The organism is Piscinibacter sp. PDB5-1, assembly GCF_056676035.1.
The window spans coordinates 281,350-509,165 of sequence record NZ_JBWVZL010000001.1 but is presented as its reverse complement, the minus strand read 5'-3'; the positions used below and the strand labels follow the sequence as shown (position 1 = coordinate 509,165).

Below are 227,816 nucleotides of genomic sequence, written 5' to 3'. Positions count from 1 at the left end.
CGCTGCGCCGCCTGGCGACGCCGGAAGACACGGCCGGCACCATCGCCTTCTTGCTGTCGGACGCGGCGGCCTACATCACCGGCCAGACGCTGCGCGTCAACGGCGGGGGGGCGATGTCGTGAGCGATCCCCGCGCCGATGCACTCGACGTGCTGCGCCGCCCCGACGCGGCGATGACCGAGGTGCTCAAGGCCTTGTCCGCGCTCGACAAGGCCGAGCACACCGGCCGCACGCTGAAGCTCGGCATCGCGGCCAACATCTCGGTGGACCTGCTGGGCACTTATTTGCGCCGGCATGCCTACCTCGCGGGCGTGAAGCTGCAGGTCATCCAGGGCTCGTACGACGACCTGCTGAACGACGTGCAGCAGTTCGCGGGGCAGGGCGTCGATCACCTGCTGGTCGTGCCTTTCTTCGACAACCTGCACGCCTCGTGGGAATCGCAACTCGACGCGCTGAGCGGCGAGGCGCAGCACGCGCCCCTGCTTGGCTGGCTGTCGAAGCTCAAGCTCGCCTTGGGCCAGGCCGCGTCCATCGGCCAGGTGACCCTCACCGGCGCGCACCTGTGGAACGCCTCTGCGTACGGCGCGGCCGCCGACCTGCTCGCCGAGTTCAACGGCGCGCTGAAGGCCATCGCTGCCGAACACGCCAACGCACACGTGCTCGACACCGCCGCCATCGTCGCCCAGGTGGGCGAGAAGGCGGCCTTCGATGCGCGCTTCTATTACAAGGGCAAGGCGCCGTACACGGCGGCCTTCCACGACGAGCTGGCACGCCGCTTCGCGCTCGCCACGCGGGGCTTCGGCTCGTACTTCTACAAGGTGGTCGCGCTCGACTGCGACAACACGCTGTGGGGCGGCATCATCGGTGAAGACGGCCTCGGCGGCATCGCCCTCGACCCGTACAACTACCCCGGCAACGTCTACTGGACGGTGCAGCAGCAGCTCAGGCAGCTCGAAGCGCAGGGCATCTTGCTGTGCCTGTGCAGCAAGAACAACCCGGCCGATGCCGACGAGGTGTTTGCCTCGCACCCGAACACGGTGCTGAAAGACGCGCACATCACCGCCAAGAAGGTGAACTGGGAGCCCAAGGCCGCCAACCTGCAGGCCTTGGCGAACGAGCTGAACCTGGGGTTGGAGAGCTTCATCTTCATCGACGACTCCGACTTCGAGCTCGAGGCCGTGCGCACGCAGTTGCCGCAGGTCAAGGTCTTCCAGGTGCCCAAGAAGCTGACCGACTACCCCGCCATGCTGCGCGAGGTGGCCGCGCTGTGCGTGGCCGGCGGCGTGAGCGCCGAGAGCAAGTCGAAGACGCAGCAGTACAAGCAGCTCGCGCTGGCTGCCGCGGCGCAAGAAGGCTTCGCCTCGCAAGAAGACTACTTGCGCTCGCTGGGCCTGAAGGTGCGCGTGTACCGCGACGCGCGCGAGCAGGTCGCCCGCATCGCCGAGCTGACGCAGAAGTCGAACCAGTTCAACGTGACCACGCGGCGCTACACGCCGGGCGAGATCACCGCGCTGATGGAGCGCGACGACGCCACCGTGTACTCGTTCGACGTCAGCGACCGTTTCGGCGAGTGCGGCATCACCGGCGTCATCGTCGTGGACTTCGCCAAGCCCGAAGCCACGGTCGATGCCTTCCTGATGAGCTGCCGCGTGATCGGCCGGGGCGTCGAGTTCGCCGTGTGGCGCGCCGTGCTCGAAGACGCCCGAAAGCGCGGAAAGCGCGGTTTGGCCGCCGGTTATCTGCCCTCTGCCAAGAACGCGCAGGTCTCAGACTTCTTCGACCGGCTCGGCCTGTCGAAGGTCGAAGAAACAAACGACGGCAGCCGCCGTTACCAGGCCCAGGTGAACGACGTTCGCCTGGCAGACAGTGAATGGGTGGAGTTGATTCATGGTTGATGCAGCAAAGATCAAGGACGTGATGGCCGCGGTGCTCGAAGTGGACGCGGCCACGATTGGCGAGGACGCCAGCATGGACAACATCCCCAACTGGGACTCGCTGCGCCAGATGAACCTGGTGCTGGCGCTCGAAGAGGCCTTCGGCGTGTCTTTCCCCGACGAAGACGCGGCCAACGCGACCTCGTACAAGCTTTTGTCGCTGGTGCTGCAAGAGCAGCTCGCCTGAGATGAACGCCGTGCTGGAAAGGCCCGTCGTCGAAGCCGGCATGGACTGGCTGCTCGACCGTTTCGCCACGGCGCGTGAACGCACGGCCTTCGTGCACCACGGTCAGCCGTTCAGCTATGGGCAACTGGTCGATGGCATCGCGGCGCTCGAAGCCCAGCTCACGGCGGCGGGCGTCGGCCCCGACGACACGGTCGTCGTGCTCGCCGACTACGCGCCCGACGTGGTGTGCATGCTGCTGGCGCTGGCCAAGCTGCGCGCCACCGTGGTGCCCATGACCCGCGGCTCGGTGATCGAAGAGAGCGAGGTGCTGACGATTTCGGGCTGCACGCGCCGCATTGCGTTTTCGCCCGACGGCCTGCACTGGGACATCGAATCGCGCAGCGAGCGGGTGTCGAACCCCTTGCTCGATGACTTCCGCCAGACCGGCCGGCCCGGCCTGGTGCTGTTCTCGTCGGGATCGACCGGCAAGCCGAAGGGCATGCTGCACGACTTCTGGCGCGTGATGGACAAGTTCAAGGTGCAGCGCGCGCCGGTGGTGGCGATTCCGTTTCTGATGCTCGACCACTTCGGCGGCATCAACACCATTCTTGCGATCACGTCGAGCCTGGGCACGGTGGTGACCACCGAAAACCGCCTGCTGCCGACGATCTGCGAAGCCATCCAGACCTACAAGGTCGATCTGCTGCCGACCACGCCCTCGTTTCTGACGATGCTGGCGGCAACCGACCTGCCGCAGCGCTACGACCTCAGCTCGCTCAAGCGCATCACCTACGGCACCGAGACGATGCCGCAGGCCACGCTCGACCGCATCCGCGAACGCTTTCCCAAGGCCGAGCTGCAGCAGACCTACGGCCTGAGCGAAGTGGGCGTGCTGCGCTCGCAGTCGCGGCCCGATGGCTCGCTGTGGGTGCGCATCGGCGGGCAGGGCTTCGAGACGCAGGTGCGCGACGGCATCCTGTGGATTCGCTCGGAGTTCCGCATGCTGGGCTACCTGAACGCGCCCTCGGCCTTCGATGCCGACGGCTGGTTCAACACGCAAGACCGCGTCGAGGTCGATGGCGAGTACTTCAAGATCCTCGGCCGCGTGACCGACCTCATCAACGTGGCGGGCCAGAAGGTCTACCCGGCCGAGGTCGAAGATGTCATCTTGCAACTGCCGAACGTGGCCGACGTGGTGGTCAAGGGCGAGAAGCACGCGCTGCTCGGGCACATCGTCGTCGCGCACGTGGCGCTGACCGTGCCCGAACCGGTGGCCGAGCTGCGCGCCCGGGTGCGTGCGGCGTGCCTGGCCAAGCTCACCAACTACAAGGTGCCGGCCAAGGTGCTGCTGATGGAAGCCGAGATGTACTCGGCGCGGTTCAAGAAGATTCGGAAGTAGGGCCGGGCATCGTTGATGCTCTCTTGCGAACCGCTCCCATCGAGCCAAACATGCGCATCGCCACCCTCATCCCCGCCTACAAGCCCGCCTACCTCGCCGAGCTGTTCGTCAGCCTGCGGCACCAGACGGTCAAGCCTTCGTTGATCGTCATCAGCGACGACAGCCCCGACCAAGCCTTCGTGCGGCAGCTCACCAGCGAGCCGCTGAAGTCGGTGCTGGCCGACCTGCCGCTGGAGGTGATCCCCGGCCCGCGCAGCGGCGCGTACAACAACTTCCGCCACCTGATGCAGGTGTGGGCCGGGCGCACCGAGCTGGTCCATCTGCTGCTCGACGACGACGTGATCTACCCCGAGTTCTATGCGCGCCACCGCATCGCCCATGCGATGGGGCGCTTCAACGTCTCGGTGAGCCGCCGCTGGACGGCGATGGAAAACGGCCAGCCCACCGGCAAGCTGAACCCGCCCGCCATCGTCGAAGACAGCCCGCAGCGCATGCTCGCCATGGAAGCGCGCTCGCTCTTCGCCTCGACCGTGGCCAACAGCGCCAACTGGCTGGGCGAGTTCTCGAACGCGGTGTTCCGTGCCGAGTTCGTGCCGCAGCTCGACAGCCCCACGCTCGACGGCATCAACTTCACCGGCCTCGAAGACCTGGGCGCCTTTCTCAAGGCCAGCCTCGACGCCCCGCTCGCGTACATCAACGAGTACCTGGGCTACTTTCGCACCAGCCCCCACCAGCATTCGGCCAACCCCATGGGCCGGCCGATGAAGCTCGCGCACACCGCCTACATCGGCCTGGCGATCGCCGCGCGGCGCATCGGCAAGATCAGCCCCGACGCGGCCGCCACCGTGCTGGCCGGGCTGTGCCCGACGGTGGTGATGCGCTACGGCCGCGAGGCCGACATGGCCGAGCTGTGCACGGTGATGCCCCGTCTGGCCCAGGGCGAAGCCGGTGCCGAAGAGGCCTTTCTGGCCGCGCTGACCCGCTACCTGGGCTGAGCGTCTTTCGTTCAGGCCCGCTCGGCACGCCCAAAACGCCGCGTCTCTGAGCGCAGCGCCTCGCGGTGCAGGGTGGTGCGAAGCCACCCCTGAAGCCCGGGTATTCGTCTTGCATGCCACGAGGGTTCGCCCTCCCGGCTCGGGCGGCAGCCATCCACGAAAATCGGCCACCCCGTGCACTTGACCCCGTTGATGCTGAGAAAGCTGTTGTCCGGCTACGCCGCCCTCGAAGACCGCTACGACGAGTTGCTGGCGCAGCCGGGTGAACCCCGCCCGCACTGGGACGCCTTCCTGCGCGCGCTCGCGCAGCGCGAGGGGCCGGTGGTGAGCGACAGCCTCTCGCTGATCGAACGCCAGGTGCGCGAAAACGGCGTCACCTACAACGTCTACGCCGACCCGCAGGGCGCCGACCGCCCCTGGCTGGTGGACCCACTGCCGCTCTTGCTGCCCGCCAGCGAGTGGGACGCCATCGAGGCCGGCATCGCGCAGCGCGCCGAGCTGCTCAACCGCGTGCTGGCCGACATCTACGGCGAACAACGCCTGCTGCGCAGCGGGGCCATTCCGCCCTCGGTCGTCTTCGGCCACACCGGTTTCCTGCACCAGTTGCAAGGCGTACGACCGCCCGGCGGCGTGCACCTCTTCAACTACGCGGCCGACCTGGCACGCTCACCCGATGGCCGCTGGTGGGTCGTCAACGACCGCACCCAGGCCCCGTCGGGCGCCGGCTACGCGCTCGAAAACCGGCTCGTCGTGTCGCGCGTCTTTCCGCAGCTGTTCAAAGACCTGCACGTGCAGCACCTGGCCTCGTTCTTTGCGAGCCTGCGCGAATCGCTGCTGCGCTGGGCCCCCAAGGGCGACGGGCCGCCGCTGGTCGCGCTGCTGACGCCAGGGCCGTACAACGAGACCTACTTCGAGCACGCCTTGCTGGCGCGCTACCTCGGCTTCGCGCTGGTCGAAGGCAGCGACCTCACCGTGCGCGACGGCCGGGTGTGGATGAAGACCGTCGAAGGCCTCAAGCGCGTGCACGCCATCCTGCGCCGGCAAGACGACGCGTACTGCGACCCGCTCGAATTGCGCTCCGATTCGGCCCTGGGCATTGCCGGCCTCACCGACTGCGCCCGCCGGGGCACGGTGTTCGTGGCCAACGCGCTCGGCTCGGGCGTGCTCGAGTCGGGTGCCTTGCTCGGCTACCTGCCCGACCTGAGCGAACTGCTGCTGGGCGAGCCGCTGAAGCTGCCTTCGGTGGCCACCTGGTGGCTGGGCGAGCCGGCCGCCTTTCACAACGCGTGGCAGCGGCTCGACCACCTCATCATCAAACCACTCGACCGCGCCGCGCGCGAGCCGGCGGTGTTCGGTGCCGACCTGTCCGAGGGCGAGCGTGCCGCCCTGCACGCGCGCGTGGCGGCGCGGCCGCAGCGCTTCGTGGCGCAAGAGTGGGTGCACGTGTCGCAGGCCCCGGTGCTCGAACGCGGCCCGGGCACGCACAGCGACGACCACATCCACGCCCGCACGGTGGGCCTGCGCGTGTTTGCCGTGGCCACGCCGCAGGGCTACCGCGTGATGCCGGGCGGGCTGACCCGCGTGGCGGGCGACGGCGACTCGCGCGTCATCGCCATGCAGCGCGGCGGGCGCTCGAAAGACACCTGGGTGCTGAGCGACGGGCCCGACACCGCGCCCATCTCGCTGCTGTCGAGCACCGTCACGGCCGACGACCTCGTCACCTCGCGCGGCAACGTGCCTTCGCGTGCGGCCGAGAACCTGTTCTGGTTCGGCCGCTACGGCGAGCGATGCGACGCGGCGGCGCGCTTGCTGCGCGTGGCCATCGCGGCCGTGCTCGGCAACACCGACGCAAGGGCGGTCGATTATTCAGACGGCCTCGTGCCCACGCTCGCACTCGCCAAGCGCATGGGGCTCATCGCCTCGACCGACGACGCCGGCCCTGAGCTGCTGCGCGCCGCGACGCACCCCGACGAAGCCTTGAGCGAGCGCCTGCGCCAGCTCTCGCGCGTGGCCTTCAACCTGCGCGACCGCATGTCGCTCGACAACTGGCGCACCATCAACCGGCTCATCGGCGACCCGGTGTTCCAGCGCGGTGGTTCGTTGCCGCTGGCGCTGGCCTGGCTCGACCGCGCGGTCACGTCGATGATGACCCTGTCGGGTTTCGTGCTCGACGGCATGACGCGCGGCACCGGCTGGCGCTTTCTGTCGCTGGGCCGGCGCGTCGAACGGCTCTCGACCCTGTGCACGGCCTTGCAGGTGGCCGTGAAAGAAGGGCGCTCGGGCGGGCTCGACTGGCTGCTCGAACTGGCCGACTCGACCGTCACCTACCGCTCGCGCTACCTCGTCGCCCCCGAATGGCTGCCGGTGCTCGACCTGCTGGTGCGCGACGACACCAACCCGCGCTCGGTGGCCTTCCAGTCGAAAGGCCTGGTCGAATACATCGGCAAGCTCGAACGCGCGCACGGCCGCTTCGCCGGCGACGTGATCGAGCCTGCGCACCTGGCCCTGCAGGCGCTGCAGGCCGCCGACCTCGACCCCGAGAGCGAGACGCTCGCCCGCGTGCTGCAGCAGCTCGAACTCGCGGCACGCAATGCGTCCGACGAGCTGACGCTGAAGTTCTTCTCGCACGCGCATTCGCGCAGTGTGTTGTCGTTGGTGGCCTGACATGAGACCCCCTGCGTCCACACCAGCGCGGGCCGAGCGCCGGGCCGCTCCCAAGCCGGCCCGCATCCCCCCGGGGGATCGACCGATGTGCGCATCGGGCGAGGGGCTGTCATCACAACGGGCCGAGCGCCGGGCCGCTCCCAAGCCGGCCCGCATCCCCCCGGGGGATCGACCGATGTACGCATCGGGCGAGGGGCTCACATGATGGAGCGATACCGCATCGAACACGAAACGCGCTACGTGTACGCCGCGCCGGTGTCGCAGTCGTGGCAACTGGCCCGGCTCACGCCGCGCAAGCTGCCGTGGCAGAAGCTGCTGGCGTGCGCGATCCAGATCGACCCGCCGCCCGACGAGCGCCATGACGCGCCCGACTGCTTCGGCAACACCATCACCCACTTCGGCCTGCACGGGGCGCACCGCATGCTGCGTGTGCGCATGACCTGTGACGTCGAGGTCGGCCCTCGGCCCGCACCTGCCGACGCCGATGAACCGTGGGAAGGCGTGCGCGATGTGTTGCACGAACCCGTGCCCGAAGCCGCGACCGAAGAAGCCGACCTCGATGCCGCCTTCATGTGCGAACCCTCGGCACTGGTGCCCCTGTCGGCCGCCGCGCAGGCGTATGCGGCCGCGTCGTTCACGCCGGGGCGCGATTGGCTCGAAGCCGTCACCGACTTGATGCAGCGCATCCACGCCGACTTCGAATTCGAGCCCGGCGTCACCACCGTCAGCACCTCGGTGGACGACGTGCTCGCGCACCGCCGCGGCGTCTGCCAGGACTTCGCCCACCTCATGCTCGCCTGCCTGCGCAGCCACGGGCTGCCCGCGCGCTACGTGTCGGGCTACCTGCTCACCGACCCGCCGCCGGGCCAGGCACGCCTGATGGGTGCCGACGCCTCGCACGCCTGGGTGGCCGCGTACTCGCCCGCGCGGGGCTGGGTCGAGTTCGACCCGACCAACGACCAGTTGGCCGACACGCGCCACATCACGCTCGCTTGGGGTGCCGACTTCGCCGACGTGGCCCCGCTGCGTGGCGTGATCCTCGGCGGCGCCGAGCAGCAGCTCGACGTGTGGGTCAGTGTGGTGCCGGTGGGGTGAGGCCCCGAGGCGCGGGCGCTTCGACGCGCTCGGCGTGACCGGCGGTGGGCCTCAGCCCGCCACGCGCGTGAACACCAGGTCCCACACGCCGTGCCCGAGCTTCAGGCCGCGGTGCTCGAACTTCGTCAGCGGCCGGTAGTCGGGCTTGGGCGCGTAGCCCTCGGCGGTGTTGCGCAGTGCCGGCTCGGCCGACAGCACCTCCAGCATCTGCTCGGCGTAGGGCTGCCAGTCGGTGGCGCAGTGCAGGTAGCCGCCCGGCGCGAGCCGCGTCACGAGCTTGGCCACGAACTCGGGCTGGATGAGCCGGCGCTTGTTGTGCTTCTTCTTGTGCCACGGGTCGGGAAAGAACACGTGCACCCCCGCCAGCGAGCCGGGCGCGATCATGTGTTCGAGCACCTCGACGGCGTCGTGCTGCACGATGCGCAGGTTGCCCAGCTGCTTTTCGCCGATCAGCTTGAGCAGCGCGCCCACACCGGGCGTGTGCACTTCGAGGCCGAGAAAGTCGGTGTCGGGGCGACCTTCGGCGATGGCGGCGGTGGCGCCACCCATGCCGAAGCCGATCTCGACCACCAGCGGTGCCTCCCGCCCGAAGGCGGCGACGGGGTCGAAGCGCTCGGGCGCATAGGGCAGCACGAAGCGTGGCCCCAACTCTTCGATCGCGCGGACCTGGCCCGTGCCCATGCGCCCCGCGCGCACGACGAAGCTTCGGATGCTGCGCCGCACAGGCGCGGCCGGGGACTCGACGGGATCGGACATGAAACACCCGGGGCCTGGCGCCGCCGGCAGAGCACAAAGAAGGGGCTGGATTGTGCCGCGCCCATGCGGGCCGCCTCCCCGCGTCGCGTCACCCAACCGGCGTCCCGCGGTGTGGCGTCTGTTTCGTTTAGAAACAAATAGAACAGTTTGCTCACATCTCAGGGGCTTTTGTTCAAGGCATTTCAGAGGCGCCTCGGCAGCATCGCCCACGGTGTGACTGGTTGCCGCAAGGCATTGGTCACGCAAACAAAAGAGCCCGACCACGGGCTTGATACCTCAACTGGAGACAGCCAATGACCACCCGTTCCCGCGCCTTCACCGGGCGCTCGCTCCGCCGTGCCACCGTGGCACTGGCCGCCAGCGCCGCCTGCATGGCGGCCCAGGCCGACACGCTTTTCCAAGAATCCTTCGCCAGCGGCCTGGGCGGCTTCACCTCGGCGGGCAGCGTCAGCACCGGCACCTATGGCGCCCGCATGACGGCCAGCGCGCTGGGCACCGATGGCTCGATCCGCTCGTCGGCCATCAGCACCGTCGGCTTCACCAACATCACCCTGAGCTTCAGCCGCAGCTCGTCGGGGCTGGACACCGGCGAAGCCGGCATCGTCGAGTTCTCGACCAACGGCAGCACCTACACCACGCTCGAATCGAGCCGCACCGCGTCGGGCGCGACGACCTTCGCGCTGCCCAGCACGGCCGCCGGCCAGGCCACGCTGTACGTGCGCTTCCGCGTCAGCGCCAACTCGTCGCTCGAGAACTACACCGTCGCCAATGTGCGCGTCGACGGCACCGGCAGCGGTGGCCCGACCGACCCGCCGCCGGTCGGCCTGCGTGACCCGGGCACCGGCCCGTGGACGCTGGTGTCGGCCGCCAACGTGGGCACCGAGTGCAAGCTCGATGCCGCCGCGCTGCAGCAGGCCAACCGCACGCTGAACCTGTCGTACGCCATCGTGCGCTACGGCAAGCTATGCCACGAGTACTACCCGAGCGGCCGCGACTCGGCCAGCCAGGTCTATTCGACCACCAAGACCATGGGCGCGCTGACCGTCGGCGCACTGATCCACCAGACCAAGAACCTGCCCGTCACCAGCACGCGCAAGCGCGGCCCTCTGGGTGAGTTCCAGCGCATCGACCACTGGCTTGACAGCTTCACCTTCCAGTCGGCCTCGACCACCGCCCACGTGCTGGGCATGGTCAGCGATGCGTCGCCCAACCTGAACTACCCGAACCGCGAGTTCCAGTACGACACGGTCGGCAGCGACGCCATCAACCGCCTGAGCGATGTGGTCAACACCGTCGTGGCGCAAGACAGCGCACGGCTGGGCAGCAACATCGGCACCTTCTGGCGCCGCTTCCTGGCCACGCCGCTGGGCTTCGAGAACTCCACCTGGGGCACGTCCGACAGCAGCAAGAACTTCGCGACCAGCTGGCAGACCACCATCCGCGACATGGCCCGCCTGGGCCTGCTGATGAACAACGGCGGCGTGTGGAACGGCCAGCGCATCGTGGACGTCAACTACCTCTACAACCTGGGTCACACCTCGTTCGAGGACGCCAACACGCGCTACGGCTACCTGACCTGGCTGCAAGAAGAAGACGCCTGCACGCCCAAGCCCCAGTACCGCAGCTACCCGCACGGCCCGGTCTCGAACGCACCGAACTGCGGTCGCTCGAGCTGCGCACCGCAGCAGTACGACGTCGGCGTGTTCTTCGCGGCCGGCCTGGGTGGCCAGTACATCATCGTCCACCGCGGTCTCGACATGGTCATCGTCGTCAAGGACTCGGGCGGCCAGTCGGGCGCCGAGCCCGCGCGCTTCTGGCAGGCCATCCGCCCGGCCGTGATCGCCCTCGACCCGGTGTACCGCGGCAACCCCACCGGCTTCTGCAACGCCTACGGCGCGGGCAACTACGCCCCCGACCTGAAGCTCTGGGAAGGCGGCCGCTGATCGCGGCTTGACCTCAGCGGGTGCGCCGCGTCGCACCCGCCGCGTGGCACGGCAGTCCACGGCTCGCAAGGGCCGTGGACTTTTTCTTTGGCGTCTTCACCCCGTTTGTCGCGCAGCGCCGTTCAACCCCGTGTCATCACTCACGAGGGCTTGAACATGAATGCCAGAACCCTGCTCGCCGCCTGGGCCGTCGCCCTGGTCGGCACGGCCACCTTCGCCGCCCCCACGCCACCGCCCGCGAAAACCGCGCTGCCGGCCTACGCCAGCGAGGCCGAGCTGAACCAGGCCCTCGCCCGCTGGAGCGAACGCGCCGAGCGCCTGGAGAGCGAGCGCCGCCGCGCGATGCCGTCCAAGCCCTTCGCGATGTCGGCCGCCCCCGCGCCGGCGGCCGAGGCCACGGCCGGTGCCATCGCCGAAAAGTCTGCCACCGCCGACGAATCCATCACCAACGTGCAGACTGCCGGGGTGGACGAAGGCGGCATCGTCAAACGCGCCGGCGACCACCTCGTGGTGCTGCGCCGTGGGCGGCTCTTCACCGTGCGTGTCGCGGGCGACGCCCTGCAGCCCGTGGCCGCCATCGACGCCTTCGCGCCCGGCAGCGACCCCGGCGGCGCCTGGTACGACGAACTGCTCGTGTCGGGCTCGACCGTCGTCGTCGTGGGCTACAGCTACGCACGCGGCGGCACCGAGGTTGGCCTGTTCGAGCTGGCACGCGACGGCACCCTGCGCTACCGCGAGACCTACCACCTGCGCAGCTTCGACTACTACTCGGCGCGCAACTACGCCAGCCGCCTGATCGGCACGAAACTCGTCTTCTACACACCGAGCTTCCTGCGCGCGGGCGGCCTCGCCCCGCAGCACTGGATGCCCGGCCTGCGCCGCTGGCAGGGCGACACCGCCCACGGCTTCGAACGCATCCTGCCGGCCACGCGCATTCACCGCACCGACGACGAGTTCGACGCCACCCAGCCGCTCGCGCTGCACACCGTCACCGCCTGCGAGCTGGCTGCGCGCCCCCTGCGCTGCGAATCGACCGCCGTGCTCGGCCCGGCGGGCCGCGTGTTCTACGTGTCGGCCGGCTCCGTCTACGTGTGGACGGCCGGCGCGCCCCGCACACGGGGCCGTGCACCGCGCGCCAGCTCGGCCGTGTTTCGCCTGCCGCTCGACGGCAGCGCGCCCACCGCCTTGAAGACCAGCGGCGTGCCCATCGACCAGATGTCCTTCCTAGAAGACGCGAGCGGCCACCTCAACGTGCTGCTGCGCGAGTGGGGCGCCGGCGAAGGCATGTGGGGCAGCGAACGCACCCACGGCGACATGGCCCTGCTGCGCGTGCCTCTCGCCGACTTCGGCGACGGCCGCAGCGCCGCCGGCCCCCGCCACTACCGCGAGCTGCCCACCGTGCCCGGCTGGTCGGTGCAGAACCGTTTCGTCGGCGACTGGCTGCTGTGGGGCGGCACCGGCGGCGACCGCGGCCGCACGGGCACGCCGCCCGCACACGCGGTGCGCTACGCGGCCGACGACGCCACGGCCACGCCGCTGCACGTGCCCCATGGCGTCGAACGCATCGAAGCCCTGGGCGAACACGCGCTGCTCGTCGGCGCCGGCAGCGGCGGGCTGCACTTCAGCAGCATCCGCCTCGGGGCCGACGAAGCCCAGCCCGCCGGCCGCCACGTGCAGGCCGGCGCCACACAAGGCGAGAGCCGCACGCACGGCTTCTTCTACCGACCCACGGCCCACGGCGAAGGCTTGCTCGGCCTGCCCGTGCTCGGCGCCAGCAACGGCTCACCGCACGGCACCGCTGCCGTGCTGTACCTGCGCCAGCGCGACCTCGCCTTTCGCACGATGGGCCGCCTGAGCGCCGGGCGCATCGCAGCCCGAGACGATGGCTGCAAGGCCTCGTGCGTGGACTGGTACGGCAACGCGCGGCCCATCTTCCTCGGCGACCGCGTGCTCGCGCTGATGGGCTACGAGCTCGTCGAAGGCCGCATCGCCCGCGGCTTCAGCGGCGAACGCATCGAAGAGCGGCGGCGGGTGGACTTCACCCCCAAGGCCCGCGCGCGCGGTGCATGGGGCGAGGGCGACTGAGCGGGCCCGGTGCGCCGGCGGCAGGTGACGCGGCGCGACCGAGGGCCATGCGGGCCTTCAGTCGCCGCCGCCGCAACCCCCGCTGCACCCATCGCCGCCCCCGCCGCAGCCTGAGCCGCCACCCGCGTCGTCGCGCGAGTCTCTGTCATGGCTGCCCGAGCCACTGGTCGACGACGCGGCGGCCAGGTCGCCTGCGCAATAGATGGCCGGGCCGCCGTCGCCGTGCAGCGAGTTCGCGCGTGCTGCCACGCAATCGAGCGCGTAGTGAAAGCCGCCCACGATGCGCAGCTTCGCGTCCAGCGCAAACAGCAGCGGCAAGCGCGTCGGCCGTTGCGGGTTGATGTGCTCTTCGCGGCACACGGCCTGCCAGCAACGGCGCAGCCCCTCATGGCCCGCCGATGCGCCGCCGCTCATCACCGCTGCTGGCGTGTGATGAAAGAAGCGCCCGAAGCCCTGGCGGCAAAACTGTTGGTAGTTGCGCGTGTAGAGGATGAACTCGTGCCACAGGTCATCGACCACCTGCGATGGCATCGAGATTTGCCGTCCCCGGCTCTTCAAGTGAGCCAGGAAGAACTGCCGCAGCCCATGCGCGACGAGTTGGCAGTCTTTCAGCGACAGGTGCGGGTGCTGCTTGCGCAGCTTGTCGAACAAGCCCGGCGGCAGCGTGAATGTGCGGATGTGTGCCTCACGACGCAGCCCCATTTGCCGCCGCCACAGGTGCGCCGTGAGGATCGCGAATGCGGCCGTGATGAACAACAGCGCGAAGGTCATCGGCGGCGCCGCTCACTGCCCGCCGAGCTGCTGGATGCGCAGGAGTGCGTGCGATCGCATGCAGCCGATGCGTTCCAGCGAGCGGATCGTGCCGCTGATGTTTTGCAGGAAGACGTAGTGGCACTCGTTCTCGCGAAACGTCACCCAGGCGCGTTGCGCGTTCAAGAGCGCCTTCTTCATCTCGACCTGGATGTGCGGCTCGTGGTCGGGCGAGTTGATGCGGGCCATTGCTGCGCGGTAGACCTTGTTCAACCGGGCCTCGACGACCTTCAGCTCACGCGCAGCACATTCGTTCAGGTCGGGCGTCGACTCGGCCTTGTTGCAGTCGAGTGCCCAGGCGCACGAAGCGCAGAGCCACAGCAGCAGGGGAAGAAGTGTTCTCTGCATCGATGGTGATTGACTTTGTTGAACGGTTCGGTGGATCTTAGGCTGGCCATGCGCTCATGGCCGACGCTGTCAGGTGTCGAGGTGATTGCGCCCCCAGGTCCGTGTCAACCGTCGATCCCGCGTCGGCGAATGCCACCCTCACCGCGCTAGAATCCGCCCCCATCGCGGGTGTAGTTCAATGGTAGAACGGCAGCTTCCCAAGCTTCATACGAGGGTTCGATTCCCTTCACCCGCTCCAAAATCCCTTCGGGCCGCATCGTGCGGCCCGCGTTGTTTTTGTCTTCGACGGGGCAGGTGGGTGTGATGGACGAGGCCGTGTTGCGCGTGTTGTGGTTGGCCGAAGGCGCGTCGGCCGCGATGTCTGCGCCGGGCCTCGATGGCGTGCCGGGCTGGGTGGTGGACCGCGCCGAAGGCCTCGATGCGTTTGCCGGCTCCAGCCCCGCGCAAGCGACCGTCGTTTCTCTGGCCGGTGGCGAAGCGCTCGACGCGCTGCTGCACTGGCCTTCGCTCACCACGGCCTGCGCTGAAAGCGCGGTGCTGGTGTTCTGCCCGGTGGTCGATGCGAGCGTGGCCTTGCGCCTCGTGCAAGGTGGCGTGCAAGACGTGGTGGCGCATGACGAAGCGGCGACGCTGGTGTCGCGTCTGCGCTGGGCCATCGAGCGCAAGCGCCTCGAACTCGAAGCGCGCAAGGCCTACGCGACCGACCTGATGACGGGCCTGCCCAATCGGCACCAGTTCGTCGAGCACATGAGCCAGTTCATCGCGCTGCGCGAGCGCGAAAACGCCACGGTGAACCTGCTGGTGCTGCGCATCGACGGGTTGGCGGGTATCGAGGCCGGCCACGGGCCCGAGTCGGCCAACGTCGTGCGTCGCAAGGTGGCGGTGCGCTTGCGTGCCAACCTGCGCGCGAGCGACGTGGTGGCCTCGCTCGGGGCCGATGCGTTTGCGGTGTTGCTGCCTTCGACTGAAACGCTGCCCGATGTGCAGCGTGTGGTGATGAAGCTCATGCGCGCCTTGCGCGAGCCATTCAACGTGGCGGGCAGCGCGGTGGGGGTGTCGGCGCACGCGGGGGTGGCCCAGTTTCCGCAAGACGGCCGCCAGCCCGAAGAGCTGCTGCGCCACGCGTCGGCGGCCTCGCTGTCGCGCGCCTACGGCGGCGGTGCCGCCAACGAATAGCGCCTGACATGGGCACGCACCCGCCGGGAGGGCGGGCGCGCTGCTCACATCAAATCAACACACGCTCAGACCACGCTCAGCGTGACTTCGACGTTGCCGCGCGTGGCGTTCGAGTACGGGCACACCTGGTGGGCGGCGTGCACGATCTGCTCGACGGTGGCCTTCTCAAGACCCGGCACGTTGACCTTCAACGCGACCTCGATGCCAAAGCCGGCCGGGATGGCGCCGATGCCCACGTCGGCCGTCACGTTGGTCTCGGCGGGCAGGGCGATCTTCATCTTGCCGGCCACGACCTTCATCGCGCCGATGAAACACGCCGAGTAGCCGGCGGCGAACAGTTGTTCGGGGTTGGTGCCGATGGCGCCGTTGCCGCCCAGTTCTTTCGGCGTGGTCAGGCGCAGGTCGAGCACGCCGTCAGACGACTTGGACGTGCCTTCGCGGCCACCGGTCGAGGTGGCGGTGGCGGTGTAGAGGGCTTTTTCGAGCTTCATGGTCAGACCTTTCAGTGGGTGGGATGGGGTGAGAAAACCGCTGGCACTGCAGCGGCGGGTGAAACGTGGCCGGTGTGCATCGGCGCTCAGGCGCTGGCAGCCTCGCCCGATGCGTCCATGCGCGACAGCAACTCGGCGCGCAGTTGCTGCAGGCGCTGGGTGAGGGCGGTGATGTCGTCGAGCGGTGTGGTGGCGCCCTGGTTCAGCTGCGTGGGCACGCAGCGTGCCTTCTTCTTGAGCGCTTGGCCGGCGGGAGTGAGGTGCACGTGCACGCGGCGCTCGTCGTCGGGGGCGCGGCGGCGTTGCACGAGGCCGGCGGCCTCGACGCGCTTGAGCAGCGGGGTCAACGTGCCCGAGTCGAGAAACAGCCGCGCGCCCAGTTTACCGACCGAGGCGCCGTCGGCTTCCCACAGCGCGAGCAGCACGAGGTACTGCGGGTAGGTCAGGCCCAGCGGCGCCAGCAGCGGCTTGTAGAGCTTGGTCATCGCCAGCGAGGTCGAGTACAGCGCGAAGCACAGCTGGCGGTCGAGTTGCAGCCACGCGTCGGCGTTGCGATCGTCGTTGGCGGCGGGGCGGCGGGTGTTCGGCATGGCTCGCACTGTATTCAATTGGCGAAAATTAAATTGTGTGCAATCTAATTGCCCGTGCTCGCCCAGGGGTTTTGCCTCAGGCGCTGCGACCCATGGGCCGATGTGGCAGGCACGAACCGCTCAAGCCCACTGCGCTGGTGCCGAAATCAGGGCGCTTGTGTCGTCGCTTTTGCGCTGTCGCGACGCGTTTCCCTGATCGACCCTCCCTTTCGATTTCCATGACCCACCTCATCGGCTCCTTGAAGATCTGGCAGAAGTTCGCGTTGCTCGGCGCCCTGGCGCTGGCGTTGGTGTTGCCGCCCACGGCCATGGTTGTGAAGCAGGGCTTGCAGCAGGTTTCGCAGCTGGGCGCTCGGGCCGCGGGCATGCAACCGGCGGCCGACCTGCTGGCGCTCATCAAGCTGACCCAGCAGCACCGGGGGCTGACCTCGGCGGTGCTGGGCGGTGACGCGACCCGCGCGCAGGCACGCCAGGCGCTGCGAGGCGAGGTGGACCAGGCCCTCGAACGCGCGCTGGCTTCGACAGGCCGTTACGACAACGAAGCCATGGCGCAGCGGCGCGACAAGCTGAAGGCGGACTGGACCCGCCTCGCCGCCGAGGTGGACGCCGGCTCGCTGCCCGCCGGCACGAGCTTCTTGCGCCACACGATGCTGATCCGCGAGCAGCTCGACGCCCTGACCGCCGTGGCCGATGCCTCGGGCCTGTCGCTCGAAGAAGACGCGGCAGGGCACTTTCTCGCCCGTGCGGTGCTCGACGAGCTGCCCGCGCTCACCGAGTTGCTGGCGCAGGCGCGCGGTCGTGGCGCCGGCCTGCTGGCCAAGCGCGAGATCAGCGACGACGAGCGCCTGCGCATGGCCACCCTGCTCGACGCGGCGCGTCACCGCCAAAAAGAGTCGGCCTCGTCGTTCGAACGCATGCGCGACGTGGGCGCGACGTTGAACGCCCGGCTCACCGAGCAGGCGCAGTCGGCCAGCGACGCCGCCACGCAGGCCGTGAACATGGTGGACTACCAGATCGTCAAACCCGAGGTGCTGAGCCAGCCCTCGGCTGACTACTTCGCCGCGATGACCCAGCACATCGACGCGCAATTCGCGCTCGGCACGACGGCCTTCGAGGTGTTGCGCGAGCGGATCGACGCCGGCGTGGCGCAGGCCCGTCGCACCCTGATGCTGCTGCTCGGCGGTGCCGCGCTCGGCCTGGGCTTCGGGCTGTGGCTGATGGTCGCCATCACGCGCCAGACCTCACGCTCGGTGGCGGCGGCGCTGGCCGCGGCACAAGCGCTGGCGCGCGGCGAGTTGACGCACCGCGTGCAGCGGCAGTCGAGAGACGAACTCGGCCAGATGGTCGAGGCCCTGGGCCATTCGATGAACACGCTGGCCGGTGTGGTGGCCGACATCAAGAATTCAAGCGAAGCCATTGCGACGGGCTCTGATCAGATCGCCGTCGGCAACACCGACCTCAGCCAGCGCACCGAAGAGCAGGCCGCGAGCCTGCAGCGCACGGCCTCGTCGATGGAGCAGTTGTCGCAGACCGTGCGGCACAACGCCGACACCGCGCGCACCGCCTCGAGCCTGGCCGGGCAGGCCAGCCACGTGGCGACGCGCGGCGGCGAAGTGATGGGCCAGGTGGTGGCGACCATGGGCGACATCGCCGCCAGCTCGCACAAGATCAGCGACATCATCGGCGTGATCGACGGCATCGCGTTTCAGACCAACATCCTCGCGCTGAACGCCGCCGTCGAAGCCGCACGCGCGGGCGAGCAGGGCCGGGGCTTCGCGGTGGTGGCGTCTGAAGTGCGTTCGCTGGCCCAGCGCAGCGCCGAAGCCGCCAAAGAGATCAAGAGCCTGATCGGCGCCAGCGTGACGCGCGTCGAAGCCGGCTCGCAACTGGTCAACGATGCCGGCGCGACCATGCAAGACATCGTCACGCAGGTCAAACGCGTGAGCGAGCTGATCGGTGAGATCGGCCACGCCACGCAAGAGCAGACCTCGGGCATCCAGGACGTGACCACAGCCGTCGGCCAGCTCGACCAGGTGACGCAGCAGAACGCCGCGCTGGTCGAAGAGTCGGCCGCCGCCGCCGACAGCCTCAAGCAGCAAGCCGTGCGCCTGGTGCAGGTGGTGGGCGCGTTTCGTACCGCCTGAGCCAGCGCCGGCGCCCGGCGAAGCTGCCTGCCGGGTGCGCCGGGTGCTCCGGGCCTAGCCCTTGCCCGACAAGCTTTCGACCTGCTCGGTCAGCTCCAGCCAGCGCAGCTCGGCGGCCTCGTTGTCGTCGCCGATCTGCTTCAAGCGCTTGCCCAGTTCGGCCAGGCGGGCCGGCGCCACGCCGGGTGAGGCCAGTTCGGCTTCGATCGACTCTTTCTCACGCGTCAGCCCGGCCATGCGTTGTTCGAGCTTGGCCATTTCGTTGCGCAAGGGCTTGGTCTGCTCGGCGACCTTCTGGCGGGCCTGCGCGTTGCTCTTGCGGTCGTCGCGGCTGGCCGGGGCCGGGGCGGGTGCCACCGGGGCGGCCACCACCACCGGGGCCGCGGCTTTGGCGGCCGGGGCGCCCCGCTGGGCCTTGGCCATCTCGCGCGATTGTTCGAGCAGCCACTTCTGGTAGTCGTCGAGGTCGCCGTCGAAGGGCTTGACCGCGCCATCGGTGACCAGCCAGAACTCGTCGCACACCTCGCGCAGCAGGGCGCGGTCGTGGCTCACCAACATCACGGTGCCTTCGAACTCGTTCAGCGCCATCGACAGCGCCTCGCGCGTGGTCAGGTCGAGGTGGTTGGTCGGCTCGTCGAGCAGCAAGAGGTTGGGGCGCTGCCACACCAGCATCGCCAGCACGAGGCGCGCCTTCTCGCCGCCGCTGAGCGTGCCCACGGCCTGCGTGACCATGTCGCCGACGAAGCGGAACGAGCCCAGAAAGTCGCGCAGCTCTTGTTCACGCGCCTGCGGGCCCACGTCGCGCGCGAGCCGCACCATGTGCATCAGCGGGCCGTCGTCGAGCGAGAGCACATCCAGCTCTTGCTGCGCGAAGTAGCCGATCGACAAGCCCTTGCCCTCGGTGACTTCGCCCGACACCAGGGGGATCTCTTTGGCGATGGTCTTCACCAGCGTCGATTTGCCCTGGCCGTTGGCCCCGAGGATGCCGATGCGCTGGCCGGCCAGCACCGAGCGGTTGATGTCTTTGACGATGGCGCGGCCGTCGTAGCCGCAATTCATCATCGAAAACGCCAGCATCGGGTTGGGCAGGCTGACGGGCTCGCGGAACTCGAACTGGAAGTCGCTGCTCGTGAGCACCGGGCCCAGCTTTTCCATGCGCGCGAGGGCCTTCACGCGGCTCTGCGCCTGCTTGGCCTTGCTGGCCTTGGCCTTGAAGCGGTCGATGAACTTCTGCAGGTGCGCCATGCGCTCTTGCTGCTTGGCGAAGTTGGCCTGGGCCTGCAGCAGGCGTTCGGCACGCATCTCTTCGAAGGCGGTGTAGTTGCCGGTGTAGCGCGTGAGGCGCGTCTCATCGAGGTGCAGCGTGACCTGCGTGATCGCGTCGAGAAATTCGCGGTCGTGGCTGATGACGATCATCGTGCCTTCGTAGCGCTTCAACCAGGCTTCGAGCCAGACGAGGGCGTCCAGGTCCAAGTGGTTGGTCGGCTCGTCGAGCAGCATCAGGTCGGCCGGGCACATCAGCGCGCGGGCGAGCTGCAGGCGCATGCGCCAACCGCCCGAGAAGCTGTTGACCGGGGCGTCGAGCTGGTCGCCGCGAAAGCCCAGGCCCATCAGCAGGGCCTGCGCGCGGGGGCGGGCCTCGAAGCCGCCGGCTTCCATGATTTCCTGGTGCGCGTCGCCCATGGCGTGGCCGTCGTCGGCGGCCTCTGCGGCGGCCAACGCGGCGTTGGCTTCCATCAGCCGCGTGTCGCCTTCGAGCACGAAATCGGTGGCGCCCTGTTCGGTCTCGGGCATGTTCTGGGCGACTTCGCCCACGCGCCAGCGCGGCGGGATGCTCACGTCGCCCGCGTCGCTTTGCAGCCGCTTGGTCAGCAGCGAGAACAGCGACGACTTGCCGGCGCCGTTGCGGCCCACGAGGCCGATCTTCTCGCCGGGTTGCAGCGTGACGCTGGCCTCTTGCAGCACGATCTTCGTGCCGCGCCGAAGCGTCACGTCTTTCAGGTTGATCATTGTTTTTTCTCCGCGCGGGCCGTCCACTTGGCCAGCGCATCACGGGTCACGAGCAGCACCTGGTCGTCGCCGGCGCTGGTGTCGAGCCACGCCACTTCGAGCTTGCGAAAGGCGTGTTCGAAGTGCGCGCGCTCATTGCCGATCTCGAGCACCAGCACGCCGTGTGCACTGAGCTTGGCCGGCGCGTCGCGCACGATGCGGCGCACCAGGTCCATGCCGTCGTCGCCACCGGCCAGCGCGAGTTGCGGCTCGTGCTGGTACTCGGGCGGCAGCGCGGCCAAACTCTGTGCGTTGACGTAGGGCGGGTTGCAGACGATCAGGTCGTAGGGGCCGGCCACGCCGTCGAGCAGGTCCGACTGGATCAGCGTGATGCGCTTGGCGAGCTTGTGCTTGTCCACGTTGATGCGGGCGATGGCCAGCGCGTCCTCGCTGATGTCTGCGGCATCGACCGTGACCTCGGGGTAGGCCATCGCGGCGATGACCGCGAGGCTGCCGTTACCGGTGCACAGGTCGAGCACGGTGCGGGTCTGGTCCGACAGCCACGCGTCGAGCGTGCCGTCGCCTTCGCCGTCGGCCAGCAGCTCGGCGATGAACGAGCGCGGCACGATGCTGCGTTCGTCGATGTAGAAGGGCACGTTCTGCAGCCAGGCTTCTTGGGTGAGGTAGGCGGCCGGCTTGCGCGACTCGATGCGCTCGGTGACCACGGCCTCGGCCTTGGCGGCCTGCTCGGGCGTCACCTCGCGCTTGGCCTTCGTTTCCAGCTCGTCGAGTGGCATGCCCAGGGCCCACAGCACCAGCCAGGCGGCCTCGTCGAACGCGTTGGTCGTGCCATGCCCAAACGAAACGCCCGCCTGTTTGAGGCGGGCGCTTTGCGCGGTGATGAATTCAACAAGGGTCATAGCAGCAGGCCTTCCAGTGTCTTGCGGTAGATGTTTTTCAAGGGTTCGAGCGACGCCACTTCGACGTGCTCGTTGATCTTGTGGATGCTCTCGTTGAGCGGCCCGAATTCAACGACCTGCGGGCAGATCTTGAAGATGAAGCGCCCGTCGGACGTGCCGCCGGTGGTGGACAACTCGGTCTCGACGCCGGTCTCGCTGCGAATGGCGTTGCCCAGCGCCGTGCACAGCGTGCCGGCCGGCGTGAGGAAGGGTTCGCCGCCGAGCGTCCACGCTGTGTGGTGGTCGAGGCCGTGGCGGTCGAGCACCGCGTTCACGCGTGCCTTCAGCGACTCGGGTGTCGATTCGGTCGAGAAGCGGAAGTTGAAGTCGATCACCACCTCGCCGGGGATGACGTTCGTCGCACCGGTGCCGCCGTGGATGTTCGACACCTGGAAGCTCGTCGGCGGGAAGTACGTGTTGCCACGGTCCCACTCGACGCCGGCCAGTTCGGCCAGCGCGGGCGCGGCGAGGTGGATCGGGTTCTTGGCGAGCTGCGGGTAGGCGATGTGACCCTGCACGCCCTTGACCGTGAGCTTGCCCGAGAGCGAGCCGCGGCGGCCGTTCTTGATCATGTCGCCCAGCGTGTGCACCGAGGTTGGCTCGCCGACGATGCAGAAGTCGATCTGTTCGTTGCGCTCTTTGAGCACCTGAACAACCTTCACCGTGCCATCGACCGAGGGGCCTTCTTCGTCGCTGGTGATGAGCAGGGCGATGCCGCCGCAGCGATCACCGTGCTGGGCGACGAACTCTTCGATGGCGACGACCATCGCGGCGATCGAGGTCTTCATGTCGGCTGCGCCCCGGCCATAGAGCTTGCCGTCGCGGTGCGTGGGCACGAAGGGGTCGCTGAGCCACTGGTGGAGCGGCCCGGTGGGCACCACGTCGGTGTGGCCGGCGAACATCAGCAGCTTGCCGCCCGGCAACGTGGGGCGGCGCACGGCCCACAGGTTGGTCACCGAGAAGTTGTCGGGCCCGAAGGTGAGCGTTTCGCAGGTGAAGCCCAGCGGTGCCAAGCGCTCAGTCAGCAAGGCCTGGCAACCGCCGTCGTCGGGGGTGACGGAACGGCGGGCGATCAGGTCTTCGGTGAGGTTCAGAACGGCAGACATGGGTCAGAACAATGGCAGGGCGGGAGCGGGACGTCGACAAGCTCAGTCCGAACGGGTTTGGTGGTTGGCGACCAGGATCTTCGATACCTCAGCCCGAACGGGAAGCGCACGTGACCTGCGGCCTCTGCCCGCAACGCGCGCACCACGCTTCGACGCCCCGGCCCAGGGGCGGCCAAGTGCAACGCGCTGGGACGGGCTGCATTGCGCACTTCGCGCAGGCCGGGATTTTCACCTCAAGCGGCCACATGCCAAGAATCGGCCCTGCCGCCACCCACCCCACCGCCTGCCCGGCGCGCGTTCTCGCTCAGAACCGCGTGGCCCGGAACCCGCTGTTGCGGCCTTCGTCAGCGGGCACGTCGAGCGTGATTTCGGTGAAGCTCGCGTGGTCGTCCTGCTCTTCTTTCTTGGGCACAACGCGTGAGACCGGGTCCATGTCGTTTTGCAGGCGCCACATCAGGTTGGTGGGCGAATCGGCATAGGCCAAGCCTTCGTCGCGCGTGATCACGCCCTCGGTGATCAGGCGGGCGATGTCGGCCTCGAAGCTCTGCGAGCCTTCGGCCATCGACTTTTCCATCGCCTCTTTCACGCCGCTGATGTCGCCCTTTTCGATCAGCTCGGACACCAGCTTGGTGTTCAGCAGCACCTCGACCGCCGGGCGGCGCCCGCCGGCCGTGGCACGCAACAGCCGCTGCGACACGATGGCCTTCAGGCCCGAGGCCAGGTCAGACAGCAGGGCCGGGCGCGACTCGGGCGTGTAGAACGACAAGATGCGCCCCAGCGCGTGGTAGCTGTTGTTCGCGTGCAGCGTCGAGAGCACCAGGTGGCCCGACAGCGCGTACGAGATCGCCGCGGTCATGGTTTCGCGGTCGCGGATTTCACCGATGTAGATGCAGTCGGGCGCCTGCCGCAGCGCGTTCTTCAGCGCCACCTGCAGCGATTGCGTGTCGCGGCCGACCTCGCGCTGGTTCACCACCGAGCGCTTGTTGGTGAAGATGAACTCCATCGGATCTTCGATCGTCAGGATGTGGCCGGTCATCTGCTGGTTGCGCTGCTCGATCATCGACGCGAGCGTGGTGCTCTTGCCGGTGCCCGTGGCGCCCACCATCAGGATCAGCCCACGCTTCTCCAAGATCAGCGTGTTCAGCACCTGTGGCAGGTTCAGCGTTTCGAGCGCCGGAATGTCGTGCGGGATGTGGCGGAACACCGCCGCGATCGAACCCCGCTGGCGAAACGCGCTGAGCCGGAAGCTGCCGACCCCGCTCAAGCCCACGGCGACGTTGAGTTCGCCCGTGTCCTCGAGGTCTTCCATCTGTGTGGGCGTCAGCAGCTCGGCGATCAGTTGCCGCGGCTGCATCGGGCTCAGCGGCTGGTCGCTGAGCTGCAGGATTTGCCCGTTGATCTTGATGAGGATCGGCGTGTTCGCCGACAGGTACACGTCGGAGGCATTCTTGTCGGCCATCAGCCGGAGCACGCGCTCCATGTTGCCGCCCTGGTTCACCGTCATGCTGTGGCCCCTTCGTGTGTGACTGACGCGGTCGATCCCCGGATGGTGCGAGCTTAAGCGCGCAGCAGGTCGTTGATGCTGGTCTTGGAACGCGTTTGTGCATCCACGCGTTTCACGATCACGGCGCAGTACAGGCTGTACTTGCCGTCGGCGCTGGGCAGGTTGCCGCTCACGACCACCGAGCCGGCCGGGATGCGGCCGTAGGTGACCTCGCCGGTGGCGCGGTCGTAGATCTTGGTGCTCTGGCCGATGTACACGCCCATCGAGATCACCGAGTTCTCTTCGACGATCACGCCTTCGACGACCTCGGAGCGCGCGCCGATGAAGCAGTTGTCTTCGATGATGGTCGGGTTGGCCTGCAGCGGCTCGAGCACGCCGCCGATGCCCACGCCGCCGGACAGGTGAACGCCCTTGCCGATCTGCGCACACGATCCGACGGTGGCCCAGGTGTCGACCATGGTGCCTTCATCGACGTAGGCGCCGATGTTCACGTAGCTGGGCATCAGGATCACGTTCTTGGCGAGGTACGACCCGCGCCGCGCCACGGCCGGCGGCACCACGCGCACGCCGGTGGCGCGGATCGCGGCCTCGTCGGCGCCCGAGAACTTGGTCGGTACCTTGTCGAAGAAGCTCAGGTCGCCCGACTGCATCAACTGGTTGTCGTTGAGGCGGAAGGACAGCAGCACCGCCTTCTTGACCCACTGGTTCACCGTCCACTGGCCCACGCCCTGGCGCTCGGCCACGCGGATGCGGCCGGCGTCGAGTTCGCCGATCACGTGCTCGACGGCGTCACGCACTTCCTTGTTGGCGGCGGTCAGGTTGGCGCGGTCTTCCCACGCGGCTTCGATGAGGGTTTGCAGTTGCTGGGTCATGACTTCAGAGGGGTAGGAGGGGCAGGGCGCTCAAGCGGCGTGGCTGCGGGTGAATGCCACGAGGCGTTGCGCCGCTTCGAGGCATTCGTCAACGCCGGCCACCAGGGCCAGCCGGATGCGGCCTGCGCCGGGGTTGATGCCGTGCGCCTCGCGCGCCAGCAGGCTGCCCGGCAGAACCGCGACATTGTATTGAGCGAGCAGTTCGCGGGCGAAACGGACGTCGTCGCCGCCGCAGACCTGAGAAGGAATGCCCACCCAGAGGTAAAAGCTGGCGTCGGGTAGCTTCACGTCCAGCACCTCGGCCAGCATGGGCGTGACCTGCGCGAACTTCTGGCGGTACAGGTTGCGGTTGTCGATGACGTGCTGCTCGTCGTTCCATGCGGCCACGCTCGCAGCCTGGATGGTGGGGCTCATCGCGCTGCCGTGGTAGGTGCGGTACAGCAAGAACTGCTTCAGCACGGCCGCGTCGCCCGCCACGAAGCCTGAGCGCATGCCGGGCACGTTCGAGCGCTTCGACAGGCTGGTGAAGGCGATCAGGTTCTTGAAGTCGGCGCGGCCGAGCTTCACGGCGGCTTCGAGCGCGCCCAGCGGCGGCTCGTCGCGGAAGAAGATTTCCGAGTAGCACTCGTCGGACGCGATCACGAAGCCGTGCCGGTCGCTCAGGGCGAAGAGCTTCTGCCATTCGTCGAGCGGCATCACCGCGCCGGTCGGGTTGCCGGGCGAGCAGACGAAGAGCAGCTGCGTCTTCGCCCACACCGCGTCGGGCACCTGCGACCAGTCGACGGCGAAATTGCGCGCCGGGTCGCTGTTGGCATAGAAGGGCTGCGCGCCCGCCAGGAGGGCCGCGCCTTCGTAGATTTGATAGAACGGGTTCGGACAGACGACGGTGGCGCCAGGTTGCGTCGGGTCGATCACCGTTTGCGCCAGCGCGAACAGCGCCTCGCGCGAGCCGTTGACCGGCAACACCTGGGTCGCGGCATTGAGCTTCACCCCGTAGCGGCGTTCGACCCAGCCGGCGCAGGCCTCGCGCAAGGCGGGCTCGCCGGCCGTGGCGGGGTAGGCGGCCAGGCCTTTGAGGTTGTTCGTGAGCGCTTCGGTGATGAGCGCCGGCGTCGCGTGCTTCGGCTCGCCGATGCCCAGGCTGATGGGCTTGTGCGCGGGGCTGGGGGTGACGTCCTGGGTGAGGGCGCGCAGCCGTTCAAAGGGGTAGGGGTGGAGCTTGGCCAGCAGCGGATTCATCCGCCGGATTATCGGGGAGGCCGTTTGCCGAAGGCCTCGCCGCCGGTCCGCAGTGCCGGCGCTTGCCAGCCCGGCGGCCACACCGGCTGGCCCTGCTCACCCAGCGGGCTCGCGAGGCCCAGCTTGCGCGCCAGCGTGGCTGCGTCGTAGGGCGCGTGCACTTTCACGTCGTTGTCGAAGTAAGCATAGATGTCGCGCTTGGCACGCCGAGGCGCTGGCTGGGTGGCGGCGAGCCGGGCGTCGTCCACCTGGCCGCCCGCGCTCCAGGTGCGGATGCGCGCCGCCCAGCGGTCGAGTGCGGCGTCGCTGTAGCCGCTGGCGTACAGCTCCTTGTCACCGTGCAGGCGCAGGTAGACGAAATCGGCAGTCAGGTCTTCGAGCAAGGGCCATTTGCCGGCCGTGTCGGCCACGACCAGCGCGATGCGGTACTTGCGCAGCAGCGCGATGAAGGCCGGGTCGTCGAAGCTCGGGTGGCGAGTTTCCACCGCGTGGCGCAGCGCCCGCTTGCCGTGCGGGTCGAGGCTGCAGCGGTCTTGCACACGGTCATCGTGTCGCGCGGCGATCTGGGCGGCGGCCTCGGTGTCGTGGGGCAGTTGCGCGAAGAAGGCTTCGAAGCGGTCCGCCTTGAAAGGCAGCATCGGCGGAAACTGCCACAGGATGGGGCCCAGCTTGCGCTTCAGTTCGAACAGGCCGTTGGCGAAGAAGTTGGCCAACGGGGTCTCGACCTCCTTGAGTCGCCGCATGTGGGTGATGTACTTCGGCCCCTTCACCGAGAAGACGAAGTCATCGGGCGTGGCGTCATGCCACTCCGCGTAAGAGGTTGGACTTTGCAGGGAGTAGAACGAACCGTTGATCTCGATCGTCCGCAGCATGCGCGAGGCGTATTCGAGCTCGCGGCGCTGGGGCAGCTTGTCGGGGTAGAACACGCCGCGCCACGGGGCGTAGCGCCATCCGGAGATGCCGATGCGGAGGTCGGGGCGGGCCATGCCCGCCTCCGGCAATCCAGATGCCCGACGCTGCGATCAGTCGCAGCGGCGGCGGGCCTCGGCGGTCAGGCAATCCGCGTAATCCGGCTCCGTCTTGAGCTTGTGCAGCACGCGGGCGGCGATGGCGGTGTCGGGAAAGTCGGCGAACACCCCGTCGATGCCCAGGCCGTAGAAATGAACGTACTCGTTCACCGGGTTGCCGGCGTAGTTCGACGGCAGGCGCTTCTGCTCGTTGCGGAAGGTGTACGCATGCACCACGAGCCCGGCGCGGTGCGCGCGCTGGATCAGATCCGTCGGCGGGGCGAGCTTGAGCTTCGCTTCACCCGGGCCGGTGCCGGCCGGGTCGGCGACGGTGCTGACGATGTAGCGCTTCCAGGGGCCGATGCCGTCGGCGTACGAAGCCACTTCCTTCAGGCCGGCGTCGGTCGTCAGGTAGGCGAAGGTGCGGGCCAGCAGTTCGGGCTTGCCCGAGACCGTCCAGTCGTAGGGGCGGTCATAGGGCGCGGTGAAGTCGAGTGAGCCGTCGGGGTTCACGTCGTTGGCGTCGATCAGTTGCACGAGCTTCACGCGCGTCATCTGGCGCAGCGCCTTCAGGTTGGCTTGCTCGAACGACTGGATGTAGACCGGTGCCTCGCGGTAGTTCCAGCCGTAGCGGGTCAGCAGGTGGAGCAGGCGTTGCTCGAGCGCGAGGCCGAGCTTCTGGTGGTAGGTCGGGTGCTTGGTCTCGGGGTACACGCCCACGGTGCGGCCCACTTCGCGGCCCTTGCGCTGCGCGAGTTCGATCACCTCGGCGAAGGTCGGGATCTCGAACTGCCCGTTGAACTGCTGCGGGCGGTCGGCCATGGGCTGCACGGCGCGCAGCGTCTTGATTTCGGCGAGCGTGAAGTCGCTGGCGAAGAAGCCTTCTTCCGTGGCGCCATCGACCACCATCGTGCGGCGGCGCGAGGCGAACTCGCCGCGGCTGGCCACGTCGGTGGTGTTCGTGATGTTGGGCTCGTGGCGTGCGATCAGGTGCCCGTCTTTCGTGGCGACGAGGTCGGGCTCGATGAAGTCGGCGCCGAGTTCGATGGCCAGCGCATAGCTCTCCAGCGTGTGCTCGGGCAGGTGGCCGCTGGCCCCGCGGTGGCCGATGACGAGCGGCCGGTCGAAGCGATCGCCATGGCCGTGGTGGCGGCCGGGCTCGGCCTGGGCGGGCCCGGCGATGAAGCTGAAGGCGCAGGCCACGGCGGCCAGGCGGGTGATGAGTCGTTTCATGGGGTCTCCTCGTTCGAGACCCGTGACGCTAGAAAGCCCGCGTGACGCGGTCGTGACCCCTCGCTGGCATTCAGATGAACCCGCGGCAGCCCGGCGCCCCGCAGGTGCAAGGGCGCGCGCCTTCGTGATGCGTCGAGCGGTAGTCCACCGTGATCTCTTCGCCGGGCGCGATGTCGCGCAGCGCGTAGAACTCGACCCGCCCCTGGCGGATCTGGAAGCGCGCGTTCGGCGTGCAGCGGTGGTTGGCGAAGCGCAGCGCGTCAACGCCCTTGCGCAGGTCGATGGCCTCGGTGGGCGACACCTCGACCAGCATCACCCGCTCGTGCCGCGTCGCGCGGATGCGGGCGTCTTCGACGCTGATCGCCTCGCCACGCGCTTCGCCGATCTTGCGGCGGGCCGCGATGGCCTCGCCCGCGAAGGCGCCCATGCCGTCGATGGCACTGGGCGCGGCCGTCACCGCGTACTTCTGGTACGCCGGGCGGCTTTGCGGGCCCTCAGCCAAGCAGGCCGCCCTCGGCGTTGTGCTTCGGCAGATCGACCACCGGCTGCGGCTTCCAGCCCTTCTTGCGGTGTTCGGCGACCACGTTGGTGTAGATGCCGCCGCGCACGTACCACTTGGCGGTGATGCGGGCGAAGCGCGGGTTCGTGGCCTTCACGATGTCGTCGAGGATGGTGTTGGTCACCTTCTCGTGGAAGGCGCCCTCGTTGCGGTAGCTCCACATGTACATCTTCAGGCTCTTGAGCTCGATGCACAGCTCGTCGCAAATCATGTCGATGGTGAAGTGCGCGAAGTCGGGCTGGCCGGTCAGCGGGCAGTGGCAGGTGAACTCAGGGATCTGGAACTGGATGACGTAGTCGCGCTTCGGCGTGGGGTTGTCGAAGACGTGCAGCTCTTTGCTCGGCGCCGTGGGCGGGTTGACGGGCATCGGGCGTTCCTTGCGCGCGGCGGGCGAGGCGGGCGCTGCGGCGCGTTTCGGTGCGGTCTTGGGGGCGGACTTGGCCATGGCGAGGGGGCGTCGGAGCGGGGTTTTGCGAAGGGGCGCGATGCTATCATCCCGCCTCGCCGAAGCTGGCTGCAAGTGCTGGTTTCGTCAATCGAATCAAGCACTTAGGTGCGCCCGAACCTGGCTTCGGGTGGTGCCTTGAAGGTCGCTCCCCCATGCGTCTGAACTCCATCAAGCTCTCGGGCTTCAAGTCCTTTGCCGAGCCCACGCATTTCCAGTTGCCGGGCCAGTTGGTCGGCGTGGTGGGGCCCAATGGCTGCGGCAAGTCGAACATCATGGACGCCGTGCGCTGGGTGCTCGGCGAGTCGAAGGCCAGCGAACTGCGCGGCGAGTCGATGCAAGACGTGATCTTCGCGGGCTCGGGCAACCGCAAGGGCGCCAGCCGCGCCAGCGTCGAGCTGGTGTTCAGCAACGAAGACGCGCGCGCCGGCGGCCAGTGGAACCAGTTCACCGAGATCGCCGTGAAGCGCGTGCTGACGCGCGACGGCACCAGCAGCTACTTCATCAACAACCAGCCGGTGCGCCGCCGCGACGTGCAAGACGTCTTCCTCGGCACCGGCCTCGGCCCGCGCGCCTACGCGATCATCGGCCAGGGCACCATCAGCCGGATCATCGAGAGCAAGCCCGAAGAGCTGCGCCTCTTTCTCGAAGAAGCGGCCGGCGTGTCCAAGTACAAAGAGCGCCGCCGCGAAACCGAAAACCGGCTGAAAGACACGCGCGAGAACCTGACCCGCGTCGAAGACATCCTGCGTGAGCTGAACAACAACCTCGAAAAGCTCGAAAAGCAGGCCGAGGTCGCCACGCAGTACCGGGGCTTGCAAGAGTCGGGCACGCTGAAGCTGCACCAGCTGTGGTTCTTGAAGCACCGCGACGCGGCCAGCGAACAAGAGCGCGTGAAGAAAGAAGTGCTCGAAGCCGTGAACGCGCTCGAAGCGCGCACCGCCGAGCTGCGCCACGGCGAAGCCGAGTTGGAGACGATTCGCCAGGCGCACTACGCCGCAAGCGACGAGCTGCACACCGCGCAGGGCTCGCTGGCCGAAGCGGCGCTCGAAGTCAGCCGCCTCGAAGAACGCATCCGCTACGTGGTCGAAGGCCGCCAGCGCGCCGAGCAGCGGCTGATCGAGCTGCGCGCGCAGAGCGAGCAGTGGGCCGAGCGCCAGGCCTCGGCGCAAGACGAGCTGGAGCAGATCGCCGAACAGATCGCCGCGGCCGAAGAGCAGAGCGAGATCCTCGCCGCGCAGGCCGAAGAGCAGGCCGCGAACCTGCCGACCGCCGAAGACGCCGTGCGTGCCGCGCAGAACCGCGCCAACGAGCAGCGCACCTCGGTCAACGCGGTGCAGCAGCAAATCCAAGTGCTGGCCGCCGAAAGCCGCAGCATCGACGAGCAGCGCAAGCAGTTCAACGGCCGCCGCGAGCGGCTCGATGCCGAGCGCCGCCAACTGGCGGCCCCCGACATGGCCCGGCTCGACGAGCTGAAAGCGCAATACGCCGTGGCCGAAGAGGCCCAGGCCGTGGCCGACGAGCGCCTGCACGAGCTGAACGAGCACGTGCCCGCGCTCGACGAAGACCGCCGCACCAAGCAAGAGCAGGTCAATGCCGAAAACGGCAAGCAGGCCGACCTGAGCGCTCGCCTCGACGCGCTGCGCGCCCTGCAAGAAAAGGTGCAGACCGAAGGCAAGCTCAAGCCCTGGCTCGCCAAGCACGGGCTCGACGGCCTGCAAGGCCTGTGGACCAAGATCCACATCGAATCGGGTTGGGAAACAGCGCTCGAATCGGCGCTGCGCGAGCGCATCAACGCGCTCGAAGTGGGCCGCATCGAGACCGTGCGTGCCTTCGCCACCGACGCGCCGCCCGCGAAGCTGGCCTTCTACACACCGCCGCACGCGGCCATCGCCAACACGCACCAGACGCTGCCGCGCTTGAGCGACTTGCTCAGGCTCGGCGATGCGGGCCTGAAGGCGCTGCTGAACGACTGGCTCGAAGGCGTCTACACCGCCGCCAACATCGACGAAGCCCTGGCCGCGCGCGACAAGCTCACGCACGGTGAAGTCATCATGACCCGCGAGGGGCACGCGATCAGCCAGTTCGCGGTGACGTTCTATGCGCCAGATTCGGAGCAGGCCGGCATGCTGGCCCGCGCGCAAGAGATCGAGAACCTCGAACGCCAGTTGAAGGCGCAGGCGCTGATCGCCGAAGAGGCGCGCAGCAGCCTCGTGCGCGCCGAAGCGGCCTACACCGACGCCTCGCAGCGCCTCGTGACCGCCCGCCGCGAAGCCGGCGAGACCCAGACGCGTGCGCACCAGCTGCAGGTCGAACTGCTGCGCCTGTCGCAACAGGCCCAAGCGTCCAGCGCCCGGCGCGAACAGCTTGACAGCGAGCTGGGTGAGATCGACGCGCAGCTCGAAGAACTGAACGAGCGCCGCGCCACCGGCGAAGCGCGCTTCGAAGAGCTGGACATGCAGCTCGCCACCACGCAAGAGCGCCACGCCGAACTCGAGGAAGGCGTGATCGCCGCCGAGCGCAAGCTGGCCGATGCGCGCGAGCAGCTGCGCTCGCTCGAACGCCAGGCCCAAGAGGCGCAGTTCTCGTCGCGCGCCCTGGCCGCACGGCGCGGTGAACTGCAACGCAGCATCGAGACCTCGGTGCAGCAGGTGGCGACCAACGAGCAGGCGATGGAAGCGCTGCAACGCGAGTTGGCCCAGTTCAACGACGCGTCGGCGCAAGCCGGGCTCGAAGAGGCGCTGGCGCTCAAGCTCGACCGCGAAGCGGCGCTGGGCGCCAAGCGCAGCGAGTACGACGACCTGACGCTGCGCCTGCGCCGCGCCGACGAGCAGCGCATCGCCCACGAACAAAGCCTGCAACCGCTGCGCGACCGCATCACCAAGCTGCAGCTCGAAGAGCAGGCCGCGCAACTGGGCGGCGCGCAGTTCATGGAGCAACTGACCGCCGCCGAGGTCGACCTCGTAGCGCTGGCGCAAAACATTGCCGACAACAACGTCAAGCTCTACGGCCTGCAGGGCGAGATCGACCGCATCAACCGCGACATCAACGCGCTCGGTGCGGTCAACCTCGCGGCGCTCGACGAGCTGACCGCCTCGCGCGAACGCAAGACCTTCCTCGACGCGCAGAACGCCGACCTGAACGAAGCCATCCAGACGCTCGAGGGCGCGATCCACAAGATCGACCTCGAGACACGCGACCTGCTGGGCAACACCTTCCGCCAGGTCAACGAGCATTTCGGCCGCATGTTCCCGAGCCTCTTCGGCGGCGGGCAGGCCAAGCTCGTGATGACCGGCGACGAAATCCTTGACGCGGGCGTGCAGGTGATGGCGCAACCGCCGGGCAAGAAGAACAGCACCATCCACCTGCTGTCGGGCGGCGAAAAAGCGCTGACCGCCATCGCGCTGGTGTTCGCGATCTTCCAGCTGAACCCGGCGCCGTTCTGCTTGCTCGACGAAGTGGACGCGCCGCTCGACGACGCCAACACCGAGCGCTACGCCAAGCTCGTGAAGACGATGTCGGCGGGCACGCAGTTCCTCTTCATCAGCCACAACAAGATCGCGATGGAAATGGCCGAGCAACTGATCGGCGTGACCATGCAAGAGCAGGGCGTCTCGCGCATCGTGGCGGTGGACATGGAAGCGGCGGTCGGCCTGGCCGAAGCGGCGTAAAGGCTTTTGATGAACGACCTCACCATTGCCCTGGCCGCGCTCGGCGGCCTCGTGCTCGCGGGCGTTGTCGCCCATGGCGCCTGGCAGGCCCGCAAGGCCGGGCCGCGCCGTCCGGCCATCATGCAGCCGCCTCCGGCGCCGCCCGCCGAGGCGCGCGAACCGGTGTTCGAAGACACCCCGCTGCAGGCCGCCGATGGCGACGACGGCGAGCCGAGGCTCGTGGTGCCGCCGGTGGTGATGCGCCGCCCCACGGTGCAGCAGCTCGATGCGCTGATCGACGCGATCGCCCCGCTGACCGTCGATGCGCCCGTGTCGGGCGAGATGGCGCTCGGCCACCTGCCGCATTCGCGCCGCGCGGGCAGCAAGCCCTTTTTGATCGAGGGCTTGAACGCCGAGACCGGCGAGTGGGAAGCGCCGCAGCCCGGCCAGCGCTACGGCGAGTTCCAGGCCGGGGTGCAACTGGCCAACCGCAACGGCGCGATCAACGAGATCGAGTACAGCGAGTTCGTTCAGAAGGTGCAGGCCTTCGCCGAGGCCATCGGCGCCATGGCGGACTTTCCCGACATGCTCGACGTTGTGTCGCGCGCCCGCGAACTCGACGGCTTCGCCAGCCAGTACGACGCGCAACTCGCCGTGCACCTGCACGCGCGCAGCGCCGCTTGGAGCGTCGGCTACATCCACCAGCACGCGCTGCGCCACGGCTTCGTGCCCGGTGCCCTGCCGGGCCGCCTGGTGCTGCCCTCTCAAGACGAGGGTGCGCCGCCGGTGTTGACGCTCGGCTTCGATTCGCAGGCGGCGCTCGCCGACGACCCGAACCAGGCCGCGCTGCGCGACGTGACGCTGAGCTTCGACGTGCCGCAGACCGACCCGGGCGCCGAGCCCTTCGTGGCCTGGCAGGCCAGCGCCCAGGCGCTGTCGCTGGGCATGGACGCGGCCATCGTCGACGACAACGGCCAGCCGCTCAGCCCCGAAGGCTTCGCGGCCATTGGCAATGCGCTGGGGCAGCTCTACGAAGCGCTGGCGGCGCGCGACCTCGCGGCCGGGTCGATGGCCGCGCGGCGGCTGTTCAGCTGAGCGGTGCGCGCCTGCACGTCGGAGCCTTCCGACGTGCCCGTGCGGCGTTGACGGCCGACGCGAACGGCACGCCGTCCGGTACGCGCGCATGGCCCGCAAAACTACGCTGAAGGCTCCTCACCAACAACAGGAGTCCGGCATGAAATCCATCCTTCTGTGGGCCATCGGCGTCCCCATCCCCGTCATCCTGCTGCTGTGGTTGATCTTCTGACGGCGGGTGCGCACCGGGCGGGTTGATCGGGCCGGCGCCGCGCCTACACTGCGGCGCCATGCCGCCGACCACCGACCTTCCCGAAGCCATCGCCCAGCGTGCCGCCGCGTTGCGCACGCAGTTGCTGCACCACGCCCACCGCTACTACGTGCTCGACGCGCCGGAGATCCCCGACGCCGAGTACGACAAGCTCTTTCAAGAGCTGCAAGCACTCGAAGCCGCGCACCCCGCGCTGCTGACCGCCGACTCGCCCACGCAACGGGTGATCGGCCAGGTGCTCGATGGCTTCGTGCCGGTGCGGCACGCGGTGCCGATGCTGAGCATCCGCACCGAGACCGACACCGAGGCTTCGGGCGCGGTGCACTTCGATGCGCGCGTGCGCCGCGAACTGGCGCTGGCCGAGACCGACCCGCCGGTCGAATACGCCGCCGAGCTGAAGTTCGACGGCCTGGCGATCAACCTGCGCTACGAGCACGGCGTGCTGGTGCAGGCCGCCACACGCGGCGATGGCGAGAAGGGCGAAGACGTCACGCAGAACATCCGCACCATCGGGCAGATTCCGCTGCGGCTGATGGGGGCCGAGCCGCCGGTGCTCGAAGTGCGCGGCGAGGTCTACATGCGCCGCGACGACTTCGACGCGCTCAACGAACGCCAGCGTGAGCTGATCGCGCAGGGCGCCAAGAACGAGAAGACCTTCGTCAACCCGCGCAACGCGGCGGCGGGTGCGGTGCGCCAGCTCGACCCGGCCATCGCGCGCAAGCGGCCGCTGAGCTTCTTCGCCTATGGCCTCGGCGACGTGCAGGGCTGGGACGTGCCCGCTACGCACAGTGGCCTGCTCGACGCGCTGGCGGCGCTGGGCCTGCCGGTGTCGGACGAGCGCGCGGTGCTGCTCGGTGCCGAGGGCCTGGTCGGCTTTCACCGGCTGGTCGGCGAGAAGCGCGATGCGCTGCCCTTCGACATCGACGGCGTGGTCTACAAGGTCAACGACCGCGCCTTGCAACAGAAGCTCGGTTTCGTCTCGCGCGAACCGCGCTGGGCGGTGGCGCACAAGTACCCGGCGCAAGAGCAGATGACGGTGCTGCGCGACATCGACATCCAGGTCGGCCGCACCGGCAAGCTCACGCCGGTGGCCAAGCTGGAGCCGGTGTTCGTCGGCGGCACGACGGTCAGCAACGCCACGCTGCACAACGAAGACGAAGCCCGCCGCAAAGACGTGCGCATCGGCGACACGGTGATCGTGCGCCGCGCGGGCGATGTGATCCCCGAGGTGGTGGGCGTGGTGCTCGACAAGCGCCCGGCCGATGCGGGCGAGCCCTTCGACCTGTACAAGCGCCTGGGCGGCAAGTGCCCGGTGTGCGGCAGCGACATCTTGCGCGAAGAGGGCGAGGCCGACTGGCGCTGCACCGGCGGGCTGTACTGCGCGGCGCAGCGCAAGCACGCCATCCTGCATTTCGCCAACCGCCGCGCGATGGATGTCGAGGGCCTGGGCGACAAGCTGGTCGAGCAACTGGTCGATGCGGGCCTTGTGCCCACGCTGCCCGCGCTGTACCAGCTCGGCGTGCCGCAATTGATGGCGCTCGAGCGCATGGGCGAGAAGAGCGCGCAGAACCTCGTCGAAGGCCTTCAGAAAAGCAAGCAGACGACGCTTGCGCGTTTTCTCTTTTCGCTCGGCATTCGCCACGTGGGCGAGACGACGGCCAAAGACTTGGCCAAGCACTTCGGCCAGCTCGACCGCCTGATGGACGCGAGCGTCGAACAACTGCTCGAAGTGAACGACGTCGGCCCCATCGTCGCGCAGAGCGTGCGCACCTTCTTCGACCAGCCGCACAACCGCGAAGTGGTGAACGGCCTTCGCCAAGAAGGCGTGACCTGGGCTGAGCACGACGGCAGCGCCGACACCTCGCCGCGCCCGCTGCTGGGCAAGACCTTCGTGCTGACCGGCACGCTGCCCACGCTGAGCCGCGACGAGGCCAAGGACCTGATCGAAGCCGCCGGCGGCAAGGTCTCGGGCTCGGTGTCGAAGAAGACGAGCTACGTGGTCGCCGGTGAAGAAGCCGGCAGCAAACTCGACAAGGCCCGCGAGCTGAACCTGGCGATCCTCGACGAAGCGCAGTTGCGCGCGATGCTGCCGTAGGTTGTTGGGATCGCCGCGTGGCCGGTCAGCCGCGCCCCGTCACGCGCCGCAAGAGGGCCATCGCCGCACGGCGCCCGGTCTGCGCGGCGCCGTTCATGTAGCCCTGCGAACCGGTCGCACCGTGTTCGCCGGCGAAGTACAGCCCATCTGGGTGCGACAGGGTTTCGGCGCCGGCGAAGGCACTCCATTGCCCCGGCGCGTAGCAGGTGTACGAGCCCCGGGCGAAGGGCTCGTCGCCCCACACGGTGCGCGAGGCTTCGCCTGTCCAGCCTGCGGCGAGGCCCGGGAAGATCGTGTCGGCGCCGTCCAGGTGGCGGCGGGCCTGTGCCTCCACGGTGTCGTGCGCGAGCGCCTGTCCCGCCTGCCCGCCGAAGTAGCAAGTGAAGACGCTGCCGTGCGCGTCGCGGCCCCGGCTGCCGTCCCAGCTGCTTTGCAGCGGCAGGTCGGTGTAGCTGCCGCCGTCGAGCCCTTGCGCGCGCCAGACCGGCGTGTCGATGCCGAGTTGCAGCTTGCTGTTGGTGCCGTAGCCCAGTTGCTGCACCGCCTGGGCCTGCGCCGGGGGCAGCAGCTCGCCCAGGTCCACCCGGCGCAGCAGCGAAAGAGGCAGGGCGATCACCACGGCGTCGGCCGGCACGTCCACCGTGGGCCCGTCGCCGGCCAGTGACAGCACCCAGTCTTGCGCGTTGCGGCGCAGGCGCACCAGCTCGCGGCGCAGGTGGATGTGCCCGTGCAAGCCCGCGGCCAGGCCGTCGGTGAGGCCAGCGCTGCCGGTCCTGATCTTGTAGCGCTCGTCGCTGTCGCCAAACACCTCGAAGCCCTGCTTCGCGTCGGTGCCGATCAACGTGAGCAGGTTGAGGGCCGATTGCGCGTGGGCCTCGCCGCCATACACGGTGACGTAGGCCACCTCGATGAGTCGGTGCAGCCAGGCGTCGAGCCGCAGCCCGGCCAGGTAGTCGGCGAGCGACTGGTGGTCGAGCCGCCGGGTGGCGGCATTCGGGCGGTCCCAGCGCGGGCGCCCGCCGAGTGAGGCCACGTCGCGCGCGATGCGGCCGGCGGCCTCGCCGAAGGCCGCGTCGACCTGCGCTTCGCTGTAGCGCTGGCCACCGAAGTGGTAGGCCACGGCCAGGCGCCGTTCGTCGCGTGTCTGCGTGTCCAGCAGTTCGAGCCCCAGGTGCGCGGCCAGGGCGTGCATGTCGTCGTGCTGGCTGTCGATGAACTCGCCGCCGAGCTCCCACACCTGCCCGGGTGCGCGGGTGCCGGCCGCGGTGCGGATGCGTCCGCCCACGCGGGCCGAGGCCTCGAACAGGGCCGTTTGGCAACCGGCGCTGTGCAGCAGGTGCGCAGCTGTCAGGCCCGCGAGGCCGGCCCCCACCACCGCCACGCGCGGCGCGCGGCCCGAAACGCGGGGCAGCCCGTCGCCGGCGTACAGCCCGGCGAGCTGGCGCTGCCGGGCGTTGAGGCGTGCGGGCGGCGAGGCAGGGGCAGGGCGCAAGGGGGTGACCAGTTCAACCGTTCATCAGTTTCGTTATAGGTCGAGCGCGTGGGTCAGGCCTGAATGCCCGAGTAGCGCAAACAGGGGATTCACTTGTCGCGCCGTGCTCGAACAGTATGGTCGAGCAGAGTTTTGCCTCAGGGCTTGGATCGGTGCTCGGCGAATGCCGACCCAGAGGCCCGGGCTCGAACCAGGGGAGTCGTCATGAACAAGAAGCAAGTCGGCCTGCTGCTCACGGGGGCAGGAACTCTTCTCTCGGGACTTTTCAAGGGGTGGGCGTCAACGTCCGGGTCGGGCGCCGTCATGGCCTGGGCGACCGCAGTGGTGGCCGAGCCGATCCAGGCGATTCTGACCGGGGTCCTGGCTGGGCGCCTGGAGGAGGTGTTGGACGGGCAGGTCGACAGCGACCTGCGACGGGCGATGGCAAAGGCGCTGACCCGGTTGTTTCGCAGTTCCGCCGCGGGGGACGCAAGCCCGGTGTGGGTGCAGATGCGATCGGTGAAGGAACTCGAGCGCGAAGGTCTGCGCGGCCCCTTCGATCGCTGGGCGGCGCGGTGCGACCCGGTCGGACGCGATGCGACCTCGCTCGAGGCGATGTTTCCGCCGGACTGGGACATCCGGGTGTTGCGCGACCTGTGCGCCGGTGCGGGCCCATCCGAAGAGCGGGCGCAGAGGTGGCTCGCGTTCTACGACCTCGCGTTGGCCCCGGGGGAGCAGAAACATCCCTCGGACAGGGCTGCGCTCATCCGCACCGAATTGGCCAAGGCGCTCGCGTCGAATTTCTCCGCAGCGCTTGGCCGCGTGCTGTCAGATGACCCGCAGGAGCACGGCAGCCTGATCACCTACTGGAACACCATGCTGGCTTTCGTGGCCAACGAGACGAATGCGCAGTCGAGCCAGCTCAAGAGGCTGCTGGACGAGTTGGGCGACGTGCGCAAGCAGTTGGAGTCGATGGGCGAGAAGGCCAGCGGGTCCGACGACATCCAGCAATTGCTTGAGCAGATCCGGGCGGCGCTCGACGGCGCCGCGAAGAGCCGTGCCTTCCAATGGCCCACGCCCTTGCCCTCGGACAAGTACCGCGAGTGGAAGCACGCCGGCTTCGTCGGGCGCATCGCACTGCTGTCGCAGGTCTCGCAGTGGATGCGCGACGACGCGCAGAGGGTGCTGCTCATCGAGGCCGAACCGGGGGTCGGAAAAACCGCCTTCATGGCACACCTGTGCGAGCAACTCTCACGTCAGGTGCTTGCGAGCCATTTTTGCCAGTTCGATGAACCGTACACGCTGGCTCCTGCGGACATTGTTCGCAACATTGCGGGCCAGTGCGCCAAGGCGCTGCCGGCCTACCGCGCTGCCGTGGAGCGCGACCCGGTGGCGCGCCTCGCCCTGGAGCGGGCCGACGTCGATCCGGTCGGCGCCTGGGACCGGGGTGTGGTCGGTCCGCTGCGCAGCCTCCCGCGCGCGGACCTGCTCGAACCGACCCCCTTGCTGGTGCTGATCGACGGGATGGACGAATCCGAGGAACTCGCCAGCTTCAGCGGCGACTCAAGCGACCAGCCCTCGGACGGCATCGAGCGCAAGCGGCGGGCGGGCAGCGAACGGGTTCACTCGCTGCTGGACTTGCTCAACGAGGTGCGCATCAGCCAACTGCCGGCTTGGCTGCGCCTGGTCATCAGCACGCGGCCGCTCTCGCGGCCGCGACCGGCGTTCTCGGTCGTTTCGCTCGGCGGCGCGGGGCCGGGTGGGGCAGAGAACGAAGCCGACCTGCGCCAGTTCATCCGAGCGCATGCGCAGACGCCGCGGCTGCAGGCTTTGGTGCGCGAGGCCGGTCTCGGCCCCGACGAGTTCGTCGAAGACATGGCGCAGCAATGCGGCGGCAAGTTTCTCGTCGCCGCATCGTTCATGAACGAGGTGACAGGCGGCGGCTTGGGTGCCCAGGCGCTGAAGGAGTTCTTGCGCGGGAAGAGCGCACTGACCGGCATGGACCGCTTCTACGACCTGGTGTTCACCAAGCGGGTCGAGCGCGCCCACCTCGACCGGGGGCTCGTGCGGGATGTGCTGGGTCTGATCATGGTGGCGGGCGAAGCCTTGTGCGCGAAGTGTGTGGCAGACACGCTGAGCGAGTCCCGGCCCGAGAGCGATGGGGAGCTGCGGCGCGAGATCGACCGGGTGACCCACGCGCTCGGCGGGTTGCTGCACGTCGATCCCGAGTCGCACCGGCTGCGGCTCTTCCATGCCACGCTGGGGAAGTGGCTCGACCCCTCGACGCCAGCGGGCGTGGCCGGCAACGGCGCGGCCAAAGCGGGCGACTACCGCGTGGACCGCGAGAGGTGCCGTCAGTTCCTGGCCTATCGTTGCCGGCGACTGGCGCTTGCCGATCGGCCCTTCGAGCAGGCCGGGCCGGAATTCGCGCCCTACCTGCTTCAGCACGGTGTCGACCACCTGCTGCACATCGGTGAGCTCGCGGGTGCCTTGTCGCTGCTCACGCACGCGCTCAGTGCACAGCGCCGCGGGGCACTGCCGGCCCCGGCGCTGACCGAGCTCAGCGACCAGCGGCTGCGCCTGGATGAAGCGCGCATCCTGAACCGCATTGACCGGGAATTTCGGAGGCTCGACGACGAGGCTCCGGGCCACCCCGCCCCGGCCATCGAAGCTCGGCTGGGCGCGCTGCGGCCCGAGTACCTGGTTGACCTGGTGCTGATGAAGACCTACGAGACGGGCCGCTTCGTGCCAGCGATCCGCGTGCTGATCCAGTTTCACCACGAGCTGTGGCTGCAACGCTGGCCCTTGCCTGAGAACGCCAACAACATCGTGTTTCGCAGCGACGTGGGTGTGGCCCACGCGCAGGCCTGGCACGGTGCGCGCGAGTCAGAGAAGGGCATGCTGCTGGCGCACCTGACGCGCTTGACCCGTGGCCGACCCGGCAGCGACGAGCGCGAGATCGCGGGTTATGCCATCAAGCACATCTGCCAGCGGCGCAAACCCGCGGTGTGGTGGGCGCCGATCAGGGAAGAGCTGGGCTCCTGGCTGAACGACTTTGCGCGGAGCCCCTCGGCCACCGACCGCATGGTGGCGGGTGAAATTCTGCTGTCACTGGCCATTCAGTCCGAGTCGGTGTACGACTGGGTGTCCAGGACCCATCCGTTCTGGTCACCGCATTGGCCCAACCTCGCCGCCGACGTGGGCGCGATCCAAGTGCTGGAGGCTGCGCGCAGCGGGGAGGCGCTGCGCGTGGAGCCCGGTGACGAACTGCTGCAATCGTGTGTCGAGCAGCATGCGCTGACGATCCAGCTGCGCGAGAAGGTCCTGCGCAGCGCGCTCTTGAAACGGTCCAGCTCCGACGTGGGCGTGGGGCACTTGAAAGATTCGGTGAGAGACGCCGCCAAGCAGCAGGACGACCAGTCCGCGTTGCCCCGCGCCCTGCAAGCCTTGGCCGAAGCGGTCGATGCCCCGGCCACTGCCGACGAGGCCTTCGACCTCATCCGCCTGTTGATGCTGCACCCGAGCTGGAGCGAGACCGAGCGCGTCGCCAACCTCGTGTCACAGCTCGTGAAGACGCAGCACTGCGACCACCCGCGCTGGCACCTGATCGATCGGCTGTTGAAGTCGGACCCCATGCACTGGCGCCTGGTCTACGGTGGCATTGATGCGGCCTACACAGCGGGCTGTGTCGACGACCATGAGCACTTCAAGGATGCGCTCGGTCATTGGGGCATCCACGGCAACTGCCGCGTGCAGGGCATCTGCATCGACGACCTCACCGCGCTCGTCAAGGACGCCACCCAGGCTGAGCAGGAGGCACTTCTCACCGACCCGCGCATCGCGGGCGCCCTGCAGCACTGGCTGGCTGATGCCAAGGACGTGTGGCTGCTCGAGTACCTGCATACCCTCTTCAGAGAGCTTCGGGTCAGTGGGTGGGGCACCGAACAGCTCGACGCCTGGATGCCCCAGCGGCCCACGCCCTACCTGCTGCCGCATAAGGGCCGGCGCTTCTACGACATGGAGGAAGACGCGTTTCTTGAGCTGATCGAGCAACGCGCACGCGATGGCGTCTCGGTCTAGGCGCCCGTTGGCAGGCGGGGCGCCGCCGGTGCGCACCCGCCCTGGTTAGACTGGCCGCCCATCCAACCCGGCGGGCACGGCAGCCATGGCGATTCGAGACATCCTGAAGATGGGCGACCCGCGCCTCTTGCGCATCGCCCAGCCGGTGACCGCGTTCGACACGCCCGAGTTGCAGGCGCTGATCGGCGACCTGTTCGACACCATGCGGGCGGCCAACGGGGCCGGGATCGCCGCGCCGCAGATTGGCGTCGATCTGGCCTTGGTGATCTTCGGCTTCAAGAAGAACGAGCGTTACCCCGACGCACCGCCCGTGCCCGAGACGGTGCTGATCAACCCGCAGATCACGCCGCTGGGCGACACCGAAGAAGACGGCTGGGAAGGCTGCCTGTCGGTGCCCGGCTTGCGCGGCGTGGTCCCCCGCTTCGCGCGCATCCGCTACACGGGCTTCGACCCGCGCGGCGAGCGCATCGAGCGCGAGGCCGAGGGCTTTCACGCCCGCGTCGTGCAGCACGAGTGCGACCACCTGATCGGCAAGCTCTACCCGATGCGGGTGCGCGACTTTTCGCGTTTCGGGTTCACGAGCGTGCTCTTTCCCGAACTGGACGCGGGCGACGGGGACGATTGACGGCTCGCACGCCCCGCCCGGGCACGGCGAAGTGCGAAGAAACGTTTCCGCCGTCAGCGGTCCGGGCGTGTCTCTCGTTGTGCGGGGGGGAACCGCCGGCGAGCGGCCCATTCCAAACCGCGAGGGTTGTCGCATGACACACGCCACTTCTGTTCATCTCACCCCGGCCGGCCGACCCGGTGGGCACTGGGCCCGCATGGGCGTGCTGTTGTTCGTGTTGTGGGGCCTGGCCCTGGCTTCGTGGGCGCAAGACCCTCCCGGCCGTGTGGGTCGCCTGGCCGAGGTGTCGGGCGAAGTCTGGCTGTACACGCCCGAGGGCGGCGACTGGGTGAAGGCAGAACGCAACCGTCCCGTGACCACCGGCGACCGCCTCAGCACCGACGACGGCGCCCGCACCGAAGTGCGCATCGGCTCGACCACGTTGCGACTGGGCTCGAACACCGAACTGGCCGTGCTTGTGCTCGACGACGACCGCATCCGCCTGCAACTGCAACGCGGCAGCGTCGGGGTGCGGCTGCGCAGCGGCGAGGCGGCCCGCGAGTTCTCGCTCTCCACCGACGAGGGCGAGGCGCAGACGCAACTGGCCGGCAACTACCGGTTCGACCGCGACGACGACACCACGCAAGCCACGGCCTACAGCGGCCAGGTGCATGTGCAGGGCGAGGGCGCCGCGCTCACCGTGATGGCCAACCAGCGCGGCGAGTATTGGCGCGAAGGGCAGATGCAGTACACCGTCGGCTCGCCCGAGCGCGACACCTTCTCGGCCTGGGCCGATGGCGCCGAAGCCGGCATGAGCAACGGCCAGGCGCACCGCTACGTTTCGCCCGAGATGACCGGCGCCGAAGACCTCGACCGCCACGGCCGCTGGGAGCAAAGCGCCGAGTACGGCACGCTGTGGATCCCGCACGTCGTGGCCGCCGGCTGGGCGCCGTACCGCATGGGCCACTGGGCCTGGGTGCGCCCCTGGGGCTGGACCTGGGTGGACGACGCGCCCTGGGGCTTCGCGCCGTTCCACTATGGCCGCTGGGTCTACCACCGCAGCGTGTGGAGCTGGGCACCCGGGCGGTACGTCGCGCGACCGGTTTACGCCCCCGCGCTGGTCGCGTGGGTTGGTGGACCGAACCTGAGCGTGTCGGTCACGGTCGGCGGACCCACGGTGGGCTGGTTTCCACTCGGCCCGCGCGAGGTGTACGTGCCGTACTACCGCTACAGCGAGCGCTACATCCGCAGCGTCAACTACACGCACGTCCGCAACCACACCCACATCACCACGGTCATCAACAACCCGGGCCTGCCGGGCAACCACTGGCGCTATGCGCGGCCGCAGCGCGGCGTGCAGGCCGTGACCTTCGTGCCGTCGAGCGTGATCGAGCGCCGCGAGCCGGTCGCGCCGTCGTGGGCGCGCGTGTCCGGCCGTGTCACCGAACGCGACCTGCGCGACCTGGGGCGCGTGCGCTTCGAGTCACCGGTGCAGCCGCCGCCCGCCGTGCGTCCAGCCCCAGGTGGTCGACCCGGGAACGACACCCCGCGTGGAGGGACGGTTTTCGTGCCGTCGCCCCGCCTCGGGGGCAACGTCGAGGCCTCGCGCCCGCCGCCGTCGCCGGTGTGGCGTGACGACGGCCGTGACCGGCGCGGGGACCGCCGGGACGATCGACGAGATGACCGGCGGGACGACCGACGCGATGACCGACGCGATGACCGACGCGAGATGGACGTACCGCCGCCCCGCGTCTATGCCCCGCCAATGCGAGAAACGCCGCGTGCGCCGGACCGGGGGCCGCGTGGTGATGGTTTCGACCACGACCGGGGCGAGCGCGACCGCCCGGTGCCGGGCTGGCAGGGGCGTCCCGCGGTGGGGCATGCCGAGCCGCGGCCGGCACCGCCGCCGGTCCAGGTGATGCCGCCTCCCCAGAAGGGCCTGCCCTCGCAGCCGGGCTTTGCCCCGCCGGTGTGGCGACCCGCGCCCGAACTGCCGCCGCACCCGGCACAACCCCGGCCAATGCGGGTGCCCGGCGACGAGGCTGGCGGCCAACGTCCGCGCATCGAACACCGCGCGCCGCCCGAGCTGCGCCACGCCCCGCGCTTCGAGCCCGCGCCGGGCTTGGGTGGCGGCTTCAGGCGCGACGAACGCTCGCGCTGAACACCCGCCCGCCGGCGAGAGCGGGCGGCCGATGCTCAGCGCATGCGCAGCATCGGCTTGAGCGTCGGCCACACGTTGTCGAGCATCGTGGCCTGCGCCTGCTCACGCGGGTGGATGCGGTCCGCCTGAAACAAGGCGGCGGCGTTCGGCGCATCGGCCACGCCTTTCAGCAAGAAGGGCACGAGCGCCGCCTGCTCCTTCTGGGCCACCGTGGCGAAGAGTGCCGCGAAGTCGTCGCTGTACTTGTGGCCGTAGTTGGGTGGCACCTGCATGCCCAGCACCAGCACGCGGGCGCCGGCTTCGCGCGCGGCCCGAGCCATCGCGGCCAGGTTGTCGCGCGTCATGTCGAGCGGCAGGCCGCGCAAGGCGTCGTTGCCGCCCAGTTCGATGAGCACGTGCGTCGGCTGGTGCTGCTTCAGCAGCGCGGGCAGACGCGAGCGCCCGCCTGAGGTCGTGTCGCCGCTGATGCTGGCGTTGACCACCTTGGCGGCGATGCGCTCTTTCTGCAGGCGCTGCTCCAGCAGGGCCACCCAGCCCGAGCCGCGTGCGAGCCCGTATTCGGCCGACAGGCTGTCACCCACGACGAGCACCACCGGGGTCGAGGCCGCGTGCGCCGGCACGCTGACCAGCCCCGCGCCAGCGAGCCCCAGGGCAAGCAAGGTACATTGCTTCAGCAGCGTTCTGCGCGTCATGTGGTCGTTGTTCATCCGAGCGTCCTTCGCACCGTTCCAGGCATCCATGTCCGAATCCATCATCGAGGTCGACCGCGTCAGCAAGCAGGTCGGTGACTCCACCGGGGTACTGACCATTCTTCACGAGATCAGTTTCACGCTGGCCGCGCGGCAATCGGCCGCCATCGTCGGCGCCTCGGGCTCGGGCAAGAGCACGTTGCTGTCGATCATCGCCGGGCTCGACACGCCCACCACCGGCACGGTGCGCCTGGCCGGTACCGACCTCTTCGCGCTCGACGAAGACGCCCGTGCGGCGGTGCGCGCTGCGAAGCTGGGGTTCGTCTTCCAGAGCTTTCAACTGCTGGGCAACCTCACGGCGCTCGAGAACGTCATGCTGCCGCTCGAACTGCAGGGCCGAAGCGACGCCCGCGAGCGCGCCACCGAGATGCTGCGCCACGTGGGCCTGGGCGAGCGCCTGTCGCACTACCCCAAGGTGCTGTCGGGCGGCGAGCAGCAGCGCGTGGCGCTGGCCCGCGCCTTCGTGGTGAAGCCGGCCGTGCTGCTGGCCGACGAGCCCACCGGCAGCCTCGACTTCGCCACCGGCGAGACGGTGATGTCGCTGATGTTCGACCTGAACCGCGAAGCCGGCACGACGCTGGTGCTCGTGACGCACGACCGCGGCATCGCCGGCCGGTGCGACCGGCAGTTGCGCATCGAGGCCGGCAAGGTCGCGGTCGATTGATCGCTGCACGGCGTGGGGGCTGCGGTCCCACAAGGACAAAGGCGCCCCGGAGGGCGCCTTTGTCTTGGTTTGCTTGATCTGAACCTTGCGGTGCTCGATCAGTTCGCGTTGGCGAAGCGGTAGTCGGTCTTCGCCTTCGCCTTCAGGTCGTCGCGGAACTTCGCCAGGCGGCGCTGGGTGAGTTCCTGGCGCAGCTGGTCGCGCACTTCTTCGAGCGGGGGAATGTCGACGGCCTTCTGGTCGTCCAGGCGGATGATGTGGTAGCCGAACTGCGACTTGACCGGCGTCTCGGTCATCTCGCCCTTCTTCAGCTTGGTCATGGCTTGCGAGAACTCAGGCACGTAGTCGGCCGGGCGCGCCCAGTCGAGGTCGCCACCCTTGGCCGCCGAGCCGGTGTCCTTCGAGCTCTTCTTGGCCAGTTCTTCGAACTTGGCACCGCCCTTGATCTGGGCGATCAGCGCCTTGGCGTCTTCTTCCTTGTCGACCAGGATGTGGCTGGCCTTGTACTGGTTGCCCATCGACTCGTTCTTGGCCTTCTCGTATTCGGCCTTGATCTCGGCGTCGGTGACCGGGCTCTTTTCTTCCTGGTCCTTGAACAGCGCGCGGATCAGGATGCTCTGGCGGGCCAGTTCCATCTGGTCCTTGTAATCTTGCGACGAACCCAGGCGACGCTTCTCGGCCTCTTGCAGGAAGATCTCGCGCAGCACGACTTCGTCGCGCACTTGCGATTCGAGTTCAGGGCTGCGTTGTTGCTGGCCGCCACGCGTGGCTTGCTTCAGCAGGGCTTCGGCGCGCGCCTTCGGCACGGGCTTGCCGTTCACCGTGGTGATGTTCTGTGCATGTGCGCCCAGGGGCAGCAGCAGGGACGTAGCGGCCGCGATGAAAGCGGTGCGCGCGACGAAAGAAAGCTTCTTCATGACCGGGGGGCCTTTCAAACTCAACAGCAAGGGGTGGGGATGTAAACGTTGCCTGGGCGCGAAGCCGCATCGTGTGTGGCGACTTCGTTGTCTCGCTCTGTTCTTCTAGGTCTCGCCGGGCGCGCGGGCCTCGATGGCAAGCGCGTGGATGCCACGCGGGATCAAAAAGTGGAGGGCATCATATACGAGGCGATGTCGCTTCAAACGTGACAGATCGTTGAACGCCGGGCTCACGATTCGCACGCTGAAATGCCGTCCTTCGCGAGCGCCGGCGTGGCCGGCATGCAAGTGACTGTCGTCTTGCACTGCGAGTTCCGCAGGCGTCAACGCGGCCTGCAACGCGGCTTCGATTTCTTGTGCGCTGACTGCCATGGCACAGGCCCTCAGGGGAGCTTGGCCGCGTCGCTGGCGGCGGGCGCTTCGTCTTTCAGGTGCCGGCTCAGGTAGACGCCTTGCGCGACCATGAACGCGAGCATCAGGCCGATACCCCCGAAAAGCTTGAAGTTCACCCAGGTGGCGGTCGAAAAGTTGTAGGCGATGTAGATGTTGAGCACGCCCATCACCAGGAAGAACACCACCCACGCGTGCCCGAGCCGCTGCCACACCGGCTCGGGCAGCGAGATCTCTTTGCCCATCAACACGCGCGGCACGTTCTTGCCGAAGAACAACTGGCTCACGAAGAAGCCGCCGCCCATCACCCAGTACAGCACGCTGGGCTTCCACTTGATGAAGGCCTCGCTGTGAAAGTAGATCGTGGCGCCGCCGAGCACGGTGACGAGCGCGAGGCTCACCCAGAGCATGGTGTCGATCTTCTTGCCGCGGGCCAGCAGAAAGGCGATCTGCGCCAGCGTGGCGAGGATGACCACCACGGTGGCCAGCAGCACCGGTGCCTCTTCGGTGCCGACCACGCCGCCCGACACCATGAAACCCAGGTGCTCGCTGGCGAAGCCGGCGGCCCAGTCTTTCTGGTTCTCGGCATATTTGAAGGTGCCGAAGAACAGCAGGATGGGCAGAAAGTCGAACAGCAGCTTCATCTGGAAATCGGGGTCACTTGCGGGGCTCGAAGTCTATCGCCGCCGAATTGATGCAATAGCGCTCGCCGGTCGGGTCGGGTCCGTCTTCGAACACGTGGCCCAGGTGCGAGCCGCAGCGGTTGCAGCGCACCTCAACGCGCACCATGCCGTGGCTGTGGTCCACGACGCGTTCGATGACTTCGCTGTTGACCGGCGCCCAGTAGCTGGGCCAGCCGCAGCCGGCGTCGAACTTGGTGGTCGATTCGAACAGCGGCGTGCCGCAGCCGATGCAGTTGTAGCGGCCGGCGTCGAAGTGGTCCCAGTACTTGCCGGTGAAGGCGCGCTCGGTCGCCGCGTGGCGGGTCACTTCGTACTGGATGGGGTCGAGCAGTTGGCGCCATTCGGCGTCGCTGCGCTGAACCTTGCGGTTCGGGTCGTGGTCGTGGCTCATGATGAACAGGACACCTCGATGGATTGCGCCCAGGCGGGCGGAAATTCGGCATCTGCCTCGTGCGTGGGTTGTTCGTCGAACGGGCGCTGAAGCACTTTCAAAAGTCGTTCCACTTCGCTGAAGTCGCCCTGCTGTGCCCGCCGGATGGCAACCTCGGCCAGGTGATTGCGCAGCACGAACTTCGGGTTGACTCGGTTCATGCGCGCGGCGCGTTCGGCGTCGATGCTGGCTTCGGACTGCAGGCGCTGCGTGTAGGTTCCGGCCCAGGCGTCGAAGGCTTCGCGGTCGATGAACAAATCGCGCAGCGCATCGTTGCGTGCACCATCTTGGGTGCTGAATTGCGCGAGCCGGCGGAAGGTGATCGTGAAGTCGGAGCGATCGGCGGCCATGCGTTGCAGCAGGCCGTCGATCAACGCGCGGTCGTCGTCGCGCGCCTCGCGCAGGCCGAGCTTGGCGCGCAGGTGGGCGTCGAGCGACTGGGCGAAGCGCTCGCGGTAGGGTTCGAGCGCTTCGAGGGCCTCGTCGTCGTCGCCGATCAAGGGCGCAAGCGCCTGGGCCAGCGCGTGCAGGTTCCAGAAGCCCACGTTCGGCTGCCGGCCATAGGCGTAGCGGCCCTGGTGGTCGGAATGGTTGCAGATGAAACCCGGGTCGAATGCATCGAGAAAGCCAAAGGGGCCGTAATCGATGGTCAGGCCGAGGATCGACATGTTGTCGGTGTTCATCACGCCGTGGCTGAAACCGATGGCCTGCCAGTGCGCCATCAAGTCGGCGGTGCGCAGGGCCACGGCTTCGAGCAGCGCCGCGTAAGGCTGCGCCGCCTCGCGGCAGGCCGGGTAATAGGCGTCGATGACGAAGTCGGCCAGTTGCTTGAGCGCCGCGAGGTCGCTCGCCGTGTGCGCGAAGTGCTCGAAGTGCCCGAAGCGGATGAAGCTCTGCGCCACGCGCGTGACGATGGCGCCGCTCTCCATCGACTCGCGCCGCACCGGCAGCGACGAGCCGACGATGCACAGCGCCCGTGTGGTCGGCACGCCCAGCGCGGCCATGGCCTCGGAGCACAAGAATTCGCGGATCGACGAGCGCAGCACCGCGCGGCCATCGCCCATGCGCGAGTAGGGCGTGAGGCCCGAGCCCTTGAGCTGGATCTCCATCGGCCCATTGGGCGAGTCAAGTTCACCCAGCCACAGCGCGCGGCCATCGCCCAGCTGCCCGGCCCACACGCCGAACTGGTGGCCGCTGTACACGCTGGCCAGCGGCGACATGCCGGCACCGGTGGCGTTGCCCGACAGCACGGCGAGCGTCGCCGCATCGTCGGGTGGGCCGGCGGTGTCGAGTCCGAGCTCGTGGGCGCAGGCGTCGCTCCACGCGACCCAGTGTGGGTCGGGAACGGTTTGGGCGGGAAGGGCGGTGAAGAAGCGGGGGCCGAGCGCCGCGAAGCGGTTCGGCCAGCGTTCGCCCAGCACATGAACCGGCCGTGCGGGCACAGGAGAAGAAGGCATTCCGAAAGTGTAGCCAGCGGATCGTGTCACGCCCGCGACCGGGTCTTGGGCAGTTTGTTCGCACGTTCACGCAAACGAGACCCGGTCATCAGGGTAAGCCCGTAGAGCGCGCACAAGGTCTGTGCAAGTTCCGATTCCTATCATCGTTGCGTCGCAACAATTCTTGGAGATGCCATGTCGCGCGTGATGGGCCAGATGATGCAAATGCCGCTGATGATCTCGTCGCTGATCACGCATGCGGCCCGACATTCGAGCGACACCGAGATCGTGTCGAAGCGCGTCGAAGGCGACATCCACCGCTACACCTACAAGGACGCCGAGCTGCGCTCGCGCAAGGCGGCCCAGGCTTTCGCCCGGCTCGGGTGCATCGACGGCGACCGCATCGCCACGCTGGCCTGGAACGGCTACCGCCACCTCGAGATCTATTACGGCACCTCGGGCTCGGGGCTCGTGTGCCATACCGTCAATCCACGGCTCTTTCCAGAGCAGATCGCCTGGATCATCAACGACGCGAAAGACGCGGTGCTGTGCTTCGACATGACCTTCTTGCCGCTGGTCGAGAAGCTCGCGGCCCAGCTGCCGTCGGTGCGTCATTTCGTGGCCATGACCGACCGCGCCCACATGCCCGCGACCACCGGCATCCCGAACCTGCGCTGTTATGAAGAGCTGATCGAGGCCGAAGACGGCAGCTACGCTTGGCCGCAGTTCGACGAGAACGCGGCATCGAGCATCTGCTACACCTCAGGCACGACCGGCCACCCCAAGGGCGCCGTCTACAGCCACCGCTCGACCGTGCTGCACGCGTATGCCGCGGCACTGCCCGATGCGATGAACTGCTCCTCGCGCGACACGGTGCTGCCGGTGGTGCCGATGTTCCACGTCAACGCGTGGGGGCTGCCGTACACCGCCCCGCTGGTGGGCGCGAAGCTGGTGTTTCCGGGGCCGCACCTCGACGGCAAGTCGCTCTACGAGTTGTTCGAGAGCGAGAAGGTCACCTTCAGCGCCGGCGTGCCCACCGTGTGGCTGGGGTTGATCAACCACGTGGTCTCGAACGATCTGAAGTTCAGCACCTTCAAGCGCACCGTGATCGGCGGCTCGGCCTGTCCGCCGTCGATGATGCACACGCTCGAAGACCGATTCGGCATCGAAGTGATCCACGCCTGGGGCATGACGGAGATGTCGCCGTTGGGCACGCTGTCCAAACTCAAGGTCAAGCACGCCGGGCTGCCCCGCGAGGCGCAGCAGCGTCTGCTCGAAAAGCAGGGCCGCGTGATCTGTGGCGTCGACATGCTGATTGCCGATGACGACCTCAAGCCGCTGCCTTGGGACGGCCAGGCCTCGGGCAACCTGCTCGTGCGCGGACCGTGGGTGATCGGCAGCTACTTCCAGCACGGCGACTCGCCGCTGGTCGAGGTGGAGGGGCAGCGGTGGTTTCCGACCGGTGACGTCGCGACCATCGACGCCGATGGCTTCATGCAGATCACCGACCGCAGCAAGGACGTCATCAAGTCAGGCGGCGAATGGATCAGCTCGATCGACCTCGAAAACATCGCCATGGCCCACCCCGCGGTGCACGAGGCCGCAGCCATCGCCTGCACCCACCCCAAGTGGGACGAGCGGCCGCTGCTCGTGGTGGTCAAGAAACCCGACGCCGCGCTCACGCGCGAAGAGATGCTGGCGTTCTTCGACGGGCGCATCGCCAAGTGGCAAATCCCCGACGACGTGGTGTTCGTGAGTGAAATCCCTCATACGGCGACCGGCAAGATTCAGAAACTTCGGCTGCGAGAACAGTTCAAAACGCATCGTTTGCCGACCCTTTGAAATTTGAACGGCACCCCCCGCAAATGTGGGCAGTGGCGCTCGGGTGTTCCCTGAATCGGACGGCAAATTTTCTCGGTTATCGTTGTGCGTTGACTTTTTTCCTCTCCAAGGAGTGATACATGAGATTTGCCAAGAAGGTTCTGGGGGCCTCCGTCGTTGCCGCTCTGTCGCTGAGCGCCAGCCTGTCGTTTGCGCAAGCCGGCGAGACGGTCAAGATTGCCGTGATCGATCCCTTCTCGGGTCCTTCGGCTAACCTCGGTCTCAACATCCTTCACACGCTGCAACTGCTGGCTGAGCGTGAAAACGGCAAGGGCAATCCTGCCGGCGTCAAGTTCGAGATCGTTCCTCTGGACAACAAGGGCTCGGGCCCTGAAACGCTGAACGTCCTGAAGTCGGCCATCGACCAAGGCATCCGTTACGTGTCGCAAGGCAGCTCGGGTTCGGGTGTCGCCGGTGCCCTGATCGACGCGATCAACAAGCACAACGAGCGCAACCCCGGCAAGGAAATCGTCTACCTGAACCACTCGGCGATGGACCCGGCGCTGACCAACGAGCGCTGCAGCTTCTGGCACTTCCGCTTCGACGCCGACACGTCGATGAAGATGGAAGCCATCGGCCAGTCGATCAAGGACGACAAGGCCATCGACAGCGTCTACCTGATGAACCAGAACTTCGTGCACGGTCACCAAGTGACCAAGTACGCCAAGGAAGTTCTGGCCCGCAAGGCTCCGAACGTGAAGATCGTCGGTGAAGACCTGACGCCGATCTTCCAGGTCAAGGACTTCGCGCCTTACGTGGCCAAGATCAAGGCATCGGGTGCCAAGGCCGTCATCACCGGCAACTTCGGTCCCGACCTGAACCTGCTGTTCAAGGCTGCCAAGGACGCTGGCCTCGACGTCAAGTTCTACACCTACTACGCCGGTCAAGCGGGTGGCCCCGCCACGCTGGGTGACTACGGTCTGGGCAAGGTCAAGTCGGCTTACCCGTCGTACGCCAACCTGGGTGGCGAGTACGCCGCGTTCCGCAAGGCCTTCGGCGAGAAGTTCCCGAACGAAACCTTCGCGAACACGCCCTCGGTGCAGTCGATTCGCATGCTGAGCGCCGCCATGGCCAAGGCCAAGTCGACCGACCCGGTGAAGGTTGCCAAGGCGATGGAAGGCCTGACGATCAAGAGCATGGAAAACGAAATCACCATGCGCGCTGCCGACCACCAGCTGCAAATGCCGCTGTACGTCTTCAACTGGGCCAAGAAAGACGCGAAGAACACCATCGACGTCGAGAAGACGGGCAACACCTTCGTGCTCGACAAGAAGATCGAGTCGTACGTGTCCAGCACGCCCACGACCTGCCAGATGAAGCGCCCGAGCTGATCGGTTGCTGAATCACAGGCTTGGCAGTTTTCACTGCCAAGCCTGTTTTCTTTGGATGCTCGCGAATCGGGCGCAGCGAAGCTGTATCGGCTTGGCTGGAAGACCTGATCATCCAGAAGATCGTGATGGAGGGCCTGCGCTCTGAAGACCCACCCGGAAATCGTTTGAAGTCTCCCCGCCTGCGCTGTTGCGTCGGTGGGGCGCGCGTGTTTCTGGGTGTGTCGTTTCGTGAGCGTTTGGCAAAAATTTGATCGGTCGCCAAAGGTCGGGCGTAGACAATACGCCCGGCCGTTTCTGGCCTGGCGCGTCAGTGCATACGCGCTGACCCCGGGCTGGCGCACTGCGCCGCCATCGGGCGGATGTGCGCCGGCGAGCCGAGCGGCATTTCTCGTATCAACTTGGGGACGCGATGGAGTTCTTCACCATATCGCTGCTGAACGGCATCAGCTACGGGCTGCTGCTGTTTCTGATGAGTTCAGGGCTGACCCTGATCATGAGCATGATGGGCGTGCTCAATTTCGCCCACGCGGGCTTCTACATGCTGGGGGCGTACTTCGCGTACACATCCGCCCAGTTCCTTGGCTTCTGGCCGGGTCTCATTCTTGCGCCGCTGGCCGTGGGCGTTCTGGGTGCGCTGTTCGAGCGCTACAGCCTACGCCGCACCCACAAGTTCGGTCACGTGTCCGAACTGCTGGTGACGCTGGGCATCTTCACGGTGCTGGGCGAATTGGTGCTGCTGATCTGGGGCACCGAACTGGTGGACTACAAGATGCCCCCGTCGCTTGAGGGCTCGCTCTTCAGCATCTTTGGCACGCAGTTCCCGACCTACCGCGCCTTCATGATGGGTGTGGCCATCGTCGCTCTGGTCGGCCTGTGGCTGCTGCTGTCTCGCACCCGCATCGGCCTGGTGATTCAGGCGGCGCTCACGCATCCTGAAATGACCGAAGCGTTGGGTCACAACGTGCCGCGCGTCTTCATGATGGTGTTCGGTGGCGGCGTGGCCCTGGCAGCTCTGGCTGGCGTCATCAACGGCCCCTTCACGGTGACCGACCCAAGCATGGCCAACGCCGTGGGGCCGATCATCTTCGTGGTCGTCGTCGTCGGTGGCCTCGGGTCGCTGGCGGGCGCGTTCTGGGCGTCGATGCTCATCGCTGTGCTGCAGACCTTTGCAGTGGGTTTCGACTACTCCGTCGTGACCTTGCTCGAAGGCATGAACACGCAGATCGCTCCCACCACCTTCGGTTACAGCCTGCTGAGCCTGAAGATCTCGCAGGTGGCTCCCATCTTGCCGTTCGTTCTGATGGTGCTGATCCTGATCTTCCGACCCAAGGGTCTGATGGGCACTCGGGAGGGTTGAACTCATGACGCAGAAAACCTATCAATTCAAGCCGCTCAACATCGGCCGGTTGATCGTCTGGGGCGTTTTCGCCCTGGTGCTGATCTTCGCGCCGCTGATCTTCTCGGGGGGCCTGGCCCTCACGATGCTGTCGCTGATGGGCGCCAGCATCATCATCTGCCTCGCCTACAACATGCTCATGGGGCAGGGCGGCATGCTGAGCTTCGGCTATGCCGTCTATTCGGGGCTGGGCGCGTTCTGTGCCATCCATGCGCTCAACAAGGTGGGCGAGGGCTTCCCGCTGCCGGTGACCCTGGTGCCGATCGTGGGCGGCCTGGGCGGCATGGCCATCTCGGCCGTGTTCGGCTGGGTGTCCACCAAGAAGGCGGGCAGCACTTTCGCCATGATCACGCTGGGTGTGGGTGAACTCGTCTACGCCGCGTCGTTGATGTTTCCCGATTTCTTCGGCGGCGAGAGCGGTGTCAGCTCGAACCGGATGGTCGGTCAGCCCTTCCTCGGCCTGAAAGACGCCGAGGGCAAGCCGCTGCTGAACGTGACGTTCGGCCCGCAGATCCAGATGTACTACCTGATCGCGGCCTACTGCTTCATCTGCACGGGCTTGATGTTCGCCATCACCCGCACGCCGTTCGGCCGCATCTTGAATGCCGTGCGCGATAACCCCGAGCGGGTCGAGTTCATTGGCTACAACACGCAGCTGGTCCGCTACATCGCGTTCATCCTGTCGGGCTTCTTTGCCGGCATTGGCGGCGGTCTGTTGGCACTGAACTCTGAGCTGGTGCAGGCTGGGCAGCTGGGGGCGCACGCCTCGGGCTACATCATGATGTTCACGTACTTGGGTGGCGGCCTGTTCTTCTTCGGCCCCGTCATCGGCGGCATCCTGCTGGTGATCGGCACCACGGTGCTGTCGAAGCTGACCAAGGCTTGGCTGCTGTACTTCGGCATGCTGTTCGTGCTGGTGGTGATGTACGCCCCGGGTGGCATCTCGAGCATCATCTTGATGAACCTGCGCGTGGCGGCCTTCAAGAAGTTCAGCCGTCTGCTGCTGCCCTACGTGGCCATGATCGGGGCTGGTGTGGTGCTGTTCCTCGGCCTCACGACCACGATCGAGATGATCTACCACAAGCAGTTCAACGCGGCGATGTCGCCTGAAATGACGATGTTCGGCCAGACCTTCAATGTGCTCGAGCCTTCCGCCTGGTACGGCCCGCTCGCGGTGCTGGTGGTCGGTGTGGTGCTGATGGAAATCGCCCGCCGCTACTTCAAGCGCCACTGGGACAAGATCCAGGAAGAAATCCAAGCCATCATCCGTATGAAGGAGGCCGCATGAGCCAAGGGACAACCTCCAAGCAAGGCGGCTGGGCGCTCGAACTCGACAACGTCTGCAAGAGCTTCGGCAAGACCGAGATCATCCGCAGCGCGAACCTCCAGGTGAAGCCGGGTGAACGCGTCGCGGTGATCGGCCCCAACGGCGCCGGCAAGTCCACGCTGTTCAACCTGATCAGCGGGCGCTTCGGTCCCACCAGCGGGGCGATCCGTCTGCATGGCGAACGCATCGACGGCCTGAAGCCTTACCAGATCAACCGCAAGGGCCTGGCGCGCAGCTTCCAGGTGTCGAACCTGTTCACGCGCCTGTCGGTGTTCGAGAACCTGCGCTGCGCCGTGCTGTACTCGCTCGGCCACAAGTACGCGTTCTGGAAGCGCCTGTCGAACCTGCGCGACGCGAACGAACGCGCCGAGCAGGTGATGCACATGGTCAAGCTCGACCGCAAGCGCGACGTCGAGGCGATGAACCTCACCTACGCCGAGCAACGTGCGCTCGAAGTCGGCCTGACCATCGCCGGCGGCTCCAGCGTCATTCTGCTCGACGAGCCCACCGCGGGCATGAGCAACGAAGAGACCCACCGCTTCATTCAACTGATCCGCGAAGTCACCGAAGGCAAGACCCTGCTCACCGTCGAACACGACATGGGCGTGGTGTTCGGCCTGGCCGACAAGATTGCCGTGCTCGTGTACGGCGAGGTGATCGCCTTCGACACGCCGGAGAAAGTGCGCGCCAACGTGGGCGTGCAAGAGGCCTACCTCGGCTCCGTACTGGCCGACAAGCAAGCCGCGGGAGCCCACTGACCATGCTGCAACTGACTGACCTGCACGCCTACTACGGCAAGAGCCACATCCTCCACGGCGTCACGATGAACGTGAAGCCGGGCGAAATCGTCAGCCTGCTGGGCCGCAACGGCTCGGGCCGTTCGACCACCGCCAAGGCGATCATGGGCCTGGTCGATGCCAAGGGCTCGGTGAAGTGGAACAACAAGGAACTGCTGGGCCTGAAGGCTTTCCAGATCGCGCACCAGGGCCTCGGCTACGTGCCCGAGAACCGCGACATCTTTCCGCGCATGACGGTGCACAACAACCTCGTGCTGGGCGAGAAGGGCAACAAGAAGAAGGCGCGCTGGACGTTCGACGACATGTACAAGCTGTTCCCTCGCCTGAAGGAACGGCAGGACGTCGAGGCCGGCGTGTTGTCGGGCGGCGAGCAGCAGATGCTCACGCTGTGCCGCACGCTGATGGGTGACCCCGACCTGATCCTGATCGACGAGCCGACCGAAGGCCTGGCGCCGAAGATCGTCGAACTGGTGGGCGAGTACCTGCGCGAGTTGAAGCGCCGCGGCATCTCGGTGCTGCTGATCGAGCAGAAGCTGACCATCGCCCTCGAAGTGGCCGACCGCTGCTACGTGATGGGCCACGGCGAGATCAAGTTCGAAGGCACCCCCGACCAGTTGCGCGCCGACGCGGCGGTGCGAAAGGAGTGGCTGGAGGTTTGACCGCAGCGGGCGGTGCGCGAAGGCGCGCTGCCTGAAAAAGCAAATCCCCGCAGACGCCGGCTGCGGTCTCCAGGCGCATCATTCGTGATGTCGCTGACGAGACTGAAGCCGGCGTTTTTGTTTTCTAGTATCGAACGATCGTTCGTTTCTTGAGCGATGGTCTGAAGAACATCTCGAAGGCAATGACGGCGGCGCTGCCTGCGTGCAGCCGCCGCACGCCACACCTTCCCGGACGGAGATTGCGATGAGCGTCAACTACGAAGTTCGCGGCCCCGTGGCCGTGGTCACCCTCAACAGCCCACCGGTCAATGGCCTGGGGCACGAGGTGCGAAAAGGCATCGTCGATGCGATGGAGCGCGCGGGCGACGATGCCGCGGTCAAGGCCATCGTGCTGACCGGCGCCGGCAAGGCCTTCTCGGGCGGCGCCGACATCCGCGAGTTCGGCTCGCCAAAAGCCAGCGCCGAGCCCAACCTGCTCGACGCCATCGCGGCCGTTGAAGGCAGCGCCAAGCCGGTGGTCGCGGCCATCCACAGCGTGGTGATGGGCGGCGGCCTCGAACTGGCCCTCGGCTGCCATTACCGCGTGGTCGCCAAGGGCACGCAGGTGGCCCTGCCCGAGGTGAAGCTGGGCCTGATTCCGGGGGCCGGTGGCACGCAACGCCTGCCGCGCGCGCTCGACGTCGAAACCGCGCTCAACATGATCGTGACCGGCGAGACCGCCAAGAGCGAGCAGCTCGCGGCCTTGCCGGGCCAGAAGCTGTTCGACCAGTTGGTGGATGGCGACGTGCTCGACGCGGCGATCCAGTTCGCCACGAAGGTGGCCGATGCGCGGCCCTTGCCGCGCGTGCGCGACCTGAAGGCCCGGCACCCGAACCCCGACGCGTACTTCCAGTTCGCGCGCAACACGGTTGGCGGCCTGTACCGCAACTTCCCGGCGCCGCTGAAGTGCATCGAGGCCGTGGCGGCGGCCGTCACGATGAAGTTCGACGCCGGCCTGCAGTACGAGCAAGACCTCTTCCAGGCGCTGATGCTCACGCCCGAGAGCCGTGCGCAGCGCCATGTGTTCTTCGCCGAACGTGCGGCCAGTAAGATCCCCGATGTGCCGGCCGACACGCCGGCGCGCGCCATCCACAAGGTGGCCGTCATCGGCGCCGGCACCATGGGGGGCGGCATCGCGATGAACTTCCTGAACGCCGGCATCCCGGTCGTCATGCTCGAGATGAAGCAAGACGCGCTCGACCGGGGCATCGGCGTCATGCGCAAGAACTACGAAGCCCAGGTCAAGAAGGGCAAGCTCAAGCAAGAAAAGCTCGACGAGCGCATGGCGCTGCTCAGCAGCACGCTCAGCTACGACGACCTGCGCGAAGCCGACCTCGTGATCGAGGCCGTGTTCGAGGACCTCAACGTCAAAGAGACCGTATTCAAGGCGCTCGACGCGGTGATGAAGCCCGGCGCCATTCTGGCGAGCAACACGTCCACGCTCGACCTGAACAAGATCGCCGCATTCACGCAGCGTCCGCAAGACGTGATCGGCATGCACTTCTTCAGCCCGGCCAACGTGATGAAGCTGCTGGAGGTGGTGCGCGGCGAGCAGACGGCGAAAGACGTGCTCGCCACCGTCATGCAACTGGGCAAGAAGATCATCAAGAAGACCTGTGTGGTCTCGGGTGTGTGCGACGGCTTCATCGGCAACCGCATGGTCGAGCAGTACACGCGGCAGGCGAGCTTCATGCTCGACGAAGGCGCCACGCCGCAGCAGGTGGACAAGGCCATCGAGAAGTTCGGCTTTGCCATGGGCCCCTTCCGCATGGGCGACCTCGCTGGCAACGACATCGGCTGGGCCATCCGCAAGCGCCGCTATGTCGAGCAGCCCGAGATGCGCTACAGCAAGAACGCCGACCTGCTGTGCGAACTGGGCCGCTACGGCCAGAAAACCGGTGCCGGCTGGTACGACTATGTGCCGGGCAAGCGCGACGCCATCCCGTCACCGGTGGTCGAAGACATGCTCAAGAAGCACCGTGAGTCGCTCGGCATCACGCCGCGCAAGATCAGCGACGAAGAGATCGTGCAACGCCTCGTGTACGCGCTGGTGAACGAGGGCGCGCACATCCTCGAAGAGGGCATCGCGTCGAAGGCGTCGGACATCGACATGGTCTACCTCAGCGGCTACGGCTTCCCGCTGTACCGCGGCGGCCCCATGTGCTACGCCGACACGCAAGGGCTCTTCAGCGTGGTGCAGGCCATGAAGCGCTTTGCCAAGAACCCGCTCGACGACGCAAGCTTCTGGAAGCCCGCGCCGCTGCTGGCCCGGCTGGCCGCCGAAGGCAAGACCTTCAACTGAGCGCGAGGGGCCACGCCATGAATGCACGCGCCAGTTTCACGCGCATGGAGTCGAGCACTGCCGACGACTGGGCGCTGATCGGTGCCGAGTCGCGCACCTTTCAACGCGGCCTGCCCGACCGCCTGCTTGCGCACCTCAAGGTGCTCGAAGGCGACTACGGCGGCTTTCCGGTCGATCGCTACACCCACTCGCTGCAGACCGCGACACGCGCGCTGCGCGATGGCCGAGACGAAGAGTACGTGGTGTGCGCGCTCTTCCACGACATCGGCGACACGCTGGGCTCGTACAACCACTTCGACATCGCCGCCGCAATCCTGAAGCCCTTCGTCAGTGAAGCCAACCTCTGGATGGTGCAGCACCACGGCATCTTCCAGGGCTACTACTTCTTTCATCACCTGGGCCTCGACCGCGACATGCGCGAGCAGTTTCGCGGCCATGCGCACTTCGCCCGCACCGAAGAGTTCTGCGCGCTCTACGACAACCCGGCCTTCGATGCGAAGGCCGAGACGTTGCCGATGAGCGAGTTCGAGCCGATGGTGCGGCGCGTGTTCGCGAAACCGCGCCAGAGCATCTACAAGAAGGCGGTCGAGGCGTCGTCCTGACCCGCTGCTGATTCGTCCCCCGCTTCAAGACCCACTCCCATCCGTTCGGGCCGAGCCCGTCGAAGCCATTCGACAGGCCCAGGGCGAACGGCGTTGATTGACCCACCGAATCCTTCCGAGGAGCCCGCCATGACCCAAGCCGTGATCGTCTCGACTGCCCGCACCCCGCTCGCCAAGAGCTGGAAGGGCGCTTTCAACATGACCCATGGCGCCACGCTGGGCGGGCACGTGGTCAAGGCCGCCGTTGAGCGCGCCGGCATCGACGCCGCCGAGGTCGAAGACGTCATCATCGGCAACGCCTACCCCGAAGGCGCGACCGGCAGCAACATCGCGCGCCAGATCGTGCTGCGTGCGGGCCTGCCGATCACGGTGAGCGGCCTGACCGTCAACCGCTTCTGCTCGAGCGGCCTGCAGACCATCGCGCTGGCCGCGCAGCGCGTGATCGCCGGCGAGGGCGACGTGTACGTGGCCGGTGGCGTCGAAAGCATCTCGTGCGTGCAGAACGAGATGAACCGCCACATGATCGCCGACCCATGGCTCGTTGAGCACAAGCCCGAGATCTACTGGAACATGCTGCAGACCGCCGAGCAGGTCGCCAAGCGCTACAAGATCGGCCGCGAGCGCATGGACGAATACGGCGCCGCCAGCCAGCAAAAGGCCTGCGCCGCGCAAGAGGCGGGCAAGTTCAAGGACGAGATCGTGCCCATCACCGTGATGGCCGGTGTGGCCGACCCGGCCCTTGGCCTGCGCACGAAACAGGTCACGGTGAGCGTGGACGAAGGCCTGCGCGCCGGCACCACGGCCCAGGCGCTCGCGGGCATCAAGCCGGCGATTCAAGGCGGCGTGATCGCCGCCGGCAACGCCAGCCAGTTCAGCGACGGCGCGGGCGCGGTCGTCGTGATGAACGAGAAGCTCGCCGAGCAACGCGGCCTCAAGCCGCTGGGCCGCTTTCTCGGCTTCGCGGTCGCGGGCTGCGAGCCCGACGAGATGGGCATCGGCCCGGTGTTCGCCATTCCGAAGGTACTGAAGAAACTGGGCCTGAAGGTCAGCGACATCGACCTGTGGGAGCTGAACGAAGCCTTCGCCGTGCAGGTGCTGTATTGCGCCGACACCCTGGGCATCCCGATGGACAAGCTCAACGTCAACGGTGGCGCCATCGCCGTGGGCCACCCCTACGGCGTGAGCGGCCAGCGCCTCACCGGCCATGCGCTGATCGAAGGCAAGCGCCGCGGCGCCAAGCGCGTGGTGGTCACCATGTGCATCGGCGGCGGCATGGGCGCGGCGGGTGTGTTCGAGGTGCTTTGACGCTTCGCTCACCGCCTGCTGACTCGCACGCTCTTTTTCACCGCAAAGACGCAAAGAACGCCAAGAACGCAAAGAAGACAGCTTCCTTGGCGTCCCTTGCGATCTTGGCGTCTTGGCGGTTGATCCTCTGGCCGCATCACCCCAGGTGCCCAAGCACGCATGACCTACCGCCGCACCCTCGACTTTCTGCTCGACCACTGGCTGCACGTCGATCAGCTCACGCAACGCGAGCGCTTCGCCGACCACTCGCGCGAGACCTTCGCGTCGGTGCTCGACACCTGCGAGCGCATCGCGCGCGACAAGTTCGCGCCTTTCAACCGGCTGGGTGACACCGAAGAGCCGCACTTCGATGGCGAGAAGGTGATCCTGCCGCAGGCTTCGCACGACGCGGCCCGGGCCTACGTCGAGTCGGGCATGCTGGCCGCCGCGCAAGACTACGAGATGGGAGGCATGCAGCTGCCCTGCGTGGTCGAGATGGCGGCCAACACCTTCTTCTCGAAGGCGAGCATCGGCCTCGGTGGCGGCGGCATGCTGACCTCGGGCAACGCCAACCTGTTGATGGCGCACGGCACGCCGCGGCAGAAAGACGTCTTCGCCAAGAACGAGTTCGCCGGGCGCTTCTTCGGCACCATGTGCCTCAGCGAACCGCAGGCCGGGTCGAGCCTGTCCGACATCGCCACCCGTGCCGTGCCCGACGGTGCAGGCAGTGAAGCCGACCCGCTCGGCCCGCGCTTTCGACTGCGCGGCAACAAGATGTGGATCAGCAACGGCGAGCACGAGCTGACCGAGAACATCGTGCACCTTGTGCTGGCGAAGATCCCAGGGCCCGATGGCCAGTTGACGCCGGGCACCAAGGGCATTTCGCTCTTCATCGTGCCGAAGAAGCTCGTCAACGAAAGCGGCGAGCTGACCGGCGAGCGCAACGACGTGGCGCTCGCGGGCCTGAACCACAAGCTCGGCTACCGCGGCATCCCGAACACGCTGCTGAACTTCGGCGAGGGTAAGTACCCGATGCGCGGCAGCTCGGGAGCCATTGGCTACCTCGTCGGCCAGCCCGGCGATGGTCTCAAGTGCATGTTCCACATGATGAACGAGGCCCGCATCGGTGTCGGCCTGGGCGCGACCATGCTCGGCTATGCCGGCTACGAAGCCAGCCTGGACTACGCCCGTAACCGCCCGCAGGGCCGACCGATGACCGCCAGCGGCAAAGACGCCGCCAAGCCGCAGGTGCCCATCCTCCAGCACGCCGACGTGAAGCGCATGCTGCTCGCGCAGAAGTCGTACTGCGAAGGCGCGTTGGCACTGGAGCTGTACTGCGCCCGGCTCGTCGATGAACTGCACACGGGCGAGGCCGCCCCAGCCGCCGAAGCCGGCTTGCTGCTGGAGATGCTGACCCCTATCGCCAAGAGCTGGCCCAGCGAGTGGTGCCTGGAAGCGAACTCGCTCGCGATTCAGATCCACGGCGGCTACGGCTACACGCGCGATTACCCGGTCGAGCAGTACTGGCGCGACAACCGCCTGAACATGATCCACGAGGGCACGCACGGCATCCAAGGCCTCGACCTGCTGGGCCGCAAGGTCACCATGCAAGGCGGCAAAGGCTTCGCACTGCTGGCCGGCAAGGTCAACGCGACGATCGAACGTGCGCTGCAGCAACCCGCCTTCGCCGACGAGGCCCGCCAACTCGCGGCCATGCTCGCCACGCTGGGCCAGGCGACCCAATCGGCGTGGGCCACCGGCCAGCCCGAAGACGCACTCGCCAACGCCACGCCTTACCTGCAGGGCTTCGGCCACACCGTGTTGGCCTGGGTGTGGCTCGACGTCGCCCTGTGCGCGCAGGCCGCCGCCATCGACGAGGCGCAACGGCAGGGCACACTCGCGGCGGCGCGGTATTTCTTCCGCTACGAGCTGCCGCGCGTGCCGGCCTGGCTTGCGGTGGTGGCCTCGCGCGACGACACCTGCCGCAGCATGCAAGACGATTGGTTCTGACGCGCCACTCGCACCCTGAAGAGAGACAACAACATGAAGACAAGCACGCTCGACACCCTGATCTGGGTGCTGATCTACGGCGGCCTGCTGGCCGTGGGCCTTGGCCTGGCGGTGATGAGCGGCAGCACGGCGATCGGCGGCGGCATCTGTGCGGTGGGCGGGGTGGTCGCGGCGGTGGGCTTCGCGCTCATCTACGTGCGCTCGCGCATCAAGGAGGCCTGAGATCGCGCCTCGCAAGCTGCCCGCGATGAAGCCGCCAGCGATCAATCTGTTCAGGCCACTGGCGCTCGCGCTCGCGTTCGCCTGCGCGCTGGTGAGTCCGGTTGCTGCCACCGAGCCTGCCAAGCCCGCGGCGCAGACCGCGTCGGCGCCTGCTGAACCCGCCCAGCCCCGCGAGCCCGCGTGGCGCTTTCCGCGCTACACCGAGCCCGCCCAGGTGCGTGCTGCGTGCGAGCGCATGCTGGCCGACACGCGCGCCAGCCAGCCGCGCATCGAACGTGCGCCGCGCGCCGCGCTGTTGCAAGAGCTGGATGGCCTGTCACAGCGCCAACAGGCCGTGCAAGGCCCGCTGTCTCTGCTGGCTGCGGTGCACCCCGACAAGCGCATCCGCGACGCGGCCGAGGCTTGCGACCTGCGCCTGCAAGCCCTGAAGAACGCGTGGCTGCAAAGCCGCACGCTCTACGCGGCGCTGCACGACCTGGCGCCCGCCGAGGCGATCGAAGCCCGGCTGCGCCAGGACCGTCTCGACGAAATGCACGACGCTGGCGTCACCCTGCGCCCCATTCAGCGCGAACGCCTGCTGGCCTTGCGCGAACGCATCGCCCGCCTGACGCAAGACTTCGAGCGACGCGTGCGCGACGACTCGACGCAGGCGCTTTTCACCGAAGACGAGCTGAAAGGCGTGCCGCCCGAGATGTGGCAAGACGCCAAGCGCGATGCGCGAGGCCGCTTGAAGCTGCGGCCCGACATGGCCCTGTACGCCGCCATCACCGAACAGGCGCACGACGCCCGCGCCCGCGAGCGCATGTGGCGCATCGGGCAGAACCTCGGTGGCGGCGCGAACCTGCACACGCTCGACCAACTGGCCCGAGCGCGCCGCGAGCTGGCCCAGCTGCTCGGCCACGCCTCGTATGCCGACTTGCTGCTGCGCCGGCGCATGGCCGGCAGCGAGGCGGCGGCCAGCGCTTTTCTCGACACCGTGCACCAGGCCATCGAAGCGCGCGAGCGCGACGACCTGTTCACGCTGCGCCAGGCCAAGGCCCAGCACCTGGGGGCGTCACTCGACCGCACTGTGCTGCACCGCTGGGACGTCGCCTACTACGTCGAACGCGTGCGCCGCGAGCGGCACGGCTTCGACGCCGAGCGCTTTCGCGCCAGCATGCCGCCGCGCGCCGCGCTGGCGTTGATGTTCGGTGTCGCCGAGCGCCTGTTCGGCGTCAGCGTTCAGCCGCTCGACAAGGCCGCCACCGGCGCGCTGTGGCACGACGACGCGCAGGCCTACGCGGTAAGCGACACGGCCAGCGGTGAGCCCATCGGGCAGCTCTTCATCGACCTGTACCCGCGCGAGGGCAAGTACATCAACGCGGCGGTTTGGCCGGTGCGAAATGGGTCCGCGCAGACGCGCGTGCAACCGGTGGCAGCGCTGGTGTCGAACATCGACCGCGCCGGCGTCAGCCTCGCCGACCTGCAGATCCTGATGCACGAGTTCGGCCACGCGATGCATCACCTGCTCTCGACCACGCGCTATGCCTCGCACAGCGGGCTCGACACCTTGCTCGACTTCGTCGAAGCCCCGTCGCAGATGCTCGAAGACTGGGTCTACGCGCCCGAGGTGCACGAACTCGCGCGCCAGGCCTGCAGCGACTGCCCGCCCGTGCCGGCCGAATGGTTGCGGCAGGCCGAGGCGGCGCGCCATTTCGCCAAGGGCCTGTCCACCGGCCGGCAGCACCTGTACGCGAGCTTCGACCTCGCGCTGCACGGCCGCGAGCCCGCCGAGCCCATGGCGCTGTGGCGGCAGATGGAAGGCGCCACACCGCTCGGGCATGCGGCCGGCACGCACTTTCCGTCGAGCTTCGAGCACGTCGCGGGCTTCTACGCGGCCGGCTACTACAGCTACCTGTGGAGCCAGGTCGCCGCCGACGACCTGCGCACTGCCTTCACGGCGCAACCGCTCGATGCCGACACCGGCCGGCGCTACCGCCGCGACGTGCTCGCGCCCGGCGCCCAGGAGCACCCCACCGTCTTGATGCGCCGCTTTCTCGGGCGCGAGCCCAACAGCGACGCGTTCTTTCGGGCGCTGCGGCGCCAGTGAGCGGCCCCGAACGACGCGCCGACGCCTTCATTCAACCGACGAACCGACACCTCACGTGGGCACACCTCTTCACAACTTGTTCGACTTGCGCGGCCAGCGCGCCCTGGTGACCGGCGGCTCGGTCGGCCTGGGCTTCCAGATCGCCGAGGCGCTGGGCGAGGCGGGCGCGGCCGTGCTGCTGGTCTCGCGCAAGGCGGCCGATCTGGCGCAGGCCAGCGAAGCGCTGCGCGCACGCGGCATCGACGCCACCTGGCACGCCGCCGACGTGACCGAGCCCGAGGCCATCGCGGGCCTGATGGAGGCTTCGGCCCGCGACTTCGGGCCCATCGACATCCTCGTCAACAACGCCGGCACGGGCGGGCAATGCCCGGCCGAGCAGCAATCGCTCGAAGACTGGGACCGCGTCATGCAACTCAACATGCGCAGCGTGTTCATGCTGTCGCAGGCGGTGGGCAAGCAATGGATGATTCCGCGCCAGCGCGGTCGCATCATCAACATCGCGTCGATCGCCGGGCTGGCCGGCGGCTCGCCCAGCACGCAGTACATCGCCTACGCCAGCAGCAAGGGCGCGGTGATCAACTTCACCCGCACGCTCGCCGGCGAGTGGGGCCCGCACGGCATCAACGTGAACGCCATCGCGCCGGGGCTCTTTCCGAGCCGCCTCACCAAGAACATCATCGCCCGGCACGGCCTGCCCGCGCTGGGCCGCGTGGCGCCGCTGGGCCGCATCGGCGACGACAACGACCTCAAGGGCGCGGCCGTGCTGTTCGCCTCGGCCGCTGGCAAGCACATCACCGGCCAGATCCTCGCCATCGACGGCGGCCGCACGGCCATCCATCGCTACTGATCGCCACCGACTTTCACCCCTTACCCACGACACGACAGAGATCGCCATGAGCACACCCATCCAGAACCTGTTCGACCTGCGCGGCAAGACCGCGCTCATCACCGGCGGCTCGCGCGGCCTGGGCCTGCAGATCGCCGAAGCGCTGGGCGAAGCCGGTGCCAAGCTGGTGCTGACCTCGCGCAAGGCGGCCGACCTCGAAGAGGCCGCCGCGCACCTGAAGGCACGCGGCATCGAGGCCACGTGGATCGCCGCCGACGCGAGCCAGCCCGAAGAGATCACGCGCGTCGCCAACGAAGCGATGGCGCGGCTGGGGCAGATCGATGTCCTCGTCAACAACGCGGGCGCGACCTGGGGCGCACCGGCCGAGGACTATCCTCTGGAAGCCTGGGACAAGGTCATGGACCTCAACATCCGCAGCATCTTCCTGATGAGCCAGGCCGTGGGCAAGCTCAGCATGATTCCGCGCCGGCAGGGCCGCATCATCAACGTCGCCTCGATCGCCGGGCTGTCGGGCGCGTCGTCGCACATCCAGTTCATTGCCTACGGCACGAGCAAGGGCGCGGTCGTGAACTTCACGCGCACGCTGGCCGGTGAATGGGGCAAGTACAACATCAACGTGAACGCGCTGGCGCCGGGCATGTTCCCGAGCAAGATGACCAAGGGCACGCTCGAGAAAGCCGGCGAGCGCATCGCCAGCAACGCACCGCTGGGCCGCATCGGCGACGACGACGACTTGAAGGGCGCAGCCGTGCTGTTCGCCTCGGCGGCGGGCAAGCACATCACCGGGCAGATCCTCGCCATCGACGGCGGCGTGTCGGCCATTCACGGCGCGTGAGCGCACAGCGGGGGCGGCCATGAAGTTCCAGCGACACATCCCCTTCGTCGAGATGCTCGGCTTCGAGCTGCTCAAGTTCGAAGGTGGCGAAGCCCACATCGGCGTGGACCTGCGCGAGGAGTTGACCAACTCCTGGGGCATGGCCCACGGCGGCGTGACGATGACGCTGCTCGACGTGGCCATGGCCCACGCCGCCCGCTCGCCCAAGGTGGCTGGCGGCGAGCCTACCGGGCAGGGCGTCGTCACCATCGAGATGAAGACCAGCTTCATGCGACCCGGCCTCGGCCGCCTCGTGGCCCAGGGCCGCGTGCTGCATGCGAGTTCGTCGATGGCCTTCTGCGAAGCCAGCGTTCTCGACGAACAGGGCGTGGTCGCCGCCCATGCGACGGGCACCTTCAAGTACCTGAGCGGCATCAACGTCGGCGACAAGCGCGTCGAGCGCAAGGCGGCGTCCGACTGAAACGGTTTGGCTGAACGACGGCAGCGGCCCACCGAAGCTTTTTCCTCTGCAACAAGACCTCAACAAGGAAGCACCATGAGCACGATCAACAAGCAAATCCACCTCGTCTCGCGCCCCAAGGGCGCGGTCACCGCCGACAACTTCAAGCTCGTCGAGGCGGCCGTTCCGGCGCTGCAAGAAGGCCAGGTGCTGGTGCGCAACCACTACCTCTCGCTCGACCCCTACATGCGCGGCCGCATGAACGACGGCAAGAGCTACGCCAACCCGCAACCGCTGAACGAAGTGATGATCGGCGGCACGGTCGGTGAGGTGGTCGAGTCGCGCCATGCCAACTACAAGGTCGGCGACAAGGTCGTGGGCATGGGCGGGTGGCAGCAGTACCAGGTGGCCGACGCCAACCAGCCCGGCGTGCTGCGCAAGGTCGATACCTCGCAGATTCCGCTGTCGGCCTACCTCGGCGCTGTGGGCATGCCCGGCGTCACGGCCTGGTACGGCCTGATGAAGATCTGCCAACCGAAAGAAGGCGAGACCGTCGTCGTCAGCGCGGCCAGCGGTGCGGTCGGTGCGACGGTGGGCCAACTGGCCAAGGCGCGCGGCTGCCGCGCGGTCGGCTTTGCCGGCGGCCCCGACAAGTGCCAGTACGTTGTTGAAGAACTGGGCTTCGACGCCTGCATCGACTACAAGGCCTACCCCGAGCCCAAGGACCTGACCGCTGCGCTGAAGGCCGCCACGCCGAATGGCATCGACGGCTACTTCGAGAACGTCGGCGGCGCCATCCTCGACGCGGTGATGCTCAACATGAACGCCTTCGGCCGCATGGCCTTCTGCGGAATGATCGCCGGCTACAACGGCGAGCCGATCCCGATGAAGTACCCGCAGCTCATCCTGCAATCGCGCCTCAAGGTCGAAGGCTTCATCGTCGGCGAGCACATGGGCGTGTGGCCCGAAGCGATGAAAGAACTCGGCGGCATGATCGCCAGCGGCAAGATGAAGTTCCGCGAGTCGATCGCGCCGAACATCGAAGCCGCCCCCGAGGCTTTCATGGGCCTGCTGAAGGGCGCGAACTTCGGCAAGCAGCTGGTCAAGCTGATCTGAGGGGTTGATTGACGAGCTCAGCCCGTTCGGGCTGAGCCCACCCGGAAGGAGCCCATCGCATGGACACCACCCACGAGGTCTTCAACCAACCCGAACCGCTCGTCGGCCACAACGCCTTCGACGGCCACCGGGCGCTGCGTGACGCGCTCGCCTTCCACGCGCCCGCGCTCGACACCCACGAACTGTCGGCGCTGGGCGCCTTGCTCGGCAGCGAGGCCCTGCACACCCACGCGCGGCTCGCCAATGTGCACCTGCCGCGCCTCGTCACGCATGACCGCTTCGGCCGGCGTGTCGATCAGGTCGAGTTTCACCCCAGTTACCACGCGCTCATGAGCGCCGCCGCCGATGCCGGCCTGCACGGCGCGCCTTGGGCCGGCGGGGCTGACGCGCACCTGCAGCGCGCCGCCGGCTTCATGCTCTTCAACGGGCTGGAGCCCGGCACCATGTGCCCCATCTCGATGAGCTATGCCGCGACACCCGGCCTGCGCGGCAACGCCGCGCTCGCGGCCGAGTGGGTGCCGCGCCTCACGCAGCGGCGCTACGACGCGCGCTTCGCGCCGGCCGCGCAGAAGGCCGGCGTGACCATGGGCATGGGCATGACCGAAAAGCAGGGCGGCTCGGACGTGCGCGCCAACACCACCCGCGCCCGTTTCGATGGCGACGACGCCTGGGGCCGCCGCTACACGCTGGTCGGCCACAAGTGGTTTTTCTCGGCGCCCATGTGCGACGCCTTTCTCGTGCTGGCGCAGGCCGACGAGGGCCTGAGCTGCTTCTTCCTGCCGCGCTTCAGGCCCGATGGCGAGGTCAACGCCATCCACATCCAGCGCCTCAAAGACAAGCTCGGCAACAAGGCCAACGCCAGCAGCGAGGTCGAGTTTCACCACGCGCACGCCTGGCTGGTCGGCGAGCCCGGCCGGGGCGTGCCGCAGATTCTCGAGATGGGCGCGCTGACCCGGCTCGACTGCGCGCTCGGCAGCGCCGGCCTGATGCGCCAGACGCTGGCCCTCGCGCTCGACCACACGCGCCAGCGCCACGCCTTCGGCAAGCCGCTGATCGCGCAGCCCTTGATGCGCAACGTGCTGGCCGACCTGGCGCTCGAAAGCGAAGCCGCCACCGCGCTCGCGCTGCGCCTGGCGCACGCCTTCGACCACGACACCCCGCACGAGCGCCTGATGCGCCGCCTGCTCACGCCGGTCGCCAAGTACTGGGTCTGCAAGCGCGGCGCGGCCTTCGCGCAAGAGGCGATGGAATGCCTCGGCGGCAACGGCTACGTCGAAGAGCACGGCGAAGGCGTCATGGCCCGCCTGTACCGCGAGATGCCCGTCAACAGCATCTGGGAAGGCGCCGGCAACATCATGGCGCTCGACCTCTTGCGCGCGCTGCGCAAGGGCAGCGGTGATGCCGATGGCGCCGGCGCGCTGCTGGCCGAGCTGGCCCCCGCACGCGGCAGCAACGACCACTTCGACCGCTTCGCCGATGCCTTGCCCGCGCGCATCGACGCCACCCCCGAGGCCGACGCGCGCCGCCTCGCGCAAGACGTGGCGCTCGCGCTGCAAGCCGCCTTGCTGCGCCAACAAGCCCCGGCCTTCGTGGCCGATGCCTTCTGCCGCGCGCGGCTGGGCGGCGAGGGCGGGCTGGCCTTCGGCACGCTGCCGGCCGACGCCACCGATTTCGAATCCCTCATCGAGCGCGCCCTGCCGCGCTGAACCTGTCTCAACCCTCACGGCCCTTCATGACCCAGCCTGAACTCATCCTCCACCACTACGAAACCTCGCCCTTCTCGCAGAAGGTGCGCTGGGTGCTCGGCATGAAGTCGCTCGACTGGCGCTCGGTCGATGTGCCGTCGATCATGCCCAAGCCCGATGTGGTGGCGCTCACCGGTGGCTACCGCCGCACGCCCTTCATGCAGATCGGCGCCGACATCTACTGCGACACCGCGTTGATGTGCCGCGTGATCGACCGCCTGTGGCCCGAGCCTTCGCTGTACCCCGCCTCGGCCGGCGGCTCGCAGCACATGCTGGCGCAGTGGGCCGACACGGCCTTGTTCTGGGCGGCCGTGCCGGTGGCGCTGCAACCGGCCGGCGTGCCGCACGTGCTGAAGCACCTGACGCCCGAGCAGATCAAGGCCTTCGGCCCCGACCGCGCCGCGATGATGGCCAACCGGCCGCGCGTCGGCCGCACCGACAACGCGGCGGCATTGGCCAGCTACCTCGATTGGCTTGAATCGGCGCTCGCGGTCGGCGGGCCCTTCTTGCTGGGCGAGCAACCCTGCATCGCCGACGTGGCCGCGGCGCAGTCGATCTGGTTCTTGCACCGCGCCGGGCCCGTGGCCGAGCTGTTGTCGCCCTACGCGCAGATTGCGGCCTGGTACGCCCGCGTGGCCGCCCTGGGCGAGGGCCGCCCGCAGCCGCTCGACAGCGGCGATGCCCTGGCCATCGCAAGGGCGGCGTCGGGCCATGCGCCGTGCAGCGTCGCGCCCGGGCTGGGTTTCGCAGCCGGTGACGCGGTGACAATCGCGGCCACCGACTACGCCACCGATGCGGTCGAAGGCACCCTCGTGGGCCTGAGCACCGACGAGGCGGTGATCGAGCGGCGCGACGCGCGCGCCGGCACCGTGCACGTGCATTTCCCGCGAATCGGCTACCTGCTGCGCAAGCGCGACGCCTGAGAATCAAAAAGCTCCACAAGGAAGACAAGCCATGAAGAATTTCAAGGGCGGCACCGCCGTCATCACCGGCGCGGCCTCGGGCTTTGGCCTCGAAGCCTCGCGCATCGCCGCGCAGCGCGGCATGAACATCGTGATGGCCGACGTGCAGCAAGAAGCCCTCGACAAGGCCGTGGCCGAGGTCCGGGCCATGGGCGCGCAGGTGCTGCCGTTCACCTGCGACGTGTCGAAGGCCGAGCAGGTCGAGGCCATGGGCCAGGCCACGTTCGCCCAGTTCGGCGCACCGAACTTCGTGTTCAACAACGCCGGTGTCGGCGGCGGCGGCCTGATGTGGGAGCTGTCGCTCAAGGACTGGAACTGGGTGCTCGGCGTCAACCTGATGGGCGTCGTGCACGGCGTGCGCACCTTCACGCCGATGATGCTGGCCGCCGAAAAGAGCGACCCCGACTACGAAGGCTGCATCGTCAACACCGCCTCGATGGCCGGCCTGGTGTGCGCACCCAACATGGCCGTCTACAACGTCAGCAAGCACGCCGTCGTGGCGCTGAGCGAAACGCTGTACCAAGACCTCGCGCTCGTGAGCGACCGCGTGACCGCCTCGGTGCTGTGCCCGTACTTCGTGCCCACCGGCATCCACGAGAGCGAACGCAACCGCCCGAAAGACGCAGAGCCCGAGGCGCTGACCAAGAGCCAGATCATCGGCCGCGCCACCAGCGCCAAGGCCGTGACCAGCGGCAAGGTCACCGCCGAAGCCGTCGCGAAGATGGTCTTCGAGGCGCTGGAGGCCAAGCAGTTCTACATCTACAGCCACCCGCAGGCCCTGTCGGGCGTGCAAGTGCGCATGGAAGACCTGCTCAACACGCGCAACCCGTCGAACCCCTTCTTCGCCCGCCCCGAGATGTGGGACAAGCTGCGCACCGCGCTGCGCGAAGCCGACTGAGCCCCGCCGGAGCCCCGCGCGTGAGCGGGGCCCGCTGCACCCGCGCAGCGAAGGGCCGCTGAGGCGGGGCGTGCTGGCGGACAATCCGCGCCTTCGCGCTTTCGCCTCTGACCATGTCACCCAGCCCCAACGCCCCCCGCATTGCCGTCATCGGCGCAGGCCCCGCCGGCCTGATGGCCGCCGAGACGCTGGCGCGGGGTGGGGCGCAGGTCGATGTCTACGACGCCATGCCGTCCGTCGGCCGCAAGTTCTTGCTGGCCGGCAAGGGCGGCCTGAACCTCACCCACAGCGAAGCCATCGAGCCCTTCGCGGGCCGCTACGGCAGCCGCCGTGCGCAGGTCGAGCCCTGGCTCGCCGAACTCGGACCGCAGCAGTTGCGCGACTGGGCGCAGGGCCTGGGCATCGACACCTTCGTGGGCAGCTCGGGGCGCGTCTTTCCGACCGACATGAAGGCCGCGCCGCTGCTGCGCGCCTGGCTCGCGCGCCTGCGCGGGCAGGGCGTGCGCTTTCACATGCGCCACCGCTGGCTGGGCTGGGCGGGCGAGGCGCTGCGCTTCGCGTCACCGGCCGGCGACATCACCTGCGAAGCCGATGCCACCGTGCTCGCATTGGGCGGCGCGAGCTGGCCGCAGCTGGGCTCCACCGGCGCCTGGGTGCCCCTGCTGCGCGAGCGCGGCGTGCCGGTCGCCGAATTGCAGCCCTCGAACTGCGGCTTCGAGGTGGCGGGCTGGAGCGAGCACCTGCGCAGCCGCTTCGCCGGCGAGCCGCTGAAGGCCGTGGCGATCACCGTGCGCGCCGCGGGGGACGACACCGCTGACGACACCGCCGCGCCGCGCTTTTCACAACGCGGCGAATGCGTGCTCACCGACACCGGCCTCGAAGGCAGCCTCGTCTACGCCGCCTCGCCCTGGCTGCGTGACGACATCGCGGCGAACGGCCACGCCACGCTGTGGCTCGACCTGCTGCCCACGCGCGACTTCGCCTCGGTGCTGGCCGAGCTGAAGCACCCGCGCGGCCCGCGTTCGCTGTCCACCCACCTGAAGAGCCGCCTCGGCCTGCACGGCGCCAAGACCGCGCTGCTGCACGAGCTGGTGGGCAAAGACGACTTCCACGACCCCGAGCGCCTGGCCGGGTTCATCAAGGCCTTGCCGATTCGCGTGCTGCGCGCCCGCCCCGTGGCCGAAGCCATCAGCACCGCCGGCGGCGTGGCTTTCGACGGGCTCGACGATGGCCTGATGCTGCGCGCCGCACCAGGCGTGTTCTGCGCCGGTGAGATGCTCGACTGGGAAGCCCCGACCGGCGGCTACCTGCTCACCGCGTGTTTTGCGAGCGGGCTGCGGGCCGCCCAGGGCGCGCTGCGCTTCGTGGCGGCCACGGCTTGAGCGCGGCTTGCCGCGCAGGGGCCTTCAGCGCGCCGGCTCGACCCGCTCCAGCCGCCTGAAGGCGCTGAAGTGGCGCAGCGCGCCCTGCGCGTCGCCGAGCCGGTCGCACAGGCGCGCGGCGTTCACGTGTGCGTCGATGAACCCCGGGTCGGCCTGAAGGCAGCGGGCATAGCTCTCAAGCGCTTCGCGTTCGCGGCCGATGTCTTCGAGCGCGATCGCGCGGTTGAAGTGCACCAGCGCATCGTCGGGCGCCAGGCGCACGGCTTCTTCGTAGAGCGCCACGGCCTCGGCGCAACGGCCGGCTTCGCACAGCATCGCGCCGAGGTTCACGTAGGCGTAGGCGTGGTCGGGCGCCAGGCGCAAGGCCTCGCGGTAGGCCGCCTCGGCTGCACGCGGGTCTTGCGCTTCGGCCGCCTCACCCTGCGCGAACCAGTCGGCGGCTGTCTTGCTGGCTGATGTTGCCGGGCGGGCCAAGAAGGCGACCGAGCCGCTGCCATCGCCCGTCACTTCGAGGTCGAGCAACAGCTGGCCCGAGCTTGCCTCCCAACGCGCGCCGCCGTCGTGCACGGCCACTTCGTCGCCGACCGCCGTGATACGCAGGCGGTTCATCGGCAGGTGCTCGGGCAACTTGGCGCGCAAGCGGCGCAACGAACTCAGCAGCTTGCGTTGCGGCACGTTGGCCGCCTGCAAGCCGACGGCGGTGCGCAGCAGCACCACGTCCTGGAAGCTGAAGCGGTATTCGTTGCGCGCGCCGCGCTGCGGCGTGACGTAACCCGCCTGAACAAGCCCCGTCACGACGTTTCGGCTCACCCCCAGCATGCGTTCGAGGCTGCGCAGGGTGTAGGGCGTTTCCGCCGCCACGGCCTACTTCCGGGCCCGCGTGCGGGGCGTGGCCGACGCGGCCGCGCGTTCCTCGGCCTTCGGTGCGCGCTTGACGGGGCGGCGTTCCTTCAGCGCTTCGGCCGGCACCACCTCGGCCGGCTTGGCCTTAACGGCCTTCTTGCCCGGGCGTTGCAGGCTGGCCTTGAGCGCTTCGACCAGGTCGATGACCTGGCCACCACCGGTCGATACCTCTTCGGCGCGCGGCGACTCGACGAACTTCTTGCCCGCGATCTTGCGGTCGATGGCTTCGAGGATGCGGTTCTTCTCTTCGTCTTGAAACTTCGTCGGGTCGTAGTGGTCTTCGGCGATCTGGTCGATGAGTTGCAGCGCCAGCTTCAACTCGCTGGCCGACACATCGACCTCGGGGATGTTCAGGTCTTTGAGCGAGCGCACCTCGTCGGCGTAGAGCAGGTGTTGCAGCACCAGCCCGTCGTCGGCCACCCGCACCTGCGCCACGTACTGCTTGCCCCGCAGCGCATAACGAGCCAGCGCGCAGCGCCCGCTTTGCCGCATGGCTTCGGCCAGCAGCGCGTAGGGCTTGCCACCGCGCTTGTCGGGCGCAAGAAAGTAGGCCTTGTCGTAGTAGATCGGGTCGACCGACTTCTCGGGCACGAAAGCCACGATCTCGATCACGTGGCTCGCGGCTTCGTCGAGGGCCTTGAGTTCTTCCTTGGTGAAGGTGACGAAGGTGTCGTCCTGGAACTCATAGCCCTTGATCATCTCGGCACGCTCGACCACCTTGCCGGTCTTTTCTGACACGTACTGCTGCTTCACCCGCGAGCCGTCGGGCGCCAGCATCTTGAAGCCGATGCCACTCGAACTGTCGGTGGCGCCGAACAGGTTGACCGGCACATTGACCAGCCCAAAACTCAGCGTCATCGACGCCAACGAGCGACCGGTTGCCATGGTGTTCGCTTCAGCGCTCAGCGGCGTTCGCTGCTGCGCAAGTGGGTCTCGACGTCCTTGGCCTGCGGCCCCACGGCCTTCACGGCTTCTTTCAGGCGCTCGGGCGTGACGCCGAAGCGCTTCGACCAGTCGCGCAATTCGTAGTCTTCGTTGACGTCGATCTTGGTGCGGTCTTGACCGCCGGCCTTGGTTTTGTCGTCTGCCATGGCAATGCTCCGTGCGGGGGGTGCGAATGGGTTGGCGCGTTGGTTGTCGCGTTGTCGCACGGTCGAATGGGCCTGAAAGCCAGATGGCACCGCACGTGCGTGCCGGTGTTTGCCTACACGGGGCGGTGCCGCAAGTGCATGGCCCTGCAGCGCGATGGCCTGCCCGCACCGCCGCCAGCGCCGCCGCCCGGCCGTGCCTATAGTCGCCACGCCCAGGCGCCGTGCATGCGGCGCCCAGCCCAACCTCTTGCCCCCAAGGTGTTTCACGCATGGCAGAACCGTTGCTCGTCGGGCTTGGCTTGTTGATGGTGATGGCCACCTTGCTGCCGCTTTGGCGCAACGACTCCTGGTGGATTCGCGTCTTTGACTTCCCGCGATTGCAGATCACTCTGCTGACCGGCGCCGTGCTGGTGGCTTACCTCACGCTGCGCGACGACATCACGGCGCTCGACCACCTGTTCGCCGCACTGCTCGTGGCCACGCTCGTGTACCAGTGCGTGCGCATGTTTCCATACACGCCCTTTGCCCGCCAGCAGGTGCTCAAGAGCACCCGCGACGGCCCCGATGCCCGGCTCAGCCTCATGTTCGCCAACGTGCTGATGACCAACCGAGAAGCCGGCCGCTTGAAGCAACTGGTGCGCGAGGCCGACGCCGACATCGTGCTGGCGGTCGAGACCGACGCGTGGTGGCAAGACGCGTTGCGCGAACTCGAACAGACCCACCCGCACACCGTGCAACACCCGCTGCCCAACACCTACGGCATGTTGTTGTACTCACGCCTGCCGCTGCGCGACGCCGAGGTGAAATTTCTGGTCGAAGACGACATTCCCTCGGTCCACGCCCGTGTGCAGTTGCGCAGCGGCGACGAGGTCGAGCTGCGCTGCGTGCACCCGCGCCCGCCCGCACCGGCCGAGAACGACCGCTCGACCGAGCGCGACGCCGAACTGCTGATCGTCGGCAAAGACATTCGCGCGAAGAACGCGCCCGCGGTCGTGCTCGGCGACCTGAACGACGTGGCGTGGTCGCACACCACGCGGCTGTTCAGAGACATCAGCGGCTTGCTCGACCCGCGTGTGGGCCGCGGCTTCTATGCCACCTTCAATGCCAAATGGCCGGGCATTCGCTTTCCGCTCGACCATTGCTTTCATTCGCGGCACTTCCGCTTGGTCGACTTTCGCCGGTTGCCCGCCTGGGGCTCAGACCACTTTCCGGTCTACATCTGCCTGAGCTTCGAGCCCGAAGTGCGCGCCGAGCAGCCCAAGCCCGAAGCCGACAGCGCCGATCGCCAAGAGGCCAACGAGAAGATCACCGAAGCCAAGACTTCGTGAGACGAGGCTCAGCCCGGCACCGGGTGCCCGAAGAAATAGCGCTGGCCCGGCACGTAGGGCGTCGCACCGCCCCGGTCTTCGAACTCTTCGATGACGGCCAGCACCTGCATCGGCTGAAGCACCTCGTCTGCATAGAAGGCCGAGCAATCGACGCCCGTCGTGGCCTCGAATTTGTGGCGCAGGTACGGGTCGAACAGGCTGCCCGCCGACAGCCGGCGGCGCATCTCGGCCACCAGCCGCTGCACCGAGAACAGCTCGCCAAACATCACCACGGCGTCGGCCGTGCCCACGCGCGCGGTGACGGCCGCGAGCTGTGCGTTCACCTTTGCCGCATAGGCGTCGATGTCGTCGAGGCCGGCGATGTCGGCCAGCGCGCCGGGCTCGGGCTCGAGCAAGATCGACAGCATCTGCACCAGCGCGGGCGCGTCTTCGAAGTCGGTGATCTTCACCAGCGTGTCCAGCAGCGTCGGCACCGCCGACAGGTGCCCCCAGATGGCCAGCGTGCGGCCCAGATCGACCGAATAGGTCGGTTCGACCACGCCCGCCACCACCGGCCGCAGCCCGTCGAAGAAGGCCCGGTGGCCGATGTCGCCCATCAGCTCGGCACAGGCCGCGCCCAGCAGCCAGTCGGCCTCGTCGTAAGCCGTCAACAGGCGCGCGACGCCCGAGAAGTCGCCTTGCTTGGCTCCGCCGAGGACCTGCTCGAACGGCGCCCACGCGGTGGCTTCTTCGGTCGAGGCATAGCCCCCCGCACCCCGCGTGGCCGGAAAGCCGTGGTAGCCCGCGCCTTCCCAGTTCAGTTCCATGTGCTGTCGTTGCATTGCCGATGTCCTTGGGTCTAGATCACGCCGAGGGCCGCGCGCCGGGCCTCCAGCTCTTGGCCGTTCCACGTGTCGAGCAGGCCGTCCACCTCTTTGCAGTTCGCGCACTTCTTGAAGTGGGGCTGCGTATTGTTCTCGCTCGTCGGGCAGCCACCGGCGGCCCGGGGTGTGGTGTGGTCGAGTTGCAGCACCTTGTTTTGCTGGCGCACCTTTTCGTTGGCGTCGGCGCCGCCCAGCGCGTCGAACTGGGCCTTGGTCAAGCCGGTCAGCGGCTCGACCGAGCCCGGTCCCGCCAGCGCCTTGAACGCCCCCTTGGCCTTCGGAATGCCGTGGTGCGTGCGCAGGCGTTGCTGCGCCTTGCTCGAATACGCGGTGTCGATGGCCTTGGACTCGGCCGTGCTCGTCACGCGGTACACGTCGCAGGGCGCGTCGGACTTGCGCTCGGGCTTGGTGGCATTCGGGCAGGTGCCCCCGGCGCAGGGCTTCGCGGCCATCTGCGCGCGCCGCGTCGGGCCGCCGCCGGGCAGCGGGTCGTCGAGCCGGTAGAACTCGTGAAACGCCAGCGGCTCGCGCGGGTGCGTGCCCCCGCTGGCGTCGGTGATGGTCGTGGGCAGCGCGGCGGGGCATTGCGTGCCGGGCTTGCCGCAGCAGGGGCATTCTTCGACGGCGGCGTCCATGCGGTCGAGCGCGGTCTGCTCTTCGGCCGTGGGCATGGGCGGCGTGCCGCCGGGGTAGCTGGCGTGGTTGCTGGTCGTGATGTCGATGTGCCGGCAAACGTTTTTGCCTTCGAACTTCACGTCCATCGACCACGCCTGGAAGTACGTCTTGCCGGTGATCTGATGCGTGATCACGCTCGCGCCGAAGCTGCGCGTGGCCGCCTCGTTGCCCAGCGCCGACGGCTTGTAGTACGACTGCTGGGCCAGTGCCGCCGGCTTGCCGTTGATCTTGACGGTCGTCGAGCCTTCTTTGAGGTCGGTCGAAAACGAGGTGTCGGGGTAGGGGATCGGGATCGGCCCCGCCGGAGGCCCCGGCGGCGACAGGCACACGTCGGGAAAGCGCGCGATCGACTTGTTGTTGCCCGCCTTGCCGGCCACCTGCCAGGTGTTGGCGTAGACCTTGTGCGTCATGCCGGCCTCCTCCACGCCGGCGCTGACACCACCGCTGCGGCGCGCGCCCCGAAGGCCGACGTGGCATGCAGCATCGCCACCGGCCCTGGCGCATAGCCGCGATGAAACGCCTGCCCGGCCCACGCGAACTGCACCAGCCCCGCCGCCGCGCCGCAGTCGCCCATGCAATCGGCCGGGTGCCACAGCGGCTGGCTCGCACGCACCTGCCGCATCACACGCGCCTGCGCCAGCACCAGCTCTTCGAACGCATACGACTCGCCGGCCACGTCGCTCAGCCGAAAGTCCACCTCGTGCATGGCGATGCCTGTCTCCGTCAGCGCTTCATGCAATGCCGCCCGCATGCCCTCGGCCCGGAACGGCGCTTCGTTCAGCACGGTGGCCGGCTCGATGGCCGCGCCCAGGCCGTGCACGCACAGCGCGTCGTCGGTCAGCGGCTCATGGCTGACCACCGCGAGGCAGGCCGCCTCGCCGGGCATGACGCCATCGGTGCGCAGGCTGGTCTTCAGGCGCTGGGTGTGGTCGAGCCAATGCAGCACGCGTGCGTCGATCAGGCTGTCGGCTGCGACGATCAGGCACGCCGACACCCCGGGTTGTGCGAGGTGGCTGCGTGCGATGCGCACCGCCTCGATGGCCGAGGCCGCGCCGTGGGCCACGTGCGCCACGCGCTGGCCGGCGAAGCTGGCGCCCGCCGGCAGGCGCAGCGCGGTCACGAGGCCGGCCAGCCGGGCGCCGGGGCGCTCGGCCTCGCGTGTGCACAAGATCAAGGGCATGCGGCCCCAGGGCAGGCGGGCGATGAGGTCTGGGTCCATCACATCGAGGGCCAGTTGAATCAGCGCGATCAGACGCTCGCGCCCCCGCAGCTCGGGCGGCAGCGCTTCGACCGTGGCGCCGACGATGGGCGCGCGCTGGGCATCGTGGTAGCCCGTTTCACCGAAGGCCGCCACGCCCGCGCGCAAGGCCGCCGACGCACTGGCCGCCGAGTAGCCCACCGGGCACACGAGGCTCGCGCACGACATGTAGACCATCACGCCCCCACCGTTGAGCGCGTGTGCGCCACACCCACCACCACCTCGCGCAAGCGGGTGAACTTGCGCGGCAGCGGCGCGCGGGCCCGGCCCAGCAGCACCACCTGGCCCTCGTGCGGCTTGAGGATCAGCGTGTCGGCCGTCACCGTGGGCACCCGCGTGCGGTCGTCGAACATGAACGACACCGGCACCGACAGCCGCGGCACCCGCACACGAAACACACCGCTCGCGTTCATGTTCAGGCACGCGAAGGCCGCGCCTTCGGCCAGCGCGTCGAACTGCTGGTCGGGCGGCGCCGCGAGGTAGTAGTGCTCGCTGAAATCGGCCGGCAGAAATGGCAGCTCGTGCGCGAACCAATGCTCGCCATAGGTGCCCGCGTGGCGGGCCCGCACGGCGGCAAAGCGGGGCAGGGGGCCGAAGCCGATGGGCTCGGGCTGGTCGTCCCAGCTGGTCATGCGTGACTTGGGGTGTTCGATGCACGGCAGCGGCCGGCCCTCGATGGCCTCGGCGCTTGCGTTGACCTGAAACCCGCGCCCGACCGGGTTGCGCAAATCGGCGCGGTGGCGCGTGGCATCGGCAAAACTGCGGTCGGTGCCACCGAAGGCCAGGTGCCAGGCCAGCGGCATCGTGCTGAAGGGCACCGGCTGCGAGGCGCGCATGCCAAACGGGCCGCGCTGCCAATGCCGCTCGCCGGTGACGAGCGCGCGCTTGTTCAGGCCGGCCCCGAGCAAGGCCACCTCGACGCGCTCGGTCGCGTCACCGCCCGGGCCCATCGCCACCGCATCGAGCAGCAGCTCGGCCCGCGGCTTGATCGGCACGAAGTCGCTCTCGACACGAATGGCCGTCGTCTCGGGGTCGCCATACGGCGTGTCGGCATAGACGAAGGGGCTTTGCCGTGCGCTCACCGTGCAGTGGCCGTCGGCATCGACATCGAAGGTCGCCCGCACCACCACCACGAAAGCCTTCGCGCAGGCCTTGTCGATGGCGGTGAAGCCCTCGGCGAGGTAGGGCGTGTGGTTGGCGCTGATGAACATGGCGATGCATCCGGGCCGCAGGGCAGGCCGAGCGGCGTGTTCTCAACTTCGGTGTGGGCCGACGCCTCCCTGCGGGCGCATGGCCCGCACCAGCATCGGGGTGTGGATCGAACGCGCAAGCGTCCGTCTCTCGTTGTGTTGCGAAGCATGCTACGGCGCGGGGCACTGCCGCGATTCAGACTTTGGTCATGCAGTTTGTGGACGTGCGAGGTGTGCACGCGTGAGCCACGTGGGTGAGCGAGGCCAGCGACCCGATCTCACACCCGCACAGGGGCCTTTGCTCGCTGCGGCCACGCAGGCGCATCGCGCTCGGGCAGACTGCCGGCGGCGGCCCGCGCCCGTTCGACCCACACGCCTCAACCGTCACCGCCGACGGTGAGCGTCAACAGATTGGAGAGCCCCGATGATCCCCAAGAACACGATCTGTCTCTGGTACGACGGCGGCGCGCTCGACGCGGCACGCTTCTATGCCCAGACCTTTCCCGACAGCGCCGTGGGCGCCGTGCACCGCGCGCCGAGCGACTTTCCCTCAGGCAGCGAGGGCGACGTGCTCACGGTCGAGTTCACGGTGCTGGGCATTCCCTGCATCGGCCTCAATGGCGGCCCGACGTTCAAGCACAGCGAGGCCTTCTCGTTTCAGGTGGCCACCGACGACCAGGCCGAGACCGACCGCTACTGGAACGCCATCGTCAACAACGGCGGCGAAGAAAGCCAGTGCGGCTGGTGCAAAGACAAGTGGGGGCTGTCGTGGCAGATCACCCCTCGCGTGCTGACCGAGGCCTTCACGAACCCCGACCGCGCCGTGGCCAAGCGTGCCTTCGAGGCCATGATGGAAATGCGCAAGATCGACGTCGCGGCCATCGAGGCGGCGGTCAAGGGCTGAAGGGGCGGGGCCACTGCGTAACGGTGCGGTGCGCGGCCGCAGCGCTGCGCTCGCTCAGGCCTGCCACACGCCGTAGCCCTCTTCGCGCAAGCCGATGGCGAGCTCTACTTCCATCTCGCGCGCGGCCTCGTAGGGCATCGGGTTGTAGACCTCGTACAAGCGCGGAAGCAGGCGCAGGCCGTAGTCACGGACGAAACGGTTGGCCTGAATGTCGGCCTTGTGCCGGTCGAAGCGCAGATCGGGGTCGAGGCCGGTCATGCCCACGTAGACGAGGGGCTTGCCCAACTGCCAATCGGGGTTGGCCTTGCGGAAGCTGGCCTCGTTCCACACCCGGTCAGACAGCTCGACGACGTACACGTGGTGGTGGTGGCGGGCAATGCGGCGCGGCATCGCACGAGTCTAGCGACCGGCCGCGGTGCAACTGCGGTGCGCCACGCCCAGGCGGGGCACCGTCATTCCACGGCCGCAGGCTCGTTCTCGGTGTGCCGGTCAGGCTCTGTGGTGCGCAGGATTTCGTTCAGAACCGACGTGGCGTAATTCCCGGCGGGCAAAGAGAACGTGAGCACCAGTTGATCGGCTTGCGGCCATTCCCATGACATGTCCTGCGGGCTCGCCACCAGGGCGCGGCGCTCTTGATCAAGCCCCGCGTGCTCCATGCCGTCGCACAAGCTGGCGTGACGTGCAGCCACGCCGTTCTCGAGCGCCTGCGCTTGATCGGTGGCGACCACGCGGCCCCGCCCCCACAGCGGCCCGGTGGGCCGGCCTGCCTCGTCCATCACGTCACCGGGAAGCGTCTGGCCCCAGAGCCCCTGCTGAATGCGCAGCGCCAGCACTTCATTGAAGACGAAAGAGCGCACCGCCGACAGGTAGATGCCCTTCTTCTTCGGGTTGCGCACGCGAATTTCGCGCGCCAGCATGGCCCGCCCCTGCTCGACGTTGCCCCCGTCGAAGCCGAAACGCTGGGCACCGAAGTAGTTGGGCACGCCCTGTGACGCCACGGCCTGAAGGTTGGCCTCGATCGCGTCGCTGTCGCCCGTCACGTCACGCAGCACGATGCGGAAGCGGTTGGCCTGCAAATCACCGGGGCGCAGCTTCTTCACGTGGCGGCTCTGACTCAGCACCTTGAACTCAGGGTGTTGAATCGGGGTCAGGTCGGGCGTCTCGCCTTTCCCTTTTCCATTCGGCAGGTAGATGCTGAACCACTGGCGGGTGATGGCGTAGCGGTCTTTGAGGCCGGCATAGCCCACGTCCCTTTCCTGCACGCCGGCAGCCTCGGCCAACTGCTGGGCAACGAAGGCGGTGTTGGCACCGTTCTTTTCAATGTCCAGCCAGATGTGTTCGCCCTCGCCCGTGGGCAGCTGCAGCGGCAGTTCGGTCACGATGAAATCCTCGTTGAGGCGTTTCAGCGTGGCGCTGGCGCCGCTGGCCGGATAAGCGTTGGGCCATTGCGGCAAGGTCGTGTATGGAGCGTCGGTCATGAGCGGTCTGAAGGCACCAGCCGTAGAGGGGGGCAGGCCGTTGAGCCGACCCGGGGCAGTGCAGGCGGTGATTCTCTCTCTGCCCGCATGCCTCGCCGCGCGGCAACCGATGCGACGTCAATGGGAACCGCTGCGCACGACGACCAGCGGCTTCCGTCGGCGACGTCAACTCACGGGCTCGGCCAGGAGCGGTCGGTCAGCCCTGTTGCACGGATGGCAGCTTCAGACTGAACTGTGACTTTCGGAATCTCAACCTTGACGGCGTTTAGCTCACAAAGCTGTCACTGAGAACAGCTCATTCAACAGAAGCGCACGTTCTGCACGCCGAGCCCCGTGCTGCCTGTTGCCATTGGTCCGAAACCTTTAAGGCGGCAGAGTCCTGTTAAGAAACTCATTCAGAGTTGGGGGACACAAAGCGAGGGGCGCTAACGACTCAACAGCACAGTCTGCTGCCAAAGGCAGCGTTGGCGTCGCTCTGCGAACACCTGCTTTGCGAGCTGCTTCACGATCGCTAAGCTTTCTCGCGAAATGACTCAGCAGTTTCCAAAAGAGCCACAGGTCGAACTTTCCGCGGATGTAGTTCTTCGGCGGAACGCCGATTAGTCTGGTGCGAATCAGCCTGCGAGCGTGTTTTAGTTGCTCTTTTTGGTCCGCCACGTTGGCGTTAATAGCGGCTAGAAAATTCCTTAGCGCACCAGGTTTGTATCGGCAGCGACCTTTCTCCACATCCAACGAGATGATGTTCTCTAGTTGAACATTGTTGAGATTCAGCTTGGCTTTAGTTCCGCCATCGATCCCTCGACCAAGAAGAATCAGCGCGGTGAGAACCCTGCACTTTGCCTCGAAGCTTCGAGTAAGCAGGTGAAGGGAAGTCAAACACGACACGAATCGATGGTCGTCACTTGGAAGATGGAGTCTCTCTACCCAGAACCGTTTAAACACAGCGTCGCAAGCCAGGTAGTTTTCTATTGAATACGTATCCGTCTGGTACACGGAGTGCGCGAGCTTTGGAACGGATTCAAAAAAATCAGAATGATCCTTGTCGACAAAGAAGAGGGTGCGACCATGGCCTCGCCCGTCGCGCTCTACCAACTCATTTGTCTTAAGCACTTCACTTCGCCCATAGCAGATGTAGCTGCATCCTTCGCGACTGCCGAGTCGCGGGGCGATGTGTGGCATATAGAACGCCGGGTCTTCTTCGCCTTCGAAAAAGAAGTACAGGGTCGTTGTCGCAGAGGTGGAGATCGCTAGCGCGAACTGGTGAAACACCGAATGCGCCTCCCGAACTTCCCTTTTTAGTTGATCGACGTAGTCCATGTGCTATTGAGTCGCGTTCGGGCGGAATCCTGTGAAACGCGATAGGTCCACCGCATAGGCGTCAAGTTCGTTTGCGTAGATGAACGGCGAATGCGTGACTGCAACTAACAGCTTGCAGTTCTTCGAGTTCGATATGTCAGGCAAGAGATGCTTCTGCCAAGGAACAGAAAGGGACAGCTCCGGCTCATCGATCAGGACGATCTGCGATGTTTCTCGCGACAAAAAAAGATGGGTGAACAATGAAACTATCTGCTTTTCACCCGATGACAGAACCCGCCAGTTGAGCTCCGAACCATCTCGCTCCAGGATGTGCGCGGTGAAGTCCACGTCGTTGTAGTGAAGATTCTTCCTTTCAAGGTACCGATTGCACGTATCGAACAGCTGCCGGATGTTCGACTCGCTACTTGAAAGCCCTTGATAAATGTCTAGAAGGCGTGAAAAGAAGTAAGTGAGATATCTGTCTCTAACGCCGGTCTCCGTGGCACCCCCTCTTAGTCTTCTTATCGCGCTTTCAACTTCGCGCTTGTCTTCTGGGCTAAGAGTGTTTTCTTCCACTCGACTTAGCACCACTTTCACAACCTCGTCGGACATCAGCTTGACCAACTCTGGTTCGATCTTGTCGGCTCGATATCGAATGATGTCCTGCAAGTAGCTGGCGGTTAGGCCACTGAGTTGAGCGCGCATCTGCCTCTGAATTGTTTCAAGCTCTTCGGCGATCTTCCTTTCGACGTCCTGCATGCCGAAATGAACAAGCTCGATATGGCCGCGTGCGCGGGTTCTAGGGTCACCATCGGCTGCCGCAGTCAATCTGCGCAGCTGCTCGTCATCGACATGCGGAAAGACTGCCTTCAAGTCCTGCTCGATTCGTCTGTAGGTAGGCAGATAAATGACCTGATGCGAACCGGTCGACTTCAGCAAGTTGGAAAGTGCCGTAATGGGAGCCGGGTCAGCGGTCCCCTCAAATAGGTTGGCCTGTATCGACTTCGGCACGTCGTCCAACATCCGCAGCACATATGAGGATGGGATCTTCAGTTCGCGAGCCATCTGCCGGGCCAAGCGCTCCTTCGCAGCCGAATGGCCAAGGTGCGCTAGGCGGAGGTAATCGGGGTGATCGAGCAACGCGTTTACGTATTGCGCCGGAAATGGCGAACGCGTCGCGTATTGAGCCAAAAGCTTTTGTTGCCGATCAAGTGCCTTGGCCTTGACGGCCACGTCTTCTTTGTGGATAGAGATGAGTTGCCCATTGAGCGTGATTTCAATCTCAGAGAACTCGTAGTCCAGCAAACGAAGCCACTGCTCAGTGAGAACGTAGTAGAGAAAATTGACGACGGTCGTTTTCCCAAGACCGTTTACACCGATCAGCACCAGACGGTTGTCGACCACGGGTATTGAAAGGTCAAGCTTTCCGTGTAGCCCCAGTATCGAGAAGCGAGTTAGTTCGAAGCTCATAGGTGTTGGCGAAAAAGTTCGGGGCGCGCAAGTGCGTCAGACTAGCGTGCATAGTTGGTGGGCACAACGCTCGCACCACTCGTGCAAGTATCCGTTACGTGATTTGTCAGCTAGGGAAGCCAGCTTACGGCATGACGCTTGGGTTAAACCTCCCCGTGAACCCGCGGCTCGGGTACAGCTTTCAGCTAATAGCGGCCTCCCGCGCTCCGAAACTGACTGGCGCCTACCGCTGCACAACGGCCACCCGCCGCCGCACACCGACCGACGCATCCGTCACCCCACGTTGGCTGACGCGCCCAGCAGCTCCTCCAGCTGGTCGAACGTCTCGTCGTTCCAGCTCGTGCTGCCGGCGGCGATCTCGTCGTCGAGGGCTTCTTTCGACGGATAGAGGTCGTGCACGACCACCAATGTCTGCCCGGCTCTTTCTTCGAACGTGACCGTGGTGACCTGGCCGTTGCCGCCAGATTCTTCGTTGGTCCAGACGAGCCGCGAGGGCGGGGTCACTTCCAGGTACTTGCCGTGAAAGGCCATGGGCTCGGGCGCCTCGGGGTGGCGGAAGACCAGGCGGTACGCGCCGCCCGCGCGAACGTCGAGCTCGCAGGAAAGCAGCGTCATGCCCAGCGACTTCGGCACCCACCAGCGTTGAAACAGCTCGGCTGTGGTCCACGCCTCGAACACGAGGTGCGGCGGTGCGTTGACGGTTCGCGTCACGACGAGCTCTCGCTCGGACGTTCGCTCCATCGTCATGCCGTTCTTCACGGGGCGGTGCTCATTACTTCTTGCTGCGTCCATTGGCTTTCTCCTTGCGTTTCAATTGTTCGACCAGCTGGTCCAGTGCGTCGAAGCGTGCTTCCCAGAGCTGGCGGTACTTCTCGATCCACATCGCCTCTTCTTCGAGTCGGCGCACGCCCAGCTTGCAGTTGCGCACACGCCCGACTTTCTCGGTGATGACGAGCCCGGCCTGCTCCAGCACGCCGACGTGCTTTTTCATGCCCGTGAGGGTCATGCCGAACTTGTCGGCCAGGTCTGTGATGGACGCGTCAGCGCGCGTCAGCTGCTCCAGCACGCCACGCCGGGTGGGGTCTGAGAGCGCGGCGAATGAGGCGTCGAGGTGGGCGCCTGAATACTGAACCATGTAGTTCACTATACGCCCGCGCGTGTGAATGGCAAAGAGAGCGCCGCACGGTCAAGCGCGCGGGGTGTCTGCGCAGCCCATGCTCGCCTCAGCGCTCGGCATCGCATGAAGCGGCCGTGGCCAAGAGCGAAAGCGTGGCCGCCTCGGGCTCGCCCGCGAAGTACTTCGTCAGGCAGGCGTCGAACCGTGGCTCGGTCGCCTGGGCGCAGTCGTCTTCGCAGCGAGGCATGGGATCGGCTGCGTGCGCAGACCGGGTGGACCGGCCGGCCGATTCACCCGGTGTGGGTTCACCAGTTCTTGCTCTTCGACGACCACTTGCCCGTGCAGAACGCGCAGCTCGGCGCGAGGAACTGATCCCGTCGGAAGGTCTCGCCGCCCAGGTGCCAGCGCAGCCAGGCGGTCATGGCGGGCAGGGCTTCGCGGGCGGCCATGATGTGATCGACGCCGGTCATCACCGTGTAGAACACGGGCACGTTGTTGGTGTTGTCGTAGTCGCGGTTGCAGTTCGAAATGGCCAGCGTGTCGTCACCACCGCACATGTAGGCCGTGGGCCGGCGCAGGTTGCGGTAGCCGTTGCCGTCGAACGAGCCGCCCGACACGTGAATGGTCGTTGACAGGCGCGGGTCGCTGGCCACGGCGAAGGTGGTGATCGAGCCTTGCGAATGCCCGCCGGCGCCGATCTTGCCGAGGTTGAGCTTCTGGTAGTAGGGGCTGGCGCTGCGGTTGTTTTCGGCGGCCAGCCAGTCCATCGCGGCGGCCATCTCGGTGCCGTTGCCGGTCGAGGTCTGCGAGAAGACGACGAAGCCGTGCGAGGCCAGGCGCCGCAGGTGAAATTCGTAGTTCGATGCGCTCGTGCCACCACCCGGGCCCCACAAGAAGATGGGGTGCATCAGGCCGTTGGCGCCGAGCGTGGTGGGCCGCACGACCCAGGCGTTGCGGCTGGGGCCGGTGCTTTGCGTCACCGTGGTGGCAAAAGGGCCGTCGGCATCGACGCTGCTCACCGGGGGCAGGGTGCCGAAGGGCGGGGGCTCGGGGTCGGTGCCGTTCGTGCCCTGCAGGGTGAAGCTGGCGACGGTGTAGCGCTCGAGCGAGCTGTTGGCGTTGACCCTGAAGCGCAGGCGCAGGCCGCTCTGGTTGGCTGCCGCGGCCGGCAGCGCGAGGGTGACCGCGCCGCTGGCGCTTTGCACCGATTCGAGCGTGCTGTAGGTGACGCCATCGGTCGAGTAGGCGGCGATGCCGGCTTCGCCGCTGTCGAGCCCGCTGGTGGTGCGGTTGAAGGTGAGCGACAGGCTGGTGAAGCCTTGCGTGTTGATGGGGGCCGAGGTGATGGCGCCGTCGGTGCCGAACACCGAGCCCAGCATGCGCGCGCCCGCGCTGCTGGTGCTGACGCTGCCTGCACTGGTGAAGCTGCCCAGGCCGCTGGCGAAGTTTTGCTGGGCGACGACGACTTGCGCGTGCGCCGCGGCCATGCCGAGGCTGGCCACGACGAGGGCTGCGCTGCGCAGCCAACGGAAGGTTTGAGAACGCATGCTGAGTCTCCTGTTGTTGTGACGCCGCCGACGTGCGGCGCGCGACTCTAGGAGCGGCGTTTTCGGTGGGTCTTTCAGATCTGTGCGCTCAAGGGCGCAAGTTCTCGTGGCCGCGCGCAAACCACGGCGCGGTGCGGGCTGCAGCGCGGTGGCTGGGCCCGCGTGGGGTGAAACCACGGGGCCTGTGGGTGATTGGCGCGGCGCGCTCGGGGCCCTCGGGCCTCGGCCGCACTCGGCCTTACTCAGTAGTACAGAAACCCGAGCGCTTCTTTCAGCCGGTCGCCGGTGGTGCGCATGCGGTCCCAGCGTTCGAGCGACACGTCGCCCTGGCGAAACTCGCGGAAGAAGCTGTTGCCCTGCAGTTGCGTCATCACCGCTTCGACGTTGGCGGGGTGGTTGCCGGTGAAGCCGAACTGCTCGCGCAGGCGTTTCATGCGGGCGGCCATGGGTTCGGTGTCGCCCAGGGTGGCCTCGGCGATCTGCACCGGCGCGCGCGGCGTCACGAGGATGAGCACCGAGCGCTGCAGGTCGTTGGTCTTCTGGTGCGAGAACAGGTACTGCAGCACGGGCACGTCTTGCAGGCCGGGCACGCCGTCGCGCGTGCTCGACGACGACTTCTCGCTCAGGCCGCTGAGCACCAGCGTGTCGCCCAGGTTCATCACCACGTTGGCGTTGGCCGTGGTCTCGCCGATCTCGATCTGGTAGGCCACACGTGGGTTCTCTGAGCTGGCGTTGAGCGAGGTGCGCTGTGCTTCGACCTTGAGCTGGATGCGCCCCTGCGGCAGAAAGTTGGGCGTGACGGCCAGCTTGATGCCGAAGCGCTTGTCGAGCGGCACGATGGTGGTGCCGCCTTGCTGGCTGGTCGAGACCACGCCCGCGCTCAGGTTGGTGCCCGAGAAAAACTCTGACGGCATGCCTTCGATGGCCGCGAGCGTGGGGCGGGCCAGCACCTCGTTGACCGAGTTATTGGCGTTGGCGATGTTGAGCGAGTACGACAACGCCGGAATGGTCACCGCCCGCGTGATGGCGGTGCTGACGGCCGGGGCCGCGCCGCCCGTCGCGCTCGACGAGATGACGCGCGAGTACGCCGACACGTTGCCCGACAGCGAGCCGAGCTGCAGCGTCAGCGCGTTGAGCAGGTTCACGCCTTTCGAGGTCGAGATGATTTCTTGCGTGGACAGCAGCACCACGTCCACCAGCAGCATGCGCGGGCCGCCTTCGGGGGCATCTGCGGCGGGCGAGGGCGCGGGTGGCGCGGGCACGGCGGCCTGCGGTGCGGCTGGCGCAGACGGGGTGTCCGTCGGCCGGTCGTTGGCCGACGTGGGCGCGGCCATGCTCGGGCGGGGCCGGCTCGGCTCGAAGGCCTGCGCCAGCAGCGGCGTGCGTTCGGTGGCCACGGCCGGGCCGAGGCCGGTCTTGACGGCGTGGGCAGCGTGGGCGCCTGGGGTGCTGTAGAGGGCCTTCCACTGCGCCAGCCGCCGGTCGATGCGCTCGACGCCGGGGCCTTCGCCTTCGCGTTGCACGAGCGCGCTGCGCATCGCGTCGGCCTGCGCGAAGTTGCCGCACGAGCCATACACCGCGATGCTCGACCGCAGAAAGCCTTGCGAGGGCTGGGCCGACACCTTGCGAAACTGGTCGGCCATCGCGCACGCGGTCTTGGCGTCGCCGGTGAGGTACGACGTGACCATCAGCGCGTAGATCGACATGCTGCTGTCGGGCGTCAGCTGCAGCACGTCAGAGAACGCGAGCCGGGCGCTGTCGAACTGCTTCAGCTCCATGTAGGCCAGGCCCATGAACTCTTGCGCGATCCAGTTGCTGGGGTCGATGCGCAGCGCCTGCTGGTAGCCCTCGATGGCCATCTCGCCTTTCTGCGTGTCGCCCTGGCGGGCCTGCAGGTGGTAGACGAAGCCGTTCAGAAAGTGCAGCTGCGAATTGCGCGGGTCGAGCTGCAAGGCCTCGTTGACGGCCAGGTGCGCGCGGGGCAGGTCGAGGCGCTTGATGTGACCGACCGCGGTGGTCACCTTCGCCAGCATCTCGGACTCGTGTTTGCCGGCCGGCACCAGGGCGACCTTCTCCACCATGTCGACAAACGACGCGGCGGGCTCGTCGGCCCAGGCGGGGCGAAGGGCACACAGGGCCATCGACACGGCCGCAGCGATCTGGCCCAGGCGCATGGAAGGGTTGCGGGTGTTCATCAGCGCAGTCCGGTCGAAGAGAAGGTGAGTTGGTCGGTCGAGCTGCCCGAGCGGCCCGCCATGCAGCCGAGCTTTTCGCCGGCCGTCACGTTGTAGGTGCCTGCGCCACCGCCGCCACCGCCGTAGGGGCCGAACTTGCGACCGCGGTTGGTGATGAAGGTGAGGTTGTCGACGCGCGAGCCGCTGCGGTAGTCCACCCGCACCACGTATTCACCCGAAGGCAGCGACACGTCGGTTCTGATCCCCCCGCCGCCCTGGGCCGCTGCCCAGCCCCCGCCCGAGTAGCGGAACTGTGTGCGATCGACCGTCTTGCCGTAGCCCAGCCGCCAACCGATGAGGTGGCCGCTGCCGCAGGTGTTGACGTCGCTCCACGCGCCGCCACCGCCGCCGCCGATCTGCATCGAGCCCGCCAGCGGCTGTGTGGCCTGTACCGCTGGGCGGCCATCGCGGCCGGCGTCTTCGCCGTCGGTGAACCAGTGCTCCAGCGCGTCTTCGTAGTTGTCGGCACCGTAGGCGCGCCGCAGGTCGCTGTAGCGCGACAGGTAGCTCGCCACGCTGAAGCCTTCGCTGCCCTGGCGACCTTGGCGGAGGCCGTAGTCGAGCCAGTGGTCGAGCACACACGCCTCGTCGCCGCGCTGGCAACGGGCTTGCACATCGAGGTAGCGATTCCAGTAGAAGCTCGTCTTGAATTCGGGGCTGCCTTGCCTGCCTTCGTTGAAGCCCGTGTCCCGCCAGTGCGTGGCCAGGTCAACCTTGGCCTTCACCAGCCCGGGGTGCTGGTCGTAGTAGTAGTCCCAGTCGAACACCGACGCGGCAAACCTCGGGTCGGGGCCTTTCTTGTGTTTCTTCTTCTTGCCCAGGCGCTTGAAGGCGTTGCCGGCGTCGTTGAAGGCCTGGTTGGCGGCGTTCGAGGTCTTGCTCGCCACGTCGCGTGCGGCGTCCTTGGCCTTGTCGTATTCGCGTTGGGCAGCGGCAGCCGCTCTCTCCGCCTCTTTCGCCGCCTTCTCGGCCTCTTTGGCTGCGCGCTGCGCCTCTTGCTCGGCCGCCTTCGCCGCCGCCTGCGCCTGGGCCGTGGCCGCGTTGGCGATCTTGTTCAGCTCGGCGTTGGCGGCACTTGCCGTGTAGCCACCGAGGTGGCTGAACTCGCCCGAGATCTTGCGGTAGGCGGCTTCGAGTTCTTTGCCGATGCAGCCGCTGATCTTCGACGGGTCCACGTTCACGCCACCCTGGCCCTCGAACACGTCGGCGATGTTGGTGCGGGGCTGGATGGCCAGCTCGGTCTTGATCTCGAAAGGGTTCACGCAACTCGCGCTCACCTCGACGCGCATGGTGCTGCCGCTCATGCCGACCAACACCTTCTGGCCGGCAAAGTTGCCCAGCAGGTTGATGTCTTGCTTGTCGGCGTTGATGGCCACCGTGGCCTGCATCTTGAAGCGCACCTTGCCAAGCGGGCCGAGCTTGAGCGTGATCGCTTCGCCCACATCGCCACGCAGGCCCGAGCGTCCGGCGGTCGCGTCGAGCCAGCCCATCGTCTGCCCGAGGATGCGCACGTCGCCGGCCGCGTGCATCAGCGGGCCGTCGTCGGCCAGCGGGCCCAGCAGCACGAAGTTGAAGTGCTTGTTGTCGTGGGGGAAGGGCTTGGTGCTGTCACCGAAGCGGTACTCGGTGGGCGGCGGCACCGGGTTGCGCAACTGCACCACCGACAGCGGCTGGGTCATCGCCATCAACGGCGCCTTGAAGCTGTCGATGTTGCGGATGAAGCCGCCACCGTACTGCGCCAGGCGCCCGTCGGGCGTGACCATCGCGACCATCATGTGCGCCGCGTCTTCCATCGTGAAGCTGGCCGGCGTGGCCATGCGAAACGAGAAGTCCGCCAGGTCCATCGCACCCGCCGGGTTCAGCGGCGTCTGGAAATGCATGATGACCTTCTTGCCCTCGGCCCCCTTGAAGGCCGCGTTGCCCTTGAAGCCGAAGGTCAGCGCGTTGTTGAGAAAGAAGGTCGCATCGGTCAGCGTCGCCTTCGGCATCTTGAGCGGCAGGCTGGCGTTCGGCGCGAACTGAAACTCGACGAAGGCCTCGGGTTTGAGCGCATCGGCCCCGGCCTTCTTCATGGTGTCGCCATGCGCCACCGCGTCGGCCGCCCCCGCCCCGGCGCCTGCGCCCGAGGTCAGGTCGGCCGGGATCGGCATCACCACGGCTGCGCGCATGGTCATCTGGCTCGAATCGACGCCCATCGACTCCATCAGCAGTCGCATGGCGCCGCCGAGGTTGGCGCGCGCCGCGAACTGCACGCCGCTCGAAAACGCCAGCGTGTTGACGTTGAAGTACTTCTCGCGCACCACCTGCTGCAAGGCGGGTGGCATCTTGATGTTGTCGAGCTCGTAGTCGGTCGTCGAGATCGAGATGATGGGCGCGCTCAGCGAGGTCTCACCCATGACCTTCTGCGCCTTGTCGCCCAGCAGGCGCGGCATCTTCATCGAGTCGTTGACCACGAGCAGCAGCGTCTGCTGCGACGTGCCACTGGTGAAGAAGTAGAGCTGCAGCTTCTTCGACGTGGCCATGTAGCAGCCGGTGAGGGCGCCGCCGCAGGTGGTCTGCTTGAGCGCGCCCACCATGCCGTGCACTTCTTCTTTCACCCCGGCGATCGGCAGCCCGCCCAGCATCTTCTTCAGGCTCGGGCTGATCTCGGGCGCGGCGTGCGCCTGCCCCGGCATCTGCAAGGCCAGGCACGCGACCAGCAGAAAGCCGGGTCTGAACCACGCAGGGGTCGTGGTCGATGACCCCGAAGAGGCCGCCTTCTGTTGTGTCATGGCGTGTGTGCCGGTTGGGTGAGGTGCCCGACTGTCGGTGCACCGCCCCCAGGCCAAAGGGCAGAAACGGCAGGCATTGGCCCGGCAGTTCGTCGGCAGCCCAGGGCGGCGGGTGCCGACGCGGCGATGCGCCTCGGTATGCGGGTGGCATCGAGCGGCACGCCGGCGGCCAGCGCGCGCAGTCCGTTGGCTCGCCGCAACGAAGGGGGTGTCGCCGCGCTTGCGCAACTGCATCGACATCCGCATCATTCGCGCCCCATTGCTGAATGGCGCCCACGACAGCGTCCGCATGACGGAGATCCCCCCTTATGTCCTCGATGTTCATCACCACCAACGACTGAACACGGTTCCCGAGCCCCGGCTGAACCGTGTCTTCCCAGATACGGCCTCAGACCGCGCGGCTTAGCAAAGCCCCGCCGCCATCGAGCCGGGGCTTTTTGCTTTTCGGAACCGCAATGAGTTCACAACTCCGTTCCCGCGCCCTGCAAGAGGGCCGGGTCAAGGCCCTGCGCCGCATGAAACAACCGATGACGCTGGTGCTCGAAGCGAGCACCGGCCCGCGCGACCCCGTGGCGCGCGCGCTCGGTCAACGTGGCGTGCGAGGCGCAGGTCAACACATCCAGAGCCGCGGCGCACAGCGCCGGGCCGACCGCGTGGCGCTGCAAGCGCTGCTGCGACGAAAGGATTGGGATGAATGACGCCCAAGCAACGTCCATGACGCTGCGCGCGCAGCTGGCGCAGAGAAACCAGCAGCTGCAAGAGACGGCCACCCAGCTCAAGACCGAGCTGTTCGGCATCGACCTCATCATCGACCGCGTCATCGATTCGGTGCGCGCCTGGTACGTGATGCCCGAGTTGGTGTCACGGCCCGTCATCGTTTGCCTCTGGGGGCTGACCGGCACCGGCAAGACGCAGCTCGTGCGCCGCCTGGCGCAACTGCTGGGCTTCTACGACCGCTTCGTCGAGGTGCAGATGGACGGCTTCTCGAACGGCGCGGGCTGGCGCGGTGCGCAGAGCATCTCGGGCATGTTGTCGCAGTCGGGCGTGCGTGAAGGCGAGCCGGGCATCCTGGTGCTCGACGAGTTCCAGCGCTTCCGCACCATCGACAACAAGCGCAATGACGTGCGCGTCGAGCGCTACCAGGACGTGTGGGCGCTGCTCTCGGACGGCCGCCTGCCGCCGGCGCTTTCGCTGCTGGGCGACATCGAGTCATCGATCGCCGCGGCGGCCTTCGATGCCGAGCGCGCCGATGCCGACGACGCCAAGCGGCGCTTCAAGCTGCAAAGCTGGGAAGCGCAAGAGCTCAAGCGCAACCTCAAACTCGCCGAGCCGCTGCTGGACATCATGGCCTGGACGCCCGAGCAGATCCAGGAGCGCCTGCGAGCCTTCCGCGAGAACGGCCAGCAGCGATGGGAGACGGACTACAGCCGCCTGCTCGTCTTCGTGTGCGGCAACCTCGACGAGATGTACGTCGATGTCGCCACGAGCGTTGACGACTGCGACAGCGATGCCGACATCTTTCATGCGCTCACCAGCAAGCTGAGCGTGATCGACGTGAAGCAGGCGCTCAACCAGCGCTTCAAGCCCGAGCAGGTGGCGCGGCTGGGCAACGAGCATGTGGTTTACCCCTCGCTCTCGCGTCGTGCCTACGAGCAACTGATCGCGCAGGGTTGTGGCCGCTATGCGCGCGAGACGTCGGCACGCTGCGGTTTGCTCGTCGAGCTGGACGGCAGCGTGCACGAGCAGATCTACGCGAACGCGGTGTTTCCGGCGCAGGGCACGCGGCCGCTGTTCTCGTCGCTGCACGCCATCCTCGGGGCGGGCCTGGCGAAGGCGGCGCTGTGGGCGCTGGAAAGCGGCGCCGAAGCGGGCGACCGCGTGGGTCTCACGTCCGACGGCCGCAGCCTCATCGCGCACTGGCGCGGGCAGTCGCACGCGATCGCTGCGCCCTTCGAGATCAACCGCCTGCGCCAGCGCAGCAACGCCGATTTCCGCGCCTTGCTGGCCGTGCACGAAGCCGGGCATGGCCTGGTGCATGCGCTGCTCTTCGGCCGCGCGCCGCAAGAGATCAAGATCCACGTCGCCAGCTTCGAGGGTGGCTACAACGCCTACAGCTCGCGCAAGGTCTGGTCGCGCCGCAACCTGCTCGATTCGATCTGCACCAGCCTCGCCGGTCGCGCCGCCGAGCAGGTCGTCTTCGGGCCCGAGCTGGGGTCGAGCGGTGCTGAAAGCGACCTGCGCAAAGCGACCGAGAGCGCGGCCCGCATGTTGCGCCACCTGGGCCACGGCGAGCGCATCGGCCGCAGCGACGTCTCGACCAACAGCGAAGACAACTTCTGCACCGACGTGGACGCCAGCAACGCGCCCATCGAAGCGCTGCTGCAGGCCGAGCACGCACGCGCCATGGACTTGATCGAAAGCCATCGCGACGCCTTGCTTGCCCTGGTGGACGAACTCATGACGCACGGTCAGGTCACGCCTGCGCGTTTTGCCGCCTTGGTGGGGCTGCCTTTGAACCGGACCGAAGACGCCTTGGACCCGTATGCCGATCGCTTGGCGGCGTTTCGGGGCGAGGCGAGGGAGCGGCTGCGCGCCTAGAAGAACCTCTGGCCGGCAAGGCGTCTGCACAGCCAGGCGTTCATCGGGTGAGCGGCTTGCGCGAAGGCCTTTCGGGGCACGGCGGTCGCTCGGCGCCATCGCCGGCCATGACCGGTCTACCTTCGGCGCGTGCGGGCATCTGACCTCTCATCGTGCTCGGGCTCAACGCCCGGGTCGCGGTGGCACTCGACGCAGTCCTCGAAGTCTCGGATGCCTTCCTCTTCGTGCTCGGCCCGTATGTTGGCTGGCGTGTGCTCGTGGCAGCCGTAGCAGGTGTAGGTGCTGTAGTCGTTGCCCTTGTGGCAGGTCGCGCATTTGGCGTCGTGGTCGCGGTCGAGCACGAACAGCTTCGCGTGGTCGAAGCTCGCGGGCTTCCAGGCGGTGTGCCTGTGGCAGCTTTGGCAGTTGCCGGCAATCTTCTGGTGCAGCTTGTCGGAGGGCTTCTGGTGGCAGCTTTCGCACTGCTGCCGCACGGCGGGCCGCAGCAGTTCATGCGAGAAGGCTTTCTGGCTGATCTGCACGAGCCGAGGGCTCTGGTGGTCTGTGTGGCAGGCCATGCAGTCCTGCTCGATCAACTCTTGATGAAACGCGGTTTTCAGGCGCGGCTGCTTCACGGGCGGGGCGATCGCTTCGCCCTGGGTGGTGCGCAGGCCGATGTCGGGCAGCGCATGGCACTCGATGCACAGCGGGGCTGCTGCGCCACGCCAGGGCCGGTGGCAGGCGAAGCAGTCAGTCCCGATCTTGCTGTGTGCGGCGATCACCGGCCCCGGGCTGACCATCAGGTGCGGATACACGAAGGCCAGCGCCACGAGGGCCAGCAGGTTGGCCGCGATGATCCAGAACAGCCAGCGGCCTTTCACTTCCAACCCCAGAAGAGAAAGGTGGCAATGATGTGCGCCAGACTCAGCACGCCGAACGCCAACGTGATGGGGAAGTGAACCACCCGCCACTGCTTGACGGCGTCGAAGGTCATGCTGTCCCAGTAGGTCTTGTCGGCCAGTTCGTCTGCGGGCACGCCCCGATCGCGCATGCGTTGGCGGGCCGACTCCAGCCGACGGCGAGCGCGGGCGAGCAGAAACTTGCCGGTCAGCCCGCTGCCGACGTTGACGAGCATGGCGCCCACGGCCAGCCACGCCAGGATGGCGTTGAAGTGGATGCCGGCATGCACCAGCACCAGCAGCGAGCCCAGCCACGCGAGTGCCTCATGCCAACGCAGCAGCGTGGCGGGTTGGCCTGAGTGGATGAGTTTGCGCTTGCGCATCGAGTAGCCGAACGAGCCGAGGATCAGCAGCACCCCCGGGATGCCGAGCCAGCGCCCGATCCACACGATGTTGAGCAGGTGCAGGGCCGCATCGATCAGCAACGCGAATGCGACGAGCGCGACCATGTACAGCGCGAAGGGCAGCACTTCGTTTCTAAGCAGGTGGGCTTGCACGGGTGTCAGGCCTCCAGCACCAGGTCAGACTCGGGTCGGCCCACGCACAGCAGGCAATGCCCGGCCGCGACATCGTGATCCGGCCGGCGCGCATAGCTGACCGTCCCGGACAGGCAGCGGGTCTCGCAACTGCCGCAACTGCCGGTTCGACAACCCGATTCGACCTCGACGCCGCAACGTTCGGCAAGGTCGAGCAGGCTCGCGTCGCGTCCATCCCAGGTGAGGGTGCGACCCGACCGGCTGAACCTCACGTCGAGCGCGAGTTCGGAAGGCATCGCAGCGCTTGCGCTTGCAGGCCTGCGCACCGAAGCCGGACCGAAGGCCTCGAAGTGCACGTCCTCGTCGGGCACGCCCCACTCGGCCAGCGCCGGCACCAGGGTTTCGAGCATGGCTGCCGGCCCGCAGATGTAGAACTGATGGCGGCCGTGAGGCAATGTGCGTTTCAGAAGGGCGACATCGACATGTCCGGTGTACCGGAAGTCGCGGTCCTGCACGTCGTCGGGCGAGGGGCGGCTGTAGACGACGTTCAGCTTGAAGCGTGGATGCGACGCGGCGAGTTGTTCGAGTTGCGCCTTGAACGCATGCTCTGCGCCCAACCGCACGCCGTAGTAGAGGTGGACGACGCGGTCAGGTTGCCGGCTCAGGCACCACAAGAGCATGCTCATCATCGGCGTGATGCCGATGCCGCCTGCGATCAGCACGGCCGGCACGGTCGGGTCGGCGTCGATGTAGAACTGTCCCGAGGGTGCCTTGACCTGGAGGACGTCACCTGCCTGCACGTGATCATGGAAGTGGTTCGAACCCAGCCCTGGCGCAAGGTCGGGTCGATCGGCCGGTGGCGGCACCCGCTTGATGCTGACCCGGTAGTGGTCTGGGGCCGGGGCGTCCGACAGCGAATAGCAGCGTGTCACGGTTCTGCTTTCGCCTGCGGTCGCCGCGTCGGGCACCTGCAGCACGAAGGTCAGAAACTGCCCCGGGCGGAACTCGGGCAAGGCCTGTCCATCGACGGGCTGAAGGACGTACGAGCACTGTGTCTTGGCGGCGTCTTCATGGTGGCGTGAAGCCACGCGAAATTCACGCGTGCCCGGCCAAGCCGCCGTGCCGGCCGGCTTGGGTGGCGGGGGCGCACCGAGGTCTGCCGCGACCATCGACCGCGACCGCCGCCAGATGGCCATGCCGACACCCAGCCCGACTTGCAGCAGCAGCGCAGCCAGAATTCCTGTGAGCAACTGGGCGGCTGTGAGGTCCGGTGGCAGCACGGTGAGCAACATCGTCTGCTGAGTCTGTTGCTGGATCGGCGCCTCAACCTTGACGCGGATCAGACCCCGGGGTGACACCTCCGCAGCGCGCATCCGGCGTGAAAGGACGATCTCGCTCAAGTGCAGCAGCGGCAGCACCGCCACGCCGGCGGCCATCGCCACTCACCCATCGGCCAAGGGCCTGGGGACGCTTGCAGATGGCCTGGAAAGGCCGGCCGCACCTGCCGCGACAATGCCGCTTTGGCACGCATCGCGTGCGCCGCACAGAACAGCTCCAACGACATGGCCATCCAGTGGTTTCCGGGTCACATGAACTCGACCAAGCGCGCGATCGTCGAGCGCTTGCCCGACATCGACGTGGTGATCGAATTGCTCGACGCGCGCTTGCCGGGTTCGAGCGCCAACCCCTTGCTGGCCGAGCTGACGGCTGGCAAGCCGGCGCTCAAGGTGTTGAACAAGCAAGACCTGGCCGACCCGGCGCTGACCGAGCTGTGGCTGGCGCATTACCAGGCGATGCCGGGCACGCGCGCCATCGGGCTCGATGCGAGCGTCACCGCGCCGGCGCGCCAGCTCATCGCGGCCTGCCGCGAGCTGGTGCCCTTGCGCGGTGGCATGGTCAAGCCGGTGCGGGTGCTGATCTGCGGCATTCCGAACGTGGGCAAATCGACGCTGATCAACACCCTGGTGGGGCAGCGCGCGGCGCTGACGGGCGACGAGCCCGGCATCACCAAGGTCGAGCAACGCATCATGCTGGCGAGCGACTTTCAGTTGTTCGACACCCCCGGCATGCTGTGGCCGCGCATTACGGTCGAAGAAAGCGGCTACCTGCTCGCGGCGAGCGGTGGCATCGGCCGCAACGCCTACGACGAAGAAGACGTGGCGATGACGCTGCTGGCCATCGTGCGCAAGCGCTACGCCGACCGGCTGCAGGCCCGCTACAAGCTGAACGACATCGCCAGCATTGCCGACGAGAACCTGCTGGCCGACGTGGGCCGCAAGCGCGGCGGGCTGATGGCCGGCGGGCGGGTCAACCTGCAGAAGGCGGCCGAGATCACCCTGAACGACTTTCGCAGCGGGGCCTGGGGGCGCATCACCCTCGAAACCCCCGACGAGTTCGCGGCGTGGCAGGCCGCCGGCCAGTTGAAGGAAGCCGAGCGCCAGGCCAAGCGCGAGCAGCGCAAGAAGAAGCCGCAGCGCGGCGGGCCGGCCGATGCGGGCGACGGGGGCGAGGGGCCCGAGGCCCCTTGACGCGCGGTGTTGACGCCTCTCGCAGTGGGGGAGTCACTGTCCCGGCGCAAGGCCCGTGCTCAAATCGCGCCCGTTGCCGTGCCACCCATTTGACCCACGACGCACCATGCCCTACATGCTGATGATGATCGAGCCGCTGGGACAGCGGCTCACCCGCACCGAGGCCGAAGGCCGGGCCCTGTACGCGCGGATGATGGCGTTCAAACAAGACCTGAGCGACCGCGGCCTGCTGCTGGCCGGGGAGTCGCTGGAGTCGCAATCAAACGGCGCTGCGCGCGTGCAGGTGCAGGCCGGTCGCGCCCGTGTGGTGGACGGCCCCTTCGCCGAGGCGAAAGAGATGGTTGGCGGCTTCTTCCTCGTCAACTGCACCACGCGCGACGAGGCCCTGGCCCTGGCCGCCGCCTGCCCGGCGGCCGAGTGGTGCACGGTCGAGGTGCGGGCCGTCGCGCCCTGCTACGAAACCAGTCCTTGAAGCTGGCCTAGGGTTTGTACCGATCGGTCGCCTGTCGATTTCAGGCCGGCTGGCTCGTCGTGGGGATGGAGGCCACTGCGGAACACCCGCCGGCCACGTCAACCCAGGAAGGAGCCCTTTCCCATGATCAAGACCATCGCCCTCGTCGTCGTTGGCGCGCTCGGCCTCGCCATCGTCGCCTTGCTGCTGTACGCCTCGGGCCGGCCCGACAGCTTCAGCGTGCAGCGCTCGGTGCGCATCCAGGCGCCACCAGACCAGGTGTTTGCGCTGATCAACGACATGCACCGGTTCAACAGCTGGAACCCGTTCAACAAGAAAGACCCGCAGATCCAAGGCACCTACCGCGGCCCGGCCAGCGGCCCCGGCGCGGCGTACGACTTCGTGGGCAACAGCGAGGTCGGCGCGGGCAGCCTGCGCATCACCGGTGCCACCGCGCCGAAGCAGGTGGCCATGCAACTCGACATGACCGAGCCGATGTCGGCCAGCAACGCGATCGAGTTCACGCTCGTGCCGCAGGGCGACGCCACCGAGGTGACCTGGGCGATGCGCGGCGCGACGCCTTTCCTCGGCAAGGTGATGCATGTGATCTTCGACATCGACCGCATGGTCGGCGGTGACTTCGAGGCCGGCCTCGCCAGCCTGAAGGCCTTGGCCGAGCGGCCGTGACGCCCGACCACCTGACGAACTTCACCCATTCAAAGGAGCCGACATGGCCAAGCAAATCTTCGTCAACCTGCCCGTCAAGAACCTGCCGCGCAGCCGCGCTTTCTTCACCGCGCTGGGTTTCCCTTTCAATGAGCAGTTCAGCAACGAGCAGGGCGCCTGCATGGTGGTCGATGAAGGGCACATCCACGTGATGCTGCTGACGACCGAGTTCTTTCAGGGCTTCACCAAGAAGCCGATCTGCGATGCGACGAAGGCCACCGAGGTGCTGGTGTGCCTGAGCTGCGACAGCCGCGCAGAGGTCGATGGCCTGGTCGCCAAGGCCTTGGCCGAGGGCGGCGCCGCGCCGAACCCGGTGCAAGAAAACGCCTTCATGTATGCGCATGGCTTCGAAGACCTCGACGGCCACCAGTGGGAACTGGTGCACATGACCGGCACGCCGGCCGACTGCTGAGCGCTCACCCACCCGCCGGCCTTCAGGGGCCCATGGGTGCCCCGTGCGGTGTGGCCTGCCACGCACCAGGACGGGGATCGTCGCGCGCCTGAGCCCTCGCCAGCCGGCCGGCGCGCGCACCGTAACGAGGCGGAACCGCCGCCTCGCTGTCAGAAACCAGTGCATCGAGGGCCCCGCAGCCCCGCCCGGGAGGGCGGCACGGAGCTTGCGATAGGGATGCGTGTCCGCAGGTGACGTTGCCTCGGACTGTTGTTGCCCCTCCGCTAACGATGGCGGAACCCCTGAACGATGTCGGGCCCTCGCGGGCCGCGCGTTTGGCAGTTCCAACCCAATCCACACCCGTACTTGGCCGGCGCGCGATGCGTCGCCGCACGACCAGGGTGGGCCGAGGCGCCGTGTCCTGCACACCGTCCCCGGGCCCACGGGTACTCGCAGGATCAAACATGAAGATCGTTGTTGTCGGCCACGGCATGGTGGGCCACAAATTTCTCGAAAGCCTCGCGGAAACCGGCGTCACCGGCGCCGAGGTCACGGTGCTGTGCGAAGAGCCGCGTCCGGCGTACGACCGCGTGCACCTGTCCGAATTCTTCAGCGGCAAGTCGGCCGATGAGCTGTCGCTGGTCGAGCCGGGCTTCTTCGAGCGCACGGGCTTCACGCTGCGCCTGGCGGCCAAGGCCGCATCGGTGGACCGCCGCGCCCACACCGTCACCACCGCCGAAGGCGAGGTGCTGCCGTACGACAAGCTGGTGCTGGCCACGGGCTCGAACCCCTTCGTGCCGGGCGTGCCGGGCCGCGACCGGCCGCACTGCTTCGTCTACCGCACGATCGAAGACCTCGAAGCGATGAAAGCCTCGGGCGCCAAGTCCAAGCGCGGCGTGGTCGTCGGCGGTGGCCTGCTGGGCCTCGAATGCGCCAAGGCGCTGCGCGACATGGGCCTGGAAACCCACGTCGTCGAGTTCGCGCCGCGCCTGATGGCCGTGCAGGTCGATGAAGGCGGCGGCAAGGTGCTGCGCGCCAAGATCGAAGAGCTGGGCGTGCACGTGCACACCAGCCGCAACACGGTCGAGATCACCGACGGCGCGACCGCGCGCCACCGCATGGTGTTCGCCGACGGCACCTGGCTCGAAACCGACATGATCGTGTTCTCGGCCGGCATTCGCCCGCGCGACGAACTGGCCCGCCAGTGCGTGCTGGCCATCGGCCCGCGCGGCGGCGTCGTGATCGACAGCAACTGCCTCACCAGCGACCCCAACGTCTACGCCATCGGCGAGTGCGCCTCGTGGAACGAGCAGACCTTCGGCCTCGTGGCCCCGGGTTACGACATGGCCCGCGTGACGGCCCGCCACATCGCGGGTCAGGTGTCGGGCGAGGTCAGCGACGCGCAGTTCGTCGGCGCCGACATGAGCACCAAGCTCAAGCTGATGGGGGTCGATGTCGCCAGCATCGGCGACGCGCAAGGCCGCACACCCAACTGCCGCAACTACCAGTACGTGGACGAGCGCAAGCAGGTCTACAAGAAGATCGTCGTCAGCGAAGACGGCAAGCAGCTCATCGGCGCGGTGCTGGTGGGCAATGCCGACGAGTACGGCACGCTGTTGCAGATGGCGCTCAACGGCATCACGCTGCCGGCCGACCCTGAGTTCCTGATCCTGCCGTCGAGCGACGGCAAGGCCAAGCCCGGCCTGGGTGTCGAGGCCTTGCCCGACACGGCGCAAATCTGCTCGTGCAACAACGTCACCAAGGCGCAGATCTGCGACGCGGTGGGCAACGGCGCCTGCACCGTCGCCGAACTGAAGGCCTGCACCAAGGCCGGCGCCACCTGCGGCGGCTGCGTGCCGCTGGTCACGCAGGTGATGAAGTTCGACATGGGCCGCCGCGGCATGGCGGTCAACAACCACATCTGCGAGCACTTCCCGTACTCGCGCCAGGAGCTGTACCACCTGGTGCGCGTGGGTGAGATCAAGGCCTTCGACGCGCTGCTGCACAAGCACGGCAAGGGCCTGGGCTGCGACATCTGCAAGCCGGCCGCCGCGAGCATCTTCGCCTCGTGCTGGAACGAGTTCGTGCTCAAGAAAGACCTCGCCGCGCTGCAAGACAGCAACGACTACTACCTCGGCAACATCCAGAAAGACGGCACCTACTCGGTGGTGCCGCGCATGCCGGGCGGTGAGGTCACGCCCGACGGGCTGATCGCCGTGGGCACCGTGGCCAAGAAGTACGGCCTGTACACCAAGGTGACCGGTGGCGCGCGGGTGGACATGTTCGGCGCCCGCCTCGAACAGCTGCCCGCCATCTGGGAAGAGCTGATCGCCGCCGGCTTCGAGTCGGGCCATGCCTACGGCAAGTCGCTGCGCACGGTGAAGAGCTGCGTGGGCAGCACCTGGTGCCGCTACGGCGTGGACGACAGCGTGGGCCTCGCCGTCGAACTCGAGAACCGCTACAAGGGCCTGCGCGCGCCGCACAAGATCAAGTTCGGCGTCTCGGGCTGCACCCGCGAATGCGCCGAAGCGCAGGGCAAAGACGTGGGCGTCATCGCCACCGAGAAGGGCTGGAACCTCTACGTCTGCGGCAACGGCGGCATGAAGCCGCGCCACGCCGAGCTGATCGCCAGCGACCTGAGCAAGGCCCAGCTCATTCAGATGATCGACCGCTTCCTGATGTTCTATGTGCGCACGGCCGACCGCCTGCAGCGCACCAGCACCTGGCGCGAAAACCTCGAAGGCGGCCTCGACTATCTGAAGGACGTGCTGCTGAACGACAGCCTGGGCCTCGCCGCCGAACTCGAAGCGCAGATGCAGCACGTGGTGAACACCTACCAGTGCGAGTGGAAGACCGCGGTCAACGACCCGGCCACGCGCGCCCGCTTCCGCTCGTTCGTCAACAGCGACAAGCGCGACGAGCACATCGTCTTCGTCGAAGAGCGGGGCCAGATCCGCCCGGCGCGCCCCGAAGAGCGCGTGTCGGCCGATACCGCTCAGGCCTGAGCGACGTTCCAGGAGCCTTTCATGAGCACCGACACCTTGAATTTCACCGACGTCTGCGCGGTCAGCGACATCCTGCCCAACACCGGCGTGTGCGCGCTGGTTGATGAGCGCCACGTGGCGATCTTCCGCCTCGGCGCGGACCAGTTCTTCGCCATCGACAACGTGGACCCGAAATCGGGCGCCAGCGTGCTGTCGCGCGGCCTGATCGGCAGCCTGGGCGAGCACATCGTCGTGGCCTCGCCGCTCTACAAGAACCACTTCGACCTGCGCACCGGTGCCTGCCTCGAAATGCCCGAGCACTCGGTGCGCGCCCACGCGGTGCGCGTCGAGGGCGGTCGGGTGCGCGTCGCCCTGGGCTGAACCCGGGCGCGAGCCGAGCGCAAAGCCGAGCAAGAGAGAGAGAGTGAGAGTGAGAGAGCAGCCGACAGGCTGGGAAGAGAGCGGTACCCGGGCCGGTCTTCGCTTCGGCGGGGCCGGCCCGCGTGTGCCCCGGGGCGAGGGCCTTCCCTTCGGCTGAAAGGAACAACGGCTCAAACGCGGACAATCCGGACCTTGATGCGGCGTCGTGAGGCGCCGTGCCCCGTTCGCGTTTGATCCCAGGAGCCCGTGCATGCCCGACCCGGCGGTGCCTTCGTCCCCCTTGTCTGTCTCGACCCTCGTGCTGCGCGCCAAGCAGCTCGAAATCGAAGCCGTGCGCCACCTCGCCAGCCGTGCCGAGCTGGTCGACGTGATTGGCCAGTGGATCCAGGCGCTGCAGCGCGAGCGCGGTGCGTCGAGCATCTTCCTTGCGTCGCAGGGCCAGCGCTTCGCCGACATGCGCCGTGCCATCGTCGATGAATCGCGGCCAGTCGAAGCGCGCCTGCGGGCCCTGTTCGCGGCCCACCTCGACCCCTCGCAGGGAGCGACCTCGAAGACGCTGTCGCTGATGGCCTGGGCCCTGCTGGGTCTCGATGCGCTCGCCGCCCTGCGCCTGCAGATCGAGCGGCAGGCGCTCTCGGCGCACGACTCGGTGGCGGCTTTCAGCCATTTGATTGCCGGGCTGATCGAGCTGGTCTTCCACGTGGCCGACGCGGCGCTGCTGCCCAGCGTGTCGCGCCTGCTGGTGGCCTTCTTGCACCTGGTGCAGGCGCAAGAGGCGGCCGGGCAAGAGCGCGCAGTCGGCGCCTTGCTCTATGCGTCGGGCCAGTGCGACGAGCCGCACCAGCAGCGCGTCGTGCACCTGATCGACGCGCAAGAGCGCAGCCTGCAGGTGTTCGCCGAGTTCGCCGACCCGGCCCTGCGCGAGCGCTGGGAACAGCAGCAGCTCGCCCCCGGCGTCGCCCGCCTAGAACGCCTGCGCCGCACCCTGTGCGCGGCCAGGCCCGGGGGCGCGCTCGACAGCAACCTCAGCGACACCTGGTTCGACGTGAGCACCGAGCGCATCAACGAGCTGTGGCAGCTGCAGGTCGAGCTGGTCGAGCGCCTGCGTGCGGATTGCGAGGCGCGCATCCGCGAGGCGCAGCAAGACCTGCAAGACTCGCAGGGCCTGCTGCGCCGCCTGCGCGACAACCCGCCGCCGCGCACGCATGCGGTGGACCGCTTCTTCGACATCGCCACCGCGCCCGAGGCGGTGCCGGCACTGGCCGGTGCGCCGGGCAGTGGTGAATCGACCTCGCTGCTCGAACTGCTGCAGGCGCAGTCGTCGCGCATGGCCGGCATGGAGGCCGAACTCGACGCCGCCCGCCGCGCGCTGCACGAACGCAAGGTGATCGAGCGCGCCAAGGGCGTGCTGATGGCGCGCTTCGGCATGAACGAAGAGGCCGCGTTCCGCGCGCTGCAGAAGACCTCGATGGACCAGAACCGCCGCCTGCTCGACGTGGCCGAAGCCACGCTGCTGGCGCCTGACCTCTCGTTGTCGGCCGGGGGTGGCCCGGGCGAGTCGCGAGGCGACAAGCCAGCCGGTTGATCAAGCCCTGGCTTGGTGCCTGATGTGCACCGACTTGAGGCCTGAAGGCTGCGAATGCACTGAGGTGGCCCCAGATCGACGGCACGGAATCTGCATCCTGGGGCCTGCCATCGAGCTAAAGGCGGTTCGGTGACCGGACCCTGCGTCGTGCAGAAACCCGGTTGTGCACCCCACGGATAACGGCGTCCATTGCGTCACCCTGCCACGGCAGGGGCGGCGCAGTGGACGCCGTTTTTTTGTTTCTCGCGCCACCCGGGCGCTTGCCCGACACGCTGCAACCTCCCTGCAAAAGGAAGTCCCATGGCCTATCTCGCACCTGCCGAATTCGTGACCAAGATGGTCGATGCCGGTGAATCGAAGCTCTTGATGTCCACCCGCGACACGCTCATCCGGTCTTACATGGCCGGTGCCATCCTCGCGCTGGCTGCGGCCTTCGCGGTGACGATCACCGTGAACACCGGCAACGCGCTGTTGGGTGCGGTGCTGTTTCCCGTGGGCTTCGTGATGCTCTACCTGCTGGGCTTCGACCTGCTGACCGGCGTGTTCACGCTGGCGCCACTGGCGGTGCTCGACAAGCGCCCCGGCGCCACCTGGGGCGGCGTCATGCGCAACTGGACGCTGGTGTTCTTCGGCAACTTCGCCGGCGCGTTCACGGTGGCCGTCTTCATGGCGATCATCTTCACCTACGGCTTCACCGAGGCGCCCAATGCGGTGGGCCTGAAGATCGGCACCATCGGCGAAGGCCGCACCGTGGGCTATGCCGACCACGGCATGGCCGGCATGCTCACGCTGTTCATCCGCGCCGTGATGTGCAACTGGATGGTCTCGACCGGCGTCGTCGCCGCGATGATGTCCACCTCGGTGTCGGGCAAGACCATCGGCATGTGGATGCCCATCATGGTGTTCTTCTACATGGGCTTCGAACACTCGATCGTCAACATGTTCCTGTTCCCGTCGGGCCTGCTGCTGGGTGGCAACTTCACGTTCATGGACTACCTGCTGTGGAACGAGATTCCCACGGTGCTCGGCAACCTCGTCGGCGGCCTGACCTTCGTGGGCGCGACGCTGTACTCCACGCACTACAAGACCGCGCCGAAGCGCGTGGTGGCCTGAGCTTGTGTCGCGGGGTGGGCCCGGTGAGCCGGGCTACCCCGGGCGCCATGACGCACGCACCGCAAGTCACCCTCGGCCAGCACACGCGGGCCGGACGCCACCAGGCCGTCAACCAGGACTTCCATGGCGCCTTGCTGCCCGGCCAGGCGCAGCGCGTGGCCAAGGGCCTGGTGGTGGCGTTGGCCGACGGCATCGGCTCCAGCGCGGTCAGCCAGGAGGCCAGCGCGCTGGCGGTGCGTACCTTTCTCGACGACTACTACCTCACCTCGGACGCGTGGTCGGTGCGACGTTCGGCGCAGCGGGTGCTGGGCGCCATCAACTCGTGGCTGCACGCGCAGACCCTGCGCAGCGCGGGTCGCTTCGACGCCGACCGCGGCCACGTGTGCACCTTCAGCGCGCTGATTCTCAAGGGCCGCGACGTGCACCTGCTGCACGTGGGCGACGCACGCATCTACCGGCTGCATGCCCAGTCGCTCGAACAGCTGACCGAGGACCACCGCATCCATGTGTCGTCGGTCGAGTCCTACCTCGGCCGCGCGCTCGGGGCCGCCGCCAATGTCGAGATCGACTACCGCTGCCTGAACGCCGAGCCGGGCGAGGTCTACCTGCTCGCCACCGATGGTGCCCATGCACACCTCGACGCTGCCGCCGTGCACGAGGCGCTGGCGCGGTGTGGTGACGATTTCGATGCGGCCGCCGAAGCGCTGGTGTCGGTGGCGCAGTCTCGCGGTGGCGACGACGACATGACCGTCCAGCTGCTGCGCATCGACGCGCTGCCCGACGCCGGGCGGCTCGACCTGCAGGCCGGCGGCGAACGGCTGGCGCCGCCACCGCCGCTGGCCCCGCGCATGCGCTTCGAGGGCTACACGGTGCTGCGCGACCTGCATACCAGCTCGCGCAGCCACGTGCACCTGGCCGTCGATGAGCAGACGGGGCAGCAGGTGGCGCTGAAGGTGCCGTCCATCGACCTGCGCGGCGATGCCGATTACCTCGACCGCTTTCTGCTCGAAGAGTGGGTGGCACGCCGCATCAACAGCCCGCACGTGCTGCGGCCGGTGGCGAGCGAGCGGCCGCGCCAGCACCTCTACGTGGCGATGGAGTTCATCGAAGGCCAGACCCTGGCGCAGTGGATGACCGACCACCCTCAGCCCGATCTCGACACCGTGCGCCGCATCGTGTCGCAGGTGGCGCAGGGCCTGCAGGCCTTCCACGGCAAAGAGATGCTGCACCGTGACCTGCGGCCCGACAACGTGATGATCGACGGCACCGGCACGGTGAAGATCATCGACTTCGCGTCGGCGCACGTGGCGGGCCTGACCGAAGCCGCGCGTGGAACGGGCCCGAACGACATCGCCGGCACGCTGCAGTACACCGCGCCCGAGTACTTCGTCGGCGGCGAACCCGGCCCGCGTTCGGACCTGTTCTCGCTCGCGGTGCTGACCTACCAGATGCTGACTGCCCAGCTGCCGTACGGGCTGGCCGCTTCGCGCCTGCGCACGCCGGCCGACGCGAAACGCCTGCGCTACGTGCCGGTGCGCCACTTGCGGCCCGAGCTGCCGGCCTGGCTCGACGCCGTGCTCGAAAAGGCGTTGCACCCGCAAGCGGCCCGGCGGCAAGAGGCCGTGTCGGAGTTCGTGCACGACCTGCACGCACCTGGGCCGCAGTTCCACCGCACGCGCAGGCCGCCGCTGTCGGCACGCGACCCGGTGGTCTTCTGGCAGGCCGCGACCGTGGTGTCGTGCGCGGTGGCCCTAGTGGCGGTGGCGTTGCTCGTTCTGGGGCGCTGACACCGCATCGGATGCGCCCCGCGCCGCGCGTCAGCGGGGGCGGTGGTTGCCGAGGTAGCCGATCACATCGCCAGCGTTGTCCAGGCCGCCGCCGTGCAACTCTTTGGTGAAGTTCTTGAACAGGGTGCGGATGCGCTGTGCCTGCTTGACCTCGTCGTCGCAGGCCAATAGCGCGGCCAGTGCCGCTACCTTGGCGCGAACCTCGGTTTCCCACTGAAGCTTCATGCCCGTTGGGTCGGGCGCTTCGTCGATGGCCTCGAGCAGCCCGTTGAGCAGGGTCAGACGCACGGTCTGAATGTTCTCGTTGCTCTCTTCCTGTCTGTCGGATTCGCGCTTGCGCTTGTTTCGCACCTTTTCGCGCTTGCGCTCTTCCGACTGTTTGGGCTTGGCCACGCGGTTGGTGATGCTCAGTCTGCTGTTGTAGGGGCGGTCGCTGCACACGTACAGGCGGGGCTCGGGGCTCGCACTGGTCATGACGACGAAGCCGTGCTTCTTCTTGCCGACCATCGACGAGTCCACGGTCAGCACGATGCTGCCTTGCGCATGCCGTCCATCAGCCAGCAGCGGCGGGCGGGCCCACGGGTAGCCCTTGTTGGTGGCGGTCGTGTCGAGGTCGGCCGTCACCAGCACCTGGCTGGGGTACACCGCGTTGAGCTGATCCACCCGATCGATCGTGACCGGCGAGGGGTGGCCATGCACGTTGGGCGTGCCGCACGAGACCAGGCACACGCGCGGCCGCAGCAGGCGCAGCAGCTGCGCGCTCGTGGCCTCGTGCGCCCCGTGGTGGTTGAGCTTGCAGGCGCACACGTGGCCACTGCCAAGGTAGGTGTGGTACAGGTGGAGGGCCACCGCGTCTTCGCGTTCGCCGTTGAGGTCGCCGGCCGTGAAATAGCGAAAGTGGCCGAACTCCACCAGCACCGCGAGGCTGCAGTCGTTCGGGTCGCTCGGGAACAGCGACTCCGGCGTCAAGCCGGCGGCCACCCACTGGAAACGTGAGGCCGTGCCGTCGAGCAGGCTCTTCGGGATCAGCCCCTCGATGGCTTCGTCGGTGCTCTGGTACTGGCCGCGGGTGCCGCTGCAGTGCAGGCCGTTCATCGCCACGACCCGCACGCTCAGCGCGCCGTTCTGGTAGAGCGGCTGGTCCATGTCGGGTGTGGCGCGTGGGGGCGTGTTCGGTTCGCCGAAGGCTTGCTGGTAGTTGGTGTAGTCGCTGCTGCTCTTGGTCGGCACGCCCTGGTCGTAGAGCACCACATGCGGGCTCGCGTAGGTGGCGTTGCCCAGCACGGTGGGCGCGGCGCCGATGTGGTCCTTGTCGTAGTGCGACGCGATGAACATATCGACGGGGCGGAAGCGCTTCAGCTTGATCAGGTGGTCGAAGTAGCCGGTCACGGCCGCGGCAAACTGACCGCAGTCGATCAGGATCGACTGCACGTAGACCGCCTTCTGCTTCACGAGGATCAACGCCGCATCGCCGATGCCCACGCCGAGCTGGTGGATCTCCAGCGTCAGGTCGGCGTGGTTGCCGGTGTTGAGCGCGGTACTCAGCCCGCACACGGTGCTGAGCTTGGCCGACACCACGGCGGTGGCGTCGTCCTTGGGCTCCAGATCCACCAGGCTGACGGTCGTGGGGCCGATCTGGTCTTCGGCGTCTTTGGGCACCAGGGCCACGTAGTGGCTGCCGCCGGTCCACAGCACGAACACCTCGCGCATCGGCGGCTGGTCGGTGAACGATTCCAGGTCGAGCGACCACTCGTCCCTGTCGCCCGTGGTGGAGTCGTTCAACACCGTGATGCGGCACTCGTCGTAGCGGTTGGCCAGCAGCGCGAGCATGCAGGTCGCGTCGCCCCAGTCGCCCGACACGAGGTCGGCGATGCGGTCTTCGGTCGGTTCCTCGTATTCCATGTCGTCGAACCAGGCGGGCACGCCGGTGACGATCCAGTTGATCAAGGTCTCGACCGCCATCGCGCGCAGCGTGGCGTGGCTGCGTTCGGGCTCACCCGCCATCGCCAGCACGAGCGCGAGGCTGCGAAAGAGGCAGTTGCCGTCGCTGCCGAGGTCGCGCACGACGAAGACCTCGTCGTTGCGGACCACCTCGGACTTGTCGAAGTTGTAGCCCCAGACCATGCTCAGGCGGCCGAGGCCGTGGGTTCGGGAAAGCGCTCGGCACTGTCGTGCAGCCGCGCCAGTGCGTCCAGCGTGGCGGCGTCGCGCTCGCCGGTCACGTCCAGCTGCATGGCGAGCTGGAAGCATTGCAGCGCGAACTGCGTGCGCGGTCCGTCCACGCCGGGCTCGTCGCAGCGGTAGCCGAGGTTCTGCAGGCGCTTTTGCACGCCGGTGAGCTGGTCGATGGGGTCGAGGTGGCCGAAGTCGATCTGCATCTCGACGGGCTCGCCCTCGATCTCATAGCGCAGCAGCCCCGAGCGGGCCCGGTTGGGCACGAAGTGGCGCAGCACGCCGTCGCCGTCGGTCTGGCCTCGGTACTCATTGCTATCGACCTGCAGCACGTAGGCCACGCCGGCGGCGGGCCGGTGCAGCGTCAGCAACTGCAGCTCGAAGCGTGCGGGCACCCCCAGGCGACGAAACACATGCCGGCGGTCGGTGGCGCAGGCTTCGGTCTTCGCCGCCTTGTCGGGAATGGCCACCACGTCGCCCGGGTACAGCACGTTGGGGTCGCTGCGCAGGCGGCGCAGGGCGGCGTTGTCGGGGTGGTTCCAGATGGCTTCGGGCGCGAAGCCGTATTGGGCCGACAGGCTGGAGAGGCCGTCGCCGGGGGCGACGGTGTGCGAGGTGGTCATGCGTAGGTTCTGTGGGGGGTCAGGTGGCCGTCATTGGCTGCCAGGCCGAGGCATCGAGGTCGGGGAAGCACACCTCGCAGGTGCCGGCCTCAGTCAGGTCAGACAGGCGAGCGACGCCTTGCCCATCGAGCTGGCCGGTGACGAGTCGGCCGTCGGGCAGGCGCACGCGGTAGCGTTCGTGCGGTACGGGCTCGTCGTCGTCGCCCAGCAGCACGATTTCGAGCCAGTGCCTTGGTGGGCTCGGGGCGGGGGACGGGCTCGGCACAGGGCCTGCGCTGGCCCGGGCGCGGGCCATCTGCGTGGGCGTGAACGCCGGGCCGCCGTCGCGCGGGCGCGCCGAGGCCATCGTGATGCGGCCTTCGCTGGCGCCGTGGGCGAGGTGGCGCACGAGTTCGGGTTCGTGCGCCGCCACGAACTCGGCCACGGTGCGACCCAGGCGCGGGCTGTGGCGGATCGCCTGCAGCGTGTCGGTGGGTGAGTCGGTCAGGCCCTGGCCCAGGCCGACGGCCAGTGCGCCGAGCATCGCGTTCATCAGCACCGCGTGGCCGCGCTCGATGTGCCAGGCCGCGTCGAGCGCATCGGGCTCGCTGCGCATCGGCGTGTCGCCCCACGCGGCTTCGATGCCGGCGCGGTAGTGCCGCAGCGCCAGGGGCAGGCCGTGCTGCAGGTCCATCGCCGCGACCCCGGTTTCGGCCTGCAGCCAGGTGCCTGCCTGCTCGTGCGTTCGCAGCGTGAGGGGCGTGACCTGCGGCGAGTTGAATCGCCGACCGGCGGGACCGTTCAGCAGCGCCGAGCCGCCCCACAGCAGCGCGAGGTCGTGGCAAAGCGGCAGCAGGGCCTGGACGAGCGGGCGGCACTCGATGCTCGACACGCTGCCGGCCAGGGCTTCGAGCAGCTGCGGGCGCGCATGCCAGAGCGCATGCCTCACGCTGGCGACCCGCCGCGCGGGCCGGTCGTCGTCGCCACGGGGCAGGGCGGGTGGTGCCTCGCCAAGGCGTTCGGCGCGGTCGCTCGCCTGCTCCAGCCGGTGCAGGTGCCACCACAAGGTGTCGAGTTCGGTGGTCGCCCAGCTCATGTCATGGCCGAGGGGCGCCGGGGGAGCCGCACGAGTGCTTGGGGCATGCTGCAAACGGCGCGGGGGCGCGAAGACGGGGCTGCGGAAGGGGCGGAATCATCGCGCAGCCATACCCGGCTGCGGGCCATGCCCTGGCGCCGCGCACGTGCTCGTGTGGCGAGCCTGCTGCACCGCAAAACTAGGTTCTGGACAAGCCGGCGCGATGTGGTTCTACACGTGGCGCACTCGCGCCGGCCGGTGCGTGCAGGTCGAATCGCCGGAACTGCGCCGTGCAGACGGCGCTCATTGGAGCTTCGTGCGGCCGGACGGCGCGTAGCCTTGCCGGCTGTTCCGCGGTACCTGCTTCACCTCGCCATGCAACTCTTCGGTATTCCCCTGCGCAAACCCACCTTCAACGAAGTCACCGCCGCCACGGTGATGGGCGTGGGCCTGTGGCTCGCCATCGTGGCGCTGCTGTTCGTCAGCGGCCATGGGCTGAGCAAGATGGAGGCGGGCGCAGCCCTGCTGGTGGTGCTGTGGGCCTGCCTGGGTGTGCGCCTGGGCATCCGCATCGACCAGGGGTCGCGCCACCTGGTGGCCAACCTCACGGTTAGCGCGGTGCTGCTGGCGGCCTACCAGGGCGCCTGGGCCTTCGTCGCCTGACGGGACCCGGCGCGGCGGCGCTCAAGCGCCGCGCTGCATCACTTGGCGTTGGTGACGATCGTCACGCGCCGGTTTTCGGCCGCTGACGGCACCTTGGGGTTCAGCAGGTCGCGGTCGCCCTTGCCTTCGGCTTTCAGGCGCTCGGCGGCGATGCCGTGCTCGCTGACCAGGTAGTCGCGCACGCTGTCGGCGCGCTGCTGCGACAAGGACAGGTTCGCGTCGGCGTTGCCGCGCGGGTCGGCGTGGCCTTCGACGCTGAAGTTGTAGTCGGCGAGGCGGTTGTTCTTCAGCGCCGCCGCGACCACGTCAAGCTGCTTCTTCGAAGCGGCGGTGAGCTCGGCCGAGTTCGTCTCGAAGGTGATGAGCAGCGAGGCGCTGGGCTTGCGCGCCGGCTTCGAGGGCAGCACGCCGGCGGTGTCGCGGCTGATCTTGAGGCTGCGCGTCACGACCGGCTCTTCGGGCGTGAGGGCATCGACCAGGTTGGATTCGGTGACCTTGCTGCCCTTGAGCACCTGGGTGCTGTCGGCTGTGCCTTGCGCGAAGGCCGGTTGGGCCGCCAGGGACAGGGCGGCCAGCGCGAGCGCGGCGACCGCGGGGGTGAAACGTGTGTTCATGAAAACCTCCATTCGAACAGGGCCGATGGTGCGCCTCTGCGTTGAAACCGCCAACCGACCAAGGTCAACCCCGGCCTGCTCACGCCAAAAACCACTCACAAGCCACCCACGCGGGTGGTCTCGGCCGGATCGCCCACCCACACGGCGACGGCGCTGTAGTTGTCTTGACCCGGGTGCTGGGCCGCGACGATGTCTTGCGCCATCAGGTCGAGCCATTCGCGCGGCGAGGTGGCGGCGGCGAACGCGCTTTCGAGGTCGCTCGGCTCGAAGTGATCCCACCAGCCGTCGGAGCACAGCAGGAACGCGTCGCCGTCGGCAATCGGGATCGGCGCACGCACCGTGTTCGGCTCGACCGCTTCGGCGGTGCCCATCGCGCTGAGCAACTGGTTCTTGCGCGGGTGGTCGCGCGCCTCTTCGGGTGTCAGGTAGCCGGCTTCGACCATGCGCTGCACCACGCTGTCGTCGGGCGTGGTGTAGACGACGCGGCCGTGCCGCAGCAGGTACAGGCGCGAGTCGCCGACGTGTGTCCACAGCGCCTCGGCGCGGCGCGCGTCGATCCACAGCGCGACCAGCGTCGCGTGCATGCGCTCGTGGCCCTTGCGGCCGGCCTGCTGCTGGCCCAGCGCCGCGTGCGTGTCGCACACCAGCGCGGTCAGCAACTCGGGCGTGGCATGCGGCGACGACTGCAGGCCCAGCGCCGTCATGCGCACCACCAGGTCGGATGCGACCGCGCCGCCCCGGTGGCCGCCCGCGCCGTCGGACAGCACGGCGTACCAGAACGACCCGCTGTTGCCCACGCGCAAGTCGTCTTCGTTGTGGGTGCGGTCACCCACCTCGCTGCGCGAAGCGATGTCAACCTTCAGCATGCGGGCTCACTTCGACTGGTGACGGGCGTCGTCGAGCAGGTCGAGCTGGTCTTCGTAGGCCTTGATGAAGGCCTTGCCGAAGAGGTCGTGGAAGTCATCTTGCGCCTCGCCCTGGATGCGTTCGTAGTGCTGCAGGTACAACTCCCACAGCTTGGCGCGGCGGTTCATCGGCAGCAAGGCGTCGAACACGCTGCCGCTGCTGAGCTTGCCTTCGAGCTGCTTGGGCTCGAAGCGCTGCAACACGCCTTCGAGCGCCGCACGCATGCCGGCCATGGTGCCGATGGCGTGGCCGAGCAGGTCGTCCATCACCTCGGTCACCGCCGCCGGGCCGAACATGAAGCCGCGCATCGGCGGCTGCAGCAGTTGCTGGATGGCCGCCGGCGCATCGGGCGAGAACTTCAGCGGGTTGTTGTTGCGCGACTGGATGGTCGTGACTTGCGCGCGCAGCTCTTGCTTGGCGGCCGCGCGCACGGCCACGAGCTTGAGCGTGCCCTCGACCGACTGCGCCAGGATCTGGCCGATCATGCGCATCAGCTCGGGGTTGAGCCCCTGCGGCGGGTCGAACTTGATGCCCGCGCCCTCGCAGAACGCGGCCCACAGGGCGTCCGGCGACCCTGAGCCTGCGGCGGCGGCCGGGGCCACGGGCTTCGTGCCGGTGGGCATGGCCGGCACCGGGCTGTCGGCGGGCTTCGTCGCGGGGGCCGCGGCGGGGCTGGCCAGCAGCGCGTCGAACGGCGTGGGCGACGAGGCCGGCTCGGGCCGCGCCGGGCGCACCGCGGGCATGGTCGTGGCCGGCACCACGTCGGTCGGCTTCGGGGCGCTGCGCGGTGCGGCCACGGGCGGCGTGGCGGGCGGCCGGCTCGGTGGCGCCACGGGGGCGAGCACCGGCGAGGTGACGGTCGGCGGCTCCACCGGCTTGCTCTTGGCGGCCGGTGCCGCGAACTGGGTCACGTCGGACGGCAACGAGGCCGGGGTCACGGCCGGGGCCGACGCCCCCTGCACCGCCGGGGGCACGTAGGCGCCCTTCAGCTCGGGCGTGTGGTCGAAGTCGGCCGGGATGGCCGGCGACGCCTCGGCCGCGCTGGGTGCCCCGCCGAAGAAGGCCATCGGGTCTTGCGACGCGGGCGCGGGCTTGCCGTCGGTGCTGGGCGCGGGCGACGAGAGAAAGGCCGCCAGCGGATCGCTGCTGGTCGCGGCCGGCTTCAGGCCGAACAAGGTGTCGAGGCTGCCGCCCCCGCTCGCCCCGGCGCTGCCGGTGGGCGTGCCGATCAGGTCGCCCAGGCCCAGGTCGGGCGGCAGGGTGCTGCTGGCGGGCGGCGTGGCCGGCGACGGGCTGCCCCCCATGAAGGATTCGAGCCCGGCGCTCGCGCTCTTGGGCGGTGCGAGGTCGGCGAAGGGGTCGAAGTCGTCGGGCAGGCGTGCCACGGGCGCGGGCGCCACGGTGGGTGAACCGAACGCCGCCGCGCGTGCCGCGGCTGACGGTGCGGCGGGCGGCGTGGCGGGCAGGGGCGTGGCCGGTGCCGGCGTGGCGGCGACTGCCGGTCCGAGCAAATCAGCGAAGGGGTCGGCGGCCGAGGCCCCCGCGCCAGCACCCGGGCCCAGCAGGTCGGCGAACGGGTCGTTGGCCGTGGGCGGGATCTTCGGCTTGGTGGTGGTCACCGAGGCGGTGCCCGACGACGCGCTGGTGCCGGGCTCGGCCTTCGGCGCCACGAATCGTGCACTGGGCTGCGTGCCGGTGACGTGCACCTGCGGCGCGAGCTTGGGCGGCGAGGTCTTCGACTCGCCAGCCGACGCGACGATGACGGTGCGCGAATCGACCGCCGTGCGCTCGCCCACGGTGTTTGGCACGGCGCCGTTGCTCACCACGGCGCGCATGAGGTATGAGCCGATGGCGATTTCGTCGGCGTCCGACAGGCTTGCGCCCTCACCCGGGGCGATGGAGCGGCCGTTGACGAGGATGGCGTTGGCGCTGCCCACGTTGCGGATCGAGAACCCGCCATTGGCGAACCACACCTCGGCCTGCAGGCGCGAGATGTGGCGTTCCGGGTCGGGCAGCGAGAGCGTGTTGGTGTCGGACCGACCGATGGTGCCGCCGCGTTCGTCGAAGCGCCCCGTGATGGGCTGCGAGAGGGCTTCGTTCTTCAGGGTGTGGGCGTGAATCACCAGATTCATGGGGGCTCCGGATGCGTGCGGCCGCTCGAACAGCTCGAAAAAGGGTGTGCTGGCCGCAGGCTGGTTTATCCGGCCTGGGTCGCGCCCGGGCAATCAACGAAAGTCACACCCGGTGGGCGCGGTGTGCCGCGTGCGGGCGCTCCGGGGCGAGCATCGAGCAGATGCTCAGGCCTGCATCCACAACCAGCCCGCCACGGCACTGAAGATCGCCCCGAGCAGCAGCCAGGTGCGAGCCTGTGGCGACAGCGGCCCCTGGGTCAGGGCACGCCAGGTGCCCAGCACGAGAAAGAGCGGTCCGAGCACGGTGAAGACGAGTTTGGGGTCCATGGGGTCGGATGCGGGCGGGTCAGGCGGTGGCGTCGTCGAGCAGGCGTTGCTGCCGCCACGCCGGCGCTGCGGTGTTGAAACGGGGCAGTCCGGGTTGCAGCAGCGTGAGCCAGGTCGCCGCCGCGGCGCGTTGGCGCTGGCCGCCGGTGCGCAGCACGGCGAGGCAATGGCCGGCGCTGGGTGCTTCGCCCATGAAGCAGCGCGAGCCCGAGGCGAAGCGCAGGCCATTCGCCTGCCACCAGGCGTGCACCTTGTTCAGGTCGGGCCAGGGCAGGCCCTCGTCTTCATCCAAGGCCACGCGCTCGTCGGCTGGGTCGTCGTTGGGGCCGGCGCCGGGGTCTTGTGCCTGCAAGTCTTCGAGGTCGAGCGCAGCAAGGTCGGCGCCGGTGATCCAAGAAAAAGCCTCGCCGGCCAGGCGCGCGAGCGCCGGTACTTCCATCTGGCGCATCAGCCAAGGCACGTAATGCGGGTCGCCCGAGGCGGCCGTCGCACGCACCAGCACGCGCGGCGCGATGGCTTCGGTGGCGAGTGCCTTCAGCACCGCCTGTGCGTCTTGCGGCGAAATGACACGCAGCCACAGCGACAGCGCGGCGGCCTGCATCGGGCCCGGTGCACGCCCCAGCGTCGCCAGCGTGGCGACCGCCGCCTGCCGGTCGCCCAGCAGCAGCGCGGCACGGGCCGCGTCGAAACGCAGCGACGGGGCGGCCTTCTCGTCGCCCAGCGCCGCCAGGCAGGCGGGCAGGCTTTCGGGACGGCCCAGTTCACCCGCCACGCGCAGCGCGCAGGCACGCAAGGCCGGGTTGTCGTGTGCCAGCGCCGCATCGAGCACCGCACCCGGGTGCACCTGGTGCATGGCGCAGGCCGCGAGGCCGATGCCTCGCTGGAAAGGGCTCGCGGAGTCGAGCAGCGGTTTGGTCAGTCCGCGCAAGGCTTGGGCCTGCACCCAGCCAAAGGCCGAGACCATGCCGGCGCGGGTGTCGGGCAGGGCTTCGGCCACCGCGAGCAATCGGCCGAGCGCGGCCTCGTCGCGGGCTTCGATGGCCGCGACCGTGTGAACGAACAAGGCGGCCGGCGTCGGTCGGTCGAGCGTCTCGCGCAGCAGGGCCTGACCGGCCTCGCCTGCGATGGCCAGGCCATCGAGGTGGGCCACGAGACGATCGTCGAGGCGGCGCAACTGGTGCAGCTTCACGTGCGGGGCGCGCACGAGCACGGAGCGTATGCCGCGCAGCGAAAGCGCGTCGTCGAGGTGCTGTTGAACGACGACGGCAAGCGCGGGTGCAATGAAAGTGCTCATTTCGGCCAGACCTTCAATGACGTGGACCCTGGCTCATTCATAGCTGTGCCAAACCGTGTCGCCTTCTCGCACGTAGAGGCTTTTCGCGCCGATCAGGCCCAGCGCGCCGGGCTGGATCGACTGCACCGTGTGTGCAGTGACTGGCGCAGGCGTGGCGCCATAGCGCACGTCGTGCAGCTTCTCGTCCTTGAGTTCGTACAGGCCGTACATCGAAGCCAGGTACACCCGCCCCTCGTGCTCGGCCACGCTGTAGAGGTTGAGATCGAACGGTTTCTGATCGAGCACGCGCCATTCATCGTCGCGACCCACGAGCACCAGGCCCGAAAGCCCGCAGGCGACGTAGCTGCCATCGGCAAGGGCGGCAATGTCGGTGATCAGCACGTTGGTCGGGCTGTCGATGGCTTGCCAGACGCCGCCTCGCCAGCGCCACAGTTCTCCGCGCCACCCGGCACACACGAGGTCGTTCGGGTCCAGCCCGGCGACGCCTTCGAAGCCACCGAGCGGCAAGCCGGTCGCGGGCGGCGACAGGTCACGCCAACGTCCATCGGGTTCGATGGCGTAGACCTGACGGTTCATGCCGACCACGAAGGGCGTCCCGCCCAGGCTGCGCACTTTGCGCAAGGGGCCACGCCGTGCCGGGACGCCTGCCCGTGTGCCGATTGACCAGTCAGTGGCGCCTGCGGGCGTGAGTGACAGCAGCTGGCCGTCTTCGCCCAGCGCCAGGCCCTGCTTGGTGGCGCCTTGCACATGGCGCGCCAGCGAGACGACTTTCCATGGGCAGGTCGCCAACTCGCGCACGGCCCCGTTGCTGGTGGCGTAGAGCACGAGGCGCGAGTGCACGAGCTCGTCTTTCGAAAGGGCGTCGGTGCTCAGCGAGAGCAGCGCGCCCACCGGGTTGATGAAACACCCGGCGTCGATGCTGTGGTCGATCCAGAGGCTGGTCATGTCGGCAGGTCGTTAAGGGGTTCAGGCCCAGGCGGCGTCCACGTCGCAGGCCTTGGACATGCGGTCGAGCAGCACGCTGTTGCTGCGCTCGGCGATCTGCTGGCGCGCTTCTGCGGGGCTCAGGTCAGGGTTGATGCCTTCTGTGGCGGCCTTGATCTGGGTCTTGTCGGTGATGCCGCACTGGGAGTGATAGGCATCGAGTTGCGCCTCGATGCAGTCGCGGCTGCACCCCGAGCTGGGAAACACCAGCGCGTGGGCCTCCGAGGCGGTCTTCTTCGCCTCGCCATAGGTGGTGACGTGGGGGTAGGTCGTCTTCTTGCCGCTGAGCGTGAGCTCGCCTGCCGGCGCGGCTTCAGCGGATGCCTTCTGAAAGACGTGCAGAAGCTCGTGCGTTCCGCCCCGGTTGTGGCTGGTGCCCTCGGCGCAGACGCAGGGCGCCATGTTCTCGTCGTAGGCCTCGAAAGCCGCCTTGCCCTGGGGCAGCACCGCGTCGGGTGCGGGGATGCCGCCGATCATGGTCTTCGACTTCTTCGGTCCGTGCAGGAAAGACGATTTCTCCATCAGGTGGTGACCGGTCTGCGGCTCACAGCAACCCAGGGCCTTGCCGCCCTCTCCGTCGGTCTTGCGCGAGTAAGGCTGCAACAGGCACTTGCGTGCCGACAGGCACTCGTCAAGGGCGGCCTCGTCCGACAGACGGTCGGCGACGGGCTTGGCGTCCGGGCCCGGGGTGTCAACAGGGGGCGAGCTCGCGCGGTGAAATGAAGCGCAAGGATCTTTGCCCGGCTTTGCGTGGGGGGCGCAGTCCTTGCACTTGTCTTTCTCGCGTTCGACGTCCTTGTTGCAGGCACCGCCCGGGGCCATGGCCATCGCGTCCACATAGGGCCAGGCGGGGCTGTTGCCTGGGAAGGATGCGTGGTTGTGCGTCGTGATGTCGAGGTGGCGCACGACGTTCTCGCCCTCGACCTTCACGTCCATCGACCAGGCGTTGAAGTACACCTTGCCGGTGTTCTTGCTGGTGATCAGGCCCTTCTTGGGCGCGCAGCCGGCCTCGTCGCCGGTGCTCTTCTTGAAGTACGACTTGTTCTTGAGCATGACCTCCTTGCCGGAGATCTTCACGCTGGTCGAGCCGTCGGTGCAGTCCGAGGCCATGCCGGTGTTGGGGTACGGGATCGGCACCCCGGGTGGCGTGGCCGGCGTCTGCGGCGGCGTGAAGCAGACGTCCGGAAAGGCGCAGATCGACTTGCCGGCGGCGGACTTGCAAGAGATCTCCATGCCGTTGGCATAGACCTGGTTGCTCATGACAGCGACCCTTCATAGCTCAAGACGGCCGCCGCGCGCTGGCCGGCGTCGTTGGCGAAGTGCGTGAGGATGCGCCCGCCTGGCGCGTAGCCTTTGCGGCAGGCCGCGTCCGCCAGTGCCAGCATCACCGGCCCCACCGCCGCGCCCGTTTCGCCGATGCACTCGGCCGGGTGCCACAGGTCGAAGCTCGGCTTCGGCGTGTGTAGTGTTCGCGCCAGCGCGAGCGCGGCCTCTTTGAAGTAGTACTGCTCGCCCGACAGGTCGGCGATGCGGAAGTCGAGGTCTTCCATGCGCCGGCCCGCGTCGGCCAACGCCTGCTGGATGGCCTGCGCCATGCCGTCGCCACGCAATGGTTCTTCGGAGTCGATGTGCGCCTTCTCGGCGGCGAAGCCCACGCCGGTGACCTGCAGCGCGGGCTCGCGGCCGGGCAGCCCCAGGCGCACCGCGCCGGCGGCCTCGCCGGGCATGAATCCGTTCGACACCTGCTCGGTCAGCAGTCGCCCGGCGCGGTCGTGCACGTCGAGCGTGGGCCAGTGCAAGAGACCGTCCACGCCGGCGACCACGACGCGCGTGCAGCGACGTTCGGCCAGCAGCTTGCGCGCAGCGGCCAGCGCCACGGGCAGACCGGCGCGCCCGTGCGGCACCAGCGACGAAGCGGCTGAGAAGTTCACGCCCAGCACCTCTTGGACGTTTGCGAAGAGTCGGTCTTCGAGGCCGTCGATGCGGCCGGGGCGTTCGCGCTCGGCCACGCACAGCAGCACGGGAATGTCGCCCCACGCTTCGGGTGGCACGCCGTCGAGGCATTCGGTGATGGCCATGGCGGCCATGCGCGCGAGCTTGTCGAGCCCGCGCCAGGGCCGCTCGAGCGGCACCTCGTGGCCCATCAACCAATGCCCCAGGCTGCACATGAAGCGTGTTTCGGTCGGGTTGGTCAGCTTGCTGCGCAGGGCGGCGCAAGTGGCGGGCGCGGTCAGCCCCACGCTCGTCACGAGCCCGGTGTGTTCGACGGCGATGCGAACGGCGCTCATGGGCGGGCCTCGGCGGCATCGCTTCGTGGCATGGGCACCATCACGACCGGTATCGGGAAGGTCACCGTGTCGCGTTGCTGCCACCACTCGCGGCCCTTCTTGCCCACCAGCACCTGGGCCACTTCGAACAGGCTCTTGCGCAGCGGCCGCGCCACGCGCCAGGTCAGGCTGTAGCGTTGCAGGTCGGGCTCGATGACGACGGTGTCGAGTTGCGCGTGCAGGTCTTCACGCCCGCCGTTGCGCGCGAACACATGCACCGGCGCCACGAACTGCGGAATGGTGAAGCGCGTGAGCCCGTCGGGTGTGAGGTTCGACAGCACCACCTCGGTCGGGCCGCCGGCAAAGGCGCCCAGCGGCAACTGCTGGTCGGCCGGTGCGGCCTGGTAGTAGGCCTCGTTGAAGTCAGGTGGCAAAAAGGGAAAGTGCTCGTTCTTCCAGGTGTCGTCGTAGGTGCCGGCCAATGCGGCGCGGGGTTCCCAGCCTCGCCCCAACGGTCCGAAGGCCATCGGCAGGTACTGCCCCTGCGGGTCGGTCACGCTGCGGCCGGACTCTTCGGTGCACGGCAGCGGCTGGCCATCGACCCACTCTTTGCGCAGGTGCTTGTGAAAGCCGCGCCCCACCGGGTTGGGCCCGTAGGCGGCGTGCTGCGCCGGGTCGTCGTGGCGCAGGTCGCTGCCGCCGTAGGCCACGTCATACGAGATCGGTTGCACGAGGAATGGCTCGGGCGGGGTGGCGCGCAAGGTGGCGAAGCCGCAGTCCCATTGGCGCGGGCCGACCACGGTGAAGCTCTTGGTCCAGTCACCGACGCGCAAGCCCACGCCGACGCGCGTGGTCGGGCGTCCTTCGGGCGCGTGGGCGCTGCCCAGCAGCAGCACGTCGCAGCGATGCTTGCGCGGGGCGAAGTCGATTTCGTAGACCGGGGCGGACAAGCCCGGCGCGCCGGTGAAGGTGTCCGACATCACGAGCGGCAACTGCTGGTCATGCAGGGCGAAGCCGCCCGGCGCGTCGCCTGGCTGCGGAAATCGGAACGTGCCCTTGATGACGACCACCAGCAACTCGCGCCCGCTGGGTTCGAGCCCGAGGTTGTAGGCCACGCTCATGCGCGTGGCATTGATGAGTTCCATCGCGCGGGCGGGTCAGTTCAACTGCACGGAACCGCCCTTGAGGCGGTTCACTCCGGTGGACCGGCTCGACACGTAGGTGCCTTCGATGACCACCTTGCCGGCCTTGGTGAGCGTGATGCTCGCCTTGCCGCAGCGAAGCACCAGGTGCTCGCGCGCGCTGACGGTCAGGTGCCGGCCGTCGGCATCGACTTGCACGTGTTCGGCCGGGCCTTCGAGTGCAGGTGCTTCGAGTCGCAGCACCCCCATGACGATCGGCAACGCGGGGTTGCCGCCTTCGAACGACAGCACGACCTGCTGGCCGATGTGCCCGGCGCGCAAATCCACCGTGGTGCGCGCGCGCAGTGCGGCCGACCCCGGTTGGCCGGCATAGGTGACGCAGGGCGCGCCACCGTCTTCGGCCAGGGCCAGCAGTTGGCCGATCACGACCGACGGCAAGGGCGTCGGGGGCAAGGTTGCCGAAGCGCGCGCGGGGCGCGACTTCAGCAGGGCGTCGAGCACGCCGGCGGGCGCGGGGTCGGCCTGCGCGGTGACGTCGAGGTGCTCATCGCCCGGTTGGGCAAGGGTGGCGGGCTCAAGAAGGGGCGAGCGCGTGTTCATGACGGTGTCTTCAGTTTTGCAGGATCTTCGAGCCCTTCATCACGATGTCGCTGCTGGCCTTGGCGTTGATCTTGCCGCTGCCGTCGATCGTGATGTCCTTGCCCTTGATGGTGATCGTGCCGTCCTTCTTCATGATGATGCTGGCGCTGCCGGTCTTCAGCGTGATCGAGTCGGCCGCGGTGAGCGTGAAGGTCTTGCCCACGGTCACCGCGTCGTCTTCGCCGACCGAGGTCGTGCGGCCCTTCGCGACAGCGGTCTTCTGTGCGCCACCGACGGTGATGCTGCGGTCGGAGCCGATCTCGTTGTCTTGCTTGGCGCCGATGGTGTTCGACTGGTTGCGCCCGACCGAGGTGGACTGGTTGGCCCCGACCGTGATGGTCTGCATCGCACCGATGGCCACTTCTTGTGCGGCGCCGATGGCGATGGTCTCGTTGACGCCCACCGTGTGGGTGCGCTGCAGCGCCACGGTCTTGGTTTCATTGCTGCCCACCGAGACGCTGCGGTTCGAGCCGACCGAGATGGTCTCGTTCGCGCCCACGCTCTCGGTGCGGTCCACCCCGATGGTGATGGTCTCGTTGCTGCCGACGGTTTCGGTGCGGTTCACACCGATGTCGATGGTCTCGTTGTTGCCGACCGATTCGGCGCGATCGACGCCGATGGTGATGGTCTCGTTGTTATCGACCGTCTCGGTGCGGTCGTGCTTGACGTGCACCGTTTCGTCGTGGTCGATGGTCTTGGTGCGGTCATGGCCGACCCAGTGCGTCTCGTCGTTCTCGACCTCGATGTCCTGGTTTTTCTCGGCGTGGATCCACAGCTGTTCGGCGCCGGCCTTGTCTTCGAATCGGATGGCGTTGGCATTCGCATAGCCCCCGCCCTTGGACGAACGCGTGAGGATGCCGCTTTGCGTGGCGTTGGCCGGCAGGTCCCAGGGCGGCATCTGCTGCGCGTTGTAGACGCGGCCGGTGATGAGGGGCTGGTCCGGGTCGCCTTCGAGGAAGCCGACCACGACCTCTTGGCCGATGCGGGGGATGTGGATCATCCCGAAGTTCTTGCCCGCCCACGGGTGCGACACGCGCACCCAGCAAGAACTTTTGTCGTCTTTGGTGCCGAGGCGGTCCCAGTGAAACTGCACCTTCACGCGGCCGTACTCGTCGGTGTAGATCTCTTCGCCGGCCGGGCCCACGACCACGGCGGTCTGCGGGCCGTGCACCACGGGCTTGCGCGTGCGGCGCTCGGCGCGGAACTGCTGGTTCGACGCGATGGCGTTGAAGTCGCAGCGCACCTCGCTGCTGCCCGCGCCGCCCGATTCGTTGGCGTCGGTCTGCGCGTGCAGCGACAGGGCGGTGATCAGATACTCGGCGTTCTGGTCGTCACGCGGGTGCGTGCTCATCTTGAAGGTGCGGCCCACCGACAGGCCCTGCGCGTTCGATTCGCCTTGCAGAACCATCGCCCGCGAATGGATCTCGTCGAGGCGGTTTTCGGTGAGGTGGCTGCCGTCGCCCGCCTGGATGTAGTCGCCCTGGAAGTCGAACACCTCGTAGTTGGCCAGCGAGTGCGGGCGCGGGTTGCCTTGCTCGACCTGCAGGCTGGTGCCGGGGCGCTGGAAGTCATAGCTCGTGAGCACGACCTTGCCCGGCGTGACGGCGCTCGAAAAGCGCCAGCGCGAGATGTATTCCTGGTCGGGCGGGGCGCCGACGCCGTTTTCGTAGAAGGGCAGGGCGTCGTAGCCGCTGGCAGGGTCGTGCGCGGTCTGCGAATCGACCAGCACCAGCTTGTGCTCGCCATCGGTGTGCTCGAAGTACCAGTAGATGCCTTCGTGTTCGAGCAGGCGTGCGACGAAGTCGTAGTCGCTCTCGCGGTACTGCACGCAGTACGTCCAGTTGCGGTAGCTGCGAAAGAGCTTGAACTCGAAGTTGGCGATGCCGTGATCCTGGAAGACCTTCTTGACGATGTCGGGCACCGCCTGCTCTTGGAAGATGCGGCAATCGACCGTCTGCTTGAGGAACCACAGCCAGGGCCGCACCACCGCCTGGTAGGTGTAGTGGCTGCCGTGGTGGCCGGTGAGCGCAAAGCGCGTGATGTAACCGTTGAAGTGGCGCTTGGCGTCGTCGCGCAGTTCCATCGTCACGGTGACGGGCTGGCCGAGCAGGTCGCGCGGGTCGATGCTTTCTTTCGCGCTGACCATGTTCAGCCGCGCTTCGCCGAGCGCGCTGAGGCCTTCGGTGGCGGTGATCGACGCGAAGCGCAGATCCTCGGGCGGCAGCGGTGTGGCGAGTGTGATCGGTTGCGGCATGGGCGGCCCTGTGCGGTGACTGATCCAGTGGACTGCTGGCAGTGGACCGAACCATAGGCGAGGGCCCGAAGAGGGGTAAAGCGACCAAAGTCAATGACGCGTCCGTGGGCCTGCCACTTAAGCTGCCGGCACCCCGTGGGCGGTTCGACCCGGCGGGTTTGCCGATCGGAGTGAGCCCCATGCTCGTGTGCGTCGATGGAACCGGGCCTTCTGACAGCGCCGAGTACGCGCGTGTCTTCGCCCACAGCTTCGTCAACCGCGTGAAGAACGAATACCTTCGCGCGCACCCGGCGCCCGACCCGGCGCCCATCCACCACCGCGGGCCCGGCGACACCTGGGACGATGCCGGCTTCGGCAGCTTCGGCGGCGTGCACCACGTCGATCCGCAGTTCGTGCTCGAAGAGGTCATGGCGCTGTGGAACTCGTACCACGACGACGTCGAATCGATGCCCGCCTGGACGAGCGGCCGCTCGGTGAGCACCTGGTCGGCCGACGAGGTCGAGGCCTTCGAGGCCACGCAGCGCCGTCGCCGCATCTACATGGCCGGCCACAGCCGGGGCGCGGCCATCCTCATCCACGTGGCGCGCCTGCTCAACCGGCGCGGCATTCCGGTCGAGGCGATGTTCCTGTTCGATGCCGTGGCGCGCAACATGGCGCTCGACGCCGAAGAGATCCCGCCCAACGTGCGCCACTGCTACCACGCCGTGCGCGACCCGGCGACGCACAGCCGGGGCTCGTTCGGCAACTGCGGCTTGCGCGCGGCGGCCGGCGTGAACTTTCAACCGAACCCGATGCGCTACTTCTTCACCACGCACGGCGGCATGGGCGGCACGCCCTGGGGCCGGCAGCCCGACCACATGAGCAGCACCGGTACCTTCATCGCCGAGGGCGACCCGATGGGCTCTTCTGCCGTCACGCCTGAGGCCGAAGCGCGCGGCATGGCCGAAGTCGAAGCCTGGATGTGGCCGCATCTGCGGCGCCATGGCGTGGTGCCCTGAACGAGGGGTTGACCCGTCGTCGGGCCCTGCGAATCGCCCCCCTCTTTGGGCGGAACACCCCGTAACAGTTCGTACAAGCAGGGTGCGCAAGAGGCCCGGCTGACAAAATTCGCGGGCCGTTTCACAGGGGGGATAAAAACACATGCTCGACCGACTCAGCGACGCGGCTTCAGGCGTTGTCCGCGGCGTCACCGCAGCCCTGCAAGCCCAACTGAGCCAACTGCTGGGCCAGTGGACCCTGGCCCAACGCCTGTACACCCTCGAAGGCGACGGCCCGCTGGGTCAGTTGATGGTCGAGAGCTTCACGAGCGTCGAATCGCTCAACGCACCGTTCCAGCTCGACCTCACCACCCTGGGCTTCGACGCCCGCATCGACTTGCACGGCCTCATCGGCCAGCGCGTCCAGCTCTTCACCACGCTGGCCGACGGCCGCCGCACACGGCGCAGCGCCCTCGTGATGCGCGCCCGCCAAGGCCAGGCCGACGGCGGCTTCGCCCGCTACCACCTCAGCGCCCAACCCTGGCTCGCCCTGCTCGGCCACACCCGGCACAGCCGCGTGTGGCAAGACAAGAGCGTGATCCAGATCCTCGACGACGTGCTCGGCGACGCCGCCTACAGCGCCCACGCCGCGTGGCAATGGGGTGAGTCCAGTGAAGACGGTGCGACCGAAGACCTCGCCGCCTTCATCGCCCAAGGCCCCAACGGCGGCGTGCGCCCCTACTGCGTGCAATACCGCGAGAGCGACCTCGCCTTCGCACAACGCCTGCTTGCCGAAGAAGGCCTCAACTGGCGCGTCGAAGAACACGACGCCGCCGCCAGCGGCCACCGCGTCGTCTTCTTCGCCGACAGCAGCCGCGTGCCCGAGAACGCCACCTCGGGCGGCCAGGGCATCCGCTTCCACGCGGCTGGCGCCGTGCAACGGCAAGACGCCATCCAGGCCTTCGGCGGCCAACGCCAACTCAACCCCACCGCCAGCGCCCTGCTGCATTGGGACTACCGCGCCCAAAGCGCCTCCACCGCCCAAGTCCCCACCGACCACCGCTTCGCCAGCGCTGCCGTGCAAGACCTGGCCCACTGGTTCGAAGACTACGCACCCGGTGCCGACGGCGCCGACACCGGCGACTGCAGCCGCAGCGAAGCCGAGCACCGCGCCACCTGCCGCCAGCAGGCTTTCGAAGCCCGCAACAAGACCTGGCTCGCCCGCAGCACCGTGCGCACCCTGCGCGCCGGCCAGTGGTTCACCCTCACCGACAGCCCGCTCGACTCACTGGCCGAATTGGCGGGCGCAGGCGCCGACCCCGCCCACCGCCAGTTCACCGTGCTCAAGGTGCAGGCGCTGGGCATCAACAACCTGCCCAAAGACCTGAGCAACGCCATCGCACAGGCCCTCGGCCCCGACGAACCCGAGCCCTTCGCCGAAGACGACGCCCTGCTCAGCGACGCCATCGCGCACGACCCCGAACTGCGCGCCACCGCCGAAGCCACCGGCCACGCCAACCGCTTCGAAGCCATCCGCCGACTCATGCCCTGGCGCCCGCAGCCGATGGACGAGGCCACCGCCCTCGGCCTGCAAACCGCCGTCGTCATCGGCGCCAGCGGCAACGACAGCCCCCAAGGTGCCGACGAGCTCTACACCGACGCGCTCGGGCGCATCAAACTGCGCTTCCACTGGCAAGCCGCCCCGCACGCCGACGGCCGCCCCGAAAACCGCGGCACCTGCTGGGTGCGCGTCGCCCAACGCTGGTCGGGCGCCGGCATGGGCACCCAGTTCATCCCCCGCATCGGTCAAGAAGTGCTGGTGCAATTCATCGATGGCGACACCAGCCGGCCCGTCGTCATTGGCACCCTCTACAACGGCCGAGGCGAAGCCGGCCTGCCATCCACCCCCGGCGGGCAACCCGGTGAGACCGACCTCAGCCCCTACGCCCAGAGCCACGACCACCGCGCGAGCGCCCAAGGCAATCTCATGGGCGCAGGGGCCGGCGGCCACAGCCCCGCCTGGCACGGCGGGGCCCCCGGCAGCGCCAGCGAAGGTGCCAACGCACAGAACAACGCTGCAGCCCTGAGCGGCATCAAGAGCAAAGAGTTCGGCGGCGACGGCTTCAACCAGCTCGTCTTCGACGACACCCCGGGCCAGCTGCGCGTGCAACTCGCCACCACCCAGCACGCCAGCCAACTCAACCTTGGCCACCTCGTCCACCAGGCCGACAACCACCGAGGCAGCTTCCGGGGCGAAGGCTTCGAACTCCGAACCGACGCCTACGGCGCCATCCGCGCCAGCCAAGGCCTGCTCATCAGCAGCTACGGCGCCCAAGAGGCAGACCCCGCCGGCGACAACGCCCCCGGCATGGCCTTGCTCAAACAAGCCGTCCAACTCACCGACAGCTTCAGCAAGGCCGCCCAGACCCACCAGACCACCGCCTTCGCCACCGCCCTGGGCAGCACGAAAGCCGGCCAGAGCCCGCTGAGCGACAAAGCCGCCGCGATGAAGGCCTTGCACACCACGGCCAGCGGCATGGTCAGCCAGCAAGGCTTCGAGGCCGCACAGACCGACGCGTCCAACACCAGCACCCAGGCCAGCGCCGACAAGCTGCCCCACAGCGCCGACCCCATCGTCGCCTTCAGCGCCAAGGCCGGCTTCACCACCGTGGCCGGCCAAGACATCCAGATCGCCAGCGGCGACACCGTGAGCGTCAACGCGGGGCAAGACGTCCACATCGCCAGCGGCGGGCAGATGCGCGTGCACACCGGCCAGAGCCTCGGCATCCTGGCCGGCGCCGTGCAGCCCGGCGAAGGCGCCAAAGGCAAAGGCCTCACGATGATCGCGGGACAAGGCCCGGTGCAGATGCAAGCCCAGGCCGGTCAGGCGCAAGTGGCCGCCAAGGGGCTCATCAACATCCAGACGGCCAACGCACACATCGACTGGGCGGCGGCCAAGAAGATCACGCTGACCACGGCGGGTGGGGCGTGCATCGAACTCTCGGGCTCGGGCATTGAGGTGAAGTGCCCGGGGAAGATTTCGGTGAAAGCAGGCACCAAGAGCTTTGTTGGCCCCGCCAGCGAAAACTATGGGTTGGGAGAACTGCCGCGCGCCGTTTGCGAAACTTGTATGGAGAAAGCCTTGCGCGAAGCAAGCGGCATGGCTCCCCGCATTTGATAGGCATCGCGTTGACAGACACCATGCCCCCCTTCCTGAGCAACGAACAGCTTGCCGCTCATCTGTCGGCATTGCTTCAATGGGTTGCTGCGGCAGACTCTTCGTCGAACCTGTACGCGCTCGTGGAGCCTGGACTCGACCTAGAAGCAGCCAAGTCGCCGGTCGTCCGCAACCTACCTGCCTTGCGACTGTTCGATGGTTTGCCTGAAGCAAGCCTCGGTGACAGGTCGCCCCTTCTCATTCGCGCCGGCCGCGTAGCCCATCTCGCGGTGTCGCCTCCTGTGGCACCAGAGCTGGAATCATTGGTGGCCTTGACTCGCCGCGCCCCATGCATCAGTTGGGTTTTGTCGCCGTTTGGGCTGGAGACGCTCGGAGCGCACTTCCGGCACTGGCTCGATGGTCGACTGCTCGACGACGCAGGGGAAGAACTGGGGGAAGTGCTCATGCGGTACACAGACCCCCGAGTGCTTCCCGGCTTCATGACAATGTTGACTGTCGAGCAGTACGGGGAGATGTTTCGCCCCGTTTCGCGTTGGGGCGTATGGCTCCGATCGGGAACCTGGCGAGAGTGGCGGGCGCCTGAGCCCAACCCTCCGCAGTTCACCCCGCCTCTCAACACTTACTCGTTAAAGCAACAGGGAATGCTGGAGCAAGCCACGCGCACCGACCGCATCCTCGCCCGCATCGAAGAACAAGCGGCAAGCTCCGATTCTGACGACCCCTTGGCCACCGCAGTGCGGAACAACTTCCTGGACCTCGCCTACGACGCGAGATTCAGGCAACTTGATGCCGTACTTGCCCATGCATCCCGCGAGGGGCTTCAAGATGACGCGGACTTCCAGTTTTACAGCTGGCTGCGACTCGCTTTCGGCCGTCGCTTCGACGAACACCCGAGTGTCGCCGTCGCACTGAAGCGATGCCAGACCGAACGCGTGACCTTTCTTGATGCTGCGGCTCTCCTGACCCTCGGAACGCCCGACATGGCACCCGCACGCTGACACCCTCGACCTGTTTGTCCCCATCATGAGTTCAATCAACGATTCCATCGCCAAGGCTCGCGCGGCGGCAAGGGCAGCCTCTGTCAACACGCCGGCTCCTTGTGAGGAGTGTGCCGACCAGGCGGAACTCCAGGCTGTGATTCTTTTTCCTGCCCTCGGTACGCCCTATGTGGCGCCTGCCAGCGAGAAGTTCATCAAGGTCTATTTGATTGTCGAAGACGCTTGCCGGAGTCTCTTCGAAATCACTGGCCCAGGGCGCGGCAGGGAGGCCCCGCTGGCTTGGTACTTCATCAACAAGCATATGCGCCTCATGCCGTTTGCCGAAGCGCACAAAACGAGCACAGACCTCAAAGGGGCACGGCTGTACGGCAGCGAGGCGGCAGCCCAGACCGGCATCAAGGTGTGGTATCGCGGGGCTTACTCTCCCCGGGCCAAAGGCGGCGATTCGCTCGGTTGGGGGCGCACTATCTATGACCATGAAGGCCAATTGGTCGCCACCCTGCGTCAGAGTTCCGTCGACTTCTTCGTCACCGGCACGGCGGCCTATGGGCCGATCGCCCCAGCCCATGAGCTGCCGCCTGGCAAAGCCGACGTGACCAACAAGCCCTTGGCGCATCTGTTCGAGATCGAGTTGAGCCTGCAGGGGCTGCGCGTGCAGCCCGCGCCTGACCATGCGTATTCGCTGGCATGGATGGTGACCTGCGTCTACAAGCAAGCCGAGCTTCCCAACAAAGCGCCGGCGCTCAAGGGCGTTTCGCATTGGGAGCATCAGGACAAGCTGATCTACGACTTCCTCTGGATGATGAAGAAGAACAAGCAGCACTTCTGGGAGCCCTTTACCTTCAACGTTCCGGCCACCACGCAAGGTCAGCTCGGTCCCCAGTTGCGCAACGAAACGAGTCGGCTGAAGGCCTATCACCCGGTGATTTTCAAGAGCAAGCCCGCACTGCACATCGGCCACCTGACCGACGTGCACGTGAACAGCCGGCACTTTGCGTTAGCACAGTCGCAGGCTGCGGCGATCCCCGGCGTGTCCGACCCGCTCGGCCCCAAGCTCGCCAACAGCTTCGTCATACTGCGCGAACTGTTTGACAGCATGCGCGAGAAGGGGGCAGACGCACTCTTCATCACCGGCGACTTGGTCGACTTCAATCAGAACTTCAACCCCGCTAAGCTCGCCCAGGGCGCGCCCAAGGACCAATGGGCGCAGTACGACCTCAGCAAACAGTTCGTGGGCGGCAAAGCGAAGGACGGCACGCTCTACCCGCGTGGGCTGGACGACATGCTCACGTACTCATTGTTCAAGTACTCGTACTTGAACCACTGTCCGCTGTTTGTTATCACCGGCAACCACGAGGCCTACGACGTGCCTTACGGCATTGCGCCCCGTATGAACTCACACAGCGTGGGTCAAACAATTCGGCAAACTCTGGACGATGACACGCGTGCCAAGCGCGTTCTACGCCTGCGCGCGTACGCACGCAGGCTGGAGCGCGAGGGGAAGCAAGCCAAAGCCGACGAGGCCACGGAAGAAGCGGACCTGCTCGAGGCTGAGGCGGTCGTGGTGCCCAAACGAGTGACCGACGCAGCCGTAACCGCTGAAAAAGAAGCCAAGTCCACCGAGTCACCGTCCAGAGGTGCCTTCGATGCCGTGGCTCCAGGGCCTGCGCTGATTTGGCGCAAGACGAAGGAATGGGGTGCTGGCAAATGGGAAGGGCTGAAGAACCCGCAGGCCAGCGATGACCCCGATGCCGTTGCGCTCGAGTACGAGTTTTCTGACACTCGTGCCAACCAGGGCATCCCAGCCGATCACAACCTCACCATCTACGAAGCCTGCATGGCCTATGGGCCTTCCTATGGCCAACTGGTCAAAGCGTGGAACTTCATGCCGTCGAACTTCGACTGGTTCTACATGTTGTTCACGCCGCTCGCCGACTTTCGGGTGCGTTACGGGCAGACGCAGTGCTTCATCGGGCTCGATTGGGGCGAGACCGAAATCATGATCAATGCCGACATGACTGGCGAGGAGGCGATGGCTGCTGCCAGCCAAGCCCATAGAGATGTTCAGGGCAACCCAGTCTTGTCAACCAATCCTGCGGCATCGGCGGGAGCCTTCGTCTGGGAAAGCCAGAAGGCCATTGCAGGCCAATTGATGGGCTTGCCCCGCGCGGACAAAAGCCTCAGCGACGTGCAACAGGCACTCATTGTTGACGCCCTCAAGGCATCACCCGCCCAATGCAGAAACGTGTTGTTCACCCACTTCACGCTGATCAACTACGACAACCCCGTGAGCTTTCGCCGACTCAAGTTGACAGAAGCGGGCGACGCACGCGAATTTCTGTTGAGCGATGGCACCTTCAACGACTACAACCGCGGCACCTTCAGCCTGAAGCGCAAATGGCTTTTTGGATTGCTCAACGAGGGGACTCGGGAAGGTCGCCTGCACTACACGCTGGCGGGCCACTCGCACCGTGCCGGAGCCTACTCGGTTGCGAAGCTTCGGAATAAGCCGGGCGATGACTTTCACGCTGTCAGCGTGCAGGCATATGAACCCGTGGAGCCTGGCGATGGTTCATACGACGACGTGCACCGGCGCATGTTCGACAGCGGCCGCACCAGGGTGCTCGTGTCGTCATGCGGTGGCCCGATCGGCTGCCAGAACTACAACGGAGAAATGCTGGGCTGGAACCTGACGCCGCCGTCTGGAACGCTGCTCAAGACCGATGCCATGGGCTGCGATGAGTTCCGCCGCATCACGGCCAAGCAACCCAGCGCGCAGCCGAGGTTCTGCGTGGCGTTGGACTACCTGATGGTCGAGAAAGAGAGGCCGGTCATCTCCTGGGCCAGGCATTCAAGCGGAGGGCGTGGCATGGTCGGACGGACGGTGCGCAATTTCTGGATGACCACGGCGCATGTGCAGCAGATCGAGCCTTTTGTGGAGAGGGTGGAGTTTTTTGTGTGGGATGCCCGGGGTGTAGAGGGCGGCTCCTATCGTGCGTTCAGCACTGTATTGAACCGCCGAGCCGAGCATGACGAGGTGGATCCGAAGGATCGCTCGGTGCCGCCAGAGTACCGGTATCAAATGAGTTTTTGGGATCACGAGGGCGTCTTTGCTGCACTCCAGGCAGCCCCAAATGTTCCTGCGTTTGTCCGGATCACGTTAAAAAGATCAGCGAGAGCGGGGCTTTACTCGCACTACAACTTCGATGATGCGTGGTGCTTTCCCGTAGTCCTCACGACAGCAGGTTCAGGCATGAGCATGAACATTCGCCGACCAGCAGGTGAGTTTGGTGAGGTGCCCGACTTTGTGGCGCTTTCCGCCATGTTCCCGGATCAATACAAATACGACACCAAGGTGAGAAAGGCATGAGTGGGCTCTCACGCAGAACGTTGCTAGCCGCATCTGTGGCCTCCCTGCTCTCTGCGTGCGAAAGATCACCTGCCAAGCCCTTTGCAATCACGAAGACGACGATGAACAAAACAATGCTTAGCGACGAAGATTTCGCGCTACTGACTGACCTAGAAACGCGGCGCAGAGTGGTCGGCGATGCTCCCCTCGTGATCCGCGATCGGTATATTGGTGGAGGCGGTGATTCCCACCGCTTGGATGATGTGTCCCTGGAGGACATCGAGTTTGTCGATTGCATGTTCCTCGGGCACATGATGTTCGACGTCAACATGAAGCACCTGCGTTTTACGCGCTGCGGGTTCTCTGGCGTGCGGTGGGAGGGAGGGCGTTGGTCGAACCTGACTTTCAAGGACTGTGGGTTTCTCGGAAGAGGCGTGTCTATCCTGCCGGGGGGCGGAGATGGTGAATCAATTTTTGAGCGGTGCTATTTCAAGGGAACAGAGCCCGACAGCCCCCAGCATGCTGGCGCAATGCGGCTATACGGTACGGTTGGTGTTGGAGGTAAGTCGAGATATGTGGATTGCGAGATACACCGATTCCGAACTTTCATTGATACGCATACAGAAGTTGTCAACTGCAAGGTCGATCGAATCTTATTCAGTCACCGCTTTGAGCACGGCGCTGTCAGCCTGTTAATCGACAGCTGCACCGTCGAGAACGACATGGATATGCCTCACGCCGTTATTGCGTCGTTGACGATTCGGAACAGCACTTTTGATCGAGTAGATGCCAGCCGCCTGAAGGGCAAGCAGGTCGTGCTTGAGAAGGTCAGCGGAAGCTTTGACTTCATGCGCGCAGAGATCGGCGGACTCAGGGCGACGCAGTGCGTGTTCAACCACCCCACAGGTGTCGACGACCGGAAAAGCGGTTGGGGCTTGTCTGTCTCCTGGGTGGAAATGGAAAGCCTGCTCCTTGACCAGTGCTCTTTTCAGGGCACCCACGCGAGGCTCTTCGCTCCCGGAGATCCTCCGAAGCGAGATTCGGACGGAAAGATCGTCCCCTACATCTCGAAGAAGACCGGCAAGGTCATCTCGTACTTCACTGAAATCGGCTCGGTCACGTTGCGCAAGACACCCGTCGCGCGTGGTGACTTCACTTACTCGCACATCCAGCAGTTCACAGTCGAAAACGCTGCGTTGACCGACACGCAACTTCCCCACAGCGAGATCGGTACGCTGACCCTGAAGAATGTCACCCTCTCGGGAACACTCGATTTCAGAAACACCCAAGTCAGGGACGTCGTTGCAGAGAACGTTACCAAGGAAAAACTGAAGCTCGTTACCGACAAGAATTCGAAGGTCGCGCTCTGAAAGCGCCAATCGATGAGACTTCGGCTTCACCGGCGGGTTGCGCATGGGCCGTGTGCTCTGCCGCAAGAGCGAGTGGCCTGCGAGCGCCGCACCCGCCGCGGCTGTGTCGGATTGTTCTTGTTTGCGCCGATCTTTCTTTCAGGCTGCGAGTTCTCTGTGCACGGTACTTTTGAAGTCGTGCTGTTCAGCTACCTCGGCCGGCCGATCTTCGATGTGTTGATCAATGGATTGGATGTCGGGGTTGCAGGTGAATATCCTCACTCCGGCGGCGGCTCGATGCCGGGGGTGTCGATCACATTTGGGCAGCAGTCGGTGTCATGGCGCCTGGGTGGACCCGAGGGGATGCCTGGCAATGGCGAGACGGTTTATGCGGCCAACCGGCCGGTTCTGAATCGCTCACCCGCAGAGCATGCTTACCTCGGCTTGCATATCTACCCCGATCGCACGGCGGAATTGGTGACTTCGGTTCATTTCCCGGACCTGAGCGACCGGGGGCGCATCTACGATGCCGAATGGAGGGCGAACCAGCGCGGATGACGACGCCTCAGCCCAGTCATTCGCTTTCACTGCGAAGGCCAGACGGCCGGCAGCGACGCCATGGAATTGACACGTTGTCAGAGCCGAACGAAGAACAGGCAGAGGGCAGGGCTGCCGTCAACAACACCCCGAGTGAATTCATTTCTCGCGCAAGGTTCATTGGTGACTTGGGCATGCATGAGTCGGCATCCCACGGATCTCGACCCGGCGAGGCAAGGCAGGGCGCTTGTCGCGATGATCATGTGCCGGTGTCGACCCCTTGGCGAAGACTTGCCTTGAAAGGCTATGCGCCTGGTGGCTCATGCGCAGAGGGCTACCAGCCACCCAGTCACGGGTCGGCCCGCCTCCATGCGCAGGGTTTCCTGCCGGAAGGCTGCGACGCGGAGCGTTGATGCGTTGATCAACGCTTGCAGCGACTCGCCTCGGTGCGCATAGCGTCCGTGGGGCTGGAGCTGATACGGGGCATGGCCTTCGGCCAACAAGGCCTCGACGGTGAAGACAAAGTAACCGCCCGGGCGCAGCGATTGCGCCGCCGCTGCGATGGCCTCGTCCAAATCACCGAAGTAGCACAGCGTATCCGCGCAAACCAGCGCGTCGAACTGGGCGGGATGCGCCCGCATGTCCGCCACCAGCTCGCTGTGCCGCAGCTGGTCGTACACCTCGCGGCGCTGTGCTTTTTCCAGCATGCCGGCCGACAGGTCGCAGCCGTGCAGCGTGCGAGCCCAGGGGCGCACCATCGGCCCGCACAGGCCGGTGCCGCAGCCGAGGTCGTTGATATCGAATTGCCTTGCGGGAGCCGGCAGCAGTTCGGCCAGCAGATCGGCGACCAACTGGGGTGCGCGGTAGCCCAAGGCCGCCAGATTCGCGTCGAAGGTGGCGGCGAAGGCGTCGAAGGTTTTTTCGACGTAGGCGTCGCTGGCGCGTGACGGGACTTGGCCGTCACCGGTGCAGGCCGCCAGGTGATGCTGGATCACCGGGTTGTCGGGGTCGGTCGCGAGCCATTCTCGGTACAGCTTCGCGGCTTCGTCGAGCCGGCCGAGGTGGACCAGCGCGCGTGGCACCGCGTTGCGTGCCTGCAGGTGACGCGGCCACAGCAGGATGGCGCGGCTGTTGGCGGTGAGGCCTTCATCGACCTTGCCTTGCTCCAGCAGCGTGAGCGACAGGTTGTACCAAGCCTGTGCGAAGTCGGGGTGCGCGGCCAGGGCGCGGCGGCACAGGGCTTCGGACTCGCCGTGCGCGCCGCGTTTGCGGTGGATGGTCGCGAGGTTGTTCAGCGCGTCGAGGTGATCGGGCCGCAGCGCGAGGCAGCGTTGGTACGCCTCAGCCGCTTCGTCGAAGCGCTGCATCTCGACCAGCACGTTGCCGAGGTTGTTCCAGGGGCCGGGCTGGTCGGGCAGGGCGTCGATGGCGCGGCGAATCAGCGCGAGGCCTTCTTCGCTGCGCCCGCGCTGGTGTTGCAGCACGCCGAGAAAGTGCAGCGCGTCGTGCTGGTTCGGCCAGCGCTCGAGCACGGTCTTCAGGACAGGCTCGGCGAGGTCGGGCTTCTTGTCGCGCAGCAGTTCGATGGCGCGTTTGAGAAGCTGCTGTTGGGCGAGGCGGGCTGAGCCGCTCAGAGGCCTGGGTTTGGTTTGCATGGACAGCGGCTCTTCGTTTGCGTCGGCATCGGGTGCGGTCAACTGCTGGGCAGGTGGGTCACGCGGGTGGCCCTCACCCCGGCCCTCTCCCCCGAGGGAGAGGAGGGCACAACACCCGATCAGTCGAACGCATACCCGAAGTCGCCATTGGCCACGCTCAGGGCGACCTTCTGCAGCGGAGCACCGCTGGCCAGGCGCGTCAGGTACTCGCGGCTGACTTGCGGCAGCACGGTGTTGGTCAGCAAGGCGTCGATCACGCGGCCGCCGCTTTCGACTTCGTTGCAGCGGCTCACCACGAGCTTGACCACCTCGTCGTCGTACGTGAACGGCACGCCGTGGTTGGCCTCGACGCGCTTCTTGATGCGGTTGAGCTGCAGCCGCACGATGCGGCCGAGCATGTCTTCGCTCAGCGGGTAGTAGGGGATGGTCACGATGCGACCCAGCAGCGCCGCCGGGAAGACCTTCAACAGCGGCTCGCGCAGCGCCTTGGCGATGGCCTCGGGCTCGGGCATCAGCTCGGGGTCTTTGCACAGGTTCATGATCAACTCGCTGCCGGCGTTGCTGGTCAGCAGGATGATCGTGTTCTTGAAGTCGATGAGGCGGCCTTCGCCGTCTTCCATCCAGCCCTTGTCGAAGACCTGGAAGAAGAGTTCGTGCACGTCGGGGTGCGCCTTCTCCACCTCGTCGAGCAGCACCACGCTGTAGGGCCGGCGCCGCACGGCCTCGGTCAGCACGCCGCCTTCGCCGTAGCCCACGTAGCCGGGGGGCGAGCCCTTGAGCGTCGAGACGGTGTGCGCCTCTTGGTACTCGCTCATGTTGATGGTGATGACGTTCTGCTCGCCGCCGTACAAGGCCTCGGCCAGCGCGAGCGCGGTCTCGGTCTTGCCGACGCCCGAGGTGCCGGCCAGCATGAATACGCCGATGGGCTTGTTGGGGTTGTCGAGCCCGGCGCGCGAGGTCTGGATGCGCTTGGCGATCATCTCCATCGCGTGGTCTTGGCCGATCACGCGCTGCCCCAACGATTGCGGCAGGTTGAGGATGGTCTCGATCTCGTTGGCGGCCATGCGACCGACCGGGATGCCGGTCCAGTCGCCCACCACGCTGGCCACGGCCTGGTAGTCCACGGTCGGCAAGATCAGGGGGCTTTCGCCTTGCAGGCTGGCCAGCTCGGCCTGCACGCGGTGCAGTTCGGCGAGCGTCGCGTCGCGTTCGCTCTCGCTCAGCTTGGGCAGGTCGGCCTTGCTGGCTTCGGCTTCGGCGCCTTGCTCGAGTTTGCTGCCGGTGCCTTCGACCGGCTCCAGCCCTTCGCGCAGCTTGGCGCGCAGCGCGAGCAGTTGGTCCACCAGGCCCTTCTCGGCTTGCCAGCGGGTTTGCAGCGTGTCGAGGCGGGCGCGCTCGGCGCTGAGCAGGGCTTCGACGGCGGTGGCACGCTTGGTGGTATCGATGCCGATGGCGTTTTCGCGGGCGATGATGCCGCGCTCGACCTCCAGCGACTCGATGCGCTTGCTGCAGTCGTCCACCTCGGCCGGCGTCGCGTGCAGGCTCACGGCCACGCGGGCGCAGGCGGTGTCGAGCAGGCTGACCGACTTGTCGGGCAACTGTCGCGCGGGGATGTAGCGGTGCGACAGCTTCACCGCGGCTTCGAGCGCCTCGTCGAGGATCTGCACGTTGTGGTGCTTCTCCATCGTCGAGGCCACGCCGCGCATCATCAGAATGGCGCGCGCTTCGTCGGGTTCATCGACGGTGATGCTCTGGAAGCGGCGCGTCAGCGCCGGGTCTTTCTCGATGTGCTTCTTGTACTCGGCGAAGGTCGTCGCGCCGATGGTGCGCAGCTGCCCGCGCGCGAGCGCCGGCTTCAGCAGGTTGGCCGCGTCGCCCGTGCCGGCCGCGCCACCCGCGCCCACCAGCGTGTGGGTTTCGTCGATGAACAAGATGATGGGCTTGGCCGAGGCCTGCACCTCGTCGATCACCGAACGCAGGCGCTGTTCGAACTCGCCCTTCATGCTGGCGCCGGCCTGCAGCAGGCCGACATCGAGCGCGCGCAGCTCGACGTCTTTCAGCGAAGGCGGCACGTCGCCGCGCGCGATGCGCTGGGCGAAGCCTTCGACCACGGCGGTCTTGCCCACGCCGGCCTCGCCGATGAGGATGGGGTTGTTCTGCCGGCGGCGCATCAGGATGTCGACCACCTGACGGATCTCGTCATCGCGGCCGACGATCGGATCCATCTTGCCGCCGCGCGCTTGCTCGGTGAGGTCGGTGGTGAACTTCTTCAGCGCCTCTTGCTTGCCCATCGCGGCCGGGGCGATGGCGCCGCTGGCCTCGCCCGGGGCCGCGCCGCTTTCGCTGGCAGCTTGCGACTCTTCGGGCGAGCCGCCGAGGATCTTGTGGAAGTTCTCGGTCAGGTCGTCGAGCTGGATGCGCTCGAACTGCTTGCTGATCGACAGCAGCACGTTGCGCAGCGTCTTGGTCTTGAGCAGACCGACGATCAGAAAGCCCGTGCGCACCTGCGTGCCGCCGAACATCAACGAGCCGTAGACCCAGCCGCGCTCGACGGCGTCTTCGACGAAGCTCGACAGATCGGTCACCGACGAGGCGCCACGCGGCAGGCGGTCGAGCGAGTTCTGCAGGTCGGTCACCAGCGCCGAGGCCTCGATGCCGTAGTGCTTGGCCAGGCGGTGCAGGTCAGAGTCTTGCGACTGCAGGATCTGGAACAGCCAGTGCTGCAACTCCACGTAGGGGTTGCCGCGCAGCTTGCAGAACACGGTGGCCCCTTCGATGGCCTTGTAGGCCAGCGGATTGAGTTTGCCGAAGAGGGCGGAGCGACTGATTTCAGCCATGGTGGTGGTCCTTCAAGAAGACGAAATGGGCGGCTTGGGCGAGGGCCGAGCGAGGGCTTCGAGACCTCAGCCCGAACGGAAATCGACGGCGTGTGACGAGGCCGCAGCGGATGGCATCGACGGCGTGTTCGCGGGGCGCAGGTGCAGTTCGCCGCGGTCCGGATGCGGCGTCTTGCGCCCCAGCCAGGTGGTCATGCCCAGCCGCGTGTCGCGACCGGCCTGCAGGGCGGGCACGGCATCGCCGCGCAGCACGAGGCGCACGTCCCACAGCATCTCGAAGCCGAGCAACTGGCGCATCCAGTCGCGCAGCTCGGTCAGCGAGCGCTGGCCGGGCAGGAAGTTTTCGTATTGCTCGCGGGTGAGCGGGCCGATGTGCAGGCGCAGCTTGTACTGGCGGTCCCACACCTTGGGGCCGGCCACGGCGGTGATGCCCAGCGCCGTGCTGCGGCGGTTGGCCGCGCTGCCCAGTCGGCTGCGGTCTTCGGGGCGCAGGTGCATCCAGTGGCCCACATAAGGCTCGATTCGGATCGGCACCTGAAAGTACTGCCGCAGCACCTTGACGATGCCCTCGGGGTTGCGCGTCGCGCGCGCCAGGTGGCCGGCGTTGAAGCGCTTGGCCGCGTCGGGCACGCTGTCGGCGCGGCGCAGCGCCGCGGGTGCCTGGCCGAAGAAGGCGCTGACCCATTTGGCGAACTGGTCGTCTGCGGGCCGGTCGGCCTGCACCGTGGGCTGCGCCTGCGCCCACGCGCGATAGAAGAGCAGCAGCGCGCGGTGGTGAAAGACATCCGCAAAGCGCACGAAGGTCGGGTCGGCGTGGTTGCGCTGGCGGTCGCGCGCGTACTCGGTCAGGTGCAGCGGCAGCGCGCCCATCGGCCCGAACAGGCCGAAGAAGCGCACCCCCAGGCGCGGCGGCGTGTGCTCGTTCGTCTTGAACGACATCAGCGCGGCTGGCGCGAAGTCCAACTCCGGCTCCTGGCCAACGCGGATCGGCTCGGCGCTGGGCCGCAGCGCGCTGCCCAGGCGCGGCTGTTGCGGGTGCAGCGCGTTGATGCGTCGCAGCGTGGCGAAGTAATCGTGCGCCCACGGTTCGGCGGCCAGCGCTTCGTGCAACTGCTGGCGGCGCTGGTAGAGGGCCTGGGCCTCAGTCATGCCCAAGCTCCACAACCCTTCGCCCTGAGGTATCGAGGGGCCTGCACTTGCCGTGGCGGGGCTTCGATACCTCAGCCCGAACGGCTTGAGGGGCGTGGCCGGCACCGGCTTGAGCCGCGACAAGCTCGCGGCTCATAGCACCGCCCTCGTGCCGATGCGCGGCTTGCACCGCATGATCTCGCCGCGTGAGGCCGAGCGCAGCACCGTTTCGCAGAAGCTGTTGGCGCTGGCGTGCCGCGCGAAGAAGCGGTCGAGCACCTGGCCGAGCATGAAGGCGCTCGACCCCTGGAAGCCCAGCTCATCGACCAGCGCGGTCACCTCCACGCCGCAGCCGAAGGTCAGCGGGCCGGGGAAGGGCAGGCGCCGCACGACCGAACGCGCCTGCACCCACTGCAGGCTTTCGACCTGCTTGCTCCAGGCCACGTCTTGCTCGGGGCCGTGCAGGGCCAGCAGCGAGCGCAGCGCGGCGGCCGCGCGGGTGGGGTCTTCGCCGGCGATGCTCAGGTGGTTGAGCGTGAGCAGGCTCACCATCGCCCAGCCCACGTCGCCGCGGGCCAGGCGCTGCACCGGCCGCGTGGGCCCGCGCAGCGTCTCGATGCGACCGGCCGGGCCGGCGGCGTCGAGTGTCCACGTGGCCGAAGCCGGCAGCAGCGTGGGCAGGTCGCGGTTGGTCACCAGCGCGGCCAGCGACAGCTGGCGGATGTCTTCGCGGTAGGGCGCGTGGCTCGGGTCGACCAGCGACACGAAGACCTCTTGCCCGACGTAGGCCGAGCGCGGGCCGTCTTGCCGTTGCCGCGCCGACAGCAGGCGTGCTTCGCGGCGCACGGTGAAGTAGGCGCCCTGTTCGCCGGCGGTTTCGTGGAAGGCCGCGTACATGGGCATGAAGCGCTGTTCGGCCACCTGGCCCACGCCGTAGCCGGTGACGGTGTCGAGCGTGTGGACTTCGTAGTCCATCGGCCGGGTGCGGTCGGGCACAACGTGGTGCTCGTGGCTGCCCGGCCCGAGCTGGATGCGGTCGAGGCGCTTCGGGAAGAGGTTGACCGCCGGGGTACAAAAGAGCGCAAGGCTGCCGGCGTCCACCAGCGATTCAAGAGCGGCCTCCCCGCGCGAAAACAGCAGAACGACTTCGGCTTCGGCCGCATCGACCAGCGCAAGGCGCCGGGCGAGGTCGTTCACTTCAAAGAACAGAAAGCGCTGCGGCATCGCCGCGAACTCTTGCAGCAGCCGGTGGCCGCTGAAGCCGCGCAGCGTTTCGGGCAGCAGGGCGTGCTCGTCGTCGAAGCCGACCGGCGCCACGGTGGCCGCGTCGCCGAAGCCCTGCACCGAGTTGCGCGTCGCGCCACCCACCCAGGTGCCCAGCGTGGTGCCGAGGATCAGCTCGTGCAGCCGGAAGGCCACGTCGTCGGGCGCCGAGATGTACAGCGGCAGGCGGTCGAGCTTGAGCTGCTTGAACTTCAGCCCGCCATGCAGCTTGAGGCGGATGCGCAGGCCGCCGCGAATCTGCTTGGCAAAGGGCAGGCGCGTGAGCGGCAGGTCGGGCGCGTGGGTGAAGTACTGCGCCGACTCGATCTCGATCGGCCACAGCGTCACGTCGTGCGCGGTGCGAAATTCGCAGCGCGTGTTCTGCCCGCGCACCGTCTCGGCCGTGAGTGCGCTGCCGCGCTTGACGGTGAAGCCGCGCTGCAGGTTCGGGTCGAGCGGGTCGGGCCGCATGCGCGCGATCAGCATCGAGGGCACGGGCGACAGGAAGCCGGGGTAGACGGTCTCGAGCAGGTGCTGGATGAACTTCGGGTGCTCGGCGTCGATCTTCAGTTGCACCCGCGCGGCCAGGAAGGCAAAGCCTTCGAGCAGGCGCTCGACGTAGGGGTCCGAGACCTCGACGCCGTCCATCGACAGGCGCGCGGCGATCTTCGGAAATTCTTTCGCGAACTCGGCACCCACCTCGCGCAGGTGGGTCAGTTCGTCGTTGTAGTGGCGAAGCAGGTTCGGGTCCATGGACTCTTCAGGTGCGGCGCCGTGCGGTTGTGCTGGTGGCGTCGCGCACTTCCACCTGGCCGGCTTCGAGATCGACCTGCGTGCGCAGCAGCAGTTCGAGCGGCACGGGCTGGGCCCACATGAAGCCGCGGATCTCGAACTCGATGACGTTGTGCGTGTCGAGCACGCTGGTGGCTTCGAGCGCCTTCACTTCGAGCGAGTCTTCCATCACGCGCGGCTCGAAACGCAGGATGGCCTGCTTGAGCGTGCGTTCGAGCAGGCTCACGTCGATGCGCGAGGCGAGCTGGCCCGACATCGGCGGCAGCCCGTAGTTCAGCACCGAGGCCGCGGCCTCGGGGTATTGCTGCGCGACCTTGGCCCCGAGCGGCTGCACCGAGTTGAGCAGCCAGCTGAGGTCACGCAACACCGCCTCGCGGATCTGCGTCTTGTTCATCACCCGCGTGTCGTCGGCCTCGACCTGCGACTGCGGCGCAAGGTCGGTCAACCGGTCGAGCAGGGCCGGTTGCAGGCGGTCGCGCAGGTTGGCGCTCATGTGGGTCGGTGGTGGGGCGAGGTCTTCTTTACCGCCAAGACGCCAAGGGCGCCAAGCACGCAAAGGGGTTCATTTCTCTTGGCGCTCTTTGTGCTCTTGGCGTCTTGGCGGTGAATCTTTTGGCGATCGCGTGGGAATCAACGAACCAGCACGAGCTCGCGCACTTCCAGCAAGCCCAGCTCAGGCCCGCTGGACGTCAGCACACGCTGCCCCAGACCGGCGTACTGGTCGCTGCCGAGTTCGAGCCATTCGGTGCCGCGCGCGAGCTTGAGCTTGCCGTCGGCTTGCTCACGCGTGCCGGGGTAGCAGGTCGGGATCAGTGCGACCGACTCGCCGCCGTTGGCGAAGGTCAGTTGGGCTGGCGCCCAGACCATGTCGCGCAGGTCTTCGGGGGCGTCGATGCTCACCTTCGAGAGTGCGTCGAAGGGCACCCAGGTGTAGCGGCCGTTGAGCACCACTTCGAGCACCGGGCCCAGGCGCGAGTCGGCATCGGCGATCCACTCGAAGGCTTCGCCGTTGAGCGTGCCGGTCGAGGTGGGGGCTTGTTCGAAGGCTTCGGCGCGCAACTGCTGCGCCTGTGCCGTCTGGCCCTGGGCTTCGTGCGCCAACGCCTGGATCAACCGCGCCACCCACTCGGACGGCTGGCCGAAGACCACCGGGGTCGTCTTGCCGGCGAACACCGCGCCGCGCACGGCCTCGCACTTGATGGCCTCGCGGTAGGTGTTGACCATGGCGAGCGCGCCGGCGTCGAGCTGGCCGCAGACGTCGAGCTGTGACATGGCCCGTTCCCACTGGCCGAGCACGGCCAGCAGCTGGAACAGGAAGACGCGCAGCTTCGCGTCGCCCGGTTTGCCGCGCACCTCTTGCTGCAAGGCCTGCAAGGCTTGGGTCGGGTCGCCGGCGGCGAGGAATTCCTGGGGAGTGGGCATCGTGGGTCTCTCGGTCGGCGTGCAGCGCGGGGCGTTGTGGGGATCAGGCCTCAGGTGGGCAGGATCTCGTCCTGGAAGCTGAAGCCTGCGCCACGGCCGCCGGTGCCTTGCTGAATTTCGTAGTCGACCTGCACCTTGTTGAACGAGAAGGTGAGTTTCTCCAGCGTCTGGCCGCTGGCGTCGCATTCGAGATCGACGCCGATCACGCGCGCGGCGCTCAACGTGATGGTGAAGAAATCGCGCTGGCCATCGCCGGCCTTGCGCATCGCGAGCTTGGCTTCCTTGACCTCGTCGTTGGTGACGAGCACGCTCATCAGCGCGGTGGACGCGCAGTCGATGTGTTTGTAGACGGTGAGGTGGCTGTAGCTGCGCCGGCCGGTGGCCTGCGACGAGCCCAGCGCCGAGCTGGCGGCCACGCCCCATTTCCACGAATGCACGACGATCTCGTCCTTGTGGTCGAGGGCGGTGCTTTCGCCTTTGATCTTGCCCGCGCGCTTGCTCTGCACGGCGAGGTAGACGTCAACTGCACCCGATGACGCCGAACGTGGGTTGACCGAGGGCATGTGGATTCCTTCCAGGGCGGATCAAACGGAAAAGCCGGCGGCTGCGGCCAGCGCCACCCCAGGGTGGCACGAGGCCGGCAGTCGCCGCTTGGCGCTCAGCGGGTTTCGGTGGTGGCCGTGTTCCAGCCGAACTTGATTTCGCCGCCCAGGCCGCCCTTGTCGTCTTGCGGCTTGTAGGCGAACTCGATGTCCTTGTAGGTGGCGGTCACTTCTTCGGTGATGTCACCCTCGGACTCGCCCGACGGCGCCACGCGGGTGATGAACACTTCTTTCAGCGTGATCGTCAGGAAGGCCTTCTGGCCTTCGCCGGCCTTGCGGGCGGTCAGCTTGGCGTCCTTGAAGTGCTTGCCCGAAGCGGCGTGCTTGGCCAGCACCGGCGAGGCCTTGTCGTAGATGTGGGTGAAGACGAATTCGCCCGGGTTGGCCTTGCCACGGCCCGAGCCGCCGCCGGTCGACGCGCCCGAGGTCTGGCTCACGTCCCACGACCAGGACAGGATCTCGATCTCGCCCTTGTGGTCCTTGTGGGTTGCTTCGCCTTCGACGCCGTCGAACTTGATGTGAAAGTCGCTGCTCATGGTGAACTCCTAAAAATTTAAGAAAAGAAGGGTCTTGCCTGCGCTGGTGATGACGCTGGTCAATGAACGGTTTGCGTTGACTTGGGGTCGGTGCAGCTCCGCGGACTGCACCTTCCTTGCTTGGATTACTGCTGCTTCTGCGAGGGCAGTTTGGAAACGAGTCGCAGCGACACGGTCAGCCCTTCGAGCTGGTAGTGCGGCCGCAGGAAGAACTTGGACGAGTAGTAGCCGGGGTTGCCGGGGATCTCTTCGACCACCACCTCGGCGGCGGCCAGCGGCTTTTGCGCCTTGGTCGTCTCGGAGGAGTTGGCGGGGTCGCCGTCCACGTAATTCATGATCCAGTTGTTGAGCCACTTCTCCATGTCGGAGCGCTCTTTGAACGAGCCGACCTTGTCGCGCACGATGCACTTCAGGTAGTGCGCGAAGCGGCAGGTGGCGAAGAGGTAGGGCAGGCGAGCGGCCAGGTTGGCGTTCGCGGTGGCGTCGGGGTCGTCGTACTCGGCCGGCTTTTGCAGCGATTGCGCGCCGATGAAGGCTGCGAAGTCGCTGTTCTTGCGGTGCACCAGCGGCATGAAGCCGTTCTTGGCGAGTTCGGCCTCGCGGCGGTCGCTGATGGCGATTTCGGTCGGGCACTTCATGTCCACGCCGCCGTCGTCGGTCGGGAAGGTGTGCGTGGGCAGGCCTTCGACCGAGCCGCCCGACTCGATGCCGCGAATGCGCGAGCACCAGCCGTATTGCTTGAACGAGCGGTTGATGTTGACCGCCATCGCGTACGCCGAGTTGGCCCAGGTGTACTTGGTGTGGTCGGCGCTGCCGGTGTCTTCTTCGAAGTTGAACTCTTCGACCGGGTTCGTCTTTGCGCCGTAGGGAATGCGCGACAGGAAGCGCGGCATGGCCAGGCCGATGTACTTGGCGTCGTCGCTCTCGCGCAGCGAGCGCCACGCGGCGTATTCGGGCGTCGTGAAGATCTTGGTCAGGTCGCGCGGGTTGGCGAGCTCTTGCCACGAGCCCATCTGGCACAGGGCCGGGTCGGCTGCAGCGATGAAGGGCGTGTGCGCGGCGGCCGACACCTTGGCCATTTCGCCGAGCAGCTCGACGTCTTGCGGGCCGTGGCCGAAGTAGTAGTCGCCCACCAGGCAGCCGAAGGGCTCGCCGCCGAACTGGCCGAACTCTTCTTCGTAGACGCGCTTGAAGATGGGGCTCTGGTCCCAGGCCGTGCCCTTGTAGCGCTTCAGCGTTTTGCCGAGTTCGGCCTTGCTGATGTTCATCACGCGGATCTTCAGCATCTCGTCGGTCTCGGTGTTGTTCACCAAGTGATGCAGGCCGCGCCAGGCCGATTCGAGCTGCTGGAACTCGGGGTTGTGCATGATCAGGTTGATCTGATCGGACAGCTTCTTGTCGAGCTCGGCGATCATCGCTTCGATCGAGGCGATGACGTCGCTGCCGATCAGCTTGGTCTGCGACAGCGCCTGCTGCGCCAGCGTCATGACCGCCGATTCGACCGCCGACTTGGCTTCGTCGCTCTTGGGCTTGAACTCTTTGTTCAACAGGCTGGCGAAGTCGCCGCCCTGGTATTCAACGCCCTGCAGCGCCGACGATTGGGTTTGTGCATCTGCCATCGTGGATCTCCGTGAGTGCAGGGGTTATTCGGACTTCGCTTCGCCGCCGGCCGGTGCCGCGTCGTCGGTGGCCTTCTTGGCGCTGGCCAGGCTGGCGAGCAGGGCGGGGTCGGAGATGACCTTAGCCAGCAGCTCTTCGGCGCCGGTCTTGCCGTCCATGTAGGTGATGAGGTTGCTCAGTTGCTGGCGTGCGGTCAGCAGCTGATTGAGCGAATCGACCTTGCGGGCCACGGCGGCGGGCGAGAAGTCGTCCATGTTCTCGAAGGTGATGTCCACCGAGAGGTTGCCTTCGCCGGTCAGCGTGTTGGGCACCTGGAAGGCCACGCGCGGCTTCATGGACTTCATGCGGCTGTCGAAGTTGTCCACGTCGAAGTCGAGCAGCTTGCGCTCGGCCACCGGGGCGAGCGGCTCGGCCGGCTTGCCCGACAGGTCGGACAGCACGCCCATCACGAAGGGCAGCTGCACCTTCTTCTCGGCGCCATACAGCTCGACGTCGTACTCGATCTGCACGCGCGGGGCGCGGTTGCGGGCAATGAACTTTTGACTGCTGGTGGCCATGACGGGGCTCCTGTTACGCGGGGTTCAAGTTGCGGTGTGCCGTGCGGCAGCCGTTCTTTTATTCGCTGGTCGTGCCAGCGATCTTCTCGACCTGGTCGAGCCCATCGGGCACCAGGTCGCGGATGATTTCGAGGAAGCTCTTGCCCATCAGCCGCTGCGCGCGGCGGATGAGCAGTGGCGCCGGGTTGGTCGGCTCGTTGTGTTCGATCCACTTGCACACGCTGTCGAGGGTGCGGATCACATCGTCGCGGGTGCGCAGTGCACCGACCGCCTGGCTGCTGGTGGCGGCCGTGCCCACACCCGGGCTGCCGGCGCCGGTGCTTTCGATGGCGCCGCCGGCTTCGGCCTGCGCAGCGGCACTGGCCAGCCAGCGCGACAGCACCTGCAGGGGCTTGAGGTCGGGGCCTTGCGAGCCCACTTTGGCCTCGATGGCGGCTTCGATGCGGGCCACGGCGGCCAGCGGCTGCTTGAGCAGGTCGATGGCGCCGGGCTTCTGGCCTTCGAGGTCGCGGATGACCTGCACGATGGCGTCTTGCGAGGGCACGGTTTCGTCGCCGTGCGGGTCGACCTTGCCCGAGGCCAGCTCGATCTGGCGCACGGTGAGCGGCATGCGGCCGGTGCTGACGGCGGCGGCGCGCAGGTCGGCCAGGCCAGAGGCGCCATCGACCAGCGGGGCCAGCGCGTTCAGGCGCATGGTCGGGTCGTTGTTGTCGTCGGCGTCGAGCAGCGGGAAGACGCGGTCCCAATGCTGTTCGAGCAGGCCGGCCACCAGTTGCAGGCCGCTGGCGTAGGCTGCGAGGCCGTGCAGCCGGGCGCCCGAGCGGGCCAGCAGCACTGCCACGCGCAGGTCGCGGGTGCGGCGGGCCACGGCAAGGGCCTGTTCGTGCACTTCGCGCCAGTCGGGCTCTTGGGCGGCGATGACGGTGTCGCCGAACTGCTGCTCGGCCTTGCCGCGGGCGGCTTCTTCGAGGCCGATGAAGGCCGGGTCGTATTCGAGGTCTTCGCCGCAGGGGGCGTCGTCGCCCAGCGAGGCCAGCAGCTCTTCGACAGGCAGGGTGCTCACGACAGGCCCTCGTCCGAGGCGTGCATCGCCGGGGTCGCCGACGGGCGGCTGGCCAGCCCTTGCGTGGCTTGGCACGGGGCCCGAAGCGTCTGCGATGTCACCGGATTTCTCATGCCAAAAGCTCTGGGTTGCGAATGTCGTGGACTGTAGAAATCACGGTTCGCAGCGCCATCAGCCGAAAGTCACTTCGAAGCGGCCGCGGCGCAGGGCTTTGGTCATGTCCGGGGCCCGGTGGATCGAAAACGCGTCGAAAGCCGTTGACGACACGCTCAGAACGCCGCGCACTGGCCGCCGCTGGTCACGTCCAGGCAGCCCGAGAGCTGCGGCTGGCTGCGCACCTTGCCCCATTCAGAGGCCAGCGGGTCGGCGCGGGTTTCGACGGCCACGCCGTTCTGAATGAGCGAGGCGGCCGTGCAGATGAACGGGCTGGCGAGATTGCGTCCGTACACGTCGGTCTGCAGGTCTTTGAGGAAGCCCGAGCCCGTGGGGTCGATGAAGTTGCGTGTGACGGGCGACGACGGCGGTGGTGGGGTCAGCGCACCTGTCAGGGTCAGCGTGCCCGGGGTGAAGCTGATCGCGTAACCAGTGGGGGACACCAGCGTGCCCTGTGTGATGGCGTAGGTGCCGGCCGGGCTACTGGCCGTGGCGGTGGTCGCCAGGCTGCCCGAGAGGCTGGCGCCTGCGGTGTCGCCATTGACCAGGCCGGAGACCGTGACGCCGCTGGTGGCGAGGGTGAGGGCGGGCAGGCTGCCGGCCGGGCTGCTCACGTTGGCGGTGACGGCCACGGTGGGCACGTTGGGCCGCAGCCGGAAGTTGCCGACCGTCGGCACGGTGATGCCCGAGAGACTGCAGGTGCTCGAGCCAAGGGCGAAATCGCAGCCATAGAGGTTGGTGAAGGGCGTGGCGGCGCCGCTCTGGGTGATGTCGCCGGCCCAGAGCTTGGCGTAGCCCCCCGAAGCGCCGGTGACGCTGATGCCCGCCGCGAGCGTGATCGTCGAGGTGGTGGGCGCCACGATGTCGATGCTGCCGTTGGTGCCGCTCATCGTGACCGGGGCGCTGACCGTCACCGGCCCCCCGGCCTGGATGAGCGCGGTCGTGCCACCGGTGTTGGTGGTGATGGTCAGCGGCGCGAAGCCGGTGCCCGGGGTGTAGCCAGCGGCGGTGCCGGCGCCTATATCGAGTGCGCCCGACGTGACGAAGTCAAGCGTGGCCGGCGGGTCGAACGAGAGGGCCGCGATGCTGTTGTCGGCGCGGGTCAGGTCGATGTCGCTGTTCGGGCCACCTTCGATCACCAGGCGACCGGTGACCGTGATGCCGGCCGACTGGCTTTCACCCATCTGGCTCACGTCGCCGGTGGTGCGCAGCGCGAGGTTGCGCAGCGTGTTGCCTTCGCCCAGCACGAGGCCCTGCGAGCTGCTGCCCTGGTTTTGCAGCACGAGCGAAACGTTGGCGTGGTTGATGAGCACGCCGTCGTGCAGGGTGATGCGGCCGTTGTGGGCGCTGGAGCCGATCACCACGCCGCGGTCGGCGCCGATGCCGTCGCCGGTGGCGGTCGGCTGTTGCACCCAGGTCGGGTCGATGTAGAAACCGCCGTTGCGCAGGCCGATGTCGATGGCCGTGCCAGGTTGCTCGACGATGGCGCCGCTGGTGTCCACGCCGAGCGGGCGAATGTTCGCCATGCCGGTGGTGACCACGCGCGTGCCGAAACCGACGCCGAGGTCGAGCGCGTCCACCGCGCTGGCGCTGCCGCCGAACACCACGTTGGCGCTGGTGGCGATGTCGGCGCCGTTGCCGTCGAGGCCCGCATGGATGGTCAGACGCCCCGATTCGGTGTTGAAGAAGGCCAGGCCGCCGAGGCCGGCGCTGCCTGCGAGTTCACCGGCCAGTGTCACGGTGCCTGTGCTGTCGGTGGCCGCCACGACGTTGGTGTTGCGGTAGCGCACGCCGGCCGAGTTGCTGTTGGCGCCGCTGTCGGTGGCGCGACCGGCCACGCGCAGCGAGCCGCCGCTGTGCAGGTTGAAGTTCACGCTGTTCATTTCGACGCCGACGATGGGGCCGCCGTAGCCGGGCACGTTTTGCCCGAGCGACACGCCGCGCACGTCGATCAGGCCGCTGTCGGTGTCGAGGTCGACCGGTCCGCCGTAAGTGCTGAGGCTGAAGCTGACGCCGTAGGACTCGGTGCCGATGCCGTCGAGCGTGATGTTGTCGCCAATGAGGGTGGCGCTGGCCGCGGCCACGCCGGCCCAGCTGCTGCCGCCGACGGCTTCGCCTCGCACCGAGATGTTGCCGCGCACGCCGCCGGCGCCAGTGGTGTCAATGAGCGTGTCACGCAGCAGCACGCCGTCGCTTTGCCCGATGCCGCTCGCGCGGCCGGTGCCCTGGCGGTTGCCGCCGCCGATATCGACGCGGCCACCGCCGGTGGTGATGGTGGTGTCGAAGAGCTGCACCGAGCCGCCCCCGACGCCATCGACATTGCTGTAGAGGTTGACGTTGAGCGGCGTGCTGGCGCTGCCCTGGATCGTCGTGTCGAACATGTAGATGTCGGCGTGCGCCTGCAGCGTCAGCGAGGCGGTGCCGGTGCCGCCGGTGCGGCTGATGGTCGTGCCCGAGTCCACCGTGATCGTGCCGGACTCGGTGCCCACCGCGTCGGTGCCCGTGGTCACCACGACGTTGGTGCCCGCGTTCAGCGCGGCGTTGATGTCGGCGGCGTTGATGTTGGCGCCGCCACCCGTGGGGTTGAAGCCATCGACGGCGTTGGCGGCGCGGCTGGAGATGGTCACGTTGTAGGGGTCGAGCGTCCAGGTGCCGTTGACGCCGCTGTTGTGGCGCGCCTGGGCATCGACCCGGCCGCGCGCGACGATGCCGCCGCTCGCCGAATCGAGCCGCGTGTTGAGCGCCGTGCCCGAGGTCTCGACCTGGCCGCCGTTGCCGCCGTTGACACCCCCGCGTGCGCGGATGTGGCCGTACATCTCGGTCACGCCAAAGTCGGTGCGCGCCACGGTGCCCGGCTGCTGGAACATCGCCTTCAGCGTCACCTCGCCGCCGTGGCCTTGCTCGGTGGCGTCGGCGCTGAGGGTGGCGCCAGTGCGCACCATGACCTCGCGGGTGCTGTCGCCGCCGATGAGGATGCGCCCGCCGCCTTGGGCCCCGTCGGCGTCGAGCGAGGGCGCGCCCGATGCGGTGGCGGCCACCTCGATGGCGCGGCCTTGCAATTCGATGCTGCCGCCCGTGCCGGTGCGCGAGGACACATCGGTGCTGCCGTTGTGCACCACGCGGCCGCCGTCGCCGGGGTTGCGCACGACCAGATCGACGAAGCCGCTGGTGCCCAGGGGCAGCACCTCGGCGCTGTTCACGGCCGCCAGCGTGACGCGGCCGCGAGCTGCCTCGATGGCCCCATGCTGCTGCACGCCATGGCCCACCAGCACCACCGAGCCGCCGTCGGCCGCGCGGATGGTGGCCGTCTCAGCCACCTGCACGCCTGCACCGGCGGTGCCGTTGAACTGCAGGCCCAGCGCGCCACCTTCGATCACGCCGCGGTAGTTGTCGCCGGTCATCGCGTCGGTCAGGTCGAGCGAGCTGGCCACCAGCGCGCCCACGTTCACCTGCGCGCCCGGGCCGAAGATCACGCCGGCCGGGTTGATGAGAAACACGCGGCCGTTGGCGTTCATCGCGCCGTAGATCTCGCTCGCGCTCGGGCCGCCAACGCCGCCCGTCACGCGGTTGACCAGCACGCTTTGCGCGTTGGGCTGGGCGATGTTGACCGTGGCGTTGCGGCCGATGCTGAAGCTCTGCCACTCGACCAGCGCACGGTTGCTGGCGCTCGGCGTCTGCGTGATGGCCAGCGAGGGGTTGGCCCCGCCTGTGACCGCGCCGACCTGCGCATTGATGGGCGTGCTGCCCGGCCGCAGCACAGGCAGTTGCGTGGGCGCGGGCTGGGCCCAGGCGGCGCCGCCTTGCAGCAGGATCAGGCTCGCCAGCGCGGTGGGCAGCAGGCGCAGTTCAGGGTGGCGCGCAGCGGCGCGGCGGGGGGTGGATCGCGGGTTCATCGTGAGGCTCCTCGAAAGGGCGTCGTTCAATCGGTGTCGGTCGGGCCGGGCGTCAGGGCAGAGCGTTCGGTGAGGGACAGGGGCTCAGAACGAGCGCTGCACCTGCACCAGCAGGCGGGTGCGGCTGTCTTCTTCAGACAGCACCACCTCGCTGCCGCGCACCCCGAGCGTCGCCTTGAGCGTGAAGAGGTTCGGGTTCGTGTACTGCAGGCCCAGGCCATAGCCGTGCAGCGAGCGGGTGTTGTCACCGGCTTGGGTGTGCTGCTTCTGCAGCTTGGCATGGCCCGCGTCGTAGAACGCGTAGGTGCTCCACTCAGGGCCCAGCCACCAGCGCAACTCGGTGTTGAGGATCAGGCCTTCGTCGGCCGCTGCCTCGGTGGCCGGGTAGGCGCGCACGCCCTTGGCCCCGCCAAGGGTGAACTTCTCGGCGCTGTCGAGGTTCTTGCTGGCCCACTGGCCCGCCAGACCGGCAAACACCGACCACGTGCGGTTGACCGCCTGCAGGCGTGTGACCTGCAGCGAATACTTGCGGAAGCTGCCCAGCGCGGTCACGTCGGCGTTCGAGGCGCCGGGCGTGGTGGTCTTGTCTGTCAGCTTGCCGAACTGCACGCTGGCCGCGCCGCCCAGGTAGCCACCGCCCCACAAGCGATCGCGCGATTCGAGCGACAGCGAACCCACCACCCCGCGGATGTGCTTGTCCGTCGTGGTCACGAACTCGTCGCTCAGGCTCTTGTCTTCGATCGCCAGGCGCCCGATGAGGTTGCGCTCGCGCGAGCGGATCAGCGGGTACGAGAGAGACACGTCGATCACGTCGGCCGAGCCCAGCGCACCCGAGAACGCGCCTTCGAGTTCGTAGCCCACCCGTGAGTAGCCCGCGCCGAATCGCAGCGGCGTCGCGCCCACCGGCAACTCGTAGCCGAGGCGGCCCACCGTGGTGGCCGCGCCGCTGGAGACGACCACGCGCAGGTCGAGGTTGTCGCCCACCGAGAGCGGGTTGTTCCAGCGCAGCAGCGTGCCGAAGCGGTAGCGGCCGGCCGACTTCGAGCCGTGGTTGTCGGCATCGACGCTGGCTTCCCACGCGCGACCGCGTTCGGTGGCCACCTCGACGCTGTAGCTGCCTTCGTCGCCGCCGGGTACCAGCGTGGTCTTGGCGACCACGCCCGGCCAATCGTTGAAGGTGAACATCGCGCGGTCGAGTTGCAGCAGGTCGAGCGGTGCACCGGCCTGCAGGCCCTGGTGCGCCAGCACGCGTTCGGCGCGCTCCTGGCTGATGGGCGGCTGGGCCGGGCTGGTCACGCTGACGCGTGCGACCTTCGGCTCGACGATGGTGACCTGCAGCACGCCGCCTTGCAGCCCCTGGTTGGGGTAGCCGATGGCCACGAGGCCGAGGCCGCGCTCCTCGTACACGCGGCGCACCTCGGCAATGACCAGCGGCAGGTCGCTGCCACCGACCTCGCGGCCGACGTAGGGCCTGACCGCGGCTTGCAGCGCATCGACGGGCACCGCCGAGGCGCCGGTGAAGCGCACCTCGCCGAGCTGGAAGCGCGTGGCCGGCGCTGCGGCCGCGGCCGGCCGTGCAGCGGGCGGTGTGGCCGCGGGCGTGGGCGTCTGGGATTGGGCGTGGGCGTTCAGGCCGGCCAGTGCCGAGGGCAGGGCGGCGGCGAGTGCGACCGCGCGAAGGGTTGATTTGCTGCGGGCCATCACCGTGCCACCTCTTGAGCCGAAACGAGCAGGCGGCCGTTGCCGATCACATTGAACGGTGCCCAGAAGAAGGGGTGTGCGAAGCGGCGGTTCTTCTGAACCTCCAGCTGCGCCAGTTGCATGCTTTGCATCAGGTCGCGGCCGTTGGCCAGCTCGCGGTACATCTTGTTCATCAGCACGTCCGTGGAGTCGTCGGCGACCGGCCACAGCGAGGCGACGATGCTGTTCGCGCCGGCCGACAGGAACGAGCGCGTGAAACCCATGATCTCGTCGCCCTTGGCCACCTTGCCCAGGCCGCTTTCGCAGGCCGACAGCGTGACCAGACGCACGCCGGCCATGTCGAGCCCGTAGATGTCGCGCGCTTCGAGCAGGCCGGTGTCGGTGTTCGATGACGCGAAAAGAATGCGCGAGAACAGCGGGTCCACCTCGTCCACCTCGGCGTGGGCCGCCACGTGCAGCACGCTGGCGCGGTTGGCGTCGGCGGTGAAGCGCTGGCGCGTGGCCTCGTGCTGCAGGTAGATCTGGCTCTTGCCGAAGAGGCGCGCCACCTGCTGCACCTCGCGCTCGGCGCCGGGCAGCGGCACGTTGCGGTCGGTCGCCGGGTTGCCAAAACCCAGCAGCGACGACGCCGGCGTGTTGCCACGGCTGAGCAGGCGCGCACCGACGGCCGAGGAGGGCCACACCGTCAAGGCGTGCCGTTCGATCAGGAAGCCGTTGCCATCGTGCAGCGCCTGGAAGGGCAGGTAGTGCAGCGGCCCGTGCGGCACGATGAAGAGGTTCTGCAGGGTGCTCGGGTCCAGGCCCGACAGCAGCGTCTTGTGCAGGGCCTGCGCCAGCGAGGTGGCGTCGCGGCGGCGCTCGATCACGCTCTTGCGATAGGCCTCGACCTGGGTCACCAGGGCCTCCTGGCCGAGCGGCAGCACGGTGGCTGACAGGCCGGCGCGGGTGATGAGCCAGACGATGCTGCGGTCTTGCAGCACATGGAACTGCAGCACGCCATCGCCCGCGCCGAGCAGCTTGCGCAGGTCGGCGAGCGACACGCGCTGCTGCGCGAGGCTGTCGGTGGCGCGGTCGCGGATCGAGTCGAAGAGCTGGCGCGAGCGCGCGGCTTCCGACAGCGTCCATGCGGCTTCAAAGTCGCGGTTGTCCAGGCTCAGCGCCAGCGCGGTGTCGAACACCTGCTGCACGTCGCCGAACAAGCCGGTCTTGAACTCGTCGCTCTGGAACTTGCCGCGCAGGCTGTCGGCGAGCTTCACTGTTTCGAGATAGGCCGCCAGCGCGGCGCTGCGGTTGCCCCGGCTGATCTCGACGCGGCCGATGCCTTCGAAGGCCCACAGTCGCTGGTAGGTGGCGTCGGCGGCGGCCGTGTCATCGGCCACGCGGCGGAAGTGCAGTTGCGCCGCCTCGGGTTGACCCGAGGCCAGCAAGGCATTCGCCCGGCTGCGCGTGAAGAAGGCCCCGAGCTTGCCGGCCTGCGCCGGGGGCAGTGAGTCGAGCTGCGCCAGCGCGTCGCGCGGCCGGCCCGCGCTGGTGTGCGCGTTGGCAAGCGACACGCGGATCAGCGGCTTGAAGCGTTCGCTGGCGAGGTCGATCGCCCGGTTGTACGACGCGACCGCATCGTTGAACGCGCCGCGCCGCGCCGCCACGTCGCCGAGGATCTTGTGCGCTGGTGCGTGGGCCTGTTGCGGGTCGTTGGGCTTGAAAGCCAGTGCTCCGCGGGCGTAGCGCTCGGCTTCGGGCAGCAGACCGGCGTAGTTGTAGGCGATGGCCAAGTCGCGTTGCGCCAGGGCCTTGAGGTCGTCGCTGTCGTTTTCGTTGGCCAGGTGCAGGGCCTTACTCGCGGCGCGGATGCTCTGGCGGAATTCACCCTGCTCGGCCAGCGAGACGGCGCGGCCGCAGTAGCCGTAGCCGTCGAGCTTGATCACGTCGCGCTCGTACAGGGCGCGGCCCTCGGCGCTGAGCGTGAGCAGGCTTTCGGCGTCGCGTTGCCGGGCCAGCGCGTTCTGTGTCACGGTGCTGATCGGGGCCAATCCTTCCTGGGCCTGCGCCCAGGAGTTCGGTGCTGCGCCCGCACAGACCGCCGCCACGACGAGCGCGAAGCGCCAGCTCGCGCGGCGCGGTCCCGTCGGTTTCATCCCATCTTGCTTCGATGCCACTGCCATGTCCTTTTGCGCTTCAACCCGGGTGTGCTCGGCACAGCAAGACGCCTGCCGGCCGACCAACGGGCCATCGTAGGAGGCGGCCCGAACGCCTCACAAGTGACCAAGGTGACTCGGCGCCGGGGGCGCTCGGTGGGCTCCCTAAATTGGGGGAGGCCTGCTCAGGGAATGCTGCGCAGCGCCGCGTGCAAATCGCGCGAACGCACCGGCTTGAACAGCACCTGGTGCCCGCTTTCGTGCACGCGCTTGACTTCGTCGGGCGAGGTGTCGCCGGTCATCAGCAGGGCGGGCAGCGGCGCGCCGTAGGCCTTGCGCACCTTCTCCACGGCGTCGATGCCGTCCTCCTTGTTGGCCAGTCGCAGGTCCGACACCACCAGGTCGATGACACCGGCGTGACGCCGCACCTCGGCGCAGGCTTCGGCGATGGTCCCGGCCGAGAGCGGCTTGTAGCCCCAGCTCTTGAGCAGTTCGGTCATGCCCGCGCGGATGCTTTCTTCGTCGTCGATGACCAGCACGGTGCGGTCGTCTTCGATCGGCGAGGGCACGGTGTCGGCACCGAGCACCATGGTCTCCATCTCGGCCATCTCGGTGGGTTTGAGCAAGATGCGAAACACCGTTCCCTTGCCCGGCCGCGACTGGACTTCGAGCGAGTGGCCCATTAGCAGCACCAGCCGCTTGACGATCGCCAGCCCCATGCCCAGCCCGCGCGAGCGGTCACGCCCCGGGTTGCTGACCTGGTAGAACTCATCGAAGACCTTCGGCAATTCGTCGGTCGCAATGCCGATGCCCGTGTCCCACACCTCGATGGCCACGCGGCCCTGCCGGTGGCGAACCACGACCACGATGCCGCCTTCCTGCGTGTAGCGGATGGCGTTGTGCACCAGGTTGCCGAGCACCCGCTCGAGCAGTTGCGGGTCGCTCGTGACGATCTTGCCGCCTGGTTTGAAGCGCAGGCTCAGGCCCCGTTCTTCGGCCTGTCCGGCGCAATGCATGTGCAGAACGCGGAAGAGGTCGCGGATCGGGAACGACTGCATGTTCGGTTCGATCACGCCTGCGTCGAGCTTCGAGATGTCGAGCATCGCGTTGAATGACTGCTCCAGTGCGTCGATGGCGCGCAGCATGTTGGTCACCACCGGCTGCTGGGGTGAGCCCTTCAACTGCTTTTCGAGCGCCGAGGCGAACAGGCCGAGCGCATGCATCGGCTGGCGCAGGTCGTGGCTGGCTGATGCCAGGAAGCGGCTCTTCTCGCGGTTGGCCTGTTCGACCAGCACCACCTGCTGGCGCAGCGCATGCACGAGCGAATCGTTGTCGAGCCGTGCGTGCAACGCTGTCATCAACAACTGGTGCTGCCGGTCGGCGAAGAACCACGACATCATCAAGAACGCAAAACCGAGCGCGGCGGTGGCCAGGTGCAGCGGGCCCGGTTGCGCGGCCATCCAGCCGATCAGGGGCGCCAGCACCGGCAAGAGCCACAGGCAGATCGCCACCCGAACCGACGCCACCGCATAGGCCCCCGCGCCCGCGAGTGCCAGCAACACCATCACGAGACTGGCGGCCGCCGGCAACTCGGCCGTGGGCAGCACCACGAAAGCGGCGCTTCCCCACGCCAACGCCGACATGGCGAGCGAGCCCAGGTAGCGCCACAGCCACGCGCGCGCATGCGCCAGGGCGCCGCGGCCCGCGCGATGAAAGCGCCAGGCCACGGCGAATTGCACGCCTTGCACCGCATGAATGACCAACGCCCAGATGAGGGCCTGGGCGTTGCCGCTGCCTGCCAGGTAGGCGACCCAAAGCACCAGGGCCACCACGGCGCTTGCGGCAACCTCTTCGCGCGCGTGCTCGAACAGCCGCTCGACCTGGCACGCGAGCACGCGCTCGTGGCGGCGGTCTTGCGTGGCGTGGTCGTGGCTTGAGTCGGGTGCGGTCGGTTCGGCGTCCGACGAGATCTGGTAATTCACCTTGCGTGTGAACTACCGGAACAGGCTGATCAGGTGCGAGCGCGACTTCACGTCCAGCGCCAGCAAGATCGTCGAGACGTAGTTCTTGATGGTGCCCAGCGACAGGCCGGTGGCTGTGCTGATTTCTTGGTTCGAGCAGCCCGACAGCACCAGTTCGAGAATTTCGAGGTGTCGTGGCCCCAGTTCGGCCACCCGGTCGTATCGCGACGAACTTGGAAAGCGCGGCGAGCGCCCCGCGTGGCCATTGCCCCCCAGGTCACCGCGCGGTGCGATGCCCAGCAGCCCGAGCACGATGTCGCACATGGCGCGCGGGTCTTGTCCTTTGGTCACGTAACCCACCGCGCCGAGTGCGCGCACGTGTCCGATCACGAACTCGTCCTGCGTGCCGCTGATGACGGCCACACGCGCTTGCGGAAAAGTTTCAGCGAACTGCTTGAGCCCCTGCAGCCCCTTGCAGTCGGGCATGTTCAAGTCCAGCAGCACGAGCGCAATGCCTGGCTCGTCGCGGTAGATCTGCATCGCATCGTGCAGGTTGCTCGCTTCGAGCATTTGCAGGTTTGCGTGCTCGATGGTGCTCAGGCTCGTGACGATGCCCACGCGCAGCAGCGCATGGTCATCGACGATCAGTACCTTCGTTGCCGGCGAGCCAGAAGCATCAAGCCGCGGCGCAGCGGGTTCGACGGAGAAACCCGGGGGGCTTTGAACGGCTTCGCTCATGATCGATACGCCTCAATGGTGCAGTGCACCCAATGCAAATTGAGCGGTCCTCAGCACGAAGCCGCAACATCGCCAGATGTTATTCGGCACTCCCTGCTGCGCCACGCCCTTTAGGGGTACCCCCCTAGAACTAGGGTGAACTTACCTTGAGTAACAAGTGCAGTGGATTTGCCGACTTGCGATCTCAAATCAGAGCGGATTGAGGGCTCTATCGATGCGCTTGCAACTAGCAAACTGCGCCGCTTGTATCAATTGGTGATGACAGCAGCATCCCTCCGCAAAGGCGGGGGTGACTGGTACTTCAACCTAGGGATGTCGCAAAGAACCCTGGGCTACACTCGCCGCCGCTGAGTTGGACGTTTGCGCACGTCCGAATAAAAAAAGTACATCAACTAGATTGTGCAAGAGGGTGAGGGAGAGGAAATGCACGCAGACCTTGCGCTGCGCATGTTGGCCGAGTTGTTCTGGACGGGGCTGCTGGTTTGCCTTCCGGTTCTCGGCCTGACCATGCTGGTTGGGTTGTTGATCAGCGTTCTGCAGGTCGTCACGCAGGTGCAGGAAATGTCTTTGACTTTCGTGCCCAAACTGGTGACGGCTGCGATCAGCCTGATCGTTTTCGGCCCCTGGATATTGCGAACGCTGGCCGCCTTTTCGACGCGGCTCTGGCAGAGCATTCCGTCAATGTTTTGAGGGGCATCGATGGGCTGGGTCGATGCTTTCTCTGCCGCTCAGGGCTGGCTGAACGCGACGCTGCTTCTTGCGTTGCGGGTTGCCGCTCTGCTGCTCGTTGCGTCGCCGTTTGCTGCGGCGAGCATCCCGATGACCGTCCGGGTGACCTTTGGCCTCGTGCTGTCGGCGATGCTGGCTTCGACCCTGCCTCCCGCGGCTTTCGTGGCCGACTTGCCGCTCGGCACTTTGCTGGCCGCGGCGCTGAGCGAAGTCACGTTGGGCGGCACGATGGCACTTGGCATCAACATCGCCTTCGCGGCCTTCTCGATGGCCGGCCGCCTGCTCGACGTGCAGATCAGCTTCGGCATCGGCCAGATCTTCGATCCGGTGTCGCAGGTGCAGGTCTCCGTACTCACCAGCGCCTTCAACCAACTGGCGGTGGTCATCTTCTTCTTGACGGACGCGCACCACCACGTGCTGCGCGGCCTGGCCATCAGCGTCGAACGCTTTCCTCCGGGCACCCCCTGGGCACTGCAGCAGGCCGCAGAGCCGCTGATTCACCAGGTGTCGTCGATGTTCGCCTTGGGTTTCGCGATGGCGGCCCCGGTGGTTTTCTGCCTGTTTCTCGTTGAAGTGGGCCTCGGTGTGCTCGCCCGCAACCTGCCGCAGATGAACATGTTTGTGCTGGCGATCCCGATCAAGGTCGTGGTGGGGCTGGCGACGCTCGCTGTTTCGTTCCTGACGTTTTCGGCGGTCATGGGCCGCATCAACATGTCGATCTTCAGAACCTGGGAGGCGATGTTTCGCTGATGGAACAGGATCTGGATCGCAATGACGACGCCACCCCGTACAAGTTGGAGCAGGCCCGCAAGAAGGGGCAGGTCTCCAAGAGCACGGACGTGGTCTCGGCTGTCGTCTTCTGTGCTGCCGTGGTGTACTTCTATGCCCGGGGCTGGGACGTGCTTGTCGAACAGTTCCGCTTCGATGGCGCACTGTTCGCGCGCGTGGCCGATGCCGGCAGCAACACCGCCATCCTGTGGCAGACCGTTGAGCATGCGATTCGCGAGACCTTTGGCCTGCTGGTGCCCTTGATGGTCACCATCGTCATCGCCGCAATCCTCGGCAACTTGTTCCAGATCGGGCCGGTTTTCACGGGTCACCCGCTCGTGCCTGACTGGCAGCGCATCAACCCGGCCACCGGCTTCAAGCGGATCATGTCGATGCGTACGCTGTTCGAGGCGCTGCGCGCGTGCATCAAGCTGGTGGTGCTGTCGCTGGTGGTCGTGGCCGCGTTGAAGTCGCTGCTGCCACAGTTCCATCAGCTGACGAGCCTTTCTCCCCTGGCGCTGGGCCGCCTGCTGGCCGACGACGTGGCCTCGCTCGCACTCAAGCTGGCGCTGGCGCTGATCATCATTGCGCTGCTCGACTTCGCCTTCACCCGGCGCGAGTTCGCCAAGAAGATGCGCATGAGCAAGCGCGAACTGAAAGACGAGGTCAAGAACCGCGAAGGCGACCCGCGCATTCGGGCCCGCCTGCGCGAACTGCGCCGCGAGATGCTCAAGCGCAGCCTCTCGATGCGCAAGACCGGTTCGGCCGATGTGCTGATCACCAACCCGACGCACCTGGCCGTGGCGCTGAAGTACCGGCACGGCGAGATGGATGCACCGCAGCTCATCGCCAAGGGTGCCGGCAGCATGGCCGCTGCGATGCGGCACATCGCGGCGAAGAACCGCATCCCTGTCGTTCAGAACCGCGCCTTGGCGCGCGCCATTTACTTCAGCATGGAATTGGAACAGCACGTGCCCCCTCAGCTGTATGCCGAGGTGGCGCGTTTGATGGTGTGGATCCTGGCGATGAAACAAAAACGTGAATCGGGTGCGGCGTCGGGAGCCCACGCATGAACGCACTTCGCAAAGTGCTCGGCAAGCACAGCGACATCGCGATGGTGGTGCTCGTGCTGGGCATCCTGGTCATCCTGTTCGCGCCCATCCCGGCGGCGGTGCTCGACTTCCTGCTGCTGACGAACTTCAGCTTCGCTTTCTTGATCCTGCTGCTGACCTTCTACATGGCGCGGCCGGTCGAGTTCTCGACCTTCCCCTCGCTGCTGCTCATTGCGACGCTCTTCCGGCTGGCGCTCAACGTGGCGGCGACGCGCCTGATCTTGTCAGAGGCCAGCGCGGGCAAGGTGATCGGGGCGATCGGCTCGTACGTGGTGGGCGGCAACTACGTGATCGGGATCATCGTGTTCCTGATCTTGATCGTCGTGCAGTACGTGGTGGTGACGAACGGTGCGCAGCGGGTGTCCGAGGTCGCCGCCCGTTTCACGCTCGACAGCATGCCCGGTCAGCAGATGAGCATCGATGCCGACCTGAACATGGGCTTCATCGACCAGGCCGAAGCCCAGCGCCGCCGCAAGAACCTCGAAAAAGAAGCCGGCTTCTACGGCGCGATGGACGGCGCCAGCAAGTTCGTGAAGGGTGATGCCATCGCCGGCATCATCATCATGCTCATCAACATCATCGGTGGCATCGTCATCGGCGTGATGCAACTGGGCCTGTCGTGGGGCGACGCGCTGCAGACCTACACGCTGCTGACCATCGGCGACGGCATCGTCACTCAGGTGCCGGCGCTGGTGATCGCGGTGGGCACCGGCATCATCGTCACGCGCTCGGCCTCTGACGGCAACCTCAGCCAAGAGGTGCTGCGCCAGATCACTTCATTCCCGAAGACCTTGCTGCTGGTGTCGGCGGCGCTGTTTGGCCTGCTGCTGGTGCCCGGCATTCCGGTGCTGCCCACGCTGTTCTTGATGGCTGTGATCCTGAGCGTCTGGTGGGTGGTGTTTCGCATGTCCAAGCGCAAGGGCGCGGACGCTGAAAGCGACAAGGCCACGGCCGAGCAAGAGGCGGTCGATGCGAAGAACGACCCGTACGCCTTGCTGCCTGTGGAGCCCATCGAGGTCATGGTCGGGGCACGCTGGGCCGATCTGGTGACGCAGGCCGACAGTCTGTTCATGGACCGGATCTCGAGCTTCAGAAAGCAGCATGCGCAAGAGTTCGGTCTCGTGCTGCCCAAGGTGCGCTTCAAGGATTCGGCCCGCCTGGGGGCTGACCGCTACGAGATCCACATCGACGGCGTCGCGGCTGGCCGCGGCGAGGCACGCGCAGACAAGCTGCTGGCAATTCACCCGGCGGGTGACGTGAAGGCGATTGCCGGCGAGGTGACGCGCGACCCGACCTACGGTTTGCCGGCGCTGTGGATCGACCCCACCCAGCGCGAGGCCGCGATTGCTGCGCGCTACACGCTTGTCGATGCGCAAACAGTGCTCATGACGCATCTCACCGAAGTGCTGCGGCGCGAGTCGGCGACCCTGCTCACGCGCTCAGAAACCGAACGCCTGCTGGCGCGCGTGCGCCAGTCGCAGCCGACCCTGGTCGAAGAGCTCATCCCGACCGTGCTGTCGGTGACGGACGTCCAGCGCGTGCTGCAAAACCTGTTGCGCGAGAAGGTGAGCATCCGCCACATCGAAGCCATTCTCGAAACGCTGGCGGACGCCGGCCGCGCCAGCAAGGACGTTGGCTACCTCACCGAGCGCGTGCGTCACCGCCTGGGCCACGCCATCTGCCAGAGCCTGCTGGGCGATGCCGTGTCGCTGCAGGTGATGACGCTCGACCCGAGCATCGAGAGCCAGTTCATGCACAGCCTGCGCCAGGCCGATTCGGGCCAGCCGCTGGTGCTGGACCCGAAGCTCACCGAGCTGTTCATCGCACGCCTCGTGGCCAGCGCCGAACGCATGATGAAGAGCAACCTGCTGCCCGTGCTGCTGTGCTCGCCCGACCTGCGGCGTCACCTGCGGGCGCTTTCTGAACGTGTCTTGCCGCACCTGCGCATCCTGTCGATGACCGAAGTGCCGCAGACCATTGAACTCAAGTCTTACGCCGTCGTCGGCGCTTGACCCTCTTTCTACACAGGAACCGACATGCAAGAAGTACTGGCAATCGCGCTGTCCTCGATGCAACAGGACGTGGCACGCCTCGAACAGGTCAGCACGAACCTGGCCAACGTCATGACCCCCGGCTACAAGCGCCAGTTGTTGGTGAGCCGGCCCGAGGCGGCGCTGCGTCCTTCGTTCGCGCAGGCCATGGTGGGTGCGGGGGGCGAGCGCACCGACGCGTCGCTGCCGATCACGCAAGCGGTCCAGCCTTTCGACCTGGTTCGCGACATGAACAGTGGCACCCTGCGCACCACCGGCCGCAGCCTCGATGTGGCGCTGGCCGGGCCGGGCTTCTTCGAGGTGACCACGCCCAACGGCCCCGCCTACACGCGACAGGGTGAGTTCCAGCTCGACGCGCGTGGCCGACTGGTGACGATGAAGGGCCACCCCGTGCAGGGCCAGAGCGGTGACATCGTGCTGAGTGGTGGCACCTTGCTGATCGACGCCGCAGGCAACGTGACCGAGAACGACCGCGTCGTGGACCGCCTGAAGGTCGTCAACTTCGATGCCAGCCAGTCGCTGACACCCCTTGACGGTGGGTTGTTTGCCGAAGGGCGCAACGCCACACTCGTCGCATCCGCCGACGTGCAGGTCCGGCAGGGCTACCTCGAGAACTCCAACGTCCAGCACATGCGCGAAATGGTCGAGCTGGTTCAGACCATGCGCCGGTTCGAGTCGATGCAGCGGGTGGTTCAGGGCTACGACGACCTGATGGGCTCGGCCATCCGCAAGCTCGGCGAAGTCTGACGAACACATTGACTGCCTGTTGATCACCTTCCGATCGGTTTCCAAGGAATCTCATGTTCGAATCTCTCTACATCGCCGCCACCGGCATGCATGCCCAGCAAACGAACGTTGACTCGGTGGCCAACAACCTGGCCAACGTCAACACGGTGGGCTTCAAGAAGGGGCGCGTCAGCTTCGTCGATCTCGTTGCCCGCGAGGCCCAACGGGCCACCGGTGCCGATGCCTCGCTGACGGGGCTCGACGACGTGCGTCGCTCTGGCGTGGGCGTCGGCGTGGTCGGCATCGCCAAGGTGTTCGAGATGGGTGACATCAAGAAGACCGATGGCGTCTACGACTTGGCCGTCTCTGGCGACGGCTTCTTCGAGGTGTCCCTGCCCGACGGCACTTCGGCCTACACGCGCGGCGGCTCGCTCAAGGTGGGGGTCGATGGCCTCCTCGCCACGCAGTCCGGCCACGCGCTGAAGCCCTCGATCGCAATCCCCGAAAACGCGCAGGCCGTCACCATCGGCCAGGACGGCAAGGTGCTCGTGCGGGTGCCCGACCAGACCGCGCTGCAGGAAGTCGGGCAACTGGAACTGGTGCGTTTCGCCAACCCGGCCGGCCTGCAAGCGCAGGGCGACAACGAATACCGCCCCACCGCGGCATCGGGCGAACCCATTGCCGGTCGCGCGGGCGAAGACGGCATGGGCGTGGTGCGCCAGGGTTACCTCGAAGGCTCGAACGTCAAGCTGGTCGAAGAGATGGTCAACCTCATGCTGGCCCAGCGTGCCTACGAAGCCAGCGCGAAGGTGGTGCAGGCCTCCGACGAGATGCTCGGCATGGTGAACAGCCTGCGTCGGTGATGCGCATGCTGGCTTCGTCCTCGCGCCTGGCGGCGCTGGTGTTCACGGGGGGGCTCGTTGCGCTGGCGGCGGGCTGGACTCCGTCGGCGCTGGCGGCTGTTCACGTGGAGTTGCTGCCGCTTGCGCGCGCGGCCTCTGCACGGGTGACGCTCGGCGACGTGGCCCGGCTGCGTGGCAGCGACGACGAAGTGCGTGCTGCGGCGGCGTTGCCCCTGGGTGCGGCGCCCCGGGTCGGCGAAAGCCTCACCTTGGCGCGTGCCCGCCTCGAAGCCGGCCTGGCGCGTGCTCAGCCGTCGCTCCAGTGGTCGGGTGCCCGCGCGGTGCGCATCGAGCGCGCCAGCCAGACCGTGGCTGCCGCCGAAGTGTGTGCTGCGGCCGAGAAGGTCGTCGCCGCGTGGGTGCAGGCCAAGCACCCGTTGGGGCAGGTGAAGGCCGAATGTGGCGCCGAGGGCTGGGCGCTCCCGTCAGGCTCGGTGGCCCTGAGCGGGCGGCCGCTGCCTGAGGGGCAACTGCCGGCGCGCCGGGTGCGCGCGTGGGTCGATGTGCTCGTGGACGGCCAGTTCGTGCGCGCCATTCCTGTGCAGGCGCGGGTGCAGATGCTGCAGCATGCCTGGGTGGCTCAGCGCGATGTGCAGACCGGGCAGTTGCTCGACGCGGGCCAGCTGGAACTGATCGAAGTCGATGTGGCCGGGCTGTCCGCTGCGGCTCTCGACGTGCAAACCGCGCTGGCCGAGACGCGGCTGCGCAAACCGCTGCTGCGCGGGCAGGTGCTGACCGCCTCGCATGTCGAGGCCTTGCCGGCGGTGTCGCGCGGCCAGACCGTTCGCCTGCGCACGCAAAGCGGGGCGATTTCTCTCGTCACCCAAGCCGAAGCCCTGCAAGACGGGCAGCCGGGGGGGCGCGTTCTTGTCAGGGCCAAGCATGCGGCCGGGCCGATCACCGCACGCGTGGTGGGCCCCAACACAGTGGAGTTGATTCAATGAATGGCTATCTAGGCAGCGTGTTGCCGCTTGCCGGGCGCTTGGTGCGTTCGGCGCGGGTGCTGGCCGTGGTGGGGCTGGCCGTCGCGGCGGTGACGCCCGCATCGGCGCAGAACAGCCTGTATGACGAGAAGAACTTCCGTGCGCTGGCCGCCGACGTGCGCGCTTACCGCGTCGGCGATGCGCTGACAGTGCAGATCGTCGAGAACTCGGCGGCCACGGCGGGCGCCGACACCGGCACGCGTCGCAAGAACGAGATCTCGGCCGAACTGGGGCGCGCGCACGTGCCCATGGTGAGTGTCGGTGTGGGCCTCGGTGGCGAGTTCGATGGCGGCGGGCGCACCACGCGGTCGGGCAAGTTGCTTGCGCAACTCACCGTGTCGGTCAAGGAGGTGCTCCCCAATGGCGATTTGCAGGTTGCTGGTGAACAGTTGCTGCTGATCAACGACGAACAGCAGCGCATCAATGTCGTCGGCCGGGTGCGGCCGCAAGACATCTCCGAGAGCAACACCGTGCTCTCGTCACGGCTGGCCGAAGCGAAGATCACATACGTGGGTGAAGGCGAATTGGCGGAGCGTCAAAAGCCTTCGTGGTGGCGCAAGACGCTGGATTGGATGGGGTTCTGATGCGCCGCTTCACTCGCTTCTTCTCGGCAGCATGCGCCGCGCTGCTCACCCTGGCGATGCCCGGTTGGTCGGCCGCCCAGGGCGCCCCGCGCAGCGACGCCATCCGCGTCAAAGACCTCGGCAAGATCCAAGGCTGGCGCGAGAACGCGCTGATCGGCTACGGCCTCGTCACGGGCCTGGCGGGCACGGGTGATTCGCCCACGAACCGCACCACGCGGCAGGCACTGGCCAACGTGCTGTCGCAGTTCAACCTGAGCGTGCAGTCCGACCAGGTGCAAAGCCGCAACGTGGCGGTCGTGATGGTCACGGCCGCGCTGCCCCCCTTCGCCCGCGAAGGCGACACGCTCGACGTGGGCGTGACCTCGGCTGGCGACGCACGCAGCCTGCTGGGCGGGACCTTGCTGCTCACGCCGCTGAAGGCGGCCAACGGACGTGTGTATGCGCTGGCGCAGGGCGCGTTGTCGGTCGGTGGCTACCGCTACGACGCCAATGGCAACGTGGTGCAGAAGAACCACCCCACGGTGGGCGCCGTGCCCGGCGGTGCGACGGTCGAGGTGGCCTTGCGCCCGACGCCCCAAGAGGCGCAGACCAGCGTGACCTTCGTGCTGCAAGACCCGGACTACACCACCGCCAACCGTGTGGCAGCGGCCATCAACGCACAACTGGGCGGCAATCTCGCCGAGGCCCGTGACGCGTCGGGCATCGACATCCGCATTCCCGAGGCGCAGCGCCAACGGCCGGTGGCTTTTCTCTCGCGCATCGAGGGCGTGATGGTCGAACCCGACCGCCGAGCGCGCGTGGTGATCAACGAACGCACCGGCACCGTGGTCTCGGGTGGCGATGTGCGCATCTCGAAGGTTGCGGTGGCTCATGGTGACCTGCGGGTGTCGATCGACGCGGAAACCAGCGTCTCGCAGCCGCTGCTGGTCAACCGGCCGTCGGACGGCATTCGCACCGCGATCGTCACCAACAGCCGCATTGACGTGACCGAAGGGGCTGGCACCGGCTTCGTCGCCGCCAACAACACGGTGGCCGATCTGGTGCAGTCGCTGGCCCGGCTGCGCACGAACACGCGCGACATCATTTCCATCCTGCGTGCCGTGAAGGCCGCAGGGGCCTTGCATGCGGACCTGGTTGTGCAGTGACGCGCGACCGCCCTCAAACACATTCACAGGAGAACCCCCATGAGCATCGGCATTGAGGCCATCACGACGGCTTCGCTCTCGCTGGCGTTGGACGCCGCCAGCCTGCGCCAGCAAGTGATCGCCGCGAACATTGCCAACGCCGGCAGCGTTGGGTTCGTGCCGCGCCGCGTGAGCTTCGAGGCCCAGGTGGCCGACGGCCTGCGCGCGCTGCAGGGTGGCGCGGCGAGCCCGCTGCAAGCCCGCGTCGAGCCGGTCCTGGGCGCGCAGGGCGAGCCGCAAGAGGTGCGCCTCGACACCGAGGTCGCGGCCCTCACGCAGAACAACCTGCACTACCAGGCGCTGGTGCGCGGTCTGAACCGCCACCTGTCCATCTTGTCCACCGCTGTGAGCGAAGGTCGGCGCTGATCGCGCTGAAAGAACACTGCCATGAACTACTCGCAATCATTCGCGATCAGCGCGGCCGGCATGGACGTCGAGCGCCTGCGCGTCGAAGTCGCCGCCCTCAACCTGGCCAACGCCAACACCGTGGTGTCGGCCGACGGCAAGGGCTTTCAGCCGCTGCGCGTGGTCGCCCAGTCGGCCCTCGGTGGCCTGCCGATGGAAGGCGCCGACTTCGCCTCGCTCGTCGGCCAAGGGCTTGCCAGCCTCAAGACCACCGTCGAACCCAGCGGCCGGCCCACGCGCTCGGTGCTTGACCCGGGCCACCCGCAGGCCAACGCGCAAGGTTATGTGTCGTACCCCGGCGTCGATCCGGCGACCGAAATGATGACGATGCTGAGCGCATCGCGCGCCTACGAAGCCAATGTCGTGGCCATGAATTCGGCGCGCGCCATGGCCGTGAAGGCCCTTGAAATTGGTGGCAACACATGAGCATTCCGTTCATCTCGCCCGTGTCGGCGATTCAAGAGCCTTCGTTGCAGTCGCTCGCGTCGGCCACGGCCGGTGCGGTGGGTGGCGTGGGCGCCGCGGGCCCCACGTCGTTCGGCGACCTGGTCACCAACGGCCTGCAGCAGGTCAACCAGCAGCTCCAGGTGTCGCAGGCCGACCTGCAGGGCCTGGCCACCGGCAATGTCGAGAACCTGCACCAGGTGATGCTGCGTCTCGAAGAGAGCCGCATGGCCTTCCAGCTGATGCTGCAGGTGCGCAACCGCCTGCTCGAGTCGTACCAAGAGCTGATGCGCATGCAGGTGTAGGCGCGCGCGTCATCGTTGGGGGACGAGCAGCAAGCATGAAGAAAACCGGGAGCAGGTGTTGAAAGCGTTTTGGCAAGGTTTGGGGGCGGCCGCGAAGGTGAGCCTGGTGGCAGGCGTCGTGGTCATCGTCGGGGGGACGATCGCGCTGGCCGTGTGGCTGATGCGAACGGACTACGACGTGTTGTTCGGCAGCATGGCGGCGCAAGACGCAGCCGCGATGACGGCCGAGCTCGATCGCATGAAGGTGCCGTACCGGTTGGGGCCTGACGGGACGACCATCCTCGTGGACAAGAACCACCTGCACGAGACCCGGCTCAAGCTGATGAGCAAGGACATCCCGCTGCACGGTGCGGTGGGCTTCGAGCTGTTCAACAACACCGACTTCGGCATGACCGAGTTCGCCCAGAAGGTGAACTACCAGCGTGCGCTGCAGGGCGAGATCACGCGCACGATCATGGCGCTCGACGAGGTCGAGTCGGTGCGCGTGCACCTGGCTTTCCCCGAAGAGGGGCTGTTCAAGCGTGACCAGGGCAAGGCCAAGGCTGCGATCACGCTGGCCCTGAAGCACGGCCAGACGCTGCGCGCCGAGCAGGTCAAGGGCATCCAGCGGCTTGTGTCGGCCTCGGTGGCCGGCGTGAACCCGCAGGACGTGACCATCGTCGATCAAAGCGGCGTGGCGCTCACGCGCAATGCCGGCGTGGGTGACCCGACCACCGATGTCGGGCCGCAACTCGAACTCAAGCGAGACATCGAGCAGCACCTGGCGCAGAAGGCCGCGCAGGTGCTCGACCGCACCTTCGGGCCGGGCAAGGCGCTTGCAAGCGTCGATGTCGTGCTCGACATGAATCAGGTGCGCCGCACCACCGAAGACGTGATCTCGCCGCCCGTGCGGCCGGGCGAGGTGGCCACCGGCGTCGTGGTGCGTGAACGCGAGTCGGTGAAGGACGACGCGCTGCAAACAACCACCCGAGACGGCAGCAAGCTCGGTGGCAGCAGCACGCAGCGTGAGACCGAGTACCAGGTCGGTCGCCGCGTCGAGCAGGTGGTGTCGCAGCCGGGATCGATCCGCAGCCTGCAGGTGCTCGCGGTCATCCGCATGCCCATGGACGCCCACCAACTTGAACAGACCAGGGCGCTGATCAGCGCGGCGGTCGGCGCCTCGGGCGAGCGCGGCGACGTGGTTGTGGTGCAGTCGCTGCCGGGCTTGATGAACCCGGCGCGCGAAACGGGCGCCGAGTCGGGCCTGCAGCAACTGGCACCTCGTTCAGCGCGCGCCGACGGGGAACCCGAGGCGACCAAGCCAGTGTCAGCGAAACGGGAAACGCCGCTGGTGGTGGCGCTGGCCGTGCTCATCATGCTGGTGGCCTTGGGCCTCGTGGCCTGGGCGGTGCACCGCGCGAAGCCGCAGGCGTCGGCCACGCTCAGCCCGCAAGAGCGGCAGCAGGCACTGGCCCGCCTGCGCGACTGGGTGGGGGCGGACCCCGCATTGCCGGCCTCGCCCACGGGAGGCGAGCGGTGAACCTCCTCGAAGGTCTTCCCTTGCGCGAGCCCGTGAGCGGCTCGGCCGTGACCCCGGGCATGCGCCAGGCGGCCTTGCTGCTGCACACCCTGGGCAGCGCCGACCGTGACTGGATGCTTCGGCAATTGCCCGATGCGCAGCGGCGTGAGGTCGAAAGCCTGTTGAGCGAAGTCGCCGAGCTGGGGCTTCCCGTCGACGCACAGCTTTTGCAAGACGCTTTGGTTGCGCCCGTGTCGCGTGGCGCTGCTGTACCCGAGAGCGCACAGGTTCAGCGCCTGTTCGATTTGTCGGTGCAAACCGCGGCCGAACTGCTCCACGGCGAGCCCGATCGCTTGATCGCCCATGTGCTCGGCCTGGCGGCCTGGCCTTGGGGCCCGGGCATGCTCGACCGCCTGGGGCCGACGCGCAAGCGCCGGGTGCTCGAACTCATGTCGGCGAGATCGCAGGCCGTGCCGGGCGGGTCGCCCCGCAGCGCGTGCGACCTGGCCTTGCTGGACGAACTCGAAGCCAAGGCGCGCCGGCAACTGGACCCGGCCACCTCGGGTGCACGAGGTCTCTGGTCGGCGCCCCCCGACGCGCGCGGTTTGCGCGGCTGGGTGCAGCGCCTGCGCTCCACGGTGGCATTCGGAAAGGGCGAAACATGAACGAGCCGAGCAAACCGGCGGTGTTGAAGGACGTGGCCGTGACGGCGGGCACCCGAGCGCTGGGCTTGCCCCGCCACCGGCACGTGCCTGAGACGAAGGCTGGTGCCGTGCGTGTGCCCACGGGCGTGGTCCAGGCCTTGAAGTCGGCCCCCTCGGCAGCCCAGCCGGTGCTCGCCACCGCGGAGGCCCCGGCGCCCGTGGTCAACCCGGTGCAGCAGGTGCTGGACGAAGAACGCAACGCCGCGCGCGAGCAGGGCTTGCGCGAGGGCATCGCCGAAGCGCAGAAGCGGCTCGACGAGGCCATGCGCGAAGGCCGCGCCAAGCTCGAGGCCCAGGCCGAGGCCATGGCCGAAAAGCAGCAGGCCGACTACCAGCGCCTCTTGCAACGTGTCGAAGGCGTGATCGAAGGCTTGACCGAAGCGCTGGACCAACGGCTCGAACAACTCGAAGGCGACGCCCTCGAGCTGGCCTTCGAATCGGTGTGTCGCCTGATGGGCAGCACGCGGGCCAACCGGGAGGCGGTCGCTGCCCTGGTGCAGCAGGCCATGAGTCAACTGCGGGGCGGCACCTTGATGCGCGTGCGTCTGCACCCCGACGACCTGCGTGCCTTGCAGGGTGATGAGCTCCTTGCGCGGCATGCGTCGGTCCAATGGGTGGCCGACACCAAGGTGCAAGCGGGCGGCTGCCTGCTCGACTCCGACAACGGCACCCTCGACGCCCGCCTCGACCGGCAGTTGACCCGTCTGCGCGACGCCTGGGTCGGTGAAGCCAAGCGCCCTGCGTCGGAGGCCTGATGTCCACCTTCGCCCGCCTGAGAGCCACCACCCAGCGCGCCGATCTCACGGCGCGCATCGGCGTGGTGCGCCAGTTGTCCGGCCTGGCCATCGAATCGCAGGGGCCCGACGCGGTGCTGGGCGAGGTGTGTTCCATCGCCGTTCGCGGGCAGGCCCAGCCGCTGCAGGCCGAAGTGGTCGGCATGCGCGCCGGTCAGGTGACGCTGATGCCCTATGGCTCGTCGCAGGGCCTGTCGGCCGGCTGCGAGGTCGTGGCCAGCGGCGAACAGGCGAGCGTCGGCGTGGGCCGGCAGTTGTTGGGCCGCGTGGTCGATGGTTTCGGCCATGCGCTTGACGGCAAGCCCGACCCGGTCACCGACGAGCGCCGCACGTTGCGCGCCAAACCGCTCAACCCGATGGGCCGGCCGCGCATCGACTCGGTCATCGAAACCGGCATCCGCAGCATCGATTCGCTGCTGACCCTGGGCAAGGGCCAGCGCGTCGGCATCTTCGCCGGCAGCGGCGTGGGCAAGAGCACCTTGCTCGGCATGATCGCCCGCCACGTGCGGGCCGATGTCAACGTGATCGCCCTGATCGGCGAGCGTGGCCGCGAGGTGCGCGAGTTCATCGACAAGCAGCTGGGCGAAGAGGGCTTGGCCCGCTCGGTGGTGGTGGTGGCCACCTCCGACCAACCCGCGCTGGCGCGGCTGCGTGCGGCCTATGCGGCGGTGACCATCGCCGAGTTCTTTCGTGACCAGGGCCTGCAGGTCATGCTGACCATGGACTCGGTGACCCGCTTCGCGATGGCGCGCCGCGAGGTCGGCCTGTCGGCTGGCGAGCCGCCCACCGCGCGCGGCTACACGCCTTCGGTGTTTGCCGAGCTGCCCGAGCTGTGCGAACGCTGCGGCACCGCGCCGTCGGGTGGCGCGATCACCGCGCTGCTGACCGTGCTGGTCGAGGGCGACGACCTCAACGAACCGATCACCGACTGCCTGCGTGCCACGCTCGATGGCCACATCGTCTTGTCGCGCCAGTTGGCCAACCAGGGCCACTACCCGGCCATCGACGTGCTCAAGAGCGTCAGCCGCCTGATGCCCGACCTCGTGCCGCGCGAGGTCATGACGCTGGCCGTCAAGGCTGTCGAGATGACCTCGGTGCTCGACCGCAACCGCCAGTTGGTGGACATCGGCGCCTACGTCAAAGGCACCAACGCCTCGCTCGACCGCGCGCTCGAAGTCGAAGCGCAGTTGCTGGCCTTCCTCAAGCAGACCGACGGCGGTGCCGATCGCAAGGCCGCCTTGCAACAACTGGCCGGCTTGCTGCGGGGCGTGGCATGACGCAAGACCGCCGCGGCTTCGTGTACCGGCTCGAACCCCTGCGCCTGAAAGCGCAGTGGGAGCTGGACGCCGTGCGCCGCGAACTGGCCGAGTCGCTCGAAGCCCTCGACACCCTGAAGAAGCAGATCGCCGAGCTGGACGCACGCATGGAAGCGCTGACCCAGGCGGCCGCGGCCAACAAGGCCCAGGTGTTCGACCCGGCCGCCGCGCACCGGCGGCTGGCCTACCTCACCGACGTGCTGCGACGCAAGGCGCTGCTGGTGACCCAGAAAGAAGAAGCCGAGCGCACGCACGAGGCCGTGCTCGACCGCAGCCGCGCCGCTCAGCTGAAGCTCGACGCGCTCGACCGCGACAAGGCGCGCAGCCTCGACGAGTTCTTGCTCGACCAGTCGCGCGCGGCATCGGCCCAGGCCGACCAGGAATGGCTGGCCCGCCGCGAATGGCGCCGTGCCCGCGGCGTGGTCGGCGAAGAACTGCCGCAAGAACAGGGGGCGCTGACATGAGCATCACCTGGCCCCACGACGCGGCACAGGCCGCCACGTCGCCCCGCGACTCGGCATCGGCCTCGGCCCCGCAGCCCAACCGCCTGGCCTGGCAGCGCGAGATGGAACGCGCCCAGAGCGAAGGCTGGCTCGGTCACCGCCCGCCCGAAGGCCACGAGGGCACCGCGCGAGACGCTGGCGAAGGCCGCGGCCAAGCTTTCGCCGAAGGTGGCAAACCCACACGGCCCCCGCTCGTCGAGGGCCTGCAGGTGGCGGCGGCACAGCTTCGCTGGTCGGTGCCCGTGGCCCCGTCGCAGCCCGCTGCGGCCGAAGTCCCCGCTGCGCTTCAGATGGTGCGTGCGACACGCTCGGCGCCGCTGCCCGGCACGCCTCTGCCAGTGCCGAGCACCCCGCCATCCCCGCCGCTGGCACCGTTGCAAGCGGGGCCCGACCTGGGCCGCGCCGCTGGCGCCGCCGCTGCGGGCGCGCCCGTGCAAGTCGTGCGACTGCCTTTGCCGGGAGCACATGAGCCGCTGCGCCTGCACGTGCAATGGCAAGGCGACGAAGCGCAGGTGTGGATCGGTGCCGATGCGGCGCTCGGCCGGCAGGCCGACGAGCTGGTCGAGGTCGTCGCACGCTGGCTCACCGGTCAGGGGCTGCGTGTCACACGCATCGTCTGCAATGGCGTCGAGCGCCGCCCGGGGGCCATGTCGGCTCCGGCAGAGCCCCGGCTTTCTGAATCTTCAACGCGCGGCATCGGCCGCAGCGTTCCGTACGTTCACCTCACAGCTTCTCGGGAGTATTGACATGGCAACCATCGGCGCAGTCGGCGGCACATCGGGCGTCAGCCTCCAGTCCAACAACCTGGGCATGGAGGACTTCCTGAAGATCCTGCTGACCCAGTTGACCTTCCAGGACCCCCTCAAGCCCATGGACAACCAGCAGTTCATGGCGCAGATGGCTCAGTTCACCTCGCTCGAACAGACGCAGCAGCTCAACGGCAAGCTCGACGCGCTGCTGTCCACGCAGGCCTCGCTGCAATCGGTGGGGCTGATCGGCCGCACGGTCGATGTCACCACCGCCAGCGGCACCGTCACCGGCACGGTCACGTCGCTGGCGCTGTCGGGCGAGTCGCCGTCGCTGTCGCTGCGCACACCGGCCGGCACCACGATTTCGAGCGTGAGCCTGAGCCAGATCGTGGCCGTGCGCTGACCCCTTGATCCCTGAACCCAACGCTTCGTCGAACCCCCCATGATTGAGTCCATCTACGTAGGAATGAGTGGCCTGATGGGCTACTCGCAGGGCTTGCGCGTCATCGCCAACAACACGGCCAACCTCAACACGCCGGGTTTCAAGGGCTCGTCGCTGCAGTTCTCGGACCTGTTCTATTCGGGCAGCGAAATGGCCGGCGGCACCGGCTTCGGCCGCGGCCAGATCGGCTATGGCCTGACCACGCACTCGACCTCGATCAACTTCAAGCAGGGCGAGCTGCGCCAGACCGGCAACGACCTCGACCTGGCCGTCGATGGGCAGGGTCTGTTCGTCATGCGCGACGGCGAAGGCGAGATCCACTACAGCCGCGCCGGCCAGTTCGAGTTCGACGGGCGCGGCGTGCTCGTGAGCCGCACCGACGGCAGCAAGGTGATGTCGTCCGACGGCGCCGGCAACTACACCGAGGTCAGCCTGAGCGAGCGTCGCACCAGCGCGGCCCGGGCCACCACGACGATCAGCTTCCAGGGCAACCTGCCCAGCACCACGACCGAACAAACCCTGAACAGCGTTCAGGTGCTCGACTCGGTCGGCGGTGAACACAACCTCACGATGCGTTTCAACCGCACCAACCAGCAATGGGCGGTCACGGTGCTCGAAGGCTCGACCACCGTGGGCACCGGCACGCTGGTGTTCCAGGACGGCCGGCCCACGGCCGAGAGCGCACGCATCAACATCACCTACACACCGAGCGGCCTGGCGGCGATGCCCATCACGCTCGACTTCAGCAACGAGGTGCGCTCGTTCGCGTCGGGCGACATCTCGACGCTGGCCGTGTCGCGCCAAGATGGCTTCCGAGCCGGGGCGCTGAGCAAGGTCACCTTCGACGAAACCGGCACCATGGTGCTGACCTACAGCAACCAGCAGACCGTGCGCGCCCAGCAGCTGGCGCTCGCGCGCTTCGACTCGACCGATGCTGTCACGGCCTCGGGCGACAACCAGTTCCGCCCAACCGACGACGCCGCCTGGCACAAGGGCGTGGCCGACGGCCTGAGCTTCGGGAAGATCAAGTCCGGCGTGGTCGAAATCTCGAACGTCGATCTGTCGCAGCAGTTCAGCGACCTGGTCATCATGCAGCGCGGCTACCAGGCCTCGTCGCAGGTCGTCTCGACGGCCAACGAGATGCTCCAAGAGCTGTTCTCGATGACGAGCAAGTGAGCCGCCGATGTATCCCCCGAACCTTTCCGTGGCCACCGAAGCCACGACCCACCGACCGCTTCGCTGGTGGTCGGCCGCCGCCCTCGAGGTGCTGGCCCGCGAGCTGAACCGCGTGTTCCAGGCCTGGGCGCAGCGCTGGGACATGCCCCTCGAAGCTGCTGTGGCCTACAACGCCCACGAGGCCTCGGGGGCGCCCGCCGACGCGGCGCAGTGGCAGGCTTGGTGTGACGACGCGGGCCCGGCGGCGACCTGGTGCTGGGCCGGCATCGCCTCGGGCGACCCGCAGGCCAAGCTGGCCGATGCCCTCTACGGCAGCCCGTCGCATGCCTCGTCGGCGGTTCGCAGCCCGGCGTCCATTGCCCACGGGGTGGCGGCGCGCGCCTTGCGCGACCTCGAAGACGAACTGGCCAAACTGCTGGTGGCCACCGACGGCAGCACGCCGCTGGCCGCACTGGGTGCGCCGCAAGCCCGCGCCTGGAGCGGCGACGTGCGCGTGCGCCTGCCCTGGTGCGGCACCGAGCTGTGGCTGCACTTGCGCGCGAGCCGCGTGGCGCCGCTGCTCGAATCGGCCCGGCGCCGCTATGCCGGCAAGCCCCAGGCGCTCGATGCGTCGGTGCTGTCGGCCATCGCCCACCAGCCGCTGCGCCTGCGGGTCGAACTGAACCCGACCGAGCTCGACCTCGGCACCTTGCAGTCCCTGCGCCTGGGCGACGTGCTCACGCTGGGGCATCCGCTCGAAGCGCCCTTGGTGCTGCACGCGGCCAACGCGCCGGGCGGTGCCGACACGCCCGTGTGCAACGCCTACCTCGGCGCGCGCCACGGCAAACGCGCCATCGAACTGGTCCAGGGCCCCGGGGCCTGAGCCTGAGCGGCCAGACCTGACACGCATTTCTTGAATCTGAACGAGTTCCATCATGAGTGAATCGAACCTGCACAACCGCGCCGAGACCTCGGCCGCCGCGGCGACCGGCGAAGCCGGCAGCGCGCCCTACACCGCCCACGTCATCGCCCTGAACGAGCTGCACGACATCGGCGAAGGCCCGAAGCTCAAGCTGCCCGATGCAGCCAACCCGCTGCACAGCATCAAGACCAAGCTGCAGGTCTGCGTGGGCAACGTCGAACTGACCGTGGGCGACCTGATGTCGGCGAAAGAGCACCAGGTGTTCGTGCTCGACCGGCTGGTCGATCAGCCCGTGGACATCGTGCTAGAAGGCAAGGTGGTGGCCCGCGGCCAACTCGTCGCGGTGGATGACCAGTTCGCCGTTCGCATCACCGACATCCCCGTGCCGCTGAAGCCGTGAACGTGCTCGTTGCCGGGGTGAGCCCGGAAGCGCCTCGGCTGCGCGCCCGCCCGGTGGCGGTCGCGGCTGCGGTGCCGGTTTTGTTGATGGCCGCCGGCCCGGCGTTCGCGCAGGCGGGCGGGGCGGCGTCTGCGCCGACCTTCGGCACAGCGGCGTCGGCACCGGCGCCGCTGACGTTTCGGCGCGATGCCCAAGACCCCGGCTTTCCGGTCGCCGGTGCGCTGCTCTTGCTGGGCCTGGCAGCTGTCGCGATCTTTTTCTGGTGGCGCCGTGTGGGCTCGCCCGGCGGCGCCTCGAAGGCCTGGGGCCTGGGGGCGGCCTCGGCCCGTTCGGGCGAGGTCAAGGTGCTGTCGAGCACGCGCATCGACGCCTCGGTGCGCCTGCACGTTGTCGAATGGAAGGGCCGCCAGCTGCTCTTGGCCGTGACGCCCGCAGGCGCCACCGTGGTGCTCGACCGCGACGATGCACCGGCCCCGGCCGCCGCGACGGAGGCCTCGTCGTGATGCGCCGCGCGTGGAACGTCCTGCTGCTGGCGCTCGTTCGCCTGATGCTCGCCGTGGGCGCGGTGTCGGCCATGCCCGCGCATGCCCAGCTCGATGCGGCGCCCGTGGTGCCCCCCGCGCCGGTGGCCGCGCCTGCGCTGGCCGATGTCGGCAAAGAGCCCGACATCGAACTGACCACATCCAAGACGCTGTCCACCGGCGTGGGCAGCGGCACGGCCCCGAGCGCCCAGGGCGAGGGTGCCTCGGTGCCCTCGACCGGCAGCAGCGGGTCTTCGACGACCTCGGCCGGAGCCAAGCGTGACTCGCGCCCCGATGCGGCGACCGCACGGCAAGGCGTCGGCATCGACTTTCGCCTGCCGCAGCGCAACGGCAAAGAGGGCGACACCGCACTGGCCGTACGCATCGTGCTGGGCCTCACCTTGCTGGCGGTGCTGCCTGCCATCGTGGTCTGCGTGACGGCCTTCCTGCGCATCATCATCGTCATGTCGATGCTGCGCCATGCGATCGGCATGCCCGAGACGCCGCCCAACATGGTGCTGATCGGGCTGTCGCTCTTTCTCACGCTGTTCACGATGTCGCCGGTGCTCCAGCAGGTGAACGACCACGCGCTGCAGCCCTTCATGCAGGGCACGATCGGGTCCGAAGACGCGATGAAGAAGGCCACGCAGCCGATCCGCGAGTTCATGGTCAAGCAGACGCGTGAGCAAGACCTGGCGCTGATGGTCGAGCTGTCGAAGGCCAAGCCGCCGCAGAGCATGGACGACATCAGCAACGTGCAGCTGGTGCCGGCGTTCATGCTGTCCGAGCTGCGGGCCGCGTTCCAGATCGGCTTCGTGATCTTCCTGCCCTTCCTGCTGATCGACCTCATCGTCTCCAGCATCCTCATGGCCCTGGGCATGATGATGATGCCGCCCGTGACCATCGCCTTGCCGCTCAAGGTGTTGATGTTCATCCTGGTCGATGGGTGGAGCCTCATCTTGAAGGCCCTCGTCGGGTCGTTCCACTGAGCGCCTGAGGCCTCTCACGACCACCGGCCGCCCATGCAATCGTCGCCCGCTCGCTTTGACGACGACGCCCGTGCCGACGACGAGCGCGTGCTGTGGCTGCGCCTGCGTGAAACCGGCGATGAAACGGCCCGCCAGGAGCTGATTCGCCGCCACCTCGACTACGCACGCACGGTGGCCGCGGCCTACTACGGCCGGCGCACGCACAACGAGATCGAGTTCGAGGAATACCACCAGCTCGCTTCGCTGGCGCTGGTCGAGTCGATCGACCGCTACGACCCCGACCGCGGGGCCCAGTTCAAGACCTTCGCGGCACGGCGCATGCACGGTGCCATCCTCGACGGGCTGGAGCAACTCACCGAAAAGCAGCAGCAGATCGCCGTGCGGCAGCGCCTGCGCAGCGAGCGTCTGCAGTCCATCAAGGACCAGGGCAGTGAACCGCCGGCCCGAGGCCTGCCGCCCACCCTGCGGCCAGGCAAGGCGCATGCCGATGCGCTGTTCGGCTATCTGGCCGAGGTGGGCATCGGCATCGCGCTCAGCTGCCTGCTCGACGGCACCGGCATGCTGCGGCCCGACGAAGAACTGCCGCTGCAGCCCGACCGGATGTACCAGAAGGTCGAGTTCCGGCAACTGCAGCGGCGCGTGCGTGAACTCATCAACCACCTGCCACCGCAAGAGCGGGCCGTCGTCACGTCGCACTATCTGCACGAGCACGGCTTCGAAGAGATCGCCGCCCGCCTGGGACTGACCAAGGGCCGCGTTTCACAGATCCACCGCAGCGCGCTGCAATCGCTTCGCGTGCTGCTCCGTTCGAACAAGCGCTGCGACGTGGCGTGTTGAGAAGATGTCAATGAACCCGACTCGACCGCTCATTCCGTCCGCGCCAAACGCCCCACATTGACAAGGCTCCGCCACCATGAACCAACCCACCCCGCTTGAACGGCTCGACCGCCTCGAAGGCTACCTGCGCGAAGACGCCGACAACATCGAGCTGATGGCCGAAGCCTTCGACGCCGCACTGCAGGCGGGCGAATGGGGGCGGGCCGAGTTTCACCTGCGGCACGCCCAGGCCTTGTCGAGCGATCGCATGCTGTGGCGCCTGCGCGAGTCGCACTGGCTGCTGGCCCAGCACCGCTTTGATGAAGCCGAAGAACTGCTGCGCCGCATGGCCGCAGCGCCCGACACGCCCGAGGGCTTGCGCCCCGTGATCGCGCACGACATCGCCTATGCCGCGCTGCGCCAGAACCGCTTCGCCGAGGGCCTCGAAGCCCTGTCGCCCTGGGTGGCGCCGGCCAATCCTGCCCAGCCGGTCGATGGTGCACTGCAGGTGCTGTGGCTGCGCCTCATGCACCGCGCCGGCCAGCTCGACGAGGCGATGGCCTGGGCGCGCGCCCGCTGGCAGGCGCAGCAACTGGCTGCACCGGCCGCGGGCGTGGCCAGCTTGGTCGCGCTCGACGCCGAAGATTTCACCGCCTGCCTGATGTGGTCCGACCACGCGCTCAAGCAGCACGGCGGTCCGCTCGAAGCCCTGGTGGCGCGCGCCTCGGCCGCGTTGGGCCAGCAAGACCCGGTTTATGCGCGCTCGTTGCTGCAGGCGGCCTTGCAGCACCACCCGCAAGACGGCCGCGCGTGGTCGGCGCTGGCCTTCACCGACCTGCTCGAACAACAGCTCGTGCCGGCGCGCAGCAGCTTCGACAAAGCCCTGCAGTACATGCCCGAGCACATCGGCACCTGGCATGGCCTGGGCTGGACCTGCCTGCTGCAAGGCGACCTCGATGCGGCCTTGAAGGCCTTCGAACGCGCGCTCGAAATCGACCGCAACTTCGGCGAGAGCCATGGTGGCCTGGCCGTGATCCAGGCGGCACGCGGTGAGCGCGCCGCCGCTGAAGCGTCGATCGAGCGTGCCACGCGCCTCGACAAGAACAACCTGTCGGCGCGCTATGCCGAGGCCGTGTTGAGCGGCGAGGCCCGCGACCTGCAGGCGTTGCGCAAGCTGGCCACGCGCCTGCTGGGTGGCCGCCCAGGCCTCACGGGCGGCAGCATGCTCGACATGATCCCGACCCTGAGCGGCGCTGCGGCGGCCGGTGCGGCTGATGGCCCGGCCGACGCGGCCGGTGCCACCCACGGCAAGGGCCCCACGCTGAACTGAGAGGCTGAGAGTTTTTCGTTCATGCCGGCTCATCGCGCCCAAACGCCCCCGCTTGTCGTTGCAAATGCTCGCCACGGCCCGAGCCATGGCTGCGCTTTGCGCCTAGACCGGGTGCGTTTGGACGCGCTGCGCGGGCGCGCCCGACAGACGCTCAGCCTCTGAGCGCCTCACCTCCACCGAACCCGCCCCCGCCCGCATGGCCGATCGCAACCTCAACGCGCTGTGGCTGCGCTGCCTGCTCGAAGAGCTGGCAGTCGCTGGCGCTGACCAAGCCGTCCTCAACGCCGGTGGTCGCGCCACGGCGCTGTCGCTCGTCATTCACGCCGACCCGTCGTTTCGCACCCAGGTCGTCAGCACCGACGAGCGCAGCGGGGCTTTCGTCGCCCTCGGGCTGACCAAAGAGAGCGGCCGCCCGTCGATCCTCGTCACGACCTCGGGCTCGGCCGTGGCCAACACCATGCCCGCGCTCACCGAGGCGCAGGCCATCGGTGCGCCGGTCATCCTCATCAGTTGCGACCGCCCGCGCCGCCTGCGCGGCAGCGGCTTCGGCCAGATGACCGACCACATCGGCGCCACCCGGGCGGTCGTCGCCGCAAGCGTGGACCTGCCCGACCCGCAAGCGAGCGATGAGGCCATCGTCGCCATGCGCCAGGCCATCCGCGGCTTGATGCCGCACCTCGTGGGCCCGGGTCCGCGCGGGCCGGTGCACATCAACGTGCCACTGGCCGGCCGGCGCGACCCGACCGAGGTGACGCCCGAGTGGGTGACGCCGAGCCTGTCACCGGAGGCCCAGAAGGGCCCATCGAAAGCCCCGCCGGCCACCGCGGCGGCAGCAACGCCCGATGTGAACGCCTTGCGCGCCTCGCTCGGCCTGCGCCCTGGCATGCGCGGCCTCATCGTCGTCGGCGCCAGCCCCTGCGTCGATGCCGACACGCTGGCCGCGTTTTCTCGGCGGGTGGGTTTTCCGGTCCTGGCCGATGCCTGCAGCGGCATGCGCTCGACGGTGCCGAACGCGGTGGTCGCGCTCGACGCCTGGGCCGCGCGCCCCGAGCTGCAGACAGTCAACCCCGACCTCGTCATTCGCCTGGGCCTGGCGCCGGTGTCGCAGCGTGTGTGCGACTTTCTCGTCACCCGGCCCTGCGCCACGCTGAAGCTGCACCACGAGCCGGTCGCGCACGACTACCTGCACCCGAAGTTCGAGCTGTGGGTCAACCCGGGCGCCGCCGACCTCGACCGCCTGGCCGAGGCGCTGGGCAGCGGGCCCACCGCCTGGCTCGACGCCTGGATGGCGGCCGGCCGCACTGGCCGCACCCGGCGCAGCGAAATCATCAACCGCCTGCCCTGGGGCGAGTTGCCGGCTGCCCAGGCGCTGTTTCAAGCGCCGGGCCATGAGCTGCTGCACATCGGCAACTCGATGGCGGTGCAGCACGCAGAAAGCTGCATGGACATCGATGCCCCCTTCGGCCGCGTGCACGTCTCGCGCGGTGTCAACGGCATTGACGGCAACATGGGCACCTTTCTCGGCGAATTGCTGGCGAGCGGCCGGCGCGGGCTGATGCTGCTGGGCGACCAGTCGTTCCTGCACGACCTGTCGTCGCTGTTGCTGCTGAAGAACCACAACCCCGACGCCACCATCTGCGTGATGAACAACAACGGCGGCGCGCTGTTCGACTTTCTGCCGGTGGCCAAGCTGCCGGGCTACCTCGAAGTGGTGCGCAACCCGAGCAACGTGGACATCAGCCGCATCGCCGCCGCATTCGGCTTCGAGACGCACCGCTGCGAAACGCTGGACGCATTGCGCGCCGCCTTGTCGCAGCCGGCCAAGGGCACGCGCTTCATCGAGATTCGCGTCAACGCCACATCGCTGACGCAGGGGGTGGGTGTGCTGACCGAGTCGCTGCGACTCAAGCGTGAGGCGGCGATGGCGGCCGCCGCAGCGGCAACCCCCAACCCGGCCGGAGCCAAGGCCTGAGCGGACACCAGGTCGCAGCCGACAACAGGCCGCGCCGCGCTCAATCGGCCGAATGCACCACCGCCGCGAGACGCGGTGACAGCGGGGGCAGGTGGGCCTGCCACGTGCCGTCCAACGGGGCCAGCGGCGCATCGGGCAACACCCGGCGCAACTCGTCTGCGAGCACGCGGCCCATCTCACCAATGCCCTGAATTTGCCGCCGCAGCAGCCGCCGGTACGCCGATGAAACCTCTGCCGTGGCAAGCGCCTGGATCTTCTGCGTCAGCTCGTCATGCAGTGAGGGGCTGTCGCAGCGCGTGAACCACTCGCCCAGCCCCGCTTCGGCGAAGAGGTTGTGAATGCGCGAGTCGAGAGCGATGCCGATGGTGGGCACCAGGCCGCCGAGCGCCAGCACCGCCGCGTGAAAGCGCGAGGTCACCACCAGCGAGGCGCTGCGCAGCAGGCCGACGATGTCGTCGGGCGTGAAGTCGCCGCTGCAGAAGGCAGGCGCGGGTGCGGGCAGGTGCTGGTTCAGGTGCGCGCAGGCGCGTGCGTCGAGCCGTTCCATGCCCACGAGAAACACGAAGCGCCCGCTGGCACGCAGCGTGGCTACGGTCTGTGCCAGCGCATCGAGGTAGCGCGCGTACTGCGCCTCGCGCTCGGGCGAGGTGGTGTGGAAGAACACGCCGCGGTAGTGCAGGTCGCGCAGCTCGGCGTGGTCGCCGGGCGTCTGCAGGGCGCGTGTCTTGGCCATGTCCACCCGCACTGGCCACCAAAAGGGGTTGATGGGGCACACGGCCACCGCAGGCTGCTGGCCGTCCCAGCCCTGGGCTTGCAAGGCCGTGCGGGCGTTGGCGCTGGCCTGGGCCGAGGGCTCGAAGGTCCAGGCCGGGTCGGCCCCACGCGCCACGCGCAGGCCCATCGCGCCCAGCAGGGCTTGGCTCTCGCCGCTGCGCGCCACCAGCAGCGCGCCTTCGCAAGCGCGCGTCACAAAGGCCTTCAGCCCTGCGCTCATGGCGCCGGCCTCGGCCCCGTAGCCGACCGCGAGCTGCCCGCGCCGGGCCGCGTAGCCCAGGCCGCCGGCGAAGGTGGCGCTCAGCACGTCAGAAAAGGTCGAGGTGAACATCGAGCCTTCGCAGGCGATGACCCCGTCGAAGCGCGGTCCTTGCTGGCGCAGAAAGTCGGTGAAGTAGGCCGCGAGCGGCACCGCGTCGAGCGGGCCCAGCACCGGGTCGCCGCTCACGTCGCCCATCACCCCCAGCTGCAGGCGCAGCGTGCCGGGCCTGAAGAGCGTGTGCAGCTGGCGCACCATCTCGCGCACCCGAACGTCGGCGCCCACGTTGCCCTGGCCGGTGTAGCCCAGCAGCAGGGGCGAGAAGGGCTGTGCGACCCAGTCGCGCGCGCCGGGGGCTGTGGGGTTCGAGGCTCGGTTGTGCTGCGACGTCTGGGCCAGCAACTGGTCGAGCTGTTCGCAGAAGGTCGCGTCGGGGTCCGGCGACAGCGCGAACCGCATGGCATCGCTTGAAAACATGGCGTCTCGGGCGGGTGGGACGTGCGTTGAAACAAGTGGCCGGGCACTGTAGCCGAGCAGGGGTTGTCGCCAAAGACGAAGCCTTGCTTGTGCTTCAGAATCACGCCGGTTCAAAACGCAGGAGGAGCCCCTCGTGATAGGCATCAACGGCCAACCCGTCATCGACCTCGACCCGCACGTCGATGTGGCGGGCTTCAACGACCTGATCGAAGAGTGCCGCATCGGCCTGGCCAGAAGCCAGTGGGACGTCTGCTCGTTCGGCCCCGGCATCTACGACAAAGAACTGGCGCGTGACCTGTTCGCGCTCGAAAACGGCATCGACACCCACTGGGCCGGCGAAGCCCCGCACCCCGATGCGACCTACCTGCGCGAAGTGTTCGGTACGCTCACCACCAACCAGCGGCGCATCTACCTGAAGCTGCGCTACGGGCTCTACAACCCCGGCAGCAGCGTCTACCTGCGCGCGGCCCAGGGCGGCCACTACCTCGACATCCACCGTGCCGACCAGGCCGCATGGACGGCCAACGCCAAGCACTTTCCGAAGCTGGTGAGGTGGATCTCCGCGCTGCCCTTCGAGTCGTTCGGGCGCGCGATGTTTTTCGTCAACGAGCACAACTGCAACGTGGTCGAGCATTCCGACATGCACAGCTCGCCCACCAAGAAGGGCTACGTTGCCAAGCATGCGCACAAGGCCGAGTTCATCTGGATCCGCCCGAGCGTCGAGCACACCAAGAGCCTGTATGTGCTCAACGAAGAGACCGGCGAGCGCCACTACGTCAAAGGCAACGCCGCCTGGTTCAACAGCTTCGACGTGCACGGCGCCGACGCCGGCCCCACCATGACCTGGACGCTGCGGGTGGACGGCGTGTTCACGCGCGAGCTGCGCGAGGCGCTGACGGGCAACCCCGAGCGGCCCCAAAGACAGTCGGCCCAGGCGGCCTGACCTCAGCCGGGGCCGCCGGCCTGGCCCGGCCGCGCCCGGGCCCCGTGAAGGCCGCGCCGGGGCGAAATCACACGCCCTCGATGTACGCCTTCGGGTGGATGTGCCCCTCGTGCAACATGTCGAAGGGGTGCATCTCGCCGTAGTAGTCGTTCAGCACCCAGGCCTCTTCCTCGGGCAGGTAGTCGATCCACGGCGCGAAGCCCAACACGATGTTGGTGCGGCTGTTCGGCGTCTCGCGCGTGCAATACATGCGGTGCGGCTTGTGGCTGTCCCAGCTGTAGATGTTGCCCAGCCGCAGATGGATGTCGATCAAGGGCGTGCCCGGCGGCGGGATGTGCGACGGCGAGCCCACCGGGTCGAGCTGAAATCGAAACTCGTCTGACGACGTGATCGGGATGTTGATGCGCAGGTTCTCGAACACCGGCTCGTCGCGGTGCCAGCCAAAGGTGAAGCGCCCCGTCTGCTCGAAGAAGTATTCGGCGAAGAGCGTCGCCACCCGGCTGCGCACCCGCGTGCGCGGAAACTGACTCAGCAGCTCGCCCAGGTAGCCGTGCTTCGACGCCTCGGTCGGCTGCCGGAAGGCGTAGCTGTCCATGTAGCTGTGCTTGAGCTTCTGGTGCCCGCCGTTCACCGAGTACGAGAAGTCGAGCCGCGCGTTCTTGGGCGTGCCCAGCGTGGCCTGGTGCAGGGGCAGGCCGTCTTGGTGGTCGGGGTCGCACATCAGCGAAAAACCCCGGTAGCCGTGCAGCGCGCCTTCTTTGGTGCTCCACGGAAAGAGCCCGTGCACCTGGTGAATCTCTTCGATGGTCTGCGCCATGCGGGGCAGATCGACCTCGATGCCCCCGACCAGAAAGATGTCGGGGTACTTGCGCTTGGGCTGGATCTTCGTTTTCAGCTCGTCGAAATTCGTCTTCGAGCGGATGTAGTGCATGACCGCCAGTTCATCGGGAACTTCGGCGAGGTAGAACTTGCGTTGCATGGGAAGTGGGCGAGGGTGAACGATGCCGACTGGAAGCGGCGGTGCGGCCTGATGCGCGCGCACCTGTTCAATACATCCCGCTTTTTCGCGCGGTGTTTAGTCGGCGGCCCAAATCTGACCGGGCCTGTGTGACATGTGACACGGCCCCTGCAAGAGGGGCCGCTTTGTGCTGCTGTGCCCGGGGCCGGGCGCGAGGGGTCTCAGCCGCGCGTCGCGTCGCGGAAGGCCGGGTCGCTGAACAACTGGCCGATGAGCTGGCGGTACAGGGCCATGTGCTCTTTGGCCGTCCACTGCGCGCCCACGTTGCCCAGCGCCGGGGCCCAGGTCGCGCTCACGCGCAACTCGCGCTCGTAGCGCACCTGGCCGTCGCGCGCGTCCACCAGCGTGAAGCGTGCGGCCAGGCTGCCTTGGCCGGCGCGCATCTGGCTGTCGGTCACGAGGGCCGACACCACCCGGTGCGAGCCCGTGTTCAGCAGGCCGGCGGCCTTCAACTCGACGTTGAGGTTGTCTTTCAGGTACTGCGCCTCGCGCGCCAGCGACTCTTCGCTCGTGCCTTCTTGCGTGAACGGGTCCACCGACGGCTTGTTGGGCAAGAACTCACCCATCGACATCGGCCGCAGCCCGGCCGACAGCGCCAGCTGCTGATTGACCGGCGTGGCGACCGGCGAATCGAGCGGCAGCAGCGTCGTGCAGCCCGACAGGGCCCACAGGCCGACAAGGGCGAACAAGGCCTGAAGGCGGGGGGCGATGCGATTCGCGCATCGCGTGCTGGGGCGGGCAAAGGTGCTCATGACAACAAACTCAAGGGTGGGGTGACGGGTAAACCGCGTGATGCTGCGGTGGGCTGGGCGGGCTTGCAAGCCTCAGGACGGGTGGCATCGGTTGAAAAAGAAGCGAAGGCCAGGGCAGGGCGCTCACCCCCGCTCTTTGAGTGTGCTCGGGTGGCCCGAGAACACCAGGTCGCGCATGAACTCGTACTTGGCCGGAATGAGGTTCTTCAGGCCTTCAGGGTCTTGCACGAACGCCGAGTACGTTTCGGCGAAGTCTTCCGACGTGTTGCGGCTGGCATAGGCGGTGATGCAATCGGCCGAGCGCGAGACCTCGGTCACCCAGTGCTTTTTCACCGTGCTGCTGATGATCAGAAAAAACACGAAGTGCCCGATCTCGTGGAACAAGATGTTGTGCAACTGCGCACGCGTCTGAAAGTCGCCCACGTACACCGCGCGCTCGCGCTGGTTGAACTCACCCAAGCGCACGCCCCACGTGCCCAGGTAGTAGGCCTCGTACGGGTCGAACAAAAAAAACTCGGGCGCATAGACGATCTTGTTCAGCCCTTCGAGGTGAAAGCCCGGCAATACGTCGATCGCCTGCACCACCTGCGCCACCGTCACCACCTGCTGCCGAGCGAAGCCCGACACGCGCAGGTTCAGCGAACCCGGCGTGCTGGGGTCGGCGCCTGGGGTGCGGCGTTTGTTGTAGACGTGCATGGACGGCAGAGGGTCGAATCGGGTGCCAAACATTGGCAAACATCGGTTGATTTTGCCGGCGTCATGATCGCAGAGGCATCCGCAGTGATCACCCGTGGAGCTTGTAGGCGAACGGGGCGAGTGAGGGCGCGAGGCAAGGGTCACCGTCCCGTTGCTCAAGGGCCGCCAACGAGGGGGACATTGCGCAGAGCTTGCCATTTTTCCCACTTGTTCTTTCAACCGCTGATGCGAACGCGGTCATCGGTCTTTGCGGTCAAGGGGCGGACCTCGCTTTTTCCTCCATGCGGCTAATCCAAGCGGCTCACCCGTGAAACTGACAATCCGAGGGCTTGCGCTATAGCTGTCATCGGCATGCTGCCTGATGAGCGCTCGGTGCAGGCCATCTTCGCGCCACGCGTGTTCCCCCTGCGGATGCCGTGCACACCGAGCGGTGCACGCTTGTTTGTTGTTGGTCTCAGGGGCGGAGCCCCGACGACCAATACATCCGCGTTGGGCTGGAAACGTTTAGTTATGACCAAGCATTTTTGTCGGATATGACTAAACGATTTCGGGTTTCTGGCGATCTATTGAGTGAACGAAGCGTTTGGTCAGGTGGGTGGGGTGCTTCCCAATGCCCACGTGGGCCATGCCCGGTGAGCCCGGGCTTCGTCGAACTCTCCGCGCCGTGCAGTGCTTTTGTGCTGCACGGCATTCTTTTTTGACGTTTTGATTGGGCAAAGGGATGAACCTGCACGAGGACGGCTGCGCCACTGCTTGCGCCAATTCCCCGCTCCCGGCCCCGACTGGGGCGGCCGGCGAGGGTCCGTTGATCGCCAAGACGGCGGCTGAAGCCGCCGAGTGGCTCACGAGCTACGTCGCACGGCTGACCGGCCTGCCGGCCGCCGACGTGCACGCCGAGGCGGCGTTCGAGTCGTTCGGCATCGACTCGTACCAGGCCGTGGTGATGGTCTACGAGCTTGAAAACTGGCTGGGCTGGAAGCTGGACCTGACCGAGCCTTTCAACCACGACACGCCGCAGAGCTTTGCCGACTTTCTGGCGGCCGAGGGCCTGCGGCGAGTCGCCGCTGCAGCATCGGCCCCGGCCGCTGCCTGACGCCGCGCACAACCCCCGAGGAGCGCCCGTGAGCCGATTCACCATCGCGAGCCAGTTCGACGACCTGCTGTGCACGCAGCGGTATGCGGATCGCTCGCCCGATTTCGATCGCCACATCGAAGCCTCGCACCGCCACCACTGGAACCCGCTCGACGCGCGCTACCTCGACTACGCGGCGCCGTTCGACATGCTGAACACGCCCATCCTGCCGGCGCGCCTGGTGCCCGAGCTGGGTTCGGCCGTGGCCGACCGCATCGGCGCGGCGCGGCATGTCGAGTTCGCGAACCAGTCGGCACGCTGGTGGCTGTCGGGCATCTTGCACGGCGAGCAGGCGGCGCTGTCGCTGTCGAGCGGCCTGGCCGGGCAACTGCGCGACCTGGGCGCAGCCGAGTTTCTTTCGACACAAGCCAAAGAAGAGGCGCGTCATGTGCACGCGTTCAGCCGCTACATGACGGCGCGCTGGGGCCGGGCCTTTCCGGCGACGCGCGCGCTGACCGCCTTGTTCGACGAGCTGGTCGGCGCTGCCAGCGTGCCCAAGCGCATCGTGGGCATGCAGTTGATCGTCGAGGGCATGGCGATGGGACTGTTCGCCACCTTGCACGCCAGCACCGAAGACCCTTTGCTGAAGCGGCTGACCCAGTTCGTCATGGTGGACGAGGCCTTGCACCACCGCGTGGGCAAGATGTGGATCGACGAAGACGCGCCCGCGCTCGACGAGGCCGTGCGCAACGAGCTCGAAGACTGGGCGCTGCGCTGCTTCAAAGTGCTGGTCGAGAACCTCAACCACCCGCGAGAAAAGGCCGACCTGTACCGGCATTTCGGGCTCGAAGAGGCCTGGGTCATGCAGGCCATGCGCGAGGCCTACGGCAACCGCGAAAAGCAAGAACAGGTGCGCAACGCGCACAAGTTGTTCCACTCGCTGGTGGCGGCGCTGCTCAAGGCGGGCTTGATCACCCGCCGCACGCGGCACTTCTATGCGGTCTGGCTCGACCTGCCCGAGATCGAGTCGGGCGGCGACTGGCAGGGCCGCGAGGCCACCGTCGTCAGCGAAGGCATGCGCCACCTGGAGCAGATCAACACGTGAAGTTCGAACCCTTGTCACCACAGGTTCTGCAGAACCCGTACGCGCTCTACGACCAGTTGCGCAGCGAAGCGCCGCTGTTCCGCACCGACGCGGGCTACCTGTTCGTGACGCGTCACGAAGACGTGGCCCAGGTGCTGCGCGACAAGCGTTTCGGCAAGGCCTTCAACCGCGACGCGGCCGAGGGCGACCTGAACGAGCCTGTGCACCGCTCGGCGCAGAGCATGCTGATCTACCTGAACCCGCCGACGCACACGCGGATTCGCAACCTCGTGATGGGCGCGTTCTCGAAGCACAGCGTCGAGCGGCTGCGGGTGGTGCTCGAAGCCGCCGCCCACGAACTGGTGGACAAGGTGGAGGCCACCGGCCGCATGGACCTCGTCAGCGACTTCGCCTTCCACCTGCCGCTGCTGGCCATCTTCGAGCTGCTGGGTGTGCCGGCGGCCGACCGGCCCCGGTTCTATGCCGCGTCGGCCGGCGCCCGCGCGCTCGACCTGGAGCCCATCACGCCCGAAGAGCTGCGCGAGGCCAGTGCGCGCATCGAATTTCTCGAGTCGTATTTCGTGGACCTGATGGCGCAGCGCACCGACCCGTCGGCGCACGACCTCGTCACCAGCCTCATGGCGGCGTCGAGCGGTGAGGACCGGCTGACGGAGCGCGAGATTCTTTCCAACATCGTGCTGCTGTTCCGCGCGGGCTACGAAACCACAGCCGGCCTCATCGGCAATGCCTACTACGCGGTGGCCTCGCGGCCCGAGCAGCGTGCGCGGTTGATCGAAACGCCGGGCCTGTCGCCCGAGGGCATCGAAGAGCTGATGCGCTTCGACACCTCGGTGCAGTTTTCGGGTCGCACGGCGCTCGAAGACGCCGACATCGGCGGGCACCCCGTGCGAAGGGGCGAGGTGGTGCTGCCCTCGCTGGGCGCGGCCAACCGCGACCCCGAGGTGTTCGAGCGCCCGCACGAGCTGGACCTCGACCGCGTGGACTGCCGGCACCTGTCGTTCGGCGGTGGCGTTCACTACTGCATGGGCGCGCAGCTCAGCCGCATGGAGCTTGAAATCGCCATGCGCGTGCTGTTCGAGCGGCTGCCCAACGCGCGTCTGGCCGAGCCCGACCACGTGCAGTGGCGGCGCAGTTTTCTGTTCCGGGGGCTGTCGAGCCTCCCTCTGGTGTGGTGATGGCTGTGAGCGTGGATTCGAACTCGTTGACCCAACCCTGCGTCGAGGTGCAGCTCGCGCCCACGGCGGCCGAGCGCGACGAGGCCAAGCGCCTGAAGCGCCAGGTCTACGAAAGCGAGCAGGGCCGCCAGTACGCACAGGCCAGCGAGTGGGACGACGAGCGCTTCGACCCGTTCAGCACCTACTTTCTGGCGCGCCTCGAAGGCGTCACCGTGGGCGCGGTGAAGCTCGTCGCCGACTCGGCGCTGGGCCTGCCCTGCGAGGCCGGCGGCAACCTCGATGGCGTGCGCGAAGGTCGCCGGCTGGTCGAGGTGGGCAACTTCGTGGTGTTGCCCGAATTTCGCCGGCACGCGGCGGGCGTGCTGCTGATGCGCCAGGCCATCCGCCATGCGGCCGATGGCCTGCAGGCCTCGCATGCGCTGGCTGACTTTTTCATCGACGACGACTCGTCGCGCCTGGCCTTCTACCAGGCGGTGGGCTTCCTGCCGGTGGGCCGGGCGTACCACGACAGCCGCTTCGTCGGCGCGCCGCTCAGCATGATCGGCATGCTCGACATCGCCGAGACCATCGCGCGCCGTCGCCGCGCTTGAGCCCCCTCACTCCGAATTCACGAACCTTCTGCTTCGATGTCCTACAACCTGAACATCCTCGCGCACATGCGGTCGGTCACTGCGGCCGTGCAGCGCCTGAACCTGCGCGTCAACGTCGATTTCGTCGCCAACCGGCTCGAAGTGCTGGGGCGCGGGCGCTACCACCTGCTGCACCCGCAGTACGTGGTGCTGCAAGGCTCGAAGATGGTCTACACGCCGGCGCTGACCCCCGAGGTGACCCACTTCATCGGCTGGCGCAACTACACGACCAAACGCTGGGAGTTGTCGAACGAGAAGACGCTCTTCAAGCAGTACTGCCGCATCAACAACCTGCGCGTGCCGGCGCTCTTCAAGCGGCCCGAAGAGGCCGACGTCGGCGTGATCGTCAAGAAGAGCGCGTCGTCGTTCGGCAATGGCATCGACGGGCCGTTTCGCCCGGGCTTTCAGTACCGCCCGCTGGCCGACGACGAGTACTTCGAGCAGTTCATTCGCGGCGACATCGGCAAGATCTGGTTCTGGAACGACCAGGTGGTCTCGATCGAGGCCAAGCCCATGGTCACCGTCGAGGGCAACGGCGAAGCCACGGTGCGCGACCTGGTCAACAACATCCGCTCGTCGTTCATCTCGGTCGAGTGGGACGCGATCGCGCAGGTGGTGCAGTTCGACGGCTTTCCGGGGCTCGACGAGGTCGTGCCGGCCGGCCGCAAGGTGCTGGTGGACTTCAAGTACCTCTCGGCCCTGCACCCCAGCCGGCTCGACAACCTGAACGTGAAGCATCGCTTCGAGGGCACGCCGGTGATGGACCAGCTCGTGCACGCGGGCAAGATTTTTTGGAAGGGCATTCCGGCCGACCTGCGCCAGAACACGCTGTACACCATCGACGCGATCATCGCGCCCGACCAGCAAGTGTGGTTCCTGGAGATGAACTCCAACCCCATCGTGCACCCCGACTCGTACCCGGTGATGTTCGAAGGCCTGTTCGGGCCGTCGCCGATGGCGGCTACCGCGCCCGGGGCCGAAGGACAACGCGCGTCCTGAGCCTTGACCCCGATGCACACGCCACCCGCCACCTTGCTCGCTCGGCTGCATGCGCATGCCGAGGGGCAGGGCGCGCGCACGGCGTTCATCTTTCTCGATGCGCTGGGGCAAGAGACGTGTCGCCTGAGCTTTGGCGCGCTGGCCACGGCAGCGCACGTGGTGGCCGGGCGTGTCGGCGCGTCGGTCGAGCGGCAGGCGCGTGTCGCTTTGCTCTTGTCTGCGGCCGAGCAGTTCGTGCCGGTTTTCATGGGCTGCCTGGCGGCCGGCGTGGTGGCCGTGCCGGTGTCGCCGCCGCCGGCGCGCAAGCCCGCGACCACGGCGCTGACGGTGCTCGCGAGTGCCCAACCCACGCTCGTAGTGGCCAGCCCCGCCTTGCGCGAGCAGCTCGAAGGCGGCTTGCGCGAACGCGGCCTGAACCCTGATTGGGTCACGCCCGAAGAACTGCTGGCCCCGGCCGAAGACGCGAACGCAACGCGCGTCACGGCGTCTTCAGAGCCAACACCCGACGAACTGGCCTTCCTGCAGTACAGCTCGGGCTCGACCAGCGACCCGAAGGGCGTGATGGTCAGCCACGGCAATGTCGCCCACAACGCGCTGGCCATCGCCGAGGCCTTCGCCGTCGATGCCGACACGGTGGCCGGCGGCTGGTTGCCGCTGCACCACGACATGGGCCTGATCGGGCTGGTGCTGACACCCATCTACCTGGGCATCTGCAGCGTGCTGATGCCGCCGATTGCCTTCCTGGCGCGACCGGCGCGTTGGCTGCAGATGATTTCGACCTACCGCATCGCTTACAGCGGCGGGCCGAACTTCGCCTTCGACCATTGCGTGGACCGCATCTCAGACGCCGAAAAGGCCGGGCTCGACCTCACCAGCTGGCGCGTGGCGTTCAACGGCGCCGAGCCGGTGCAGACGCGCACCCTGCGTCGCTTTGCCGACGCGTTCGCCGGTTGCGGCTTCAGGCCCGAAGCGCTGTACCCCTGCTACGGCCTGGCCGAATCGACGCTGTTCGTCAGCGGTGGGCATTGGGCCGGCGAGGGCCGTTCGACCGACGCCTCGCGCCCCGCCTGCGGCCAGGCGCCGGCGGGCGCGGTGCTGCGCATCGTCGAACCCGAGCACCGCCAGCCCTGCGCCGACGGCGAGGTCGGCGAGGTCTGGGTGGCCGGGCCGAGCGTGGCACAGGGCTACTTCGGTCAGGCCGAATTGAGTGACGCGGCCTTCCGCGCGCGCGTGGCCGGCGCCGGCGAGGCGCGCACCTACCTGCGCACCGGCGACCTGGGTTTTCTGCGCGACGGCGCGCTGTGCATCACCGGCCGGCTGAAAGACCTCATCGTCATCCGCGGCCGCAACTTCCACCCGCAAGACATCGAGTTCGCCTGTGAGTCGGGCGACGGCGGCGAGCGCCGCGGCTTCTGCGTGGCCTTTTCCGACTGCGGTGAGCAGGGCGAGCAGCTGTTCGTCGTGGCCGAAGCCGCGCGCAGCGTGGCGGCCACCGACCTGAGCCGCCTTGCGCTGCAGATGCGCGAGCGCGTCGTGTCGCGCATGGGCGTGTCGATCGACCGGCTCGCCTTCGTGCCGTCGGGTGCCTTGCCGCGCACGACCAGTGGCAAGGCCCGCCGTTTTTTGTGCAAGAAACTCCTGCTGTCCGATCAACTGAACGTCTTGTACGCCGACCAACCCGGCGCGCGCGCGTGAAGCATCGAACGATTCCACCTCACCCTCACCTTTCACACCGAGGCACCCCATGGACATCTCTTCCCAATTCGGCGACACCTTGAAACAGGCCATGGCGGCGAGCGCGGACGGCCGTTGCGACGAGGCCATCGACCTGTTCCGCCGCGCGGCGGACGAGCAGCCCGGCTTCGCCGTGCCGCCGTTTCTGCTGGCCGCCGAACTGGCCCAGCTCGGCCGCATCGAAGAAGCCATGCAGGCCTACGCGGCCACGGTGCTGCTGGCGCCCGACCTGCACGTGGCGCGCTTTCAGCTGGGGCTGCTGCAGTTCACCTCGGGCCAGGCCGCGATGGCCTTGATCACCTGGCAGCCGCTGCTGCAGCTGCCCGAAAACGACGCCTTCCGCGCCTTCGTGCTGGGCTTTACCGCCATGGCCGGCGACCAGTTCCTCGACGCCATCGACCACTTCCGGGCCGGCCAGAAGCTCAACACCGAGAACCCCCCGCTCAACGCCGACATTGAGATGGTGATCGGCAAGATCCAAGAGTTGCTCGATCAGCAACCGCCTGCGTCAGGCGACGGCACGGCCAACAAGGAAGAGGCCGCGACCGAAGAGGGCAGCGCCGACGTGTCGCACGTGCTGCTGTCGAACTACCGCGGCGGCTCGTTTCACTGACCATCGCCTCGACCGGCGGAGCGGTTCATGACCCAAATCCTCGGCGCCACGGAAGTGGCCCTGTTCATCCGGCGGCAGATGGCGTCGATTCGCTCGGCCGCCAAGGAGCTTGACCGCACCCGCACGTCCGAGACCGGTGCCGCGCGGGCCCCGGCGCGCACCCCAGAGCGTGGTGGCGAGAGCCCGGTGCAGGGCAGCCAGCGCGACGAGATCGCCTCGCTGGTGTTTCGGCGCATCCGGGTCATCGACCCGGCCGACCCCGACCGCAAGCGCAAGGCGTTTCGCATCTTCATCGAGTCGGTGCTGCTGTTCGAACTCGGCGAGGGGCTGATCAACGACCCCATGTTCTACCAACTGGTCGATACGGTTCAGGACAAGATGGCGTCCGACCCCGGCCTGGCGCGTGCGGTCGAAGAGGCCTCCGAGATGCTGGTGTCGCTGACGGAGGCCTGAGCCGGGCCGCAGGGTGGCTGTTTCTGGGTCGATCACCCGAATCACCCCATTCGGCGGCGCCGCACGTATCACCTCGGGTCACCACCCACCCTTGAAGGTCGATCCATGTCTGCATTCCCCTTGCCTCCGCTGCGCCTGAGCCTGGGCGCTGTCTGTTTGCTTTTGCTGGCCCCGGGCGCGATGGCCCAGGCGCCGGCGCCCGAGTCGCGCATCACCCAGGTCAAGGTCTACCCCGGCAGTGCCACCGTCGAGCGGGTCGCTCGGGTGGCGGCGGGCAGCAAGACGCTGAGCTTCGTGTGCCTGCCGGCGGGGCTTGACGCGCAAAGCGTGCAGGTTTCGGCCCCGCCCGCCGTGCGCATCGGCGAGACCTCGGTGCTCACCGAACCGCGTGCGCTGTCGCCGCGCTGCGCGGGCCACCCGCTCGACGCCCGCATCCGCGAACTCGAAGAACAGAAAGACGCCCTGCAGGCCGAGTCCGAAGCGCTGGGCCTCGTCACCAGCTACCTGAAAGACGTGTCGGGCGCCGAGCGCGAGGGCGCTGCCACGCGGCCGGCGCTCGACGCGAAACACCTCGTCGGCGTGGCCGACGCGCTGCGTCGCACCGGGCACGAAGCCTTGCTCAAGCGGCAGCAGATCGTGCGTCGCACCGCCGATCTCGACCGCCAACTCGCGCCGCTGGTGGCCGAACGAACCCGCGCCCAAGGCGCGGCCGAGCAGGTCGTCGCCGTCACGGTGACGCTGGCGGCCGCGGCCGATGCCGAGGTGACGCTGAGCTACCAGATCCACGGGCCCGGCTGGGCGCCGACCTACCGGGCCTTGCTCGACACGACGACGCAGAAAGTTCGCATCGAGCGGCAGGCCCTCGTGGCCCAGGCCACCGGCGAAGACTGGCGCGGTGTGAAGCTGTTGCTCTCGACCGGCCAGCCGCGCCGCGAGACCGCCGGCCGCGTGCCGGCGCCGTGGCGCCTGGGCATCGCGCCGCCGCCACGGGCCGAAGAGTCGCCCGGTCGCGTGGCCTACGCGATGGCCCCAGCCCCTGCGCCCGTGATGGCCGAGCGCAAGGCGTCCCCGTCGCAGCCCTTGTTCGACGTGGGCGTGTTCAACCAAGGTTTTGCCACCGAGTTCAGCGTGCCCCAGCCCATCGACGTGCCCTCGAGCGGCCAGCGTGTGGCCATCGCGCTCGGCCAGCACGAAGACACGGCCCGGCTCTTCGTGCGCAGCAGCCCGCGCGTCGATGCGTCGGCGTTCTTGATGGCCGACCTGCCGGTGCCGCCCGGGGTGTGGCCGGTGGGTGCGATGCAGCTCTACCGCGACGGCGCCTTTGTGGGTCAGGGCCGCTGGACCACGGCCGAGAGCCCACGGCTCGCGCTCTCGTTCGGGCGCGACGAGCTTGTGCGGGTGGTCGCCGAGCCCGAACAGGACAGCCTGGGCACAGGCGGGTTCGCCGGCAACCGCACCGAGCGCAAGGTGCAGCGCGCCTACGCGGTCGAGAACCGCCACAAGACGTCGATCAGCGTCGAGCTGCTCGAATCCGCGCCCGTGTCGATCGACGAGCAGGTGCGCGTCGAGGCCAAGTTCACGCCTCAGCCGGCTGAGCTGGCCTGGAACCGCCAGCCCGGCCTGGCGATGTGGCGCTTCGATGTGGCCGCAGGCCAAACGACGCGCGTCGCGGCCGACTACCTCATCAGCCACCCGAAAGACGCGCGCTTGCAAGAGCGCTGAGCGCGTCGGCCATTCATCGGCGGGTTGCGCCGAAGGCGGGCCGCCGGGCGAGGGGGCTTTGCCTCAGGGCGCCTTCTTCAGGCGCACATGCGCCACCAGTCCGCCGTCGAGCGCATTGGCCAGCTCGAAGCTGCCGCCCATGCGCTGCACGGCCTTTTCGACGATGGCCAGCCCCAGGCCCGCGCCGGTGGCGGCGGTGCGCGCCGCGTCGCCGCGGAAGAAGGGCGTGGTGAGCTGCTTGAGCTTTTCGGGTGCGACGCCCGGGCCGTGGTCGCGCACGCTCAGGATCACCCAGGGCCCGGTGCGCGCGTAGCTCACCTGCACGCGGGCGATGCCGGTGTCGGTCGAGCGGCCATAGCGCCGGGCGTTCTCGAACAGGTTCTGGAAGACGCGGCCGAGTTCGATCTCGTCGGCCATCACCTTGGTGTCGATCGCCACCCGCGAGGTGATGCGGATCTGGCTCGGGTCGCGGAAGCCCATCATCTCGCGCTCGACCAGGCTGCTCACATGCACCGGCACCAGCTTGACCTCGCCGGGGCGCGCGTAGTCCATGAACTTGTCGATGATGGCGTCGAGCTGGTCGATGTCGAGCGCCATGTTTTTCTTGGCTTCTTCGTCGACCACGCTCATCTCGGCCTCCAGACGCAAGCGGGCCAAGGGCGTGCGCAGGTCGTGCGAGATGCCGGCAAGCATCACCGCGCGGTCTTCTTCGACCTTGGCGAGTTCGCGCGCCATGCGGTTGAAGCCCATGTTCACCTGGCGAATTTCACTGGTGAGCGTGTTCTCGTCGAGTTGCGATTCGTACTCGCCGTCGCGGATGCGGCTGGCCGCGAAAGACAAATCGCGCAGCGGCTGGTTGATGAGTCGGGCGACCGCGGCCGAGCCGAACACGGTGGCGAGCAGCGCGATGGTCACCCACAGCACCCAGGTCTTGCCCGACATGTCGCCCACGCGCGTGGGGTCGGCCTGCAGCCAGTAGCGGTCCTGGCCGATGGTGAAGCTGACCCACAGGCCGTGTTCGTCGTTGACCGACGAGGCGACTTCGGTGTCGGGGTCGAGCCGCGAGCGCAGTTCTTGTGCGATGGCGCGCGAGAAGCGGTCGGTTTCGAAGGGCTCGACCTTGGCGCTCGGCTCGCGGGGAATCACCCGCACCGCCGCGTCTTTCGAGTTCAGCGACTTCAGCAGCGTGATGCGGTTGATGCCGTCCACGTGCTGCAGGCCGGCGCGCGACAGGTTCACCAGGCTGGCGATCTGCTGTGCGGCCTGCACGGCGCGGGGTTCGAATTCGAGCGCCCGGAAGGTCTGCACCCAGGCAAAGATGCCCCCCGTCAGCAGCAGCGCCAGCAGAAAGAAGGTGCGCCAGAAGAGGCTGAGCTTGAGCGGGCTGCGGGGCATGACGGCGGGTGCTGGGGCGAGGATTTCGGTCGGCGCAAAAAAGGCCCCGTGGTGGGGGCCCCTTCGCCAACGTCTCAGCAGTTTAGGCAGCGCCATCGGGGACGAACACGTAGCCCACGCCCCACACCGTCTGGATGTAGCGCGGCTGGGCCGGGTCGGGCTCGATCATCTTGCGAAGGCGCGAGATTTGCACGTCGAGGCTGCGGTCGAAGGGCTCGAACTCGCGGCCGCGCGCCAGTTGCGCGAGCTTGTCGCGGCTGAGCGGCTGGCGCGGGTGGCGCACCAGCGCCTTCAGCATCGAGAACTCGCCGGTGGTCAGCGCGATCTGCTCGCCGTCTTTCGACAGGCGGCGCAGCGCCAGGTCGAATTCGAAGGGGCCGAAGGTGACCGTTTGCGCGTCTTTGGCCGGGGCGCCGGGCGCTTCCATCGCGGGGCGGCGGCGCAGCACGGCGTGGATGCGCGCCAGCAGTTCGCGCGGATTGAAAGGCTTGGGCAGGTAGTCGTCGGCACCGACCTCGAGGCCGACGATGCGGTCCACATCTTCGACCTTGGCGGTCAGCATGATGATGGGCGTGACGTCGTTGGCGGCGCGCAGGCGGCGGCAGATCGACAGGCCGTCTTCGCCGGGCAGCATGAGGTCGAGCACGATCAGGTCCACCGTTTCGCGCGTCAGCACCCGGTTCAGTGCCTTCGAGTCTTCGGCGAGCAGGACCTCGAAGCCTTCTTGGGTCAGGTAGCGGCGCAGCAGGTCGCGGATGCGGGCGTCGTCGTCAACGACGACCACGCGGTCGGGGCGGGCAGGGGTGTTGGACATGGCGTCTCCCGGTCATCCGGCAGTCATTTGTAACAGCGGCGATTGTGCGCAGCTTCCCCCAGGGTTTTAGCCCTTCTGACCATAAGTTACAAATCTTGCGGCGCGGCTTTTTGGGGTGATTTCGCCGGGCTGTGAAGCTGTGTGAAGTTGAGGCCAAGATGTCAGCCCGCCAGGCTTGCCCCTCGTTGAGCGACGGGCCGGTGTGCGGTGTGCACACGGGCCATCCCAACACCCCAGAACACTTCGGAGAACCCTCGCCATGCCCCTCAAGACCCGCTCGCGCTTGACCGTCTTTGCGGCTGCCGGCCTGCTGTTGTGCACCGCCCCCACCTGGGCGGCCGACGCGCCCGTGCTGCACGTGGTCGGCCTGTCGGCCAGTGCCAGCCAGGAGGTCACGAAAGACACGCTGAGCGTCACCTTCACCACCACCCGCGAGGCGAACGACGCAGCGAGCGTGCAGACCGCGTTGAAGCAGGCGCTCGACGCCGCGCTTGCCGAAGCCAGGAAGGCGGCCCGACCGGGGCAGAAGATCGAGGTACAGACCGGCAACTTCTCGGTCTTTCCGCGCTACGCCCCCAAGGGCGGCATCAACGGCTGGCAGGGCACCGCCGAGTTGGTGGTCGAAGGCAAAGATGTACCCGGCATCGCGCAACTCACCAGCCGCATCACCACCCTGAGCATCGCCCGCGTGGGCACGTTGCTGTCGAAAGAGCAGCGCGAGAAGATCGAAAGCGAAGTCGCCGCGCAGGCCATTGCCGCCTACCGAGCCAAGGCGGCCGACTACGCCAGGCAGTTCGGCTACAGCGGATACACGCTGCGCGAGGTGAACGTGGGTAGCAACGAGCCGGTGCCGTATGCGGCGGTGCAGATGATGCGCAAATCGACGATGTCGTCGGCCGACGAATCACTGCCGGTCGAGCTGGGCAAGGGCACGGTGACCGTGTCGGTCAATGGCACTGTGCAGCTGAAATAGGAGCGCGCAGAACGAGCCGCAGCGACAGAGCAAGCGCAGCGAAGCTCCCATTCAGCAACCGCAGCGGGCCCGGCTCTGCCGGTCCGCCAGCGGGGCCTTGCAGGCTGCGTCGGACCTTGTGGCCCGACCCTTCGCCAGGCACAAACAGTCCACTGGACTGTTTGTGCCCGGGCTCAGCCCCTTGGGGGCAGGAGCGCAAGCGACTGGGGGCCTTATCTACTGCGCCACCCAGCCCCCATCCATGTTCCACGCCACGCCGCGCACGTTGTCGGCGGCCGGCGAGCACAGAAACACCGCGAGCCCGCCCAGTTGATCGGGCGTCACGAACTGCAGCGAGGGCTGCTTTTCGCCCAGCAGGTCCACGCTGGCCTGTTCGACCGTGAGGCCTTCGCGCTCGGCGCGGTCGTCGATCTGCTTTTGCACCAGCGGCGTCAGCACCCAGCCTGGGCAGATGGCGTTGACGGTGATGCCGGTGCGGGCGGTTTCGAGTGCCACCGCCTTGGTGAAGCCGACGATGCCGTGCTTCGAGGCCACGTAGGCCGACTTCTGCGCCGAGGCCACCAAGCCGTGCGCCGAGGCCACGTTGATCACGCGGCCCCAGTTCTTCGCTTTCATCGCCGGGATGGCCAGCCGCGTCGTGTGAAAGGCCGAACTCAGGTTGATGGCGATGATCGCGTCCCACTTGGCCACCGGAAAGTCTTCGACCGGCGCGACGTGCTGGATGCCGGCGTTGTTGACCAGCACATCGACCCCGCCGAACTCGGCCTGGGCGTAGGCCATCATGGCTTCGATGTCGGCCGGCTTGCTCATGTCGGCACCGTGGTAGCCGACCTTCACACCCAGAGCGGCGACCTCGGCCTTCGCCGCCTCGAACTCGCCAAAACCGTTGAGCACCACGTTCGCGCCCTGTCGTGCGAGCGACAGAGCAATGCCCAAGCCGATGCCGCTGGTGGAGCCGGTGACGAGGGCGGTTTTTCCTTTCAGCATGGTCGTGTCCTCCGGGTTGCTAAAGTGCAATGCCAACAAGGATCCGATCATGCATGAACCGCGCCTGAACCATGTGCAATGCCTCGAAGCCACCCGGCTTCGCCGCATGGCGTACTGGGAGTGGGGCGATCCACAAAACCCGCGCGTGCTGGTCTGCGTGCACGGGCTGTCTCGCCAGGGGCGCGACTTCGATGTGCTGGCGCGTGCCATGCAGGGCGAGTACCGCGTGGTCTGCCCCGACATCGCCGGTCGTGGCCAGTCCGAAGCGCTGACCGACCCGAACGGCTACCAGGTGTTCACCTACGTCGCCGACATCGTCACCCTGATGGCGCGGTTGCATCCGGCCTCGCTCGACTGGGTCGGCACCTCGATGGGCGGGCTGATCGGCATGGTCTACGCTGCGCTGCAGGGCTCGCCGGTGCGCCGCATGGTGCTCAACGACATCGGCCCGCAGATCGAACCGGCCTCGCTCGTGCGGATTGGCGAATACCTCGGTGCGCCGCTGCGCTGGGCCACGCTCGAAGAGGCTGCCGCCGCCATGTGGGCCACCTCGCAGAGCTTCGGCCCGCACACCCCCGAGCAATGGCTCGAACTCTCGCGCCACCAGGTGCGGGCCGACGGCGACGGCTTCGTGCCGCACTACGACCTGAACATCGCCGTGCCTTTCAAGGCCGCCGCGCAAGACGCCTCGGGCGGCGGCAGTGCCACGCTGTGGGCCCTGTACGAGGCCATCCGCGCGCAGGTGCTGGTGCTGCGCGGTGCGACCTCCGACCTGCTGTCGCGCGACACGGCCGAGCAGATGACGCAGCGCGGCCCGAAGGCCCGGCTGCACGAGTTCGAAGGCGTGGGCCATGCGCCGACGCTGATCGCACCCGACCAGGTGGCCGCCGTGCGGGAGTTTCTGCTCGCCCCATGAAGACCGGTCACCCGGACGCCCGCCTCACGGCGGCGCCCATCGTTCAACTCGCCGACGCGGACCCCGACACGCCGCCGCAGGCTGAGGTTTCCCAACTCGTCCGCGCCCGCGCCTTCGCCGAGCCCTTGCTGCAAGGGCAGCCGCTCGACACCGGCGAAGACGCGCTCGCGCATGCCGACGGCGTGGCGGCCATCCTCGAAGGCATTGGCGCCGCGCCCTCGATGCGTGCGGCGGCTTACCTCGTCTACGCGGGCGACTACCTCAACAAGCCCGAAGAGGTGGTCGAAAAGGCCTTCGGCCCGTCGTACGCCAGCCTCGTGTCGCACACGCGCAAGCTGGTGCAGATCCAGCGCGCCGCGCGCGAAGCCAAGGTCGATGCGCAACAGCGCGCCGAGCAGACCGAGCGTGTGCGCAAGATGCTGCTGGCGTTTTCGCACGACCTGCGCGTCGTGCTGCTGCGGCTGGCTTCGCGCCTGCAGACGCTGCGCTACCACGCGCAGAGCAAGCAGCCCTGCGCCGAGGCGCTGGCGCGCGAGTCGATGCAGGTGTTCGCGCCGCTCGCCAACCGCCTGGGCATCTGGCAGATCAAGTGGGAACTCGAAGACCTGTCGTTCCGCTTTCTCGAACCCGAGCGCTACAAGCACGTCGCCCAGTTGCTCGACGAACGCCGCGTCGAGCGCGAGGCCGGCATCGAGACCTTCCGCCGCGACCTGGCGGATGACTTGGCCCGGCACGGTGTGGCGGCCGAGGTCTACGGCCGACCCAAGCACCTGTACAGCATCTGGAAGAAGATGCGCGGCAAGAGCCTCGACATCGCGCACGTGTTCGACCTGCGCGCGGTCCGCGTGATCGTCGGCAGCGTGCCCGAGTGCTACGCCGCCCTCAGCCGTGTGCACGAGCGCTTCAAGCCCGTGCCCGACGAGTACGACGACTACATCGCGCGGCCCAAGTCCAACGGCTACCAGTCGCTGCACACCGTGGTGCTCGACGAACGCGAGCGGCCGGTCGAGGTGCAGATCCGCACCCGCGCGATGCACGAGCATGCCGAGCACGGCGTGGCCGCGCACTGGGCCTACAAAGAGGCGGGCGCCAAGGGCTATGGCGGCGTCAGCGCGGCCGGCGACTTCGACGCGCAGGTGGCCGAAGCGCGCAAGGCGGTGCTGCGGCAACTGCTGGCCTGGGAACGCGACCTCGCCGAAGGTGCCGACGAATCCCGCAGCGACGAGATGGCCGGGGCCGGCAAAGTGTTCGAAGACCGCATCTACGTCTTCACGCCCCAGGCCACCGTGATCGAGTTGCCGGCTGGCGCCACGCCGATCGACTTTGCCTACGCGGTGCACACGAGCCTGGGCCACCGCTGCCGCGGCGCCAAGGTTGATGGTGTGATGGTGCCGCTGCACACCGCGCTGCAAAGCGGGCAGACGGTCGAGATCACCGCGGTGAAAGAGGGGGGGCCGTCGCTGGACTGGCTCAACACCGAGCTGGGCTACATCCAGAGCCAACGCTCGCGGGCCAAGGTGCGGGCGTGGTTCAACGCGCAGGCCCAGCAAGAGACCACCGCGCGCGGTCGCGAGGCGGTCGAAAAGCTGCTGCAGCGCGAAGGCCGCACCTCGATGAAGCTCGACGACCTGGCCACGCGGCTGGGCTTTCGCAACGCCGATGCGTTGTTCCATGTGGTCGGCAAGGACGAGTTCTCGCTGCGCGACATCGAAGCCTTGCTGCGCCCGCAAGAGCCGGCGCCCGTCGAAGACGAAGTCATCACCCTGCGTCGCCCGCAGACCGAAGGCGCGACGCAAGGCGGCGTGCTGGTCGTGGGCGTCGAATCGCTGCTGACCAGCCTGGCGCGCTGCTGCCGGCCGGCTCCGCCCGACAACATCCGCGGCTACGTGACGCGCGGCAAGGGCGTGGCCATCCACCGCGCCGATTGCTCGAACTTTCGCCAGATGGCCACGCGCCAGCCCGAGCGTGTGATCGCCGTGGCATGGGGGCGTCCCCGCGGTGACAAGCCGGCGGTGTACCCGGTCGATGTGGTCGTCGAGGCGGCCGACCGCCAGGGCCTGCTGCGCGACATCTCGGAAGTGCTCGCCAAAGAGAAGATGAACGTCACCGGCGTGAAGACGCAGTCGGCGCGCGACGCCCGGGGGGGCACCGCGTGGATGACCTTCACCATCGAGGTGTCGGACTCGGCACGCCTCGCGCACGTGCTGACGCAGGTGGGGCGCATCGAAGGCGTGCGCAGCGCGCGGCGCCGCTAGCGACGCCCATGCCGCAGCTCGCACTTGGCAAGGACCGAAAAGCTTGTGCTATAGTCGCGGGCTTCGGGCGGTTAGCTCAGTGGTAGAGCGCCTCTTTGACGTGGAGGATGTCGGGAGTTCGACCCTCTCACCGCCCACCAGATACATCACACGTCAGTCGTCAAGAGCTCGATCCTTCGCCGGATCGGGCTCTTTTCGTTTCAGGGCCTCCTTTTCGACTTGTGCGGAGCCACGCATGGAACTGACCCCGAGCCGCCAACAGATGATCGACGCGCACATCGCCGAGACGCACCGGCTGATGGCTCACTACGCCTTCGAGCTGAACGACCTGGTGCGCTTCACGCTGTCGGCGGCCAAGGACAAGGGTCACAAGGTCTACTACCCGATGGACCCGGTCAACGAGTGCAGCCGCAACTGGCGCGACCTGAACCGCAAGGTGGCCAAGCTCGCCGCCGACATCGAGCGCACCGCGCAGCGCCTGGGCCAGCCGCCCTTCGATGCAGAAGGGCCAGCGGCGAACGACCCGCCGCAGTAAAGTCCGCGCACGACGGGGCCCACGCAGGCGGGAAAACCCCTTCAGCACCCCTGGGGGCCACTTCTAGAATCGTTGGCACCCACCACCTCTGGTTTGCACAAGGAGCTTCTTGATGGCATCGACACGCCGCGGTTCGACAGCTTCACCCTCCGGCGAGGAAGAAGGCGGAACGGCCAGCGGCCAGCGCATCCTCAAGAAGTACCCCAACCGGCGGCTCTACGACACGCGCACCAGCAGCTACATCACGCTGGCCGACGTGAAGACCATGGTGCTCGAAGCCGAAGACTTCATCGTGCGCGACGCCAAGACCGGCGAAGACCTCACGCGCAGCATCCTGCTGCAGATCATTCTTGAAGAAGAAAGCGGCGGCGTGCCGATGTTCTCGTCGCAGGCGCTGGCGCAGATCATCCGCTTCTACGGCCACGCCATGCAGGGCATGATGGGTTCGTACCTTGAGAAGAACCTGCAAATCTTCACCGACGTGCAGCAGCGCCTCGCCGAGCAATCCAAGGGCCTGCTCGACCCGGCAGCGATGAGCTCTGACATGTGGACGAAGTTTTTGAACGGCCAGGCGCCGGGCTTGCAGGGCTTCATGGGCAACTACCTCGAGCAGTCGCAGAAGATCTTCGCGCAGATGCAAGAGCAGATGACCAAGCAGGCTGGCTCGCTCTTTCCGGGTGTGCCGGGCTTCGGCACGCCGCCTGACAAGCGGTAAGTTCGCCGGGTTTCCCGTGCAAGGTGAACCGGCGCGGCGGTGACGCGCTGGTTTGCGGCGAAAATTCGCGGATGAGCTCTGACACCCCCGTCGCCACACCCGCCGCTTCACTGCCTGCCGGTGCCGCCCCCAAGATCGGATTCGTCTCCCTCGGTTGCCCGAAGGCGCTGACGGACTCCGAACTCATCCTCACCCAACTTCGCGCCGAGGGCTACGACACCTCCAAGACCTTCGCGGGGGCTGACCTCGTGATCGTCAACACCTGCGGCTTCATCGACGACGCGGTGAAAGAAAGCCTCGACACCATCGGCGAGGCGCTGGCCGAGAACGGCAAGGTCATCGTCACCGGCTGCCTGGGTGCGAAGGCCGGGCAGGGCGGTGGCAACCTCGTGCAAGAGATGCACCCCAGCGTGCTGGCCGTCACCGGCCCCCATGCGACGAACGAGGTGATGGACGCCGTGCACAAGCACGTGCCCAAGCCGCACGACCCCTTCATCGACCTGGTGCCGGCACAAGGCGTCAAGCTCACGCCCAGGCACTATGCGTACCTGAAGATCAGCGAAGGCTGCAACCACCGCTGCTCGTTCTGCATCATCCCGAGCATGCGTGGCGACCTCGTCTCGCGCCCGATCGGCGACGTGCTGGGTGAGGCGCAGCGCCTGTTCGAGGCTGGCGTCAAAGAGCTGCTGGTCATCAGCCAGGACACGTCCGCGTACGGCGTGGATGTGAAGTACCGCACCGGCTTCTGGGACGGCAAGCCCGTCAAGACCCGCATGCTCGACCTGTGCGAGAAGCTGGGCGAACTGGCGCAGCAGCACGGCGCCTGGGTGCGTCTGCACTACGTCTACCCCTACCCGCACGTCGATGAGGTGCTGCCGCTGATGGCGCAGGGGCTGATCCTGCCGTACCTCGACGTGCCCTTCCAGCACTCGCACCCCGACGTGCTCAAGCGCATGAAGCGCCCCGCCAACGGCGAGAAGAACCTCGAACGCCTGCAACGCTGGCGCGAGATCTGCCCGCAGCTCGTGGTGCGCAGCACCTTCATCGCCGGCTTCCCGGGCGAGACCGAGGCCGAGTTCGACCACCTGCTCGGCTTCCTGCGTGAAGCACGCATCGACCGTGCGGGCTGCTTTGCGTATTCGCCTGTCGAAGGCGCGACCGCGAACCTGCTCGCCGACCCGGTGCCCGAGGCGCTGCGCGAAGAGCGCCGCGCGCGCTTCATGGCCGTGGCCGAAGAAGTCTCGGCCGCCAAGCTGCGCGAACGCGTCGGCGCGACCATGCAGGTGCTGGTCGATGCGGCACCGGCGCTGGGCCGCAAGGGCGGGGTCGGCCGCAGCTACGCCGACGCGCCCGAGATCGACGGCACCGTGAAACTGCTGCCGCCCGAGAAGGCCTCGAAGACGCTGAAGGTCGGCGAATTCACGCAGGCCCGCATCGTCGGCGCGCAGGGCCACGACCTGATCGCGCAGCCGTTCTGATCGCCTGCGTGCCATGAGCGATGCCGACCGCGACAAGGGGCTCGATCCGCGCACCGCGCTGATCCACCACCCCTACACGCCGCCGGCCGGGTTTGGGTCGGTGCAACCGGCGGTGCACAAGGCCTCGACGGTGCTCTTTGCGAACACGGCCGCGCTGCACGCCCGCACGTGGCGCGAGAAGACCGGCTACACCTACGGCCTGCACGGCACGCCGACGAGCTTCACGCTCGAAGAGCGCATCGCCACGCTCGAAGGCGGCGTGCAGACGCAGCTGGTGCCGAGCGGTTTGGCCGCCATCACGCTGGTGGACATGGCCTTGCTGAAGCAGGGCGACGAGGTGCTGATCCCGAACAACGTCTACGGGCCGAGCAAGGAACTGGCCAAGCACGAACTCGCCGCCTGGGGCATCACACACCGCGTGTACGACGCCATGGATGCGCAGTCGCTCGCCGATGCCATCACGCCGGCCACGAAGCTCGTGTGGCTGGAGGCCGCCGGCTCGGTGACCATGGAGTTTCCCGACCTGCCGGCGCTGATTGCCATCGCGCGCGGGCGCGGCGTACCCACCGCCATCGACAACACCTGGGGCGCGGGCGTCGCCTTCGATGCCTTCGCGCTGGGCGTGGACATCTCGGTGCAGGCGCTGACCAAGTACCCCTCGGGCGGCGGCGATGTGCTGATGGGCTCGGTGACCACGCGCGACGAAACCCTGCACCAGCGCCTCAAGGCCACGCACATGCGCATGGGTTGGGGCGTGGGCGGCGGCAACGACATCGAGCTGCTGCTGCGCTCGCTGCCCTCGCTGGCGCTGCGCTACGAGGCGCAAGACCGGGCCGCGCGCCTGCTGGCGGGGTGGTGGTGGCAGCGGCCCGAGGTCGTGCAACTGCTGCATCCTGCCTTCGATGGCAGCCCCGGCCATGCGCACTGGCGGGCACTGTGCTCGCAGGCGGCCGGGTTGTTCTCGGTGGTGTTCGACGAGCGCTACAGCGCGAAGCAGGTCGATGCCTTCGTCGATGCGCTGAAGGTGTTCAAGATCGGCTACTCGTGGGCCGGGCCGGTGAGCCTGGTGATGCCCTACGTGATCTCGGCCATGCGTTCGCCGTCGCCCCGGAACGGCATGCTGGTGCGCTTCTCGGTCGGGCTGGAGTCGGTCGATGACCTGATCGCAGACTGCGAGCGGGCGCTGGCGGTGCTGTGACGGTCGGTTGACCCGCCGGGCGCGTCAGCCCTTCGGGCCTGATGAGACCTTGTGCCGCATCAGGCGGCCTTTCTCACGCTCCCAGTCGCGCTTCTTTTCGGTGTTGCGCTTGTCGTGCTCGGCCTTGCCCTTGGCCAGCGCGATTTCGGCCTTCACGCGGCCGCCCTTGTAGTGCAGGTCCAGCGGTACGAGCGTGAAGCCTTTTTGTTCGACCTTGCCGATCAGGCGCTTGATCTCTTCCTTGCGCATCAAGAGCTTCTTGGTGCGGTCGGCCTCGGGGTTGACGTGGGTCGAAGCACTGCGCAGCGCGTTGATGCGGCAGCCGATCAGGTACAGCTCGCCGTCGCGGATCAGCACGTAGCCATCGGTCAGCTGCACCTGGCCGGCGCGGATGGCCTTGATCTCCCAGCCCTGCAGCACCATGCCGGCCTCGTACTTCTCTTCGAGGTGGTAGTCGAAACGGGCGCGACGGTTTTCTGCGATGGACATGGGCTCAAGATGGGCGCGAAGGCGCTCAATACAATCGCTGGATTGTATGAAGCACGTCAAACGTTCGGTCCTGCTTTGGTATTCCCCGCACGAGATGTACCGGCTCGTGACCGCCGTGGCCGACTACCCGCAGTTCCTGCCCTGGTGCGAACGCGCCGAATTGCTGCAGCAGCACGACGATGGCGTGACCGCCAAACTGCACCTCGCCTATGCCGGGATGCGCCATGCGTTCACCACCCGCAACCACAACGTGCCGGACAGCGAAGTGCGCATGGCCCTGGTCGATGGCCCGTTCTCGACGCTCGATGGCATCTGGAACTTCCTGCCCCTGACACCGCCTGGCAGTGATGTCGTCTCGGCCTGCAAGGTCGAGTTCGACTTGCGGTATGCGTTTTCGAACCGTGCGCTCGAACTGGTCGTGAGCCCTGTCTTCGACCGCATTGCCAACACCTTCGTCGATGCCTTCGTCAAACGCGCCGAACAGGTGTATGGCCCCCGCTGAGCAGTTGTCCATCGAGGTGATGTGGAGCCCCCGGCCGCGCGACGTGCGCCGCGTGGCGGTGTCGATGCCCGCCGGCGCGACCGTCGGCCAGGCCCTGGCTGCGAGCGGGCTCTTCACGCCGCCGGATGCCTGGCGCCGCGCCGACCTGCGCCTCGGCGTGTGGGGGCGCTTGGCCGATGAGGGCACCGTGCTGCGCGACCACGACCGCGTCGAGCTCTACCGGCCGCTGCTCGTCGATCCGAAGGAGGCGCGGCGCCTGCGTCACCGTTCGCACGGCGACGTCTCGACACGCGCAAAGAAAAAGCCGCGCTGAGGGCGCGGCTGGCTTCGTCGGTCGAAAGACCGGGAGGGCTGCGGCTTACTTGCAGTCCGCCGCGATGATGTCGCGCAGCCGCTTGGACTCTTCGGCGCGGGCCTTGTCATCGAGAAACTCGCGCTCGCCCTTGTCGTTGACACGCGCCACGCGCATGCCGTCGTCGAAGGACCGCAGCGCCGCCTTGGCGCGGGTGCAGTTCTCGGCCATGGCGGCCTTCTGCTTGTCGTCTTCGGCCTTGCGCTTGGCTTTTTCGTCTTCTTCGGCCTTGCGGCGCTTCGCGTCGAGTTCGGTCTCGGGCGACTTCGCCCCGGGGGGCGACGCGTCGGAGGCGGCGACTGGCGGCGGCACTGGCCCGCGGCGGGCGGCGTTCGACGGGCGCTGAAGAATCTGCTGGTCAGACACCGATGCGGGCGGCGGAAGGTCGCTGTACTGCACGCGGCCGGACTGGTCGCGCCACTTCCACTGCGCGACGGCCGTGGTGCTGAAGCTCGCGGCAGCGAAGGCGGCGAACGCGAGCGCGCTCAGTCGGACAAGGGGGCGGGACAAAGCGAAATTCATGGGCGGAAAGTGTAGTGCGCGCTCCGTTGTAAACGCCCCTGCACGGGGCGTGGGTTGTCACCTTTTGTCAGCGCAGGGGCATGCAGCGCGAGCCTTCGTGAACTATTCACGAAAGGGCTGGGCAAGTGGCTGCCCATCCAGGGTGCGCCGGCCCGGGATCGACCCCGACGGGCGGCGGCGAAAGCCTCCCTATAATTCGCTTTTGCGTCAGGAGCTTCCTCATGCGCCTTCTTGGCAAAGCGCTCACCTTCGACGACGTGTTGTTGGTGCCGGCCTTCTCCCAGGTGTTGCCACGCGACACCAATCTCTCGACCCAACTCTCCCGCAACATCCGACTGAATCTGCCGCTGGTGTCCGCCGCGATGGACACGGTGACGGAATCGCGCCTGGCCATCGCCATCGCGCAAGAGGGCGGCATCGGGATCGTCCACAAGAACCTGAGCCCCAAGCAGCAGGCCGCCGAAGTGGCCCGCGTCAAGCGCTACGAATCGGGCCTGCTGCGCGACCCCATCACCATCTCGCCGGGCGTGCCGGTGCGGGACGTCATCAACCTGTCGCGCCAGCACGGCATCTCGGGCTTCCCGGTGATGGACGACGGCAAGGTCGTGGGCATCGTCACCGGCCGCGACCTGCGCTTCGAGACGCGCATGGACGCCCCGGTGCGCGAGATCATGACGCCGCGCGAGCGTCTCATCACCGTGCGCGAAGGCACGTCGCTCGCCGAAGCGAAGGCGCTCATGCACAAGCACAAGCTCGAACGCGTGCTCGTGGTGAACGAGGCCTTCGAGCTGCGCGGCCTGTTCACGGTGAAAGACATCACCAAGCAGACCAACTTCCCCAACGCAGCGCGTGACGCGCAAGGCAAGCTGCGCGTCGGCGCGGCGGTCGGCGTGGGCGAGGGCACCGAAGAGCGCGTGGACCTGCTGGCCAAGGCCGGCGTCGATGTGCTGGTGGTCGATACCGCCCACGGCCACAGCGCTGGCGTCATCGAGCGCGTGCGCTGGGTCAAGCAAAACTACCCGCAGGTGGACGTGATCGGCGGCAACATCGCCACCGGTGCGGCAGCCCTGGCGCTGGCCGAAGCCGGCGCCGATGGCGTGAAGGTCGGCATCGGCCCCGGCTCGATCTGCACCACCCGCATCGTGGCCGGCGTGGGCGTGCCGCAGATCACCGCGATCGACAACGTCGCCAAGGCACTGGCCGGCACCGGTGTGCCGCTGATCGCCGACGGCGGCATCCGCTACTCGGGCGACATCGCCAAGGCCATCGCCGCCGGTGCCAACACGGTGATGATGGGCGGCATGTTCGCCGGCACCGAAGAGGCGCCGGGCGAGATCGTGCTGTTCCAGGGGCGCAGCTACAAGTCGTACCGCGGCATGGGCTCCATCGGCGCCATGCAGCAGGGCTCGGCCGACCGCTACTTCCAGGACAACACCGGCGCCAACCCCAACGCCGACAAGCTCGTCCCCGAAGGCATCGAGGGCCGTGTGCCCTACAAGGGCTCGCTGGTCAGCATCATCTTCCAGATGGCCGGTGGCCTGCGCGCGTCGATGGGCTACTGCGGCTGCGCGAGCATCGACGACATGCGCAACCAGGCGGAGTTCGTTGAGATCACCTCGGCGGGCATCCGCGAGAGCCATGTGCACGACGTGCAGATCACAAAAGAAGCGCCCAACTACCGAATGGAGTAAGGGGGGCCCTCGGCCGACGGGTGCTCGGCCGATCCCCCGCGGGGATGAGGTCCGGCTTGGGGCGGCCCGGCGCTCCGCCCCGGCTCCGGCTCCGGCTCCGATGCGAGGCTGCTCCCGCCTGATGTTGTTGTGAAGTGAATCGCGAGTGACTGACTCCACCTCGAACCAGACGCAAATCGCGGCGGGCCGTCCCGCCGCGATGCGTTTCATCATGCTCACGGTGCTGCTCGACATGGTGGCCGTGGGCTTGATCATCCCGGTGCTGCCGGTGCTGGTGGGGCAGTTCGTGAGCGACAAGTCCAGCCACGCGTTCTGGAACGGCGCGGTGATGGCGACCTTCGGCCTCGCCAACTTCTTCTGCTCGCCGATCCTCGGTGCGCTCTCCGACCGTTTCGGCCGCAGGCCGGTGCTGCTGCTGGGTTTCTGCGGATTCGCGCTCAGCTTCTTCGGCACCGCCCTCGCCACCAGCCTGTGGATGCTGCTGGCCGTGCGCGTGGCCAGCGGCGCGATGCAGGCCAACATCGCCGTGGCCAACGCCTACGTGGCCGACATCACGGCGCCCGAAGACCGCGCCAAGCGCTTCGGCATGCTGGGCGCGATGCTGGGCCTCGGCTTCATCATCGGCCCGGTGCTGGGTGGCCTGCTCGGTGCGCGCGACGTGCGCCTGCCGTTCTTCGTCGCAGGCGGCTTGTCGCTGCTGAACCTGGTCTATGGCTACTTCGTGCTGCCCGAGTCGCTGGCGACCGCGCACCGGCGCGCGATCTCGTGGCGCTCGGCCAATCCGATCGCCTCGCTCAAGCACCTGAGCCAACTCAAGTCGGTGGGCGGTCTCGTGGCGGTGATCGCGCTGGCCAACCTTGCGCAGTTCGTGCTCCACAGCACCTGGGTGCTGCACACGACGTTCCGCTTCGAGTGGACGACCGAGCAGAACGGCTGGTCGCTGTTCGTCGTCGGCGTGGTGTCGGTGTTCGTGCAGGGCTACCTGATGCAACGCCTGCTCAAGCGCTGGGGGCCGTCGCGGCTGGCGACTTGGGGCCTCGTGTCGGGTACCTGCGCCTACCTGCTGTGGGGTCTCGCGAACCAGGGCTGGATGATGTACGCGGTGATTGCCGTCAACCTGCTTGGCGTGACGGTCGCCCCGGCCATCCAGAGCATCGTCTCGAACGCGGCCGACCCCAAGACACAAGGCCAGGCGATGGGGGCCGTGGCCTCGCTCGCCAGCCTGACGACCGCCATCGCGCCCATGCTCGGCTCGGTGCTGCTGGGCGCCGTGGCTGAATTGCCGCACAGCGACTGGCGTGTCGGCGCGCCGTTCTTCTTCTGCTCGGCGCTGACGGCAGTGTCCACCGTCCTCGCCATCCTCCATTTCAAACGCCAGCGCGCCGTGTCCCTCGCCCCGGCGGCCGGCACCGCTCACTGATCGCCTCGATCGATCGAACTGACCCCCGCGCCATGCACGACAAAGTCCTCATCCTCGATTTCGGCTCGCAAGTCACCCAGCTCATCGCACGCCGCGTGCGCGAGGCGCATGTGTACAGCGAGATCCACCCCAACGACGTCAGCGATGAGTTCATCCGCGAGTTCGCGCCCAAGGCGATCATCCTGTCGGGCAGCCACGCCAGCACCTACGAAGACCACCAGCTGCGTGCCCCGCAGGCCGTGTGGGACCTGGGCGTGCCGGTGCTGGGTATCTGCTACGGCATGCAGACCATGGCGGTGCAACTTGGCGGCAAGGTCGAGTGGAGCGACCACCGCGAGTTCGGCTACGCCGAGGTGCGTGCGCGCGGCCACACGGCGCTGCTCGACGGCATCCAAGATTTCGCCACGCCCGAAGGCCACGGCATGCTCAAGGTCTGGATGAGCCACGGCGACAAGGTCACCGAGCTGCCGCCCGGCTTCAAGCTGATGGCCTCGACGCCGAGCTGCCCCATCGCCGGCATGGCCGATGAGGCGCGTGGCTACTACGCGGTGCAGTTCCACCCCGAGGTCACGCACACACGCCAGGGCGCGGCGTTGATCAACCGCTTCGTGCTCGACATCGCGAAGGCCAAGCCCGACTGGGTGATGGGCAATTACATCGAAGAAGCTGTCGCGCGCATCCGCGAACAGGTGGGCGACGAAGAGGTGCTGCTCGGCCTGTCGGGCGGGGTCGATTCGAGCGTGGCGGCGGCGCTGATCCACCGCGCCATCGGTGACCAGCTCACCTGCGTGTTCGTCGATCACGGCCTGCTGCGCCTGAACGAGGGCGACATGGTGATGGACATGTTCGCCGGCAAGCTGCACGCCAAGGTGATTCGCGTGGACGCGAGCGAGCTGTTCCTGCGCGAGCTGTCGGGCGTGAGCGAGCCCGAGCAAAAGCGCAAGATCATCGGCCGCGAGTTCGTCACCGTCTTCAAGGCCGAAGCCGACAAGCTCAAGGCGGCCGGCAACGGCAGCCAAGGCGTCAAGTGGCTGGCGCAGGGCACGATCTACCCCGACGTGGTCGAGTCCGGCGGCACCAAGAAGGCGACCATCAAGAGCCACCACAACGTCGGTGGCTTGCCGAAAGACCTGGGGCTCAAGCTGCTCGAACCGCTGTGCGAGCTGTTCAAGGACGAAGTGCGCGAACTGGGCGTCGCGCTCGGCCTGCCGCACGAGATGGTCTACCGCCACCCCTTCCCCGGGCCTGGCCTGGGCGTGCGCATCCTCGGCGAGGTCAAGAAAGACTATGCCGACCTGCTGCGCCGCGCCGACGCGATCTTCATCGACGAGCTGCGCGCCGCCATCGACCCCGCCAGTGGCAAGAGCTGGTACGACCTCACCAGCCAGGCCTTCACCGTCTTCCTGCCCGTCAAGAGCGTGGGCGTGATGGGCGACGGCCGCACCTACGACTACGTCGTGGCCCTGCGCGCCGTGCAGACCAGCGACTTCATGACCGCCGACTGGGCCGAGCTGCCGTACAGCCTGCTCAAGAAGGTGTCGAGCCGCATCATCAACGAGGTGCGCGGCATCAACCGCGTCACCTACGACGTGTCGAGCAAGCCGCCCGCGACCATCGAGTGGGAATGACGCAGGTGCCGTGACGCGTCACGGCACCACGACGACCGGCGCGAACCCACCGCCCGGCGTGCGGAAGTTGGTGGTTTGTCCGGTGTACATGCGCGCGGCGAAGAGCTGTACCTGGCCCGCGTAGGCGTAGGCCCGGATGTCGAACTTCAGGTCGGTCGGCACGCCGTCCACCTCGATCCAGCGCTCGCCGGGCGGCACCATCGCCTGCGCCACGAAGCCGCCTGCGGTGATTTCTTGCCAGACGCGGCGGGTCAGCTTGTCGCCGCGGTAGACCGCCTTGCCGCCGTAGCCCGACTCGGGCTTGAAGAACCACTGCCGGCGTTGCGCCCAGAGCTCTTCGGACCGCTCGGCCGTGACCTGCACGGTCGGTGGCACCACGGCGGCCAGCAGCGCGCGGTCGGCTTCACCGACGCCCCAGTCCGCCAGCAACGACGGGTTGCTCAGTGCAACCAGGTTGCGCTTCTCGGCATGCACGGCGTGCGCCCGCGGGTGCGGCGTCACAACCACCGCGCCGGCTTCATAGGCGCTTCGCAAGGCGGCGTGCGTGGCATCGGCCAGGTAGAAATCGGTGAGGCGGTTGTAGACCAGGTCCACCACGCGGTCGCCTGACATCAAGCGCCCCTCGCGCCATTCGAGCGATTCGGGGGCCACGATGCTGGCGTCCAGCCCGCGCTGCTTCAACGCCTGTCGGCACAGCTCGAACTCGGGTGCCAGGTACTGCGCGGCGGGCTCGTCATCGACGATGGCGACCAGCCCCAGGGGCGCGTCACCGCGCTGGCGTCGCCACTCGCTGACGAACATCTCGACGAACGCGTCTTCCAGCCCGGCGAGTGCCGGGTCGGGCTGGACCTCACACGGCGTGGCCTCACAGCACGAATGCTGGGCGCGGGCCAGCGCGGCGTTGAGCCAGGCACCGCCGGCGTTGGTGTTGACCTCGATCAGCCGGGGCCCCTGCGCGCCAAGGTGGAAGTCGTAGCCCATGAACGCGCCCAGCGGGCCGAAGTCGTGTTGGGCGATGGCCGGTGCGCGCCGCAGTGCTTCGTGCTGGTAGGTCGGCTGCGCCATCACGCGTTCCAGGGCCTGCACCGCCGCGTGCATCTGCTCTACCACCGGTTGTGCCAGAAAGACCACGGTGGACGAGAACAGGTGCGGTCGCGTCTGCGCGATGTCTTGCGCCATGCCGGCGAGGCTGGCGTCGGTTTCGAGTTGCCGCTGCAGCATCTCGGTGCTCAGCGTGCGGCAGTAGCACCCGAGGTTCAGGGCTTCGGCGGTGTTGAAGGGCGGGGTGACAGTGTTCATCGTTCAGCGCGTCGAGACCTTGCGCAGATGATGACCTGCGCCAGCGTTTCAAGGTGGCTTTGCGCGTGCGCTTGTTGGCTTAAGCTCTGCGCGACCGCAAACCATGAGGCCCGCCCATGTCGCTGAGCTTGCATTACCACCCGTTGTCGTCGTACTGCCAGAAGGTACTGATTGCGCTGGACGAGTTCGGCGTGCCCTTCGAGCGCCACTTTCTTGACTTGAGCGACGCGGCGGTGCGGGGGGCGTTCCTCAACCTGTGGCCCACCGGCAAGATGCCGCTGCTGGTCGATGGCGACCGCGTCGTGCCCGAGAGCAGCATCGTCATCGAGTATCTGCAGCGCCGGGCGCCCGTGAAGGCCGCGCTGTTGCCCGCCGACCCACAGGCCCAGCTCGACGTGCGCCTGTGGGACCGCGTCTTCGACCTGTACGTGATGACGCCGATGCAGGCGCTGGTCGCCAACCGCCTGCGCGACGAGGCCGACCGCGACGAGCTGGGCGAAGCGGCGGCCTATGGCACGCTCTCGATGGCCTACGCCTTGATCGATCAGCACATGGCCGGCCGCACCTGGGCGGCGGGCGATGCGTTCAGCCTCGCCGACTGCGCAGCGGCGCCATCGCTGTTTTTCGCCGCGACCCTGAAGCCCTTCGAGCCGGAGCAGGCACACCTCGCCGCCTACTTCGAGCGGTTGATGCAACGGCCCTCGGTCGCCCGTGTGCGTGCCGAAGCGCGGCCCTTCTTCAAGTTCTACCCGTTCAAAGAGGCGATTCCGCCGCGCTTTCTTTCAGCCGAGCCGGTGTGAGGCGGGGCGCTGCGAGAGCCGCAGTCAGCGGTCAGACCACTGACCGAAGGCTCAACCAGGCGGCGCTCCACGCACACAGGTTGCCCACCAGAAGAGCCAGCACCACGCGCCACGCATAACGCGGCCCGCCGGCGGCGAGTGCGATCACCGTGCGCGTGCCGCTGTTGAAAAGAATCGACAAGCACACGCCGAACAACAACTGCTCGGCCGTCAACTGCTGGCCATGGAACAGGCCAGACAGCGGGGCGACCGCCGCGTGTGCGTCGGCCATGCCCGAGACCGCCGCGCTGGTGAACACCCCGCCCGTGCCGAAGCGCTTTTGCGCGGCCGTCATCACGAGCGTCACCACCATCAACCCCGCCGCGAGGACCAGCGCCTCGGTCAGGCTCAGCGCCCGTGCGCGGTCGTGGGTGCCGTCTTGCACCGGCCCGGCCTCGCGCCGCGCGACGAGGCCGAGTACGGCACCGATGCACAGCGCGCCGATCGCCCCCCCGGCCGCAGCCGGCAGCAGCACGCCGGCCGCGGCCGGCGAGAACGGCGCGGCGATCACCGGCACCAGGGCCCAGGTGGCGGCGGTCGAGAGCACGGCAGCCACGGCCAGCGAGGCCGTCTGCGTGGGCTGTTGGCGCGCGCGGGCACCCATGGCCGCGACCGTGGCGCTGCTGGAGGCAAAGCCCATCAGGAAGCCCGCCGCCGCCAGGCCCAGCCGGGGCCCCAGCACGCGCAGCGCGACGTGCGCCATGCCCTGCATCAGCAAGAGCAGCCACACCAGCCCGGCCAGCGGCCGCAGGCTGATGCCGCCCAGCCAGGGCAGCGGCTCGTTGGGCACCAGCGGCATCACGACCAGGCCGAAGCCGAGCAGCAGCAGGCCGTCGTGCAGCTCTTGTTCGCTCAGCACCTGCGTGGCGAAGCGGTGCAAGGGGCTGCGCGCGGCGAGCACGGCGGCGAGGGCCACGGCGCAGGCCGCGCCGAGGGCCGGTGCGGTGACGGCGCTCACGCCGATCAGGTAGGTGATGAAGAGCGCGATCTCGGTGGTGAGGCCCGGGTCGCGTGAGCGGCTCTTGAGGTAGCTGAAGGCGGCCAGCGCCGCGACCAGGGCCGCGCCGATCCACACCAGCTGCGGGGACAGCCACTGAGCGAGCGCACCGCCCGACGCCGTGAGCGTGAAGGTGCGCACGCCGGCCGCGTGGCGGTGCGGGCCCTGGCCCTTGCGGCGCTCGCGTTCCAGCCCGATCAGCAAGCCGCCGCCCAGCGCGACCATCAGGCCGATCAGGCGGGTGTCGTCCATCCATGAGGTCAAGGCAAGGGGCTCCTTCGGTGCTCGGCAGTGAATGTTAGGGGCAGGGTCGCGGGGGCCTTGCCGGCCTGCACCCAGAATCGGTCGCATGGCCCCAGAACAACTCTTCTTGCCGGGCATCGAGCCGGCGCAACCGCCGACCGACCGGCTCTTCTTCGCCTTGCAGCCCGACGCGGCCACGGCCGAACGCATCGCCGCGCGGGCGCAGCAACTGCGCGCGGCCGAAGGCCTGAAAGGCAAGCCGCTGGCGAACACGCGCTTTCACGTCACGCTGGCTTTCCTGGGCGACCACGTCGGCCGGCCCGAGGCGGTGATCGCTGCGGCGAGCGAGGCCGTGTCGCATGTGGCCGTCGCGCCGTTCGATGTGCAGTTCGACCGCGTGGGCAGCTTCAAGGGCCAGCCGCGCCGGCGGCCGCTGGTGCTGCGCGGTGATGCCGGCCTGCATGGCGTGACGGCGTTGCACCAGGCCTTGATGGCCGCGTTGGCGCAGGCCGGCCTCGTGCGTGCGCCCGACCCGCGCTTCACCCCGCACCTCACGCTGCTGTACGACGCGCGCTTGCTGCCCGAGCAGGCCATCGAGCCCCTGGGCTGGACGGCGCACGAGTTCGTACTGGTGGACAGCCACGTCGGCCAGGCCCACCACGAGGTGCTGCGGCGCTGGCCTTTGCGGGCCTGAGCGGACGTGGCCGCGCCCGTCAGCCGCGCGCCGAGCCTTGCACCAACACCTGCGCCAGTTCGAGCGCCGAACGCGGCGCGCAGCCCTCGGCGTGGTTGCTGATGGCGACATAGGCCGCATGGCCCGCGCCGGTGGTGCCGGTGATCACGCGGGCCAGCGCCTCACGCGTCTCGGGGTCGGGGTCGAGCAACTGGTCGAAGGGTGCGTAGCGCTTCTCGGCGTTCTCGTAGCCGTAGGCGCCGTGCAGCGGGTTGAGGTTCCAGCGGCACACCAGCGGGCCGGGCCACAGCGCGCGCAGCATGGGCAGCTGTTCGGCAATCGGCGGCATCTTGGCCTGCAGGCCGAGGCAATAGGTGGCGCCGGCGTCGCGCAGCAGGCGCGCGAACTCGGGCGACAGGAACTCGCGGTCGCGCACCTCGACGGCGATCACGCCATCGGGCGCCGTGGGCTGCAGCGCGGGCAGGGCGCGCAGCATCGTGTGCAGGCGCTCGAACACCTCGGGCAGGTGCGCCAGCAGCGGCAAGGGCAGCGGGCTCAGCTGGAACACCAGCGCACCGAGCTTGGTGCCCAGGCCGTCGAGCGCGGGTTGCACGAACTCGCGCACCGCCAGTTCGGGGTTCAGGAACATCGGGTTGGGCTGCACGGCGCGGCCGTTCTCTCTGCGCACGGTGGCGTCGGTCACGACCAGCGGCGCCTTCACGACGAAGCGAAAGTGCTCGGGCACTTGCAGCGCCAGGTTGGCGTACTGCAAGACCGACAGCGGGCGGTAGAAGGCGCGGTCCACGCACACGCTGCGAAACAGCGGGTGCTGCGCGTAGGCCGGCAGGCCGTGCCTGGACAGCGTCGATTCGTTGTACGCGCGGTCCCACACCAGGTCGGCCCAGCCGGGGTAGCTCCACGACGAGCCGCCGAGGTAGAGCCGGGGCGGCAGTCGCGCGGCCAGCTCGCGCAGCGTGTCGTCGTGGGCGCAGGGCAGCACCTTCGTGCCGCGCGGCCGGGTGGGGGCCGTGGGCGAGGATGAGGGGGCCGGGGCGGGCGCCTCGTCCTCGTCACCGGGCGGATCGGCAAACAGATCAGGAAAGAGCGCGTCTTGCATCGGGTGTGCAGCATACGTCGCGCTACAGTGCGGGCTTTCGTTCACGCTGAAAGCGAAGGGCTGCGATGAGAGCCGTGCTGGGCCTGGTGTCGTTGCTGGTGGTGCTGGCCATCGTGGGGGTGCTGGCGAGCCGGCAGTTGAAGGCCACGGGCCAGGTGCAGGTGCCGGCCGTCGAGGGTGCCGCGTCGATCGCCGTGACCCCGGGTGCGCCGCCCGCCGAGCAGTCGCGGCAGCTTCAGCAGCAGGTGCAGAACGAGCTTCAACGCGCACTCGAACAAGGCAGCCAGCGTGCTCGCCAGGCCGACCAATGATGATGCTGAAAGCCCGACCCGTTTCATGAGTTCGCCCGCTGACGAACACGCGATGCGCCTCGCGCTCGACCAGGCGCAGAACGCGTGGCTGGTGGGCGAGGTGCCGGTGGGCGCGGTGATCGTGCGCCAAGGCCAGGTCATCGCCACCGGCTACAACCGGCCCATCACCGAACACGACCCCACCGCGCACGCCGAGATCGTGGCCCTGCGCCACGCGGCCACGCTGCTCGGCAACTACCGCCTGCCCGAGTGCGAGCTGTACGTGACGCTCGAACCCTGCGCGATGTGCGCGATGGCGCTGATGCACGCGCGCTTCAAACGCGTGGTGTTCGGCGCGCACGACCCCAAGACCGGCGCGGCCGGCTCGGTGGTCGATCTCTTCGGCACCCCGCAGCTCAACCACCACACGCGCATCGAAGGCGGCGTGCTGGGCGACCTGTGCGGCGACCTGCTGCGCGGCTTCTTCGCCGAGCGCCGGGCGCAGTTCAAGCAGCGGCGCGCCGCGGCGGGCGAGGCCGCACCGGCCTTGCCTGAAGTGATCGAAGACGACGAAGAGCCCATTCCCACCGGCGACGCGGTCGAGGTGCCCCTCGACCGGCCCGGCCCGCACACCGCCTGACCACGCGCGACGCGCGAACACCGCATGACCTCCCTGACGATCTACACCCCCGCCGGCGTGGTGGCCGAATCGGCCAGCGTGCGCCGCGCGGCCAAGCGGCTCAAGGGCCTGGGCTTCACCGTGAGCGTCGATGAATCGGCGCTGCTCAAGCACCAGCGCTTCGGCGGCGACGACGAGACCCGGCTCGCTGCCATCCACCGCGTGGCGAAAGCCGCGCCCGCCGTGGCCCTGCCCACGCGCGGCGGCTACGGCCTCACGCGCCTCCTCGACCGCATCGACTGGAAGCGCCTCGCGCACGCCGCCGAGCACGGCACGCGCTGGGTCGGCTACAGCGACCTCACGGCCCTGCAACTGGGCCTGCTCGCGCACACCAAGACCGAAAGCTGGTGCGGCCCGATGGCCTGCGGCGACTTCGGCCTCGACCCGACGAAGCACGAGCTGGACGACATCACCCCCGAAGTCTTCGTCGAGGCCATGATCGGCCAGCTCGAAGCGGTGGGCTTTCGCACCGAAGAGGGCTTCGACGGGCTCGACGTGCGCGGCAAGCTGTGGGGCGGCAACCTGGCCATCGTCAACTCGCTGCTGGGCACGCCGCACTGGCCCAAGGTGAAGGGTGGCGTGCTCTTCCTCGAAGACGTGAACGACCACCCGTACCGCATCGAACGCGGCCTGCTGCAACTGCACCAGGCGGGCGTGCTCGACGCGCAGAAGGCCATCGTGCTGGGCGACTTCAGCGGCTACAAGAAGTCGCCGCTCGACCGGGGCTACACGCTCAAGACGGCGATTGCGTACCTGCGCTCGGTGACGAAGACGCCCATCCTCACCGGCCTGCCCTTCGGCCACGTGCCGACCAAGGTCTGCCTGCCGGTGGGCCGCAAGGTGACGCTCGCGGTGCAGGGGCGTGATGCGTTCATCGCCTGGGGGCATGAGCCGGGCCATGGGCACGACGACCACGGGCATTGAGCGGCGGCTGGGGTGGGGCGGGGCCCGCCGATGCACGCTGGCCCTCGCCGCCAGCCTGCTGACCCTGGGCGCCTGCAACAACAGCCCCAACCCGGCCGGCAGCGCCGCGACGGACACGATGTTCACCGCGTTTCAAGAACGCTCGCCGCGCACGCTCGACCCCACGGCTTCGTACGCCAACAACGAAACGCCGGTCACCTACCAGGTGCATGAGCCGCTGTATGGCTACCACTACCTCAAGCGCCCCTACACGCTGGTGCCGAAGGCTGCCGCCGAGGTCGCCCGCCCGCGCTACCTGGGCAAGAACGGCGAGACGCTGCCCGACGACGCCCCGGGTGATCAGGTGGCCGAAAGCGTCTACGACATCCGCCTTCGCCCCGGCCTGCGCTACGCGCCGCACCCGGCCTTTGCGAAAGACGCGCAGGGCGGGTACCTCTACCACGCGCTGAGCGCGAAAGTCACCGCCGACAAGCGCGCGCCCCGCGACTTTGCCGAGCACGGCACACGTGAGCTGGTCGCCGACGACTTCGTCTACGCCTTCAAACGCCACGCCAGCCCGCGCATCGAAGCGCCGGTCTTCGGCGTGTTTGCCGAGCACGTGATCGGCCTGCGCGAATTCGCCGATCGCGTGAAAGCCGAAGACGCCAAGCTGCGCGCGGGCCTGGCCGCCGACGCGCTCGACAAACCCTTTCTCGACCTGCGCCAATGGCCGCTCGACGGTGTGCAGGCGCTCGACGCGCACACGCTGCGCATTCGCATCAAGGGCCGCTACCCGCAGTGGAAGTACTGGCTCGCGATGACCTTCGCCGCGCCCGTGCCGTGGGAGGCCGAGCGCTTCTACGCCCAGCCCGGCATGGCCAAGAACGGCCTGATGCTCTCGCGCTGGCCGGTGGGCACCGGGCCCTACACGCTCGACACCTACGAGCAAGACCGCCGCCACGTGCTGGTGCGCAACCCGCACTACCGGCCCGACCCCTACCCCTGCGAGGGCGAGCCCGAAGACGAGGCCGCCGGCCTGCTGAAGGACTGCGGCCAGCCGATGCCCTTCATCGACCGCATCGTCTTCCGGATCGAAAAAGAGAAGGTGCCCTTCAAGGCCAAGTTCGCGCAGGGCTACCTCGACGTGCCCGAGATCGAGCGCAGCGACTGGGGCCCCGAGTTCCTGGCCGACATGAACGATTCGAGCGAGGTTCGCCAGCGCTTCGAGCAACGCGGCTTCCGCTTCCCGAAGACGGTGGACCTGTCGAACTGGTACATGGGCTTCAACATGCTCGACCCCGTGGTGGGCTGGGGCGACACGGCCGAGCAGCGCGCGCGCAACCGCAAGCTGCGCCAGGCGATCTCGATTGCCGTCGATTGGGAAGAGGGCTACGGCCGCGTGTTCATGAACAAGGCCGGCGAGGCCGCGCACGGGCCGCTGCCGGCGGGGCTGTTCGGCTCGCGCCACGGCACGGTTGAAGGCCACAACCCCGTCACCCACCGTGTGGTGAACGGCCAGGTGCAGCGCCGCCCCATCGGTGACGCCAAGCGCCTGCTCGCCGAGGCCGGCTACCCCGACGGGCGCGACGCGAAGACGGGCCGCCCGCTGGTGCTGAGCTACGACTTCCAGCGTGCGGTCACGCCAGAGATCAAGTCCGAACTCGACTGGATGGTCAAGCAGTTCGCCAAGCTGAACGTGCAGCTCGACATCCGCGCGACCGACTTCAACCAGTACCAAGACAAAACGCGCAAGGGCCGGCACCAGGTCTTTCTCGGCGGCTGGCTGGCCGACTACCCCGACGCCGAGAACTTTCTCTTTCTGCTGCATGGGCCCAACGCGAAGTCGCTGCACGACGGCGAGAACGTCGCCAACTACGCCAACCCCGAGTACGACCGCCGCTACCGGCAACTGCAGTGGCTCGAAGACGGCCCGCGCAAGCAGCAGCTCATCGACGAAATGGTGGCCATCGCGCGCGAAGACGCGCCGTGGATGTTCGGCTACTTTCCCTACGCGGCCGGGGCCTACCAGGGCTGGGTGCACAACGGCAAGCCGAGCGTGCTGATCCGCGACATGCTGCGCTACCACCGCATCGACGCGGCCGCGCGCGTGCAGGCCCAGCGGGCGTGGAACGCCCCGGTGCTGTGGCCGCTGCTGCCCCTGTTCGTGGGGCTGGTGCTGGCCGTGTGGGCGCTGCGCCGCGCACTGCGTGCACGTGAGCAGGCCACCGCCTTGCCCG

199 protein-coding genes and 2 tRNA genes (2 of these 201 only partly in view) are annotated in these 227,816 nt (G+C 67.7%); 117 read left to right on the top strand and 84 right to left on the bottom strand.

The annotated features are described in order from the left end of the window. From AC1KAT_RS02250 to AC1KAT_RS02220, 7 genes are all read left to right on the top strand, one after another. Positions 1-122, top strand: the 3' end of a protein-coding gene (locus AC1KAT_RS02250) for an SDR family oxidoreductase (protein WP_480322344.1). 1,084 nt of this gene lie to the left of the window's left edge; 122 of the gene's 1,206 nt are visible here — the last part of the coding sequence; the start codon falls outside the window, past its left edge; it ends in the stop codon at positions 120-122. Further along, on the top strand, positions 119-1,894 hold the full coding sequence (locus AC1KAT_RS02245; RefSeq protein ID WP_480322342.1) for an HAD-IIIC family phosphatase: 1,776 nt from the start codon (positions 119-121) through the stop codon (positions 1,892-1,894). The genes AC1KAT_RS02250 and AC1KAT_RS02245 overlap by 4 nt, the downstream gene beginning before the upstream one ends. Then, on the top strand, positions 1,887-2,120 hold the full coding sequence (locus AC1KAT_RS02240) for an acyl carrier protein (RefSeq protein WP_480322341.1): 234 nt from the start codon (positions 1,887-1,889) through the stop codon (positions 2,118-2,120). Before AC1KAT_RS02245 ends, AC1KAT_RS02240 begins: the two co-directional genes overlap by 8 nt. 1 nt (position 2,121) lies before the next feature. After that, complete coding sequence (locus AC1KAT_RS02235; protein ID WP_480322339.1) at positions 2,122-3,498, top strand: class I adenylate-forming enzyme family protein; 1,377 nt, start codon at positions 2,122-2,124, stop codon at positions 3,496-3,498. A gap of 50 nt (positions 3,499-3,548) precedes the next feature. Further along, positions 3,549-4,493 (top strand): glycosyltransferase family A protein, encoded by a 945-nt coding sequence (locus tag AC1KAT_RS02230; RefSeq protein ID WP_480322337.1) that lies wholly within the window; start codon positions 3,549-3,551, stop codon positions 4,491-4,493. A 192-nt stretch (positions 4,494-4,685) separates the two neighbouring features. Continuing rightward, positions 4,686-7,157 (top strand): circularly permuted type 2 ATP-grasp protein, encoded by a 2,472-nt coding sequence (locus tag AC1KAT_RS02225; protein ID WP_480322335.1) that lies wholly within the window; start codon positions 4,686-4,688, stop codon positions 7,155-7,157. A gap of 201 nt (positions 7,158-7,358) precedes the next feature. Beyond that, positions 7,359-8,252, top strand: coding sequence for a transglutaminase family protein (locus tag AC1KAT_RS02220; protein ID WP_480322333.1), 894 nt, complete (start codon positions 7,359-7,361; stop codon positions 8,250-8,252). 51 nt (positions 8,253-8,303) lie between these two features. On the opposite strand, the gene trmB is transcribed toward AC1KAT_RS02220, so the two are convergent. After that, the gene (gene trmB / locus AC1KAT_RS02215) at positions 8,304-9,008 is read right to left on the bottom strand and encodes a tRNA (guanosine(46)-N7)-methyltransferase TrmB (RefSeq protein ID WP_480322331.1); all 705 of its coding nucleotides are present in this window, start codon (positions 9,006-9,008) and stop codon (positions 8,304-8,306) included. Between the two features lie 293 nt (positions 9,009-9,301). Between trmB and AC1KAT_RS02210 the strand changes: the two genes are divergently transcribed. Both AC1KAT_RS02210 and AC1KAT_RS02205 read left to right on the top strand, forming a co-directional pair. Further along, positions 9,302-10,951: a serine hydrolase domain-containing protein gene (locus AC1KAT_RS02210; protein ID WP_480322329.1), complete on the top strand. Its 1,650-nt coding sequence runs from the start codon at positions 9,302-9,304 to the stop codon at positions 10,949-10,951. Positions 10,952-11,107: 156 nt separating this feature from the next. Next, a complete protein-coding gene (locus tag AC1KAT_RS02205; RefSeq protein ID WP_480322327.1) occupies positions 11,108-13,036 on the top strand; it encodes a beta-propeller domain-containing protein in 1,929 nt (642 codons plus the stop codon). A gap of 57 nt (positions 13,037-13,093) precedes the next feature. Here the strand turns inward: AC1KAT_RS02205 and AC1KAT_RS02200 are convergent, their stop codons facing one another. Both AC1KAT_RS02200 and AC1KAT_RS02195 read right to left on the bottom strand, forming a co-directional pair. Next, the gene (locus AC1KAT_RS02200; RefSeq protein WP_480322325.1) at positions 13,094-13,807 is read right to left on the bottom strand and encodes a glycine-rich domain-containing protein; all 714 of its coding nucleotides are present in this window, start codon (positions 13,805-13,807) and stop codon (positions 13,094-13,096) included. 12 nt (positions 13,808-13,819) lie between these two features. Beyond that, positions 13,820-14,194 carry a lysozyme inhibitor LprI family protein gene (locus AC1KAT_RS02195; protein WP_480322323.1) on the bottom strand — a complete coding sequence of 125 codons (375 nt, stop codon included), beginning with the start codon at positions 14,192-14,194 and terminating at the stop codon, positions 13,820-13,822. A 164-nt stretch (positions 14,195-14,358) separates the two neighbouring features. Here AC1KAT_RS02195 and AC1KAT_RS02190 point away from each other — a divergent pair. Next, a tRNA-Gly gene (locus AC1KAT_RS02190) sits at positions 14,359-14,432 on the top strand. A gap of 65 nt (positions 14,433-14,497) precedes the next feature. Further along, positions 14,498-15,370, top strand: coding sequence for a GGDEF domain-containing protein (locus tag AC1KAT_RS02185; protein ID WP_480322321.1), 873 nt, complete (start codon positions 14,498-14,500; stop codon positions 15,368-15,370). A 65-nt stretch (positions 15,371-15,435) separates the two neighbouring features. On the opposite strand, the gene AC1KAT_RS02180 is transcribed toward AC1KAT_RS02185, so the two are convergent. Further along, entirely contained in the window at positions 15,436-15,861 is a 426-nt protein-coding gene (locus AC1KAT_RS02180) for an organic hydroperoxide resistance protein (RefSeq protein ID WP_480322319.1), read from the bottom strand. 86 nt (positions 15,862-15,947) lie between these two features. Continuing rightward, a complete protein-coding gene (locus AC1KAT_RS02175) occupies positions 15,948-16,451 on the bottom strand; it encodes a MarR family winged helix-turn-helix transcriptional regulator (RefSeq protein WP_480322317.1) in 504 nt (167 codons plus the stop codon). A gap of 218 nt (positions 16,452-16,669) precedes the next feature. On the opposite strand from AC1KAT_RS02175, the gene AC1KAT_RS02170 reads away from it, so the two are divergent. Next, positions 16,670-18,595: a methyl-accepting chemotaxis protein gene (locus AC1KAT_RS02170; RefSeq protein WP_480322315.1), complete on the top strand. Its 1,926-nt coding sequence runs from the start codon at positions 16,670-16,672 to the stop codon at positions 18,593-18,595. 54 nt (positions 18,596-18,649) lie between these two features. Here AC1KAT_RS02170 and AC1KAT_RS02165 read toward each other — a convergent pair whose 3' ends face one another. From AC1KAT_RS02165 to queF, 10 genes are all read right to left on the bottom strand, one after another. Continuing rightward, on the bottom strand, positions 18,650-20,605 hold the full coding sequence (locus tag AC1KAT_RS02165; protein ID WP_480322313.1) for an ABC-F family ATP-binding cassette domain-containing protein: 1,956 nt from the start codon (positions 20,603-20,605) through the stop codon (positions 18,650-18,652). Then, a complete protein-coding gene (prmB, locus tag AC1KAT_RS02160; protein WP_480322311.1) occupies positions 20,602-21,504 on the bottom strand; it encodes a 50S ribosomal protein L3 N(5)-glutamine methyltransferase in 903 nt (300 codons plus the stop codon). The genes AC1KAT_RS02165 and prmB overlap by 4 nt, the downstream gene beginning before the upstream one ends. After that, a complete protein-coding gene (dapE, locus tag AC1KAT_RS02155; RefSeq protein WP_480322309.1) occupies positions 21,501-22,649 on the bottom strand; it encodes a succinyl-diaminopimelate desuccinylase in 1,149 nt (382 codons plus the stop codon). Before dapE ends, prmB begins: the two co-directional genes overlap by 4 nt. 304 nt (positions 22,650-22,953) lie before the next feature. Continuing rightward, on the bottom strand, positions 22,954-24,153 hold the full coding sequence (locus AC1KAT_RS02150) for a PilT/PilU family type 4a pilus ATPase (RefSeq protein WP_480322307.1): 1,200 nt from the start codon (positions 24,151-24,153) through the stop codon (positions 22,954-22,956). Between the two features lie 53 nt (positions 24,154-24,206). After that, a complete protein-coding gene (gene dapD / locus AC1KAT_RS02145) occupies positions 24,207-25,025 on the bottom strand; it encodes a 2,3,4,5-tetrahydropyridine-2,6-dicarboxylate N-succinyltransferase (protein ID WP_480322305.1) in 819 nt (272 codons plus the stop codon). A gap of 30 nt (positions 25,026-25,055) precedes the next feature. Further along, complete coding sequence (gene dapC, locus AC1KAT_RS02140; RefSeq protein WP_480322303.1) at positions 25,056-26,264, bottom strand: succinyldiaminopimelate transaminase; 1,209 nt, start codon at positions 26,262-26,264, stop codon at positions 25,056-25,058. 8 nt (positions 26,265-26,272) lie between these two features. Continuing rightward, positions 26,273-27,250 (bottom strand): DUF72 domain-containing protein, encoded by a 978-nt coding sequence (locus tag AC1KAT_RS02135; protein ID WP_480322301.1) that lies wholly within the window; start codon positions 27,248-27,250, stop codon positions 26,273-26,275. 36 nt (positions 27,251-27,286) lie between these two features. Next, positions 27,287-28,504 (bottom strand): glycerophosphodiester phosphodiesterase, encoded by a 1,218-nt coding sequence (locus AC1KAT_RS02130; protein WP_480322299.1) that lies wholly within the window; start codon positions 28,502-28,504, stop codon positions 27,287-27,289. 70 nt (positions 28,505-28,574) lie between these two features. Beyond that, a complete protein-coding gene (locus AC1KAT_RS02125) occupies positions 28,575-29,006 on the bottom strand; it encodes an SET domain-containing protein (protein ID WP_480322298.1) in 432 nt (143 codons plus the stop codon). Beyond that, on the bottom strand, positions 28,999-29,430 hold the full coding sequence (gene queF / locus AC1KAT_RS02120; RefSeq protein WP_480324288.1) for a preQ(1) synthase: 432 nt from the start codon (positions 29,428-29,430) through the stop codon (positions 28,999-29,001). The genes AC1KAT_RS02125 and queF overlap by 8 nt, the downstream gene beginning before the upstream one ends. 233 nt (positions 29,431-29,663) lie before the next feature. Between queF and smc the strand changes: the two genes are divergently transcribed. From smc to ligA, 4 genes are all read left to right on the top strand, one after another. Beyond that, positions 29,664-33,179, top strand: a complete 3,516-nt coding sequence (gene smc / locus AC1KAT_RS02115) for a chromosome segregation protein SMC (RefSeq protein WP_480322296.1) — start codon at positions 29,664-29,666, stop codon at positions 33,177-33,179. A gap of 9 nt (positions 33,180-33,188) precedes the next feature. Next, the gene (locus AC1KAT_RS02110) at positions 33,189-34,253 is read left to right on the top strand and encodes a cell division protein FtsZ (RefSeq protein ID WP_480322294.1); all 1,065 of its coding nucleotides are present in this window, start codon (positions 33,189-33,191) and stop codon (positions 34,251-34,253) included. A gap of 88 nt (positions 34,254-34,341) precedes the next feature. Then, positions 34,342-34,464, top strand: coding sequence for a hypothetical protein (locus AC1KAT_RS02105; protein ID WP_480322292.1), 123 nt, complete (start codon positions 34,342-34,344; stop codon positions 34,462-34,464). A 58-nt stretch (positions 34,465-34,522) separates the two neighbouring features. Then, positions 34,523-36,598 carry an NAD-dependent DNA ligase LigA gene (ligA, locus tag AC1KAT_RS02100; RefSeq protein ID WP_480322290.1) on the top strand — a complete coding sequence of 692 codons (2,076 nt, stop codon included), beginning with the start codon at positions 34,523-34,525 and terminating at the stop codon, positions 36,596-36,598. Between the two features lie 25 nt (positions 36,599-36,623). Here the strand turns inward: ligA and AC1KAT_RS02095 are convergent, their stop codons facing one another. After that, positions 36,624-38,090 (bottom strand): flavin monoamine oxidase family protein, encoded by a 1,467-nt coding sequence (locus AC1KAT_RS02095; RefSeq protein WP_480322288.1) that lies wholly within the window; start codon positions 38,088-38,090, stop codon positions 36,624-36,626. 144 nt (positions 38,091-38,234) lie between these two features. On the opposite strand from AC1KAT_RS02095, the gene AC1KAT_RS02090 reads away from it, so the two are divergent. The 3 genes from AC1KAT_RS02090 (at position 38,235) to AC1KAT_RS02080 (ending at position 44,914) form a co-directional block, all read left to right on the top strand. Beyond that, entirely contained in the window at positions 38,235-42,149 is a 3,915-nt protein-coding gene (locus AC1KAT_RS02090; protein ID WP_480322286.1) for a P-loop domain-containing protein, read from the top strand. An 85-nt stretch (positions 42,150-42,234) separates the two neighbouring features. Next, the gene (def, locus tag AC1KAT_RS02085) at positions 42,235-42,774 is read left to right on the top strand and encodes a peptide deformylase (RefSeq protein WP_480322284.1); all 540 of its coding nucleotides are present in this window, start codon (positions 42,235-42,237) and stop codon (positions 42,772-42,774) included. A gap of 133 nt (positions 42,775-42,907) precedes the next feature. After that, the gene (locus AC1KAT_RS02080; protein WP_480322282.1) at positions 42,908-44,914 is read left to right on the top strand and encodes a DUF6600 domain-containing protein; all 2,007 of its coding nucleotides are present in this window, start codon (positions 42,908-42,910) and stop codon (positions 44,912-44,914) included. 35 nt (positions 44,915-44,949) lie between these two features. Here the strand turns inward: AC1KAT_RS02080 and AC1KAT_RS02075 are convergent, their stop codons facing one another. After that, positions 44,950-45,621, bottom strand: a complete 672-nt coding sequence (locus AC1KAT_RS02075; protein WP_480322280.1) for an arylesterase — start codon at positions 45,619-45,621, stop codon at positions 44,950-44,952. 31 nt (positions 45,622-45,652) lie between these two features. Between AC1KAT_RS02075 and AC1KAT_RS02070 the strand changes: the two genes are divergently transcribed. After that, positions 45,653-46,327 (top strand): ABC transporter ATP-binding protein, encoded by a 675-nt coding sequence (locus AC1KAT_RS02070; protein ID WP_480322278.1) that lies wholly within the window; start codon positions 45,653-45,655, stop codon positions 46,325-46,327. Positions 46,328-46,425: 98 nt separating this feature from the next. On the opposite strand, the gene AC1KAT_RS02065 is transcribed toward AC1KAT_RS02070, so the two are convergent. From AC1KAT_RS02065 to AC1KAT_RS02045, 5 genes are all read right to left on the bottom strand, one after another. Beyond that, positions 46,426-47,244, bottom strand: coding sequence for a peptidylprolyl isomerase (locus AC1KAT_RS02065; protein ID WP_480322276.1), 819 nt, complete (start codon positions 47,242-47,244; stop codon positions 46,426-46,428). A 105-nt stretch (positions 47,245-47,349) separates the two neighbouring features. Further along, a complete protein-coding gene (locus tag AC1KAT_RS02060) occupies positions 47,350-47,616 on the bottom strand; it encodes a BolA family protein (protein WP_480322274.1) in 267 nt (88 codons plus the stop codon). 11 nt (positions 47,617-47,627) lie between these two features. After that, positions 47,628-48,278, bottom strand: coding sequence for a septation protein A (locus AC1KAT_RS02055; protein WP_480322272.1), 651 nt, complete (start codon positions 48,276-48,278; stop codon positions 47,628-47,630). A gap of 13 nt (positions 48,279-48,291) precedes the next feature. After that, a complete protein-coding gene (gene msrB / locus AC1KAT_RS02050; protein WP_480322270.1) occupies positions 48,292-48,708 on the bottom strand; it encodes a peptide-methionine (R)-S-oxide reductase MsrB in 417 nt (138 codons plus the stop codon). Further along, positions 48,705-50,204, bottom strand: coding sequence for a protein adenylyltransferase SelO (locus AC1KAT_RS02045; protein WP_480322268.1), 1,500 nt, complete (start codon positions 50,202-50,204; stop codon positions 48,705-48,707). Before AC1KAT_RS02045 ends, msrB begins: the two co-directional genes overlap by 4 nt. A 174-nt stretch (positions 50,205-50,378) precedes the next feature. Here AC1KAT_RS02045 and AC1KAT_RS02040 point away from each other — a divergent pair, with 174 nt between their 5' ends. The 21 genes from AC1KAT_RS02040 (at position 50,379) to AC1KAT_RS01940 (ending at position 74,346) form a co-directional block, all read left to right on the top strand. Further along, positions 50,379-52,025: a 3-(methylthio)propionyl-CoA ligase gene (locus AC1KAT_RS02040; RefSeq protein ID WP_480322266.1), complete on the top strand. Its 1,647-nt coding sequence runs from the start codon at positions 50,379-50,381 to the stop codon at positions 52,023-52,025. A 119-nt stretch (positions 52,026-52,144) separates the two neighbouring features. After that, positions 52,145-53,395 carry a branched-chain amino acid ABC transporter substrate-binding protein gene (locus AC1KAT_RS02035; RefSeq protein ID WP_480322264.1) on the top strand — a complete coding sequence of 417 codons (1,251 nt, stop codon included), beginning with the start codon at positions 52,145-52,147 and terminating at the stop codon, positions 53,393-53,395. A gap of 20 nt (positions 53,396-53,415) precedes the next feature. Then, on the top strand, positions 53,416-53,646 hold the full coding sequence (locus tag AC1KAT_RS02030) for a hypothetical protein (RefSeq protein WP_480322262.1): 231 nt from the start codon (positions 53,416-53,418) through the stop codon (positions 53,644-53,646). A gap of 158 nt (positions 53,647-53,804) precedes the next feature. Then, positions 53,805-54,752, top strand: coding sequence for a branched-chain amino acid ABC transporter permease (locus AC1KAT_RS02025; protein ID WP_480322260.1), 948 nt, complete (start codon positions 53,805-53,807; stop codon positions 54,750-54,752). Between the two features lie 4 nt (positions 54,753-54,756). Further along, positions 54,757-56,079: a branched-chain amino acid ABC transporter permease gene (locus AC1KAT_RS02020; protein ID WP_480322258.1), complete on the top strand. Its 1,323-nt coding sequence runs from the start codon at positions 54,757-54,759 to the stop codon at positions 56,077-56,079. Continuing rightward, positions 56,076-56,876, top strand: a complete 801-nt coding sequence (locus tag AC1KAT_RS02015; protein WP_480322256.1) for an ABC transporter ATP-binding protein — start codon at positions 56,076-56,078, stop codon at positions 56,874-56,876. Before AC1KAT_RS02020 ends, AC1KAT_RS02015 begins: the two co-directional genes overlap by 4 nt. Before the next feature lie 2 nt (positions 56,877-56,878). Further along, positions 56,879-57,574, top strand: coding sequence for an ABC transporter ATP-binding protein (locus AC1KAT_RS02010; protein WP_480322254.1), 696 nt, complete (start codon positions 56,879-56,881; stop codon positions 57,572-57,574). Positions 57,575-57,818: 244 nt separating this feature from the next. Further along, positions 57,819-59,915, top strand: coding sequence for a 3-hydroxyacyl-CoA dehydrogenase NAD-binding domain-containing protein (locus tag AC1KAT_RS02005; RefSeq protein ID WP_480322252.1), 2,097 nt, complete (start codon positions 57,819-57,821; stop codon positions 59,913-59,915). A gap of 17 nt (positions 59,916-59,932) precedes the next feature. Continuing rightward, the gene (locus tag AC1KAT_RS02000; RefSeq protein WP_480322251.1) at positions 59,933-60,517 is read left to right on the top strand and encodes an HD domain-containing protein; all 585 of its coding nucleotides are present in this window, start codon (positions 59,933-59,935) and stop codon (positions 60,515-60,517) included. Positions 60,518-60,646: 129 nt separating this feature from the next. Continuing rightward, positions 60,647-61,822 carry an acetyl-CoA C-acyltransferase gene (locus tag AC1KAT_RS01995; protein WP_480322249.1) on the top strand — a complete coding sequence of 392 codons (1,176 nt, stop codon included), beginning with the start codon at positions 60,647-60,649 and terminating at the stop codon, positions 61,820-61,822. Between the two features lie 159 nt (positions 61,823-61,981). Beyond that, on the top strand, positions 61,982-63,811 hold the full coding sequence (locus tag AC1KAT_RS01990) for an acyl-CoA dehydrogenase (protein ID WP_480322247.1): 1,830 nt from the start codon (positions 61,982-61,984) through the stop codon (positions 63,809-63,811). A gap of 33 nt (positions 63,812-63,844) precedes the next feature. After that, entirely contained in the window at positions 63,845-64,033 is a 189-nt protein-coding gene (locus AC1KAT_RS01985) for a hypothetical protein (RefSeq protein ID WP_480322245.1), read from the top strand. A 25-nt stretch (positions 64,034-64,058) separates the two neighbouring features. After that, a complete protein-coding gene (locus AC1KAT_RS01980; protein WP_480322243.1) occupies positions 64,059-66,122 on the top strand; it encodes a M3 family metallopeptidase in 2,064 nt (687 codons plus the stop codon). Positions 66,123-66,177: 55 nt separating this feature from the next. After that, a complete protein-coding gene (locus tag AC1KAT_RS01975) occupies positions 66,178-66,969 on the top strand; it encodes an SDR family NAD(P)-dependent oxidoreductase (protein ID WP_480322241.1) in 792 nt (263 codons plus the stop codon). 46 nt (positions 66,970-67,015) lie between these two features. Continuing rightward, entirely contained in the window at positions 67,016-67,804 is a 789-nt protein-coding gene (locus AC1KAT_RS01970) for an SDR family oxidoreductase (protein ID WP_480322239.1), read from the top strand. 19 nt (positions 67,805-67,823) lie between these two features. Then, on the top strand, positions 67,824-68,264 hold the full coding sequence (locus AC1KAT_RS01965; RefSeq protein ID WP_480322237.1) for a PaaI family thioesterase: 441 nt from the start codon (positions 67,824-67,826) through the stop codon (positions 68,262-68,264). A gap of 75 nt (positions 68,265-68,339) precedes the next feature. Then, on the top strand, positions 68,340-69,359 hold the full coding sequence (locus AC1KAT_RS01960) for an NADP-dependent oxidoreductase (protein WP_480322235.1): 1,020 nt from the start codon (positions 68,340-68,342) through the stop codon (positions 69,357-69,359). A gap of 59 nt (positions 69,360-69,418) precedes the next feature. Continuing rightward, the gene (locus AC1KAT_RS01955; protein ID WP_480322233.1) at positions 69,419-71,065 is read left to right on the top strand and encodes an isovaleryl-CoA dehydrogenase; all 1,647 of its coding nucleotides are present in this window, start codon (positions 69,419-69,421) and stop codon (positions 71,063-71,065) included. A gap of 26 nt (positions 71,066-71,091) precedes the next feature. Further along, entirely contained in the window at positions 71,092-72,027 is a 936-nt protein-coding gene (locus AC1KAT_RS01950) for a glutathione S-transferase family protein (RefSeq protein ID WP_480322231.1), read from the top strand. A gap of 31 nt (positions 72,028-72,058) precedes the next feature. Continuing rightward, complete coding sequence (locus AC1KAT_RS01945) at positions 72,059-72,964, top strand: SDR family oxidoreductase (RefSeq protein ID WP_480322229.1); 906 nt, start codon at positions 72,059-72,061, stop codon at positions 72,962-72,964. Positions 72,965-73,077: 113 nt separating this feature from the next. Further along, the gene (locus AC1KAT_RS01940) at positions 73,078-74,346 is read left to right on the top strand and encodes a TIGR03862 family flavoprotein (RefSeq protein WP_480322227.1); all 1,269 of its coding nucleotides are present in this window, start codon (positions 73,078-73,080) and stop codon (positions 74,344-74,346) included. A 24-nt stretch (positions 74,347-74,370) separates the two neighbouring features. Here the strand turns inward: AC1KAT_RS01940 and AC1KAT_RS01935 are convergent, their stop codons facing one another. The 3 genes from AC1KAT_RS01935 to AC1KAT_RS01925 are packed head-to-tail and all read right to left on the bottom strand — an operon-like array spanning position 74,371 to position 76,340. Then, on the bottom strand, positions 74,371-75,207 hold the full coding sequence (locus AC1KAT_RS01935) for a tetratricopeptide repeat protein (protein ID WP_480322225.1): 837 nt from the start codon (positions 75,205-75,207) through the stop codon (positions 74,371-74,373). Between the two features lie 3 nt (positions 75,208-75,210). Beyond that, positions 75,211-76,134: a non-homologous end joining protein Ku gene (gene ku / locus AC1KAT_RS01930; RefSeq protein ID WP_480322223.1), complete on the bottom strand. Its 924-nt coding sequence runs from the start codon at positions 76,132-76,134 to the stop codon at positions 75,211-75,213. Positions 76,135-76,151: 17 nt separating this feature from the next. After that, complete coding sequence (locus AC1KAT_RS01925; RefSeq protein WP_480322221.1) at positions 76,152-76,340, bottom strand: DUF3606 domain-containing protein; 189 nt, start codon at positions 76,338-76,340, stop codon at positions 76,152-76,154. 269 nt (positions 76,341-76,609) lie between these two features. Here AC1KAT_RS01925 and AC1KAT_RS01920 point away from each other — a divergent pair, with 269 nt between their 5' ends. After that, complete coding sequence (locus tag AC1KAT_RS01920; protein WP_480322219.1) at positions 76,610-77,668, top strand: endonuclease/exonuclease/phosphatase family protein; 1,059 nt, start codon at positions 76,610-76,612, stop codon at positions 77,666-77,668. A gap of 8 nt (positions 77,669-77,676) precedes the next feature. On the opposite strand, the gene AC1KAT_RS01915 is transcribed toward AC1KAT_RS01920, so the two are convergent. The 4 genes from AC1KAT_RS01915 to AC1KAT_RS01900 are packed head-to-tail and all read right to left on the bottom strand — an operon-like array spanning position 77,677 to position 81,675. Then, positions 77,677-78,489, bottom strand: a complete 813-nt coding sequence (locus tag AC1KAT_RS01915; protein WP_480322217.1) for a hypothetical protein — start codon at positions 78,487-78,489, stop codon at positions 77,677-77,679. 17 nt (positions 78,490-78,506) lie between these two features. Further along, entirely contained in the window at positions 78,507-79,616 is a 1,110-nt protein-coding gene (locus tag AC1KAT_RS01910) for a PAAR-like domain-containing protein (protein ID WP_480322215.1), read from the bottom strand. Further along, on the bottom strand, positions 79,613-80,641 hold the full coding sequence (locus AC1KAT_RS01905; protein ID WP_480322213.1) for a hypothetical protein: 1,029 nt from the start codon (positions 80,639-80,641) through the stop codon (positions 79,613-79,615). The genes AC1KAT_RS01910 and AC1KAT_RS01905 overlap by 4 nt, the downstream gene beginning before the upstream one ends. Beyond that, positions 80,641-81,675, bottom strand: a complete 1,035-nt coding sequence (locus tag AC1KAT_RS01900) for a DUF2169 family type VI secretion system accessory protein (protein ID WP_480322211.1) — start codon at positions 81,673-81,675, stop codon at positions 80,641-80,643. Before AC1KAT_RS01900 ends, AC1KAT_RS01905 begins: the two co-directional genes overlap by 1 nt. A 403-nt stretch (positions 81,676-82,078) precedes the next feature. Here AC1KAT_RS01900 and AC1KAT_RS01895 point away from each other — a divergent pair, with 403 nt between their 5' ends. Further along, on the top strand, positions 82,079-82,558 hold the full coding sequence (locus AC1KAT_RS01895; protein ID WP_480322209.1) for a VOC family protein: 480 nt from the start codon (positions 82,079-82,081) through the stop codon (positions 82,556-82,558). Between the two features lie 54 nt (positions 82,559-82,612). On the opposite strand, the gene AC1KAT_RS01890 is transcribed toward AC1KAT_RS01895, so the two are convergent. From AC1KAT_RS01890 to AC1KAT_RS01845, 10 genes are all read right to left on the bottom strand, one after another. Continuing rightward, a complete protein-coding gene (locus AC1KAT_RS01890) occupies positions 82,613-82,948 on the bottom strand; it encodes a hypothetical protein (RefSeq protein ID WP_480322207.1) in 336 nt (111 codons plus the stop codon). Between the two features lie 62 nt (positions 82,949-83,010). Further along, the gene (truD, locus tag AC1KAT_RS01885) at positions 83,011-84,012 is read right to left on the bottom strand and encodes a tRNA pseudouridine(13) synthase TruD (RefSeq protein ID WP_480322205.1); all 1,002 of its coding nucleotides are present in this window, start codon (positions 84,010-84,012) and stop codon (positions 83,011-83,013) included. A gap of 387 nt (positions 84,013-84,399) precedes the next feature. Further along, on the bottom strand, positions 84,400-85,353 hold the full coding sequence (locus AC1KAT_RS01880; protein WP_480322203.1) for a DUF4435 domain-containing protein: 954 nt from the start codon (positions 85,351-85,353) through the stop codon (positions 84,400-84,402). A gap of 3 nt (positions 85,354-85,356) precedes the next feature. Then, positions 85,357-86,802 (bottom strand): AAA family ATPase, encoded by a 1,446-nt coding sequence (locus AC1KAT_RS01875; RefSeq protein WP_480322201.1) that lies wholly within the window; start codon positions 86,800-86,802, stop codon positions 85,357-85,359. A gap of 273 nt (positions 86,803-87,075) precedes the next feature. After that, positions 87,076-87,561: an SRPBCC family protein gene (locus tag AC1KAT_RS01870; RefSeq protein ID WP_480322199.1), complete on the bottom strand. Its 486-nt coding sequence runs from the start codon at positions 87,559-87,561 to the stop codon at positions 87,076-87,078. A 13-nt stretch (positions 87,562-87,574) separates the two neighbouring features. Next, complete coding sequence (locus tag AC1KAT_RS01865) at positions 87,575-87,937, bottom strand: ArsR/SmtB family transcription factor (protein WP_480324286.1); 363 nt, start codon at positions 87,935-87,937, stop codon at positions 87,575-87,577. A gap of 88 nt (positions 87,938-88,025) precedes the next feature. Next, the gene (locus AC1KAT_RS01860; protein WP_480322197.1) at positions 88,026-88,166 is read right to left on the bottom strand and encodes a hypothetical protein; all 141 of its coding nucleotides are present in this window, start codon (positions 88,164-88,166) and stop codon (positions 88,026-88,028) included. Positions 88,167-88,224: 58 nt separating this feature from the next. Continuing rightward, positions 88,225-89,466 (bottom strand): poly(ethylene terephthalate) hydrolase family protein, encoded by a 1,242-nt coding sequence (locus AC1KAT_RS01855; protein ID WP_480322195.1) that lies wholly within the window; start codon positions 89,464-89,466, stop codon positions 88,225-88,227. Between the two features lie 242 nt (positions 89,467-89,708). Beyond that, positions 89,709-91,661 (bottom strand): secretion protein, encoded by a 1,953-nt coding sequence (locus AC1KAT_RS01850; RefSeq protein ID WP_480322193.1) that lies wholly within the window; start codon positions 91,659-91,661, stop codon positions 89,709-89,711. Beyond that, positions 91,661-94,471: a jacalin-like lectin gene (locus AC1KAT_RS01845; RefSeq protein WP_480322191.1), complete on the bottom strand. Its 2,811-nt coding sequence runs from the start codon at positions 94,469-94,471 to the stop codon at positions 91,661-91,663. Before AC1KAT_RS01845 ends, AC1KAT_RS01850 begins: the two co-directional genes overlap by 1 nt. Positions 94,472-94,926: 455 nt before the next feature. Between AC1KAT_RS01845 and AC1KAT_RS01840 the strand changes: the two genes are divergently transcribed. Further along, complete coding sequence (locus tag AC1KAT_RS01840; protein WP_480322189.1) at positions 94,927-95,169, top strand: hypothetical protein; 243 nt, start codon at positions 94,927-94,929, stop codon at positions 95,167-95,169. Next, positions 95,162-97,069: an AAA family ATPase gene (locus AC1KAT_RS01835; RefSeq protein ID WP_480322187.1), complete on the top strand. Its 1,908-nt coding sequence runs from the start codon at positions 95,162-95,164 to the stop codon at positions 97,067-97,069. Before AC1KAT_RS01840 ends, AC1KAT_RS01835 begins: the two co-directional genes overlap by 8 nt. A gap of 116 nt (positions 97,070-97,185) precedes the next feature. On the opposite strand, the gene AC1KAT_RS01830 is transcribed toward AC1KAT_RS01835, so the two are convergent. Genes AC1KAT_RS01830 through AC1KAT_RS01820 form a run of 3 tightly spaced genes read right to left on the bottom strand, consistent with a single transcriptional unit; the run spans position 97,186 to position 99,919 of the window. Continuing rightward, positions 97,186-97,929 (bottom strand): cytochrome c3 family protein, encoded by a 744-nt coding sequence (locus AC1KAT_RS01830; protein WP_480322185.1) that lies wholly within the window; start codon positions 97,927-97,929, stop codon positions 97,186-97,188. Further along, a complete protein-coding gene (locus tag AC1KAT_RS01825; RefSeq protein ID WP_480322183.1) occupies positions 97,926-98,504 on the bottom strand; it encodes a hypothetical protein in 579 nt (192 codons plus the stop codon). The genes AC1KAT_RS01830 and AC1KAT_RS01825 overlap by 4 nt, the downstream gene beginning before the upstream one ends. Before the next feature lie 5 nt (positions 98,505-98,509). Beyond that, positions 98,510-99,919, bottom strand: coding sequence for a 2Fe-2S iron-sulfur cluster-binding protein (locus AC1KAT_RS01820; protein ID WP_480322181.1), 1,410 nt, complete (start codon positions 99,917-99,919; stop codon positions 98,510-98,512). A 126-nt stretch (positions 99,920-100,045) separates the two neighbouring features. Here AC1KAT_RS01820 and ylqF point away from each other — a divergent pair, with 126 nt between their 5' ends. The 9 genes from ylqF to AC1KAT_RS01775 all read left to right on the top strand — a co-directional run bounded on the left by ylqF (position 100,046) and on the right by AC1KAT_RS01775 (position 110,429). Continuing rightward, positions 100,046-101,011, top strand: a complete 966-nt coding sequence (gene ylqF, locus AC1KAT_RS01815; RefSeq protein WP_480324284.1) for a ribosome biogenesis GTPase YlqF — start codon at positions 100,046-100,048, stop codon at positions 101,009-101,011. A 106-nt stretch (positions 101,012-101,117) separates the two neighbouring features. Beyond that, positions 101,118-101,483, top strand: a complete 366-nt coding sequence (locus AC1KAT_RS01810) for a YciI family protein (protein ID WP_480322179.1) — start codon at positions 101,118-101,120, stop codon at positions 101,481-101,483. Positions 101,484-101,606: 123 nt separating this feature from the next. After that, on the top strand, positions 101,607-102,149 hold the full coding sequence (locus tag AC1KAT_RS01805) for an SRPBCC family protein (protein WP_480322177.1): 543 nt from the start codon (positions 101,607-101,609) through the stop codon (positions 102,147-102,149). A 43-nt stretch (positions 102,150-102,192) separates the two neighbouring features. Beyond that, the gene (locus AC1KAT_RS01800; protein WP_480322175.1) at positions 102,193-102,600 is read left to right on the top strand and encodes a VOC family protein; all 408 of its coding nucleotides are present in this window, start codon (positions 102,193-102,195) and stop codon (positions 102,598-102,600) included. Positions 102,601-103,043: 443 nt separating this feature from the next. After that, complete coding sequence (gene nirB / locus AC1KAT_RS01795; RefSeq protein WP_480322173.1) at positions 103,044-105,584, top strand: nitrite reductase large subunit NirB; 2,541 nt, start codon at positions 103,044-103,046, stop codon at positions 105,582-105,584. Positions 105,585-105,605: 21 nt separating this feature from the next. Next, complete coding sequence (gene nirD / locus AC1KAT_RS01790) at positions 105,606-105,944, top strand: nitrite reductase small subunit NirD (RefSeq protein ID WP_480322171.1); 339 nt, start codon at positions 105,606-105,608, stop codon at positions 105,942-105,944. A gap of 250 nt (positions 105,945-106,194) precedes the next feature. Further along, positions 106,195-107,529: a nitrate- and nitrite sensing domain-containing protein gene (locus tag AC1KAT_RS01785; RefSeq protein ID WP_480322169.1), complete on the top strand. Its 1,335-nt coding sequence runs from the start codon at positions 106,195-106,197 to the stop codon at positions 107,527-107,529. A 300-nt stretch (positions 107,530-107,829) separates the two neighbouring features. Beyond that, a complete protein-coding gene (locus tag AC1KAT_RS01780) occupies positions 107,830-108,642 on the top strand; it encodes a formate/nitrite transporter family protein (RefSeq protein WP_480322167.1) in 813 nt (270 codons plus the stop codon). A 47-nt stretch (positions 108,643-108,689) separates the two neighbouring features. Further along, a complete protein-coding gene (locus tag AC1KAT_RS01775; protein ID WP_480322165.1) occupies positions 108,690-110,429 on the top strand; it encodes a bifunctional protein-serine/threonine kinase/phosphatase in 1,740 nt (579 codons plus the stop codon). Positions 110,430-110,459: 30 nt separating this feature from the next. On the opposite strand, the gene AC1KAT_RS01770 is transcribed toward AC1KAT_RS01775, so the two are convergent. From AC1KAT_RS01770 to AC1KAT_RS01760, 3 genes are read right to left on the bottom strand one after another with little or no spacing between them, the layout of a single operon-like run. Continuing rightward, entirely contained in the window at positions 110,460-112,553 is a 2,094-nt protein-coding gene (locus AC1KAT_RS01770) for a hypothetical protein (RefSeq protein ID WP_480322163.1), read from the bottom strand. Between the two features lie 2 nt (positions 112,554-112,555). After that, a complete protein-coding gene (locus tag AC1KAT_RS01765; protein WP_480322161.1) occupies positions 112,556-113,224 on the bottom strand; it encodes a peptidoglycan-binding protein in 669 nt (222 codons plus the stop codon). Positions 113,225-113,243: 19 nt separating this feature from the next. Then, on the bottom strand, positions 113,244-114,299 hold the full coding sequence (locus tag AC1KAT_RS01760; RefSeq protein WP_480322159.1) for a DUF6861 domain-containing protein: 1,056 nt from the start codon (positions 114,297-114,299) through the stop codon (positions 113,244-113,246). A 354-nt stretch (positions 114,300-114,653) separates the two neighbouring features. Here AC1KAT_RS01760 and AC1KAT_RS01755 point away from each other — a divergent pair, with 354 nt between their 5' ends. Then, entirely contained in the window at positions 114,654-114,941 is a 288-nt protein-coding gene (locus tag AC1KAT_RS01755) for a hypothetical protein (protein ID WP_480322157.1), read from the top strand. A gap of 38 nt (positions 114,942-114,979) precedes the next feature. On the opposite strand, the gene AC1KAT_RS01750 is transcribed toward AC1KAT_RS01755, so the two are convergent. The 11 genes from AC1KAT_RS01750 to AC1KAT_RS01700 form a co-directional block, all read right to left on the bottom strand. Beyond that, entirely contained in the window at positions 114,980-115,555 is a 576-nt protein-coding gene (locus tag AC1KAT_RS01750) for an OmpA family protein (RefSeq protein WP_480322155.1), read from the bottom strand. 95 nt (positions 115,556-115,650) lie between these two features. Then, complete coding sequence (locus tag AC1KAT_RS01745) at positions 115,651-116,421, bottom strand: PP2C family protein-serine/threonine phosphatase (protein ID WP_480322153.1); 771 nt, start codon at positions 116,419-116,421, stop codon at positions 115,651-115,653. Positions 116,422-116,427: 6 nt separating this feature from the next. Next, positions 116,428-118,593: a type VI secretion system-associated FHA domain protein TagH gene (tagH, locus tag AC1KAT_RS01740; protein WP_480322151.1), complete on the bottom strand. Its 2,166-nt coding sequence runs from the start codon at positions 118,591-118,593 to the stop codon at positions 116,428-116,430. A 165-nt stretch (positions 118,594-118,758) separates the two neighbouring features. Then, entirely contained in the window at positions 118,759-118,920 is a 162-nt protein-coding gene (locus AC1KAT_RS01735) for a hypothetical protein (RefSeq protein WP_480322149.1), read from the bottom strand. A gap of 19 nt (positions 118,921-118,939) precedes the next feature. Beyond that, positions 118,940-120,214, bottom strand: coding sequence for a TIGR02270 family protein (locus tag AC1KAT_RS01730; RefSeq protein WP_480322146.1), 1,275 nt, complete (start codon positions 120,212-120,214; stop codon positions 118,940-118,942). Positions 120,215-120,247: 33 nt separating this feature from the next. Then, positions 120,248-121,159: a hypothetical protein gene (locus AC1KAT_RS01725; RefSeq protein WP_480322144.1), complete on the bottom strand. Its 912-nt coding sequence runs from the start codon at positions 121,157-121,159 to the stop codon at positions 120,248-120,250. 21 nt (positions 121,160-121,180) lie between these two features. Then, on the bottom strand, positions 121,181-122,458 hold the full coding sequence (locus AC1KAT_RS01720; RefSeq protein WP_480322142.1) for a PAAR-like domain-containing protein: 1,278 nt from the start codon (positions 122,456-122,458) through the stop codon (positions 121,181-121,183). After that, on the bottom strand, positions 122,455-123,486 hold the full coding sequence (locus AC1KAT_RS01715; protein ID WP_480322140.1) for a hypothetical protein: 1,032 nt from the start codon (positions 123,484-123,486) through the stop codon (positions 122,455-122,457). Before AC1KAT_RS01715 ends, AC1KAT_RS01720 begins: the two co-directional genes overlap by 4 nt. After that, a complete protein-coding gene (locus AC1KAT_RS01710) occupies positions 123,483-124,610 on the bottom strand; it encodes a DUF2169 family type VI secretion system accessory protein (RefSeq protein ID WP_480322138.1) in 1,128 nt (375 codons plus the stop codon). Before AC1KAT_RS01710 ends, AC1KAT_RS01715 begins: the two co-directional genes overlap by 4 nt. A gap of 12 nt (positions 124,611-124,622) precedes the next feature. Beyond that, positions 124,623-125,207, bottom strand: a complete 585-nt coding sequence (locus AC1KAT_RS01705; RefSeq protein ID WP_480322136.1) for a DUF6484 domain-containing protein — start codon at positions 125,205-125,207, stop codon at positions 124,623-124,625. 10 nt (positions 125,208-125,217) lie between these two features. Next, positions 125,218-127,500, bottom strand: a complete 2,283-nt coding sequence (locus tag AC1KAT_RS01700) for a type VI secretion system Vgr family protein (protein WP_480322134.1) — start codon at positions 127,498-127,500, stop codon at positions 125,218-125,220. Between the two features lie 179 nt (positions 127,501-127,679). Between AC1KAT_RS01700 and AC1KAT_RS01695 the strand changes: the two genes are divergently transcribed. The 6 genes from AC1KAT_RS01695 to AC1KAT_RS01670 all read left to right on the top strand — a co-directional run bounded on the left by AC1KAT_RS01695 (position 127,680) and on the right by AC1KAT_RS01670 (position 137,909). After that, the gene (locus tag AC1KAT_RS01695) at positions 127,680-128,498 is read left to right on the top strand and encodes a thioesterase domain-containing protein (protein WP_480322132.1); all 819 of its coding nucleotides are present in this window, start codon (positions 127,680-127,682) and stop codon (positions 128,496-128,498) included. Positions 128,499-128,640: 142 nt separating this feature from the next. Further along, positions 128,641-131,655, top strand: a complete 3,015-nt coding sequence (locus tag AC1KAT_RS01690; protein ID WP_480322130.1) for a type VI secretion system Vgr family protein — start codon at positions 128,641-128,643, stop codon at positions 131,653-131,655. Positions 131,656-131,678: 23 nt separating this feature from the next. Further along, positions 131,679-132,653, top strand: coding sequence for a DUF4123 domain-containing protein (locus AC1KAT_RS01685; RefSeq protein WP_480322128.1), 975 nt, complete (start codon positions 131,679-131,681; stop codon positions 132,651-132,653). Between the two features lie 25 nt (positions 132,654-132,678). Further along, positions 132,679-136,023 (top strand): metallophosphoesterase, encoded by a 3,345-nt coding sequence (locus AC1KAT_RS01680; RefSeq protein WP_480322126.1) that lies wholly within the window; start codon positions 132,679-132,681, stop codon positions 136,021-136,023. 101 nt (positions 136,024-136,124) lie between these two features. Further along, positions 136,125-137,372 (top strand): hypothetical protein, encoded by a 1,248-nt coding sequence (locus tag AC1KAT_RS01675; RefSeq protein WP_480322124.1) that lies wholly within the window; start codon positions 136,125-136,127, stop codon positions 137,370-137,372. 117 nt (positions 137,373-137,489) lie between these two features. After that, positions 137,490-137,909 (top strand): hypothetical protein, encoded by a 420-nt coding sequence (locus AC1KAT_RS01670; RefSeq protein ID WP_480322122.1) that lies wholly within the window; start codon positions 137,490-137,492, stop codon positions 137,907-137,909. A gap of 299 nt (positions 137,910-138,208) precedes the next feature. Here AC1KAT_RS01670 and AC1KAT_RS01665 read toward each other — a convergent pair whose 3' ends face one another. The 16 genes from AC1KAT_RS01665 to AC1KAT_RS01590 form a co-directional block, all read right to left on the bottom strand. Next, a complete protein-coding gene (locus AC1KAT_RS01665) occupies positions 138,209-139,543 on the bottom strand; it encodes a tetratricopeptide repeat protein (RefSeq protein WP_480322120.1) in 1,335 nt (444 codons plus the stop codon). 119 nt (positions 139,544-139,662) lie between these two features. Continuing rightward, a complete protein-coding gene (gene tssH, locus AC1KAT_RS01660) occupies positions 139,663-142,380 on the bottom strand; it encodes a type VI secretion system ATPase TssH (protein ID WP_480322118.1) in 2,718 nt (905 codons plus the stop codon). 66 nt (positions 142,381-142,446) lie between these two features. After that, positions 142,447-143,529, bottom strand: a complete 1,083-nt coding sequence (gene tssG / locus AC1KAT_RS01655) for a type VI secretion system baseplate subunit TssG (protein WP_480322116.1) — start codon at positions 143,527-143,529, stop codon at positions 142,447-142,449. 132 nt (positions 143,530-143,661) lie between these two features. Further along, positions 143,662-145,524 carry a type VI secretion system baseplate subunit TssF gene (tssF, locus tag AC1KAT_RS01650; protein ID WP_480322114.1) on the bottom strand — a complete coding sequence of 621 codons (1,863 nt, stop codon included), beginning with the start codon at positions 145,522-145,524 and terminating at the stop codon, positions 143,662-143,664. Positions 145,525-145,531: 7 nt separating this feature from the next. Further along, entirely contained in the window at positions 145,532-146,056 is a 525-nt protein-coding gene (gene tssE / locus AC1KAT_RS01645; protein WP_480322112.1) for a type VI secretion system baseplate subunit TssE, read from the bottom strand. Positions 146,057-146,193: 137 nt separating this feature from the next. Next, the gene (locus tag AC1KAT_RS01640) at positions 146,194-146,985 is read right to left on the bottom strand and encodes a type VI secretion system accessory protein TagJ (protein WP_480322110.1); all 792 of its coding nucleotides are present in this window, start codon (positions 146,983-146,985) and stop codon (positions 146,194-146,196) included. Between the two features lie 50 nt (positions 146,986-147,035). Continuing rightward, positions 147,036-147,548 (bottom strand): Hcp family type VI secretion system effector, encoded by a 513-nt coding sequence (locus AC1KAT_RS01635; RefSeq protein WP_480322108.1) that lies wholly within the window; start codon positions 147,546-147,548, stop codon positions 147,036-147,038. 95 nt (positions 147,549-147,643) lie between these two features. Continuing rightward, positions 147,644-148,123, bottom strand: a complete 480-nt coding sequence (locus AC1KAT_RS01630) for an Hcp family type VI secretion system effector (protein ID WP_480322106.1) — start codon at positions 148,121-148,123, stop codon at positions 147,644-147,646. A gap of 125 nt (positions 148,124-148,248) precedes the next feature. Next, positions 148,249-149,742 (bottom strand): type VI secretion system contractile sheath large subunit, encoded by a 1,494-nt coding sequence (gene tssC, locus AC1KAT_RS01625; protein ID WP_480322104.1) that lies wholly within the window; start codon positions 149,740-149,742, stop codon positions 148,249-148,251. 24 nt (positions 149,743-149,766) lie between these two features. Beyond that, positions 149,767-150,300: a type VI secretion system contractile sheath small subunit gene (gene tssB / locus AC1KAT_RS01620; protein WP_480322102.1), complete on the bottom strand. Its 534-nt coding sequence runs from the start codon at positions 150,298-150,300 to the stop codon at positions 149,767-149,769. A gap of 58 nt (positions 150,301-150,358) precedes the next feature. Continuing rightward, positions 150,359-151,363 (bottom strand): type VI secretion system protein TssA, encoded by a 1,005-nt coding sequence (gene tssA, locus AC1KAT_RS01615; protein WP_480322100.1) that lies wholly within the window; start codon positions 151,361-151,363, stop codon positions 150,359-150,361. A 269-nt stretch (positions 151,364-151,632) separates the two neighbouring features. Further along, positions 151,633-155,409, bottom strand: coding sequence for a two-partner secretion domain-containing protein (locus tag AC1KAT_RS01610; RefSeq protein WP_480322098.1), 3,777 nt, complete (start codon positions 155,407-155,409; stop codon positions 151,633-151,635). An 84-nt stretch (positions 155,410-155,493) separates the two neighbouring features. Further along, on the bottom strand, positions 155,494-157,110 hold the full coding sequence (locus AC1KAT_RS01605; protein ID WP_480322096.1) for a ShlB/FhaC/HecB family hemolysin secretion/activation protein: 1,617 nt from the start codon (positions 157,108-157,110) through the stop codon (positions 155,494-155,496). After that, positions 157,110-159,245, bottom strand: a complete 2,136-nt coding sequence (locus AC1KAT_RS01600) for a CHAT domain-containing protein (protein WP_480322094.1) — start codon at positions 159,243-159,245, stop codon at positions 157,110-157,112. Before AC1KAT_RS01600 ends, AC1KAT_RS01605 begins: the two co-directional genes overlap by 1 nt. 185 nt (positions 159,246-159,430) lie before the next feature. Next, positions 159,431-161,227 (bottom strand): sensor histidine kinase, encoded by a 1,797-nt coding sequence (locus AC1KAT_RS01595; RefSeq protein ID WP_480322092.1) that lies wholly within the window; start codon positions 161,225-161,227, stop codon positions 159,431-159,433. 12 nt (positions 161,228-161,239) lie between these two features. Then, positions 161,240-161,944, bottom strand: a complete 705-nt coding sequence (locus AC1KAT_RS01590; protein ID WP_480322089.1) for a response regulator — start codon at positions 161,942-161,944, stop codon at positions 161,240-161,242. Positions 161,945-162,367: 423 nt separating this feature from the next. Between AC1KAT_RS01590 and AC1KAT_RS01585 the strand changes: the two genes are divergently transcribed. From AC1KAT_RS01585 to menD, 27 genes are all read left to right on the top strand, one after another. After that, the gene (locus tag AC1KAT_RS01585) at positions 162,368-162,634 is read left to right on the top strand and encodes a flagellar biosynthetic protein FliQ (protein WP_480322087.1); all 267 of its coding nucleotides are present in this window, start codon (positions 162,368-162,370) and stop codon (positions 162,632-162,634) included. 9 nt (positions 162,635-162,643) lie between these two features. Next, positions 162,644-163,423: a flagellar biosynthetic protein FliR gene (locus AC1KAT_RS01580; protein WP_480322086.1), complete on the top strand. Its 780-nt coding sequence runs from the start codon at positions 162,644-162,646 to the stop codon at positions 163,421-163,423. Continuing rightward, positions 163,423-164,514: an EscU/YscU/HrcU family type III secretion system export apparatus switch protein gene (locus AC1KAT_RS01575; protein ID WP_480322084.1), complete on the top strand. Its 1,092-nt coding sequence runs from the start codon at positions 163,423-163,425 to the stop codon at positions 164,512-164,514. The genes AC1KAT_RS01580 and AC1KAT_RS01575 overlap by 1 nt, the downstream gene beginning before the upstream one ends. Further along, complete coding sequence (gene flhA / locus AC1KAT_RS01570; RefSeq protein WP_480322082.1) at positions 164,511-166,565, top strand: flagellar biosynthesis protein FlhA; 2,055 nt, start codon at positions 164,511-164,513, stop codon at positions 166,563-166,565. The genes AC1KAT_RS01575 and flhA overlap by 4 nt, the downstream gene beginning before the upstream one ends. A gap of 24 nt (positions 166,566-166,589) precedes the next feature. Then, positions 166,590-167,351, top strand: coding sequence for a flagellar hook-basal body protein (locus AC1KAT_RS01565; protein ID WP_480322079.1), 762 nt, complete (start codon positions 166,590-166,592; stop codon positions 167,349-167,351). A gap of 53 nt (positions 167,352-167,404) precedes the next feature. Further along, positions 167,405-168,193 (top strand): flagellar basal-body rod protein FlgG, encoded by a 789-nt coding sequence (flgG, locus tag AC1KAT_RS01560; RefSeq protein ID WP_480322077.1) that lies wholly within the window; start codon positions 167,405-167,407, stop codon positions 168,191-168,193. A 5-nt stretch (positions 168,194-168,198) separates the two neighbouring features. Next, entirely contained in the window at positions 168,199-169,176 is a 978-nt protein-coding gene (gene flgA / locus AC1KAT_RS01555; protein ID WP_480322075.1) for a flagellar basal body P-ring formation chaperone FlgA, read from the top strand. A 56-nt stretch (positions 169,177-169,232) separates the two neighbouring features. Beyond that, entirely contained in the window at positions 169,233-169,799 is a 567-nt protein-coding gene (locus tag AC1KAT_RS01550) for a flagellar basal body L-ring protein FlgH (RefSeq protein WP_480322073.1), read from the top strand. Continuing rightward, on the top strand, positions 169,799-170,944 hold the full coding sequence (locus AC1KAT_RS01545) for a flagellar basal body P-ring protein FlgI (RefSeq protein WP_480322071.1): 1,146 nt from the start codon (positions 169,799-169,801) through the stop codon (positions 170,942-170,944). The genes AC1KAT_RS01550 and AC1KAT_RS01545 overlap by 1 nt, the downstream gene beginning before the upstream one ends. A gap of 39 nt (positions 170,945-170,983) precedes the next feature. Further along, entirely contained in the window at positions 170,984-171,349 is a 366-nt protein-coding gene (locus AC1KAT_RS01540; RefSeq protein ID WP_480322069.1) for a flagellar basal body rod protein FlgB, read from the top strand. A gap of 21 nt (positions 171,350-171,370) precedes the next feature. After that, positions 171,371-171,814 carry a flagellar basal body rod protein FlgC gene (gene flgC, locus AC1KAT_RS01535; protein ID WP_480322067.1) on the top strand — a complete coding sequence of 148 codons (444 nt, stop codon included), beginning with the start codon at positions 171,371-171,373 and terminating at the stop codon, positions 171,812-171,814. Next, positions 171,811-172,137 (top strand): flagellar hook-basal body complex protein FliE, encoded by a 327-nt coding sequence (gene fliE / locus AC1KAT_RS01530; RefSeq protein WP_480322065.1) that lies wholly within the window; start codon positions 171,811-171,813, stop codon positions 172,135-172,137. Before flgC ends, fliE begins: the two co-directional genes overlap by 4 nt. Positions 172,138-172,192: 55 nt before the next feature. Further along, complete coding sequence (gene fliF, locus AC1KAT_RS01525; RefSeq protein WP_480322063.1) at positions 172,193-173,656, top strand: flagellar basal-body MS-ring/collar protein FliF; 1,464 nt, start codon at positions 172,193-172,195, stop codon at positions 173,654-173,656. Continuing rightward, positions 173,653-174,300 (top strand): hypothetical protein, encoded by a 648-nt coding sequence (locus AC1KAT_RS01520; RefSeq protein WP_480322061.1) that lies wholly within the window; start codon positions 173,653-173,655, stop codon positions 174,298-174,300. Before fliF ends, AC1KAT_RS01520 begins: the two co-directional genes overlap by 4 nt. Next, positions 174,297-175,094 (top strand): FliH/SctL family protein, encoded by a 798-nt coding sequence (locus tag AC1KAT_RS01515; protein ID WP_480322059.1) that lies wholly within the window; start codon positions 174,297-174,299, stop codon positions 175,092-175,094. The genes AC1KAT_RS01520 and AC1KAT_RS01515 overlap by 4 nt, the downstream gene beginning before the upstream one ends. Continuing rightward, complete coding sequence (locus AC1KAT_RS01510) at positions 175,094-176,410, top strand: FliI/YscN family ATPase (RefSeq protein ID WP_480322057.1); 1,317 nt, start codon at positions 175,094-175,096, stop codon at positions 176,408-176,410. Before AC1KAT_RS01515 ends, AC1KAT_RS01510 begins: the two co-directional genes overlap by 1 nt. Beyond that, the gene (locus AC1KAT_RS01505) at positions 176,407-176,913 is read left to right on the top strand and encodes a hypothetical protein (RefSeq protein WP_480322054.1); all 507 of its coding nucleotides are present in this window, start codon (positions 176,407-176,409) and stop codon (positions 176,911-176,913) included. Before AC1KAT_RS01510 ends, AC1KAT_RS01505 begins: the two co-directional genes overlap by 4 nt. After that, positions 176,910-177,698, top strand: coding sequence for a hypothetical protein (locus tag AC1KAT_RS01500; RefSeq protein WP_480322052.1), 789 nt, complete (start codon positions 176,910-176,912; stop codon positions 177,696-177,698). Before AC1KAT_RS01505 ends, AC1KAT_RS01500 begins: the two co-directional genes overlap by 4 nt. Position 177,699: 1 nt before the next feature. After that, on the top strand, positions 177,700-178,104 hold the full coding sequence (locus tag AC1KAT_RS01495) for a flagellar hook assembly protein FlgD (protein WP_480322050.1): 405 nt from the start codon (positions 177,700-177,702) through the stop codon (positions 178,102-178,104). Between the two features lie 39 nt (positions 178,105-178,143). Next, positions 178,144-179,319: a flagellar basal-body rod protein FlgF gene (gene flgF, locus AC1KAT_RS01490; protein ID WP_480322048.1), complete on the top strand. Its 1,176-nt coding sequence runs from the start codon at positions 178,144-178,146 to the stop codon at positions 179,317-179,319. Between the two features lie 7 nt (positions 179,320-179,326). Next, positions 179,327-180,181: a FliM/FliN family flagellar motor switch protein gene (locus AC1KAT_RS01485; protein WP_480322046.1), complete on the top strand. Its 855-nt coding sequence runs from the start codon at positions 179,327-179,329 to the stop codon at positions 180,179-180,181. 52 nt (positions 180,182-180,233) lie between these two features. Further along, positions 180,234-180,620 (top strand): FliM/FliN family flagellar motor switch protein, encoded by a 387-nt coding sequence (locus tag AC1KAT_RS01480; protein WP_480322044.1) that lies wholly within the window; start codon positions 180,234-180,236, stop codon positions 180,618-180,620. Beyond that, positions 180,617-181,123, top strand: coding sequence for a flagellar biosynthetic protein FliO (locus tag AC1KAT_RS01475; RefSeq protein ID WP_480322042.1), 507 nt, complete (start codon positions 180,617-180,619; stop codon positions 181,121-181,123). Before AC1KAT_RS01480 ends, AC1KAT_RS01475 begins: the two co-directional genes overlap by 4 nt. Then, the gene (gene fliP, locus AC1KAT_RS01470; RefSeq protein ID WP_480322040.1) at positions 181,123-182,130 is read left to right on the top strand and encodes a flagellar type III secretion system pore protein FliP; all 1,008 of its coding nucleotides are present in this window, start codon (positions 181,123-181,125) and stop codon (positions 182,128-182,130) included. The genes AC1KAT_RS01475 and fliP overlap by 1 nt, the downstream gene beginning before the upstream one ends. A 33-nt stretch (positions 182,131-182,163) precedes the next feature. Beyond that, positions 182,164-182,967, top strand: a complete 804-nt coding sequence (locus tag AC1KAT_RS01465; protein WP_480322039.1) for a sigma-70 family RNA polymerase sigma factor — start codon at positions 182,164-182,166, stop codon at positions 182,965-182,967. 76 nt (positions 182,968-183,043) lie between these two features. Beyond that, positions 183,044-184,276, top strand: coding sequence for a tetratricopeptide repeat protein (locus tag AC1KAT_RS01460; protein WP_480322037.1), 1,233 nt, complete (start codon positions 183,044-183,046; stop codon positions 184,274-184,276). A gap of 196 nt (positions 184,277-184,472) precedes the next feature. After that, entirely contained in the window at positions 184,473-186,248 is a 1,776-nt protein-coding gene (menD, locus tag AC1KAT_RS01455) for a 2-succinyl-5-enolpyruvyl-6-hydroxy-3-cyclohexene-1-carboxylic-acid synthase (RefSeq protein ID WP_480322035.1), read from the top strand. Positions 186,249-186,288: 40 nt separating this feature from the next. Here the strand turns inward: menD and AC1KAT_RS01450 are convergent, their stop codons facing one another. Next, the gene (locus AC1KAT_RS01450) at positions 186,289-187,758 is read right to left on the bottom strand and encodes a polysaccharide pyruvyl transferase family protein (protein ID WP_480322033.1); all 1,470 of its coding nucleotides are present in this window, start codon (positions 187,756-187,758) and stop codon (positions 186,289-186,291) included. 133 nt (positions 187,759-187,891) lie between these two features. On the opposite strand from AC1KAT_RS01450, the gene AC1KAT_RS01445 reads away from it, so the two are divergent. Further along, on the top strand, positions 187,892-188,701 hold the full coding sequence (locus AC1KAT_RS01445) for a hypothetical protein (RefSeq protein WP_480322031.1): 810 nt from the start codon (positions 187,892-187,894) through the stop codon (positions 188,699-188,701). A 67-nt stretch (positions 188,702-188,768) separates the two neighbouring features. On the opposite strand, the gene AC1KAT_RS01440 is transcribed toward AC1KAT_RS01445, so the two are convergent. The 3 genes from AC1KAT_RS01440 to AC1KAT_RS01430 all read right to left on the bottom strand — a co-directional run bounded on the left by AC1KAT_RS01440 (position 188,769) and on the right by AC1KAT_RS01430 (position 191,167). Then, positions 188,769-189,680 carry a hypothetical protein gene (locus tag AC1KAT_RS01440; protein ID WP_480322029.1) on the bottom strand — a complete coding sequence of 304 codons (912 nt, stop codon included), beginning with the start codon at positions 189,678-189,680 and terminating at the stop codon, positions 188,769-188,771. A gap of 200 nt (positions 189,681-189,880) precedes the next feature. Further along, positions 189,881-190,471 (bottom strand): hypothetical protein, encoded by a 591-nt coding sequence (locus AC1KAT_RS01435; protein ID WP_480322027.1) that lies wholly within the window; start codon positions 190,469-190,471, stop codon positions 189,881-189,883. A gap of 123 nt (positions 190,472-190,594) precedes the next feature. Next, positions 190,595-191,167 carry a hypothetical protein gene (locus AC1KAT_RS01430; RefSeq protein WP_480322025.1) on the bottom strand — a complete coding sequence of 191 codons (573 nt, stop codon included), beginning with the start codon at positions 191,165-191,167 and terminating at the stop codon, positions 190,595-190,597. A gap of 805 nt (positions 191,168-191,972) precedes the next feature. Between AC1KAT_RS01430 and AC1KAT_RS01425 the strand changes: the two genes are divergently transcribed. The 9 genes from AC1KAT_RS01425 (at position 191,973) to AC1KAT_RS01385 (ending at position 200,669) form a co-directional block, all read left to right on the top strand. Continuing rightward, positions 191,973-192,260, top strand: a complete 288-nt coding sequence (locus AC1KAT_RS01425) for an acyl carrier protein (protein ID WP_480322023.1) — start codon at positions 191,973-191,975, stop codon at positions 192,258-192,260. A 28-nt stretch (positions 192,261-192,288) separates the two neighbouring features. Then, positions 192,289-193,344 carry a ferritin-like domain-containing protein gene (locus AC1KAT_RS01420; protein ID WP_480322021.1) on the top strand — a complete coding sequence of 352 codons (1,056 nt, stop codon included), beginning with the start codon at positions 192,289-192,291 and terminating at the stop codon, positions 193,342-193,344. Between the two features lie 11 nt (positions 193,345-193,355). Continuing rightward, positions 193,356-194,519 carry a cytochrome P450 gene (locus AC1KAT_RS01415; protein WP_480322019.1) on the top strand — a complete coding sequence of 388 codons (1,164 nt, stop codon included), beginning with the start codon at positions 193,356-193,358 and terminating at the stop codon, positions 194,517-194,519. A gap of 26 nt (positions 194,520-194,545) precedes the next feature. Further along, positions 194,546-195,109: a GNAT family N-acetyltransferase gene (locus AC1KAT_RS01410; RefSeq protein WP_480322017.1), complete on the top strand. Its 564-nt coding sequence runs from the start codon at positions 194,546-194,548 to the stop codon at positions 195,107-195,109. A gap of 36 nt (positions 195,110-195,145) precedes the next feature. Next, complete coding sequence (locus tag AC1KAT_RS01405; protein WP_480322015.1) at positions 195,146-196,147, top strand: hypothetical protein; 1,002 nt, start codon at positions 195,146-195,148, stop codon at positions 196,145-196,147. Positions 196,148-196,159: 12 nt separating this feature from the next. Next, positions 196,160-197,842, top strand: coding sequence for a fatty acyl-AMP ligase (locus AC1KAT_RS01400; protein WP_480322013.1), 1,683 nt, complete (start codon positions 196,160-196,162; stop codon positions 197,840-197,842). Between the two features lie 49 nt (positions 197,843-197,891). Then, entirely contained in the window at positions 197,892-198,494 is a 603-nt protein-coding gene (locus AC1KAT_RS01395) for a tetratricopeptide repeat protein (RefSeq protein ID WP_480322011.1), read from the top strand. Between the two features lie 27 nt (positions 198,495-198,521). After that, positions 198,522-198,947 carry a hypothetical protein gene (locus AC1KAT_RS01390; RefSeq protein WP_480322009.1) on the top strand — a complete coding sequence of 142 codons (426 nt, stop codon included), beginning with the start codon at positions 198,522-198,524 and terminating at the stop codon, positions 198,945-198,947. 105 nt (positions 198,948-199,052) lie between these two features. Beyond that, a complete protein-coding gene (locus tag AC1KAT_RS01385) occupies positions 199,053-200,669 on the top strand; it encodes a DUF4139 domain-containing protein (protein ID WP_480322008.1) in 1,617 nt (538 codons plus the stop codon). 63 nt (positions 200,670-200,732) lie between these two features. Here AC1KAT_RS01385 and AC1KAT_RS01380 read toward each other — a convergent pair whose 3' ends face one another. Together AC1KAT_RS01380 and ompR are read right to left on the bottom strand one after the other, a co-directional pair. Beyond that, positions 200,733-202,064 carry a sensor histidine kinase gene (locus AC1KAT_RS01380; RefSeq protein ID WP_480322006.1) on the bottom strand — a complete coding sequence of 444 codons (1,332 nt, stop codon included), beginning with the start codon at positions 202,062-202,064 and terminating at the stop codon, positions 200,733-200,735. A gap of 82 nt (positions 202,065-202,146) precedes the next feature. After that, entirely contained in the window at positions 202,147-202,878 is a 732-nt protein-coding gene (ompR, locus tag AC1KAT_RS01375; RefSeq protein ID WP_480322004.1) for an osmolarity response regulator transcription factor OmpR, read from the bottom strand. A gap of 259 nt (positions 202,879-203,137) precedes the next feature. On the opposite strand from ompR, the gene AC1KAT_RS01370 reads away from it, so the two are divergent. Continuing rightward, the gene (locus AC1KAT_RS01370; protein ID WP_480322002.1) at positions 203,138-203,851 is read left to right on the top strand and encodes an SIMPL domain-containing protein; all 714 of its coding nucleotides are present in this window, start codon (positions 203,138-203,140) and stop codon (positions 203,849-203,851) included. 216 nt (positions 203,852-204,067) lie between these two features. Here AC1KAT_RS01370 and AC1KAT_RS01365 read toward each other — a convergent pair whose 3' ends face one another. Next, positions 204,068-204,838 (bottom strand): 3-hydroxybutyrate dehydrogenase, encoded by a 771-nt coding sequence (locus tag AC1KAT_RS01365; protein WP_480322000.1) that lies wholly within the window; start codon positions 204,836-204,838, stop codon positions 204,068-204,070. A gap of 49 nt (positions 204,839-204,887) precedes the next feature. On the opposite strand from AC1KAT_RS01365, the gene AC1KAT_RS01360 reads away from it, so the two are divergent. From AC1KAT_RS01360 to AC1KAT_RS01330, 7 genes are all read left to right on the top strand, one after another. Next, on the top strand, positions 204,888-205,754 hold the full coding sequence (locus AC1KAT_RS01360; RefSeq protein ID WP_480321998.1) for an alpha/beta fold hydrolase: 867 nt from the start codon (positions 204,888-204,890) through the stop codon (positions 205,752-205,754). Continuing rightward, positions 205,751-208,009, top strand: a complete 2,259-nt coding sequence (locus AC1KAT_RS01355; protein WP_480321996.1) for a RelA/SpoT family protein — start codon at positions 205,751-205,753, stop codon at positions 208,007-208,009. The genes AC1KAT_RS01360 and AC1KAT_RS01355 overlap by 4 nt, the downstream gene beginning before the upstream one ends. A gap of 65 nt (positions 208,010-208,074) precedes the next feature. After that, positions 208,075-208,149, top strand: a tRNA-Val gene (locus AC1KAT_RS01350). A 95-nt stretch (positions 208,150-208,244) separates the two neighbouring features. Beyond that, on the top strand, positions 208,245-208,544 hold the full coding sequence (locus AC1KAT_RS01345; protein ID WP_480321994.1) for a hypothetical protein: 300 nt from the start codon (positions 208,245-208,247) through the stop codon (positions 208,542-208,544). A 112-nt stretch (positions 208,545-208,656) separates the two neighbouring features. Continuing rightward, complete coding sequence (gene phaR, locus AC1KAT_RS01340; RefSeq protein WP_480321992.1) at positions 208,657-209,259, top strand: polyhydroxyalkanoate synthesis repressor PhaR; 603 nt, start codon at positions 208,657-208,659, stop codon at positions 209,257-209,259. Positions 209,260-209,330: 71 nt separating this feature from the next. Then, positions 209,331-210,737, top strand: a complete 1,407-nt coding sequence (rimO, locus tag AC1KAT_RS01335; protein ID WP_480321990.1) for a 30S ribosomal protein S12 methylthiotransferase RimO — start codon at positions 209,331-209,333, stop codon at positions 210,735-210,737. A gap of 13 nt (positions 210,738-210,750) precedes the next feature. Further along, the gene (locus AC1KAT_RS01330) at positions 210,751-211,935 is read left to right on the top strand and encodes a PLP-dependent transferase (RefSeq protein WP_480321989.1); all 1,185 of its coding nucleotides are present in this window, start codon (positions 210,751-210,753) and stop codon (positions 211,933-211,935) included. A 24-nt stretch (positions 211,936-211,959) separates the two neighbouring features. Here AC1KAT_RS01330 and smpB read toward each other — a convergent pair whose 3' ends face one another. Beyond that, a complete protein-coding gene (gene smpB, locus AC1KAT_RS01325; RefSeq protein WP_480321987.1) occupies positions 211,960-212,424 on the bottom strand; it encodes an SsrA-binding protein SmpB in 465 nt (154 codons plus the stop codon). A gap of 46 nt (positions 212,425-212,470) precedes the next feature. On the opposite strand from smpB, the gene AC1KAT_RS01320 reads away from it, so the two are divergent. Then, positions 212,471-212,926, top strand: coding sequence for a type II toxin-antitoxin system RatA family toxin (locus tag AC1KAT_RS01320; protein ID WP_480321985.1), 456 nt, complete (start codon positions 212,471-212,473; stop codon positions 212,924-212,926). Next, positions 212,913-213,239 carry an RnfH family protein gene (locus AC1KAT_RS01315; protein ID WP_480321983.1) on the top strand — a complete coding sequence of 109 codons (327 nt, stop codon included), beginning with the start codon at positions 212,913-212,915 and terminating at the stop codon, positions 213,237-213,239. Before AC1KAT_RS01320 ends, AC1KAT_RS01315 begins: the two co-directional genes overlap by 14 nt. 45 nt (positions 213,240-213,284) lie before the next feature. Here the strand turns inward: AC1KAT_RS01315 and AC1KAT_RS01310 are convergent, their stop codons facing one another. Further along, positions 213,285-213,788 carry a DUF4124 domain-containing protein gene (locus tag AC1KAT_RS01310; RefSeq protein WP_480321981.1) on the bottom strand — a complete coding sequence of 168 codons (504 nt, stop codon included), beginning with the start codon at positions 213,786-213,788 and terminating at the stop codon, positions 213,285-213,287. A gap of 233 nt (positions 213,789-214,021) precedes the next feature. Here AC1KAT_RS01310 and guaB point away from each other — a divergent pair, with 233 nt between their 5' ends. From guaB to guaA, 3 genes are all read left to right on the top strand, one after another. Then, positions 214,022-215,491: an IMP dehydrogenase gene (gene guaB / locus AC1KAT_RS01305; RefSeq protein WP_480321979.1), complete on the top strand. Its 1,470-nt coding sequence runs from the start codon at positions 214,022-214,024 to the stop codon at positions 215,489-215,491. Positions 215,492-215,636: 145 nt separating this feature from the next. Continuing rightward, positions 215,637-216,911, top strand: coding sequence for a TCR/Tet family MFS transporter (locus AC1KAT_RS01300; RefSeq protein WP_480321977.1), 1,275 nt, complete (start codon positions 215,637-215,639; stop codon positions 216,909-216,911). A 32-nt stretch (positions 216,912-216,943) separates the two neighbouring features. Further along, positions 216,944-218,539, top strand: coding sequence for a glutamine-hydrolyzing GMP synthase (guaA, locus tag AC1KAT_RS01295; protein ID WP_480321975.1), 1,596 nt, complete (start codon positions 216,944-216,946; stop codon positions 218,537-218,539). 18 nt (positions 218,540-218,557) lie between these two features. Here the strand turns inward: guaA and AC1KAT_RS01290 are convergent, their stop codons facing one another. After that, a complete protein-coding gene (locus AC1KAT_RS01290) occupies positions 218,558-219,838 on the bottom strand; it encodes a hypothetical protein (RefSeq protein WP_480321973.1) in 1,281 nt (426 codons plus the stop codon). Between the two features lie 116 nt (positions 219,839-219,954). Between AC1KAT_RS01290 and AC1KAT_RS01285 the strand changes: the two genes are divergently transcribed. Next, positions 219,955-220,638, top strand: a complete 684-nt coding sequence (locus AC1KAT_RS01285; protein WP_480321971.1) for a glutathione S-transferase family protein — start codon at positions 219,955-219,957, stop codon at positions 220,636-220,638. 31 nt (positions 220,639-220,669) lie between these two features. Here the strand turns inward: AC1KAT_RS01285 and AC1KAT_RS01280 are convergent, their stop codons facing one another. Continuing rightward, positions 220,670-221,938 carry an MgtC/SapB family protein gene (locus AC1KAT_RS01280; RefSeq protein WP_480321969.1) on the bottom strand — a complete coding sequence of 423 codons (1,269 nt, stop codon included), beginning with the start codon at positions 221,936-221,938 and terminating at the stop codon, positions 220,670-220,672. Between the two features lie 85 nt (positions 221,939-222,023). Here AC1KAT_RS01280 and thpR point away from each other — a divergent pair, with 85 nt between their 5' ends. Further along, positions 222,024-222,611, top strand: coding sequence for an RNA 2',3'-cyclic phosphodiesterase (gene thpR, locus AC1KAT_RS01275; protein ID WP_480321967.1), 588 nt, complete (start codon positions 222,024-222,026; stop codon positions 222,609-222,611). Between the two features lie 19 nt (positions 222,612-222,630). Here the strand turns inward: thpR and AC1KAT_RS01270 are convergent, their stop codons facing one another. Beyond that, positions 222,631-223,707: a DUF72 domain-containing protein gene (locus AC1KAT_RS01270; protein ID WP_480321965.1), complete on the bottom strand. Its 1,077-nt coding sequence runs from the start codon at positions 223,705-223,707 to the stop codon at positions 222,631-222,633. Between the two features lie 65 nt (positions 223,708-223,772). Between AC1KAT_RS01270 and AC1KAT_RS01265 the strand changes: the two genes are divergently transcribed. The 4 genes in view from AC1KAT_RS01265 to AC1KAT_RS01250 are tightly spaced (at most 25 nt apart) and all read left to right on the top strand, a layout consistent with a single transcriptional unit that may run on beyond the window. Continuing rightward, positions 223,773-224,018 carry a hypothetical protein gene (locus AC1KAT_RS01265; protein ID WP_480321963.1) on the top strand — a complete coding sequence of 82 codons (246 nt, stop codon included), beginning with the start codon at positions 223,773-223,775 and terminating at the stop codon, positions 224,016-224,018. 25 nt (positions 224,019-224,043) lie between these two features. Continuing rightward, positions 224,044-224,637: a tRNA adenosine(34) deaminase TadA gene (gene tadA, locus AC1KAT_RS01260; RefSeq protein WP_480321961.1), complete on the top strand. Its 594-nt coding sequence runs from the start codon at positions 224,044-224,046 to the stop codon at positions 224,635-224,637. A gap of 24 nt (positions 224,638-224,661) precedes the next feature. Then, positions 224,662-225,600 (top strand): LD-carboxypeptidase, encoded by a 939-nt coding sequence (locus tag AC1KAT_RS01255; protein ID WP_480321960.1) that lies wholly within the window; start codon positions 224,662-224,664, stop codon positions 225,598-225,600. Next, a protein-coding gene (locus AC1KAT_RS01250) for an ABC transporter substrate-binding protein (RefSeq protein ID WP_480321959.1) crosses the window boundary here: on the top strand, positions 225,575-227,816 show its 5' portion. Its footprint extends 17 nt past the window's final position; only the first 2,242 of its 2,259 coding nucleotides appear in the window; it begins with the start codon at positions 225,575-225,577; its stop codon lies off the right edge, out of view. The genes AC1KAT_RS01255 and AC1KAT_RS01250 overlap by 26 nt, the downstream gene beginning before the upstream one ends.

What these genes read in the sequence shown, in the direction of transcription:
- AC1KAT_RS02240 (WP_480322341.1), top strand. Translation starts at nt 1,887, where the DNA reads ATGGTTGATGCAGCAAAGATCAAGGACGTGATGGCCGCGGTGCTCGAA.
- AC1KAT_RS02235 (WP_480322339.1), top strand. Translation starts at nt 2,122, where the DNA reads ATGAACGCCGTGCTGGAAAGGCCCGTCGTCGAAGCCGGCATGGACTGG.
- AC1KAT_RS02230 (WP_480322337.1), top strand. Translation starts at nt 3,549, where the DNA reads ATGCGCATCGCCACCCTCATCCCCGCCTACAAGCCCGCCTACCTCGCC.
- AC1KAT_RS02225 (WP_480322335.1), top strand. Translation starts at nt 4,686, where the DNA reads ATGCTGAGAAAGCTGTTGTCCGGCTACGCCGCCCTCGAAGACCGCTAC.
- AC1KAT_RS02220 (WP_480322333.1), top strand. Translation starts at nt 7,359, where the DNA reads ATGATGGAGCGATACCGCATCGAACACGAAACGCGCTACGTGTACGCC.
- trmB (WP_480322331.1), bottom strand. Translation starts at nt 9,008, where the DNA reads ATGTCCGATCCCGTCGAGTCCCCGGCCGCGCCTGTGCGGCGCAGCATC.
- AC1KAT_RS02210 (WP_480322329.1), top strand. Translation starts at nt 9,302, where the DNA reads ATGACCACCCGTTCCCGCGCCTTCACCGGGCGCTCGCTCCGCCGTGCC.
- AC1KAT_RS02205 (WP_480322327.1), top strand. Translation starts at nt 11,108, where the DNA reads ATGAATGCCAGAACCCTGCTCGCCGCCTGGGCCGTCGCCCTGGTCGGC.
- AC1KAT_RS02200 (WP_480322325.1), bottom strand. Translation starts at nt 13,807, where the DNA reads ATGACCTTCGCGCTGTTGTTCATCACGGCCGCATTCGCGATCCTCACG.
- AC1KAT_RS02195 (WP_480322323.1), bottom strand. Translation starts at nt 14,194, where the DNA reads ATGCAGAGAACACTTCTTCCCCTGCTGCTGTGGCTCTGCGCTTCGTGC.
- AC1KAT_RS02185 (WP_480322321.1), top strand. Translation starts at nt 14,498, where the DNA reads ATGGACGAGGCCGTGTTGCGCGTGTTGTGGTTGGCCGAAGGCGCGTCG.
- AC1KAT_RS02180 (WP_480322319.1), bottom strand. Translation starts at nt 15,861, where the DNA reads ATGAAGCTCGAAAAAGCCCTCTACACCGCCACCGCCACCTCGACCGGT.
- AC1KAT_RS02175 (WP_480322317.1), bottom strand. Translation starts at nt 16,451, where the DNA reads ATGCCGAACACCCGCCGCCCCGCCGCCAACGACGATCGCAACGCCGAC.
- AC1KAT_RS02170 (WP_480322315.1), top strand. Translation starts at nt 16,670, where the DNA reads ATGACCCACCTCATCGGCTCCTTGAAGATCTGGCAGAAGTTCGCGTTG.
- AC1KAT_RS02165 (WP_480322313.1), bottom strand. Translation starts at nt 20,605, where the DNA reads ATGATCAACCTGAAAGACGTGACGCTTCGGCGCGGCACGAAGATCGTG.
- prmB (WP_480322311.1), bottom strand. Translation starts at nt 21,504, where the DNA reads ATGACCCTTGTTGAATTCATCACCGCGCAAAGCGCCCGCCTCAAACAG.
- dapE (WP_480322309.1), bottom strand. Translation starts at nt 22,649, where the DNA reads ATGTCTGCCGTTCTGAACCTCACCGAAGACCTGATCGCCCGCCGTTCC.
- AC1KAT_RS02150 (WP_480322307.1), bottom strand. Translation starts at nt 24,153, where the DNA reads ATGACGGTGAACCAGGGCGGCAACATGGAGCGCGTGCTCCGGCTGATG.
- dapD (WP_480322305.1), bottom strand. Translation starts at nt 25,025, where the DNA reads ATGACCCAGCAACTGCAAACCCTCATCGAAGCCGCGTGGGAAGACCGC.
- dapC (WP_480322303.1), bottom strand. Translation starts at nt 26,264, where the DNA reads ATGAATCCGCTGCTGGCCAAGCTCCACCCCTACCCCTTTGAACGGCTG.
- AC1KAT_RS02135 (WP_480322301.1), bottom strand. Translation starts at nt 27,250, where the DNA reads ATGGCCCGCCCCGACCTCCGCATCGGCATCTCCGGATGGCGCTACGCC.
- AC1KAT_RS02130 (WP_480322299.1), bottom strand. Translation starts at nt 28,504, where the DNA reads ATGAAACGACTCATCACCCGCCTGGCCGCCGTGGCCTGCGCCTTCAGC.
- queF (WP_480324288.1), bottom strand. Translation starts at nt 29,430, where the DNA reads ATGCCCGTCAACCCGCCCACGGCGCCGAGCAAAGAGCTGCACGTCTTC.
- smc (WP_480322296.1), top strand. Translation starts at nt 29,664, where the DNA reads ATGCGTCTGAACTCCATCAAGCTCTCGGGCTTCAAGTCCTTTGCCGAG.
- AC1KAT_RS02110 (WP_480322294.1), top strand. Translation starts at nt 33,189, where the DNA reads ATGAACGACCTCACCATTGCCCTGGCCGCGCTCGGCGGCCTCGTGCTC.
- AC1KAT_RS02105 (WP_480322292.1), top strand. Translation starts at nt 34,342, where the DNA reads ATGGCCCGCAAAACTACGCTGAAGGCTCCTCACCAACAACAGGAGTCC.
- ligA (WP_480322290.1), top strand. Translation starts at nt 34,523, where the DNA reads ATGCCGCCGACCACCGACCTTCCCGAAGCCATCGCCCAGCGTGCCGCC.
- def (WP_480322284.1), top strand. Translation starts at nt 42,235, where the DNA reads ATGGCGATTCGAGACATCCTGAAGATGGGCGACCCGCGCCTCTTGCGC.
- AC1KAT_RS02080 (WP_480322282.1), top strand. Translation starts at nt 42,908, where the DNA reads ATGACACACGCCACTTCTGTTCATCTCACCCCGGCCGGCCGACCCGGT.
- AC1KAT_RS02075 (WP_480322280.1), bottom strand. Translation starts at nt 45,621, where the DNA reads ATGAACAACGACCACATGACGCGCAGAACGCTGCTGAAGCAATGTACC.
- AC1KAT_RS02070 (WP_480322278.1), top strand. Translation starts at nt 45,653, where the DNA reads ATGTCCGAATCCATCATCGAGGTCGACCGCGTCAGCAAGCAGGTCGGT.
- AC1KAT_RS02065 (WP_480322276.1), bottom strand. Translation starts at nt 47,244, where the DNA reads ATGAAGAAGCTTTCTTTCGTCGCGCGCACCGCTTTCATCGCGGCCGCT.
- AC1KAT_RS02060 (WP_480322274.1), bottom strand. Translation starts at nt 47,616, where the DNA reads ATGGCAGTCAGCGCACAAGAAATCGAAGCCGCGTTGCAGGCCGCGTTG.
- AC1KAT_RS02055 (WP_480322272.1), bottom strand. Translation starts at nt 48,278, where the DNA reads ATGAAGCTGCTGTTCGACTTTCTGCCCATCCTGCTGTTCTTCGGCACC.
- msrB (WP_480322270.1), bottom strand. Translation starts at nt 48,708, where the DNA reads ATGAGCCACGACCACGACCCGAACCGCAAGGTTCAGCGCAGCGACGCC.
- AC1KAT_RS02045 (WP_480322268.1), bottom strand. Translation starts at nt 50,204, where the DNA reads ATGCCTTCTTCTCCTGTGCCCGCACGGCCGGTTCATGTGCTGGGCGAA.
- AC1KAT_RS02040 (WP_480322266.1), top strand. Translation starts at nt 50,379, where the DNA reads ATGTCGCGCGTGATGGGCCAGATGATGCAAATGCCGCTGATGATCTCG.
- AC1KAT_RS02035 (WP_480322264.1), top strand. Translation starts at nt 52,145, where the DNA reads ATGAGATTTGCCAAGAAGGTTCTGGGGGCCTCCGTCGTTGCCGCTCTG.
- AC1KAT_RS02025 (WP_480322260.1), top strand. Translation starts at nt 53,805, where the DNA reads ATGGAGTTCTTCACCATATCGCTGCTGAACGGCATCAGCTACGGGCTG.
- AC1KAT_RS02020 (WP_480322258.1), top strand. Translation starts at nt 54,757, where the DNA reads ATGACGCAGAAAACCTATCAATTCAAGCCGCTCAACATCGGCCGGTTG.
- AC1KAT_RS02015 (WP_480322256.1), top strand. Translation starts at nt 56,076, where the DNA reads ATGAGCCAAGGGACAACCTCCAAGCAAGGCGGCTGGGCGCTCGAACTC.
- AC1KAT_RS02010 (WP_480322254.1), top strand. Translation starts at nt 56,879, where the DNA reads ATGCTGCAACTGACTGACCTGCACGCCTACTACGGCAAGAGCCACATC.
- AC1KAT_RS02005 (WP_480322252.1), top strand. Translation starts at nt 57,819, where the DNA reads ATGAGCGTCAACTACGAAGTTCGCGGCCCCGTGGCCGTGGTCACCCTC.
- AC1KAT_RS02000 (WP_480322251.1), top strand. Translation starts at nt 59,933, where the DNA reads ATGAATGCACGCGCCAGTTTCACGCGCATGGAGTCGAGCACTGCCGAC.
- AC1KAT_RS01995 (WP_480322249.1), top strand. Translation starts at nt 60,647, where the DNA reads ATGACCCAAGCCGTGATCGTCTCGACTGCCCGCACCCCGCTCGCCAAG.
- AC1KAT_RS01990 (WP_480322247.1), top strand. Translation starts at nt 61,982, where the DNA reads ATGACCTACCGCCGCACCCTCGACTTTCTGCTCGACCACTGGCTGCAC.
- AC1KAT_RS01985 (WP_480322245.1), top strand. Translation starts at nt 63,845, where the DNA reads ATGAAGACAAGCACGCTCGACACCCTGATCTGGGTGCTGATCTACGGC.
- AC1KAT_RS01980 (WP_480322243.1), top strand. Translation starts at nt 64,059, where the DNA reads ATGAAGCCGCCAGCGATCAATCTGTTCAGGCCACTGGCGCTCGCGCTC.
- AC1KAT_RS01970 (WP_480322239.1), top strand. Translation starts at nt 67,016, where the DNA reads ATGAGCACACCCATCCAGAACCTGTTCGACCTGCGCGGCAAGACCGCG.
- AC1KAT_RS01965 (WP_480322237.1), top strand. Translation starts at nt 67,824, where the DNA reads ATGAAGTTCCAGCGACACATCCCCTTCGTCGAGATGCTCGGCTTCGAG.
- AC1KAT_RS01960 (WP_480322235.1), top strand. Translation starts at nt 68,340, where the DNA reads ATGAGCACGATCAACAAGCAAATCCACCTCGTCTCGCGCCCCAAGGGC.
- AC1KAT_RS01955 (WP_480322233.1), top strand. Translation starts at nt 69,419, where the DNA reads ATGGACACCACCCACGAGGTCTTCAACCAACCCGAACCGCTCGTCGGC.
- AC1KAT_RS01950 (WP_480322231.1), top strand. Translation starts at nt 71,092, where the DNA reads ATGACCCAGCCTGAACTCATCCTCCACCACTACGAAACCTCGCCCTTC.
- AC1KAT_RS01945 (WP_480322229.1), top strand. Translation starts at nt 72,059, where the DNA reads ATGAAGAATTTCAAGGGCGGCACCGCCGTCATCACCGGCGCGGCCTCG.
- AC1KAT_RS01940 (WP_480322227.1), top strand. Translation starts at nt 73,078, where the DNA reads ATGTCACCCAGCCCCAACGCCCCCCGCATTGCCGTCATCGGCGCAGGC.
- ku (WP_480322223.1), bottom strand. Translation starts at nt 76,134, where the DNA reads ATGGCAACCGGTCGCTCGTTGGCGTCGATGACGCTGAGTTTTGGGCTG.
- AC1KAT_RS01925 (WP_480322221.1), bottom strand. Translation starts at nt 76,340, where the DNA reads ATGGCAGACGACAAAACCAAGGCCGGCGGTCAAGACCGCACCAAGATC.
- AC1KAT_RS01920 (WP_480322219.1), top strand. Translation starts at nt 76,610, where the DNA reads ATGGCAGAACCGTTGCTCGTCGGGCTTGGCTTGTTGATGGTGATGGCC.
- AC1KAT_RS01915 (WP_480322217.1), bottom strand. Translation starts at nt 78,489, where the DNA reads ATGCAACGACAGCACATGGAACTGAACTGGGAAGGCGCGGGCTACCAC.
- AC1KAT_RS01910 (WP_480322215.1), bottom strand. Translation starts at nt 79,616, where the DNA reads ATGACGCACAAGGTCTACGCCAACACCTGGCAGGTGGCCGGCAAGGCG.
- AC1KAT_RS01905 (WP_480322213.1), bottom strand. Translation starts at nt 80,641, where the DNA reads ATGGTCTACATGTCGTGCGCGAGCCTCGTGTGCCCGGTGGGCTACTCG.
- AC1KAT_RS01900 (WP_480322211.1), bottom strand. Translation starts at nt 81,675, where the DNA reads ATGTTCATCAGCGCCAACCACACGCCCTACCTCGCCGAGGGCTTCACC.
- AC1KAT_RS01895 (WP_480322209.1), top strand. Translation starts at nt 82,079, where the DNA reads ATGATCCCCAAGAACACGATCTGTCTCTGGTACGACGGCGGCGCGCTC.
- AC1KAT_RS01890 (WP_480322207.1), bottom strand. Translation starts at nt 82,948, where the DNA reads ATGCCGCGCCGCATTGCCCGCCACCACCACCACGTGTACGTCGTCGAG.
- AC1KAT_RS01880 (WP_480322203.1), bottom strand. Translation starts at nt 85,353, where the DNA reads ATGGACTACGTCGATCAACTAAAAAGGGAAGTTCGGGAGGCGCATTCG.
- AC1KAT_RS01875 (WP_480322201.1), bottom strand. Translation starts at nt 86,802, where the DNA reads ATGAGCTTCGAACTAACTCGCTTCTCGATACTGGGGCTACACGGAAAG.
- AC1KAT_RS01865 (WP_480324286.1), bottom strand. Translation starts at nt 87,937, where the DNA reads ATGGTTCAGTATTCAGGCGCCCACCTCGACGCCTCATTCGCCGCGCTC.
- AC1KAT_RS01860 (WP_480322197.1), bottom strand. Translation starts at nt 88,166, where the DNA reads ATGCCTCGCTGCGAAGACGACTGCGCCCAGGCGACCGAGCCACGGTTC.
- AC1KAT_RS01855 (WP_480322195.1), bottom strand. Translation starts at nt 89,466, where the DNA reads ATGCGTTCTCAAACCTTCCGTTGGCTGCGCAGCGCAGCCCTCGTCGTG.
- AC1KAT_RS01850 (WP_480322193.1), bottom strand. Translation starts at nt 91,661, where the DNA reads ATGAACACCCGCAACCCTTCCATGCGCCTGGGCCAGATCGCTGCGGCC.
- AC1KAT_RS01845 (WP_480322191.1), bottom strand. Translation starts at nt 94,471, where the DNA reads ATGACACAACAGAAGGCGGCCTCTTCGGGGTCATCGACCACGACCCCT.
- AC1KAT_RS01840 (WP_480322189.1), top strand. Translation starts at nt 94,927, where the DNA reads ATGAGTTCACAACTCCGTTCCCGCGCCCTGCAAGAGGGCCGGGTCAAG.
- AC1KAT_RS01835 (WP_480322187.1), top strand. Translation starts at nt 95,162, where the DNA reads ATGAATGACGCCCAAGCAACGTCCATGACGCTGCGCGCGCAGCTGGCG.
- AC1KAT_RS01820 (WP_480322181.1), bottom strand. Translation starts at nt 99,919, where the DNA reads ATGGCCGCCGGCGTGGCGGTGCTGCCGCTGCTGCACTTGAGCGAGATC.
- ylqF (WP_480324284.1), top strand. Translation starts at nt 100,046, where the DNA reads ATGGCCATCCAGTGGTTTCCGGGTCACATGAACTCGACCAAGCGCGCG.
- AC1KAT_RS01810 (WP_480322179.1), top strand. Translation starts at nt 101,118, where the DNA reads ATGCCCTACATGCTGATGATGATCGAGCCGCTGGGACAGCGGCTCACC.
- AC1KAT_RS01805 (WP_480322177.1), top strand. Translation starts at nt 101,607, where the DNA reads ATGATCAAGACCATCGCCCTCGTCGTCGTTGGCGCGCTCGGCCTCGCC.
- AC1KAT_RS01800 (WP_480322175.1), top strand. Translation starts at nt 102,193, where the DNA reads ATGGCCAAGCAAATCTTCGTCAACCTGCCCGTCAAGAACCTGCCGCGC.
- nirB (WP_480322173.1), top strand. Translation starts at nt 103,044, where the DNA reads ATGAAGATCGTTGTTGTCGGCCACGGCATGGTGGGCCACAAATTTCTC.
- nirD (WP_480322171.1), top strand. Translation starts at nt 105,606, where the DNA reads ATGAGCACCGACACCTTGAATTTCACCGACGTCTGCGCGGTCAGCGAC.
- AC1KAT_RS01785 (WP_480322169.1), top strand. Translation starts at nt 106,195, where the DNA reads ATGCCCGACCCGGCGGTGCCTTCGTCCCCCTTGTCTGTCTCGACCCTC.
- AC1KAT_RS01780 (WP_480322167.1), top strand. Translation starts at nt 107,830, where the DNA reads ATGGCCTATCTCGCACCTGCCGAATTCGTGACCAAGATGGTCGATGCC.
- AC1KAT_RS01775 (WP_480322165.1), top strand. Translation starts at nt 108,690, where the DNA reads ATGACGCACGCACCGCAAGTCACCCTCGGCCAGCACACGCGGGCCGGA.
- AC1KAT_RS01770 (WP_480322163.1), bottom strand. Translation starts at nt 112,553, where the DNA reads ATGGTCTGGGGCTACAACTTCGACAAGTCCGAGGTGGTCCGCAACGAC.
- AC1KAT_RS01765 (WP_480322161.1), bottom strand. Translation starts at nt 113,224, where the DNA reads ATGACCACCTCGCACACCGTCGCCCCCGGCGACGGCCTCTCCAGCCTG.
- AC1KAT_RS01760 (WP_480322159.1), bottom strand. Translation starts at nt 114,299, where the DNA reads ATGAGCTGGGCGACCACCGAACTCGACACCTTGTGGTGGCACCTGCAC.
- AC1KAT_RS01755 (WP_480322157.1), top strand. Translation starts at nt 114,654, where the DNA reads ATGCAACTCTTCGGTATTCCCCTGCGCAAACCCACCTTCAACGAAGTC.
- AC1KAT_RS01750 (WP_480322155.1), bottom strand. Translation starts at nt 115,555, where the DNA reads ATGAACACACGTTTCACCCCCGCGGTCGCCGCGCTCGCGCTGGCCGCC.
- AC1KAT_RS01745 (WP_480322153.1), bottom strand. Translation starts at nt 116,421, where the DNA reads ATGCTGAAGGTTGACATCGCTTCGCGCAGCGAGGTGGGTGACCGCACC.
- tagH (WP_480322151.1), bottom strand. Translation starts at nt 118,593, where the DNA reads ATGAATCTGGTGATTCACGCCCACACCCTGAAGAACGAAGCCCTCTCG.
- AC1KAT_RS01735 (WP_480322149.1), bottom strand. Translation starts at nt 118,920, where the DNA reads ATGGACCCCAAACTCGTCTTCACCGTGCTCGGACCGCTCTTTCTCGTG.
- AC1KAT_RS01730 (WP_480322146.1), bottom strand. Translation starts at nt 120,214, where the DNA reads ATGAGCACTTTCATTGCACCCGCGCTTGCCGTCGTCGTTCAACAGCAC.
- AC1KAT_RS01725 (WP_480322144.1), bottom strand. Translation starts at nt 121,159, where the DNA reads ATGACCAGCCTCTGGATCGACCACAGCATCGACGCCGGGTGTTTCATC.
- AC1KAT_RS01720 (WP_480322142.1), bottom strand. Translation starts at nt 122,458, where the DNA reads ATGAGCAACCAGGTCTATGCCAACGGCATGGAGATCTCTTGCAAGTCC.
- AC1KAT_RS01715 (WP_480322140.1), bottom strand. Translation starts at nt 123,486, where the DNA reads ATGAGCGCCGTTCGCATCGCCGTCGAACACACCGGGCTCGTGACGAGC.
- AC1KAT_RS01710 (WP_480322138.1), bottom strand. Translation starts at nt 124,610, where the DNA reads ATGGAACTCATCAATGCCACGCGCATGAGCGTGGCCTACAACCTCGGG.
- AC1KAT_RS01705 (WP_480322136.1), bottom strand. Translation starts at nt 125,207, where the DNA reads ATGAACACGCGCTCGCCCCTTCTTGAGCCCGCCACCCTTGCCCAACCG.
- AC1KAT_RS01700 (WP_480322134.1), bottom strand. Translation starts at nt 127,500, where the DNA reads ATGCCGCAACCGATCACACTCGCCACACCGCTGCCGCCCGAGGATCTG.
- AC1KAT_RS01695 (WP_480322132.1), top strand. Translation starts at nt 127,680, where the DNA reads ATGCTCGTGTGCGTCGATGGAACCGGGCCTTCTGACAGCGCCGAGTAC.
- AC1KAT_RS01690 (WP_480322130.1), top strand. Translation starts at nt 128,641, where the DNA reads ATGCTCGACCGACTCAGCGACGCGGCTTCAGGCGTTGTCCGCGGCGTC.
- AC1KAT_RS01685 (WP_480322128.1), top strand. Translation starts at nt 131,679, where the DNA reads ATGCCCCCCTTCCTGAGCAACGAACAGCTTGCCGCTCATCTGTCGGCA.
- AC1KAT_RS01680 (WP_480322126.1), top strand. Translation starts at nt 132,679, where the DNA reads ATGAGTTCAATCAACGATTCCATCGCCAAGGCTCGCGCGGCGGCAAGG.
- AC1KAT_RS01675 (WP_480322124.1), top strand. Translation starts at nt 136,125, where the DNA reads ATGAACAAAACAATGCTTAGCGACGAAGATTTCGCGCTACTGACTGAC.
- AC1KAT_RS01665 (WP_480322120.1), bottom strand. Translation starts at nt 139,543, where the DNA reads ATGCAAACCAAACCCAGGCCTCTGAGCGGCTCAGCCCGCCTCGCCCAA.
- tssH (WP_480322118.1), bottom strand. Translation starts at nt 142,380, where the DNA reads ATGGCTGAAATCAGTCGCTCCGCCCTCTTCGGCAAACTCAATCCGCTG.
- tssG (WP_480322116.1), bottom strand. Translation starts at nt 143,529, where the DNA reads ATGACTGAGGCCCAGGCCCTCTACCAGCGCCGCCAGCAGTTGCACGAA.
- tssF (WP_480322114.1), bottom strand. Translation starts at nt 145,524, where the DNA reads ATGGACCCGAACCTGCTTCGCCACTACAACGACGAACTGACCCACCTG.
- tssE (WP_480322112.1), bottom strand. Translation starts at nt 146,056, where the DNA reads ATGAGCGCCAACCTGCGCGACCGCCTGCAACCGGCCCTGCTCGACCGG.
- AC1KAT_RS01640 (WP_480322110.1), bottom strand. Translation starts at nt 146,985, where the DNA reads ATGCCCACTCCCCAGGAATTCCTCGCCGCCGGCGACCCGACCCAAGCC.
- AC1KAT_RS01635 (WP_480322108.1), bottom strand. Translation starts at nt 147,548, where the DNA reads ATGCCCTCGGTCAACCCACGTTCGGCGTCATCGGGTGCAGTTGACGTC.
- AC1KAT_RS01630 (WP_480322106.1), bottom strand. Translation starts at nt 148,123, where the DNA reads ATGAGCAGCGACTTTCACATCAAGTTCGACGGCGTCGAAGGCGAAGCA.
- tssC (WP_480322104.1), bottom strand. Translation starts at nt 149,742, where the DNA reads ATGGCAGATGCACAAACCCAATCGTCGGCGCTGCAGGGCGTTGAATAC.
- tssB (WP_480322102.1), bottom strand. Translation starts at nt 150,300, where the DNA reads ATGGCCACCAGCAGTCAAAAGTTCATTGCCCGCAACCGCGCCCCGCGC.
- AC1KAT_RS01610 (WP_480322098.1), bottom strand. Translation starts at nt 155,409, where the DNA reads ATGAACCCGCGATCCACCCCCCGCCGCGCCGCTGCGCGCCACCCTGAA.
- AC1KAT_RS01605 (WP_480322096.1), bottom strand. Translation starts at nt 157,110, where the DNA reads ATGGCCCGCAGCAAATCAACCCTTCGCGCGGTCGCACTCGCCGCCGCC.
- AC1KAT_RS01600 (WP_480322094.1), bottom strand. Translation starts at nt 159,245, where the DNA reads ATGAAACCGACGGGACCGCGCCGCGCGAGCTGGCGCTTCGCGCTCGTC.
- AC1KAT_RS01590 (WP_480322089.1), bottom strand. Translation starts at nt 161,944, where the DNA reads ATGAGCGAAGCCGTTCAAAGCCCCCCGGGTTTCTCCGTCGAACCCGCT.
- AC1KAT_RS01585 (WP_480322087.1), top strand. Translation starts at nt 162,368, where the DNA reads ATGCACGCAGACCTTGCGCTGCGCATGTTGGCCGAGTTGTTCTGGACG.
- AC1KAT_RS01580 (WP_480322086.1), top strand. Translation starts at nt 162,644, where the DNA reads ATGGGCTGGGTCGATGCTTTCTCTGCCGCTCAGGGCTGGCTGAACGCG.
- AC1KAT_RS01575 (WP_480322084.1), top strand. Translation starts at nt 163,423, where the DNA reads ATGGAACAGGATCTGGATCGCAATGACGACGCCACCCCGTACAAGTTG.
- flhA (WP_480322082.1), top strand. Translation starts at nt 164,511, where the DNA reads ATGAACGCACTTCGCAAAGTGCTCGGCAAGCACAGCGACATCGCGATG.
- AC1KAT_RS01565 (WP_480322079.1), top strand. Translation starts at nt 166,590, where the DNA reads ATGCAAGAAGTACTGGCAATCGCGCTGTCCTCGATGCAACAGGACGTG.
- flgG (WP_480322077.1), top strand. Translation starts at nt 167,405, where the DNA reads ATGTTCGAATCTCTCTACATCGCCGCCACCGGCATGCATGCCCAGCAA.
- flgA (WP_480322075.1), top strand. Translation starts at nt 168,199, where the DNA reads ATGCTGGCTTCGTCCTCGCGCCTGGCGGCGCTGGTGTTCACGGGGGGG.
- AC1KAT_RS01545 (WP_480322071.1), top strand. Translation starts at nt 169,799, where the DNA reads ATGCGCCGCTTCACTCGCTTCTTCTCGGCAGCATGCGCCGCGCTGCTC.
- AC1KAT_RS01540 (WP_480322069.1), top strand. Translation starts at nt 170,984, where the DNA reads ATGAGCATCGGCATTGAGGCCATCACGACGGCTTCGCTCTCGCTGGCG.
- flgC (WP_480322067.1), top strand. Translation starts at nt 171,371, where the DNA reads ATGAACTACTCGCAATCATTCGCGATCAGCGCGGCCGGCATGGACGTC.
- fliE (WP_480322065.1), top strand. Translation starts at nt 171,811, where the DNA reads ATGAGCATTCCGTTCATCTCGCCCGTGTCGGCGATTCAAGAGCCTTCG.
- AC1KAT_RS01515 (WP_480322059.1), top strand. Translation starts at nt 174,297, where the DNA reads ATGAACGAGCCGAGCAAACCGGCGGTGTTGAAGGACGTGGCCGTGACG.
- AC1KAT_RS01510 (WP_480322057.1), top strand. Translation starts at nt 175,094, where the DNA reads ATGTCCACCTTCGCCCGCCTGAGAGCCACCACCCAGCGCGCCGATCTC.
- AC1KAT_RS01505 (WP_480322054.1), top strand. Translation starts at nt 176,407, where the DNA reads ATGACGCAAGACCGCCGCGGCTTCGTGTACCGGCTCGAACCCCTGCGC.
- AC1KAT_RS01500 (WP_480322052.1), top strand. Translation starts at nt 176,910, where the DNA reads ATGAGCATCACCTGGCCCCACGACGCGGCACAGGCCGCCACGTCGCCC.
- AC1KAT_RS01495 (WP_480322050.1), top strand. Translation starts at nt 177,700, where the DNA reads ATGGCAACCATCGGCGCAGTCGGCGGCACATCGGGCGTCAGCCTCCAG.
- flgF (WP_480322048.1), top strand. Translation starts at nt 178,144, where the DNA reads ATGATTGAGTCCATCTACGTAGGAATGAGTGGCCTGATGGGCTACTCG.
- AC1KAT_RS01485 (WP_480322046.1), top strand. Translation starts at nt 179,327, where the DNA reads ATGTATCCCCCGAACCTTTCCGTGGCCACCGAAGCCACGACCCACCGA.
- AC1KAT_RS01480 (WP_480322044.1), top strand. Translation starts at nt 180,234, where the DNA reads ATGAGTGAATCGAACCTGCACAACCGCGCCGAGACCTCGGCCGCCGCG.
- fliP (WP_480322040.1), top strand. Translation starts at nt 181,123, where the DNA reads ATGCGCCGCGCGTGGAACGTCCTGCTGCTGGCGCTCGTTCGCCTGATG.
- AC1KAT_RS01465 (WP_480322039.1), top strand. Translation starts at nt 182,164, where the DNA reads ATGCAATCGTCGCCCGCTCGCTTTGACGACGACGCCCGTGCCGACGAC.
- AC1KAT_RS01460 (WP_480322037.1), top strand. Translation starts at nt 183,044, where the DNA reads ATGAACCAACCCACCCCGCTTGAACGGCTCGACCGCCTCGAAGGCTAC.
- menD (WP_480322035.1), top strand. Translation starts at nt 184,473, where the DNA reads ATGGCCGATCGCAACCTCAACGCGCTGTGGCTGCGCTGCCTGCTCGAA.
- AC1KAT_RS01450 (WP_480322033.1), bottom strand. Translation starts at nt 187,758, where the DNA reads ATGTTTTCAAGCGATGCCATGCGGTTCGCGCTGTCGCCGGACCCCGAC.
- AC1KAT_RS01440 (WP_480322029.1), bottom strand. Translation starts at nt 189,680, where the DNA reads ATGCAACGCAAGTTCTACCTCGCCGAAGTTCCCGATGAACTGGCGGTC.
- AC1KAT_RS01435 (WP_480322027.1), bottom strand. Translation starts at nt 190,471, where the DNA reads ATGAGCACCTTTGCCCGCCCCAGCACGCGATGCGCGAATCGCATCGCC.
- AC1KAT_RS01430 (WP_480322025.1), bottom strand. Translation starts at nt 191,167, where the DNA reads ATGCACGTCTACAACAAACGCCGCACCCCAGGCGCCGACCCCAGCACG.
- AC1KAT_RS01405 (WP_480322015.1), top strand. Translation starts at nt 195,146, where the DNA reads ATGTCCTACAACCTGAACATCCTCGCGCACATGCGGTCGGTCACTGCG.
- AC1KAT_RS01400 (WP_480322013.1), top strand. Translation starts at nt 196,160, where the DNA reads ATGCACACGCCACCCGCCACCTTGCTCGCTCGGCTGCATGCGCATGCC.
- AC1KAT_RS01395 (WP_480322011.1), top strand. Translation starts at nt 197,892, where the DNA reads ATGGACATCTCTTCCCAATTCGGCGACACCTTGAAACAGGCCATGGCG.
- AC1KAT_RS01390 (WP_480322009.1), top strand. Translation starts at nt 198,522, where the DNA reads ATGACCCAAATCCTCGGCGCCACGGAAGTGGCCCTGTTCATCCGGCGG.
- AC1KAT_RS01385 (WP_480322008.1), top strand. Translation starts at nt 199,053, where the DNA reads ATGTCTGCATTCCCCTTGCCTCCGCTGCGCCTGAGCCTGGGCGCTGTC.
- AC1KAT_RS01380 (WP_480322006.1), bottom strand. Translation starts at nt 202,064, where the DNA reads ATGCCCCGCAGCCCGCTCAAGCTCAGCCTCTTCTGGCGCACCTTCTTT.
- ompR (WP_480322004.1), bottom strand. Translation starts at nt 202,878, where the DNA reads ATGTCCAACACCCCTGCCCGCCCCGACCGCGTGGTCGTCGTTGACGAC.
- AC1KAT_RS01370 (WP_480322002.1), top strand. Translation starts at nt 203,138, where the DNA reads ATGCCCCTCAAGACCCGCTCGCGCTTGACCGTCTTTGCGGCTGCCGGC.
- AC1KAT_RS01365 (WP_480322000.1), bottom strand. Translation starts at nt 204,838, where the DNA reads ATGCTGAAAGGAAAAACCGCCCTCGTCACCGGCTCCACCAGCGGCATC.
- AC1KAT_RS01360 (WP_480321998.1), top strand. Translation starts at nt 204,888, where the DNA reads ATGCATGAACCGCGCCTGAACCATGTGCAATGCCTCGAAGCCACCCGG.
- AC1KAT_RS01355 (WP_480321996.1), top strand. Translation starts at nt 205,751, where the DNA reads ATGAAGACCGGTCACCCGGACGCCCGCCTCACGGCGGCGCCCATCGTT.
- AC1KAT_RS01345 (WP_480321994.1), top strand. Translation starts at nt 208,245, where the DNA reads ATGGAACTGACCCCGAGCCGCCAACAGATGATCGACGCGCACATCGCC.
- phaR (WP_480321992.1), top strand. Translation starts at nt 208,657, where the DNA reads ATGGCATCGACACGCCGCGGTTCGACAGCTTCACCCTCCGGCGAGGAA.
- rimO (WP_480321990.1), top strand. Translation starts at nt 209,331, where the DNA reads ATGAGCTCTGACACCCCCGTCGCCACACCCGCCGCTTCACTGCCTGCC.
- AC1KAT_RS01330 (WP_480321989.1), top strand. Translation starts at nt 210,751, where the DNA reads ATGAGCGATGCCGACCGCGACAAGGGGCTCGATCCGCGCACCGCGCTG.
- smpB (WP_480321987.1), bottom strand. Translation starts at nt 212,424, where the DNA reads ATGTCCATCGCAGAAAACCGTCGCGCCCGTTTCGACTACCACCTCGAA.
- AC1KAT_RS01320 (WP_480321985.1), top strand. Translation starts at nt 212,471, where the DNA reads ATGAAGCACGTCAAACGTTCGGTCCTGCTTTGGTATTCCCCGCACGAG.
- AC1KAT_RS01315 (WP_480321983.1), top strand. Translation starts at nt 212,913, where the DNA reads ATGGCCCCCGCTGAGCAGTTGTCCATCGAGGTGATGTGGAGCCCCCGG.
- guaB (WP_480321979.1), top strand. Translation starts at nt 214,022, where the DNA reads ATGCGCCTTCTTGGCAAAGCGCTCACCTTCGACGACGTGTTGTTGGTG.
- guaA (WP_480321975.1), top strand. Translation starts at nt 216,944, where the DNA reads ATGCACGACAAAGTCCTCATCCTCGATTTCGGCTCGCAAGTCACCCAG.
- AC1KAT_RS01290 (WP_480321973.1), bottom strand. Translation starts at nt 219,838, where the DNA reads ATGAACACTGTCACCCCGCCCTTCAACACCGCCGAAGCCCTGAACCTC.
- AC1KAT_RS01285 (WP_480321971.1), top strand. Translation starts at nt 219,955, where the DNA reads ATGTCGCTGAGCTTGCATTACCACCCGTTGTCGTCGTACTGCCAGAAG.
- thpR (WP_480321967.1), top strand. Translation starts at nt 222,024, where the DNA reads ATGGCCCCAGAACAACTCTTCTTGCCGGGCATCGAGCCGGCGCAACCG.
- AC1KAT_RS01270 (WP_480321965.1), bottom strand. Translation starts at nt 223,707, where the DNA reads ATGCAAGACGCGCTCTTTCCTGATCTGTTTGCCGATCCGCCCGGTGAC.
- AC1KAT_RS01265 (WP_480321963.1), top strand. Translation starts at nt 223,773, where the DNA reads ATGAGAGCCGTGCTGGGCCTGGTGTCGTTGCTGGTGGTGCTGGCCATC.
- tadA (WP_480321961.1), top strand. Translation starts at nt 224,044, where the DNA reads ATGAGTTCGCCCGCTGACGAACACGCGATGCGCCTCGCGCTCGACCAG.
- AC1KAT_RS01255 (WP_480321960.1), top strand. Translation starts at nt 224,662, where the DNA reads ATGACCTCCCTGACGATCTACACCCCCGCCGGCGTGGTGGCCGAATCG.